Here is a 228981-nt window from a genome sequence, read left to right on the forward strand (position 1 = left end):
GCCCCGTCCCTGTTGGAGCTTCCAGCCGTGGTGACCGATTGTCACCTGATCGGACGAGCGACTACTCCAATCGGCGCGTTTCACTTGCCCGATGACCCGCGATGGGTGAACATAGGCCAAGAGGCCGCGTGGAAGTTCCACGAAACGACTTCGCTCGGTAATCAGAGACTCATCATCCGTCACCGTCTTGTCGGAGACACGCATGCGGTTTCTCATCGTTCGCACGGATATCCGTGCCGCCGCCGACGACGAGCTGGCCGCCGCATGGGCGCAGGGGGAATGCCTCCGCGACGAACAGACCACCCCTGAGCAGCGCCGACAGGTCGTCCGCGCGGAAGACCGGGACGCCGCTCTGCTCCTCGCCAGAGCGCTGTCCAGCGTGGGCGCGGTCCGGGCCGGACGGCAACGGGTGAAGGTGCTTCCGGTGGGCGAGCCACCGCGCCGTCACCGCGCCGCCACACTCCACACCGGATCGAACGACACCGGCGTACCGGCGGACGAGCTGACCGTACCGCCCACCGACCTGACCCCGCGGCCGACCGGCGTCGGCCCGCAACCCGACACCCTGGCCCCGACACCGGGCGGGTTCCGACCGGCACACACCGGCCCCCGCCTGGGGCTACCCACCTAGACGACCGTCGTCGGTCGGGCGGCTCCCCCGCCGCGTACCACGCCACACCCGACCCCGACGGCCCATGATCTTGGCCCGTGATCGTCGCGGCAACGACGGTCGCGGGCCAAGATTGTCCCGTCCCCCGCCGCGGTCGCCGATCTCCGCCGCGCCGGCGTCAGGCCGCCGCGTCAGGCCGTCGTGTCGAGCCAGCGACGGATCAGGAACAGCGCGATCGACGACGCCGGCGGCAGCCCGAGACGCAGCCCCGCACCGACCTCGACCCGCTCCCCGGCCAGCACCGCCGCGATGTCCCGACGGGTGAACCAGCCGGCGTGGGCGATCTCCGTGGGATCCAGCCGCAGTGGACGCCCGGGATCGGCCAGCGCGAAGAAGCCGAGCATCAGCGAACCCGGAAACGGCCAGGCCTGACTGGCGACGTACCCGATGTGGTGCGGGACCAGGCCGACCTCCTCGGTCACCTCCCGCAGCACCGCGTCCTCGGCCGACTCACCCGGTTCGACGTACCCGGCGAGGCAGGAGAACCGTCGTACGCCCTCGCTGGCCCGCCACGCCGCGTTGTTGCCGAGCAGACAGCGGCCCTCCGGCCCCGGCACGCCGTCGTGCACCAGCACGATCATCGCCGGGTCGGTACGCGGCCAGAGCTGCTGCCCCGTCTCGTCCCGCCGGGTCCAGCCGGCATCACCGATCGTCGTCGGCAGGCCGGTGACCGACGAGTACGGGTGCCGCGCGTGCCAGTTGAAGAGCGCGATCGCGGTGGTGAGCAGCCCGGCGTCCCGGTCACTGAGCAGGTGCCCGACCTCACGCAACCCGGCCGCCCGGGTCCCGTCGACCGTCGGCAGCGGTGTGTCGACCGCGAAGACCGGCACCCCGTCCGGTTCGACCCCGAGGAACAGCCGGGCACCCGGCTCGCCCGGCGACACACTCTCCGGGCCGAAGAGCACCAGTTCCGGCTTGTCGGTCGCTGGCCCGACCAGCGTCCGTCCACCGCCGGCCACGTCCACCAGCAGCACCCGGGCCCGCAACCACGCCTCCGCCAGCCACCGTTGGTCGGTCCGGCGGTGGGCGGCCCGGTCCAGAGTGGACCGGGCCAGCGGCGGATGGTCGGCCGGACCGGCCCCGGAGAGCGGACGATCCTCCGGACCGGTCCCGGAATCCGGACCGGGTGTCGCCGGGGACGTCACGACCCCTCGGCCTCCGTCCGGACCGGTCCCAACACCGCCAACGGTGCCTCGATCCGCCCCGCGTCGCCGAGCACCACACTGACCGCCCGGGACGGGGCCAGGTACGTCGCGGCGGCCGCCGCCACCTCGTCCCGGGTCACCTTCGCCAGCCGCGCCGCATGCTCGGCGAGATACTCCAGCCGCAGCCCGGCACCGGCGTACGCGCTGGCCACCGCGGCCAGCCCGGCCTGGGTCGAGACGCCGAGCTGCAGGGTGCCGAGCGCGTACTGCCGGGCCTGCTCCAGCTCGTCCTCCTTCGGCGGCAGCGAGGCGAGCCGGCCCAGCTCGTACACGGTCTCCAACATCGCCGGACCGGTCACCTCGGTGGCCACCTCGGCGGCGACCACCAGCGCCGACCCGGCCACCGAGTGCTCGATCGTGGAGTGCGGCCCGTACGTGTAACCCTTGTCCTCGCGGATGTTCTCCACCCAGCGGGACGAGAAGTAGCCCCCGAAGACAAGGTTCGACAACTGCAGCGCGGCATGGTCGGGATGGGTACGCGGCACCGCCGGCAACGCCATCCGCAGCGACGACTGCACCGAGCCGGGCCGGTCGACGAGCAGCAGCGGCCCCGGCTCCAGGGGTGGCGTCGGGGGCAGTTCGCCCGGCGCGCCGTCCCCGGTCCAGCCGGCGAGGGCCCGCTCGGCGGCGTCCAGTGCCCGGGCCGGCTGCACGTCACCGACGAGCAGCAGGATCGCCCCGGTCGGATGTACCCGGTCGGCGTGCAGGGTACGCAGCGCGGCCGGCCGGACCGCCGCCACCTGCTCCGGCTCCGGGGTCTGCACCGCATACGGGTGCCGGCCGTACATCCGCTTGAGCAGCGCCCGGCGGACCAGGTGGGTCGGCTGGCTCTGGGCCATCCGGATCCCGTCGATCAGCCGGGCCCGTTCGATGTCGACCTCGTCCTTCGGGTACGTCGCCCCGGTCAGCACCTCGCCGAGCAGTTCCAGGATCCGGTCCAGCCCGGTGACCAGGCCGGTGCCGGAGAGCATCAGCCGGTCGGCGTCGAGTCCGGCGCTCAGCCCGCCGCCCACCTTCTGCAGCTCGGCGGCGAGCTGCACCGAGGTCATCGTGGTGGTACCGGAGAGCAGGGTCTGGGAGAGCATCAGGCCCCGGGCCAGGTTCGCCCGACCGAACGGCAGCCAGAGCCGCAGCTCGACCAGGGGCACGGCGGGCCGGCGGACGGCGATCACGGTCAGCCCGTTCGGCAGGGTCCGTTCGGCGGTCCGGGGCAGCTTGAGCTTGCGGTTCGGCCCGAGCGGGGGCAGCGTACGGATGCTCACCGGGCACCTCCACCGGGGACGACCTCGACGGCGGCCCGACGCTGCGGACGCAGGGTGGCGGCCGCCGCGCGCACCTGCTCCTCGGTGACCTCGCCGACCAGCCGGGGCAGTTCGCCGAGCAGTTCCGGCTCGGCCCGCTGCTGCTCCAGCACCGCCATCTGCAACGTGCGCCCGAGCACCGCGTCGGTCTCCCGGAGCAGGTGGGTGGCCATCCGGGCCTGGGTACGCGCCAGTTCGTCGGCGGTCAGGCCGTCGGCGGCGACCCGGTCCAGTTCCTCGTCGACGGTGCGGAGCACCTTGTCCACGTCCCCACCCGGTGGCAGATGCGCCTGCAGCACCAGGGCGGTCGGGTCCCGTACGTCGAACGGGCTGCCCATCAGCCCGAGGTAGCCGCCGACGCTGGTCACCGTACGGTCCCGCAGCACCAGCCGCTCGACCAGCCGGGACGCGTCGCCGTCGGTGAGCACCTCGGCCAGCACCACGTACGGCAGGTAGCCGGCGAAGTCGCCGATCGGGTCCGGCACCCGCCAGGCCGCCGCCACCGCGGGCAGCGGCGCCAACGGGTCGGTGTACGACTCCCGCCGCTCACCGGTCAGGTCCGGCTCGGCGAAACTGGGCCGCTCCGGGGCCGGCCGGGCCGGCACGTCACCGAAGTGCCGCTCGACCAGCGCGGTCGCCTCCGCCACGTCCAGGTCCCCGCCGACCGCCAGTACGGCGTTGCCGCAGGCGTAGTAGCGGTCGAAGAAGTCGGTCGCGTCGGCGATCGAGGCGCTCTCCAGGTCCTGGAACGAGCCGTAGCCGTCGTGCGCGTTCGGGAAGGTGCTGAACAGCACCGGCGGCAGCTTCAGCCAGGGGAACCCGCCGTACGGCCGGTTCAGCACGTTGACCCGGATCTCCTCCTTGACCACGTCGACCTGGTTGCGCAGGTTCTCCTCGGTCAGCCGGGGGCCGCGCATCCGGTCCGCCTCCAGGAAGAGCGCCCGCTCCAGCGCGTTGCTCGGCAGCGTCTCCCAGTAGTCGGTGTAGTCCAGGTGGGTCGAGCCGTTGAACGTGCCGCCGGCGCCCTGGATGTGTCGGAAGTGCGCGAGCTTCTCCAGGTTCTCCGAGCCCTGGAACATCAGGTGCTCGAAGAGGTGGGCGAAGCCCGTCCGCCCCTCCGGTTCCGACCGGATGCCGACGTCGTAGACGACCGCCACCCCGACCACCGGGGCACTGCGGTCCGGTGCCAGCACCACCCGCAGGCCGTTGTCGAGGGTGAACCGCTCGACCGGGTGTGTCACTCCTGGAATTCTCGATCTTCCCGCCGCCACGCACCGACCCTAGCGCGTTCCCGCACCGTCGCGGGCGCCGTACCCGCTGGCCGGGCGCCGGCCGGGCTCGGCCCGGCCTTCCCAAGCCACACCTAGTCGACCTGCACCGAGTCGAGGACGTGGTCGACCACCCAGTCGAACTCCCGGTGGGTGCCGGGAATCGAGACGTAGAGCACCGCGGCGGTCGGCCGGCCGACGTCGATGCAGGCGATCGCGGCGAGTTCGTCGGTGGCCCGCAGGTCCCGCTGTTCGAAGTGCAGCCGGAACACGGTCACCCAGGCGGGACGGCCGCCGACGGTGGTCCGCTCGTCCCGGATCGACTCGATCCGGTTCGGCTGCGGGTAGTACTCAGCCCGGGCGTCGCTGGCCACCTGCCGGCCGACACATTCGAGGTCGAAGGTGAGGGCGTCGTTCTCCGCCGCTGGCACCGCCGCCGACAGGATCGAGGCGTGGTAGTCGCTGAACCCGTCGTACTCCGGCTCGGTGACGAAGTGCTGCCCGACCTTGTACGGCACCTGCAGGCTGCCCGCGTTCCAGACCGCCCGCCACGGTTCCCAGGGCGCCCCGTAGGTGGCGTACGAGATACCGGCCTCGCGGTCGACGGTCCGTTCGCCCTCCACCGGCCTGCCCGGCGCGTTCCGCGGCACCCGGGGCGCCGGGCCGGGATCGGCCGGCGGGTTGCTCGGTGCCGCCGACCCGGCCAGCGGCGGACACTTGCGGGCCAACGGGGGACGCACGTCCTCCGGCGCCTGCGGCCTGCCCTGGAACGGGCTCGGGCCCTGACTGCCGGTCAGGGTCATCGCGAGCACCACCACGAGGCCGAGCACCAGTACGGCACCGGCCGCCCCGCCGAACCACCAGAGCCGGCGACGGTCCCAGCCGCCACCGGCTCCGCCCGGTGGCGGTGGTGCCGGTGGTCCGGCCGGCGGTACGGGAGGCGGCGTACCCAGTCGGGTCACCGCACCCGCCGCCCAGGCCGATCCCGGCTGTGCCTGGGACCCGCTGGGTGGAGGGGTGAGGTTCACCGGCATTCCCCTAGTGAACACCACGGGTGCCCGACGGCGGCGAACCCCACCGGCGTCCGACCGGCCGACAACCGTTCAACCGTTGCTGGCGGCGCTGACCCCGGCGGTCATCGGTGGTCCGGCCGGCGAGTGCACCTCCACCACCTCCGCCTCGGCGGAGTTGCCGGCGGCCATGCCGTACCAGGGAGTGAAGGCGACCAGGGTGGCGAGCAGCAGCCCGCAGAGCGCGAGTGCGAGTACCACCAGGATTTCCCGAACCGAACCCGCCCCGACGCTCACGGTCATGACAACCTCCCACCGCGACCTCCCCGTTGGCCGCCGGATCCCAGGACAGGATGACCTGTCAAGAGTCGATCCACAGTCGCCCATCGGACCCGATCGGGTGTATTCGCGGGCACAACTGGACTGGCCGATCGGGGACGCCGCTCCGGCCGCCCGGCGTCCCGGGCGGGCGGACCGCCGGAGACCTCGGGCGGGTTGCCCGGCAGACCGGGCAGCCGCGTTCAGGCGGACCGGCGCGGACCCCGCGGGCGAGGTGGGCGGCCGGTCGACCGGGACGCCGAGAAGGCCGCTGCGGACCGGTGCGTACCCGTCGTGCCGGCCCGGGTCGACCCCGCGCCGGACCGGGCCGACGCCGTGCCCTGGGCGGGTGTCGGTGCCGTGCCGGTGCCGTGGTTGCGGGACGACGACGCACCGTGGGTCCGGGACGCACCCGCCCCGGACCTGCGGGACGACCGCCCGGACCGGGACGACGACGGCGCGGCGGCCGGGGCCGTCGGCGGGGTGACCGGGATCCCGGACGGCATCCGGGCCCCGGTGACCCGGACCAGCGCCTCGTCGCCGGGGCGTACCCGGACCGTCTCCGGCCGGATCCCGGCGGTGTTCATCAGCGAGGCCACCTCGCGGCGCTGCTCGGGCAGGACCAGGGTGACCACCCGGCCCGACTCACCGGCCCGGGCGGTACGGCCGCCCCGGTGCAGGTAGTCCTTCGCCTCGGTCGGCGGGTCCACGTTGACCACCAGGTCGAGCCCGTCGACGTGGATGCCACGCGCCGCGACGTCGGTCGCCACCAGGGCGGTGACCTGGCCGGCGCGGAACTGCTCCAGGGTCCGGGTCCGCTGCGGCTGCGACTTGCCGCCGTGCAGCGCCGCCGCCCGTACGCCGCTGGTCAGCAACTGTCGGGCCAGCCGGTCGGCCCGGTGCTTGGTACCGACGAACATGATCACGCGACCGTCGCGGGCCGCGATCTGGGTCGTCGCCGCCCCCTTGTCCTCGGCGTCGACCTGCAGCACGTGGTGGGTCATCGCGGTGACCGTGGCGGTCGCCGGGTCCACGGAGTGGGTCACCGGATCGGTGAGGAAGCGGCGGACCAGCCGGTCGACGCCACGGTCCAGGGTGGCCGAGAAGAGCATCCGCTGCCCGTCCGGCGCCACCTGCCGCAGCAGGTCGGTGACCTGCGGCAGGAAGCCCATGTCGGCCATCTGGTCGGCCTCGTCCAGCACCGTGACGGTGACCTGGTCGAGCCGGCAGTCGCCCCGGTTGACCAGGTCGGCGAGCCGACCGGGGGTGGCGATGACCACCTCCGCGCCGGCCCGCAGCGCGTCGGCCTGCCGGACCAGCGACAACCCGCCGACCACGGTGGCGCACCGCAGGCCGACCGCGCCGGCGTACGGGGCCAGGGCGGTGGTCACCTGCTGGGCCAGTTCCCGGGTGGGGACCAGGACCAGGGCGAGCGGGGACCGGGGGCGGGCCTTGCGGCCGGCGGTCCGGGACAGCAGGGGAAGCCCGAAGGCGAGGGTCTTGCCGGAGCCGGTACGGCCCCGGCCGAGCACGTCCCGACCCGCCAGCGAGTCCGGCAGGGTCGCCGACTGGATCGGGAACGGCTCGACGATGCCGTTCGCGGCCAACGCGGCGTGCAGGCCGGTGGCCAGCGGCGCGTCCGCGAACGAGGTGATGGGACGGGTGGATCCGACGGTACGGGTCAACACGGGACCTTCCTGACAGCGGTACGTGTCGAGGAAGGCAACCGGCGACCAGAGCCGGGGCGGCGGGGCCGCCCACGGCGTACCGGCCCGGTGGCCGTGGGCACGGACCGGGAAAATACGCGGATGCCAGCCCGGCCTGGGGCACGGGCTGGCCGCGTCACCACCCCCCGGGTCGGGGTGTGGTGGTGGAGCTGTGGCTCAGATCAGAGCGGGCGGATGTTCTCCGCCTGCGGGCCCTTCTGACCCTGGGTGATCTCGAACTCCACCCGCTGGTTCTCGTCCAGGCTCCGGTAGCCCGAGCTCTGGATCGCGGAGAAGTGCGCGAAGACGTCGGCGCCGCCGCCGTCCGGGGTGATGAAGCCGAAGCCCTTGTCAGCGTTGAACCACTTCACGGTGCCAATTGCCATGTGTTTCGTCTCCTGACGGAACGTTCGGACCGCACCTTACGGCCCGAAAGTCGCCCACGCGGCAAGCGTGAGCTGCTGTCGCCCTGGTCGCCCCGCCCGGAGAACTCCGGACACAACAAAGGGCGCCTACGGTCACAATCCCGCAGGCGCACACGAAGTCTCTGGGAACCAAAACTGCAACGCGGTAACACTAGCACGGAACGGGGCACCACACCCAGCTTTCACCGGATCAGTTCGGCGCGTCCGCCTCCGGCAGGCCCGCGACCAGGGCGGCCAGCCCGGCGGCGTCGAGCAGATCGGCCGGCCGTACGGTCACGTTCTCCCGTACGTAGTGGAAGGCGGCCCGTACCCGGTCGACGGGTACACCGGCCAACTCCGCCCAGGCCAGCCGGTACGCGGCCAACTGCACCGCCGCCGCGTCCGCCTCCGCACCGGACGGCTGCCGCCCGGTCTTCCAGTCGACCACGTCGTACCGCCCGCCGGGGGCGGCGAAGACCGCGTCCATCCGGCCCCGCACCAGCAGGCCGCCGATCACGGTCGCGAACGGCACCTCCACCTCGACCGGCGTCCGGTCCGCCCACTCGCTGGCGAGGAAACGCTCCTGCAGGTCGGCGAGGACCTCGTCGGGCGCCGCTTCCGCATCCTCGGCCCCCGGCAACTCGTCGATGTCGAGCAGCCGGTCGGCGCCGTACCGCTGCTCGAGCCAGGCGTGGAAGGCGGTGCCGCGCCGGGCGTGCGGCTCCGGCCGGGCCGGCATCGGCCGCCGCAGGCTGCGGGCCAGCGCCGCCGGGTCGCGGCGCAGTCCGACCAGTTGGGAGACCGACAGGTGCCCGGGCAGCGCCACCTCGACCGGACCGGCGCGGTGCATCAGCGCGTCCCGTTCGGCGAGCAGCAACTCCGCCTCCCGCCGCCAGGCCGCCGCGACCGCCGCCGCCGGATCCACCGCCGGCAGCGCACCGTCGTCCATCGCCGCCGGATCCACCGCCGGCACTGAACCGCCGTCCATCGCCTCCGCCGCCCCGCTCTCCAGCTCCGGCCCCGGCTCCCCCACCTCGGCAGGCTCCCCGACCTCCGTGGGCTCGCCGGACGGCTCCCCGTCAGACTCCTCCGACATCAACCGGCGGACCAGGGCGGCGGCCTCGGCCAGCACGGGCCGCCGGACGCCGAGCGGGTCCGCCGGCCACTCGGCCCGGAGCACCACCTCGGTCGTCGGGTTGGTCGCGTCGGCGGCCGGCTCCGGGGCCCACGCGTCGACGACAAACCCGCTGCCCGCGCCGTCGGCGTCCGGTGTGCCCAGACACCAGTCGTACACCTCCCGGAGGAAGACGGACGGGCCCCGGGGCCGCTTCGTTCCCTCCCCCCACCAGTAGCCGGAGCAGAGCAGCAGCCGACGCGGCCGGGTCACCGCCACGTACGCCAGCCGCCGTTCCTCCCGCTCGTCGTGTGCCCGCCAGTCGTCGGCGAAGGCGGCCAGCGCCCGGGCCACCCCCTTCTGGTCCTCCGCGTCCTCCAGCGCCAGCCTCGGCAGCCCGTCCGCGTCACCGCGCAGCGGGAACGGCAGCACCCCCAAACCCTGCAGGAAGTGGTCGGAGGCGCGGGCCGCTCCCGGCCAGACCCCCCGGCTCAGCCCGGCGACCGAGACGACGTCCCACTCCAGGCCCTTGGCGGCGTGCGCGGTGAGGATCTGCACCGCCCCCTCGACCACTTCGACCTCACCCGGCGACAGGCCCCGCTCCTCGTCCTCGGCGGCGGCGAGATAGGCCAGGAAGGCGTGCAGCGGCGCCCCTCCGGTGTCGCCGGCGAACCGGGCCGCCACGTCCCCGAGCGCGTCCAGGTGCCCGCGCGCCAGGCCGGCGTCGCCACCCCGACCGTTGCTGCCGGCCCGGACCGCCACCTCCACGTCCAGCCCCATGGTCCGCTCGACGTCCGCGAGCAGGTCCGGCAGCGGCTGGTCCAGGCGGTGCCGGAGCAGGCCGAGTTCTCGGGAGTACGCCCGCAGCCGGGCGTAACCCTCCGCCGAGTACAACTGTGCCGGACCCAGGTCGGCGAGCGCCTCGACCAGGCTCGCCTCGTCCAACCGGTCGGTGACGATCTCCGGCTCGTCGTCCTGGCGGGGCATCGCCCGCCGGGCGGCGGCGATCGCGCTGGACCGCCGGTGCAGGGCGACCAGGTCGCGGGGTCCGATCCGCCACCGCGCCCCGGTCAGCAGCCGGAGCAGCGCCGCCCCGTCCGTCGGGTCGGAGAGCACCCGCAGCGTGCAGACCACGTCCCGGACCTCCGGGGTGTCCAGCAGACCACCGAGGCCGACCACCTCGACCGGCAGTCCCCGGTCCCGCAGCGCCGCCTCGATCGCCGGAATCTGGCTGCGCAGCCGGACCAGCACCGCCGTGGTCGGCCGCCGTTCCAGTGGAATGTGCTCCGGCAACGCCTCCGGCATCCGGGCCGCGCCCCGCCAGGCGGCCAGCACACTGTCCGCGATCCACTCGGCCTCGTCGGCGTACGTCTCCAGCAGCGCGCAGTGCACGGTGCCGCCGGATCGTCCCCGGGCCGTCCGGGCCGGGATCTCCTCGTCGACCCGGAACGCGGCGCCGAGTTCGGCGACCCGGGCCCCGGCGGCCCGCAGCGGCGCGGCGAGCCCGTTCGCGACGTCCAGGATCTGTGGCCGGTTACGCCAGCTCGTGGTCAGGGTACGGATCTGCGCCGGTCGCCCGTCCGGCTGGGCGAACTCGGTCGGGAACCGGTCCAGGGTGCCGGCACTGGCCCCCCGCCACCCGTAGATGGACTGGCACGGGTCGCCGACCGCGGTCACCGGGTGGCCGCCGCCGTACAGCGAGTGCAGCAGCACCACCTGGGCGTGGCTGGTGTCCTGGTACTCGTCGAGCAGCACCACCCGGTAGCGGCCCCGCTCGATCGCGCCGACCTCGGGATGGTCCCGGGCCACCAGCGCGGCCCGGGCCAGCTGGTCCCCGAAGTCCATCGCTTCGAAGTCCTGTTTGCGCTGGTCGTACGCGCGGATCAGCGGAAGCAGCCGGAGCCGCAACTGTTGGATCTGCAGCGCCTTGCGGACGTCGGCGTAGACCCGGCCGGGGCGGGACTGCACGTCGGCGAAGAACCGGCCGGTCCAGGTCGCCAGTTCGTCCGGGGTGACCAGGTGTTCGGCCAGGTCGCCGGTGAGCGCGAGGACGGCGTCGGTGACCGTGCTCGGCATCCGTTCCACCTCGGACATGTCACCGTCGTGGTTGCGGACCAGCAGGTCGACGAGCTGCCACCGGGACGCCTCGGTGAGCAGCCGGGTGGACGGTTCGTAGCCGGCCCGCAGCCCGTGCTCGGTGACGATCCGGGCCGCGTACGAGTGGTACGTCGCCACGGTCGGCTCACCGCCGAGTGGGTCACCGGTCAGGTCCCGGCTGTCCCGGCCGAGCCGGCGCACCAACTGCCCGAGCCGGGTACGGATCCGGGTGCCGAGTTCACCGGCCGCCTTGCGGGTGAAGGTGAGCCCGAGGATCTGCCCGGGGTGGACGTACCCGTTGGCGACCAGCCAGACCACCCGGGCGGCCATCGTCTCGGTCTTTCCGGAACCGGCGCCGGCGACCACCAGCAGCGGTTCCACCGGCGCGGCGATGATCTCCGCCTGCTCCACGGTCGGGGCCGGCAGCCGGAGCAGCCGGGCCAGTTCGACCGGGGTGAACCGGGGTCCGGCGTCCACGACGCGGCGCCGCCGTGGCGCCGTCGCCGGAAACAACGACGGCTGGGTCACCGGCTGCCTCCGCCCCGCTGCTCCGGCGGCCGCTGGCCACCACCGCCCCGCCACCTCGGCGGCTCGACAACCTGCCGGCCCTGCCCGGAGACCGGGCAACTGGTCCGGACCGGGCAGACCCGGCACTTCGAGTTCGCGACCGCGGAGAACGTCGCCGCGGCCATCGTCTCGGCGGTACGCCGCACCATCGCCTGCGCCCAGCCGGCCTCCTCACCCTCGCCCGGCGGCGGGGGCTGGACCTGCTCCTTCGCGTCCTTCGTCGGGGTGCCGAGCTGCACCAGGGCGGCCCCGCCGGGCTCCGCACCGGTGACCAGGTCGTCGAACGCGCCTGCCTCGACCGCCGCCTGGTACGCCCCGAGCTGCGGATGTTCGCCGATCTCGGTCGCGCTCACCGCCGTCGACCGGCCGGTCTTCAGGTCGATCACGACGAGCCGGCCCTCGTCGTCCACCTCCAGCCGGTCCACCCGGCCGGTCAGCTCGATCGGCCGTTTCGGGTCGTCGAGGCGTACCGCGAACTCGTGCTCGATGGCGAGCAGCCGGCGCGGGTTGCCGGCCAGCCAGCGCAGCAGCTTGTCGACCATCACCTCGGCGCGGGCCCGTTCCGGCCCGGCCAGCCACCGGGCAGCCAGTTCGATCATGTCGAACCGGGCGGTGACGTACTCCAGCAGTTTGCCCCGGTCGACGCTGGCGTCCTCGGCGAGCATCGCCGCCGCGTGCACCAGGTTGCCGACCCCCTGCGCGGCGCTGGTCGGCGCCCGCCCGCCGTGCCGTTCCAGCAGCCAGCGCAGGCTGCACCGCAAGGCGCTCTCCATCCCGGACGGCGTCACCCGCACCGGTTCGCCCTCGTCCACCAGCGGCCGGTCGTCGGAGAGGGGCCGCAGCCCCCACCAGTCGTCCGGATGTGCGCCCGGCACCCCCGCCCGGGCCAGCCGGGCCAGTTCCGTCGCCGCCGCGTGCCGTCGGGCCGGCGACGCCTCCGGGTCGGTGAGCGCGGTCCGCAGCTCCGCCACCAGCGCCGACAACGTCAACGCCCGCGGCACCGTGCTGAGCAGGGCGCCCTTCCGGTCGTTCTCCGGGTCGGTGTCGGCGGGACCCTCTCCCGACGTCTCGTTCGGCTCAACCGACCCGCCCGGCTCGGCCACGTCGACTCCCGGATCAGCCGGGTCGACTCCCGGATCAGCCGGGTCGGCTGCCGTATCGACCGCGTCGGCTCCCGGATCAGCCGGGTCGGCCGGGTCGTCGGCGTTCTCGACGGTCGGGCCGAGTTCGTAGAGGAAGCGGCTCGGCTGCTCCTCCTGGTCGGCGAGCCCGACCGCCGCCGAGGCGACCGCGCTGACCAGCAGCCGGCGCCGGGCCCGGGTGGCGGCGACGTAGAAGAGCCGCCGCTCCTCGTCGAGCATCGCCGAGCTCTGCCCGACCAGACTGGCCAGGTCGCCGGTGCCGTCGCCCCGGCCGGCCAGGATGTCGACCAGCCGCTCCGAGCCGAGCAGGGTGCCGCGCAGCCGCAGGTCCGGCCAGATCCCCTCCTGTACGCCGGCGAGCGCGACCACGTCCCACTCCAGTCCCTTCGCCGCGTGGGCGGTGAGCAGGCGTACCGCCTCGCCCCGGTCGGCGCTCGGGGCGAGGGTGTCGGCCGGCAGCTGCTGTCCCTGCACGTGGTCGAGGAAAACCTCGGTACGCGCACCCGGCAGCCGGTCGACGAACCGGGCGGCGGCGTCGAAGAGGACGACAACCGCGTCCAGGTCCCGGTCGGCCGCTGACGCCCGCCAGCGCAGTCCGCTGTCCGCCGCCCCGGTGGCGGTCCGGGCCCGGGCCAGCGCGCCGGCCCAGCGTTCGGCGAGCCCGCTGGCCCGCCACACCGCCCAGAGCACGTCCTCGACGGTGGCCCCGGGCACCGCGGCGGCGTCCCGGGCGGCGGCGAGCAGGGTGGCGACCGCCTTCGCCGGTTCGGCCCAGCGCCGCTCGATCGCGAGCAGGTCGGCCGGGTCCCGCAGCGCCTCGACCAGCAGGTCTCCGGATGGCCGCCGGTCACCACCGGCCAGGGCGAGGGCCCGCAGTCCCTGCCGTAGTCGCCGTTCGGCGAGCGGGTCGGCGCCGCCGAGCGGCGAGTGCAGCAGCGTGACCGCCGCCTCCTCGTCGAGCCGGTCCGGTTCGAGGGCGCAGCGCAGGAGCAGCAGCAGCGGCGCGACCGCCGGCTGGGAGTGCAGCGGCAGGTCCTCGGCGTGCACCACGGTCGGCACCCCGACGGTGTGCAGGGCGCGTTGCAGCGGCGGCAGTTGCAGGGTGGTGGAGCGGAGCAGCACCGCCATCCGGGACCACGGCACCCCGTCGAGCAGGTGCGCAGCGCGCAGCGTGTGCGCCAGGTACGCCGCCTCGCTGGTCGCGGAACGGAAGGTGCGGACCTCGACGGTGCCGGCCGGGACGTCGGCCGCCGGCACCAGGTCACGGTGGTAAACCGGGCCGCGCAGCCGGCGGGCCAGCCGCCGGGTCGCGTCCAGCAGGCCGGGCCCGGCCCGGTACGACGTACGCAGGGTCAGGGTGCGGGCGATCGCGCCGGAGGCGGTCCGGAACCGGTGGGCGAAGGTGCCGACGATCGCCGGGTCGGCGCCCCGGAAGGCGTACGTCGACGAGTCCGGGTCGCCGAAGGTCACGAGGGGTTTGCCGCCGCCGGCCACGAGTTCGAGGAGTTCGATCTGGGCCGGGTCGGTTTCGGCGAGTTCGTCGACGTAGACGTACCCGAGGCGGTGGCGTTCGGCGTCGAGCAGTTCGGGGTCGTCGGTGAGCAGTCCGCTGGCGGCCCGGACCAGTTCGGCCGGGTCGTACGCGACGGAGCCCCGGTTGCTGACGTCGCGCAGGGCGAGTACGGCGACGTACTGCCGGAGGAAGCGGGCGGCGGCTGGCCAGTCGGCGCGGCCGAGTTTCTCGCCGAGCCGGGCCAGTTCGACCGGGCCGATGCCGCGTTCGGCGGCCCGCATCAGCAGGTCGCGGAGCTGTTGCGCGAAGGCCCGGGTACGCAGCGCGGGCCGCAGGTCCTCCGGCCAGCCGACCGGGTCCTCGATCTCCTCGGTCGGCTCGCCCTCCGCCAACCCGACCACACCGAGCAGTTCCCGGATGATCAGGTCCTGTTCGGGGCCGGTGAGCAGTCGGGGCGAGGGTTCACCGCGCTGCGCGGCGGCCCGGCGCAGCAGCCCGAAGGCGTACGCGGGAAAGGTCCTGACCAGGGGTTCGTGCAGGACCCGGCGGGTGCCGGCGGCGATCCGGGCCTCGATCCGGTGCCGCAGCGCGGTGGCGGTGCGTCGGCCGAAGGTCAGCACCAGGATGTGTTCCGGGTCGACGCCTTCGGCGACCCGGGCGGCGACCGCCTCGACCAGGGTGCTCGTCTTGCCGGTGCCGGGGCCGCCGAGGACCAGCAGGGGCCCGTCGGTGTGCGCGACGACCTCTTCCTGGGCAGCGTCGGGCAGCCGTACCGGCCCAGCGTCGGCCGGCCGGCGGACCAGCCGGTACGCCTGCACGCCGCCCATCACACCATGTCGCTCCGACGTGATCTCGGCAGGCACGGCCGGACAGTGACGTTCACGGATCCGCGACTGCCGTCCCGCCCGGCCTACCGGCGTCGGCCGGTCTGTCAGCGTCACCGGCCGGCAGCCAGCCGAGGAACCGGGCGGTGAGCGCGTCGGCGTCCACCCCGGGTGCCGTCTCGGCGAGGTCCCGCCGTGCGTGCCGCAGGTGTGCGGTCAGGTGGCGCCGCAGTCCGGCCGGGTCGTCCTGGTAGAGCCGGGTCAGCACCAGCCGCGCGGTCGGGCAGGGCCAGTGTGCGGCGCAGGTGCGGCAGCGGTACGTCGGCCGCATCGGCGTGTGCGGTCGACGGCGCGCGTGCGGCGGGTTCACCGGGTTACCCGTGGCGCACCCGCCAGGCGAGCCGAGGCTCCGGCTACCACGGCCATTCTCCCCGCAGGTCCTCGGCCCGCTGGCCCGGCCACACCACAAACACCCCGTTCGCCGAGTCGTCGTGAACCAGCAGCGGCCCCGCGACCGAGGTCAGCGCGCACACCGCACGCAGCACGGCAAGCGTGTTCGGCTTCCGGAACGACATCCCCGCCGCGGCGGCGTCGATCGACAACGGCTGCCCATGACGCACCTGCCCGGCAGCATGAAGGCTGACCTCGCCCAGATCCGGTCCCTGCTCGACCACGCAGGTCCCCGCGTCCGGACATCCGGGCAACTCCGAACCAGCGGCCACGCCGTCGACCTCGAACCATGCCGTGCCGTGACAGCCGGCGGCACGTACGGCGTCGAGGACGTCGCCGACCCGGGCCGGCGGCGTCGGCTCCGGCGGCTGATCGGGCAAACCCCGCACCGCACCTGCGGAAGCCGCCCACTCCCATCCGCCGTCGCGGGCGAGGTGGTGCAGCGGCATGGCGTACAGCGACCAGCTCACGTCCGCATTCTGCGCCGGCGGTCGGACGCCAACCCGCCCGTCACCGGCTCCGGAACCGTCGCGCGAGGTCACGATGCCGTTCGGCGGCCAGGGTGGCCTGGTCGTCGGTGACCACACTGCCCGGCATCCGACCCAACTGCTCGACCTGGTCGGCGAAGCGCAGGTGTTCCCGGTGCGCGTGGTCCCGGCAGGCGAGGCAGGTGACGCTCTCCGGGCGGGGCGAGGTCATCGCGTACGGCACCTGTTGTCCGCAGCCCGTGGTGACCACGGCCGGCGCGTCAGCCGCCAGTCCGAACGTCGAGGCGAGCAGGTTCCGGACGTCGTAACCGGCCCGGGTCACCCGCTGCTCGACGTGGATGTGCGGATCGGTCTCGCTCATCTGGTCGGCGCCTCCGTCCGAGTCGTCGTACCGCAGTCCCTGGCCAGTAAAGCACCAGAGACACACCGACAACTTTTCTTGTCTTGACAGACTGAATCGTCGGTGAAAGAGTTCTGTGCAACGGAGACGCGGCACCACAAACCGACCGAGAGGACCTCCCGTCATGCGCAAGCTGATCGTCACCACGTTCCTGACCCTCGACGGCGTCATGCAGGCCCCGGGCGGCCCGGGTGAGGACCCCAGCGGCGGCTTCGCGCACGAGGGCTGGTCGGTCAACTACTGGGACGAGGCGATGGGCCAGGTGATGGCCGAGGCGACCAGCCGGCCGTTCGCCATGGTGCTCGGCCGCCGGACCTTCGACATCATGGCCGCGCACTGGCCGCACGCCTCCGAGGAGGAGGGCGGCAAGATCTTCAACGAGGCCACCAAGTACGTCGCCTCCCGTGGCCGCCCCAACCTGGCGGCGTGGAGCAACTCCGTCCAGATCGAGGGCGACGCCGCCGACGGGCTCGCCGCCCTCAAGCAGCAGGACGGGCCGGAGCTGCAGGTGCACGGCAGCGCCGACCTGATCCAGACCCTGCTGCGGCACAACCAGGTCGACGAGTTCCGGATCTGGACCTTCCCCGTGGTCGTCGGGTCGGGCAAGCGGCTCTTCGGCGACGGCACCACGCCGGCCGGGCTGAAGCTTGTCGACAGCACGATCTCCAGCACCGGAGTTGTCATCGGCACGTACGCCCCGGCCGGCGAGATCCCGGTCGGCTCCTTCAGCCGGGACTGACCGCGTACCGGAAACCGGCCCCCGCCCCCTGACGGCGGGGGCCGGTTTCCTGCGTCGGTGGCAGCGGTCAGAATGGCCGACCGTGCGCAGGGTCGTGCACCCGGGCGAGTGCCTGGAGCGGATCACCTGCCCCCGCTGCCAGGGTGACATCCCGCTCGACTGGTTCGAGGACCTGGTCGAACAGACCGGTGAGGAGTTCGACAGCCTGGAGACCAGCGTCCCCTGCTGCGCCGCTGTCGTCCCGCTCGACACGCTTCACTACGACTGGCCGTGCGGCTACGCCCGATTCGAGATCGGCATCCGTGACGCCAGCCGGCCGGAGTACGAGTTCACCGACGAGGAACTTGCCGAACTTGGCACCATCCTGGGGCACCCGGTCCGACAGATCCTCGCCCACTTCTGAGGCGTCAGGACTCGAACAGGCTCCGGTGCGCGACACTCCACCCGATCCGGGCGTCGAGCCGGTCCAGGTGGCCGTCCGCGACCCAGCCCGTCTGCGGCTGCACACCGGCGGCGGCGAGCTGGCGGACCCGCTCCCGTACCCACCGCTGCTGGCGGATCACCTCGTCGACCAGGCCGTCGGTCGAGGTCAACCCGTACGCCTCGGCGAACGTCTCCAGCCGGGCCCGCCGGTCCGGCACGTCCGGGTACGCCAGCCAGCGCCGACACTCCTCGTCGTCGCGGAACGGCGCGACGTACTCCAGGGCGTACGCCACGTCGAAGAGCGGCGAGGCCGGATGCGCCTGATCCCAGTCGATGATCCCGACCGGCCGGCGGCCGTCCCAGACCAGGTTCCACGGCCCGAAGTCACCGTGGCAGACGATCTCCCCGTCCCGGATGCCGGCTGGTCGGTGGTCCGCCACCGCCTCGTGGTACGTCCGCAGCAGGCGCGCCATCCCGACCAGCCCCTCGGGGTCGACGACCCTGGCCCAGCCGGCCGGTCCGGATTCGCCCGCCAGATAGCTGAGCACCTCCCGGCCCTGGTCGTCGACGCCGAGCAGCCGGGGCGCGTACGGGAAGCCGCCCTCGGCCAGATGGCGCAGCAGGTCATGGACGAGGACCGAGGAGAGCGGACGGCGTACGGTCTCGCCGATCCGCTCGACCCGCCGGTGCGGATCGTCCTGGAGCAGCACGCCCCCACGTTACGTCGCGTCAGGAAGGGGCCCTTCCTTTCACCGGGAGGGGGCGGCGCGGTCGGCTTCGGCCTGGGCGGCTCCGGCCTGGGCGATCGCGCTCTCCTGCAGCGCCTCCTGCTCGGCCGCCAGCGCCGCGTCGGCCTCGACGATGTGTCGTACGGCCGCGTCGACGTCGTCGGTGACGATGATCAGTTCCAGGTCGGCCGGGCTGATCTTCCCGTCGGCGGCGAGGGTGTCCCGCAGCCAGTCCAGCAGCGGACGCCAGTACGCCTCACCCATCAGCACCACCGGGAACCGGGTCACCTTGCCGGTCTGCACCAGGGTCAACGCCTCGAACAGTTCGTCGAGGGTGCCGAAGCCGCCCGGCAGCACCACGAACGCCTGGGCGTACTTGACGAACATGGTCTTGCGAGCGAAGAAGTACCGGAAGTCGATCGCCATGTCGACCCAGTCGTTGATGCCCTGCTCGAACGGCAACTCGATGCCGAGTCCGACGGAGAGCCCACCCGCCTCGGTGGCCCCCCGGTTGGCCGCCTCCATCACGCCCGGCCCGCCGCCGGTGATCACCGCGTAGCCGGCCCGGGCCAGGGCACCGCCGAGCGCCTCGGCCAGCTCACACTCCGGGCTGTCGGGTTTGCTGCGGGCCGAGCCGAAGACGCTGACCGCCGGCGGCAGGTCGGCGAGGGTGTCGAAGCCCTCGACGAACTCCGAGAGGATCCGCAGCGCCCGCCAGGCGTCCTTGGTCTTCCAGTCGGCCCGGCTGCGGGAGTCGAGCAGCCGCTGGTCGGCCGTACTCCACGGGATGGCCTCGCGGCGCAGCGTGACCGCGCCGCGGTGCCGTTCCGGCCCCGGTCCACGACCGCCGTCCCGCCCCAAGCTGTGGTTCATGGCGTCCACGGTAATCGGGCGGACAACCACAGGTGCGGCGTCGTCCCCGTAACGGTGACAAACATCCTGCAACTGAGCAACCAAACCGGCCCGGACTGCGTCTACCCATTACACAGGGGGACGCGCGACGCCCACACCACCGTCGCGCACACCTTCGGGGGGCGACAGTGATGACAAACGTCGAGATAATCCGGCTCCGCCGGCAGATGCAGCGCCGGATCCGGGCAGTGGTGGCCGAGCGTCGGATGACCCGGCACACGGCCCCCGACAGCACCGACGAGCTCGACCCGGGACCCGACCCGACCGGGTCCCCGCTGCGTCAACCGATCGAGGGGTGAACCATCCGTCCCCGGCCGTCCGGCCTGGGCGGCAGCGGGAAACTCCGTAGCCGGCCGGCGGGGGTCAGTCGCCGGCCGGCTACGGCTCGCTCAGTGCGAGGCGAGCCAGCGGTGCAGGGTGGCCGCACCGTCGCGGATCTTGCCGATCTCCACATGCTCGTCCGGGGCGTGCGCCAGGTTCGGGTCACCCGGACCGAAGTTCAACGCCGGTACGCCCAGCGCGGCGAACCGGGCCACGTCGGTCCAGCCCAGCTTGCCGACCGGGTCGGCCCCGACCGCCGCCAGGAACTCCTGGGCCGGCGGCGCGGTGAGTCCGGGCAGCGCGCCGGGCGCGCAGTCGGTCACCTCCACCTCGTAGCCCTCGAACACCTCACGGACGTGCGCCTCCGCCTGCTCGACCGTCCGGTCCGGGGCGAAGCGGAAGTTCAGCTCCACCTCACACAGGTCGGGCACCACGTTGCCGGCGATCCCGCCGCCGATCCGGACCGCGTTCAGCCCCTCCCGGTAGACGCAGCCGTCGATGGTGACCATCCGGGCCTGGTAGTTCGCCAGCCGCTCCAGCACCGGGCCGACCGCGTGGATGGCGTTCACCCCGTTCCACGACCGGGCCGAGTGCGCCCGCCGGCCCCGGGTGGTCAGCCGCAGTCGCATCGTGCCCTGACAGCCCGCCTCCACCACGCCGTGGGTCGGCTCCAGCAGCACCGCGAAATCCGCCGCCAGCCACTCCGGGTGCGCGTCCGCGACCAGGGTCAGCCCGTTGTACCGGGAGTCGATCTCCTCGGCCTCGTAGAAGAAGTACGTGACGTCGTACCTCGGCTCCGGCACGCTCACCGCCAGGTGCAGCGCGTACGCCACGCCGGACTTCATGTCGGAGGTGCCGCAGCCGTAGATCAGATCACCCTGCAGGCTGGACGGGAAGTTGTTGTTCAACGGCACGGTATCCAGGTGCCCGGCCAGCACCACCCGCTGGGCCCGGCCCAGCCGGGTACGGGCCATCACCGTGTTGCTGTGCCGCCGCACCTCCAGGTGCGGCACGCCGCCGAGCACCTCCTCGACGAAGTCCGCGATCTCCTTTTCGTTCAGTGAGACGGACTCGATGTCGACCAGGGCGCGGGTCAACGCCACCGGATCGGCCAACACCTCGGGGGTGAGCGGGTTCTCCATGGTGGGAGACGGTACCGTCACACTCGTGACGGCGGGACGCGTCCCACACTCGCGAATGACGTCCCCCACGCCCGACCGCCCCGCCGACCGGGACGGCCGGACGCCCCGTACGAGTGAGAGGTTTCCGGTGACGACCGCACAACCCGCCTGGGGGATCGGAGTAGCCACCATCGCCGGCGACCAGGTGCTGGACACCTGGTACCCGACCGGCAAGCTCGGCCTCGGCGAATCGCCGCTGGTGGCCGGCGAGAACGGTGACGTACTCGACCTTCCGCCGGGCGCGCTCGGCGAGCGGGCGCTGCCCGGGCTGCGTACCGAGGTGGTGGTCACCGAGATCGGTTCGCTCGCCGACCCGATCAAGGACGCCGCCGACGCGTACCTCCGGTTGCACCTGCTCTCCCACCGCCTGGTCCGGCCCAACGAGCTGAACCTCGACGGCATCTTCGGGGTGCTGGCGAACGTCGCCTGGACCTCGGCCGGGCCCTGCCCGCCGGACCGGGTCGACGAGCTGCGGGTCATCGAACGGGCCGCCGGCCGGCACCTCGCCGTCTACGGGGTCGACAAGTTCCCCCGGATGACCGACTACGTGGTCCCGTCCGGGGTCCGGATCGCCGACGCCGACCGGGTACGCCTCGGCGCCCACCTCGCCGCCGGCACCACCGTGATGCACGAGGGCTTCTGCAACTTCAACGCCGGCACCCTCGGCACCTCCATGGTCGAGGGCCGGATCGTGGCCGGCGTGGTGGTCGGGGACGGCTCGGACATCGGCGCCGGTGCCTCGATCATGGGTACCCTCTCCGGCGGCGGCAAGGAGAAGGTCCGGATCGGCGAGCGCAGCCTGCTCGGCGCCAACGCCGGCATCGGCATCTCGCTCGGCGACGACTGTGTGGTCGAGGCCGGCTGCTACATCACCGCCGGGTCGAAGGTGACCCTGCCGGACGGTCGGGTGGTCAAGGCCCGCGAACTGTCCGGAGTCGACGGCCTGCTCTTCTGGCGCAACTCGGTGACCGGCGCCCTGGAGGCGAAACCCCGGACCGGGCGCGGCATCGAACTCAACGCGGCCCTGCACGCGAACGACTGACGGTGGCGGGACCGGACCGGGCGGGCGGCGATGGACGGCGAACCCGACACCCGTACCGCCCGGGAGCGGATGCTCACCGGTGACCTGTACCGGGCCGACGACCCGGAACTCGTCGCGCTGGCGCTGCGGGCCGACCGGCTGGTCCGGGCGTACAACAGTGTCGGCGCGGACGAGCCGGAACGGCGGGACACGCTGCTGCGCGAACTGCTCGGCGACCTCGGCACCGGCGTGACGGTCCGACCGCCCTTCCACTGCGACTACGGTACGCAGATCCGGATCGGCGACCGGTCGTACCTGAACTTCAACACCGTGCTGCTGGACGTCGCCGCCATCACCATCGGGGCGGACGTGCAGATCGGGCCGAACGTGCAGCTGCTGACCGCGTACCACCCGGTCGAGGCGGAGCCGCGACGGGCGAAGTGGGAGGCGGCCCGGCCGATCGTGCTCGGCGACAACGTCTGGCTCGGCGGTGGGGTGATCGTGCTCGGCGGCGTCACCATCGGGCCGGACACCGTGGTCGGGGCCGGCAGCGTGGTCACCCGGGACCTGCCGGCCGGGGTCGTCGCGGTCGGCAACCCGGCCCGGGTCGTCCGCCCGATCACCCCGACCACCGACCCGTCGACCTGAACCGCCATCTCAGGACGCCCGACGTCCGGTCCCCGCTCTCCCGAGCGCGGTCGTCCCCGGCTGGGCTCCCCACCGGCACGGCCGCTGCCCGGGAACATCATGTCGGATGCACGGTATGACTCTCGGGCATAAATATGACTCAGAGTCATAGGCTCCACGGGACATGTGTGTCCCAGCGGCTGTCCGGACGGAGAAGCCGGAACAGGCGGACGCCGGCGGACGCCGTGACAGCAAGGTTCAGTCGCCGGGCGGGCGGGGGCGCGGCGGTGTCGCGGCCGGTGGCGGCGGGTCGGCCGGTGGGTCGCCGCGCAGCCAGCGCAGCGCGTCCGGGCCGCGCAGCGGCCGGGAGAAGAGGTAACCCTGCCCGGAGGCGCAGCCCAGGTCGAGCAGGATGGTCCGGACCGCCTCGGTCTCGATGCCCTCGGCGATGATCTCCAGGCCGAGCGTGCCGGCCAGTCGGATGATCCCCTCCACCAACAGCCGCTGCCGCCGCGACGAGGCGATGGTCTCGGTGAACGAGCGGTCGAGTTTCAGCACGTCAGCCGGCATCTGCTGGAGGTAGCTCAGGGACGAGAAGCCGGTGCCGAAGTCGTCGATCGCCACCCGCAGGCCGAGTGACCGCAGCTCGGCCAGCTCGGTCCAGACCGGCTCCTGGTCCCGGAGCAGCAGACTCTCGGTGATCTCCAGCATCACCCGGCTCGGCGGTACGTCGGCGGCCTCCAGCGCCGCCCGCACCGTACCGACGAAGCCGGGGGTGCCGAGCTGTCGGGCCGAGACGTTGATGCTGACGTACGGCCCACCGGCAGCGGTTCGGGCGTCCGGCGCCCCGCCACGGTCGGGGTGCCAGCGGGCGGCCGCCTCGACCGCCTGACGCAGCACCCAGGTGCCGATCGGCTCGATCAGCCCGGTTTCCTCCGCCAGCCCGATGAACTGCTCCGGCGGCACCGGACCCCGGGCCGGATGGTGCCACCGGGCCAGCGCCTCGAACCCGACCGCTCCCCCGGTCCGCATGTCGACGATCGGCTGGTACTCCACCGAGAAACTCAGCTTCTGCACCGCCTCGGTCAACGCGGCCCGCAGCTCCAGCCGCTCCACGATGGCGGTGTGCAGCTCCGACTGGTAGCGGCACCACCGGCCCTTGCCGGCCCCCTTGGCGACGTACAGCGCCAGGTCGGCGCGTTGCAGCAGCTCACCGGCGTCGCCGGCGTCGGCGGTGGTGGCCACCCCGACGCTTACCGAGCCGTTGACCACGGTGTCGCCGACGGTGAGTGGCTCGGTGAGCTCCCGGACCAGTTCGTCGGCGACCCGCTCGACCGCACCGGGATCGTCGGCGTCCGGCACCAGGACGGCGAACTCGTCGCCGCCGAGCCGGGCCACCAGGTTGTCCGGGCCGACCACCTCCCGCAGCCGCTGCCCGGCGGCGATCAGCATCGCGTCCCCGATCGCGTGCCCGTGCGTGTCGTTGACCGTGGTGAACTCGTCCAGGTCGATGGAGAGCGCGCCGACCGTCCGGTCGCCGTCCCGGGCCTTCTCCACCGCCTCGTAGACCTGGTCCTGGTAGGACGCCCGGTTGGCCAGTCCGGTCAGCGTGTCGTGCACCGCCCGGTGGGTGAGCTCCTGCTCCAGGCGGACCCGTTCGGTGACGTCCCGCAGGGTCAGCACAAAACCGCGTACGGACCGGTCCCGGCGCAGGTCCCGGCAGGTCACCTCCAACTGCACCCGCTGCCCGTCGGCCCGCCGTACGCTCCAGTCGAGCCCCTCGCCCCGGCGGTCGGGGCCGCCCCGCGCCGAGTCCAGCAGGGCGGCGACCGAGAGCTGCTCGTCGGATTGGAGCAGGACGCCGAGGTCGGTGCAGTCCGGCGGGTCGACGCCGAGCACGGTACGCACCGACGGGCTGGCGTACCGGATGCCGTGGTCGTCGTTGACGATCAGGATGACGTCGGCGGCGTTCTGCACCAGGCTGCGGAAGTACGCCTCGCTGTCCCGGCGGTTGATCTCCTGGTCGAGGCTGATCCGCTCCAACGCCAACGCGGTCTGGGCGGCCAGCACCTCCAGCGAGTCCCGCAGCGTCGGCAGCAGCCGGCCGTCGGCGGCGACCAGCAGTGCGCCGACCCGGGATGCCGCGCCGGACCGCCCGTCCCCGACCAGCGGGCAGAGCACCACCGTGTCGAAGCCGTGCAGCTGGTCGGCCAGGGCCGGCTGCAGGGTGCGGACCCGGAGCAGCCGGCTGCGCCGGGCGACCGCCGTGGTCGGGGCCGGATAGAGCGGCGGGGTGCCGACCAGGCTCCGGCCCCAGATGCTGACCGCGCCGGCCGGCACCCCGTCGCTTCGGTTGACCGAGCAGATGATCCGGTGTGCCGCCTGCCGGGGCACCAGCCGGGCCACCGCCCGCCGTACCGCCCGGTCGACCTCTGCCGCGTCCGCCGCCGCGACCAGTTCGGCACCGGCCTGACGCAGCCCGCGCTCCCGGGCGACCGCCTGGCGGTGCGCGTCGACCGCGTCGCCGAGCCGGCTCAGCACCAGGACGAAGACGATGCCGCCGGCCACGGCGATCACCGCGCCGTCGCGTACCCCGCCGGTCGCCACCTGGCCCAGCAGGACCGCCGGGGCGAGGGTCGCCGCGAAGCCGAGCAGGACCAGGCGGGTCTTGGTGATCTCGCTGTCCCGCCGCGCGGCCGGCTCGGTCAGCACCGTCATCGACGGGTGCAGCGCGGCTGCGCCCCAGGCGCCGTAGAAGAGCAGCCAGCCGAGTTCGACCGGGCCGCCGGCCTGCCAGTCGCCGCGCAGCAGTGCGGCGCCGTAGACCAGGTCGGCAACGAGCATCCCGGCCGCGCCGACCACCAGCAGCAGCGCGGCGACGCTGCGCCGCGAGCTGACCGCCAGTCGTACGGTGGTGGCCAGCAGCAGCAGGTCGACCAGTGCGTACGCGGCCAGTGCCGACTTCTCGAAGGTGGCCGCCCCGGAGCCGAGCAGGTACGGCCGGATCACCAGCACCCAGAGCAGGAAACCGCCGGCCGAGGTGAAGATCAGGAAGTCGAGCAGTCCGGAACGGTCCCGGGCCCCGGTGGTGGACCGGGTCAGCCCGAGCAGTCCGGCACCGATCAGCGGCAGCATCACCAGGTAGCAGACGTCGGAGATCAGCGCCGAGGTGGATCGGGAGGCGCCGAGCGGCAGGTTCGCGCCGAGCAGGTAGACGGTGTCGCCGACCGCGAAGACCCCGATCGCGGCGCCGAGCAGCCACCAGGCGTACGCCCGGTTCGGACGGTGTCGTCGGACTCCGACCGCGACAGCGACGACGACAACCAGTCCCACAGCACCGGTCAGCACCGTCCGGGCGGCCGGTACGGCGAAGAAGCAGACCACCAGTACTCCGAGCGAGACGGCGTACCAGGTCAACACTTTCCGATCTGACACCGGTCTCCTGCCGATCGTCGGACGGCCCCGCGAGGCGACCGAAACAGCTTCGCCGATGGGTCTATCAGTCCGGGATGCGCTCCGCCATCACCCCGCCGGGTACTGCTCACGGGACGATGTGGAAACCGGGCGCCGGCACCCACCATCGGCGGGTACGAATCTAGCGCCCGCTGACCGGTGCCAGCCGGACCACCAGGTCGGCGCGGTCGGCCGTACCGGCGATCAACGTGGCGTTCACCTGGTCCGTGCCCCGGGCCCGGGCCGCCGCGTCGACCGGTGGCCGGCCGAAGGTGACGTGCCGGGCGGTCAACCGGCGCAGCCGCTCCGCCTCGTCGAGGTGCAGGAACCAGACCTCGTCGAGCAGTGTCCGCACCTCGGCCCAGGGACCGTCTGCGACCAGCAGGTAGTTGCCCTCCACCACGACCAGCGGCACCGACGGCGGTACCGCGATCGCCCCGGCGACCGGCTCCTCGATCTCGCGGCGGAACTCCGGCGCGTAGACGGTCTCCGGCTCCCGGCGGCCCTCGAACGGATGGACGGTCTCCGGGTCGGCGGCGCGGAGCCGACGCAGCAGGGCGACAAAACCGGCGCCGTCGAAGGTGTCGAGGGCACCCTTGCGGTCGTGCCGGCCGAGCCGGTGCAGCTCCGCCTCGGCCAGGTGGAAGCCGTCCATCGGCACCAGCACCGCGACCGGATGATCCGGGCCGGTGCCGGAGCCGGTGTTCAACGCGGCGACGAGCTGACCGGCCAGGGTGGACTTGCCGGCGCCCGGGGCACCGGTGATGCCGAGCAGCCGGCGGGACCCGGCCGACACCAGCCCGCCGGCCCGGGCCACCAGCTCGTCAAGGGTGCGGTGCGGGTACGACACCCGGAAACTATGCCACCGTCGTCACGCCGTCCGGTCCCTAGCGGGCCGGCCGGGGTACGGAGGCGTTCAGACCCGACGGCGTACCGCGACGTAGGTGAGGACGGTGAGCAGGGCGGCGGCGCCGAGATAACAGCCGGCTTCCGCCCACTGGAGGGGCCAGAAGTCCCACCCGGTGCTCTCCCGGAGCCGACGGGCGCCGCCGAGCTGGAGGATGCCGAGCAGCGGTACGGAGACGGCCATGGCGAGGTGGGTGTTCCGGGTCAGCGCCCCGAGGGCCGCACCGAGGGCGAGGGCGAGCAGAACCCGGGCGAACGGCACGACGCCGTGGGACTCGTAGTGGTACCAGGTCATCGGGTCGGCGACCGGCCCGGCGGGCAGGACCCAGCTGATCAGGCCGGCCAGCACGGCGGTGGCGGCGAGGGCGCCGAGGGCCGCGACACCGAGCCGGGTGGCGAGCCACCGACCCCGGGTGACGCTCTGGGTCCAGGCGAGTCGCTGGGTGCCCTGCTCGATGTCGCGGGCGACCAGTGGCGCACCCCAGAACATGCAGACACCGATGGTCAGGTAGCCCGCGAAGAGTTGGGTGACCGTGACGAGTTCGGCGTCGAACCGCGCGCCGACGGCCAGTCCGGTGTAGACCGCCAGCAGACCGGCGGCCGCGGTGAACTGGAAGCGCTGTTGCCGCCAGGCGAACCAGATCACCGGGCCTCCCCCTCTCCGGCGGGGACGAGACCGGGGCGGGGTATCGCGGTGGCGTCCGGGTTGCGCAGGTAGCCGAGCACCAGCTCGTCGAGCGCCGGTTCCCGGGAGACGGTGGCCGGATGGTGGTCGTGTCGGGTGCCGCGTACCAGGGCGGTGGTCTGCCGGGCCGTCCGGTCCAGGTGCACGACGTCGCCCGGGGCACCGGCGAGCCGGTCGGCGAGTTCGGCGGGCCCGGTCAGGATCCGGTGCGCGGCGGTCAGCTCGTCGAAGTCACCGCAGGCCTGGAGTCGCCCTCGGGCGAGCAGCACGAGGTGATCGCAGGTCTCGGTCAGATCGGTCAGGTGGTGCGAGGAGAGTACGACGGTGGCGCCGCCCTCCTCGACGGCGGACATCAGCGCGCCGAGCACCTCGTGCCGGGCGAGCGGGTCCAGGTCGGCGAGCGGTTCGTCGAGCAGGAGCAGCTCGGCGCGTTTGCCGAGGGCCAGGGTCAGGGCCAGCAGGGTGCGTTGCCCGCCGGAGAGCCGGCCGACCTTCTGGTCGGGGGGTATCCGGTGGGCGCGCAGTCGCGCCTCGGCCAGTTCGCGGTCGAACCGCGGGTTGGTCACCTGACCGAACCGCAGCGTCTCGGCGACCGTGAAGGAGCGGAAGAGTGGCTTGTCCTGGGCCACGAAGGCCACCCGGGCGAGGTCCTCGGCCCGGCCGCCCAACGGTCGACCGCCGACCCGTACCTGGCCGGTGGTCGGGGTCAGCAGCCCGACGGCCAGGTGCAGCAGGGTGGTCTTGCCCGCTCCGTTGGGCCCGACCAGCGCGGTCACCCGACCGGCCGGGATGCCGAGGGTGCAGTCGCGCAACGCCCAGCCGCGCCGGCCGTACCGCCGGCCCAGCCCGGTGGTTTCCAGGGCGTACCTCCGGTTGGCGGTTGTCGGGCTCATGCGACGCCGCCCGACCGGTCGACGCTGGTCCCGGCGAACGCGTGCCGGACGACCGTGTCGAAGACCGCCCGTACGTCGTCCTCGTCGAGCCCGGCCCGGCGGGCGGCGGCCACCCAGTCGGCGAGCTGTACCCGCAGCGCCGGGTCCTCGGCGGGACGACGCGCGGAGAGCGACGCCTGTACGAAGGTGCCGACGCCGGGACGGGCCGCGACCAACCCGTCCCGTTCCAGTTCCCGGTACGCCTTGTGCACGGTGTTCGGGTTGATCGCCACCTGTTCCACGACCTCACGGGCGGTGGGCAACTGGTCGCCGGGGCGCAGGTGCCCGAGCCGGATCGCCTGGCGGACCTGGTGGACCAGTTGCAGGTAGGGGCTGACCCCGGACCGGCGGTCCAGCTGAAACCTGATCACATTCTCTCGTTTCACTAGTCTGATAGTAGAATCGTGGTTCATCCACTCCCTTCCGTCAACCCAGGAGGTCCCCATGACCCAGGTGGCCCGGCAGATCCGCCGCCGCTTCCGCCGGCCCGTACTGCTCGTCGTGTTCCTACTTGTCGCCGCCGGGCTCGCCCTCGGCATCGTGCTGCTCACCAACTGACCGACCGGGACAGCTCAGCCGACCGGGACAGCTCAGCCGACCGGCGCCAGCCGGGGAAAGAGCGGCGCGGCCCGGCTGACCGGACGACCGCCCGGGTAACCGCCCCAGGCCAGGTCGTCCGGCACCCGGGGCGCGTACCCGTCGAGGCCGAGCTGCCGCCAGATCCGGTCGGCGCTCTCGGGCAACGCCGGCGCGACGAGTACGGCGACGATCCGCAACGCCTCCAGCACGTCACCGAGCACCGCCGTCGCCTCGGCCGAACCCGGGGTGGCCCGCCACGGCCGCGCCGAGACCAGGTACGAGTTGGCCGCCGCCACCAGCCGCCAGGTGGCGGCCAACGCCTCGGCCGGCTGACCGGCGTCCCAGCCCGCCGCACTCGCCTCGACAGACGAGTCGGCCACCCGGGCCAGCGGCGAGTCCGGGCGCGGGGCCGGCCCGACCCCGCCCGCGCGCGAGACGACCAGGGCGGTGACCCGGGACAGCAGGTTGCCCAGGGTGTTGGCCAGGTCGGCCTGGTACCGCGCCTCGACCGAGGCGACCGAGAACTCCCCGTCCGGCCCGACCGGGTTGTCCCGCAGCAGGTGGTAGCGCAGCCCCTCCGGACCGAACCGGTCCAGCAGGTCGTCCAACGCCACGGTCCGCTCCCCCGACTTCGCGATCTTGCTGCCGCGTTGCAGCAGAAAGCCGTGCACGGTGATCCGCTCCGGCAACGGCAGCTCCGCCGCCAGCAGGATCGCCGGCCAGTAGATGGCGTGGAACCGCAGAATGTCCTTGCCGATGATGTGCCGCGCCGGCCACCAGCGGGAGAAGTCGGGGTCCGGCCAGCCGGCCGCGGTCAGGTAACTGCCGAGCGCGTCGAACCAGACGTATGTCACCTGGGTCGGGTCCCAGGGCAGCGGGATTCCCCAGGTCAGGTTGGCCCGACTGATCGAGAAGTCGGTCAGGCCCCGGTGCAGCCAGCCGAGCGCCTCGTTGCGCCGGCTGACCGGCCGCACCGCGTCCGGACACCGGTCGAACCACTCGGCCAGCGGTTCGGCGAACCGGCTCAGCCGGAAGAACCAGTTCTCCTCGCTGACCTGCTCGGTCGGCCGGTGGTGCAGTCCGCAGACCGGTTCGGCCGTGTACGCCTCGCAGGCCACGCAGTACCGCCCGTCGTACCGGCCCGGGCGCAGGTGACCGGCGTCGTGGACCCGGGTCAGCAGGGCGGTCACCGTGTTGCGGTGCGCGGCGGAGGTGGTCCGGACGAACTCGTCGTACCCGATGCCGAGCCGGTCCCAGGTGGCACGGAACCGACCGGCGGTGGCCTCGGCGAGCGCGGCCGGCGTCACCCCGGCCTCGACGGCCGACCGCTGCACCTTGGCACCGTGCTCGTCGGTGCCGGTGATCAGCCGCACCGGCCGCCCGCAGAGTCGGTGCCAGCGGGCGAGCGCGTCGGCGAGGACCGTCGTGTACGCGTGCCCGACGTGCGGCAGGTCGTTGACGTAGTAGATCGGTGTGGTCAGGTAGGTCATGGCGATCCTCCACAGTGGCGGGAGGGGCCCGACCCGGCCGTCCCGGGTGGCACGCCGGCCGACCAGGGTCGGCGCACGGTCCGGGAGAAACGGAAAACGGGCCCCTCGGTGACGAGGGACCCGTGCGACGCGGGCTGCCCGCGCGACTAGCTCCGGCCCCCGAGGGGCCGGCGCATGACTCGGGTCGCGGTGGACATGCCAGCACCCTATCGGGTACGTCCGCCGCCGGCGATCCGGTTACCCGACCGACCACCCTGCTCCGGTGTCCGGGGTCGACCCGTGCCGCGGCACGGGTCAGCCGGCCGCGTCGGGGACGACCTCCAGTCGGGGTGGGCTGATGCTGAACCGGGCCACCACCTCGGCCCGCACCGTCTGCTGCTCCGGGTCGAGGTCGAGGTCCGGCACCCCACCGCCGTTCCGGTACCTGACGCCCGCGGCGAGCACCATCGGGTGCCCGTCGCCCTGGCCGGCGTCGGAGAGTTCCCGCAGGGCGGTCAGCTCCGCGCCGAGCGCGGCGGCGTACTCCCGGGCCCGGCCGATCGCCTCGGCGACGGCGGCGCGCCGGGCCTCCCGGTACGCCGGGCTCTCCGGCCGCAGCGCCCACCACGGTCCGGCGATCCCGGTCTCGTCCTCGTCGGCGAGCCGGAGCATCAGTTCGCCGAGCACCCCGAAGTCGGTGACGGTGACGGTGGTGGCGACGCTGGCGACGTACCCGGTCACCCGGTCACCGGAGCGTTTCCGCTCGGGGCGTACCCAGAGGTTGCCGGTCTCCCGCCGCTCGATCGCGGCGGCGTAACCGTCGACGAGGCGCCGGACCGCGTCGCTGCGCCCGGCGAGCCGGGCCAGCGCCTCGGCGCGGTCGCGATCCCGTACCGAGACGGTCACCGTGAACCGGGCGAGTTCCGGTGGCACCTCCCGGACCGCCTCGCCGCGCACCACCAGGACCGCAGGATCCGTCATCCGGTCACCCTAACCGGCCGACCCGACCGCCGCTGCCCGGCACCGACACGAACTCAGGAAACAGAACGTCGACCATTAATGGCAATACATGGATGCCGTGCGCGGCAAGCTTATCTTTCATTTAATTTCCCATCTGGCCATGCCCATTCCGGCGGACAGATCGGTACGTTGCCAGAATGCGACACATCGGAACGGTGATCGGTGCGGCCGTCGTGTCTCCGCTGGCCTGGCTCCTGCTCGCCATCGGGCAGGACCGGTCCGCGCGGGAGTTCACGAACGCGCAAGACAGTGGCTTGGCCGTCGACACCGATCTTCTCCTGCTGCCCGTACTGACCCTGGCCGCCGCGGGAATTGTCCTCGGCCTCATCGCCACACTCCGATTCTCCCCACTCGGCGCGGCGTTGACCGGAGTCGCGTACGTGGCCACGGATGTGGGCGCACTGGTGAATCCGACGCTGCTGAACGTGATCGACCACAAACTGAGTCTGAATGGTCACCCGGTCGACCTCGCCGCTCCGGTACGCAGCGGCACGGCGTTGGTCCTGGGCGCGCTCCTGCTCGTCGGGGTGGCGAGTGTGCACCGGTGGCGACGCTGGCCCCGGCCCGCCGGCGAGGGTGCCGAATCCCCGCCGGAACTTGTCGAGCCGACCGGGCCGGACCAGGACCGGCCACTCGGCGCCGACGGTCTCGGCCTCACCGGCCCGGGCCGGCACGCCGCCGCCGAGCCGCAGGTCATCGACGCCCGCTGGACGCCCGCCCCGCAGGCGCCCGGGACCCCGGACCGGACCGACGACGTGCCCCGGACCGACACTCCGGGATGGACCGACGACGCACCGCGGACGGGCACCCCGGAGTGGACCGACACCTCGGAGTGGCGCATCCTGCAGCGGCGCACCGTCGGCGACCCGGTGGGGCAACCGCGCGGCTGACCTGTCCGTCCGGCCGGGGCACACCGGTGCCGGGGCGGCTCCTGGCACCCGCCCGTTACGGTGATCGTCGTGACGACGAACGACGCCGACGCGCCTCGACTGCGGGAGTCGCCACCCCCGGACCGGCAGTCGACTCCGCCGGCCCGGCAGTCCACCCCGGCGGCCCGGCAGCCGACTCCACCGGCCCCGCGATCCCGGGCCGAGCCGGAGGCACCCGCCTGGATCCTCTGGCCGGTACGGATACTGGCCGCGATCGTGGTCGTACCCGCCCGGCTGCTCTGGGAACTTGTTGTCGTCAGTGGCCGGCTCACCCACCGTTTCCTGCTCCGGCCGCTCGGCTGGTTCGTCCGGCAGGCGATCTGGCGTCCGCTCTGCTGGCTGGTCCGCCACCTGGTCGTACTGCCGTTCCGCTACCTGGTGGTGATCCCGCTCGGCTGGTTGCTCCATAACCTCTTGGTGGTCCCGGCCCGCTGGTTCTGGCACGCCCTGCCCGGCATCGGTCGCTTCCTGTACCGGTACCTGCTCCGGCCACTCGGCCGGCTCGGCTACCTGGTGCTCTGGCTGCCGCTGTACTGGCTGGTGCGCTACCTGCTGGTGGTGCCGGTCCGCTGGCTGGTGCGCTACCTGCTGGTGGTGCCGGTCCGCTGGCTGGTCGGGATCCTCCGCCCGGTGGGCCGGCTGCTCGTCCGGGGGGTCGTCGCGCTCTGGCAGGGGGCGGTCTGGCTCTGCGTCGCCATCGGGCACGGCATCGCCGCGATCGGCCGGCTGACCTACGCCTACCTGCTCCGCCCGCTCGGGATCGCCATCGCCTGGCTCTGGCGGCACACCGTCGTACTGTTCTGGCGCTACCTGCTCCGCCCGCTCGGGATCGCCATCGCCTGGCTCTGGCGGCACACCGTCGTACTGTTCTGGCGCTACCTGCTCCGCCCGCTCGGGATCGCCATCGCCTGGCTCTGGCGGCACACGGTTGGGCTGCTGTTCCGGGGCATCGTGGCGGTGTGCCGGGCCACCGTCGTACCGGCGGCCCGGTGGCTGCGGGACGCGGTGCTGGCACCGACCGGCCGGTTCCTCCGCGACGACGTGTTCCGACCCACCGTGGCGACTGTCCGGGCCGTCCTGACCGCACTCAGCCTCCGTCGACCCTGACCCCCTCGCCGGTCCGAAGAGCGGCGGGGAAGGTCGGGGCGGTCAGGCGATCAGGAGGTCGTCAACCGGTCGGCGGCGGCGGCCACCCGCTCGTCGGTGGCGGTGAGCGCGACCCGTACGTGCCGGTTACCGGCCGGACCGTAGAAGTCGCCCGGCGCCACCAGGATGCCCCGCTCGGCCAGCCAGTTCACCGTGGTCCAGCAGTCCTCGTCCCGGGTCGCCCACAGGTAGAGCCCGGCCTCGGAGTGCGCCAACTCGAACCCGGCCTTGGTCAACGCGCCACGGAGCACCGCACGCCGGGTGGCGTACCGGACCCGCTGCTCGGCAACGTGTTCCTCGTCGCCGAGCGCGGCGACCATCGCCGCCTGCACCGGTGCCGGCAGGATCATGCCGGCGTGCTTGCGCACCGCGAGCAGCTCGCCGACCAGGTCACGGTCACCGGCGACGAACCCGGCCCGGTAGCCGGCCAGGTTGGACCGCTTGGAGAGGGAGTGCACGGCGAGCAGGTTGGTGTAGTCGCCACCGGCGACCTCGGCGGAGAGCACCGAGGTCGGGCTCTCCTCCCAGCCCAGCGACAGGTAGCACTCGTCGCTGGCGACCACCACGTCGCGCTCCCGGGCCCACTCGACGATCTTGCGCAGGTGGGCCGGTGGCAGCACCCGACCGGTCGGGTTGGACGGCGAGTTGACCCAGATCAGGCGTACCCGGGGATCCGGACCGAGGGCGGTCAGCGAGTCGGCCCGGACCACCTCGGCCCCGGCGAGCCGGGCGCCGACCTCGTACGTCGGGTAGCAGACCCGGGGGATCACCACCACGTCACCCGGGCCGATCCCGAGCAGCGTCGGCAGCCAGGCGACCAGTTCCTTGGAGCCGATGGTCGGCAGCACCCCGACCGTCTCCGGGTCGGCGCCGCAGGCCCGGGCCACCCAACCGGTCAGCGCGGCGCGCAACGCCGGGCTGCCGGCGGTCAGCGGATAGCCGGGGGTGTCCGAGGCCGCCGCCAGGGCGGCCCGGATCAGCTCCGGCACCGGGTCTACCGGGGTGCCCACCGAGAGGTCGACGATCCCGTCCGGATGCCGCCCGGCCAGCGCCTTCGCCGGCTCGAGCAGATCCCAGGGAAAGTCGGGCAGGTTGCCACCGGCGGTACGCCTCGGCGGCGCCCCGCCGGCCGTGGAGACACCACCGGCCGTCAGCCCCGCCGCGGCGGTGCCCGGCCGGTGGTCCGGCGTGCCGCTCAGTGCTCGCCCCGGGGCGGCTGGGCCGCGACGAACGGGGTGTCCTTCTCGATCTTGCCGATCTTGGAGGCGCCGCCCGGCGAACCGAGGTCCTCGAAGAACTCGTAGTTCGCGGTGGTGTAGTCCTTCCACTGCTCCGGCACGTCGTCCTCGTAGAAGATTGCTTCCACCGGGCAGACCGGCTCACAGGCACCGCAGTCGACGCACTCGTCGGGGTGGATGTAGAGCATCCGGTTGCCCTCGTAGATGCAGTCGACCGGGCACTCCTCGATGCATGCTTTGTCGAGCACATCCACGCACGGCTCGGCGATGATGTAGGTCACCGATCTTCTCCTCCGCAAGCCAGCCGCGATCGACCGCGACGCTAAGAGCCTAGTATGTCGTCGGGGAGGGGGTCGATTGTGCTCGGACGGCGGGACGTGGGACACCGGATCGTGGTCCGCCGGATTGTCGGGAATTCCCGCGGTCGCACGCTCTTCACCGACGCTCTCGGCGAACTCGTCGAACTGACCGAGACACATCTCACGTTGGCCACCCGGGAGGGTCCGCTGCGGGTTCCGCTGGTCGAGGTGCACCGGGCCAAACGGGTGCCGCCGGCCCGCCGGCCCAGTGCCACCGCCGTGATCGAGTTGGAACGGGCCGCCGACGAGGCCTGGCCGGCACAGGTACGGGGACAGCTCGGCGACTGGCTGCTGCGGGCCGCTGACAACTGGACCGGTCGGGCGAACTCGGCGCTGCCGGTCGGTGACCCGGACCGACCGCTGGACGAGGCGATCGACGCCGTCCGACAGTGGTACGCGGAGCGGGGTCAGCCGGCCCTGGTCAACGTCCCGCTGCCGCTGGCCGCCCCGATCGGCGCGGCGCTCGACGAACGCGGCTGGGGCACCCGACCCGTGGTGCTGGTCCAGACCGCACCGCTGAACACGGTGCTGGCCGCGACCGCGGAGCGGCCGGAACTGCCGCCCGTGGAACTGGCCGACACGCCGTCGGCGGAGTGGCTCGCCCTGGCCGCCCGGCGCAAGGCAGCAGCTCCGAGCGCCGCCCCGGCGGAACTTCCGCCCGCCGCGCACCACGTGCTCACCGCCGTGGGCCAGGTCCGCTTCGCCCACCTGTACGACCGGCCGTCGACCGACTCCGACGGCGGGCGGGAACTGGTCGCCGCGGCCCGGGGCACCATCACCGGACAGGGGCGTTGGCTCGGGCTGACCCTGGTGGAGGTGGTGCCCGCGGCACGACGTCGTGGTCTCGCACGGCACCTGGTGCGGGGCCTCGTCGAGTGGGCTGTCGGGCAGGGGGCGACCGACGCCTTCCTCCAGGTGGAGGAACACAACGAGGCGGCGGTCTCGCTCTACCGGCGGCTGGGCTTCACCACCCACCACACCTACCAGACCCGTACGGCGCCGTAGCCGCCGCCGGCCGGGCCGGGTGGCAGGGTCAGCGCCGGACGACGCGGCGCGGCTTGGACTGCTTCGCCTCGGCGTACCGCTTGAGCGACTGCGACCGGTAGTCCCGGCCGAGCGCGGTCAGCAGCAGGTAGCCGAGGACAACGCCGCCCGCGGTGAAACCGGCGTAGAACCAGATCTGCGAGAAGAACTCGCCGGCGCCGTTCGCGAAGGGGTAACTGCCGCTGACGAGGGGCCCGAGGAAAACCGTCAGTGCCATCGCGACCAGTACGGCGAGCGCCATCTCGCCGGCCCAGTCGGCCAGCGGCCGGCGCTGCCCCTGGAGGAACGCGAGGGTCGCCAGGATCAGGCCGATCACGACGAACATGCCGAGCGACAGCCGGTCCTGCAGATCGGTCCGGTCGGCGAAGGCGAACCGGGCCACCAGCCGGGCCACCACGTTGATCCCGAACAGCACGCCCGCGAGTACGCCGATCGGCAGCCAACGCTCCTTCATCGCACGTCCTTCCGGATCCGGGCCCCCGGTGTGGCGGAGGCGTTCCTGACCCAGATTTCTACCACCCGGAGCTGTACGGATCCATGGGGCGACTCAGGGCCGGTCGGTGGGCCGGGGTGGTGCCATGATCAGCCGGAACCCCATCACCGCGAAGGCCACCGAACCGGCGAAGATCATCGCCAGGCCGACCCAGTTGTCGTTGGCGAGCAGGATGTCGCCCTCGCTCCGGCCGCCGGCCGCGACCACCATCAGGACGAACCAGACGACGGCGGGGAGCGCGAGCGCCCACCGGCGCCCGACGGCCCGGGGCGCGAACCAGCTCAGTGCCACGTTGGCGAGGACCGCGAGCAGCGCCGACACCCCGATCAGCACACCGCCGACCCGCGCCGTCGCGAGGACCAGTTCGAGGGCGGCGGTGACCACCGCGCCGACCACCGCGAGCACCCCGCCGACGATCCGCAGGACCAGGTCCGCCGCGGCCCGCAACGCCGGCGATCCGGCCGGCGACCCGCCAGCCACCCCCGACGACCCGCCAGCCGCCAGCGGCCCCGCCGGTTCCGACCCGGGCGGCGACGGCTCCGGATCCGGCTCGGGCGACACGGACACGTGGCTGGGCAAAGTCACCGGGCGCCCGCCGCCACCGGCGTACCGGACGCGGCTGTCGGCGTACCGGACGTCTGGTCCACCACCGCCGGCTCCGCCGCCCCGGTCGACGGGTCGAGCCCGGCGAAGAGATCGTCCTCCCAGCCGTACGGACCGGATCCCGGACCCTTCACCCCGGCGGCCAGGGTGTAGTACTCCACCCCCATGAACTCGCCGCCGAAGTTGCCGGCAACCGCGTAGAGCCAGGAGTTCTCCGGGATCTGGGTACGGTGCGCGCGCATCGCCGCCTCCTTGGCGGCGTGCTGGTCGGTGCCGTCGATCCGGGCCGCGATCTGCTCGTCCGGCGTACCGAACGGCAGGTCGTCGACGTGTTCGGTGCCGGCGAACGGGTTGTTCGCCACGTCCGCGTCGGCGAACGAGGCCACCCCCGCCTCCAGCACCCCCCGGGGCACCGCCGTCCAGTAGACCTTGGCGGGGCCGAAGCCCTCGGCGGCGGCGAGTTCCGCCGCGCGCATCGTCACCCGGTGCGCCTGGATGTGGTCGGGGTGCCCGTAGAAGCCGTTCGGGTCGTACGTGACGAGCACCTGGGGGCGTACCTCCCGCATGATCTCGACCAGGTGGCCGGCCGCGGTGTCCAGATCCGCCCGCCAGAACGCCCGTGGGTGGTCGTTGGTCGGCAGCCCCATCATCCCCGAGTCGCGGTACCGCCCCGCGCCACCAAGGAACCGGTGGTCGGTGACGCCCAGCGCCGCACAGGCGGCGGCGAGTTCGGCGATCCGGTAGCCGCCGAGCTGGTCGGCCTCGGCGGCGGCGAGCCCGGCCAGCGCCGGTACGTGGATCTCGCCCTCCTCGCCCAGGGTGCAGGTCACCAACGTCACGCCGGCGCCGGCCGCGGCGTAGTACGCCATCGTCGCGCCGGTGCCGATCGCCTCGTCGTCGGGGTGCGCGTGCACCAGCAGCAGCCGCCGGGCGGGCGGGTCGACCGCCCGACCCACCGGGCCGGACGGATCGGGCGGGACGGTCAGGTTCGTCACCCGCGCCACTTTACGCCGCCGATCCCGCCCGGGCATGGGCAGGCAGTGAGTTGGCGCACCCGGAGAGTCAGCAGGTGGCTACCGGTATCAGACCGGTACCCGATGCTTCGGCTCGGCCACATCGGCCTCCGCCCGGCCCTACGATCACGGTGTGGACTACCCGGAGCTGGCTGCCCGTACCCGGCGCTTCACCTGTGGCGCGCCGCGGTCCGTGACGGTGGCCAACGACGGGTCACGGGTGGTCTTCCTCCGCTCCGGCGGCCCGACCGACCCGGCCGACGCCCTCTGGCTGTTCGACGTCGCCTCCGGCACCGAACGCCTCGTCGCCGACCCGGCCGTCCTGCTGGACGGCGAGGAGGACACCGGCGCCTCCCCGACCGAACGGGCGCTGCGGGAACGGCTCCGGCTCAGCACCGGCGGGATCGCCCGGTACGCGACCGACCCGGCCGCCCGGGTGGCGGTCTTCCCGCTGGCCGGCCGTCTGTTCCGGGCGGACCTGGTGCACGGCGACGTGGTCGAGGTGACGACCGCCGGTCCGGTCGTGGACCCCCGGCCGGACCCGACCGGGCAACGGCTGGCCTACGTCACCGACGTGGTCGAGCCGAGCCTCGGCGACACCCGCAGCACGCCGGACGTCCGGCCCGGGCAGCTCCGGGTGATCGACCCCGACGGCACCGACACGCTGCTCGCCGGGGAGGAGAACGGGGTCACCTGGGGGCTCGCCGAGTTCGTCTCCGCCGAGGAGTTCCACCGCTTCCGGGGCTACTGGTGGGCGCCGGACGGCCGGTCGATCCTGGCCGCCCGGGTCGACGAGTCCCGGCTGCCCCGGTGGTACCTGCACGACCCCGGCGACCCGGCCAGCCCGCCCCGCGCCATCGCCTATCCCCAGGCCGGCGGGCCGAACGCCGAGGTCAGCCTGCATCTGCTGGACCTGGACGGCGGCTGGGTCGACGTGCACTGGGACCGGGAGACCTACCCCTACCTGGTCTCGGTGGAGTGGGCCGAAACCGGGCCGCTGATCACCGTACTGCGCCGGTTGCAGCAGCACGGGCTGGTGCTCGCCGTCGACCCGCGTACCGGCGAGACGCAGGTGCACGCCGAACTCGCCGACCCGCGCTGGGTCGACCCGGTCGCCGGGACCCCCCGCCACCTGCCCGACGGTCGGGTACTGGTCGGCGGCGAACTCGCCCACGACGGCTACGACGCCCGGTGCCTCTTCGCCGACGGGACCCTGCTCACCCCGCCCTCGCTCTACGTACGCCGGGTGGTCGGCTGGCTGCCGACCCGCAACGGCACCCCGGACCTGCTGGTCGAGGGGAGTAACGGCGAGCCGAGCCAGCAGCACCTGTTCCGGGTCCGGGCCGGGATCGGCGCCGGCGGGGTCGACGCCCGGCGGATGACCGCCGATCCGGGCTGGCACTCGGCCGAGGTCGGCGGCAACGTGATCGTGGTGCACTCCCGCTCGCTCGACGAGCCCGGCGGGATCTGGGCGGTGTGGCAGGGTGACGAGGAGGTCGGCCGGCTGCGGAACCTGGCCGCGACCCCGCCGTACGCGCCGCGACCCGCGCTCGAACGGGTCACCGACCGCCGGCTGCCGGCCGCGGTCGTCTACCCGGGCAACCACGTCGCCGGCCGCCGACTCCCGGTCCTGCTCGACGTGTACGGCGGTCCGGGTGTCCAGGAGGTGGTCGCGGCCCGGTCGGCGTGGCTGGAGCGGCAGTGGTGGGCCGACCACGGCTTCGCGGTGGTCACCATCGACAACCGGGGTACCCCGGGAGTGGCGCCCTCGTTCGAGAAGGTGATCCACCGGCGCCTCGCCGACGTGATCCTGGCCGACCAGGCGGACGCGCTGCAGGCGCTCGCCGGCAAACATCCCGACCTGGATCTCAACCGGGTCGGGATCCGGGGCTGGTCGTTCGGTGGCTGGCTGGCCGCGCTCGGCGCCCTCTGCCGGCCCGACCTGTTCCGGTGTGCCATCGCCGGCGCCCCGGTCACCGACTGGGGCCTGTACGACACCGCGTACGTCGAGCGCTACCTGGGGACGCCGACCGACAGTCCCGAGGTGTACGCCCACCATTCGCTGCTCGAACTCGCCGCCGAGCCGGTACGCCACTTCGACGAGGCCCGGCCGATCCTGTTGGTGCACGGGCTGGCCGACGACAACGTGGTGGCCGCGCACACGCTGCGGCTCTCCGCCGCCCTGCTCGCCGCCGGGCGACCGCACTCGGTGATCCCGCTGACCGGGGCGACGCACATGGCGGCCGGTGGCACCGCCGAGCGTCTGCTCTCGCTGGAACTCGAGTTCCTGCGCCACAATCTGTGAACGTACCTCCGCCCGGTCTGTGACCCCGTCCAGATCTCCGGCCGGCCGATGTCCGGAACGCCGTCGGTGCTCCGACGTCTCCGATGAACGGCGTCACCCCGGCGCCGACCGCAGAGGAGAAGACCGTGAAGTACATGATCATGTTGACCGGTTCACAGCGCGACTACGACGCGCTCACCGGCCGCGACACCCCTGACTCGCCGGCCTGGCCGGCCGAGGACGTGGCCAAACTGCACGAGTTCATGGCGGCCTGGAACAACGACCTGGTCGAGTCGGGCGAGTTCGTCGACGCCCGGGGCCTCGCCGCCCCGGTGCACACCCGCCGGGTCCAGCTGCGCGACGGTGCGCCGGTGGTGACCGACGGGCCGTACCCGGAGACCCAGGAGGTGCTGGCCGGCTACACCATCGTCGAGTGCGACAGCTTCGACCGGGCCACCGAGATCGCCGCGCGGTTGGCGTACACCCCGCACCCGGAGAGCGCGTCGCTGACCAGCGAGTGGTACGTCGACGTCCGGCCGATCGCCGACGGCGCCGAGGAGTTGGCGTAACCGGGCCGATGACCCAGACCGAGGACCTGCTGCGCCGGTTGGCGCCGCAGGTCCTCGGCGCGCTGGTCCGCCGGTACGGCCACTTCGACACGGCCGAGGACGCGGTGCAGGAGGCGCTGCTCACCGCCGTCACCCGGTGGCCGGCCGAGGGCGTACCGGACAATCCCCGGGGTTGGCTGATCACCGTCGCCGCCCGCCGGCTGACCGACCTGCTCCGTGCCGAGCAGGCCCGGCAACGCCGGGAGGAGACGGTGGCCCGCCGGCTGCCGCCGGAGGGGTGGACGGCACCGCCCGCCGACCAGCCCCCGACCGGGTACGACGACACCCTGGTCCTGCTCTTCCTCTGCGGCCATCCGGCGTTGTCGGCGGCCTCCCAGATCGCGCTGACCCTGCGCGCGGTCGGTGGCCTGACCAGCGTCGAGATCGCCCGGGCGTTCCTGGTGCCGGAGGCGACGATGACCCGCCGAATCAGCCGGGCCAAGCGGACGATCCGCGACAGCGGGGTACCGTTCGGCCTGCCGCCGGCCGCCCAGCGGGCCGAGCGACTGGGCAGCGTCCTGCACGTGCTCTATCTAATCTTCAACGAGGGGTACGCGAGCACCGCCGGGCCCGCCCTGTTCCGCGCCGACCTCTGCGCCGAGGCGATCCGACTGACCCGGCTGCTGCACCGGCTGCTCCCGGACGATCCCGAGGTGACCGGGCTGCTGGCCCTGATGCTGCTCACCGACGCCCGGCGAAGCGCCCGGACCGGCCCGGACGGGACTCTGATCCCGATGGCGGAACAGGACCGGAGCCGCTGGGACGCCGACCAGATCGCCGAGGGGTTGGGCCTGGTCGCCGAGGCACTGCCCCGGGGTGGAATCGGGCCGTACCGGATCCAGGCGGCGATCGCCGCACTGCACGACGAGGCACCGAGCGCCGAACAGACCGACTGGCCACAGATTGTCGCCCTGTACCACCTGCTGCTGACCCTGACCGACAATCCGATGGTGGCGCTGAACCACGCGGCGGCGGTGGCGATGGCACACGGGCCGGCCGCCGGCCTCGACCTGGTCGACAAGCTCGGCACCGACAGCCGGCTCGCCGACGACCACCGCTGGTACGCCGTCCGGGCCCACCTGCTGGAGCAGGCCGGTGAGCGGGCGGCGGCCCGGGCGGCGTACGAGGTGGCGGCCGACCGGGCGATGAGCCTGCCCCAGCAGCGCTACCTGCGTACCCGGGCGGCCCGGCTCGACGCCGTCCCACCAGACGAGGCCCGGTGACCGGGAGTCGGTCGCCAGTTCACTTCCGTTCAGGTTCGGCGCCCCCGGGTGCCGAGGGTGCGGACAGGAACCTGGTGAACCGGGCCTTCCGGGCGCTGGTCTCCTGGTAGCCGAGCCCCTGGTAGAAGCGGTGCGCGGCGTCCCGGTGGCGGCTGCTGGTCACCTCCATGAAGAGGCAACCGGCCTGGCGGGCCTGCCGCTCGATCTCCTCGACAAGCGTCCGTCCGACGCCGGTGCCCCGGTACCGCGCGTCGACGACCAGCGCCACCAGGCGACCGAACCGGCCGGTGAGCTCCAGGATCGGAGTCACGTGCAGCGCGGCGACCCCGACCAGCAGACCGTCGGCGTCGGCGCCGAGCAGCAGGCTGGCCGGGTCGTCCGACCAGCAGTCGAGGCGTTCCTCGGCCTCGGCCGCCGTCGTCGGGTAGCCGAGCTGGCCGAGCAGTTCGGCGACCCGGGCCGCGTCTGCGCGCTCGACCCGTCGGATCCTGATCGTCATCCGGGCAGTCTGCCCTGCCCGGCCGCCGGCCTGATCGCGCTACTTCCGGGAACCGCGCTACTTCGGGGAAGTAGTGGTCTCGCGCCCGGCCGGAAGCCACTACTTCCCGGAAGTTGTCTCATCCCGGCTGGCCGGCCAGCGGGTGTCCGGCGGCGGGAGTGCCGGCGTTGGACCAGGCGCGGGTGCTGAGCACCAGGCGGTAGCCATCCGGGTCCTCGACGGTCACCCCCCAGCGGTCCCAGTACGCCCCCTGGGAGACCCGGCGTCCGCCGGCCCGCTCCAGCCGGGTGACCAACGCAGCGTCGACCGGGCCGGCGAGGTAGAGCACCAGCAGGTCCTCCGGACCCGGGGTGGGCGGGACGGTCAGGTTCGGGCCACCGACCAGCTCCAGATGCCAGCCCGCCTCCGGCCAGCCCAGCATGACCAGGTCGTGCTCGCCCGGGCCGCCGGTGGCCCGATAGAGCACCGTCAGTCCCAGCCCGGTCACGTAGAAACGCTCACTGGCGGCCAGGTCGCGACTGGGTCGGGCGATCCGCAGCGCCGCACTCGGGTTGATCATCTTCTGCTCCTCCTGACTGGTCGACCGCCATCGTGCCGACCGGTCGACCCTCAGCGTGCGACCTCAACCAAGCTTGAGGTCAACCGACGAGCCGGCCTCCGGTGACCTCGACCACAGGCCGGCGGTAAACCGCTCGAACCTGTCGTCCCCGGACGGCAGGATGCCGGGCGCACCGCACCACGATCAAGGGGGCCACCATGAGCCGACGTACCTCCGCAGAGCTGCACTTCGTCGAGCACGGTGAGGGTGTGCCGGTGCTGGCGTTGCACGGCTGGACCCCGGACCACCGGTTGATGTCCGGCTGCCTGGAACCGGTCTTTGCCGGCCGGCGGGGGTACCGCCGCCTCTACCCGGACCTGCCCGGGATGGGACGGTCGGCCGCCCCGGACGACATCGCGAGCTCGGACGACGTCCTCTCCGCCGTGCAGGACTTCGTCGACGAGACCATCGGAGACGCCCCGTTCCTGCTGGTCGGCGAGTCGTACGGCGGCTACCTCGCCCGGGGGTTGGCGCGGTCGCGTCCGGAGCAGGTGCTCGGGCTGGCGCTGATCTGCCCGACCGGCACCGCGGTGGAGCAGGCCGACCGGACCTGCCCGGAGCACCGGGTGCTCCGTCCGGACCCGGATCTGGTCGGGTCCCTCGAACCACGGCTCGCCGAGGAGTTCACCGAGATCGCCGTGGTGCAGTCGGCGGAGACGCTGCGCCGGTTCCAGGACGAGATCATGTCTGGGCTCGACCTCGCCGACCGTACGGCGATGGCCCGGATCCGGCAGCGGTGGGTGCTGACCACCGACCCGGAGAGCGGACCGGCGTACCAGCGGCCGGCGCTGATCCTGGCCGGGCGGCAGGATTCCGTCGTCGGCTACGTCGACCAGTTCGCCCTGCTGCCGCACTACCCCCGGGCCAGTTTCGCGGTGCTCGACGTGGCCGGCCACAACCTGCAGTTCGAGCAGCCGGAGCTCTTCGACGCACTGGTCCGGGAGTGGCTGGACCGGGTCGCCGCCGAGTCCTGGAGTGCCTGCTGAGCAACATTCCGGTGTCCCGAAGACTGAACGTTGCCAACCCGCCCCGGAGTGGTCCGGTATTCTTGACGGTCGGGTCGAGAGGCGCTGCAACGGGCGAGGACGCCCGCCACGCTCGACCTGGGTTCCACCCGGTTCCTCGGTAAGGGCGCCTCCGTTCCCATACGGAGGTGGTCTCATGAACACGGCACCGAGTGGCGCTGCCGATCCGACGTCGAGCCGGGCAGGCGGTGCCGACGGCCGGGCGTCCCGGGTCGCCGCGCTGCGTGACCTGCTGGACCAGCGGATCGTCGTGCTCGACGGCGCCTGGGGCACGATGCTGCAGGGCGCCGGGCTGACCCCCGCCGACTACCGCAACGACCTGCTCGCCGACCATCCGCACGACGTCACCGGCGACCCGGACGTGCTGAACCTGACCCGGCCGGACGTGATCCTCGACGTACACCGGCAGTACCTGGCGGCCGGCGCGGACATCACCTCGACGAACACCTTCACCGCGACGAGCATCGCCCAGGCCGACTACGGCCTGCAGTCGCTGGTCCGGGAGATGAACCTGCGCGGCGCGCAGCTGGCCCGGCAGGCCGCCGACGAGGCGGGCGGCAAGTTCGTCGCCGGCTCGGTCGGGCCGCTGAACGTGACCCTGTCGCTCTCCCCCAGCGTCGAGGACCCGGCCTTCCGGGCGGTCACCTTCGACCAGGTCAAGGCGGCGTACGCGGAGCAGATCGCCGCGCTGGCCGAGGGCGGCGTCGACATCCTGCTGATCGAGACGATCTTCGACACGCTGAACGCCAAGGCCGCCGTCGCCGCCGCCCGCGAGGTCGCGCCCGACCTGCCGCTGTGGATCTCGGTGACCATCGTGGACCTGAGCGGCCGGACCCTGTCCGGGCAGACCGTCGAGGCGTTCTGGAGTTCGATCGCGCACGCCGAGCCGCTCGCGGTCGGGGTGAACTGCTCGCTCGGCGCCGCCGAGATGCGCCCGCACGTCGCGGAACTCTCCCGGCTCGCCGACACCTACGTCGCCTGCCACCCGAACGCCGGACTGCCGAACGCGTTCGGCGGTTATGACCAGCAGCCGGCGGAGACCGGGCAGCTGATCCGGGAGTTCGTCGACGCCGGCATGGTCAACATCGTCGGCGGCTGCTGCGGCACCAGCCCGGAGCACATCGCGCGGATCGCCGCCGCGGTCGCCGACCAGCCGCCCCGCCCGGTGCCGGCGCCGACCGCCCAGACCCGGTTCAGCGGGCTGGAGCCGTTCGCGATCGGCCCGGACACCGGCTTCGTGATGATCGGCGAGCGGACCAACGTCACCGGCTCGGCGAAGTTCCGCCGGCTGATCGAGGGCGACGACCACCAGGCCGCCGTCGACGTGGCGTTGGAGCAGGTACGCGGCGGCGCCAACATCCTCGACGTCAACATGGACGCCGACCTGCTCGACAGCGAGCGGGCGATGACCACCTTCCTCAACCTGGTCGCGACCGAGCCGGAGGTCGCCCGGATCCCGATCATGATCGACAGCTCGCGGTGGAGCGTGCTGGAGGCCGGGCTCAAGTGTGTCCAGGGCAAGGGCGTGGTCAACTCGATCAGCCTCAAGGAGGGCGAGGAGACGTTCCTCGCCCAGGCCCGGCAGATCCGGAGCTACGGCGCCGGCGTGGTGGTGATGGCCTTCGACGAGATCGGCCAGGCCGACACCACGGAACGCAAGGTGGAGATCTGCGCCCGGGCGTACGACCTGCTGGTCAACGAGGTGGGCTTCCCGCCGGAGGACATCATCTTCGACCCGAACGTGCTCGCCGTCGCGACCGGCATCGCCGAGCACAACGGGTACGCCAAGGCGTTCATCGACGCGCTGCCGCAGATCAAGCAGCGCTGCCCGGGAGCCAGGACCAGCGGTGGCATCTCCAACCTGTCCTTCTCGTTCCGCGGCAACGACGTGGTACGAGAGGCGATGCACTCGGCGTTCCTGTTCCACGCCGTACGGGCCGGGCTGGACATGGGCATCGTCAACGCCGGTCAGCTCGCCGTCTACCAGGACATCCCGGCCGACCTGCTGGAACTCGTCGAGGACGTGCTCTTCGACCGTCGTCCGGACGCCACCGACCGGCTGGTCAGCTTCGCCTCCACGGTCAGCGGCTCCGGTACGAAGCGTGCGGTCGACCTCTCCTGGCGGGAGAACCCGGTCGAGGAGCGGCTGTCGTACGCGCTGGTGCACGGCATCGTCGACTTCATCGAGGAGGACACCGAGGAGGCCCGCAAGCAGGCCGCCCGGCCACTCGACGTGATCGAGGGCCCGCTGATGGCCGGCATGAAGATCGTCGGCGACCTCTTCGGCTCCGGCAAGATGTTCCTGCCCCAGGTGGTGAAGTCGGCCCGGGTGATGAAGCGCTCGGTCGCCTACCTGGAGCCGTACATGGAGGCGGAGAAGGAGCAGGCCCGCGCGGCGGGGCGGCTCGACACCGGTCGCGGCCAGGGCAAGGTGGTGCTGGCCACGGTCAAGGGCGACGTGCACGACATCGGCAAGAACATCGTCGGCGTGGTGCTCGGCTGCAACAACTACGAGGTCGTCGACCTGGGCGTACTGGTGCCGGCGGCGAAGATCCTGGACACCGCGGTCGCCGAGGGCGCCGACGCGATCGGGCTCTCCGGGCTGATCACCCCCTCGCTGGACGAGATGGTCGGGGTCGCGAGCGAGATGCAGCGGCGTGGTCTGAAGCTGCCGTTGCTGATCGGCGGGGCCACCACCTCACGACAGCACACCGCGGTCCGGATCGCCCCCGCGTACGAGGGCAGCACCGTGCACGTACTCGACGCGTCCCGGGTGGTCGGGGTGGTCTCCGACCTGCTCAACCCGACGCGGGCCGAGGCCCTCGACACCCGCAACCGGGAGGAGCAGCAGCGGCTGCGGGAACAGCACGAGAGCCGGGAACGGGTGGCCCTGCTCAAGCTCGGTCAGGCCCGGGCCAACCGGGAGCAGGTCTCCTTCGACGAACTGTCGGCGCCCGCCTTCACCGGCGTACGGACGGTCCGGCCGGAGCTGACCGAGCTCCGCGAGATGATCGACTGGCAGTTCCTCTTCCTCGCCTGGGAGTTGAAGGGCAAGTTCCCGGCGATCCTGGAGCAGCCGGTGGCCCGGGAGCTCTACGACGACGCCAACACGATGCTCGACCAGATCATCGCGGACGGTTCGCTGACCGCCGTCGGCACGTACGGCTTCTGGCCGGCACACTCCGACGGCGACGACATCGTGCTCTCCGGTGCCGGCGACGGCGTCCGGTTCCCGATGCTGCGGCAGCAGACCGCCAAGCCGGCCGGCCGGCCGAACCGGTGCCTGGCCGACTACGTCGCCCCGGCCGGGGACCACCTCGGCGGTTTCGCGGTGGCGATCCACGGCGCCGAGGAACTGGCGGCCAGCTACGAGGCCCGGCACGACGACTACCGGGCGATCATGGTGAAGGCGCTCGCCGACCGGCTCGCCGAGGCGTTCGCCGAGTACCTGCACCTGCGGGCCCGCCGCGAGTGGTACGAGCCGGACGCCGACCCGGCGATCGAGGACCTGCACGCGGAACGGTTCCGGGGGATCCGCCCGGCGCTCGGCTACCCGGCCAGTCCGGACCACAGCCTGAAGCGGCGGCTGTTCGAGCTGCTGGACGCCGACTCGCTCGGCATCGGGCTGACCGAGTCGTACGCGATGACCCCGGCGGCGGCGGTCAGCGGGTTGTACTTCGGAAACCCGGCGTCCCGGTACTTCACGGTGGGGCGGCTCGGCCGGGACCAGGTCGAGGACTACGCGGCGCGGGTCGGGCTCGACGTCGCCGAGGTCGAACGCTGGCTCCGCCCGAACCTGTCGTACGAGCCAGGGGCCTGAGCCGACCCCCGACCTCGTCGACTCTCCGGCCGACTCCGACGCCGACCTGGCGTTTTGGCGGGCGTTCTACGCTGGCCGATGTCGGTCGGCGGGAGGAGTCGCGAGGTGCGCCGTGGTCCGATCTCCTGGCGGATGGGGATCCGCAGATGGGACTATCTGCTCGACTGTGCACTGTGGATGCGGGCGGCCGAGCGGATCGACCCGCCGGCCCACTGGCTGGTGCCCGGGCCACTCGACCTCGACCAGCCACCGGCGCCGAGCCCAGCGGTCGGCCAGCCGGCGGCTCAGGCCCGGGGCGGCGGGGGGACCGACGAGGTGCTGGGCGAGGAGTGGCTCGGCTGGTGGCTCTCCCTGGTCGACCCGACCCGACAGCCGGTACGCCCGGAGAACACCCTGGAGCCGGCCGACGACACCCCTGACCCGCTCGGCCTGGCTCCGTACCCGACGCTGCGCCGGATCGTCGCCCGACGCTCCGGGGAGGCACTGGACTGGCACACCGCCCGCCGGAACCTCGAGTTCGAGCGGCATCCTCCGGGCTCGCCGGTGACCAGCAGCATCGCGTACGAGACCGAACGCTCGCTGGGCCGGCCGCTGCGCCCGTTCAGCGTCGAGTTCGTCCTGCTGCCGGTCAGCGACGAGGTGATCCGTCGGGTCGACGAGGAGCACTACCTGGTCCCCGAGCAGGTGTACGACAGCCACCGGTGGCCGGTCTGGTTGCGCAACCTGCTGACCCGGATCGGCTGAGTTCCGCCCCCGGCAACCGCGCCTCGACGCCGGGGCGGTTCCGCTACGGGTCTGTCAGTGGATCGCCGCCGCGCCCCGTCGCCTCACGGGATGTAACACACCCCGGGGAAGGCCGGGGACGGGCCTTCGAGCAGGCGCTGCCGCCGGTGACGCAGGTGCAGGTCGAAGAAGGCCAGCGGGTACGCCTGTTGAATGCGCGCCGCCCGGGTCGCGTCGAGGGTGCCGGCCCAGCCTTCCAGGTCCTCCTCGGTCATGCCGACCGCGACCGCCAGGTGCGGAAGCATGATCTGGTAGTCGGTGTACGCGAGGTGGCGCCCGTCGGCGGCCCGGACGTTCAGCCTCCACCCGGTCAGGTGTGACCAGAACTGGGCAACCGACGGTTCGGCCCGGGTGTAGTCCGCGGACATCATCATGAAGGGCCGGGCGAGATCAGTCTCGATGAGGGGTTCCATCTGGGCGTCGAGACTCAGCCCGGCTCGGATGCGCTGATCCAGGCCCATGGCCAGCGCGGTCGCCGTACCGCCCTTCGAGAAGCCGAACATGCCGACGCGTCCGGGGTCGAGCAGGCCGGGCAGGCCGGCCGGCAGCGGCCGGCCGTCGGCGTCGGGGTTGCGCCCGGCGGCGAGGGCGGCGATGCGGTCGAGGACGAACGGGATGTCGGCGGCGAAGTCCGCCGCGCCCAGGGAGTGCTCGCCGCCGATGATCGGGACGGTGAGCCGGCCGTCGGGGAACTCACTGAACGCGTCGTGGGTGTGGTCGACGGTGACCACGACGTACCCGTGACTGACCAGCTCCTGCACCACGATCGTGTTGTGGCCGCGGTGGTCGTGCGCGCCGTGCGAGAACACCACGACCGGCATCCGGCCACCCGCCCGCCGTACCGGCGCCCCCACGTGCCCGGCGGTCAGCGCCGGCAGCAGCGCGTCGGCCGGAAACCCGTGGTACGTCAACAGTTCGCGCATGAGCGCGTCGGACAGCCAGCGCGCCCGGGGGTACCGGGCGACGTCGCGGGCCGGGTACCAGACGCTGACCATCAGCTCGCGGTGGTGCCCCGGGCCGGCGACGGGGTCCGGACGGGAACGGTCGACGAGGTGCAACGGCACCGTACCGATCGGGAAGGGTCCGGTCGGCGCGGGCAGGACGAACCGCCTCGGGCCGGCGGCGACGGCAGCGGCGCTCGCCCGGCCGGAGAGGCCGAGTGGCACGGTGAGTCCGGCGGCCAGCGCGGCGGTGATGACGCCACGGCGGGACAGTCGTTCGCCGCCGATCGACGGTGTGGTGTTCATGGCGCCTCCTCGTGGATCGTCTCGACGCGGGCGATGAGCTGCTTGAGTCGGGTGATCTCCTCGACGAGCGCGGTGTGGCCCGCCGGGGTGAGGGTGATCCAGGTCCGGCCGCGCCGTCCGGCGTAGCCCTTCTCGATTTCCACCAGACCTGCTGTCTCCAACACGCCCAGGTGCTGGGAGAGGTTCCCGGCGGTCAGTTCCAACTGGGTACGCAGGTAGCCGAACTCGACCCGGCGGGCCTCGTGCGCGATGGTGAGGATGCCGAGCCGGACCCGCTGGTGCACCACGTCGTCGAGCCCGGTGACCGGGTGCGGGGATTCGGTCTCGCCCGGCGTCGGGGTGTCGACGGGTCCGGTCACCGGGGCCGCCGCAGTCGTTGCGCCAGTGCGAAGCCGGCGCTGCCCAGCAGCAGCACACCGCCGCTGATGACCAGCATCGGCGCGAACTGCCAATCGGGCCCCCAGTGGGTTCCCCACCCGAAGTTGATCGGCACCACGACCACCGTCAGGTACCCGAGGGCGAACAGCAGCAGCGCGGGGTGACGCTCCAGCCAGGCCAGCACCAGTAGCGCCAGCCCGATCGAGCCGGTGAAGTCGGTCAGGCGGCCCAACGCGAGGACGGACCAGGCCGGGGGCCCCGCGGGGTCCGGCAGCGGGAGGTAGTGCACTCGCACCTGCCAGAAGGCGGTGAACAGGGTGAGCAGCGTGATGCCCGCGATGACGTACGGCGCCACCCGGGTGCCCAGGCCCCGGGCCGAGGCGACCCGCCGGTACCCGACGGCGATCACCAGGTACGCCAGCACCAGCGCGGTCCACCAATAGATGGTCGCGGTCTGGTACCACACCTTGCACTGCTGGCCGCGCTCCACCGACCGGCAGTCGAACTCGACCACGTGGCCGAACCGGTAGACGAGGATCGCGCCGAAGGTCACCACGGCCAGCACCAGCAGCGGCAGCCATGTCACCCGCTGGGCGAGCCGAACCCGGCGCGCGAGGTCGCGTGTGTCAGCCAGCAGTCGGCGGGGATCGCCGCTGACCGGAACCGAATCGGAAGTCATGCCAATAGGTTTCCATAACAAACCTTTTGGCGCTAGTGGCGATCGATTGATAGCCGATCGCTGACCGCGACCGTCGCGACCCACACCCCCGGCCCGACGCCGCCCGCAGACGCCTGAGCCGCCGGCGGACGGGACCTCGGCGAACGGGTAGGGTGCCGGTTCGTGGCGAATCTCTGGAGAGGCGTGACCGCGACGGTCAGCCGGATCACCCGGCGGGTCCCCGCCCCGCGTACCGCTGGCAGCCCCACCCCCGCCCAGGTCGCCCGACGGCGGCAGCTCGCGGCGCTGCAGCGGCGACAGTTGACGTACGCGCCCGAACTGGACGGGCAGGCCGACCCGGGCGAGATCGTCTGGACCTGGGTGCCGTACGAGGACGACCCGCGCCAGGGCAAGGACCGGCCGGTGCTGGTGGTCGGCCGGGCCAGCCGTACCCTCTTCGGCCTGATGCTCTCCAGCCAGAGCGAGCGCGACGGCCAGCGGCACTGGCTGGCGCTCGGCCCCGGATCGTGGGACCGGGACAACCGGCCGAGCTGGGTACGCCTCGACCGGGTCCTGACGATGCGAGAGGACAGCATCCGCCGGGAGGGCGCGGTCCTGGACCGGGCCCGGTTCGACCGGGTCGGGCAGGCGTTGCGCGCCGGCTACGGTTGGCGCTGATCCGAGGCGCCGGATCCGGCGCGGGAGTCTGGGGGAACTGAGTGGGTGCCAAGACAGCGCTGCTGGCGTTCGCCGACGGCGACATCCGTTCGGTGCTGCGTGCCGCTACGCTCTGCGCCCGCGACGAGGCCGAGGCGCTGGTCCGTCGGGTCCATCCGGACCACCGGGTCACGCCACACGACAACGAGACCCTTTACGAGGGGATCTACCCGCCGGACGGGGTCACGTACGCCACGGTGCTGGCCGGCGCGGAGCTGCTGTGTGACCGGCGACTGACCTCGTACCGTCCGTCCGAACTGCCGGAACGGCTACGCGCGTTCGGCGCGGGACGACGCATCCTGCTGCACGGCATGCACTCCATGGTCGACGCGCTCTCGTTCGCCGTCTGGGAGGACGGACGTCTGGTCCGGTCGCTCAGTCTCTCGCCGGATGGCGGCATCGTGGAGAACATCGGCGAGCCGTACGACTTCGAGCTGCCGTACTGGGCCGGCGACCATCCGGTGCGGCCGGCCCGGAGGTTGCCGGGGCAGGGTCCGTACCCGCTGCCGTTCCATCCGCTCGACCTCGGTGAGGCGGCGCTGCGCGCCCTGTTCGGCTTTGTCCTGGAGGGCCGCCCCGAGCCGGACGACGTCGACCCGGACGGGGTGCCGCTGCACGGGTTCCGGCTCACCGATCCGTCCGGTGCCGAACAGGCGGAGCCGGCGCGGCTGCACGACCTGGTGCAGCTGATGCGGCCGCCGCAGCGACTCCGGATGGGTCCCGACGGCCGGTGGCACGAGATCGGCGGCTGAGATCCAGGAAGGGCCCCTTGCGGTAGGGGCCCTTCCTGATCCCGTCAGGGCTTGAGGTAGGCGTTGTAGTAGACCGGGGTGCCGAACTGCTCGGAGATGAGCAGGCCGCCGACCTTCGGGCCGGTCACCAGGAAGGTGTTGTCCTGGTAGATCGGCACCACCGGGGCGTACTTCTCCATGATCATCTGGTCGATCTTGGCCCACTCCGGGCCCGCCTCGCCGGCCGGGAGTTTGCTGACCCGGTCGATCTCGGCGTTCACGTCGTCGGCGTTGAAGTACGACACGTTCGAGTTGCCCTGCGGGCCGAGCTTGCGGCCGTCCCAGAGCACCGGGATCGTGGAGACCGCGCTCGGCCAGTCCGCCGCCCAGTTGCTCAGGTAGATGTCGTACGGGTTGCCCCGGGTACGGGCGGTCGGGTTGTGGTCGTCGACGTACTGCACGGTGACGTCGAAGCCGGCCTTCTCCAGGCTCTGCTCGACGATCGGCGCGGTCTGCTGGCCGAAGGCGGTGCTCCGGGACATGAAGACCAGTTTCGGCCGCTGCCCGCCGAGCAGTTCCTTCGCCTTCTCCGGGTTGCCGGTCGGACCGCCGTCGTACGGGTTCGGGTAGTTCGTCTGCCCGATGGTGGTGTCGGCGAGCAGGGTGTGGGTGAGCCGGCCGGACGCGTCACCGCCCTGGGTGGCGAGGATGCCCTGCTTGTCGATGGCGTAGGCGATCGCCTGCCGGACCTTCAGGTCCTTGATCCGGTCGTTGTTGATGGAGAGGTACCAGACCGACGGCGCGGTCTTGCGGATCACCCGCTCGCCGAGCGAGGTGTCGGCGAGGACCTGGTTGACCAGCGCCTGCGGCACCTCGTCCCAGGCGACCGCGGCGGCGTCCGCGCCGTTGCCGGCCAGCGCCCGCTCGGTGGCCGCCTGGTCGTCCGGCCCGAACTCGACCTCGATGGTGTCCGGGTAGGCGTGCCGCAGCGGGTCGGTCTTCGGGTCCCAGTTCGGGTTCCGCTCCAGCACGAACCGGGCGTCCTTGGCGTACTCCTTGATTTTGTACGGTCCGGAGGCGACGACCCGGCGGTCGTACTCGGTTCGGGTGTCCTGCGCCTTCGGCACCGGCACCGAGGTCGGCAGGGAGAGCGCGAACGGCAGGTCGCAGTGCGGCGTGGCGAAGCTGAAGACCAGGGTCCGATCGTCGGAGACGGTCAGCCCGGGGACGGTGTCGCTGCCCGAGGTGTACGGCCCCTTGTAGTTGGCGTTGTACGTCGGGTTGTCGGCCAGCCACTCCTGGATGTACGTCGGTCCGCCGTCGATGCTCTCCTCGAACGACCGGGCGATCCCGTACGCCACGTCGGCGGCCCGGATCGGCGTGCCGTCCTCGAACTTCACCCCCTCCTTGAGGGTGTACTCCCAGGTCTTGCAGTCGTTGTTGACGTCCTTGCCGGCGTCGGTGGCGAGGTCGCCGACGAGCAGCACGCCGCCCTTGCCGTCCTCCTTGAAGACGGTCAGGGTCCGGACGAACATCTGCTGGATCGACATGCCGATGAAGGTGTAGGTGCGCTGCGGGTCGAGGTGTTCGAAGTCGGCCTGGGTGATCAGCTTGAGGGTGCCGCCGGGCTGCGCCCCGGGAACCTCCGCCGCCGGCCCCTGGGAGTCCTTGGGGTCGGTCGCGATCGAACTGGTGAACTGCCGCCCACCGCCGTTGTCGGAGTCACCGTTGTCGCCGGTGTTCTCCGAGCAGGCGGCCAGCGCACTGGCGGCGAGGACGAGCGCGGCGCTCGTCGCGGCCACCGTGAGCCTTGGTCGCATCGGACTTCCTCCTGGTCTCGTTCCCGCAGGTTCAGGTGCTCAGGTACTGAAAGAAATATTCAGGTAAACAGCCGTGAAGGTAAGTTTCATGACAGTAACGATGGGACAACGTTTCCGTGGTCGCGCCGACCCCGACCGGGAGACCACACCGGTCGCGCCGACCCGGACCGGCAGACCACGCCGGTCACCCCAGTGGGAGACCACACTGGTCATCCCAGCCGGACCCGGGGGTCGACCACCGCGTACAGGATGTCCACCAGGACGTTCGCCGCCACCACGAAGACCGCGGCGAGCAGCACTGTGGCCATCACGATCGGCATGTCCAGGTTCAGCGCCGCGTTGAGCGCGGTCCGGCCCAGCCCGGTGAACCCGAAGACGGTCTCGGTGATGACCGTGCCGCCCAGATACGCGCCGAGGTCCAGCCCGGCGATGGTGATGATCGGGGTGATCGCCGCCCGGAGCGCGTGCCGGCCGTACACGGTGATCTTCGGCAGGCCCTTGGCCCGCGCGGTCCGGACGAAGTCCTCCGAGAGCGTCTCCAGCATCTGCGCCCGGGACAGCCGGGCGTAGGTGGCGGAGTTGAGGAAGCCGAGCGCGAACCAGGGCAGCAGCATCGCGGACGCCCAGGCCACCGGGTTCTCGGTGAGCGGGGTGTACCGGGGATAGCTCAGCAGGCCGGTCTCGTAGACCAGGCCGATCAGCAGCAGCGGCCCGAAGAGCAGGATCGGCATCGAGGCGCCGACCAGCGAGGTGCCGACCGCGAGCTTGTCGAAGACGGTGCCCCGGCGCAGCGCCGAGAGCATCCCGATGGAGATCCCCAGCACCAGCCAGACCACCGCCGCGCCGAAGACGATGCTCAACGTTACCGGCAGGGTACGACCCACGATGCCGCTGACCGGCTCGTCGTTGCGGAACGAGAAACCGAGGCAGGGCGCCGGGCAGTCCCGGGCCGTCTCACCGGCACCGATCGTCCGGCCGACGAAGATCCCCCGCATGAAGTCGCCGTACTGCACCACGATCGGCCGGTCGAGCCCCATCCGGCGCTCGATCATCTCGACCCGCTCCGGGCTGCAGACGTTCTTGCTGTCCCCGCACATCAGCTCGGCCGGGTTGTTCGGCACCGCGAAGAACAGCCCGAACGTCACCACGCTGACCGCGATCAGCGTGCTCAGCGCGAGCAGCACCTTCTTGACCAGGAACCGCAGCATGTCCCCGCCCCCTACCGGCTCGACTTCGGATCGAGCGCGTCCCGCAGCGAGTCACCGAAGAGGTTGAACGCCAACACCAGCAGGAAGAGCGTGGTACCACCGACAATGGTGAAGCTCGGTACGTCCCGCAGGTAGCGGACGCTGTCGTTGATCAGCCGGCCGAGGTCCGGGGTCGGCTCCAGGACACCGATGCCGAGGAACGACAGCGCCGCCTCGGCGGTGATCAGCGCCGGCACGTTCAGCGAGAAGGTGACCAGGATCGGCGCCCAGAGGTTCGGCAGCAGCTGCCGGAACAGGATGTGCCCGAGACCGGCGCCGGAGGCCCGGGCCGCCTCCACGAACTCCCGCTCCCGCAGCGACAGCACCTGGCCGCGGACCAGCCGGGCCGAGGTGGTCCAGTTGAACATCACGAAGATCAACACCAGCAGCGCCGGGCGGAACCAGGACGCCACCTCGTCGCGCGGACCGTAGAACTGGTTCACCGCCAGCGGCACGAACGCGAAGCAGAAGATGTAGAACGGGAACGCCAACGCGAGGTCGACGACCCAGGTGATCACCGCGTCGACCCAGCCGCCGACGTACCCGGCGACGATTCCGACCACCACCCCGAGCGCGATGGTCAGCACCGCCGCGGTGAAGGCGATCATCAACGAGGTACGGAGGCCGTAGACGACCTGGATGAAGATGTCCCGCCCGATCCCGGGCTGGATGCCGAACCAGTGCTCGCCGCTGACCCCCGCGTAGCCGAGCGGAAAACCGTTGCGGTCCAGCCGCTCCGGGAACCGCTCCTGCGGACCCTTGCCGTAGAGCCGGGCGACCAGTGGCGCGGCCGCCGCCAGCAGGATGAACAGCACCAGCACCGTACCGCTGACCATCGCCACCCGGTCCCGGCGCAGCCGCAGCCAGGCGAGCTGTCCCGGCGACCGGCCGACGAACTCCGTCGCGCCGGCCGTGCCGATGTTCCCGCCGCCCGCCTCGACCTGGGCCGCGGCCGCCTCGACCTGCGCGGTCACCTGCTGCTCGCTCACCGGCCGTCACCTCCCTCGGCGCCGTCCACAGTTGACGCGATCGACGACTCCACCGCCCCCTCCGGAAAGTGGCAGGCCACCGCCGCGCCACCGGGATCCCGTACGGTCAGCGCCGGCTCCTCGGTCGCGCAGACCTCCCGGGCCTTCCAGCACCGGGTCCGGAACCGGCAGCCGGACGGCGGATCCAGCGGTGTCGGTACGTCGCCGGCCAGCCGGATCCGCCCGGCCGGGCCGAGTTTTGTCACGTCCGGTACGGCCGACAGCAGCGCCCGGGTGTACGGGTGCCGGGGCCGCTCGTAGATCTCGGCCCGGTCCCCGATCTCCACGATCCTCCCGAGGTACATCACCGCGACCCGCTGGCTGAAGTGCCGGACCACCGCCAGGTCATGTGCGATGAAGACGAACGCCAGCCCGAGTTCCCGCTGCAGGTCGCGGAGTAGGTTCACCACCTGGGCCTGGATCGAGACGTCGAGGGCGGAGACCGGCTCGTCGGCGACGATCAGTTTGGGCCGCAACGCCAGCGCCCGGGCGATCCCGATCCGCTGCCGCTGGCCGCCGGAGAACTCGTGCGGATAGCGGTTGTAGTGCTCGGGATTCAGCCCGACCAGTTCCAGCAGTTCCCGTACCCGGGTCCGGATCCCGCCGGGTGGGGAGACCCGGTTGACCCGCAGCGGCATGGCGACGATCTCGCCGACGGTGTGCCGGGGGTTCAGCGAGGCGTACGGGTCCTGGAAGATGATCTGCAGGTCCTGGCGCAACGGTCGCAGCGCACCCCGACCAAGGTGGCTGATGTCCCGGCCCTCGAAGACGATCCGGCCACCGGTCGGTTCGAGCAGCCGGACCAGCAGCCGGCCGGTGGTGGTCTTGCCACAGCCGGACTCGCCGACCAGACCCAGCGTCTCCCCCGGCCGGACCACGAAGTCCAGCCCGTCGACCGCCCGGACCACGCCGCCGCCCCGCCCCCGGAACCCGCCCCGGACCGAAAAGTGCTTGGTCAGCCCGGAGACCTCCAGCAGTGGTTCGTGCGGCGCGTTCACCGGTCCACCCCCGCCTCGGCGGCCTGCTCGGCGTACCGCCGTCGCTCCTCCTCGGGGAGGTGGCAGGCGACCAGGTGCCCGGTCCCACCTGCTGGACGCAGTTCCGGCACCGCGGTGCGGGACCGGTCGCCGGTGTGGTCGGCGTACCGGCAGCGGGGGTGGAACGCGCAGCCGGGTGGGAGGTGGATCAGGCTCGGCGGGTTGCCGGCGATCGGCACCAGGTCCGCGTCCGGGTCACCGTGCAACGACGGCACGCTGGAGAGCAGACCCCAGGTGTACGGATGCTGCGGCCGACGCAGCACCTGTTCGACGCTGCCGTGCTCGACGGCACGGCCGGCGTACATCACCAGGATGTCGTCGGCCACCTGGCTGACCACGCCGAGGTCGTGGGTGATCAGGATGATCGCGGAGTTGAACTCCTGCTGCAGGTCGGCCAGCAGGTCGAGGATCTGCGCCTGCACGGTGACGTCCAGCGCGGTGGTCGGCTCGTCGGCGATCAGCAGGTCCGGGTCGTTGACCAGGGCCATCGCGATCATCACCCGCTGGCGCATGCCGCCGGAGAACTCGTGCGGGTACTGCTCGGCCCGGCGTGCCGGCTGCGGGATGCCGACCCGGTCCAGCATCTCGACGGCGCGCCGTGCGGCCGCCCGCCGGCCCGCGCCCGGATGGTGGGTGCGGTACGCCTCGGCGATCTGCCGTCCGACCGGATAGTACGGATGCAGCGCGGAGAGCGGATCCTGGAAGATCATCGCCAGGTCCCGGCCACGTAGTTTGCGGATCGCGGCGTCGGGGAGCCCGACGAGGTTCCGTCCGGCGACCCGGATCTCGCCGCTGATCTCGGTGCGCCGGGGATCGTGCAGGCCGAGTATCGCGAGGCTGGTGACGCTCTTGCCGGAGCCCGACTCGCCGACGATGCCGAGGGTCCGCCCACGGTGGACGGCGAACGAGACCCCGTCGACCGCCCGGACCGGTCCATCCTCGGTACGGAACCGGACCCGCAGGTCACGCACGTCGAGGTACGGCCCGTCGTCGGCGACCGGGGCAGTCACGGTCGGTGCCGCCACGCTCCACCCTCCTCTCCCGCACCGCCGCCGGTTTCCGCTGGTCGTCTGCCAGTTTCCGGCGGAGACGCACCCGGACAGCGGGTGAAGGTAACTTACAACAGAGTTCAGAGAGTGAAAATAAGCTCCAGATCCTGATCTGTCCGCCGGCTCGACGGAAGCCTGCACATCACGTGGCCCCATTCAAATCCGCCGCACCGGAACCTGTCGACCCCGTCCACAGTGAGTGACCGGTCGCCACCCCGTCGTGTCGGTCGGCTGTGCCAGACTGGCGCCGTACGGGTGGAGGCGCCCAGACCCGGCACCGCGACGACGACTCGGAGGTGACCATGACCGCGGCGGTGTTCGACCACGGCGGCCCGTGGACCGAAGCGGAATACTTCGCCCTCGGCGAGACCCGGGATCGCGTCGAACTCTTCGACGGGAGCCTGCACGTGAGCCCTGCCCCCACCCCTCGACACCAGCGCATCTCCCGGCGACTCGGGAACGCACTGGAGACCGGCGCCGACACCGCCGGCCTGCACGTGCTGGAGGCGGTCAACGTACGACTGCGTACGGGTCGGATCCCCATCCCGGACCTGGTGATCGTCGAAGACATCAACTTCGACGAACTGGTCGTCGACGCCGGGGCGGTCCGGCTGGTCTGCGAGATCACCTCGCCGAGCAACGCCGCGACCGACCAGGTGCTCAAGATGCACTACTACGCGACCGCCGCCATCCCGTGGTACCTGTTGGTCGAGCAGGACACCGGCACCCTGCGGCTGCACCGGCTGGACGGTGCCCACTACGTCGAGCACGCGATCGTCAAGCCCGGCGAGGTGCTGCGGCTGACCGAACCGGTGACGGCGGAAATCCGGCCCGAAGAACTCCTCCCACCCCGCTGAGCGGCTTCTTCGCATAAGGTCGTTCCATGATCGGCTGCCGGTGACCCCGGCAGCCGGTCACGCCGTCGGACCGGCCGGGCCTCCGCTGGAGCCGGTCGACCGGAATCGGCGGAACGATCCGGGGGCGCACCGAGGGGGATGTTGATGGCCGAGTTCGAGGTGGCGACGGCGGCGGTCCAGGCGGCCCTTGACGCCGGGGCCCGGTACGCCGACGCCCGGGTGATGCACCGCCGCTACGAGTCGATGACCGCCCGCAACTCCGAGGTCGAGTCGGTCAACCAGGACGAGAGCGCCGGCCTCGGGGTCCGGGCGCTGGTCGGCTCGGGCTGGGGCTTCTACGCCGTACCCGAACTCACCGACTCGGCGGCCCGGGCGGCGGGCGAGCGGGCCGCGCGGATCGCCGCCGCCAGTGGCCGGGTCGCCGGCCCCGGCAGCACCCTGCTCCCGGTGCCGGCCAGCACCGGCTCGTGGAGTTCCCCCTGCGAGATCGACCCGCTCTCGGTCTCCCTGGCCGACAAGGGCGACCTGCTGGTCCGGGCCACCGGCCTGTCCCGGGACCACGGCGCCGACCAGGCCGAGGGGATCTACCAGATCTGGGACACCCGCAAGTGGTTCGTCTCCAGCGAAGGACACCGGATCGACCAGCACATCCGGGAGTGCGGCGCCGGCATCTCGGCCACCGTCATCGGTGACGGCGAGACGCAGCGCCGCTCCTACCCCAGCTACCGGGGCCAGTACGGCACGCAGGGCTGGGAGCTGGTCAACTCGCTCGACCTCACCGCGCACGCCGGCCGGATCGCCGAGGAGGCCCGGGAACTCGTCACCGCCCCGCTCTGCCCGGCCGGCGAGACCACCCTGATCCTCGGCGGCGAGCAGATGGCGCTGCAGATCCACGAGTCGGTGGGGCACGCCATCGAACTGGACCGCATCCTCGGCTGGGAGGCCGCCTTCGCCGGCACCTCCTGGCTGGACCTGGGCCAGCTCGGCACACTGCGGTACGGCTCCGAGCTGATGAACATCACCATCGACCCGACGATCCCCGGCGCGCTGGGCAGCTTCGGCTTCGACGACGAGGGCACCCCGGCGACAAAACGGGACGCGGTCCGCGAGGGACGATGGGTGGGCACCCTGGCCGGGCGCGACTCCGCCGCGGTCGCCGGCCTCGACTACGCCGGCAGCGTACGGGCCGACGGCTGGGCCCGGCTGCCGATGGTCCGGATGACCAACGTCGGCCTCGAACCCGGCCCGCACACCCTGGACGAGATGATCGCCGCCACCGACGACGGCATCCTGATGGACCTCAACCGGTCCTGGTCGATCGACGACAAGCGGCTCAACTTCCAGTTCGGCTGCGAGATCGGTTGGGAGATCAAGAAGGGACGCCGGGGCCGGATGCTCCGCAACCCCACCTACACCGGGATCGGGCCGCTCTTCTGGCGCTCGATGGACATGCTCTCCTCGGAGATCGTCTCCTGGGGCACCCCGAACTGCGGCAAGGGCCAGCCGGGGCAGATCGGGCACACCGGCCACCCGGCCGCACCGGCCCGGTTCACCGGCGTCCGGGTCGGAGTCCACGGGTGAGCGCGAGGAGTGAGCGGGGTGTGCGAGCCCCGCAGTCGCGAACGAAAGCAGGTCCCGTGAGCGCGAGGAGTGAGCGGGGTGTGCGAGCCCCGCAGTCGCGAACGAAAGCAGGTCCCGTGAGCGCGAGGAGTGAGCGGGGTGTGCGAGCCCCGCAGTCGCGAACGAAAGCAGGTCCCGTGAACAGCAGCCACCGGCAGAGGAAGGGACCGCACCGATGACCACTCCACTCGACCTCGCCGGCCGGGTCGTCGACCTGGTCCGTCAGATCGCCGGCCCGAACGCCGAGGCGGAGGTCGGCACCGACACCGCCGAGTCGGCGCTGACCCGGTTCGCGAACTCGTTCATCCACCAGAACGTCGCCGAACAGGGCACCACAGTCCGACTGCGCCTGCACCTCGACGGCCGGACCGCCGGTGGCTCGTCCACCGTGGTCGATCACGACGGCCTGCGTGACCTGGTCGAACGGACCGTCGGCGCGGCCCGGCTCAGCCCACCCGACCCGGCCTGGCCGGGCCTGACCACACCGACCCCGGTCGACGGCACCGGCAACTGGGACGATGGCACCGCCACCGCCACCGCCGAGCAGCGCGCCGAGCGGGTACGCGAGTTCGTCGACGCCGCCGGCGGGCTGGAGGCGGCCGGCTACTGCCGTACCGGACGTCGGGAGGGTGCGTTCGCGAACACGGCCGGCCACTCGGCGACCGGCCGGAGCACCGAGGCGGCGATGGAGGGCATCGCCCGCTCCGGCGGCGTCGACGGGGTCGCCCGGCTCGGCGCGGTACGGCTGACCGACCTGCACGGTGCCGTACTCGGGGCCCGGGCGTCGGTGAAGGCCCGGGCCGGCGTCGCCCCGGTCGAACTGCCGCCCGGCCGGTACGAGGTGGTGCTGGAGCCGAGCGCCGTCGTCGACCTGCTGCAGAACCTCGCGATGTACGGCTTCAACGGCAAGGCGTACCAGGAGCAGCGGTCGTTCGCGGTGCCCGGTGCCGAGCAGTTCGACCGGACGGTGACGCTGGTCGACGACCCGCTGGTCACCCCGGCGTTGCCGTTCGACGCCGAAGGTACGCCCCGGACACCGTTCGCCCTGGTCGAGCACGGTGTGACGACCGCGGTGGCGCACGATCGGCGTACCGCCGCCGTGGCCGGGACGGTCTCGACCGGACACGCGGTGCCGGGTGGCGCCGCGGTCGGGGGCATACCGCTCCACCTGGGACTGCTGCCGACCGACTCGCCGAACGGCACCCCCCGGGCCACCGAGGTCTCCGGTCCGGTGGTCGACTCCGACACCGCCGCCCTGGTCGCCGGGATGCGCCGCGGGCTGCTCGTCACCGACCTCTGGTACACCCGGGTCCTGGACCCGAAGTCGCTTGTTGTCACCGGTCTGACCCGCAACGGTGTCTGGCTGGTCGAGGACGGCGAGGTGACCACGGCGGTACAGAACCTCCGCTTCACCCAGTCGTATCCGCAGGCGCTCGCCCCGGGTGCGGTGCTCGGGATCGGCCGGCACGCCGTGCTGCTGTCGCAGACCTTCAGCAGCGCCTGGTGGTCGGCGCCGGCGCTCCGGCTGGCCTCGTGGAACTTCACCGGCGGTGCCTCCGGCTGACGATGTCGGGTCGTCGGGCCGACCGTCGGCGGGATGCCGGGTTCGCGCGGCGGTGCTTGACTGGTGGCGTGACGGACGACGCCACCACCCCCCGCCCGGACGATCCGCCCTCCGCCGCCGCTGGCGACCCGCCCCCGGCGGGCGCCGACACCCCGCGCTCTCCCCACCCGGGCGCCGACACTCCGCGCTCCCCCGGCCCGGACGATCCGCCGTTCGTGGGCGCGACGGGACCGGCCGACCCGGGCGGCGGGACCGGCACCGTACGGCCGGACGACGGAACCGGTCGGCGGGGTCGGACCGATCCGGCAGCCCGGCGTCGGCGCCGCCTGCTGGTCGGCGGCGGCGTGGCGGCGGCCGTACTCGTCCTGCTGGTCTGCGGTGTTCTCGGCGCGGCCGCCGCCGGCTTCGGTCGGCTCGCCAACCGGGTCGAGCGTGGTCACGAGGTACGCGACCGCGCCGAGACCGCCTGTCAGGACCTGGAACGGCGGCTCAACCGCCTCGTACCGCCGGGCGCGGCGAGAAACCCGGGTCAGCGGGCATCGGCGATCCGGGACGAGAACGCGGCGCTCCGCCCGTTCCTGTCCGAGATCGAGCGACTGCCGGGCTGGCGCGACGACGATGACGATGACGAGGTGGGTGACGGCCGGCTCGACGCGTGGCGCCGGCTGGTCGACGCACGGTCCAGCTACGCCGACGCCCTCGACCGGCAGGTGACCGCCGGCGAACCGGCGTTTTTTGTCGCACCGCGGGACCACCGGGGCCGTCCGGTGCTGGAGCGCCTGACGCGCGGCCCCGAGTCGTGCGCGGCGGCCGCCCGCCGACTCGCCGCCCCCGACCTGTGAGCCGGCGACACCACCGGGCCCACTGAACAACAACACCGCCGGGCCGGCAGCTCTCCGACCTCATCGGACAGCCGCCGGCCCGCATCCGTGACGGCGCGGAAAGACGAACAGGTCGTCGGGTCGAGTGAAGTTCTGCACAACAATGCCCGGATCCGGTGACAGGACTTTCGTAACCGACGGGAAACCCGCCACACTCCCTTGCGCAGATGACCGTCCGTGTGCGGCGTAACGTGTGCACCGACGCGGACGCAGGTAGCGCGGCTGCGGGTCCTCCCCTGCCCGCGCGGCCCCGCCGGAAACATCACCAGTGCCCGTCAGCCAGATCGGGCCCCGTCAGGGAGACACAGATGACTACGAGGACGGCCCCACCTCCGGCCGGACTGCCGGGGAGCGTGCGTCAGCGCGCGGCCATCGCGGCAAAAACCCTGCGTACCGACCGTTGGTGGTTCGCTCCGCTGATCACGGTGGTCGGGCTCACCGCCTGGGTCGCCTACGCCACGGTGCGGGTGTTCATGCACGACCACTACTGGATCGCCGAATACCACTACCTGACGCCGTTCTACTCGCCGTGTGTGACGGAGGCCTGCATTCCCGAGGCCGCACACTTCGGCCGGGTGCTGCCGGGTTGGCCGATCATCCCGGACGCCGCGTTGACCCTGCCGTTCCTGCTGCTGTTCCGGCTGACCTGCTACTACTACCGCAAGGCGTACTACCGGTCGTTCTGGCTGTCGCCGCCGGCCTGCGCCGTCCCGGACGGACACAAGACCTACAGCGGGGAGACCCGGTTCCCGTTGGTCGGCCAGAACCTGCACCGGTACGCCTTCTACGCCGCCGTGATCATCTCGGTCATCAACACCTGGGACGCGGTGCTCGCCTTCCACAGCCCCGAGGGCTTCGGGTTCGGCCTGGGCAACATCGTCCTGCTCGGCAACGTGGTGATGCTGTGGGCGTACACGCTCTCCTGCCACTCCTGCCGGCACATCGCCGGCGGCCGGTTGAAGCACTTCTCGAAGCACCCGGTCCGGTACCGGTTCTGGACGTTCGTCTCCAAGCTCAACGTCCGGCACATGCAGCTCGCCTGGATCACGCTCGGCACGCTGGCGCTGACCGACTTCTACATCATGGCGCTCTCCCTGAACTGGTTCGACGACCTGCGGTTCATCAACTAAAGGGCCTCTGACATGACTACCCGAATCGAACGACACCACTACGACGTCGTGGTCATCGGTGCCGGCGGCGCCGGTCTGCGCGCGGCGATCGAGGCCCGGCTCGCCGGGAAGCGGACCGCGATCATCTCCAAGTCGCTGTTCGGCAAGGCCCACACGGTGATGGCCGAGGGTGGCGCCGCCGCCGCGATGGGGAACGTGAACTCGCGGGACAACTGGCAGGTGCACTTCCGGGACACCATGCGGGGCGGCAAGTTCCTCAACAACTTCCGGATGGCCGAGCTGCACGCCAAGGAGTCGCCGCAGCGGATCTGGGAGCTGGAGACGTACGGTGCGCTCTTCGACCGCACCAAGGACGGCAAGATCTCGCAGCGCAACTTCGGTGGCCACGAGTACCCGCGGCTGGCGCACGTCGGTGACCGTACCGGGCTGGAACTGATCCGTACCCTGCAGCAGAAGATCGTCTCGCTGCAGCAGGAGGACAAGCGGCAGCACGGCGACTACGAGGCCCGGATCAAGGTCTTCGCCGAGACCACCATCACCGAACTGCTGCTGGACGGGGACCGCGTCGCCGGCGCGTTCGGCTACTACCGGGAGTCCGGCGAGTTCGTGCTCTTCGAGGCGCCGGCGGTGGTGCTGGCGACCGGCGGTGTCGGCCGGTCGTACAAGGTCACCTCGAACTCCTGGGAGTACACCGGAGACGGGCACGCGCTGGCCCTGCGGGCCGGCGCGACGCTGATCAACATGGAGTTCCTGCAGTTCCACCCGACCGGCATGGTCTGGCCGCCCTCGGTGAAGGGCATCCTGGTCACCGAGTCGGTCCGGGGTGACGGCGGCGTGCTGCGCAACTCCGAGGGCAAGCGGTTCATGTTCGACTACGTCCCGGACGTCTTCCGGAAGCAGTACGCGGAGACCGAGGAGGAGGCGGACCGCTGGTACACCGACCCGGACAACAACCGGCGCCCGCCGGAACTGCTCCCCCGCGACGAGGTGGCCCGGGCGATCAACGCCGAGGTCAAGGCCGGTCGGGGCAGCGCGGCCGGTGGCGTCTACCTGGACATCGCCAGCCGGCTGCCGGCCGAGGAGATCAAGCGCCGGCTGCCGTCGATGTACCACCAGTTCAAGGAGCTGGCCGACGTCGACATCACCAAGCAGCCGATGGAGGTCGGCCCGACCTGCCACTACGTGATGGGTGGCGTCGAGGTGGAGCCGGACAGCGGTGCCGCGCACGGGCACGTGCAGGGTCTGTTCGCCGCCGGTGAGGTTTCCGGCGGCATGCACGGCTCCAACCGGCTCGGCGGCAACTCCCTGTCTGACCTGCTGGTCTTCGGCAAGCGGGCAGGTGGGCACGCGGCGTCGTACGCCGAGGGGCTCAGCAAGCGCCCGAAGGTGTCGGCGGCCGACGTCGAGACCGCGGTGGACCGGGCGCTGGCCCCGCTGGAGCGCGACGGCGGGGAGAACCCGTACAAGCTGCAGCAGGACCTCCAGGCGGTGATGGGCGACCTGGTCGGCATCATCCGACGCAAGGGCGAGCTGGAGGACGCCCTGGTCCGGCTCGCCGAGCTGCGCGACCGGGTGAACAAGGTCAGCGTCACCGGCGGACGCCGGTACAACCCGGGCTGGCACCTCGCCCTCGACCTGCGCAACATGCTTGTCGTCTCGGAGTGCACCGCGAAGGCGGCGCTGGAGCGCGAGGAGTCGCGCGGCGGGCACACTCGGGAGGACTTCCCGACGATGGCGCCGAAGTGGCGCACCGTCAACCTGGTCTGCTCGCTCGACGGCGACAAGGTGCGGCTGGAGCACAAGCCGCTGCCGAAGATGCGCGCGGAGCTGATCCGGCTCTTCGACCGCACCGAGCTGGGCAAGTACCTGACCGAGGAGGAGCTGGCGGAGTTCGACGCCCTCTCCGCAGAGGCGCACGCTGAGGAGGCGGCCAAGTAATGGGCACCCAGGACGCGACGGCCAACGCCGGCACCACCCGGCACTTCCGGGTCTGGCGGGGCGACGAGACCGGCGGGGACCTGACCGACTACCAGGTGCAGGTCAACGAGGGCGAGGTGGTCCTCGACGTGATCCACCGGCTGCAGGCGACCGAGGCGCCCGACCTGGCCTGCCGGTGGAACTGCAAGGCCGGCAAGTGCGGCTCCTGCTCCATGGAGATCAACGGCATGCCCCGGCTGGGCTGCATGACCCGGATGTCCACCTTCGACGAGACCGAGACCGTGACGATCACCCCGTTGCGGACGTTCCCCGTCATCCGGGACCTGGTCACCGACGTCTCGTTCAACTACGAGAAGGCCCGGGAGACCCCGGCGTTCGCGCCGCCGACCGACCTGGCGCCGGGCGAGTACCGGATGCAGCAGGTCGACGTCGAGCGGTCGCAGGAGTTCCGGAAGTGCATCGAGTGCTTCCTGTGCCAGAACACCTGCCACGTGGTCCGGGACCACGAGGAGAACAAGGAGGCCTTCTCCGGCCCGCGGTACTTCATCCGGGCGGCTGAGCTGGACATGCACCCGCTCGACACCAAGACCGACCGCAAGGAGTACGCGCAGGCGTCCCAGGGCCTCGGCTACTGCAACATCACCAAGTGCTGCACCGAGGTCTGCCCGGAGCACATCAAGATCACCGACAACGCGATCATCCCAATGAAGGAACGCGTCGTCGACCGGCGGTACGATCCTCTTGTGTGGTTGGGCAGCAAGATCTTCCGACGCGGGCAGAGCCAGGCCGAGCAGCCGACGCCGCGTGATCCAGACCAGCTCGGCGAGGCGCACTCGCACGCCGGCGGGTCCCACGATGCGCAGGCCGAGGCCGAGGCCGAGCGGGGTGTGCACTGGGACCGGCAGGTGCCCCAGCCGCAGGCTCCGGCGGTGGACTCCCGGGGTCGCCTCCCGATCAGCGAGTTCACCTTCGACAAGCCGGCCGCGCCGTCGCCGTTCGGCGAGGACGTGACCTTCCCGATGCCGGCGCAGGATCTGAACTACGCCCACCCGGAGCAGAAGGACTGATTTCTCTCGCGGAGCGTACGAGGGCCGAGGCGATGCCGGCGGCCCTCGTACGCTCTGCGGGTTCTCCGCCGGCACCCGGTCCGGGTCCGCGCCGTCAGGCGGTCTCGGCGGCCAGTACCGGGCGCAGCGCGGCCACGATCGGCACGTCCGCCGGCAGCCAGGGGACGCTGTCCAGCTCCTCCGGACGCAGCCAGCGCAGTTCGGCGTGCTCCAGCGCCCGGGGCTGGTCGTTCCCGACCAGCCGGGCCAGGTACACCCGGAGCACCGAACGGCCGTGGCCCATCGGCACGTCGCGGCCGACCCGGTCACCGATCTCCACCCGTACGCCGAGTTCCTCGGCGCACTCCCGGACCAGCGCGGCGATCTCCGTCTCCCCGGGCTCGACCTTGCCGCCGGGGAACTCCCAGCGGCCGGCGGCCTCTGGCGGACTGGACCGCTCGCAGCCGAGCACCCGCCCGGCCACGATGATCGCCGCCCCCACCACAATCCGGGGGTCACGCCTTCCCCGCCCGGCAAATCCCCCATCCGGCACGGGATGGCCGCTACCACTCGCCCGTTCGTCACGCACGAGCATCCAGCGTGCCAGATCAATCGGGAATTCGGGTACCGGAGCCGTCCCCACGGTCAGCAGAACACGGAAGGGTGGACGTGGACACACCAGCCGCTCAGCGACAGACTAGGGAACACCGACCGAGACACGGGATGGCGACGATTTGGCCACAAGCCGGCAACGACGCCTGGGAGGTATGGCGATGCGTGCTCTGTGGGGTGGCCGGGTGGACCGCGACTACCTGAGTGACGCACTCACCTTACTGGGCGACTGGACCCGTGAGGGTCAGCAGATCAGACGGACCCTGGTACTCGACGACACCCAGCACGCGGCGCTGACCGAACGCGTGAAGATCATCGCGGACGCCCTGCACCTGCGCCCCGAGATGCGCCGCCTGGACGGTCACACCCAGATCAGGATCGGTTGCCGGGACGGCGAGGAACTCACCGAGGGTGAGGTCACGCTCGCTGCCCGGATCGAGGAGGTCTACCGGGCCGTGACCAGCAACAGCTGACCCGCCATCGAGCGATGTCAGGCCGGGTGGCGCGGCGCGCCTAGCCTGGGGTCATGACCAACATCGCCTACGACCGTCGGGAACAGCTTCAGCAGATCCAGAGCGGGCTGCTCGACGGGGAGCAGGTCATCGCCGTCTACGACGCGATCGGCACCGGCACCGGCTTCATCGGGCTGACCGACCGACGCGTGATCATCCAGGACAAGTCGTTCGTCGGCAAGAAGTACGCCATCACCAGCATTCCGTACGCGAAGATCACCAGCGTGAGCGTGGTCAGCAACAAATCCTGGGGCGGATCCTTCTTCTCCACCGGCGCGATCGCGATCCACGTCGGCACCCACACGTACGAGGTCGAGTTCCGGGGTGACAAAAAGAGCCACCACGTACACAACGTGATCCTGCACTACATCTCGTGACCGCCGGGCAGTCAGGCCAGCACCACCGGTTCGGTCAGGACAGCAGGGGGCGCCAAGGCGTACGGGCGACACCGGATGCCGAACGAGGGTCGGGCTTTCCTCATCCCACCGCCGGCAGCCCCGTCAACGCTGCTCGTTATCGCGCCATGCGGGACGCAGCGTCACCGCCACGGCATCGCCCTCGCCCAGGTCTTCGGCCTGTCTGACGGCAGCCTTGACCGGTACCAGATAACGGCCCACCCTGGGGAAAAGGGCCGTCCTGAACCCGGTGCCACCGATCACGACGTGCACCGGAACCTGGCCCCAGTAGATGAGTGACCGCGCCTCTTCCCTGAGTTGGGCGCTGTCGGACTCGGGCATGGCCACGAAAAAGTACGGTGCCGGGCCACGCCACTCGATGATCTCGCCGTCGAACACCCACTCCACGGTGAATCATTGAACCAGCTCAGGGTTGGACCCGTCGCCTCGCCAAGGACCGCCGGTCCGGTGAACCATCAGGGCGGACGGCGGCGCACCAACACTCCTGAGCCACGGTTACCGAATGCTACGGTGGCCGCATGACCGCGGTGCCGGAGTGGATGCGCCCGCCTCGCCTTGAGGGGTGGTACGCCGACGACCTCGATCACCTTCCCGAGGCGCCCCGCCACACCGAGCTGATCGATGGAGCACTCGTCTTCATGATGTCCCCGCAGCGGGCTTGGCACAGCCGGGCTGTCTCCGCGTTGCTGTTCGCCCTCACGGAACAGGCTCCGGATGGTGTCGAGGTCGAACGGGAGATGACGATCCGGCTCGACAGACACAATCGACCCGAGCCCGACCTCCTCGCTACGCGGGCGCCGTGCTTCGACCCGGACCGTACCTTCTACACACCCGACCAGGTACTCCTGGTCGTGGAGGTGGTCTCGCCGGAGTCGGCACACCGAGATCGCACGGTCAAGCTGCGCAAGTACGCGGAAGCCGGCATACCGAACTACTGGCGTGTCGAGGACGAGGGTGGATCACCGGCGATCCACGCCTACGAGCTCGACGAACCCACCCGGTCGTACGTGCCGACCGGTATCCATCGGCACGAACTGCGCACCACGACACCGTTCGCGATCAAGCTCGACCTGGACGGGCTCGTGCCCGGCCGAAAGAGCTGAGTCGGGCGCTGACTCTCGCCAACGGGTCAGCGCAATCGGGCACGGCGTACGTCGTTGTCGGACCGGTCGCCCACGTAAAGGGCGAGGACTACGTCGCCCACGGACGCGGACGGTGTCCCGAGCCGAACGACCGCGATCGGGTTGGCTAGCGTGTCGCCGTGGACCACACGGCACGGTTGATCACTCGAAGCTGCACCACCGGCTGGGCGGACTGGATCCATGGAGAGCTGTGGTTGCTTCCCGACCTGCTGGTACGACGTCGCCTGACCCTCAAGGCCACCCGTGCCAACAAGAACCTTCCCACGGTGTCCCAGCCGCTGCCCGAAGTAGAGGCGGCGTCCCTGGACCTGAACGAGATCGCCGACGCCCACCGGACCAACAAGGTTCTGGCGTTCGACGCCGTAGCTGAGGCTCGGCTCCATCGCGGCATTCTCACGGACCGGCTGGCGCTGAGAATGCGCGATGGCAGCCGCCACAAGCTGCTGTGGCTGAGAGTTGATCCCGCGTACGAGGTCCTGTGTCAGGCACTCGGCGAGCCGCTGGGTCACCGCCTCAGGGAAGACTGATCCCGGCGCAGGGGCTGCTGCCGGAGAAGCCACTCACAGCCCGATGATCCGAACCCGCTGCCCGCACAACTTGGCCATGTCATCGACATCGGATGTGAGGACCGCTACCGGCGCGGCTAGCCGGAGTGCCACCTCGGCGACCATGGCGTCGATGGCGTATCTGTGCCCATGCAGCCCCGCCGCCTTCAGTAGCTCCGCACTGCGACGGGCACTCTCCTTCGTCACCGGCTCCACCCGGATCCGGGACAGCAACCAGCTCAGCCGTGCGACGTCCACACCCGGGTGGGAAACTTCGATGACCGTCGCGGCCGACATGGCGAGATCGACTCCGTCACGTTCCGCCTGCTCCAGCAGACGCATCACTTTGCGATCCCGGTCGATCCACCCCGAGAGACCCTGCGAGTCGAGCACCAACGACTCCAGGCTCACGCCGCACGGTCCCTCTCCTCGGCCCCCTGCAGGAGTGCCCGGGTCTCCGCCATCTCCGCGTCGGTGAACGCCCCGAACTCCTCCTGGTAGCGGTCCAGATCCTCGCGCAGAAGCCTGCGCCGCTCGGCTCGCTCGGCCAACTCGGTGAGGTAGCCGGAGACGTTGTCGGTGTGCGTTTTCATGCTCTCCAACAGCTCCACCGGCAGGGTGATCGTGACCTTCCTCGTCCTCGCCATCGATCGACCATACCACGGTATTACCGCATGACGACGAGCTTGACTCAGACGTTGAAGCGGAACTCCACCACGTCGCCGTCCTGCATGACGTAGTCCTTGCCCTCGATCCGTACCTTGCCGGCGGCCTTGGCGGCGGCCATCGAGCCGGCCGCGCTCAGGTCGTCGAACGAGACCACCTCGGCCTTGATGAAGCCGCGCTGGAAGTCGGAGTGGATCACCCCGGCGGCCTCCGGCGCGGTCGCCCCGATCGGGATGGTCCAGGCCCGGGTCTCCTTCGGCCCCGCCGTCAGGTACGTCTGCAGCCCGAGCGTCCGGAAGCCGACCCGGATCAGCTGGTCGAGACCGGGCTCGGACTGGCCGATCGACTCCAGCAGCTCCCGGGCCTCGTCCTCGGGCAGGTCGGTCAGCTCGGACTCGACCTTGGCGTCCATGAAGATCGCCTCGGCGGGGGCGACCAGGGCCCGCAGCTCGTCCAGCAGCTCGGCGTTGGCCAGCTCGCCCTCGTCGACGTTGAAGACGTACAGGAAGGGCTTGGTGGTGAGCAGGTGCAGCTCGCGCAGCTCGGCCACCTCGATGCCGGCGTTGGCCGCACCGGCGTACAGGGTGACCCCGGTGTCGAGCAGCTCGGCCGCCTTCTTCGCGGCGGTGACGGCGGCGTTGCGGTCCTTGCGGACCTTCGCCTCCTTCTCCAGCCGGGGCAGCGCCTTCTCGATCGTCTGCAGGTCGGCGAGGATCAGCTCGGTGTTGATCGTCTCGATGTCGTCGCCCGGCGAGACCTTGCCGTCGACGTGCACCACGTTCGGGTCGGAGAAGACCCGGACCACCTGGCAGATCGCGGCGGCGTCCCGGATGTTGGCGAGGAACGCGTTGCCGCGCCCCTGCCCCTTCGAGGCACCCCGGACCAGGCCGGCGATGTCGACGAACGACACCGGCGCGGGAATGATCTTCTGCGAGTCGTGGATCTCCGCGAGCCTGGCCAGCCGGTCGTCCGGCAGCCCGACCACCCCGACGTTCGGCTCGATGGTGGCGAACGGGTAGTTCGCCGCGAGGACGTCGTTCTTGGTCAGCGCGTTGAAGAGCGTGCTCTTGCCGACGTTGGGCAGGCCGACGATGCCGATGGTTAGGCTCACGGGCGGCCAGTCTACTGGTCAGCGGACCGGCGCCGTACCGACGTCCGTCCGCCGCCGGCGCACCGGTCCGGCGGCGGTTGCCCGTCGGCACCACCGTCGACCTCGCCGAGCATGCCGGTCGGCACCGCTGAGCAGGCACAGGTCCGAATCCCGCCAGTCAAGCCGGCCGCTGCGCGGCACCATCGAAGGCGTGGAGTGGGACTTCGAACGGTGCTACCGGGCGGTCGACAGCCGAGACCCCCGGTTCGACGGCTGGTTCTACACCGGTGTGTTCAGCACCGGAATCTACTGCCGACCGTCCTGTCCGGCGGTGACCCCGAAACGAGAAAATGTCCGGTTCTTCCCGTCGGCGGCCGCCGCCCAGCGGGCCGGCCTGCGGGCCTGTCGACGGTGTCGGCCCGACGCCGCCCCCGGCTCGCCGGACTGGAACACCCGGGCCGACGTGGTCGGGCGGGCGATGCGGCTGATCGGCGACGGGGTGGTGGACCGGGAGGGCGTACCCGGGCTGGCCGGGCGACTCGGCTACACCGAGCGGCACCTGCACCGGATGCTGGTGGCCGAGGTCGGCGCCGGGCCGCTGGCCCTGGCCCGGGCCCAGCGGGCGCAGACCGCCCGGATCCTGATCGAGACGACCGGTCTCGGCCTGGCCGAGATCGCCTTCGCCGCCGGGTTCGGCAGCGTCCGGCAGTTCAACGAGACAATCCGCGAGGTGTACGCGGTGTCGCCGTCCGAGCTGCGCGCCGGCCGGACCCGCCAGCGCGGCGGAACGTCACCGAACCCGGACCCCTCCGGCACCGTCGGCGCGATCAACCTGCGGTTGGCGTACCGGCCGCCGCTGCACGCCGACGCCCTGCTGGAGTTCCTCGCCCTCCGGGCCGTACCCGGGGTGGAGAAGGTGACCGGTGGCACGTACCGGCGCGGGCTGCGGCTGCCACACGGACCGGCCACCGTCGCGCTGACCCCGCTGCCCGGGCACGTCGCGGCCGAGCTGCGGCTGGCCGACGTACGGGACCTGGCCCCGGCGGTGGCCCGCTGCCGCCGGCTGCTCGACCTCGACGCCGACCCGGACGCGGTGGACGGGCTGCTCGGCGCCGACCCGGCGCTCGCCGAGGCGGTGGCGAAGGAGCCCGGGGTCCGGGTGCCCCGGGCGGTCGACGGCTTCGAGATGGCGGTCCGGGCGATCGTCGGCCAGCAGATCTCGGTCGCCGGCGCCCGTACCACGCTGGCCCGGCTGGTCGCCGCCGCATCGGCCACGCCTGACGAGGAGGACGGGGCGGGCGAGGAGGACGGGGCGCCGGAGCCGGCGCTGCGGCCGTTCCCGTCCGCCGCGCAGATACTGGCGCTGCCGGACTCCGCGTTCGGCATGCCGGCCAGCCGGCGGGCGACCATCCGGGCGGTGGCCGGGGCGGTCGCCGCCGGGGACCTCGACCTCGACCCGGGCACCGACCGGGCGGAACTGGTGCGGCGACTCGTCGCGCTGCCCGGGATCGGGCCGTGGACCGCCGGCTACGTCGCGCTCCGCGCCCTCGGCGACCCCGACGTCTTCCTCGCCACCGACCTCGGCGTACGGCACGGCGCCGCCGCCCTCGGCCTCCCCAGCACCCCGACAACCCTCGACGCGTACGCCGAACGGTGGCGCCCCTGGCGCTCGTACGCGGTGATCAGACTCTGGAGAACACAGTGAGTGAACTGCACAGCGCCACCGTCGGCACCCCGGCCGGCCCGTTGACGGTCCTGGCCGACCCGGCCGGCGTGGTGTACGCCGCCGGCTTCCGCACGGACGGCGAGGAGCTGCTCGGCCGGGTGCATCCGCGACTGCGCCGGCCGGTCCGGGACCGGGCCGACCTCGGTCCGGTCACCGCCGCAGTACGCTCCTATCTGGACGGTGAGCTGGCCGCGATCGACGAGGTGCCGGTGACCCAGCACACCGAGGGCGCCTTCATGGCGTACGCCTGGCAGACGTTGCGGGAGGTCAAGCCGGGTGCGCCGGTGACATACACCGGTTTTGCCCACCTGGCCGGGCGTCCCAGCGCGGTCCGGGCCGCCGCGGCGGCCTGCGCCCGCAACGCGGTCGCGCTCTTCGTTCCCTGCCACCGGGTGCTGCGCACCGACGGCGGACTCGGCGGCTACCGCTGGGGCCTGCCGGTCAAGACCTGGCTGCTCGACCACGAGCTGCGCGCGACCGGCGCCACCCCACCGGTGCCGTCCAGGACGGAGCCGGCGAACAGCTGACAACAACATGACTCAACCGGCGTCGATGTTTACCGTACCGTCGGGGAATGGCCCCGGATCGTGACGACGAGCCCAGGGTTGGACCGGCCTCCCGGAAAGCACGCCCGGCACCCGTCCGGCTGCCCCGCAACCTCTGGCGACTACGCCACTACCTCCGCCCCTACCGGAGTCAGCTCGGCTGGCTGCTGATCGCGGCGTTCGCCGCGACCGGGGCGGGGATCGCGGTACCACTGGTGATCCGGCAGGTGGTGGACGGGCCGATCGCCGACCGCCACCCCGCCGGGGTGCTCCAGCTCGGCCTGCTCGCGCTGCTGCTCGGGCTGGCCGAGGCGTTCCTGATCTTCATACGGCGGTGGGCCCAGTCCTCCTCGGCCGTCGGCATGGAGACCAGCATCCGCGACGACCTCTACGCCCACCTGCAACGGCTGCACATCGGCTTCCACGACCGCTGGCAGTCCGGCCAACTGCTCTCCCGGGTCACCAGCGACCTCTCGGTGATCCGCCGCTTCCTCTCCTTCGGGCTGCTCTTCCTCATCGTCAACACCACCACCTACGTCACCGTGGTGGTGCTGCTGACCACCCTGCACGTCGGGCTCGGCCTGCTGGTCGCCGCCGGCACCGTGCCGCTCTTCCTGGCCAGCCGGCGGTTCACCCGGGCCTACCTGGTGGCGGCCCGCCGGCTCCAGGACGAACAGGGTGACCTGGCCACCCTGATCGAGGAGTCGGCGCAGGGGATGCGCACCGTCAAGGCGTTCGGCCGCCGGCCGGAGATGGTACGTCGGTTCGCCACCGGCACCCGGCAACTGCACGACACCGCGACCGGCAAGGGCCGGCTGCTGGCCCGGACCTCGGCCCAGTTCGACCTGCTGCCCAACCTGACCCTCGGCGCGGTCCTGGCCGCCGGCGCCGTCGCCGTGGCACACGACGCCCTCACCATCGGCGAACTGGTCGCCTTCGTGACCCTGCAGCTCATGCTGATCTGGCCGATCGAGTCCCTCGCCTGGATCATCGCCAACGCCCAGGAGGCGATCGCCGCCGCCGACCGGATCCACGAGGTGCTCGACACCCGGCCGACGATCGTCGACCGGCCCGGCGCGGTGGCCCTGGCCGTACCCGGACCGACCGACCCCGGCGGGGCGCTGCGGTTCGACGGGGTCCGGTTCGGCTACCCGACCGGGCCGGCGGTGCTGCGCGACGTCGACCTGACCGTCGAACCCGGCGAGACACTGGCCATCGTCGGTGCCACCGGCTGCGGTAAGACCACCCTGCTGTCCCTGGTTCCCCGGCTCTACGACGTGACCGCCGGACGGGTCACCCTGGACGGGCACGACGTGCGGGACATCCGACTCGACTCGCTGCGGCAGCGGGTCGGGGTCGCGTTCGAGGAGGCCACCCTCTTCTCGATGTCCGTCCGGGAGAACCTCACCCTCGGCAATCCCGACGCCGACGAGGACGAGATCCGCGCCGCGCTCGGGGTGGCCCAGGCCGATTTCGCGTACGACCTGCCGTGGGGGCTCGCCACCCGGATCGGCGAGCAGGGGCTCTCCCTCTCCGGCGGGCAGCGGCAGCGGCTGGCCCTGGCCCGGGCCGTCCTCGGCCGGCCCCGGGTGCTGGTCCTCGACGATCCGCTCTCCGCCCTCGACGTACACACCGAGGCCCTGGTGGAGGCGGCGCTGGCCCGGGTACTGCGGAACACCACCGCGCTGCTGGTGGTGCACCGACCGTCGACGGTGGCGCTCGCCGACCGGGTCGCGCTGCTCGCCGACGGTCGGATCGCCGCCGTGGGCACCCACAGCGAACTGCTCGGCACCGTACCGGCGTACCGGGCGGTACTCTCCGCCACCGGCGACGCCGACGAACTCGGACTGGTCCGGTCGTGACGCCGACCGGAGCAGCTGACGGCGTAGCCGACGGACCGGCCGCCGGTGTGGCTGACGGCGTGGCCGTCGACGGGGTGGCCGGGTGGCGGGGCGTCGCCGCCGACCCGGGCGCGGACCGCACCGCCGCCGAGAGCGACACCGCGCAGGGCCTCCGCCGGCTCCGGGTCCGCAGCCGGGTGCTGCTCGGCTCGCTGATCCGACCACACCGGCGGCTGATCGCCGTCGCCGTCGCCCTGCTGCTGGTGCAGAACGCGGCCGGTATGGCCGGCCCGTACCTGGTGATGCTCGGCATCGACCGGGCCATCGGGCCGCTGCGCGCCGGAGATCCGGGGCCGCTGCTCACCGTCGCCGTCGCGTTCGGGCTCGCCGCGCTCACCGAGTACGCCGGCAAACGCGGTTTCCTCACCCTCTCCACCCGGATCGGCCAGGCCATCCTGCTCGACCTGCGCCGCCGGGTGTACGACCACTTCCTGCGCCTGTCGGTCAGCTTCCACGAGCGCTACACCTCGGGTCGGCTGGTCGCCCGGCTGACCAGCGACATGGACTCGATCGCCGAGTTGGTCGACGGCGGCATCGACGACCTCGTCCTCGCCGGGCTCTCCATCGTCTCGGTCGCCGGCATCCTGCTCTGGCTGGACCCGCCGCTGGCCGCGGCCACCCTGCTGGCGTTCCCGTTCCTGCTCTGGCTGTCCCGCTGGTTCGCCCGCGCCTCCGCGCACGCCTACCGGCGTACCCGGGAGGCGGTGGCGCTGGTGATCGTCCACTTCGTCGAGTCGCTCGGCGGCATCCGGGCCGTACAGGCGTTCCGCCGCGAACCCCGCAACCAGCAGATCTTCACCGTCGTCAACGACGACTACCGGCGGGCCAACCTGCGGGCGTTCCGGCTGCTCGCCGTCTACTCCCCGGCGATCAAGGTGATCGGCAACGTGACGATCGCGGTGGTGCTGACGTACGGCGGCACCCGGGTGCTGGACGGCGGAATGGAGATCGGGGTACTCGCCGCGTTCCTGCTCTACCTGCGCCGGTTCTTCGAGCCGATGCAGGAGCTGAGCCAGTTCTACAACTCGTTGCAGTCCGCCACCGCCGCGCTGGAGAAGCTGGCCGGGGTGCTGGACGAACGGCCGGAGGTGCCGGAGCCGGCACACCCGCGTCCACTGCCGACCGATCCGCCACGCGGGGCGGTCGAGTTCCACGCGGTCGGCTTCGGCTACCGGCCGCAGACCACGATCCTGCCGGAGCTGACCCTGACCATCCCGGCCGGCCAGACCGTGGCGCTGGTCGGGGCGACCGGGGCCGGCAAGTCGACGGTGGCCAAGCTGGTCGCCCGGTTCTACGACCCGACCCGGGGCGTGGTCCGGCTGGACGGCGTCGACCTGCGCGACGTCGCCGACGACGAGCTGCGCCGGGCGGTGGTGATGGTGACCCAGGAGAACCATCTCTTCGCCGGGTCGGTCGCCGACAACATCCGGTTCGGCCGGCCGACGGCGAGCGACGCCGAGATCATGGCCGCGGCCGACGCCATCGGGGCGCACGACTTCATCACCGCGCTGCCCGAGGGTTACGCCACCGACGTGCACCGGCGCGGCGGCCGGCTCTCCGCCGGGCAACGCCAGCTCGTCGCGTTCGCCCGGGCGTTCCTCGCCGACCCGGCCGTGCTGATCCTCGACGAGGCGACCTCGTCGCTCGACATTCCGAGCGAACGGCTGGTGCAACGGGCGCTGCGGACCATCCTGGCCGACCGGACCGCGATCGTGATCGCGCACCGGCTCTCCACCGTCGAGATCGCCGACCGGGTGCTGGTCCTGGAGGGCGGCCGGGTGGTCGAGGACGGCCCACCGGGGAGCCTGGTGGCCCGGGGCGGACGCTACGCGGCCCTGCACCGGCAGTGGCGGGACTCCCTGGTGTGAGCGACCGTGTCGTACCCGTACGGCAGCATGCCGGGCACCAGATCCGGAAGGGGACGGACACCGATGGTCGTACGGGTACTGAGCCGACGTCGGTCGGCGGCGGCGATCGAGGCGGCGGCGCCCGGCGCCCTGGTGCTCGACGTGACCTCACGTGGCCCGCAGCCCTGGGTCCGGCTCAGCCCGTTCTATCCACACGGCAACATCCCGGTGCCGCTGACCCCCGGGGTCCACGCCGAGTCGGTCGAGGGGATCTGGCAGGCGCTGAAGGTCTTCGAGGGTGCCGACGTCGACCCGGGCAAACTGCGGGTGACCAGCATGACGGGCCTGAAGCGGACGGTACGCCGGTACGGCCCGGTGCGTGGTCACCGGGCCGGTCTGACCGGTCGGACGCTGCTCGGCTACGCCGAGGCGCGACGTCGGATCTACCTGCCGGCGTACCGGTGGGTGTTGGAGCACCCGGCCGCCGACCTGGTCACCGAGCTGCGGCGCCTCGCCGCCGAACGGGACGTGGTCCTGCTCGACTACACCACGAACGGTGACGTCGCCGACGAACGCAGCCCGCTGTCGCACGCCGCCCTGGTCCGCCGGTTCCTGCTCGACGACTGGCCCACCGGATCCGCCACCCCGGACCGACCGGCGGAACCGGAGCGACCGGCGGAACCGGGTCGACCGGCGGAACCGCTGGCCAGCGGCGGTAAAACAGCTCTCGGCCGGTGAGACCGCTCCCGTACCATCGGCGGATGACCGATACGGAGCGGCACCACCGCACCGGGGTCCCGGAGCGGCCCAGCCTGGACGGGCTGGCCGAGAAGTGGGCACCCCGCTGGCAGGAGGAGGGCACCTACGCGTTCGACCGGAGCAGGACCCGCTCGGACGTGTACTCGATCGACACCCCGCCGCCGACCGTATCCGGCGAACTGCACATGGGGCACGTCTTCTCGTACACCCACACCGATCTGGTGGCCCGCTTCCAGCGGATGCGCGGCCGGACCGTCTTCTATCCGATGGGCTGGGACGACAACGGGCTGCCGACCGAACGTCGGGTGCAGAACGTCTACGGGGTGAAGTGCGACCCGACACTGCCGTACGACCCCGCGTGGCAGCCGCCGAAGCGGCCGGTCAGCGACGAGGCGCGCAAACAGCCGGTGCCGATCTCCCGACGCAACTTCGTCGAGCTCTGCGAGCAGCTGACCGCCGAGGACGAGCAGGCGTTCGAGGCGCTGTGGCGGCGGCTCGGGCTGTCCGTGGACTGGTCGCTGACGTACACCACGATCGGGCCGGTGGCCCGGGCCGCCGCCCAGCGGGCGTTCCTGCGGAACCTGGCTCGGGGTGAGGCGTACACCGCCGAGGCGCCGGCGCTCTGGGACGTCGGCTTCGGCACCGCGGTCGCCCAGGCCGAACTGGAGGACCGGGAGCGCCAGGGGGCGTACCACCGGTTGCGGTTCGAGGTCGTGGCGTCGGGGCCGGGCAGCACCGGCACCGCTGCGGCGCCCGGGCCGGGACGCGACGAGCGGTACGTGCACATCGAGACGACCCGCCCCGAACTGCTGCCCGCCTGCGTGGCGCTGGTCTGCCACCCGGACGACGAGCGGTACGCCGACCTGGTCGGCGGCACCGTCACCACCCCGCTGTTCGGGGTCGAGGTGACGGTGTACCCGCACCCGCTGGCCGACCCGGCGAAGGGCAGCGGCCTGGTGATGGTCTGCACCTTCGGCGACCTGACCGACGTGACCTGGTGGCGGGAGCTGCGGCTGCCGACCCGGGTGGTGATCGGCCGGGACGGACGGCTGCTCCCCGAGCCGCCGGAGGCGGTGCCCGCGCAGCCGTACGCACAACTGGCCGGGCTGCCGGTGAACGCGGCCCGGCGGCGGATCGTGGAGCTGCTGACCGCCTCCGGTGACCTGGTCGGCGAGCCGACCCCGGTGACCCACCAGGTGAAGTTCTACGAGAAGGGCGACCGCCCGCTGGAGATCATCTCGACCCGGCAGTGGTATCTGCGCAACGGTGGTCGGGACGCCGAACTCCGGGCCGGACTGCTGGCCCGCGGGCGGGAGCTGAACTGGGTGCCAGCGCACATGTGGCACCGCTACGAGCACTGGGTGAGCGGCCTGACCGGCGACTGGCTGATCAGCCGGCAGCGCTATTTCGGGGTGCCGTTCCCGGTCTGGTACCGGCTCGACGACACTGGCGAGCCGGACCACGCCCAGCCTCTCACGCCGGACGAGTCCGCGCTGCCCGTGGACCCCACCTCGGACGTGCCGGTCGGCTACGTCGAGGCGCAACGTGGCCAGCCGGGCGGCTTCGTCGCCGACCCGGACGTGATGGACACCTGGGCCACCTCGTCGCTGACCCCGCAGATCGTCGGCGGCTGGGAGCGGGATCCGGACCTGTTCGCCCGGGTCTTCCCGATGGACCTGCGGCCCCAGGGGCAGGAGATCATCCGTACCTGGCTCTTCGCCACGCTGGTCCGGTCGCACCTGGAACACGGCGTGCTGCCCTGGCGGGACACGATCCTCTCCGGCTGGATCCTCGACCCGGACCGGAAGAAGATGTCCAAGTCCAAGGGGAACGTGCAGACCCCGATGGGCCTGCTCGACGAGCACGGCCCGGACGCGGTCCGGTACTGGGCGGCGAACGGCCGGCCCGGCACCGACCTGGCCTTCGACCCGGCCCAGATCAAGGTCGGCCGGCGGCTCGGCACCAAACTGCTGAACGCGTCGAAGTTCGCCCTCGGTCTCGGTGCCGCCGACGCGCTGCGGGCGCCGGCGACCGAGCCGCTGGACCGCGCGATGCTCGCCCGGCTCTCCGCCGTGGTCGCCGACGCGACCGCCGCGTTGGACCGGTACGACCACACCGACGCGCTGCAGGTCACCGAATCGTTCTTCTGGACGTTCTGCGACGACTACATCGAGCTGGTGAAGGAGCGGGCGTACGGCGAGGGGCCGGGCGCCGACTCGGCCCGGGCCGCGCTCGCCGCCGCACTCTCGGCGCAACTGCGACTCTTCGCCCCGTTCCTGCCGTACGTCACCGAGGAGGTCTGGTCCTGGTGGCGGTACGGTTCGGTGCACCGGGCACCCTGGCCGACGACGTACGAGGTCCAGCGGGTGGCCGCCGACGGCGACCCGGCGCTGCTGGACCTGGCCGGCGCGGCACTGACCCAGGTGCGGCGGGCGAAATCGGAACGCAAGCTCTCGATGCGGACCGAGGTGCCGCTGGCCGAGGCCCTGGGACCGGCGGCGCTGCTGGAGCAGCTCGCCACCATCGCCGGTGACCTGAAGGCGGCCGGCCGGATCGGCAAGCTCGACTTCCTGCCCGACCGTACGCCGGAACTGGTCATCGCCTGCGCGTTCTGACGAGTGTGCGGAAGGGGCCGGCCTCTCCTGTCGCCGGTCGGCGGCCGGTGGTGGTCCTCGCCGTGGCGTGGGGCGCCGGTCAGTCGGCGCAGCTGGGCGCGGGGCGGGCCGGTACGGGCATCGCCGCCGGCAGCAGGGTCCGGTCGCTGAGCAGCGCGCAGCTGATCTGGTCGGCGGTGACCCGGGTGTCGTCGAGTGTCGCCCCGTGCAGCCAGGCGCGGTTCAGGTTGGTGTCGGCGAGCAGCGCCTCCGAGAGGTCGATGTCGATCAGGTTCGAGCCCACCAGTCTCGCCCGGGTGAGATCGGCCCCGGGCGCGGTCACGTAGCCGAGGTACGCGTCGCTGAGGTCGGCGTCGGTCAGGTTCGCGTCGGCCAGGTTGGTGGCGTCCAGCCGCGCCCCGCGCAGGTCGGCGCCGATCAGGGCGGCGCCGACCAGCCCGGTCCCGTCCAGCCCGGCGCCGACGAGTTCCGCCCCGGTCAGGATCGCGCCGTCGAGCGTCGACAGGTTGATCCGGGCATTGGTCAGGTCGGCCCGGACCAGCACCGCGTCCCGGAGGGTGGCCCGGTCCAGGGTCACCCCGACCAGGCTCGCGTCGGTGAGGTCGGCGCCGTCGAGGCGGGCCCCCCGCAGGTCGGCGCCGTCCAGGCGGGCGCCGGCGAGCAGTGCACCGGCGAGTGGCGCGCCCCGCCACGACACCCCGGTCAGCACCGCGCCGGTCAGGTCGAGCCGGTCCCCCGGACGGTCCCGGCCGACGTCCCGGCGGCCCAGCACGGTCAGCGCCGCCTGCACGTCCACCGCCGGCCGCCGTGTCACCCCGTCCGGCTCCACCGCGCCGTCCGGTCCTACCGCACTGTCCGGTCCTACCGCACTGTCCGGCCTTACCGCGCCGTCTGGTCCGGTCCGGCCGGTGGCATCCGCCGTGCTGGTCCGCTGCCGGATGAACCCGGCGAGGACGGCGGTCACCGTGGGCTGCCGCTCGGGGGCGTCCCGCAGTACGCCCTCCAGGGTGAAGACCGCGCCGGCCCGTACCGTCTCGCTCGGCGCGCCGAGCAACTCGATCGCGGCGCTCAACCGCAGGGTCAGGTCCGGACCGGCCTCGCCACGCCCGGCGACGACCGGAGTCCGGTCGGGCCGCGCCGCCAGAGCCACCGCCAGCGCGACCCCACTGACCACAAGGGAGAGCACGGCGACCGCGAGAACGGCCCGCTGCCGCCAGGACACCAGGACATCCATACCGGTCAGTGTGCCAGGGGCTGCGGCGGGCCGGCATCGGCCGGAGAGCCGTGACCGGTCGGTCAGCCGGCCCGCGAGGCGCCCGGGTGCCGTTACGGCAGCGTCGACAGCACCTCGACCGCGACCCGGCGGCTGGTGTTCGCGTACGACGCCGCCTCCACCGCCGCCGGGTCGATCGGTCCCAGCTGCCACACCCCGAGGTGGTACTGCTCCAGCTGGGTTGCCGTGTGGGCGCCGTACACCTCGCAGGTGTACGCCCGGATCATCGGTACCGCGTTCGGCTCCGGATAGTGGTAGCGGCAGCTCGGTGCCAGCCGGTTGATGATCTTCAGCAGGGCGGTCTGGTAGTCCTGCCTCAGCCGGGTGGTGCCGAACCCGGCCTTCGCCCGGGCCACCAACGCCAGGCCGTAGAGCGTGATGGCGGCGTACCCGATGTCGTCGACCGCCCGCCGGTCCGAGACCGTGTTGAGGTACTCGTTGGCGAGACTGGCCGCGCCGCTGACCGACTGGGCCCAGTCCTCCAGCGTCTCCTCCTCGAAGTTGTTGATGTCGTCGAACTCCAGCAGGTGGTGCCGGGCGGCGCCCCGCAGGTCCGCCGCGGCGATGCTGTCGACGTGTGCGATGACCGCCGACTCGGCGTTGTTGAGCGCGTTGATGATGTCCTGGGTCATCCCGGCGATGGCCTCCGGGCTCAGACCACCGCCGCTGCCGAGCCGGCCCGCCAGGTCGAGCGCCAGGTCGACGAACTCGATCAGTGACGGGTTGGGGCCGTCCGGGTCGGCCTGGGCCGGCTGCGCGGTTCCGGGCAGCACGACCGCGAGGGCGACCGCCGCGGCGGCGAGTTTCCGCAGCGCACTGGCTCTCATACTGACTCTCCTCTCACAGCTGCTGCCGGCAGGGTGCCGAACGGGACTGGACCTCGGCTGGTCCACCACTGGTCCCCCACCGACCGCGTCCAGTTCCGTTCCAGTACGCGTCCAACCCGGCTCAATACCGTGCGCCTGCACGGGGTGGACCGGAGTGCCGCGGACGCCGGCCGGAACCGAAGGAGACGGGATGAGACGAAGACTGCTACGGGTGGTGGCGACCAGCGCCCTGGCGACCGCACTCGTGGTGCCCGGGGGTGCGCAACCGGCCCGGGCGGTGGACGTGGGCACGATCGCGACCGTGATCTCCTTCGCCTCGCAGGCGCTGTCGTACTACAACAGTTCACAGAGCGGCGGAATGACGCTGGAACAGGCGACAACGCTTATCGTGCAGCAGGTGCAGGCGTCGCAGACGGCGATCATCGCGCACATGGACCAGCTCGCCGCCGCCGAGGCGAAGGCGTGCGCCCGGCACCACGTGCTCGAGTTCGCCGACATCGAGGAGTTCTCGCTCAGCCTCAAGCAGCGCTGGGCGCAGGACGTCACCGCCTGCGTCACCCTGATCGACAGCCTCTACGGAGCGGTCGGCGGTCCGGGGAACTCGGTGACGCGACACGAGTTGGGCATGGCGCTCGGCGCGGTCGGACCGATCGCACTGGTGGCCCGGGCCCAGGCCCGGTTCGACACCACGGGCCTGAAGGCGCTGCTGGTCGCGGCCTTCGACCGGATCAGGATCTCGTTCACGCCGTACTGCTACGCCACGCCCAACGTGTCGGAGGAGTACTGGGACATGTATCCCGGGGAGAGCTGGGTTCCGGCCTGGTACACCTGCTTCTCGGTCAGCGGCGACCCCACCGTCGGCTCCTGGACGGAGTACCAGGTGGGACGGTGGGCGTGGGGAGCACCGCTCGACTTCCCCAACCACCAGAGGATTTTCGACGAGGCAGGTAGGCGGTCGGCGTACGGGGTGGCGGTCGCCGCCCTGGCCCAACTCCGGCCGTGACCGCCGACTCCGGTCGTGACGGCGGCTGACGCCCACTACCGGACCACGACCGGCACGCCCCCGCTCCCGCCGACGGCGGCCGGAGCGGGGGCGTGTCCGTACGGTCAGTCGTTCGGAAGGTTGGTCCGCTCCGGGATCAACTCGTACCGCGCGGGGTTGATGTCGTCCAGGGTTCCGTCGGTGATCGCGTCGACGATACCGAAGAGCCCGACCTCGATCTGCTTGTTCAGCAGGCCGTTCTGCTTCTGGCTCCAGGACTGGGTCTGTCCCCGGGTCTCGAACAGGATGGTCGCGCTGCCCCGCAGGGCGAACGAGCCGAGCGCGGTGCCGGGCAGGTCGGTGTCCTGCGGGTAGAGCGTCACCTTGCTCTGCGGCGAGTTGCCACCCTGCAGGGCGTCGTACACGGCCACGTTGACCCGGCGTGAGGCGTCGTAGTCGAACCTGGGCCAGTTGCCGTGCGCGGCCGGGTCGGCGATGAACCGGCCCGAGATCGAGAGGGTGGTGTAGTCGTCCATCCCCTCGCCGGTGTAGCACGGCGCCTGGTTGTGCAGGTCGACGAAGACGTCCACCGTGCCGAACTCCTGCTCCAGGGCCCGGTACACGTCGCGGGTGGTCTGGGCCTCGGGGGTGAGGTACCAGCCGACCGAGCCGCTGTCGCCGGGGAGGTCGGCCGGCTGCGGTACGTAGTCGAGGTTGGGGTTGAAGTCGCGGTTGACGTCGAAACCGCCGACCCGGGAGCTGTAGTTCCAGGCCGGTTGTGCGCCAGCGAGCTGTGGGAAGTCGGCGACGACCTGGTCCCAGGTCCGGGCGTTCTGCCGCTGGTCCAGTTCGCCGCCGTCCGCGTTCAGCCTCGGTACGGCGACCACGGTGACGTTCTGGCGGATCTGTGCCGAGCGCGCCGAGTTGTCCCCGAGCCTCTTCAACAGTTCCAGCAGGGCGACGGTGCCGTTCATCTCGTTGCCGTGGATCTGGCTCTGGATCAGCACGACCGTGTCGCCCTCACCGACCCGGGCCGTCCAGATCTCCCGGCCCTGGTTGCTGCGGCCGGCGATGTCGACGGCGACCCTGCCGCCACTGGTGTGCTCGGTCTGCTGGAGGCGGTCGCGCAACTCGTCGTGGCTGATGAAGCCCGAGACCGGCTTGTTTCCGGTCTCCGTGCCGCAGTGCGCCTGCAGCGGTTGGGCGACAGCCGGCCCGGTGGCGAGCACCGTCGATCCGGCGACCCCGACGAGCGCCACGGCCGCCACCGCGAGGTGGCGTCTGAGCGTGACACCGACGGGCCCGCCCGCGGACGACGGTACGGCGGTCCGCCGTACCGGGCCCTGGACGGGTACTGTGCCGGTGGCGACGCCCCGGCTCGCGGCGGATCTTCTCGGACGACGGGGCAACCTTGATGACATGCTCTGCACCTCCGGTGGACGGGTGTCGGGCGTGACGCGGTTGTTGCCGGACATGGATTGATCTTGCTGCACGAACGACCCGATGAGCGCCGCGGAAAGCGTGATTGATGTCCCGTGCCCTGTGCCGCGCGTCGACGTAACACATTCCGACCCGATGACGCACACCCGATCAAGGGGACCCGGAACATCGGACTGACAAATCGGATAGCTCGGGCGCTTACCCCACAGCGCCCACGTGGCCGGGCCTCCACAGACTGCCGATCCGCGTCGACCGGCGCACCTATACGCGTTCGGATATCGCCAAACGGGAATCGCGTATTGGACAGGAATATCGTGACTCTGCTTGTCTTGACCCGTCGGGCCGGACACCCTGCCAGCAGAAACTCGCTCGGCGGGCTCAGCCACCGGAGGCAACAATGCCGCCGCCGACCGATCCGACAATTTCCACGAGAGATCGAGAATTTCCACCAGAAACCGATGAGGAGAATCCCCACGTGCTCCCTTTCACGAAGGCACGCCGATCTGTCGCGCTCATCGCCGCCCCGGCGGCGGCGCTCGCCTTTGGCGGCTGTGGCGGTGACACCGGGGCCGGCGCCTCGGGTGGCGCCGTGTGGCAGGCTCCCGAGTCGAGCGCCGCGACGGCCCGTCCGCCGGCCAGGGTCAAGACGGTCACCTCGGCCTGCGATCTGCTGTCCGCCAGTGTGGTGGTCAAGATCCTCGGCAGCTCGAAGGGCACCGAACTGGAGGCCCGGGACTCCACGGACACGGAGGCGGACCCCAAGCGTTACAGCTGCCTGTACGAGAACGACGGCCGTGAGGTTCTCTCCCTCGTCACCATCGCCTATCCCGACCGCGCCGACACCGCGACCGAGACGATCGACGCGGTGGCCGAGGGCAGCAACGCCGAGACCACCCGGGTCGACTCGGTGGGCGCCGACGCGGTCGCCTACACCAAGGACAACGTTCGGGTGTTGGCGTTCGTCGAGCCGTACGAGAAGGAGCTGCGGATGGCCGTCCTCAGTGGGCCGGCGCTGATCCCACAGGACAGGTACGCCGAACTGGCCCGGAAGGTGGCCGACAGGCTCTGACCGACAACCGACGGCTGGCCGCGGTCGCCGACGGCGAACTGACCGAGTCCCGGATCGACGCCTCGGTTGCCGCCGGGCGGCCGGTGATCGTGGTCGCCGTCCGGGACCCGTACGGCCACGGCCTGACCTGGTAGCCGCCAGCCGGACGACGTACGACCTGAGGCGTACGGCCGACGCCGCCGAAACCAACCTCGCGGCGGTCGGCGAACAGGGCGTCTCGATGACCCGTACGCACCGCCCGGACGTGGTACTGATGGACGTACGGATGCCGGTGCTGGACGGTATCGAGGCCACCCGGCGAATCGTCGAATCGGGCTCCCCGGCCCGCGTTCTCGTGCTCACCACGTTCAACCTGGACGAGTACGTCTTCGCCGCGCTACGCGTCGGCGCCAGCGGCTTCCTGCTCAAGGACGTGCCCCCAGTCGACCTGCTCAGCGGGATCCGGGCGGTCGCGGCCGGCGACGCGGTGGTCGCACCGCAAGGTGACCCGCCGGTTGATCGACGCGTTCGCCGGGTACCTGCCCGATCCGTCGACCGGACGGTCACCGGTCGACGAGCGGCTGCACCGGCTGACCGACCGGGAACGGGAGGTACTGGTCGAGGTGGCCCGGGGTCACTCCAACGCCGAGATAGCCGAGCGGCTCAGCGTTGCCGAGGCGACCGTCAAGACCCACGTCGGTCGGGTCCTCGGCAAGCTCGGCCTGCGGGACCGGGTCCAGGCCGTGGTGTTCGCATACGAGGCGGGGGTGGTACGCGCGGGCGAGGAGTGCTGAGGCGAGCCCGGCCCCCGCTTAGCCGGTGCCCCGTCAAGCGGGCTCAGAAGTAGAGGACTCAGAAGTAGAACGGCCAGTCGCGCAGGAAACGCAGGCCGAGCAGCAGGGCGATCACCGCCGGGCCGATGGCCAACGTCACCGCCTGGGCCCGGTAGGCGATCCGGTGCCGGAGCAGTTCCAGCCCGTTGCCGAGGATGACCACGCCGGCGGCCATGATGAAACCGCCCCACCAGCCGCGCGCCCCGAAGCCGAGTACGTCGTTGACCAGCAGCAGGAAGGTGACGCCGAGCGCGGCGGTGACCAGTGCCAGCATCGCGATGGTCCGGTGGAAGGCCCTCGGCAGTGGATCGTTCGACCGCCAGAGATAGGTACCGGCGACCGCCAACGCCGGCAACGTGATCATGAACGGCCAGCCCTGGCCCATCAGTCCGAGCATCAGCAGCCCGCCGACCGCGAAGACGAGGCTGCCGACACAGGCCAGCAGGTAGCCGACAAACGCCCGCCCACCGGTACGGAACAGCAGCGGCCCGCCGGTCGCCGCGATCAACGCCCCGGGGACCAGGACAAAGCCGGCCCACCAGTGGAACCGGCCGACCGCCTGCGCGGTGGCGGTCATCACCGCGACCGCAAGGCCCGCCACGGCCAGGCTGCCCAACCACCGGGCGGCCGTACCCGGCCGGCCCACCGCCACCGTCTCCACCTCAACACTCACAGTTGTCGACTCTGCCGCCCGCCACCGGTCCGGACCATCCCGCCAGCCCTACCATCCGCCCGCCGGTTAGCCGCCGTTTCGCCCGTCCCGCTGGCGGCAGTACGCCGGGCGGAGCGTCACCCCGGGGAGAGCGTCACCCGGGCCAAGGACGCCGCCACCGGTCAGAAGTCGCCGCCGCCGAAGTCACCACCACCGAAATCGCCACCGCCGAAGTCACCGCCACCACCGAGATCACCGCCGGCATAGTCGCCGCCGAAGTCCGCGCCGTCGGAGAAGCCCTCCTGGTAGCCGGCGTCGAAGCCGTACCCGGGGTCGGCGAAGGCGGGTGAGAAGAGCGCGTCGGCGATCAACATGCCGCCCAGCACCCCGGCGCCGGCCGCCAGACCGGTCTTCCACCAGGGCGTGGAGTACCAGCCGGCCGGCACCGGCCGGCCCTGCCACCGCCCACCCGGGTAGTAGTAGGGGGTGGCGGCGCCGGGCTGCGGCCCGGCCCGGAAGGTCTCGCCCTGGACCTGCACCTCACGCGGCTTGGTGAGCGCCCCGGCGCCTTGGGCGGCGGCCAGCGGCGGCAGGTCGGGGCCGGGGTCGAGGCCGAGTGCGACCCGGGCCGCCCGGACATAGGCCAACCCTTCCAACGCGGTCTCCCGGGCCAGCTCGTACTGCCGGGTGCTGCGGGCCTGTTCGAGCTGACTGCCGGCCGCGGTGTAACGCTCCCCCGCGTCGGCGAGGGCCTGCCGGACCGCCGGCGCGTCACCGTGCAGGTTCATCAGCTGCCCGCCCAGCCGCTCGTACCAGCGGCTCGCCTCGGCCCGCGCGTCGGCCAGCTCCCGGGCCTGTCGGGCCGCGCTCTGCTGCCGCCACCAGAGGAGGCCGCCGACCAGCAGGACCAGCAGCAGCAGAAACCAGATGAACCTGCTCATGATTCAACGGTACCCACGCGCGGCCACCAGCCCACCTGCCGAGGACGGCGAGCGGCGGTCGTACCCGTTTGGCATGCTTCGTCACGTGGAGCTGACGACGGTGGCCGTGGTGCTGGTCTGCCTCGTCGCCGGCGGGGCGGTCGGCTGGCTCGCCGCGACCGCCCGGTCGAGCGCCGAGATCGCCCGACTCGACGCGACCCTGCGGGCCGCCCGGGACGGCGAGGGGCGACTGGAGCAGTCGATGCGCGCGCTCTCCTACGAGGCGACCGCGCAGTCCCAGGAGGCGGTGGCCCGGGCCGTCGCACCGCTGCACGAGACCCTGCGACGCTACGAGCAGCGGGTCGCCGAACTGGAACGTGACCGGGTCGACGCCTACGCCGAACTGCGCGAACAGGTCCGCGCGATGACCAGCGTCTCCGGCGAACTGCGCACCGAGACCAAACAGCTGGTGGCGGCACTGCGCGCCCCCCAGGTCCGGGGCCGGTGGGGCGAACACCAGCTGCGCCGGGTCGTCGAGGCCGCCGGCATGCTGGAACACTGCGACTTCTCCGAGCAGGTCACCGCCGCCACCGACCACCAGGGGGTACGCCCCGACCTGGTGGTACGCCTGCACGGTGGCCGAACGGTGGTGGTCGACGCCAAGGCGCCGTTCGAGGCGTACCTGACCGCGATGGAGGCCCGGGACGAGGCGGGACGGGACCGGCAACTGGACAACCACGCCCGGCACCTGCGGGCGCACGTCGACGCGCTGGCCGCGAAGTCCTACTGGGCGGCGTTCGAACAGTCCCCCGAGTTCGTGGTGCTCTTCGTGCCCGCCGACCCGTTCCTCGACGTCGCGTTGCAGCGGGACCCGACACTGCTCGAGCACGCCTTCGCCCGCAACGTGGTGCTGGCCACCCCGGCCACCCTGGTCGCGCTGCTGCGTACGGTCGCCTACTCCTGGCGGCAGGAGGCGCTGGCCCGCAACGCGGTGGCCGTACACACCCTGGCCCGGGAGCTGTACGGCCGGCTCGGCACCCTCGGCGACCACGTGTCGAAGCTCGGTGGCGCGCTCGGCGGCGCGGTGACCGCGTACAACCGGGCGGTCGGTTCGCTGGAGGCGCGGGTGCTGGTCAGCGCCCGCAAACTGGCCGAGCTGGGCGTGGCCGACGACGAGCTGCCGACCCCGCCGCAGGTCGAGACCGCCCCCCGACAGCCGCAGGCCCCGGAGCTGCTCGACCCGCCGGTCCCGCGTCCCGCCGTCGCGGCACCGAGGTCGGAGCCGGGAGCCGTCCGGGAGTAGCGACCCGGCACTCGTCGCATACGACGCCGACGCCCGGGGCGGGCAGCCCACCGGACGGTTGTCGACAACGGGTCGACGGACGGGCGGCGGAGAACTCAGCCGCGGGTCGCGGTCTCCACCCGGAACGGCACACCCTGCTGGCAGGTGGTCATCAGATCGGTCTGGACCCGACCGGTCACCGTCACCCGACCGCCCGCGGTGATCACGTCACGCGGCCCGCCGACGAGCAGGTAGTTGTCGAGCAGGTAGCAGCCGCGTTCCACACCTTCCCGGACCACACCGGTCAGGGTCAGCTCCGACCCGGGCGACGGTGGCGCTCCCCGGGTCGGACCGGTCGGCGGCACTCCGGTCGGAGCGGCGGAACCGGTCGGCCCGGGAGCCGGACCGGTCGGAGCGGCGGAGCCGGTCGGGTCCGGCTGGGCGGACGACGTCATGGGCGCTCCCTCCGGTTCGGTCGACGGGCTCGACCCGTCACAGGCCGTCAGGGTCAGGCCGACGGCCAGGACAGCGGCGGCGATCCGCATCGTCTTCATGGTCGGTCAGACGGGTACGACACCCCGCCCGTTCCCGTTCGCCGACCCGGCCGCCAGGGCGGCCTTCATGTCCCGCTTGAGCTCCTGCGGCAGGGAGAAGGTGAGCCGCTCGTCGGCGGTGGTCACCTCGGTGACGTCGGTGAAGCCCCGCGCGGCCAGGTGGTCGAGCACCTCCCGGACCAGCTCGTCCGGCACGCTCGCCCCCGAGGTCAGCCCCACCGTGCCGGCCCCGGCCAGCCACTCGTCGCTGATCTCCGACGCGTAGTCGATCAGGTGACCGGCCCGGGCACCCGCGTCCACCGCCACCTCGACGAGACGTACCGAGTTGGAGGAGTTGCGGGAGCCGACGACAAGCACCACGTCACACTCGGCCGCGATCTCCTTGACCACGTGCTGGCGGTTCTGGGTCGCGTAGCAGATGTCGTCGCTCGGCGGGGACTGCAGCAGCGGGAGCCGGCGCTTGAGCCGGGCCACGGTCTCCATGGTCTCGTCCACCGAGAGGGTCGTCTGGGAGAGCCAGACCACCTTCGACGGGTCCCGTACGGTCACCTTGTCGGCGTCCTCCGGACCGTCGACGAGCTGGATGTGGGCCGGCGCCTCCCCCGCGGTGCCGATCACCTCTTCGTGCCCCTCGTGCCCGATGAGCAGAATGTCGTAATCCTCGGCGGCGAACCGGCGGGCCTCGTGATGCACCTTGGTCACCAGTGGACAGGTGGCGTCGATGGCCCGCAGCGACCGCGCCTTCGCCTGCTCGTAGACCTCCGGCGCCACCCCGTGGGCGGAGAAGATCACGATCGACCCCTCCGGCACCTCCTCGTTCTCCTCGACGAAGATGGCGCCCTGCCGTTCCAGGGTGGAGACCACGTGCTTGTTGTGCACGATCTGCTTGCGGACGTAGATCGGCGCCCCGTAGAGCTTCAACGCCTCCTCCACGGTCTGCACCGCACGATCGACGCCGGCGCAGTAGCCACGGGGCTTGGCCAGCAGGACCCGCTTACCGGTCTGGGGTGTCGCCTGAGCCTCGGTCACCCGCCCAGTCTACGGGCCGCCGTCGGATCCGCCCGCCGCCAGCACCGCCGGACCGGGTGGGGTCCGGTGCCGCCGTACGCTGATCGGATGACCGACTCCGGCGCCCCCCGCAGTACGCCCGAAGAGCCCTGGCCGGTCCGGGTGGTCAGTCAGAAGCTGAGCGCCTGGATCGGCAAGCTCGGCTGGGTCTGGGTCGACGGCCAGGTGGCCCAGATCAGCCGGCGGCCCGGCGCGACCACCGTCTTCCTCACCCTGCGGGACCCGTCGGCCGATCTCAGTCTGACCGTCACCACCAACCGGGACGTGGTGGACGCCGGTGCCCCGGAGCTGGCCGAGGGGGCCCGGGTGCTGCTGCACGCCAAGCCGGAGTTCTACGCCGCCCGGGGCACGCTGAGCCTGCGCGCCGACGAGATCCGGCAGGTCGGCCTCGGGGAGCTGCTGGCCCGGCTGGAGAAGCTCAAGAAGCTGCTTGCCGCCGAGGGGCTGTTCGACCGGGCCCGCAAGCGCCGTCCGCCCTTCCTGCCGGGCCGGATCGGTCTGATCACCGGCCGGGCGTCGGCGGCGGAACGGGACGTACTGACCAACGCCCAGCGACGCTGGCCTGCCGTCCAGTTCCGTACGGTGAACGTGGCGGTGCAGGGCCCGACGGCGGTGCCGCAGATCATCGACGCGCTCCGGGTGCTCGACGCGGATCCGGAGATCGACGTCATCGTGCTGGCCCGGGGCGGCGGCAGTGTCGAGGACCTGCTCCCGTTCTCCGACGAGGCGCTGTGCCGGGCGGTTTTCGGATGCCGTACGCCGGTGGTCAGCGCGATCGGCCACGAGACCGACACCCCGCTTGTCGACTACGTCGCCGACCTGCGGGCCTCCACCCCCACCGACGCCGCGAAGCGGATCGTCCCGGACCTCGGCGAGGAGGTCCGGCTGATCCGGCTGGCCCGCGACCGGCTCGACCGGGCGGTCGTCGGCATGATCGACCGGGAGCGGCACCGGCTGGACGCGTGGCGGTCCCGCCCGGCGCTGGCCCGCCCGCAGGTGATGCTCGACCAGCGGGCCGCCGACGTGACGGCGCTGCGGGACCGCGCCGGCCGGTGTGTGGTGCACCGGCTGGGTACGGCGAGCGACGAGCTGCGGCACACCCTCGCCCGGCTGCGTGCCCTGTCGCCGGCCGCGACCCTGCAGCGCGGGTACGCGATCGTGCAGCGCGCCGACGGGCACGTGGTGCGGGCACCGGACGAGGTCGCCGCCGACGACCCGCTCCGGGTACGCCTCGCCGAGGGTGAACTGTCCGCGACCGTACGACGGTGATCCGCCGACGGTTCCGACCCGGCACCGTGTTGGAATGGCAGCATCATGACTGATGCGGAGAAGCGCGCCGGCGCACCGGCCGAGGGACTCAGCTACGAACAGGCCCGGGCCGAGTTGGCCTCGGTGGTCGAACGGCTGGAGGCGGGTGGCACCTCGTTGGAGGAGTCGCTGGCGCTGTGGGAGCGGGGCGAGCGCCTGGCCGAGGTCTGCCAGGGGTGGCTCGACGGCGCCCGGCAACGGATCGACGCCGCCCGCCAGGCCCGGCAGACCCCGTCGGCCTGAGCAACCGCCGGGGCCCGGCAGCCTGACCAGCAGGCCCGCTTTTCTGCGGGCTATGTCAGGGAGGCGGCCAGTTCACGTAGTTCGTCCTCGGGCGCCGGGCCGACGATGATCACCGTCCGCGCCGGTTCGAGCAGCACCAACGCCAGCTCACCGGCACGGGCCGAGTACCGCTGCCAGCTGCGGCCGCCGATCTCGACCGCACCCTGTGGCTGGCCGGTCCGGGTCAGTTCGGCCGGCAGCAGCTGCTCGGCCGGCACACTGCTCTGCACCAGCTGCACCCCGTCGTCGCCGGGGGTCAGGTAGCCGATCCGCAGCGTCGCGCCGGTGTCGCCGCGCCGGAAGTCGGCGGTGACCGTACGCCAGTCGTCGTCCAGCCCGGTCACCCCGCCGACCGGGAAGAGGTTGGCGGCCCGGGCCTGCTGGACGGTGGGCGCCGGGTCGACCTGGGTCGGGGTGTCCGCGCCGAGGAAGACCCGGCCGAGCCCGATCAACAGGGCGATCGGTACGAGCAGCACGAGCAGCGAGATGACGATGTCCTTCGTCGACCGCTGTGACCGGATCGCGGTCGAGACGACCTGCCGCTCGTCGGCCCCGGATCCGTCCGGGGCGGCGGCGTCCGCGGCCGGTGGCGCGCCGACCCGGCCGCCGGGCTCGTCGGTCAGGCGGTCATCCGGGGTACGGCCGGCGGCCTCAGTGGTGTCCACCCACCTATCTTGGCAGCTCCACCGGTTACCGGGATCCGGGCCACCAGCCCTCGAACGGCGTTACGTTGACCAGCGTGTCAGTATCCCTGACAAAGCCGGCCGCGGGGCGGGACGCCGCGCGGTGCCGGGCCACCCCGCAGTGTCGCGAGGAGGAGCCGACATGACCAACAGCAGGACCCGGGTACCACAGAATCTCGACCGCAACCTGGCGCTTGATCTGGTCCGGGTGACCGAGGCGGCGGCAATGGCGGCGGGCCGGTGGGTCGGCCGGGGCGACAAGGAGGGTGGGGACGGCGCGGCCGTCGACGCCATGCGCAAGCTGATCAACTCGATCCCGATGCGCGGGGTGGTGGTGATCGGCGAGGGTGAGAAGGACAACGCCCCGATGTTGTTCAACGGGGAGCAGGTCGGCGACGGCTCCGGGCCGGAGGTCGACGTCGCGGTGGACCCGATCGACGGGACCACGTTGATGTCGAAGGGCATGCCGAACGCGCTCGCCGTGCTCGCGGTCGCCGAGCGGGGGGCGATGTTCGACCCGAGCGCCGTCTTCTACATGGAGAAGCTCGCGGTCGGGCCGGTCTACGCGGATGTGATCGACATCAACGCCGGGGTGGCGGAGAACCTGCGCCGGATCGCCAAGGTCAAGAACGCCAGTGTCTCCGAGGTGGTGGTCTGCGTACTGGACCGGCCCCGACACGCCGGGCTGGTCGAGGAGATCCGGCGGGCCGGCGCGGGGATCCGGTTCATCAGCGACGGTGACATCGCCGGCGCGATCGCCGCCGCCCGGGGTGAGTCGGACGTCGACGTGTTGATGGGGATCGGCGGCACCCCGGAGGGGATCACCTCTGCCTGTGCGCTCAAGTGCATGGGTGGGGCCATGCAGGCCAAGCTCTGGCCGCGTGACGACGAGGAGCGGGAGAAGGCGCTCGCCGCCGGTCACGACCTGGACCGGGTGCTCGGCACCGACGACCTGGTGACCGGCGACAACTGCTTCTTCGTCGCCACCGGCATCACCTCCGGGGACCTGTTGCGCGGGGTCCGCTACCGGGCCGGCGGGGCGTACACCCAGTCGATCGTGATGCGGTCCAAGAGCGGCACCATCCGGGTGATCGACTCCTACCACCGGCTGGAGAAGCTGGCGCTCTATTCCGCCGTCGACTTCGACGGCCGCCCGATCGCCGAACAGGAGTAGCCGGTCACCCGGCCCCCGGTCCGGTCGCGACCGACCGGACCGGTGGGCGGCACAGGGCACGGTCCCGTCGGTCAGTCGCCGGTCACCGGCGGCAGTCCGGCGGTCTCCCGGAGCGCGGTCGCCAGCGGCGTCGGTTCGATCCCGAAGGCCGCGGTCGCCGCCGAGGAGTCGAGCACGAACGGCCGGCGGAACTGGTACGCGGTCTCCCGCAGTTCCCGTACCGTCGGGTCGAAGAGACCGCCGAGCCACAACACCGGCGCCGGCATGGTGGCCAGCCGGGCAGGTCGTACCCCGGCCAGCTCGACGAGCCGGTCGGCGAGTCCGCGGATCGACTCCGGCGGTTGACTGGGTACGTGCCAGGCCCGACCCCAGGCCCGCTCGTCGGTCGCGACGGCGACCAGGGTACGGGCGACGTCCCCGACGTACGTCCAACTGTGCGGGGCGTCCAGGTCCGCCGGTACGAGCGCCTGACGGCCGGCCAGCACCTTCGGCACCACAAGCCGGGTGAAGATGGTCTGCGCGTCCGCACCGAGGTAGTCGGAGCCGCGCACCTCGGTCGTCCGGATCCGGCCCGCCTGGTGTGCGGCCTGCGCGTCCTGCCACATCCGCGCCCGGACCTGCCCCTTCACCCCGGCGGGGCGGATCGGCGTCTGCTCGGTCATCGGGGCGTCCACCGGACCGTAGCCGTACAGGTTGCTGACCGTGGCGAGGACGGCGCCGTGCCGTTCGGCGGCGGTCAGCAGGCTCGCGGCGATCGGCGGCCAGTCGGTCGCCCAGCGGTGGTACGCCGGGTTGACGCAGTTGTAGACCACTGCCGCCCCGGCGGTCACCTCGACGAGCCGGTTCGGGTCGCCGGCGTCGGCGGCGACCCGTTCGATGCCGGGGTGGTCGGGTCCGCCGCCCCGCCGACTGATGATCCGTACCCGGTCGCCCCGGTCGGCGAGCAGTCGCGCGGTGGCCCGGCCGACCGGACCCGCACCGACGATTACCTGGAGATCCATCTCCGCCACTCCTGAAGTCCGGCAATCCGATCCGAGAGCAGCGCTCTCGGATGAGAGGATTCTCCGTGATCACCTCGTCGTCAAGAGCACTGCTCTCATTTCTGACTGGCGATCCTCGTCACGTCTGCCGCTCTTCCACCCGAACGGCGCTCTCCCTCCCATCCGTCCGATGTGGCAGGCTGGACGCATGTCCGCACCGTCGATCCGGGCCCGGGTACGCGCCGAACTGATCGAGGAGATCAAGGCCGTCGCCCGGCGGCAGCTCGCCACCGATGGCGGCAACCTCTCGCTCCGGGCCGTCGCCCGGGAGCTCGGCATGGTCTCGTCCGCCATCTACCGGTACTTCCCGAGCCGGGACTCCCTGCTCACCGCGCTGATCGTCGAGGCGTACCAGGCGCTCGGCGACGCCGCCGAGGCGGCCGACGCGACACGCCCCCGGGACGACCTGCGCGGTCGATGGCTGGCCATCAGCCACGCCGTACGGAGCTGGGGGCTGGCCCACCCCGCCGAGTACGCACTGCTGTACGGCAGCCCGGTGCCCGGTTACGCGGCGCCGGCCGAGACGGTGGGCCCGGCCCAGCGGGTGGTCCTCGCCCTGATCCAGGTACTGATCGACGGTGCCGCCGCCGGTCGGCTCGCCCCGCCCGCCGCAGCGGAACCCCCGCCGGCGGTCCGCGCCGACCTGGACCGGCTGATCCGGGAACGACCCGACCTCGACGCGGCCGGTCCCGGCGACACCACCGCCGACCGGCCGCTCTCGGTCGAGCAACTCGGTCGGGGGCTGGCCGGCTGGAGCCAACTCTTCGGCCTGGTCAACTTCGAGGTGTTCGGACGACTGGCGCAGGTGATCGAGGACCGGACGCCGTACTTCGACCACCAGATGCGGCTGATGGCCGACCTCGCCGGCCTGCCCGACCAGCCGGGGTCAGGCCCCACGGCACCCGGTCAGCCCGCGTCGGAGGAGTGACCGGGGAAGAGGTGGGCCGCCGGATTGATCACCACCGCGGCGTTGTTGACCGCCGTCGCGGCCTCGCCGAAACCGGTGGCGATCAGCCGGACCTTGCCCGGGTACTCGGTGATGTCGCCGGCTGCGAAGACCCGCGGCAGGTTGGTGACCATGGTGCTGTCGACCAGGATGTGCCGCTTGTCGAGCGCCAGACCCCACTCGGTGAGCGGTCCCAGGTCGGCGGTGAAGCCGAGCGCCGCCACCACGGTGTCGACCGGCACGGTCTCCGACTCGCCACCCTTCACCAGGATGTCCGCCCCGGTCACCGCGCCGTCGCCGTGCAGCCTCGTCACCTCGGCGTTGACGATGATCCGTACCGGCAGTTCCCGGACCCGGTCGACGGTGGCCGCGTGGGCCCGGAACTTCTCCCGGCGGTGCACCAGGGTGACCGACCTGGCCAGCGGCTGCAGCGCCAACGCCCAGTCGAACGCCGAGTCGCCCCCGCCGACGATCAGGACGTCCTGCCCGGCGAGTTCGGCCAGCTGCGGCACGAAGAAGACGATGCCGCCGCCGACGAAGTTCTCGGCCGCCGGCAGTGGCCGTGGGGTGAAACTGCCGAGGCCGGCGGTGACGATGATCGCGCCGCACCGCAGCACGTCGCCGCCGGCGAGGCTGAGCACCGGTCGGCTGTCCAGGTAGGAGAGCTTTTCGGCGCGGACCCCGAGCAGGTACTCGGGATTGAAGGTGGCGGCCTGGGTGACGAGGTTGGCCACCAGGTCGCGACCCTTGATCGAGGGGAACCCGGCGATGTCGTAGATCATCTTCTCCGGGTACATCGCGGTCACCTGTCCGCCGGGCTCCGGCAGTACGTCGATGACCGCGACGGAGAGCCCCCGGAATCCCGCGTAGTACGCGGCGAAGAGTCCGGTGGGACCAGCCCCGATTATCGCGACGTCAACCTCGCGCATGTACCGCTCACCGTCGCTCTCCGCCGATGGCCTGATCACGGGCTTGCTGCCGTTGACCGTAGGCGGCCGACGGGATGGGGGCAATAGTCGTCCCACCACCGGTGGACCGGACCGGAAAAGCCTTTCCGGTACGAGCCCGTCAGGGCAGCGTCATACTCGACTCCGACCGGTACGGGTCGTCGTCGCGCGGTTGGCGCCGACGGAACAGCACCGCGGCGATCATGCCGCCGAGCAGTCCGAAGAGATGCCCCTGCCAGGAGATCAGCTCGTCGGTCGGCAGCACCCCCAGCAGTTGCCAGCCGTAGAGCAGGCCGACCAGGACGACCACCCCGAGGTTCCACCAGCTCCGTTCGACGATGCCGCGCATGAAGAGCAGGCCGAGGTAGCCGAAGACGACACCACTCGCGCCCACCACGATCGACTGCGGCGAACCGGTGAACCAGACGCCGAGACCGCTGACGAAGATGATCACGAGTGTGGAGTAGATGAACCGCCGTGACCCGGCGGCCAGCACGAAGGTGCCGAGCAGGATCAGCGGCACGCTGTTGCTGTAGAGGTGGTCCCAGCCGTGGTGCAGGAAGGGACTGAAGAAGACCCCGTCGAGTCCCTCGATGTGCCGGGGGATGATCCCGGCGTTGGCGTCGAGCCCCGCCTGCAGCCAGACGTCGAGTGCCTCGATCGCGAAGAGCACCGGTACGACGGCGCACATGGCTACGAAGGCCCGGCCCAGCGAGGCGTAGAACGCCTCGGTGCCGAACCGGTGGGGGTCGTTACCCCGGGAGTACGGGTCGAACGTCACCCTCACGTTGCTATCAGCTCCGGAGGCTCACCGCCACCTGAGCCGGCATCACCGAGCCGACACCAGTGCCGAGGGGGGCGCGGACCAACCGGTCCGCGCCCCCTCGGGAAGGCCCCTGTGCTTCTAGTACCAACCCTCGGCCTGGGAGTGTCCCCAGGCACCGCAGGGGGTGCTGTAGCGACCCTTGATGTAGCCGAGTCCCCACTTGATCTGGGTCGCCGGGTTGGTCTTCCAGTCGGAGGCGACGCTGGACATCTTGTCCCCCGGCCTGGCCTGCGGAATCCCGTACGCCCCGGAGGGGTTCGCGGCCTTCGGGTTCCAGCCGCTCTCCTTGGTCCAGAGCTTGTCCAGGCAGGGCATCTCGGAGAGTTCGAAGCCCGCGTCGAGCAGCAGCGCGCAGCCGGTCGCCCGGTGACCGCTGTACTCGTTGCACGAGTCCGGGATGGGGCCGTCGTACGGCTTGATCGCCGCCTCCGCCTCCTCCCGCTCCCGCCGCTCGCGTTCCCGTTTACGGCTCACCGCCTCGTCCGCCCGCTCGGCGCGCTCGGCCGCGTCCTCGGCGACCTCGGCGGCCTTGCGCGCGGCCTCCCGCTCGGCGGCCCGCTGGTCGAGGGTGGCCAGCAGGTGTGCCGCGCGCCGCTGGCGGATCAGCTCCCACTCGGCCTGTTGTGCGTCGTAGGCCGACTGGGCGTCGATGCTCCGCTGCTGCGCTTCCCGGTCTTCGCCGAGGTAGTAACCGCCACCGACGCCCCCGAGGAGCAACGCGACGGCAAGTCCCCGGACACCGAACCGGCTCCACAGCCGACTCACAAAGTGTTCCCTTCGTCGGGGGCAAGGACACGGCGCACCGGAACCCGATCCGGGTCTGCCCTGGTCACGCCGCGAGCGCCCCGACCTGACCCGGTCGTGGCCCCGATCGACCGGCGGCCGTCGGCGCCGTGGACGGCGGGGAAGACGATCGTCGACGATCCCCGCCGGCTCTGGACGCTCGAGGGACACCATTGCGCAAGGTGAGGCTGCCGGGAAAGCAGAGGAGAAATATGTGACCTGGGTCACGCCACGAATCGCCGTTGATCCGGACGAACCACCTGGGGAGCGCCGCCTACAGCGGCACCTCCTCCAACAGATCCGTGACCACCTCGGCGATCGGGGACCGCTCCGAACGGGTCAGCGTGACGTGCGCGAAGATCGGATGGCCCTTCAACGCCTCGATCACCGCGGTGACCCCGTCGTGTCGTCCGACCCGCAGGTTGTCGCGCTGCGCCACGTCGTGGGTGAGCACCACCCGGGAGCCCTGGCCGACCCGGGACAGCACGGTGAGCAGCACCCCGCGTTCCAGCGACTGCGCCTCGTCGACGATCACGAACGCGTCGTGCAGGCTCCGGCCCCGGATGTGGGTCAACGGCAGCACCTCGAGCATTCCCCGGGACAGCACCTCGTCCACCACGTTCTCGTGGACCACCGCGCCGAGGGTGTCGAAGACCGCCTGCGCCCAGGGCGACATCTTCTCCGCCTCCGAGCCGGGCAGGTATCCCAACTCCTGGCCGCCCACCGCGTACAGCGGTCGGAAGACGACGACCTTCTTGTGCCGGCGGCGCTCCATCACGGCCTCCAGGCCGGCGCAGAGCGCGAGCGCCGACTTGCCGGTCCCGGCCCGGCCGCCGAGCGAGACGATGCCGATCGACTCGTCGAGCAGGAGGTCGAGCGCGATCCGCTGCTCGGCCGACCGACCGCGCAGCCCGAACGCCTCCCGGTCACCGCGGACCAGTCGTACGGTCTTGTCGGGCAGCACCCGGGCCAGCGCGGAGCCACGCGGCGAGTGCAGCACCAGTCCGGTGTGGCAGGGCAGGCCGGCCGCCTCGTCCAGGTCGAGCGAGACATCCTCGTAGAGCTGGTTGACCTGCTCCTCGGCCAACTCCAGCTCGGCCATCCCGGTCCAGGTCGGGTCGCTGGCCTGGCCGTGCCGGTACTCGTCGGCGGTCAGCCCGACGGAGGCCGCCTTCACCCGCAGCGGCATGTCCTTGCTGACCAGGGTGACCTCCCGGCCCTCCGCGGCCAGGTTGAGCGCGACCGAGAGGATCCGCGCGTCGTTGGAGTCGGTACGGAACCCGGGCGGCAGTACACCGTCGTCGCTGTGGTTCAGTTCGACCCGTAGCGTGCCGCCCGACTCGTTGGCCGGCACCGGCTGGTCCAGCCGCCCGTACCGGACCCGCAGGTCGTCGAGGAGCCGCAGGGACTGCCGGGCGAACCAGCCCAGTTCCGGATGATGACGCTTCCCCTCCAGTTCGGTGATCACCACCAGCGGCACGACCACCTCGTGTTCGGCGAACCGGTGGAAGGCTCCGGGGTCGGACAACAGGACCGAGGTGTCCAGGACGTACGCCCGGCCGGCTGGTCCGGGCTCCGCGGTGTCGGCCGGCGGGGTGGTCCTGGTCCGGCGCCCGCCCCGGGCCCGGCCCGGGGTCTTCTCGGCGGCGGTCACGCTCTGGTTGTCGGCCCGAGGATTGGTACGGCGAGTCGTCACAGGCCTGCTCCGGCGGGCGTGCACCCGTCCACCCGCGATCCGCCTCGTCCGGTGCCCGGAGACACGGGGTCGGATGCGGGCCCCGTGGCGTGCATGGTCGCGCAAGGTCCGGGCCGGCCGGCTGGCCCGGGACGACCCCGCGCCATGCCTAGACGCTAACCGGAGAATGCCAGCTTGGGCTAGGGCCTGCGGCAAAGCCACGGGCCGGCCGGGGGACCGGCCGGGATGCATGCCCCCTGCGCACATCCCGGCCGGCGGGGATCACCGTCACCGGTCTGAGGTGATCCCGACGGTGCGGGTCCGTGCCGGACCCCGCACCGTGCTCGCGGGTGACCGCTCACCCCACCGCGCACCGGTCAGACATTCCGACCGGCGAAGGCGTCGGTGGAGTGCCGTCCGCCGTTGGTCGCGGTCCCCGCGAAAGAGGCGCCCGTATACGTCGTTCCCTGACCTACGACGGTGTGGGCGTTGTGCGGTGTGGTGGGTGATGGCACCGCCAACACCGAGGCGATGGCCGCCTGCGCCTCCCGACGTCGACGGTTCCAGGCGCCCCGGTCACCGTCGAAGTACCCCTGCCGGTAGCCGAACCGGTAACCGAGCCGGTAGCTGAGTTGGCCGTGCAGCCGCCCGACGGCGTAGCTGGACGACGCGAGCAGCAGTATGAGGAAAACCGCGAAGAAGGGACTCATCCGGTCACCCCACCCCGACCCCGATCGACCCGTCGACCGCCCCCGCTACTGACTCCTTCCCCCCGCGCTTCCACTCCGCTCCCGCTCACGGCCTCTCCTCGTGGTGTCCGGCGCCGTCGTGGACCATCCCGTCCGGTCGGCCGGTCCGCTCCCTCATGTCCCCTCCGCGTCGAAGGAGGTCGGGTCGGAGACGAGCAGCCGGTCGAGATCGTCGGTGCTCACCTCCTCGATCAACTCGACGCTGATCCGGCAGCCGTCGAGCACGACCTCGGCAACCGAGGCCCGGCGAATCTCACCCCCGGCGTCGTACACCCGCACACTCAGCTCCGGACAGCCGAGATGGGCCCGCCACGAGTTCCACTCCGCCCGGTCACCCACGTTCAGGGAGAGATAACGGCAGCCGCGTGCGAGGTAGAGCCGCCAGGGCGCGCTGAGACCGGCGGCGACGCCGTCGGCGATCAGACCGAATGCCTGGGCCCGGGTTGCTAGTTCGGTCACCGGACTCCTCCTGTCACGAGGGTGTGACCCTCGCGAACACAGAATGTCTCAAGCACGAGACACACCGTAAATCGTCCCATACGCGTGACAGTATCAGCTCTTCGTCTGATTACCCCCACACCTACGTACACCTATTGTGGCCACGTGATACCCCTCGACACAAGCCGTGCTAGGACACCACGGGAACGTGAACCTTTGTCACGCACGCAGTACACCTCGGCCCCTGACCCCCCGAAACAGGGCGGCTGGCCGTACCGTCAACGGGTGCCGGACCGCAGTCAAGGACGGAAGATTGCCTTCGCCGCCTTCGTACGCAAGGCACTCGACGACGCCCGCGCCACCCGCGCCTGGACCGGCACCGAGGTCTCCCGCCGCACCGGCGTGTCCCGCCAGACCATCAACCGCTGGGTACGCGGCGAGTGGGCCAGCGACCCCGAGGCGAAGCGGGTCGTCGCGTTCTGCGAAGGCCTCGGACTGGACCCGGGGGTGGCCTTCGGGGTGCTCGGCTGGGACCGCAACGCCCCGGCGCGCCCCACCCCGAGCGCCCCGCCGATGGATCCCGACGTCGAGGCACTGCTCCGTCGCCTGGTCGATCCGAACGTCTCCGACGCGGAGAAGTTCCACATCCGGGAGACCATCCGTTATCTAGCCTATCGTCCCGCTTTGCCGACGGACGCCCGAAAAGCGGGCAAACGAGCTGGGTAGTTAGTCAAATGGCGCAACTTCGCGCATGGCACTCATCCAACCACCTCCGGTAGTCAAACGCAGGCGCTAACGTCCCTCTTCGTACTGCTTGGGCTCGTCGTCGGCGGGGGGACGGGACAAGGCCGAACCCAGCCCTGCGGGACAGAAGGAGGGGTCTAGCCATGACCCTGAAATGGATGGCAGTTGTCGTCGCGTCGGTGTCCCTGACCCTGTGTGTGACCACGAACGTCGTGGTCGGCGCCGTCCGTGACGGCAGCACCGCACCGTTCCTGGTGAACGCCCTGGCCCTGACCGTCGCCGGGACCGCGACCGTCCTGGCCGTCGTCGCGGATCTCCACGAACGGCTCAACGCGCGGGTCACCGCGCTCACCGAGTTCCTCGTCGCTCGGCTCAACGAGCTGGACCGCAACGCGGGCGACCACAACACGGGATTTGTCGAGGGATACCTGCTGAGCCGGGCCCAGGACCCGGCGGTGGTACCGATCGGACCCCGGCTACGCGGACGCCGGGCGATGATCAGCGGCGACGACTGAGCCGGCGGACGAGCGGTCGCCGCTGGACGACCGGCCGTCGCCATGGCGCACGGTTGCCGCCGCAACGCCGGGGTGAAAGGTTTTCGCTTCGACGTCTGCGGCGGCAACCGGTCGAGGTACGCTGACGCCCGTGCGGCCGATCAACACGGGGGGGCAGTCCCCGACCGGTTCCCTGACTGCTGAACAGGCATGGCGGGCCACTGCCGACCGGCTCGAGGGCTGCGTCCTCTTCTTCGACTTCGACGGCACCCTCGCGCCGGTACGGGACGACCCGACCGCGGTGGAGCCGGCGCCGAAGGCCCTGGCGGCGATCAACGCCCTCACCTCGGTGGTACGACGGGTGGCGATCGTCTCGGCCCGGCCGGTGGAGTTCCTCCGCGACCGGCTCGCCAGCGTCGAAGGGGTGGACATCTACGGGCTCTACGGCCTGGAGCACCTGCTCGCCTCCGGTGAGACGGTCACCGAGGAGGCCGCCCTGCCCTGGGTGCCGACCATGGCCGAACTCTCCGAGCGGGCCCGCGCGGAGCTGCCGGACGGCACGCTGGTGGAGTACAAACGGCTCTCGGTCGCCCTGCACTGGCGGACCGCGCCGCACCTCGCCGACGTCGTCGAGCGGTGGGGCCGGCAACAGGCCGAGCAGCTGGGCCTGCGGCTGCAGGTCGGGCGGATGGTGCTGGAGCTCAAGCCCCCGGTCGACCGTGACAAAGGAATGGTGATCGGCGAGGCGGTCCGTTCCGCCAGCTGCGCGTGGTACTTCGGCGACGACGTCTCGGACATCAAGGCGTTCGCCGCGCTGCGCGCCCGCGAGGCCGCCGACCCGGACTTCTTCGGCGTCTGCGTCGCCGTCGCCAACCCGGAGACCGGCGACGAGGTCTCCACCGCCGCCGACCTGACCATCGAGTCGCCGGAGGCGCTCGGCGACTTCCTCACCGAGGCCCTGCACCGGCTCACCTGACCGGCGCCGGCCGGTCGCGCGCCGCCGGTGCCCTGCCGGGCCGGCGACTGGCAGGCGCCGCCGGTGCCCTGCCGGGCCGGGCGACTGTGACGCGCTCCCGCTGCCCTGCCGGGCCGGGCGACTGTGACGCGCTCCCGCTGCCCTGCCCGGGCGACTGTCACGCGCCGTAGCGGCGCTGCCGGTTGGCGTACGAGCGCAGGGCCCGGAGGAAGTCGACGCGCCGGAAGTCCGGCCAGTTCAACTCGCAGAAGTAGAACTCGGAGTGCGCCGACTGCCAGAGCAGGAAGCCGGAGAGCCGCTGCTCGCCACTGGTCCGGATGACCAGGTCAGGGTCGGGCTGTCCCTTGGTGTAGAGGTGCTCCGCGATGTGCTCCACGTCGAGGACCTCGGCGAGTTCCTCGATGGTGCCGCCGGCCGCCGCGTGCTCCCAGAGCAGCGAGCGGACCGCGTCGGCGATCTCCCGCCGGCCGCCGTACCCCACGGCGGCGTTGACCTGGGCGCCACCCACCCGGTCCCGGGTCCGTTCCTCGGCCGACTTGAGCGCCGCCGCGGTCTGCGCCGGCAGCAGGTCGAGCGCGCCGACCATCCGCAGCCGCCAGGGGTTTCCCTCCTCGGCCAACTCGACGACCAGATCCTCGATGATCTGGACCAGCGGGTCCAGCTCGCTGGCCGGCCGACGCAGGTTGTCCGTGGCGAGCAGATACAACGTGACGTGCCCGATACCGGCCTGGTCACACCAGCCCAGCACTTCCTTGATCTTGGCTGCGCCGACCCGGTGCCCGTCGTTCGGGTCGACGAAGCCCATCTCACGGGCCCACCGCCGGTTGCCGTCACACATCACCCCGACGTGCCTCGGTACGGGCTTACCGGCGAGCTTCGCCGTCAGACGTCGCTCGTACACCGAGTAGATAAGGTCGCGCAGACTCATCCTCTGCAGCGTACCGATCAGAACCGCCGAGGGAAGTGCCGGTTGACCCCGGCTGGGACGGCGGCGACCATCCTGGTCAATGTCCGCAGGTCCAAGCGCCCGTCACCGAGGCCCAGTTCGACCAGCGACCGGAAGACCTCGGCGTCCCGGTCGGCGGCCCGGACCACGGTGTCCACCACCGGCCGGCGCCGGGCCAGCCAGGCCACCGCCGAACTGTGCCGCAGGTGCCGGCCCAGCCGTCGACGCAGCGCGGCGGCGTACCGGTCCGCCGCGACGTGTGGCGAACCTGCGGCGGCCGCCCCGGCCAGCGAACCGGAGAGAACCGCGTAGAAGATCCCCTCGCCGGTGAACGGGTTGATCAGGGACAGAGCGTCGCCCGCCAGGACGATCCGGCCCCGTCCCGGCACCGGACGGCGGGTCGACAACGGCAGGTGGTGAGCCCGGATCCCGGTCGCCGCGCCGGTGTCGATCTCGGGCAGCAGGGCGGCCAGCCGGTCCAACATCTGGTCCCGGCGCAGCGGACAACCGGCGAGCACCTCGCCGTACCCGATGTTGGCCCGGCCGTCCCCGATCGGGAACACCCAGGCGTAGCCCGGCCAGTGCCGGGCCGAGGTGACGATCCGCTGCTCGACCGGCCCGGCGGCGGCCGGCGCGTAGCCCCGGATGGCCAACGCCAGGTGCCCTGCCGGGTTGACGCCGTGCCCGAGCGCCCGGCGGACCACCGAACCGGCGCCGTCGGCGCCGACCACCGCCCGGGCGGCCACCAGCCCGTCGAGCACCACCCGCTCGTCCCGGACCTCCACCCGCCGCACCGGATGCCGGCGCAGCTCCGCGCCGGCGGCCAGCGCCGCCGCCACCAGCCGGGCGTCGAAGACCTGGCGGGGCACCGTGTACGCGGGTCGGGGCAGCGGGCGCGCCACCTGACCGCCACCCGGCGCGACCAGCCGCAGCGCCGGCACCGGCCGATAGCCGGCCACCGCGTCCGGCACACCCAGTTCCGCGAGTACGTCCAGCGCGTGCGCCGCGATGCCGTCCCCGCACGCCTTGTCCCGGGGAAAGTCCGCCCGGTCCAGCAGCAGCACGCTCGCCCCGAGCCGGCGGGCGGCCAGCGCGGCGCTCGCCCCGGCCGGACCGGCCCCGACCACCGCCACGTCGACCGTCTCCACGCCCACTCACCTCATCCGGGACGCACGGTCACCGGCGGACCGGCCGGGTCCCGGGCGGCCCGCCCCGGATCCGGCACCGGCCCGGACCGGCCCGGTTGCGCGGCGGCCCGGGCGGCCCGGCGCAGCCCGTACAGCGTCATGGCCGCAGCGACTACCAGTGGCGTACCGTCCCGGACCAGGCCGTCCACCCCGAGCAGCAGCCAGCACATCGGCAGGTTCACCCCGAGCACGAGTACGGTGACCAGCATCAGCAGCACGCCCGCCCACCGCTTGCCGCGGAGCAGGAAGAAGCTGCTGAACAGCACCGCGTAGCTGACCGCGACGCCCACGACGAACCACAGCACCACGGTAGGCGCGGCGAGCAGCCGCCCGTCGAGGATCGTGCCGATTGCCACCAGAGCGGGCACCAGCGTCAACGGGCTGTACGTGAACGCCGCGACCCGGGCGGTGAGCAGCCAGCCGGTCACCGGTGGCCGGCGCGGGACCGCCTCCTGCCAGGAGACGCCCCGCCGGTCGATGACCAGCCGGTGGGGATGCCGGACGAGGTGGTCACGTATCGAGGGCGAGCGGTAGAGCAGCCAGACGACGGCGACGCAGAGCGCGGCGAGGATCGCGAACCCGAGCAGCCCCGGCAGCGGTGGCACCCCGGCCCGGGGCACGACCAGCCGGCCCACCGCGAAGATCGTGGTCACCGCGAGAATCAGCCCGAACGGGCGGGCACCGGCCCGTCCCCGCCGCACGTGCCGGATCAGGATGAGGAACCCGAGCGTCCGCAGCAGCGCCCAGCCGCTGCGGACGGCGAGCCCGAAGCCGCGCTCCGGGGCGTACCACCAGTTGAGCACGTCGACCACGACGGTGGCCGCGGCGGTCGCCACGAGCAGCCAGGTCAGGGCCCAGACGGCGGACGGCCGCCGGTCTGGTCCTGCGCCGGCGTACGGCCGCCGGTGCGGTTCTCCGGCGGCCGTCGTCATGCCGTCGATGATGCCCGGCCCGGTCCACCCGTACACCAGGTGGACCGGGCCGTCAGGTAGGTGTGCCCTGCCTCACCCCGCTACCGGGCGGTGCGGGCGGCCTCCTCGTCGAGGCGGGCCCGCAGCGCGTCCAGTTCGGCCCAGAGCACGCCCGGCAGCTTCTCGCCGAACTTGTCGAACCACTCGGTGATCCGGGGCAACTCCTGGCGCCACTCCTCGACGTCGACCCGGGTGGCGATCCGCAGGTCCTCCGGGCTCATGTCGAGACCGTCGACGTCGAGCGCGCCCGGGGCGGGTACGAACCCGATCGGCGTCTCCACCGCCTCGGCCCGCCCCTCCAGCCGTTCGACGATCCACTTGAGCACCCGGGAGTTCTCCCCGAAGCCGGGCCAGATGAAGTCGCCGTCGGCGTTCTTCCGGAACCAGTTGACGTAGTAGATCTTCGGCAGTTTGGCCTCGTCGCCGTCGGCGCCCTTGCCCATCTCGATCCAGTGCCGGAAGTAGTCGCCGGCGTGGTAGCCGATGAACGGCAGCATCGCCATCGGGTCCCGACGCACCACACCGACCTCGCCGGAGGCCGCCGCGGTGGTCTCCGAGGAGAGGGTCGCTCCCATGTAGACACCGTGCACCCAGTCCCGGGACTCGGTGATCAGCGGGATGGTGTCCTTACGGCGCCCACCGAACAGGATCGCGTCGATCGGTACACCGTTCGGGTCGTTGAACTCGTCGGCGACGATCGGACACTGCAGCAGCGGGGTGCAGAACCGGCTGTTGGCGTGCGAGGAGAGTTCGCCGCTCTCCGGCGTCCAGTCCCGACCCTTCCAGTCGATCAGGTGGGCCGGCGGGTCACCCATCCCCTCCCACCAGATGTCGCCGTCGTCGGTCAGTCCCACGTTGGTGAACAGGGAATTGCCCCGGTCGATGGTCCGCATCGCGTTCGCGTTGGTCTTCCAGCCGGTGCCCGGGGCGACGCCGAAGAGGCCGTACTCGGGGTTGACCGCATAGAGCCGGCCGTCGGAGCCGAACCGCATCCAGGCGATGTCGTCACCGATCGTCTCGACCTTCCAGCCGGGCAGGGTCGGCTCCAGCATCGCCAGGTTGGTCTTGCCGCAGGCGGACGGGAAGGCGCCGGCGACGTAGTGCACCCGCCCCTCTGGCGAGGTGAGCTTCATGATGAGCATGTGCTCGGCGAGCCAGCCCTCGTCGCGGGCCATCACGCTGGCGATCCGCAGCGAGTAGCACTTCTTGCCGAGCAGCGAGTTGCCGCCGTACCCGGAACCGAACGACCAGATCTCCCGGGTCTCGGGGAAGTGCGAGATGTACTTGGTGTCGTTGCACGGCCAGGCGACGTCCTGCTGCCCCGGCTCCAGCGGGGCACCGACCGAGTGCAGGCAGGGGACGAAGTCGGCGTCCTTCCCCATTCCTTCCAGCACCTTGCTACCCATCCGGGTCATGATGTGCATGGAGGCGACGACGTACGCGCTGTCGGTGATCTCCACCCCGAACATGGGCTGTTCCGCCTCCAGCGGCCCCATACAGAACGGAATGACGTACATCGTGCGCCCGCGCATCGAACCCCGGTAGAGGTCGGTCATGATGCGCTTCATCTCGGCCGGGGCCATCCAGTTGTTGGTGGGGCCGGCGTCGGCTTCGTCGACGGAGCAGATGAACGTACGGTCCTCGGCGCGGGCCACATCGGAGGGATCGGTACGTCCCCAGAAGGAGTTGGGCTTACGGTCCGGGTTGAGTCGTACCAGGGTGCCTGCCTCGACCAGTTCGTCGGTGAGTCGACGCCATTCCGCCTCCGAGCCGTCGGCCCAGACGACCTGGTCCGGACTGGTCAGTTCGGCCACCTCTTTGACCCAGGCGAGTAGTTTGGAGTGGCTGGTCGGAGCTTGATCGAGTCCCCGGATGGTAGCCGGAGCGGCCATGGCATATCTCCTTTGGTCGACGCTGACCGTTTACAGAGCTTGCGGTGCCGAACAGACCGGCGACGGTGCCGCCGGTGAAAGCCTGGGATTTCCGTCAGCGTAAACCGAGCGGCCGTTCAGGGCAGCGAGACTGGTTGTGAAGAACTGCACAGGATCCGGCGCCCGTGCGATAAGGCGCCTCTTTCCCCGCCGCCGCGCGCAGTTTCACGCAAATCTTCCCGGCGATGACATCGCGTCACTGGCTCCTCACCCGTTGCCGGAGGGACACACCTCGACGCTCAGGTCACACGCACCCCGACCGTCCGGTCGCGACGGCGGCGCCCGCGAGTCGCCGCTTGCGGGACGTGGGCATCGTCGGGAACCGGTACGCTCGACCCGTGTCCCCGACCGCGACCGGCGAACCCCCGTCATCCCCGGGCACCCGTCGCGGCCTCCTCCAGCAGCTCTGGCATCGGTTCGGACACCTCGTCCACGAGTTGGGCAAGTTCGGCACGGTGGGCGCGATCGCCTTCGCGGTCGACTTCGCCCTGTTCAACTACGCCAAGGCGAGTCTCGACTGGGAGACCCTGACCGCGAAGACGTTCTCCACCGTCATCGCGGCGACCCTGGCGTTCGTCGGTAACAGGTTCTGGACCTGGCGACACCGGGAACGCTCGGGCATGGCCCGCGAGTACTCGCTCTACTTCTTCTTCAACGCGGTCGGTCTCGGCATCGGGCTGGTCTGCCTGGCGGTCAGCCACTACGGGCTGGGCAGCATCTGGCCGGGGGTCTTCAAGTCCCTGGTCGCCGACAACATCGCGGGCAACTTCGTCGGTGCCGCGTTGGGCACCTTCTTCCGGTTCTGGTCCTACCGGCGGTTCGTCTTCGTCGGTCCGGCGGCGTCCGACGCTCCCGAGGTGCTCAAGGGTCACCCGGGGCCGTGACCAGCAGCCCATCCGCGTACGGTCGGTGCGCCCGGCCCGTCCTACTGGCCTAAGGTGTGCGAATGCGTTTCGTCCGACTATTGCCTGAACGCTGGCAGAAATTCCTCCATGAGGCGCTGAAGTTCGGCGCCGTGGGAGGTGTGAACGCCGTCATCAACTACGCGGTGTTCAACGCGCTGGCGCTCACCGTGTTCGCCGATGGGCAATTGAAGGCGAACGTCGTGGCCACGATCGTCGCCACCTGCACGTCGTACCTGATGAACCGGCACTGGACCTACCGGGACCGGCCCAAGTCGGCGGTGCACCGGGAAACCGCGCTGTTCTTCCTGTTCAACGCGACCGGCCTGGCCATCGAACTGGGCGTGTTGGCGCTGGCCAAGTACGGCTTCGGCCTCAGCGGGCTGCTCGCCCTGAACATCGCGAAGACGGTCGGGGTGGGACTGGCCACCATCTTCCGGTTCTGGTCGTACCGCACCTTCGTGTTCCGGAAGCCGCCCAGCAGTCCGGACAGGGTCGACCGGACCGGGGCGAAGCCGACGTCCGGCCCGGAAGGCGACGTCCTCGCCGAACTGGACCCGGTGGCCGAACTTGCCGAGGCGACCGCCGAGTTCGCCGACGAGCGTGCGGTACGGCGGGACGGCGAGCGTGCGGCACGACGGCCCGACGGCGAGCGGCAGAGCGGTGGCAGCAGCGTCAACGGTCGGCCCGGCGCCCCGCTCGAGGGTGCCGCCACCCCGTTGGACGGTGCCGCGACCCCGTTCGGCAACGACACGGTGGCGCCGAACGGGGCGAAGCGGCCGGCTCAGCGCCGGGTCCCACCGCTGCCGGCCGATCTCGCCGAGACCCTCGACGTGGAACTGGACAAGCAGCTCGTCGCGGAGTTGAAGGCCACGAAACTGGACACCGCGGCCCGTCGACGCTTCCACTGAGACACCTGCCCCCTGAAGTAACAACCTGCGCGGAAAACACCACCGCGCCGGCCCGGGGATCCGGACCGGCGCGGAACCGTTCGAGAGCTACTTGGCCGGCTTGGCCTGCTCCTCGCGCAGCGGCTTGCCCTCGGCCATGTCGGCGAGGATCTCCCGCATTTCGCCGTCGCCCAGTGAGTGCTTGTCGTGGTTCGCCTCGACGAGCTCGTACAGGGTGGTCTGGATCTTCTCCACACCGGGGATGTCCGCCAGGACGGACTGCCCACGCTCGCCGGCCGACTCGATGGTCAGCGTGCCGCAGCCGAGCATCCGCTCGAGGAACCGCTGGTTCATGGAGTGGTCGTTGATCCGGCTCAACGGGATGTCCCGCCGGTCACGGTTGAAAACGCCCTTCTGCAGCAGAACCCGCTCGTTGGTGAACAGGTAGTGCGTGGTCCGCCACACCAGGAACGGCCACAGGCTGAACAGAACCACCGCCACCAGCGCGGCCGCCGCGATCACCCAGCCGGCGATCGCGCCCGCCCCGCCCGCCGGCAGGAGGACGAACCCGACCACCACCGCGGCAACGGCCAGGACCAGCACCAGGACCGGCCGGATCAACGCCTTCCAGTGTGGGTGCAGGTGCGCCACGACATGCTCGTCCGAAGTGAGCACGTCCTCAGGGAATGCCACCCCAACCTCCTCGTCCGTACACGAATGTCCGCCGGTGACCGTAGCGGTTGTCCGCCACCGACACGCCATCCGGTACCGACTCTTTACCGCGCTGTCCCCCTGGCGACATCCGCCCGGTCCGGCGGTCGGCGCACCGATCCCGGCGGGCCCAGGGTGCGGGAGAGCCGGGTTCAGCGCAGGTGCAGGACGTCGCCGGCGGCGACCCGCCGCTCGCCGCTCGCGGTGTCGAGGACCAGCTGACCGTCGGAGTCGATCGTCCTGGCCGTGCCGACCAGGTCGTCACCGCCCGGCAGCAGGACCCGTACCTCCCGGTCGAGAGTGGCACAGTGCCGCAGGTACGCCTCGCGTAGTCCGCACTCCTCCGCGTCACCGGCGGCGGCCCGCCAGCGGCCGTACCAGCGTTCGACGGCGCGCAGCAGGGCCCGCAGCAGCGGGTCCCGGTCGGTGGCGACGGCGCCGGCCAGTTGCAGCGAGGTCGCCGGCAGGCCGGTGGTGACCGGCAGTTCGTCGGCCCGCAGGGTCACGTTCAGCCCGACGCCGAGCACGACCGCCGGCGGTTCCCCGGCCGTGGTCGCCACTCCCTCCACCAGGATCCCGGCGCACTTCGCCTCACCGCCCGCCGAAGCCGCGTTGCCCTCCGACGCCCCGGTGCCGGTCGAGGCACCGGTACCACCGGGCGACGTGCCGGTACCGGGCCAGACGAGCAGGTCGTTGGGCCACTTCAGCGCGGAGTCGAGCTCGGCGAGCCGATCCACCGCCTCGACCAGCGCGACACCGGCCAGCAGCGGCAACCATCCGTACCGGGCCGGCGGCACCACCGGCCAGCCCCGGTCCGGCGCGGCCACGCCCGGCCGGAGCAGCACGCTCACCGCGATCCCGGCCCGAGCCGGCGACTCCCAGGAGCGTCCGCGCCGGCCACGGCCGGCGGTCTGCCGCTCGGCGACCACCACCAGCCCCTCCGGCTCGCCGGACCGGGCCGCCTCCGCCACGTCGGCGTTTGTCGAACCGGTCTCGGTCCGCAACTCCAGGCGGCTCCAGAGGCCACCGGGGACGATCAGGGCCCGCTGCAGCCGTCGCGCGTCGAGCGGCGGACGGTCCAGGTCGGTGTACGGCGATCCCGGCATCAGGCCAGCGTACGGGGCGTCGTTACGATCGCGGACGTGACTGCGCAGCGGACCTCCACCGAACCCGACCTTCACAGCACCGCCGGACGGATCGCCGACCTGGACCGCCGGGTCGACGAGGCGGTGCACGCGGGATCGGCCCGGGCGGTGGAGAAGCAGCACGCCCGGGGCAAGAAGACCGCCCGGGAACGGATCGACATGCTGCTCGACGAGGGCTCCTTCGTCGAACTGGACGAACTGGCCCGACACCGGTCGACCAACTTCGGGCTGGAGAGGACCCGCCCGTACGGCGACGGGGTGGTGACCGGCTACGGCACGGTCGACGGGCGCAAGGTCTGTGTCTTCGCCCAGGACTTCACCGTCTTCGGCGGCTCCCTCGGCGAGGTCTTCGGCGAGAAGATCGTCAAGGTGATGGACCTGGCCATGAAGATCGGCTGCCCGGTGATCGGCATCAACGACTCCGGTGGTGCCCGGATCCAGGAGGGTGTGGTCAGCCTCGGCCTCTACGGCGAGATCTTCTTCCGCAACGTCCGCGCCTCCGGCGTCATCCCGCAGATCTCGCTGGTGATGGGCCCGTGCGCGGGTGGTGCGGTCTACTCCCCCGCGGTGACCGACTTCACCGTGATGGTCGACCAGACCTCGCACATGTTCATCACCGGACCGGACGTGATCAAGACGGTGACCGGTGAGGACGTCGGGATGGAGGAACTCGGCGGCGCCCGGACCCACAACACCCGCAGCGGCAACGCCCACCACCTCGCCGCCGACGAGGACGACGCGATCGAGTACGTCCGGGCGCTGCTGTCGTACCTGCCGTCGAACAACCTCGACGAGCCGGTCGTCGTCGACGACACCATCGCCGACCTGGACGTCACCGACGCCGACCGGGAACTGGACACCCTGATCCCGGACTCGGCGAACCAGCCGTACGACATCCACCAGGTGATCGAGCACGTCCTCGACGACGGCGAGTTCCTGGAGATCCAGCCGCTGTACGCGCAGAACATCGTGGTCGGCTTCGGCCGGGTCGAGGGCCGTCCGGTCGGGGTGGTGGCGAACCAGCCGATGCACTTCGCCGGCTGCCTGGACATCAACGCCTCGGAGAAGGCCGCCCGCTTCGTCCGCACCTGCGACGCGTTCAACATCCCGGTGTTGACCTTTGTGGACGTACCCGGGTTCCTGCCCGGCACCGGGCAGGAGTGGGAGGGGATCATCCGGCGCGGCGCGAAGCTCATCTACGCGTACGCCGAGGCGACCGTACCGAAGGTCACGGTGATCACCCGCAAGGCGTACGGCGGCGCGTACGACGTGATGGGCTCCAAGCACCTCGGCGCCGACCTCAACTTCGCCTGGCCGACCGCGCAGATCGCGGTGATGGGGGCGCAGGGCGCGGTGAACATCCTCTACCGGGGTGAACTCGCCGCCGCCGAGGACCCGGCCGCACTGCGGGCCGAGAAGATCACCGAGTACGAGGACACCCTCGCCAACCCGTACGTCGCCGCCGAGCGTGGCTACGTCGACGCGGTGATCCGCCCGGCGGAGACCCGGGGGCAGATCGTCCGGGCGCTGCGGATGCTGCGTACCAAGCGGGAGACGCTGCCGCCGAAAAAGCACGGCAACATCCCGCTCTGAGCAGTTTCCGGCGGCCGCGTGCCGGTCTCAGTCGAAGAGGTGCGCCTGCGGGAAGGTGCCGGCCGGGATCCGCTCCCGTACCGCCCGGCGCATCGCCCGCTGGATCGCCGCGTTCACCGGCGTCGGTACGCCGTACCGCCGGCCGAGCAGCACGATCTCGCCGTTGAGGTGGTCGGTCTCGACCGAGCCGGTCTGCCGGGCCAGGCTCTGCCAGGTGGAACTGCCCTGCCGGTCGGTCCCGCCGACCGGGACGGACCGGATCCGGTCACCGCGCTCGGCCGCCTCCTCGGCCACCGACGTGTACCCGATGCCAGCCTTGTCCAGCACCGTCTCGCCCTCGGTCCGGACCGCCTCGTACAGCTCGTCGGTCGAGCCGGTACGGGAGTCCCGGCCGAACAGCGCCTCGACCGCGTTGCCGAGGTTGCGGAGCAGTTTGCCGTACTTCCAGCGCATCACGTCGTCCCGGACCGGGGCGAGAAAACCGCCGGCCGCCAGGTCGGCGGCGATCCGCCGGCTGGTCTCGTCCGAGCCGTCCGGGTACGCCCCGACGTGCAGCATCCCGGAGTACGGATGTCCACTCGCCACCACCCGCCCCGGCTCCAGGTACGTCGCCGGCAGCCAGACGCAGACCGGATGGACCCGGTCGAAGAGCCGGGCGGCGGCGGTCTCGTTCGCCACGCCGTTCTGGGCGGTGAGCAGCGGAAGCCGCTCGGACGCGGTGCCGCCGCCGACCACCGGCAGGTCCGCCCAGCCGCGCAGCGCGGTTTCGGTGTCCTGCGACTTCACCGTCAGGACCAGCACGGTGTCCGGGGTCAGCGTCGGCACCTCTCCGCCGGTGGTCGGGTCGGCGTAGCCGGGCAGCCGGGCGGTGTGCTCGCCGTCGGGGGTGACCAGGGTCAGGCCACGCTCCCGGATCGCCGTCAACTGGGCGCCCCGGGCGACCAGCGTCACGTCCAGGCCGGCCTGGCTGAGTCGTACCCCGATGGTGCCGCCGACCGCACCCGCCCCGATGATCACGTACCGCATCCGTCTCCCCCACCTGCTGAAATGTCTTCTCCGGCCGGTCAGCCCCGGATCCGGCGCCTCAGGCCGGTCAACCGGCCAGGCTGAGACCGTCCAGGAACGGCCCGGCGAGCAGGGCCGCCCCGGCCAGCAGCACGATCAGGTTGACCACGCCGAAGAACCCGACCCAGACCAGTCCGGGTACTCCGGTCAGCCAGGCGAGCTGGTCGGCATCCGACTGCGACAACTGTCCACGGCGGCGCTGCGTCTGCATCTCGCCCACCGGCCGTACGCCCCCGAGCAGCAGGAACCATACCCCGGTGTACGCGAACGCGGCCTGCACCTGCGGCGACGTCTTCCAGGAGACCCCGAGTACCACCGCCGTGGTGACCACGATCGAGATGATGCCGTAGACGTTGCGGATCATCACCAGCATGGCGAGCAGCAGCGCGACCGCCACCCAGAGCAGCAGGGTGATCCGGTTGCCGCCGAGCAGCCAGGCACCGCCCAGCCCGATCAACGACGGTGCGAGGTAGCCGGCGAGCAGGGTGAGCACCATGCCGGGTCCGGTCGGTTTACCGGACGAGACGGTCAGCCCGGAGGTGTCCGAGTGCAGCCGGATGCCCTGCAGTCGCCGGCCGGTGAGCAGCGCGAGCAGTGCGTGCCCGCCCTCGTGCGCGATCGTGATCGCGTTACGTCCGATCCGCCACGGCACCCGGGTCAGCACCACGGCGAGCGCCACCAGCCCGGTGACCAGCACCAGCATCGCCGGCGGGTCCGGTTGCGCACCGAACAACCTGTCCCACAGCTCCGACAGCCCGTCGCTCGACATCCGAGCGAGCCTACTGCATGTTGGAAAGGCCCTCGGTTAGCGCTTCTTACGGGCGACCGGCTCGGTGACCGGGCACGTCAGGTCCACGTCGGAGCCATCGGTCGCCTCGCGGACGACCTTGTTCGCGGACCGGTCAGATGGTCCGGCGCCCGGCTCGGACGTCGTCCAGCGACCATCGGCGCCGCGTCATTCCCGCCCTTCGGCGACAAACACCCCGAGGCCAGGATGTCCTTCGACCAAGCCCTTCGCCTTGAGCCAGTTGATCGCACCGCGTACGACCGTCACCGAGACGCCGTACTGCTCGCGCAACTCCGCCGTACTCGGCAGTTGGTCGCCCGGCGCCAGCTTCCCTGATTCGATCTGACCGGTGAGGTCGTTGATGATCTTTTGTGTCTTTGAGGTAGGCAAGAGGCACTCCCTGGTCCGCACCGACATTTGATCACGGCGAACCGAAGTGCCACAAGCATCAGGATGCACCAAGATGCACATGCTCTTGCCTTGCTCTACCTTATGCATTAGCTTGCTTAAAGCTGATTCCCCTGGTCCGCAACTGGTGGAGTCGGTTCCCTCGCGCGGCGGCTCGCCTCCCCCGGCAAGCGGCGGGCCGCCGCGCGTCCGCCTATCCACCGGAGGTCGTCCGTGGAACGCGATCAGGCCATGGCACTCGTCGAACGACACCGACCCGCACCGCTCTGGCGACTACTCGGACTGTGGCGATGTGCCGGCTGCCGGCGCCGCTGGCCCTGCCTCCGCTACCGGGACGCCCGCAGCGCCCTGCTCTGTCATGACCGGCACGACGTGGCGGCGGTGGCCCGACGGCTCAACACCCGTTGGCCGACGCCGTGACCAGGCTCCCTACCGCAAACGACGGCAGCGGGACCAGTTGTCACCGTACGGTCGACATCTGATCCCGCTGCCGCCCACGCCTGCTGTTCGAACGGCTCTGATCAGCGGAGTCGGCGGTGCATCGCACCGGTGCTCGACCGGCTCGACACCACACCCGTCGCCCGGGCGGGCACCAGGTTCCGACTCGGCCCACCGCGGCGCAGTACCAGCCATCCGCCCACGGCACCGGCGGCCACGCTCACCACACCCACGAGCGCGATCAGCGCGACCACGCCGACACTCGCCACCAGCAGCACCAGGTCACCGATCGCGACCAGCATCCAGAGCGCGATGCTCGGCTTGTTCGCACGACATCGGGAACGCATCAGCTGTACTCCTTCCGTCGAGATCACCACTACCCCGACGGAAGGAGGGTCATGCCTGTCTAGTCTGCCCGTACGGGCTTGAAGCCGTCCGCGATGATGTCGAAGTTCTTGAGGTTCTCGTCCCAGTCGTCGGCCGGGACGTCCCAGCGGATCGCATACCCCTTGTCCTTGGCCGTGACAAAACCCCGGTTGCGGACATGCAACCGGACCCCGTCGTCGTCGAACAGCCACTCCCAGTCGGCCGCCCGCAGCCAGTAGTCCACGCTCCTGATGGTCACCCGCTTGTAGTTGCGGTAGTTGCCCTTGCGGGCTTGCTCCTGGCGCCGCCAGTCCGCCTCCGCGTCCGCCAGCGGACTGTTGGTCTGGTCGATGAGCAGCATCCGCGCGCCCTTCGGATCATCGAAGTAGACCCGGACCTGGTCGGCCGCCCGCCCGTACTTCTCCCGCCGCATCGTCCAGCCCTCCGGCACGGGGACGGAGAAGCCGGTCGAATCCTTGTGCAGGCGCCAGCCGGCCGGCAACTGCTGTCCGTTGCCGCCGGGCTGGTCGCTCGGGGTGGTGGACGGTTGGGCGGGAGGTCCGCTCGTCGGGGCCGGAGGCTGCGCCGCGCTACCCGTCGGAGCCGGCGGATTCGCCGCCTGGCTGGTGGGGTTCGTGACCGGGCCGGTTCCGTCGCCCTTCCCACCGCCGGAGCCGCCCCTGACCAGCGGCACGATCACCGCGATCGCCAGCAGCACCAGAACAACCAGGGCGCCGACCAGCCACACCTTCCGGTTTTCACCGCCAAGCGCGGCAAGCGGACCACGACCGGCAGGCTTCTCGTCGTACGCCACCGGAGCACCGGTCGGGATCGGCGCGCGACCGGACGACGGTGCGGGCGTGGTGACCAGCTCGGTCGGCGCCGGGTCGGCGGTCTTCCCGGTCACTCCCCCTGCGGGTACGACAACCGTCGGCTCCGCCGGCGGCCGGGTCTCCTCGGCGTCGGGCGTCGAATCGACCGACGTCGGCTCCCCAGCGTTGCTGTCGTCCACCGAGAACTTGGCGGTCTCCGCATCCGCCGGAATGACCGGCACCGAGGGCGGCGACACGTCCGGCGGGGGCGTGGCAGCCGCAGCCGGCTCCTCCTCCGCCGGCCGGGGCGCCGGCACCACCGGCACGATCGGGGTACGCGGCACCCGCGGCTCCCGTGCGCCGTTCGGACCCGGCCGTCGTACACCATCAAGCAGTGACACTCCGGGACGACCACGCCGGGCCGCGCGACGCAGCAGCCGCTCAGCCGTGTCCGCGTCGATCCGCAACGCCGGGTCCTTCTGCAGCAGCCCCGCCAACACCGTCTTCAGCGACCCGGCCCGGCGGGACACCGGCGGTGGCTCGGTGGCCAGCGCGGCCAACGTCGCGATCGCGGACGGCCGGGCGAACGGTGACTGCCCCTCCAACGCCGCATAGAGCGTCGCGCCCAGCGACCACAGATCGGCCTCCGGCCCGAACGTGCCATCCTTCGCCCGCTCCGGAGCGATGTACGCCGGCGACCCCAGCACCAGACCGGTACGGGTCACGTTCGGGTCACCCGGCACGGTCGCCAGGCCGAAGTCGGTCAGCACCACCCGCCCGTCGTCACCGAGCAGCACGTTGCCCGGTTTCACGTCCCGGTGCATGACACCGGCCCGGTGCGCGGCCTTCAACGCACCCAGCACACCCAACCCGATGTCGGTGGCCCGGGCCGGCGAAACCGGTCCGTCGGAGGCGAGGACGTCCTGCAGCGAACGCGACGGGATGTACTCCATCACGATCCACGGATCACCATCGGTACGCAGCACGTCGAAAACGCGGACCACGTTCGCATGGTTGAGCCGGGCGATCGCCCGCGCCTCGCGCAGCGAACGCTCTCGCATCTCGCGGCGCTCGTCCTCGGTCAGACCGGGCGGCGGGACCAACTCCTTGATCGCGACGTCGCGATGCAGCACCTCGTCGCGCGCCTTCCAGACACGACCCATGCCGCCCTGGCCAAGCGGCTCGACAAGCCGGTAACGGTCAGCAATGAGTTGCGGGGGCGCACTGGACACCTATGGACGGTACCCAACGCCACATCCGGTCACACTCGCGGCACGCCTATCTGAGACGTCCGCCAACTCAGGCAACGTACCCTGAACCCCATGGCTGACGAGAAACCGCTGCTCCAGGTGGTTCGAGGCACCCCGACCGCCGAGGAACTGGCCGCCGTGGTCGGCGCTCTCCTGCTACATCCCCGAGCTGCCACACCGGTCAACTCCGCCGCCGTGTCAACCTGGGCCCGGCACGGCCGCCCCGGTACGGTGTCCCCGTCCGGCCTGCCGACCCGTACCGGCCGTGACGCGTGGCGGGTCTCCGGCCTCCCCCACTGACGGCACCGGGTCACCGCTCCCCATGCCGTTTTGGGGCTGCCAGGGCTGGCCCCCACCCACTAACCTGAACGTGGGGCAGTACGTAGCACCTGGGGAGAACACGTGATACCTGACGAAGACCGTGGCCCAGCCTGGCTGCGGGACTACGGATCCATCGAAGCCGACATCCAGCGGATGGAACAGTTCGCAAAAGAGCTCATGGCCGAGGTGCAGAAGAACTACGTACCGCACATGGAGCAGGTCCACAGCGACATGACGCCCAACCTGCCGACCCCGATGGGTTTTGACGAGCTGTACGAGTTCATGCAGGCCCACCGGGGGATCCAGCAGGAATTCTCCGACCGGATCTGGGACGTCGGCGACGGCACGGGCGGCCTGGCCAGCGCCGCCGAGACAGTGAGCAAGAACTACGGCAACACCGACGCGTTCTCACATGCCCGGGTGAGCGATGTTCAACGGGCCCTGGCCGAGAACGGTGTGACCGCTCCCCAGACACCGGGTGGCGAGACCGTGCCGCCGGCACAGGGCACGACGTACACCACGGGGGGTTGAGATGCTTGATGCGGGTGGCGGTGGTTACGCTGGCTCGACCAACTGGTATGACTTCAACACGTTTGAGATGTGGTCGCGGCTGGCTAACCAGGACACCGCGCCGTACTGGGACCAGGTCAGCGCCTGGAAAAAGACCGCAGACCTCAGCCTGATGCACCTGTCGCGGCTGAAGCAGTATCGCGACGGTCTGGCCGAGGCCTGGCCCCCAGAGAAGAACGAAGCCGCCCGCGCATACGTCGCCGAACTCGACGGCCTCATCACTCTAGTGCAGGGTGTCTACGACACATCGAGCAGCAACTACCAAACGCTGTCGAACATCACGCTGGCTATCTCCGAAGCCCGACGCAACCTCGAGCCCATCGTCCGGGAATACGAGGAGAAGCAGCGGGCAAAGCAGGAGTACGAGAACAGCAACCCGCTGCTCGCCATCTTCAAAGACGAGGTGAAGCAGTCGGACCTGGACGCGGTCGACGCCAAGGCCCGCAGCATCATGTACTCGCTCAGCGGCGAACTCGCGGCCGCACAGGTGCAACTCCAAAAGCCCCCGCCATATAAGCGCAACACGAATATCGATAGCGAATATCCGCCAGACGGAGGTCCTGTGGGGGGTCCCGCTCCCCCGGTCCTACCACCGATCCCAGTGCCCGGCGGCGGTGGAGGTGGGCCGAGCTACAGCCCGTCACCCACACCAGCTATCCACACCGTCGTGCCGACGCAGCCTCCACCGGGTGTCGGGCCGGTTCTCGGTAGCACAGGAACACTGACACCGCCAACTGTCTCACCAACGCCGCCGTCGATCATCACGCCTTCACCGACGCCTACTCCTGGGCCTGGCCTCCCCGGGCCGTTCCCGCCGCCCAGCACGGGATTGCCGCCCGGCCCCAAGCCACCGGGTCTGCCACCCGGATATCCGAACTCGTCGAATCTGGGCCCTGGAACAGGCGGACCCAAGACCGGTCTCGGTACCGGCGGAGGCTTGCCCCCGCGAGCGATGCCCCCAGGCGGGATGATCGGCGGATCGCCCGGGGCAGGGCTGGGACAACCAGCTCCCGGCCCTAACGCTGCACGACGGATCAACCCAATCGGCGGTGTCATCGGTGGTGGAGGCGCTGGTGGAAGCGCGGGCACAACGCCACTCGGCGGGGCCGGTCAGCGGCCAGGAATGGGGGGTGGCATGCCAGCTGGCAGCACCGGTCGCTCCGGAGCTGGCGCGGGACGCACCCCGATGAGTCCCGGTCAGAACTTCGGAATGCCGCCGAGCAGTCGCGCCGGCAGTCAAAAGCAGGACGAAGAGAACAGCCAGCACTGGGATCCCGACAACCCCTGGGAAACCGATGAAGGCGTCGCCCCGGTCATGATGCCCTCCAGGCAGAACAACCGAATCGATCCGGGCCCAGCGATCGGCTACAACCGGTGATCGTACGCACGACCCGCGCGGCCGTGGCGCTCCTCTGCGCCACGGCCGTCGCCGTCCTACCCGCCGCCCCAGCTCAGGCCGATCAGATCCGCGACGACCAGTGGCACTTGCGCTATCTCAAGGTCGCCGAGGCCCACAAGATTAGCCAGGGAGAAGGCGTCACCGTCGCTGTCGTTGATACCGGCGTTGACCCCCACCCCGATCTCCGCAACAACCTATTACAGGGAACTGACAGCTATCCAGGCGGAAAGGGAAATGGCCGAGCCGACCTGGACGGACACGGAACCCGGATGGCGGGTCTCGTTGTCGCTCATGGACGGTCGGGCAACAGAGGCGCTCTGGGCATCGCCCCGCAAGCGAAACTCCTTCCGGTCCGCGTTGTTCAGGCACCCGGTAGCAACGATCCTGACAACCTCGCAGCAGGGATCGAATGGGCCACAGCGAATGGCGCCCGAGTGATTAGCATCTCCTCTACTGGCACCTCGACAACCCGTCTCCGCGAGGCAGTAGAGGCAGCACTCCAAGCCGACATAGTGGTCGTAGCCGGATCAGGAAATCGTCCTGGAAGGATTCTGGTTGGTTTCCCCGCCGCCTATGAAGGTGTTGTAGCCGTTGCCGCAATAGATCGGAACGGAAGTCACTCAGACTTCTCCGTTACCGGCGACAAGGTGGTGATTGCCGCGCCGGGGGAGGACATCCTCAGTACGGCTCCTGACGGCAGGTACCTGAGTCGATCTGGAACCTCGCCATCCACGGCTATTGTGGCGGGGGCGGCTGCTCTCATTCGGAGTAAGTATCCGGACCTGTCGGCGAAAGAGGTCGTACACCGGCTGACGGCAACCGCTGACGACAAGGGTGCGCCGGGCCGCGACGAGGAGTACGGCTACGGCGTACTCGACATCGTCGCCGCGCTGACCGAGGACGTACCGCCACTGGAGGGGGACGCGCAGCCGACCGGAGCCGCCACCCCGGAGCCAACCCAGACCAGCAACGCCGCACCAGATGGGGGCAACGCGAGCAACGTTCTCACCACCGTCGCCCTCGTCGGATGCGGTGCGTTCGTCCTCTTCGCACTCCTGATCACGTTCCTGGTCATCATGCTGGTACGCCGCAGGAAGCAGCCCGCCCCCAGAGCCCCCTACTGACGGCCGGACAACCGAACGAATCCCGCCCGCCCGGCCAAAGCTCGCCGACGAGCGGGCGGGTAGCGTAGGCCGCCGTGGGTACGACAATCCGGCCGCGTCTGGTGCTCGCCTCGGCGAGCCCGGCCCGACGCAAGCTCCTGCAAGCCGCCGGCATCGAGCCGGAAGTCCTGGTCAGCGGGGTCGACGAATCCCAGGTCGACCACTCGACCCCGGAGGCGCTGAGCCTCACCCTCGCCCGGTTGAAGGCGCAGGCGGTCGCCGACCGGCTCGACCCGTCGATCGCCGGAGGAACAGCCGGCAGCAGCGGAGGAACAGCCGGCAGCAGCAGCGGGGAAACAGCCGGCGCCAGCAGCGGCAACAGCACAGCACCCGCAAACGGAGGCACGGCGAACGGTCAGCCGCACACCCTGGTCCTCGGTTGCGACTCGGTGCTCGCCTTCGACGGGGAGATCCTGGGCAAGCCCGCCGACGCCGACGAGGCGGTCCGCCGCTGGCGGAACATGAGGGGCCGCAGCGGCGTACTGCACACCGGGCACAGCCTGGTTGACCTGAACACCGGCCAGGAGGTCGGCCGGGTCGCCGGCACCGCCGTACACTTCGCCGCCGTCACCGACGACGAGATCGAGGCGTACGTGGCGACGGGCGAGCCGTTGTACGTCGCCGGCGCCTTCACCCTGGACGGTCTGGGTGGCCCGTTCGTCGAGCGGATCGACGGGGATCCGGGGACCGTCATCGGGCTCTCGTTGCCGCTGCTGCGCGGCATGCTCGCCGAGTTCGGCGTACGGATCACCGACCTCTGGACCGCCGGGGGCGCCGGGCCGAACGGCTCGCGCTGAGACTGAAGACAGCGGAGCCCGCTCAGCGGGGCGCGATCCGCCGCAGGCAGGCCACGTGTCCCTGGATGTCGATGGTGACGACCTCCCAGCCCTGGCTCTCCAGCAGCTCCACCGCGGAGAGCAGTTCGTCGGCCGGGCCGTTGTTGCCGGTCCCGAACCGGTAGCCGGCGCTCCCCTTCCGCCATACGGAGGAGAACGACGGCGTCAGGTAGATGTACCGGAGCGGGTAGCCGTGCAACGACACTCTGCCGGTCAGGAGGTCGTTCGCGACGAAGATCCGGGGTGGGCGGGGCTGCATGGATCAAGGGTGCCAGTACCCCGCCACCACCCGTGCATGCCCCCGGCCACCCCGGACCGTCTGGATTCAACGGTCAGCGGACGCTGCGGGCGAACTCCCGGGCCGCCCAGGTCACCGCCAGTACGGTGATCACCGTCATGATGCCGAGCCCCTGCCAGACGGCGTCGTTGCCGAGGTCTCCGGCGAAGAGCGCCCGAGCCCCGTCGACCGCCCAGGAGAACGGGTTCCAGTCCGCGATGCCCTGCAGCCAGCCGGGTGCGCCGGCCAGCGGCAGCAGGATCCCGGAGAGCAGCAGCACCGGCTGGGCGATGGTGTTCATCAACGGTGCCAGGGCGTCCTCGCTCTTCACGACCAGGGCGATGCCGTACGACAGGGCGGACGTCATCAGCGCGATCAGTGCCAGCATCAGGTACGTCAGCAGCAGGTCCAGGATGAACACCGTCAGCCCGAAGCCCAGCGCCAGCAGGGTGATGATGATCGCCTGGGCGATCAGCGAGACCACGTCCCGCAGGGAACGGCCGAGCAGCAGGGCCAGCCGGCTGACCGGAGTGACCCGGGACCGTTCGATGACTCCGGCCCGTAGTTCGGCGATCAGGCCGAAGCCCTGGAAGAGGCCGCCGAAGATGGCGAGCAGCACCAGCAGCCCGGGCACGAAGATCCGGTACGCCTCGGCGTTGGTGGTCACCCCCAGGAAGCCGAGGGCCGGTTTGAGCAGCGGGGCGAAGAGCAGCAGGTACATCACCGGCTGGAAGATGCCGACAAATAGCCAGACCGGTTGGCGAACGAGCAGCAGGAACTGGCGTTGGAAGATCAGCCAGGTGTCACGGGCGAACTTCATCAGGGTCTCCTGGTAGCAGCGGCCGGGGCGGGACCGGCGGGAGGGTAGGGCGCCGGTCAGGACTCGCGCAGCGAACGCCCGGTCTTGGTGAGGAAGACGTCGTCGAGGCTGGGGCGGTGCAGCTCGATGGAGCTGAGCGTGACGCCGGCGGCGTCGAGGCAGCGCAGGATCTGCGGCATGTCCCGGGAGCCGTCGTTGACGTAGAGGCGTACGACAGCCTCGTCGGTGGTTTCGAGTCGGCTGACGTACGGCTCGGTTTCCAGGGCCTTGGTGGCGGCGGACGCCGCGCCCTCGATGGCGACCAGCACCACGTCGCCGGAGATCTCCCGTTTCAGTTCTGCCGGTGTCCCCTCGGCGACGATCTCACCGTGGTCCATGATGGCGATCCGGTCGCAGAGCGCGTCCGCCTCGTCCAGGTAGTGCGTGGTGATGAAAACGGTCATCCCCTCGTCGCGTAGCCGGCGGATCTCGTCCCACATGTGGGCGCGGCTCTGCGGGTCGAGGCCGGTGGTCGGCTCGTCCAGGAAGACGATCTTCGGCTCGTGGATGATGCCGAGCGCGATGTCGACCCGGCGGCGCTGACCGCCGGAGTACGTCTTGCACTTGCGGTCCGCGTACTCGGTGAGTTGGAACGCCTCGAGGGCGCGGACCGCGCGCTGCTGCGCCTCGGCCTTGCCGATGCCGTACATCCGGGCCTGGAGGACAAGTTCCTCGCGGGCGGTGGACTCGTCCCAGGTGCTGCCGCCCTGGGCGACGTAGCCGATGCGGCGTCGCACCTCACCGGGCTCGGTGCGCAGGTTGGCGCCAGCGACGACCGCTTCGCCACCGTCCGGTTCGATGAGGGTGGCGAGCATCCGCAGCGTCGTGGTCTTGCCCGCGCCGTTCGGGCCGAGGAAGCCGAAGATCTCGCCTTCGGCGACCACGAGGTCGACACCACGGACCGCCTCGACCGTCTTCTGCGTTCTGCCCTGTCGGGACCGGAACGACTTCCGTAGCCCCTTCGTTTCGATCATGCCTGCTCCTGGTTGGCCGGGCCGGCGTCCCGCCGACCGTTCCCCCGGGGCCACGCCAGCCGGCGCCCACCCCACGCGTGAGGGCAGGCTAACGCGATATAACTTCGTTAGTCAACGTTGATTATTACTTGTTGGCCCGTCCGGCTCATCGCCACGCACGGAGGTCGACCGGGGCTGCCCGGTCGGCCAGGTGTTATCGGCGTCGAGCTCGTCGAACCGCTCCCAGCCCGGGAAGCTCTGGTACTCCTCCGGCAGGTAGGACACCCCGGCGTCGATCAGGTCGGCAATCCGCTCGCACCAGTCGATCTCGCCCCTCATCCGGGCGATCGCCAGCTGCCACATCCAGCTCACGTGGATCGGCTTCCCCTGCCGCATCCAGCCCGACTCCATCGCGGCCTCGAGGCTCTCCACCTCGGCCCGCAACAGTCGGGCCCGGTTCCGCAGCGCCGCCGACGCCTCGTCCCGGGGCAGCGCCGGCAGGAAGGAGAAGGCGACCGAGAACGGGTCGACCACCTGGGCGAGACCCCACCACTGGGCCCGCAGCAGCCCCTGGAACTCGTCCTCGCCCTTGGGGGTGACCTCGTACGTGACCCGGGTCGGCCGGGCCCCGACCTGCTCGGTCGCCACCTCCCGCAACAGCCCCTCCTCGGCCATCTTGCGCAGGGCGTGGTAGATCGAGCCGGGCTGGACGTTCGCCCACTTGTCCGCACCCCAGCTCAGCAGCTCGCGGCGGACGTCGTAGCCGTGCACCGGTTGCATCCACCGCACCAGGCCGAGAATCATCATTCGGGTACTTGACACATGGTGAAGCGTAATAACCAAACTTGACTAACGGCGGGCCAACACCCCGGCCGGCGGCCGGGAGACCTCGGCCACACCCGTCCGATGACGCCGTACCCCAGCCGGCGGCAACGCGTCCGGTCACCGACAATGTCCTGGCAAACCGCGCCGGACGCCCGGCGACCCCGGAAGCCGCCCCGCCACGGTGACTGTACCCAGCCACCATCGCACGGGTGGCCGTCCGCGACCCGCGCCCGGCGCGGCCCGCCGTCCCGGCGGCCCCGCCAGGAGCGGGCCGCAGCAGGAGCGGTTCGCGAGCCGAGCCGTCCGCAACAGGAGCGGTCCGCGAACAGGATCCGTGACAGGAGCGGTCCGCGACACAGGGATCCGCGACAGGAGCGGTCCGCCAGACGAGGAGGAGCAGCCGCGTGCGCAAGGTACTCATCGCCAACCGGGGCGAGATCGCGGTCCGGGTGGCCCGGGCCTGCCGGGACGCCGGTCTGGCCAGTGTCGCCGTCTACGCCGACTCCGACCGGGACGCACTGCACGTCGCCGTCGCCGACGAGGCGTACGCGCTGGGTGGCGAGACGGCGGCCGAGACGTACCTGCGGATCGACAAGCTCCTCGACGTGGCCGCCCGGGCCGGCGCGGACGCCGTACACCCCGGGTACGGCTTCCTCTCCGAGAACGCCGACTTCGCGGCGGCGGTGATCGACGCGGGCCTGACCTGGATCGGGCCGAGCCCGCAGGCGATCCGCGACCTCGGCGACAAGGTCACCGCCCGGCACATCGCGCACCGGGCCGGCGCACCGCTGGTCCCCGGCACCCCCGACCCGGTGAACGGACCGGACGAGGTGCTCGCCTTCGCGGTCGACCACGGGCTGCCGGTGGCGATCAAGGCCGCGTTCGGCGGCGGCGGTCGGGGCCTGAAGGTGGCCCGGACCATGGAGGAGATCCCCGCGCTGTTCGAGTCGGCGACCCGGGAGGCGGTCGCCGCGTTCGGGCGGGGCGAGTGTTTCGTCGAGCGGTACCTCGACCGGCCCCGGCACGTCGAGGCGCAGGTCCTCGCCGACCAGCACGGCAACGTGATCGTGGTAGGCACCCGGGACTGCTCGCTGCAGCGCCGGCACCAGAAGCTGGTCGAGGAGGCGCCGGCGCCGTTCCTCACCGACGAGCAGCGGGCCCGGATCCACGCCAGCGCCAAGGCGATCTGCCGGGAGGCCGGCTATCACGGCGCCGGCACCGTCGAATACCTGGTCGGGGTCGACGGCACGATCTCGTTCCTGGAGGTCAACACCCGGCTGCAGGTCGAACACCCGGTCACCGAGGAGACCGCCGGCATCGACCTGGTCCGGGAGCAGTTCCGGATCGCGGCCGGCGAGAAGCTCCGGTTCGACAGCGACCCCACGCCGCGCGGCCACTCGATCGAGTTCCGGATCAACGGGGAGGACCCGGGCCGCAACTTCCTGCCGGCCCCGGGCGCCATCACCGCGCTGCGGCTGCCCACCGGCCCCGGGGTACGGGTGGACACCGGCGTCACCGCCGGTGACGTGGTCGGCGGCAACTTCGACTCCCTGCTCGCCAAGGTGATCATCACGGGCGAGACCCGGACCGAGGCGTTGGAACGGGCCCGGCGGGCCCTGGACGAGATGGTGGTCGACGGCATGGCGACCGCGCTGCCGTTCCACCGGCTCGTCGTCCGGGACCCGGCCTTCACCGACGCGCCGTTCCGGGTGCACACCCGGTGGATCGAGACCGAGTTCGACAACACGGTGCCGGCCTTCACCGCGCCCGCCCCGGCCGCCGAGCCGGCCCCGGCCCGGGAGACCGTCGTGGTCGAGGTGGCCGGCAAGCGGCTGGAGGTGAGCCTCCCCGCCGGCTACGGCACGGGTACGGCGACCGGCGCCCCGGCCGGCGCTGGCGCTGCCCGACGGCCCGCCCGCCGAGCCGGCAGGTCCGGTACGACCGGCGGCACCGGTGCTGCCGGCGGTGACGCGCTGACCTCGCCGATGCAGGGCACCATCGTCAAGATCGCGGTAGCCGACGGTGACACCGTCGCCGAGGGTGACCTGGTCGTGGTGCTGGAGGCGATGAAGATGGAGCAGCCGCTGCACGCACACAAGGCGGGTACGGTCAGCGGGCTGACCGCCGAGGTCGGCGCGGTGCTCACCGCCGGCGCGACCATCTGTGTGATCAAGTGAACGGCTGCCGTACCCGGCCACCGGGTGGGTACGGCTCGGGCATGATTGCCGGGTGCGGTTTCTCAGCGGTACGACACCCGGCCAGGATCTGACCTACAACGACGTGTTCCTGGCGCCGGTCCGGTCGGCCGTGGAGTCCCGGCTCGACGTCGACCTCTCCACCGGCGACGGGACCGGAACCACGATCCCGATCGTGGTGGCGAACATGACGGCGGTGGCCGGCCGCCGGATGGCCGAGACGGTGGCCCGGCGCGGCGGCCTCACCGTGCTGCCGCAGGACATCCCGATCGACGTGGTGACCGAGGTGATCTCCTGGGTCAAGCGGCGGCACCTGGTGCACGACACACCGATCACCCTCGGCCCGACCGACACCGTCGGTGACGCCATCCACCTGCTGCCGAAGCGGTCGCACGGCGCGGTGGTCGTGGTCGACCCGGACGGCCGGCCGCTCGGGGTGGTGACCGAGGCGGACACTGTCGGAGTGGACCGGTTCGCCCAGCTCCGGCACGTGATGTCCACCGAGCTGCACACCGTACCGGCCGAGGCCGATCCCCGGGCCGGCTTCGACCTGCTCTCCCGGGGACGCCGCCGACTGGCGCCGGTGGTCGACGTCGAGGGCCGGCTGGTCGGGGTGCTGACCCGGCAGGGGGCACTGCGGGCCACCCTCTACCGCCCGGCGCTGGACAACAAGGGCCGACTGCGGATCGCCGCCGCGATCGGCATCAACGGTGACGTCGCCGGCCGGGCCGCCGCCCTCTTCGAGGCCGGGGTGGACACCCTGGTCGTGGACACCGCGCACGGCCACCAGGAGCGGATGCTCCGGGCGCTGCGGGCGGTCCGCGCCCTCGACCCGCCGGTGCCGGTCGCCGCCGGCAACGTGGTCACCGCCGACGGCGTACGGGATCTTGTCGAGGCCGGCGCGGACATCGTCAAGGTCGGTGTCGGGCCGGGTGCGATGTGCACCACCCGGATGATGACCGGGGTGGGCCGGCCGCAGTTCTCCGCCGTACTCGACTGTGCCGCGGCGGCCCGTCGACTCGGCCGGCACGTCTGGGCCGACGGCGGGGTACGGCACCCCCGGGACGTCGCCCTGGCCCTGGCCGCCGGGGCCGCGAACGTGATGATCGGCAGCTGGTTCGCCGGCACCTACGAGTCTCCCGGCGACCTCTACACGGACGCGGACGGCCGACGCTACAAGGAGAGCTTCGGCATGGCCTCGGCCCGGGCGGTCAGCGCCCGTACGGCCGAGGACAGCGCGTACGACCAGGCCCGCAAGGCGGTCTTCGAGGAGGGCATCTCCAGCGCCCGGATGTACCTGGACCCGTCCCGTCCCGGAGTCGAGGACCTGATCGACGAGATCGTGGCGGGGGTACGCAGCGCCTGCACGTACGCCGGCGCGGCGGACCTGGTGTCGTTCCACGCCAACGCGCTGGTCGGCGTGCAGAGCGCGGCGGGCTTCACCGAGGGCATGCCGATCCCGACAAGTTGGTGACGAGCGGGTCCTGACGGGCTGGTGGCGAGCTGATTCGGACGGCTGGTGAGTCGCAGCCGGCGGCTCAGGCCGGGTCCCGGGTGCGGTCCGACCCGCCGGGCGTGGGCTCGTCGCGCGTCGGACCGTCGAGTCTGAAGAGCATTCGGAGCACCTCCCGCGCCGCCGCCTCCGGGTCGGGCCCGACCTGGTCGGAGGGGAGCGCGCCGCCGAGCCACAGGGTGGCGAAGCCGTGCGCGATCGACCAGGCGGCCCGGCCGGCCTGGGCTGCGGCCGTGCCCTCGGGTGCCGTCGGCAGGGTGGTGACCCCGGCCTGGAGCGCCCGGCCCGCCCGCTGCTGCGCGGCGACGAGTTCCGGATCGTCGGGATGGAAGAGTTCCGGGCGGAACATCACCTCGAAGTGTGCGCGGTGGCCGACCGCGAAGCGGACGTAGCCGACACCGAGTTCGAGCAGGCTGTCGGTCTGTTCGCGAACCCGGTCCAGGGTCTGGGCGAGCAGTTCGAAGCCCTCGGTGGCGAACGCGGTGAGCAGGCCGGCCTTGTCCCCGAAGTGGTGGGCGGGCGCCGCGTGCGAGACGCCCGCGCGGCGGGCCAGGTCGCGCAGGCTGAGCGCGGACGGCCCCGACTCGTCGATAGCCTCGGCCGCCGCCGCCAGCAGGGTGCGTCGCAGGTCCCCGTGATGGTACGGCCGTCCGGCCGCCTTCGCCTCGGTCATCGCACCAGCATATCTTTCCATTGACAAGATAGCTCGGATGCCGGCAATCTTTACAACGGAAAGTTTCCTCCCCTCGAAGGGACACCCCGATGGCTCCACTGATCGGCCTGCTCGCCGGCTCACTCACCGCCCGGATCATCGGGCTGCTCGGCGTCACCGCCCTGGACGGCTGGCAGCCCGCGCTGCGGATCGGACTGGCCCTGATGTTCCTGCTCACCGGGTACGCCCACTTCGCCGCGTCACACCGCCGGGACCTGATCGCCATGGTGCCGCCCGCACTGCCCCGACCCGCGTTGCTGGTCACGGTGACCGGCGTGCTCGAACTGGCCGGAGCGCTCGGCCTGCTGGTGCCGGCCACCGCCCGCTGGGCCGCCGCCGGGCTCGCCCTGCTGATGCTCGCGATGTTTCCGGCCAACGTCTCCGCCGCGCGGCGCGGCCTGACCCTGGCCGGTCGCCCGGTCACCCGGCTCGGCCCCCGGCTCGTCGAGCAGGGCATCTTCCTCGCCGCTGCCCTGCTGGTGGTCCTGCTGCCGGCATGAGCCGGGCAACAAGCTGCCGCGTACCCCTGGCGGGCTGGCGGCCCGAGATGCCGGCGCCCGGGGTCGCACGGTCGGTCGCCGAGCTCGCCAGGTACCGATGCCCCGGGGCGGCGGCCGACCGGGACCCCTAACCTCGACGGGGACCCCGACGACGGCCACAGCGACGACGGAGACGGAGGCCGGATGCTCATCGAGAACGTGGCGTTCCCCGGCGGACGGCACTGCGAGACCACGACACTCGGTGCCCTGCTGCGTCACGAGGGCGTCGGCCTCTCCGAGCCGATGCTGTTCGGCCTCGGCGAGGGTCTGGGCTTCGTCTACTGGGATGCCCGGAACATGGCCTTCCCGTTCCTCGGCGGCCGTACCAGACCGGCCACGATCACCCGGACCGTCGCCGACCGGCTGAACCTGACGCTGCACGTCCAGGAGACCACCTCACCCGGCAGAGCCTGGCGGAACGTCACCACCGCCCTCGCCGCCGGACGCCCGGTCGGCCTGCAGCTGGACTGCTACCACCTGGACTACTTCAGCACGAAGGTCCACTTCGGGGGCCACTTCGTCGCGCTGTACGGCTACGACGACTCGCAGGCCCACCTGGTCGACACCGCCGAGCAGGGCGGGACGGTGACGACCACGCTGGCGAGCCTGGCCCGGGCCCGCGGTGAACGCGGACCGATGACCGCCCGCAACCTCTCCTACACCGTCGCCCGCCCCACCGAGCTGCCCGAACTCGGCGACGCCGTCCGGGCGGCCATTCAGGGCAACGCGCACGCCTTCCTGAACCCGCCGATCGCCAACCTCGGCCACCGCGGCATCGCCAAGGCGGCCCGGCAGGTGACCCGCTGGCTCGACCGCTCGACCGACCCCGCCCGCGACCTTCCACTGGCGGCGGCGCTGATGGAACGGGGCGGAACCGGCGGCGCGCTGTTCCGGGCCATGTACCGCGACTTCCTCGCCGAGTGCGCCACGATCGTCGACGACGACAACATCCCCCTCGGTCACCGGTTGTACGCCGACATCGCCCCACTCTGGACCGAGGTCGCCCGACACATCACCGAAGCCGGGCAGACCGGCGACCCGGATCGGCTGATCCGGGCCTCGGCCCTCCTCGACGACCTCGCGGCCCGGGAACACCAGGCCATGCAGGTCCTGTCCGGCGTCCGCCCGCGCTGACCCGCCTACGACAGCTCCGCCGAGCGGTTCCGGACCACGGCGGAGACCAGGGACACCGCGGCGTCGATCGCCATCGGCGGCAGCTCCCGTCCGTCGCGCAGCCGCAACGCCAACTCCCCGACCGCCGCCTCCCGGGCCCCGAGCACCGCCGCGTACGGCACCCGGCGGGCGACCGCGGACCGGACCCGGGACCCGAGCGAGCCGTCCGACACCACCTCGGCCCGCAGCCCCGCCGCCAGGAACGCCCGACGGGCCGCCTCGGCCGCGTCGAACTGCCCGGAACCGACCGGGAGGACCTGCACCTGCACCGGCGCGTACCAGGGCGGGAAGGCGCCGTCGTGCACCTCGATCAGGTACGCGACAAGTCGTTCCAGGCTGCCCACCAGGCTCCGGTGCACCAGCACCGGTCGGGCCCGTCGACCGTGTCGGTCGGTGTAGGAGAGGTCGAACCGGACGGCTTTGTCGAAGTCGAGCTGGATGGTGGCGAGGGTCTGCTCCCGACCCACCCCGTCCCGGATCTGAATGTCGATCTTCGGCCCGTAGAACGCCGCCTCCCCGACCGCCTCGACGTACGGCACACCGGACAACGCGTCCCGGAGCAGGTTCTCGGCCCGCTGCCACATCACGTCGTCGCCGACGTACTTGTCGCCCGGGCCGCGCAGCGACAGCCGGAACCCGGCCGGCCGTACGCCGAGCGCCGCGTGGGCCACCCGGATCAGGTCGAGGATCTCGGCGACCTCGGCGCCGACCTGCTCCTCGGCACAGAAGACATGCGCGTCGTTGAGCGAGATCGCGCGTACCCGGCTCAGCCCGCCGAGCACCCCGGACCGCTCCGGCCGGTACATCCCGCCCAGCTCGCCGATCCGCAGCGGCAGCTCCCGGTAGGAGCGGCCCCGGGATCGGAAGACCAGGCAGTGGTGCGGGCAGAGCGCCGGCCGGAGCAGGAACTCGTCGTCGTCGCTGAGCCGCAGCGGCGGGAACATGTCGTCGGCGAAGTAGCCGAGATGCCCGGAGAGTTGGAACAGCTCCCGTTTGCCCAGCGGCGGGGAGTAGACATGCTGGTAGCCGGCCTGGCGCTCCAGCTCGCGCAGGTACTCCTCGATGCTGTGCCGGACGGCGGCGCCGGCCGGCAGCCAGATCGGCAGGCCGGCGCCGGAGAGCGGATCGGCGTGGAACAGCTCAAGCTCGCGGCCGAGCTTGCGGTGGTCGACCATGACAGTCTCCTGGTTCGGGTACGGCCCGCGCCCCTCCCGTGGGACGGTGGGACGAGCCGACCCGGAACACGACGAGGCCCCGGGGCGGATCGCCCCGGGGCCTGTCGACGAAGTGATGCGTCAGCGCGGCACGCCGGGGTCTCCCGGCGTCGTCGTCACCTGTCCGCTACGCATGACCGCCACGCTACGCCGCCCGGTACCTCCGCCGCAGCTGGTTATCCGGGGCAGGCCAGCCGGGTGTCCGCCGTCGATGTCGGACCTCGACACCAGGATGACGTCCGCGCCCTGGCCGCACCCCGGGCCTCCGGACCGGGACACCTCAGCGGAGGCGGGTGATGGTCACCTCGACACCCTGCCCGGTGTTCGCCGGCCCGGCGTAGACGCCCTTCAGCGGCGGTACGTCGCCGTAATCCCGGCCCCGGCCGACCACCACGTGCCGTTCGCCGGCCGGTATCCCGTTGGTGGGGTCGAACGCGGTCCACCGCCCGACCCACCACTCCACCCAGGCGTGGCTCTGCCCGACCACGCTCTCCCCGATCGCGGCGTCCGGGGCGGGGTGCAGGTAGCCGGAGACGTACCGGGCGGGTACGCCGACGGCCCGCAACAGCCCGACCACCAGATGGCTGATGTCCTGGCAGACACCCTTGCGCTGCCGCCAGGCCTGTACCGCGTCAGTCTGCACCCCGGTCGCCCCGGAGGCGTACGTCACCTCGTCGCGGACCTGCTCGCAGAGGGTCATCGCCGCGGCGTGCGGGGTCGGCTGGGCGGCCCGGACGGACTCGGCCAGCTCGGTCAGCTCCTCGTCGAGGGCGGTACGTGGGGTGGGCAGCAGGAATTCGTACCACTGGTCCAGGCTCTCCGGCTCACGCAGTTCGGCCCAGCTGATCCCACCGGAGGCGGTCAACTGGTCGTCCGGGCCCAGGGTCTCCACCGTCGAGGTGGCGGTGACCCGCAGCGTGTCGTGCGCGTCGTGCACGTCGAAGGCGGTGACGGTGGTGCCCCAGTAGTCCTCGTACCGGTAGGTCCGGGCCCCGGGCCACACCTCCACCCGCGCCTCCAGCACCGCCTGGCGGGCCTCGTTCCGGGGCGACATCCGCGCCTCGTTGTACGACGAGGCGACCGGGCCGGCGTAGGTGAACCCGGTCTGGTGCCGGATCCGCAACCGCCAACTGTCCACCGTCATCCGTTTCCTCCACACTCGCCGGTCGGTACACCGTCGCCGCAGCTCGTCACGACACCGTCTCCGGTACCCAGGCGACCGCCGAGGTCTGCCGGAAGTAACGCCGGGACACCGCGTCGTTCACCTGGGAGCAGGTGCGCTGCAGGTCGGCGAGAACGGCGGGCAGGTCGTCGATCAGCTCGTCGGCGGCCCGGAACTCCAGGCCGGTCCGGGTCCGGCCGATGATCCGTTGGGCGTCGGTGGCCACTCCGGTCCGGGCCGGCTGTCCCGGGCCGCCGGCCGGTTCCAGCTCGGTCAGGCACGCCTCGGCCCGGTGCAGCGCGGCGAAGACCGACCGGGGGAAGAGCCGGTCGAGCAGCAGGAACTCGGCGGCGTAGCGGTCGTCGAGCGAGCCCCGGTAGGTCCGCAGGAACGTCTCCCAGGCGCCGCACGAGCGCAGCAGGGTCAGCCAGGAGGGGATGCTGCCGCCGGCCCGGACGTGGGTGGAGAGCAGCCGGGCGGTCATGTCGACCCGTTCCACACTGCGGCCCAGCACCAGGAAGAGCCAGCCCTCGTCGCGGCTCATGGTGGCATCAGTCAGCCCGGCCATCACCGCGCAGCGTTCCCGGACCCAGCGGAAGAAGGCGTGCACCCCCTGCTGTTCGGCCCGTTGCCGGGCGGCGGGCAGTGCGTGCCAGGTCGAGTTGAGGCACTCCCACATGTCGGCGGAGATAGTCTCCCGGGCGCCGCGGGCGTTCTGACGGGCGGCAGCCAGCGCGCCGACGACGGAGCTGGGATTCTCCTCGTCGAGGCCGAGCGCCTCGACGACCCGGGCGGCGGTGATCGGCTGTTCCAGCGGTCCGACGCCCATCACGCCGAGCAGGGAGCGGCAGGCGACGGTCTCGTCGACCCAGGGGTCGGCGAGCATCCGGTGCAGGTGTACGTCGAGGATCCGGGCGCTGTCCTCGGCCCGTTCGACGTACCGGCCGATCCAGTAGAGCGACTCGGCGATCCGGCTCAGCACGGCGACCACCCCGGCACTCCCCGGTCGCGGGCGGACTGCTGCTGCTGTTGCTGCTGCTCGGCGACCGGGCCGGCGCCCGGACCCGGGTCGGGGCTGCGCGGCACCGGCACCAGCGGCGGCGGGCTCTGCTGATCGGTCGTGCCGCTGCCGGTCAGGTCGACCGGGCTGACCGCCGAGGGCGGCTCGGCGAGCACCCAGGTGTCCTTCGAGCCACCACCCTGGCTGGAGTTGACCACCAGCGCGCCCTCGGGCAGCGCCACCCGGGTCAGTCCGCCCGGCAGCACCGAGACCCGGGTGCCGTCGTTGACCGCGAACGGCCGCAGGTCGACGTGCCGGGCCCGGAGCCGGTTGCCAACCAGGGTCGGCACCATGGAGAGCGCCACCTCCCGCTGGGCGATCCAGCCGCGCGGGTCGATCCGGATCCGGTGCCGCAGCTCGGCCAACTCCTCGTCGGTGGCCTGCGAGCCGATCACGATGCCGGCGCCGCCGGAGCCGTCGACCGGCTTCAGCACCAGCTGGTCCAGCCGGTTCAGGACGTGGTCGCGGACGTCCGGGTCCTCCAACCGGTACGTTTCCACGTTGGACAGGATTGGTTCCTCGCCCAGGTAGTAGCGGATCAGATCCGGGACGTACGAGTAGAGCAGCTTGTCGTCGGCGACGCCGTTGCCGACCGCGTTGGCGATGGTGACCCCGCCGGCCCGGGCGGCGTTCAGCAGTCCGGCGACGCCGAGCACCGAGTCGGCCCGGAAGTGCACCGGGTCGAGAAACTCGTCGTCGATCCGCCGGTAGATGACGTCGACCCGCTGTTCGCCTGCCGTGGTCCGCATGGCGACCTCGTTACCCACGCAGACGAGGTCCCGACCCTCGACCAGTTCGACGCCCATTTCGCGGGCCAGCAGGGCGTGCTCGAAGTACGCCGAGTTGTGCACGCCGGGGGTCAGCACCACCACCGTCGGGTCGGTGACCCCGACCGGTGCCGCCGACCGCAGAGCCCGCAACAGCTGCCCCGGGTACGACTCCACCGGCTGGATCCGGGTCGCGGCGAAGACCTCGGGCAGGACGTGCGCCATCGCGCGACGGTTCTCCATCACGTAGCTGACCCCGGAGGGGACCCGGACGTTGTCCTCCAGCACCCGGAACTCGCCCTGTTCGTCGCGGACCAGGTCGACGCCGGCGACGTGGATGCGTACCCCGTTGTGCGGGGTGATCCGGGCGGCCTCGCGGTGGAAGTGTGCGCTGGTCACCACGACCCGGCGGGGCACCACCCGGTCGGCCAGCACCTGGCCGGGTCCGTAGATGTCGGCGAGGAACGCCTCCAGGGCGCGTACCCGTTGGGCGACCCCGACCTCGACCACCCGCCACTGGTCGGCGGCGATGATCCGGGGCACGATGTCCAGCGGGAACGGCCGCTCGACGCCCTTGAGCGCGAAGGTGATGCCCTGGTCGAGGAAGGCCCGGGCGAGCACCTCGGCCCGGACCCGCAGTTCGGTGCTGGACAACGGTTGCAGTGTGGCGTGCAGCGCCTCGTACGTCTCCCGGGGCATGCCCGGCGCGCCGAACATCTCGTCCCATCCCGGGCCGAGGCGGTAGTCCTCGAACAAGTCCGCCATGGGCTGACGCTACGCCGATCTCGTTGCGCCCGCGTAACACAGACCGCGTGCTGACCGTGGATCAGTTGACGGTCAACCTGGCGTCGGAGCGGGACCGGCAGTACTGCACTCCGTCGAGTTTCCTGATCGGGTTGAATTCCACCGAGTACCCGTCAGCGCGTTCGTCGGCGAAGCCGAGGCCGTCGACGCCGTCCCGCCGTACGTAGCGTGCCACGCCGTCGTCGCCGGTCGTCGCCTCGCCGACCCGCAGACCGGTTGACTGCTCGCCCGGCCGGCCGACCGCGACAAAAAAGGCCAACTCGGCCCCGCGGACCGGCCTGCCGTCCGCGGTCATCGTCGCCGCCAGGGTCAACGAAACGAGCGGGTCGGTAACCACGACGTCCCGCACCTCGATCGTGGTCACGGTGCAGGAAGGCGATCCCGGCTCTATCCCGCAGCCGGGCAGCCCGGACAGCGCGACGACCACCACGGCCGCCAGCCGTCCCCGTCTCGACATGCCACTCAACATCCCCCACCCGACCAGTCGTACGACGCTCCGGCGGGCCAGCTGCCCTGGTGACAGAGGGGGCCGCCGGCGCGGGACCCGCCGGCGGCCCGGTGGCGAACCGCTTCGCCACCAGGAACGGGGGACCCGGGGGCCACGGTTCGCGCGCCGACCACGGTACGCCGAGCGCGACGGGGCCGCCGCCCCGGAAACATCTGTACCGGGATCTGAACCCGGCCGGGCTACTCCAGCCCGTGCAGCATCAGCTGGCGGGCCGCCTCGGTGATCGAGCCGGACAGCGAGGGATAGATGGTGAAGGTGAGCGCCAACTGGTCGACGGTGAGGTTGTTCTCCACCGCCATGGTGATCGGCAGGATCAGTTCGCTGGCGTGCGGCGACACCACCACCCCGCCGACGACCTGACCGCTGGCCGGCCGGCAGAACAGCTTCACGAAACCGTCCTGCAGGTCGGCCATCTTGGCCCGGGCGTTGCCAGCCAGCGGCAGCATCACCTGGCGGGCCGGGACCCGCCCGGAGTCGACCTCGTCCTGCGACACCCCGACGGTGGCCAACTGGGGATCGGTGAAGACGTTCGCGGCCACGGTACGCAGCCGCAGCGGCGAGACCGCCTCGCCGAGCGCGTGCCACATCGCGATCCGGCCCTGCATGGCGGCGACGCTGGCCAGCGGCAGCACTCCGGTGCAGTCGCCGGCGGCGTAGATGCCGGGGACGTTGGTCCGGGAGACCCGGTCGACGGTGACGTAACCGCCGGGGGCGACCGTCACGCCGTACTCGGGCAGGCCGAGGTCGGCGGTGTTCGGCACCGACCCGACCGCCATCAGCGCGTGCGAGCCGGAGACCACGCGCCCGTCGGCGAGTTCGACCTCCACCCCGTCGCCGACCCGGCGGACGGCGTTGGCCCGTGAGTTGTTCAGGATGTGCATGCCCCGGGTCCGGAACACCTGCTCGATCGCGGAGGCCGCGTCGGCGTCCTCGTGCGGCATCACCCGGTCGCGGCTGGAGACCAGGGTCACCTCGACCCCCATCGCCAGGTACGCGCTGGCGAACTCGGCCCCGGTGACGCCGGAGCCGACGACGATCAGCCGTTCCGGCAGCTCCGGCAGGTCGTACACCTGGCGCCAGTCGAGGATCCGCTCGCCGTCCGGTACGGCGGTCGGCAGCACCCGGGGGGTGGCCCCGGTCGCGATCAGGACCGTCGAGGCGTCCACCGCGTACGTCTCGGCACCGTCGGAGGGGGTGATCAGCACCCGGTGGGTGTGGCCGAGGGTGTCCTCGCCGAGCCGGGCCCGGCCGGAGACGTAATTCACACCAGCCTTGACCAGCTTGGCCTGGATGTCGGCCGACTGGGCGAGGGCGAGCCGCTTGACCCGGCCGTGCACCGTCGTCGCGTCGACCGTGATCGCCTCCAGGCCGTCGGAGTGGACCCCGAACTCCTCCGTGTCGCGGTAGCCGGTCACCACCTCGGAGCTGGCGATGAAGGTCTTGGAGGGGACACAGTCGTGCAGCACGCAGGCGCCCCCGGCCCCGTCCGCCTCGACCACCGTCACGTCGGCGTCGAGCTGCGCGGCGACCAGCGCCGCCTCGTAACCGGCCGGCCCCCCGCCGATGATCACGATCCGGCTCACCGCAGTCGCCCTCTCCCGATGCTCAGAGTGACAAAGTTGCCCACAACCCAACCGACACGCACGGTCGTATTCTCCCCCGCCCCTCCCAAAGGCTATCGTCATCGCCGTGCGTCATTACGCCGCGTACGGCTCGAACCTCGACCCGGCCCGGATGCGGGCCTACTGTCCGCACTCACCGATGGTGGGTACCGGCTGGCTCGAAGGCTGGCGCCTCACCTTCGCCGGTGAGGGCGTGCTCGGTTGGGAGGGCGCCGTCACCACCATCGTCGAGTCGCCCGGCGACCGGGTCTTCGTCGCGCTCTACGACGTGCACGCCTGGGATGCCGCCCAGCTCGACGAGGTCGAGGGGGTGGTCTCCGGCACCTACCGCAAGCTGCACGTCCGGGTGGTCACCCTGGACGGCGAGGTGACCGCCTGGGTGTACGTCTTCGCCGGTTACGAGGGCGGGCTGCCGACCGCCTGGTACCTGTCGGAGATCGCCAACGCGGCGGAGAAGGCCGGCGCCCCGGACGACTACGTCGCCGAACTGCGGTCCCGACCCACCGGCACCGCCTCCGCCTGACGCCTCGCCGCGCGGCGGTGGGGCCGGACAGCACCGACCGCAGCGGCGTCCGTCCGTACGGTCACGGCAACGGTGGCGGGCACGGGATCTCCAGCGTCAGCCGGGTCGGCCCGCCGGATGGGCTGTCCAGCGTCAGTACACCGTCGAAGGCGTTGAGTCGGCGACGTATCCCGGCCAGTCCGCTGCCCCGGGTCGGGTCGGCGCCGCCCTGACCGTCGTCGCTGACCACGGCCCGCAGTGCCGTACCGGTGTGCCCGATGGTGATCTCGATCTGGTCCGCCCCGCCGTGCCGGACCGCGTTGGCCAGCGCCTCCAGGATGCTGAAGTACGCCGCCGACTCCACCGGAGGTTCGAGCCGACCGGGCAGGTCGCCGGTGACCCGTACCGGGACCGGGCTGTCCAGCGCCACGGCGCGGACCGCGTCCGGCAGGCCACGTTCGGCCAGCACCGGCGGGTGGATGCCGCGTACCAGGTCACGCAGTTCGGTCAGGGCGGCGGCCGAGGCGTCCCGGGCCTGCGACACCAGCGCCCGGGCGGCGGCCGGGTCCTCCTCGATCAACCGTTCGACGTCGGCCAGGTTCAGCCCGACCGCGATCAGCCGGGCCTGGGCCCCGTCGTGCAGGTCCCGTTCGATCCGGCGCAGTTCGGCCGCCTGGGCGTCGACCGCGTCCGCCCGGGTCTCGGTCAGTTGCCGCACCCGCCCGGCCAGGACCGCCGCCCGGGTCGGGGTGAGCAGCAGGTGGTCGTAGCGCAGACGGAGCCGCAGCGCCGCCGGCCCGAGCAGCAGGCCGAGGCCGGCCATCGCGAAGCCGACGAGTGGGCTCGCCCAGCCGGGGATCACGGCCAGCCCGGGCACCAGGTAGGTGCCGCCGTACCAGAGGTACCACGGGGTGACCCAGTAGCCGCTGGCCAACCCGAGCGGGACGGCCCACGGCGCCCAGGACAGCGGCTGCCAGGCCAGACCGTAGAAGCCGACCGCGAACAGGCCCGCCGGCAGCAGCCCGAACACCCCGGCGACCGGGTTGGTGGCCATCCACAGCTGGTCGCGCCAGGTGGCCGGGTCGGTGAAGAGCCACTCGTACTCCTGGGCCCGGACGGCCGCCACCCGGTTCGGGTGCAGGATCCGGCCGACCCGGTAGCGACCGTCCGGGTCGGGCCGGGGCGGCGCCGGGAACGGCCGGTACGGTTCGACGACCGGCACCCCCGTCCACGACCCGAGGTACCGGCGGTAGCGGCTGACCAGCGGTCGGGTCAGCGCCGACAGCTGCGGGGAGAGCGTGGTCCCGCTGACCAGCCCGGTCACCAGGTTGAGCAGGAAACCACCGAAGGCCGCGAAGCCGAGCCCGGCCAGCCCCGCGCCGTGCCAGACGGTGTTCTGCCACCGCCCGGTCCGGCGGGCCAGCCCGGACCGGTGCCACCACGACTCGTCGGCGGGCTGCAGCAGCACCCGACTCCACCGGCCGTGCAGGGTCAGCGCCGCCGGTCCGACCGCGAATCCGGCCGCGACCAGCGCCAGACCGGCCGCCAGGCCGACCACCGTCGGCGGTACGCCGACGACCGGGGCCGCCACACCGGTCAGCGCGAACCCGGCGAGCCCGGTCCCGGCGGCGACCAGCGCCGGCGGCACCAGCACCGCGAGCCCGCCGAAGACCGGGGTGAGCAACAGCCACAGCAGCTCGCGCAGCAGCGCCGGGTCCTCCGCCCGCCAGGTCAGTTCGAGGAAGTACGTCGGCCAGCGGGGTGACCGGTAGAGGCTGTTCTCGTACACGTACCAGCCGTCGGCCCGACGTTCCGGCTCCGGTGGGCCGGGACGGCGGACCGGCTCGACCCGGATCCCGCCCCAGCGTCCGGCGAGCTGCCGGCCCAGGTCCGCCAACCGTCTGCTGGCCCGGGCCGCCGGCAGGTACGGCACGACCAGGGTCGCCGCCACGACCAGCAGCAGCCCCATCACCAGGCCGGCCAGTCCGAGCCCGAGCAGGGCGAGACTCCGGACGACCGCGAGTGCATGCCGGCGTTCCATGGGGACCAGTCTGGCGAGTCGGCGCCGCCCGGGGACTGCCGCTGGGCCCCTGACCGGGGTGCAGTTTCCCCCACCCCGACCGGGCGGCTGGACACATTACCGTCCACCGCCCCACTCCCTAGCGTCGACGGCATGACAGTCATCGAAGTCAACGGCCTACGGAAGCGGTACGGCGGCCAGGTCGCCGTCCGCGACGTGTCGTTCAGCGTGGAGGCCGGGGAGATCTTCGGCATCGTCGGGCCGAACGGTTCCGGCAAGACCACAAGTGTGGAGTGTCTGACCGGGCTGCGCCGGCCGGACGGCGGCACGATCAGGGTGCTCGGCCTCGACCCGGCCCGGTCCGGCGCCGAGCTGCGTCGCCAGGTCGGCGTACAGCTGCAGGAGAGCCAGTTGCCCGACCGGCTGAAGGTGTGGGAGGCGCTCGACCTCTACAGCTCCTTCTACGCCGAGCCGGCCGACTGGCGGACGCTGCTGGAGGAGGTGGGCCTCGCCGAGAAGCGCAACACGGTGTTCGGCAGGCTCTCCGGCGGCCAGAAGCAGCGGCTCTCGATCGCGCTGGCGCTGGTCGGCAGTCCCCGGATCGCGGTCCTCGACGAGCTGACCACCGGCCTGGACCCGCAGGCCCGCCGGGACACCTGGCAGCTCATCCGGGACGTCCGGGACCGGGGGGTGACGGTGGTGCTGGTCACGCACTTCATGGACGAGGCCGAACGGCTCTGTGACCGGCTGGCGGTGGTCCGGGCCGGCGAGGTGGTGGCCATCGACACCCCGGCGAACCTGGTCGCCGGGGCCGAGGTGCCCGGAGTCGAACGGCCGACGTTGGAGGACGCGGTCCTCGCCCTGACCACCGGTCCGCGGTCCGGGGAAGGAGAATCCCGATGAGCCGTACCGGTACCCGGGTCACCACCCCCCGAGCCGGGGCGGCACCGCACCGGGTCGCGGTCCGCAGTACCCGGAAGCTGATCGTCACCGAGGCGAAGCTGTTCGTCCGGGAGCCGCTCGGCGCCTTCTTCGGCGTCGCCTTCCCCACCGTCCTGGTCCTGGTGCTCGGCTTCGCCATGCCGGGCTTCCGGGAGCCGAACGCCGACGTGGGCGGCCGGCTGCCGATCGCGGTCTACCTGCCGATCGTGCTGGCCCTGGCGATCGGCACGGTCGCTCTGGTCAACTTCCTCAACGCGCTCGCCGCCGACCGGGAGAAGGGGGTGCTCCGCCGGCTCTCCACCACGCCGGTCCCGCCGATCCGGCTGCTGGTGGCCCAGCTCGTGGTCAACATCGTCGCCCTGCTCGTCGGGTCCGTGGCGGCCCTGCTCGCGGCCCGGGTGCTGCTCGGGGTGACCGCCCGTCCACACCTCGCCGGGCTGCTGCTCGCCTTCCTCCTCGGCGCCGCCTCGATGGTGACGTTGGCGCTGCTCCTCGCCGCGTTCACGCCCACCAGCCGGGCGGCGGTCGGGATCGGCAGCCTGGTCTACTACCCGATGCTCTTCGCGGCGGGGGTCTGGACGCCGGGCCCGCTGATGCCGGAGGCGGTCCGCCGGGTCGCCGACTTCGTCCCGCTCGGTGCCGCCTCGCAGGCGCTGCAGGACGCCTGGGCCGGGGACTGGCCGCGGCCGTTGCACCTGGTAGTGCTCGTCGGCTGCACGGTCGGGTTCGGCGCCCTGGCCGCCCGGCTGTTCCGCTGGAGCTGACCGCGCCGGTACGGCGCCGCGCTCGGTCCGGCCTGGCCGGGGGCATCCGTACCGTGCTCAGTTTGGCCTGGGGAATCCGTACCGCGCTCAGTCCGGCCTGGACGGAGACATCCGTACCGCGCTCAGCGCCCCGCCGAGCAGGTTGACGAGTTCACCCCGTTCGGCGGGGTCGAGCAGGCCGAAGGCGGGCGAGACGATCCGGTCGGTCACCGACTCCACCCACAGTCGCCGTCGTACCAGCGGGCCCACCGGTGGGTACGGCGGCGACCAGCCGTACGCGACCGCGCCCGACTCGCCCTCTGGGCCGGCCAGGATGATCTCCACCGGGGTCATCCCGGCGGCCCGGACCGCCATCAGGGCCGCCCCGGAGTAGAACTCGTAGAGCAGGTGCAGCAGCACCGCCGCCCGGGCGGCCGGCGCGGCGTCGGCCGGCACCGGCAGGCCCCGCCAGGCCGCGAAGAGCGGCATCCCGGCCGCGTCCGCGGCCGCCACCACCGGGGTCAGGAGTTCGACCAACCGTCCCACCTGTGGCAGCCCGGCCAGGTAGTCGATTCCCCAGCGGCAGCACTCGGCCCGGCTGACCTCTGCCACCTCGCTCGGCTTCGCCACCTCGGCGGCGCTGTCCCAGCCGTCGGCGACGGCGTCCGGCGCGACGATCCCGATGGCGGCGGCGACCGTCTCGGCCCGTACGTCGCCGAGCACCGCACCCCGCCCGGTCACGAAGAACGCCCAGCCGGAGATGCCGAGCCGGCGTGCCTGGCGCAGCGTGCGTGGGCATTCGATGAACGCACCGCCCAACCTCAGCACGCTCGGCCTGGCCGCCGTGGCGGCCTGCTCGGGGGTCAACGACACCGCCTTCCGGTCCGGGGGGCGCGGACGTACCGCCCGCGTCAACCGCTTGAGTGTGCCTCGCGTACCGACTTTCCGGGAGTCCTGCCCGATTTTCCGGAAGGCGTGTCTTCGGCGGCCAGCGCCTCGACGGCGGCCTGTACCTCGCCGACCTGCCGCCGGGCGGCGATCGCGCCCCGTTCGGCGGCCTTCCGGGCCGCTCTGGCCTCGCCCAGCGCCCGCTCGGCGGCGACCCGCCGCTTCTGCAGCTCGGCCAGCGCGGTTTCCAGTTCGGTCAGGGCCGCGGCGCCGGCCCGCTCGGCCTCGACCGTCCGGGCCAGCTCCGCCTCGGCCCGCTCCTGCCGGGTACGCGCCTGCGTCAACGCCCGGTCGAGGGCCCCACGTCGGCGGCTGCGGGCGGCCTCGGCCCGGGCAGCCGCCGCCTCCACCCGGGCCGCGTCGGCCTGCTCCGCTGCCCGGGCCGCCTGCGCCGCTGCTCGGGACGGCTGCGCCGCTGCTCGGGCCGCGCCGGTGTCGTCGGCCGGCGGCCCGGCCTTCTCGGTCCCCGCCCCGGGCTCCTCCGGCCTCGCGCCGGCCGGCTCGACCTCATCCGGCCCTCCGACGATCAGCCGCAGCTGCGGGCGGGGCACCTCACCGAAGCCCGCATAGCTGGCCGCCCGGACCAGCCGACCGGACCTGACCTGCTCGGCGACCTCCGGATCGGCGAGTGCGGCGTTGAGCGTCGTCTCCACCTCGGCCAGCGGCAGTTTGCCGGCGGCCAGCCGGGAATCCGCCACCACAGCCAGGGCCCGCGCCTGCCCGACGAGCGTGGAGACGATCCGGCGCCGCTGCGCGGAGAGTTCCCGCAGCCGTGGCCCGCGCAGCTCCCGTTGGGCGGCACGCAGCCCGGCCGACAGTTCGACCAGTTCGGCCATCAACTCGGGACGACGCGCCGCGAGCAGGTTGACCAGCCAGGCGGCGACGGTCGGCTTACGGAGTCTGCCGATCTCCCGGGCGGCGGCGACGTCCCCGGCGGCCCGGGCGGCGGCGACCGCCTCGGCCCGGGCGGCGACAAAACCGTCCGGCGGCGCCGTGTAGAGCCGGTCGACGAGTTCCCGGGACACTCCGGCCATCGTGTCGACGCGCTCAGTGGACGCTGGTCCCGGGCTCCAGGCGGGCGTACTCGCAGTTCGCCAGCCGGCTCAGGTTGGTGTCGTAGACGTTCAGCCCGGCGGGGCCGAGCAGCCCGTCGTGCAGGGCGTACGCCCGGCGCGGGCCGACCGCCCGGACGAAGTCCACCGACTCGGAGAGCTTCAGCCAGGGGCCGGAGATCGGTACGAACAGCGTCTCCACCTGCGCCCCCTCCGGTACGTCGAACGAGTCGCCCGGGTGGTACACCGAGTCGTTGACCAGGAATCCGAGGTTCACCACCCGGGGAATGTCCGGATGGATCTCCGCGTGCCAACCGCCGTACGCCCGGATCCTGAACCCGGCGGCCTCGAAGGTGTCCCCGGACCGGACGGTGTGCACCACCCCGTCCAGGGCGTCCAGCCTGATCGCCACCTCGGGGTGGGTGTGGACGGTCACCGACGGACGTCTGCCGAGCGTCTCGGCGAGCGCGTCGACGTCGAGGTGGTCGGCGTGCTCGTGGGTGATCAGCACGGCGTCCACGCCGTCCAGGGCGGCCCGGTCGGTCAGGGTGCCCGGATCGATGACCAGGACCGCGCCGTCCTCCTCCATCCGGACGCAGGAGTGGCCGTACTTGGTCAGTCGCATCGAGACTCCTCGGTCGCCGAATCGTGATGTCCCTTGGGCAGTCTGCCGGAACCGACACCACTTCGCCGCACGTCTGACGGATCACTTCGAGGTGGGACCAGAGGGACGGAGCGGGGAGATGAGCGGACGACGGAGTGGGCGGGGCCGACGGCTGGCCGTACTGGTGGGTGCGGTGACGGTCACCGCCACCCTCGCGCTGGCCGGGTGCGGCGCGGACGGTGGCGACCACGCCAGCGGCACGGCCGCCGACTCGGCCGGCAGGGAGAACCTGGCGGGCCAGCCCGGTGCGGCGGAACCGGCGGAGGGCGGTGCCGGGCCGGCGCAGGCCGAACCCGGACAGCCGGCCCGGGACCCGGCTGACCCGGCCGCCCCGGAGCTGGCGGTCAACCAGCGGGCCATCGTCTACACCGGGTCGATCACGGTACGGGTCGACGACGTCGACGCGGCGGCGGCCGAGGCGGTCGGCATCGCGGCCGGTGCCGGCGGGTTCCTCGGTGGCGACACCCGCAGCAGTGACCGGTCCGGTGCCGAGGCGACGCTGCAGCTGCGGGTGCCGGCCGACCGGTTCGCCTCCGTGGTCGACGCGCTCGCCGGGCTCGGTGAGCCGCTACGCCGGGACGTCAAGACGGACGACGTCACCGAGGAGACGCTGGACCTGGACGCCCGGATCGCCACCCAGCAGGCCCGGGTGGAGAGCGGCCGACGGCTGTTGGCGCAGGCGAAGTCCCTCTCCGACCTGGTGATGCTGGAGAGTGAGCTGGCCCGGCGGGAGGCGGACCTCGCCTCGCTGGAGGCGAAGAAGCGGCGACTGGCCGACCTGACCGCGCTCTCCACGATCACCGCCGTCCTGCTCGGACCGGACACCCGGGACGACCACGACGAGGAACCGGCGACCGGTTTCCTGGCCGGGCTGAAGGGCGGCTGGCAGGCGTTTGTCGTCTCGCTACAGGTCCTGCTGACCGTGCTCGGCGCGCTGCTGCCCTGGCTCGTCGCGCTCGGCCTGCCGGTGGTCGGCGTGGTGTGGCTGGTCCGGCGGCTGCGTCGCCGGCGGGCCCGGCCGGTCGCCCCCGCCGGGCCGGTGGAGCAGCCGTCGGCCTCCGTACCGGCGGCTCGTAACCCGGCTGTCTGAGCGGACGTCCGGGCGCCGGACGCCGGACGCCGGGCGCCGGGCGCCGGGCGCTCGGCGGACGACCCCGGGGGCGCCGACCCGCCGCCGGACGGTCAGCTCCGGTTACCGTCCGGCGCGCGGCGGGCCCGGACCCGCTCCCGGCTGAGCCGGTCGAGCAACCGCTCGAACTCGGCCAGCCGGGCGCGGCAGTCGGCCACCGAGCCGCCGAGCACGGTCGCCCCGACCTTGCCGAACCGGGTCAGGGTCGTCCACAGGTGCGGTACGACGCCGTGTCCGCTCTCCGGGTCGAACCGCAGCCGTGGGTCGGCCCGCAGTGCCGCGACGAGTCGGGCCGGGGTGATCTGCTGGTACGCCTTCCGGATCAGTCCGTCGGTGGTGGCGTAGCAGAGGTCGTCGCCGGCGGGGGTGACCAGTCGCCCCGCCCGGCACCGTGCCCCGGTGAGCAGCAGAGCGGTCCGGTTCGCGGCGGTCGTACCCGTCTGCCGGAGGTTGATCTCCAACGCGTACAGCTGCCAGTCGGCGGGATCCGGACCGGCCCCGATCGCGAGGAAGTCGATCCCGACGTGTCCGCGTACGCCGTGGCGGGCGAGTTCCCGGCCGATCGTGTCCGCGTACCGGACCAGTGCCTCCCGGTAGGCCGCGGCGGCGGGTTGGGTCGCCCCGACGAACGAGTGGTCGGCGTCGATCACCTGGTCGTGGGTGCCGATGATCCGCGCGACCACCGGCTGGTCGTCCCCGGTGGTCATCTCCAGCGAAGCGCTCGGGAAGCGCAGCGTCGCCCCGGCGGGGGCGACGGCGAGCCGTTCGACCACGGCACCGACAACCTCGACGTGCCGGCGGAACTCCTCGGCGGAGACGGCAGCGCTGGCCGGCCGCAGCCCGTCGGACAGGGCCGCCCGCAGCCGCGCCGGGTCGGGCCGCCCGACGGTCAGCATCGCGTTGCCGTGTCCGGAACCGAAGCCCGCGTCGACCTTGAGCAGCCAGGGCCCCGGCCCGTGCCGGGCGGTCAACCGGCGCAGTTCCTCGACGAGTCCGTCAACCCGACGCACCGGCCGGTAGCCGCCGGGCAGGTGCGGCACGCCGACGTCCCGGAAGAGCCGACGGCCCGCCGCCTTGCCACCCCAGCGCAGCGTCTCCGGCGGCGTCTCCAGTAGCGGGACGCCGAGCGTGTCGGCGAGCCGGGCCATCCTCCGGCTGGAGGCGAACCCGGCCAGCCCCTCGACCCGGTGCCCATGCTCCCGGGCCCGCCGCACGGTCTGCCGGAGCCGGGCCAGCACGGCCGGCCGGGCCAGGAACTTCTCGCTGAGATGTCGGGCGGACTCGTCGTCCAGCTCGACCATCGCCAGCCGGCGGCGGGCGTCGCCCGGCTCGACCATCGCCAGCCGGCTGGCCGCATCGTCCGGCGTGGCCGGAGCCGGCAGGCGGCGGGCGTCGTCCGGCGTGGCCGGAGCGGGCCGGGGCAGGCCGAGCAGGTGGTCGAGCACCTCCGGCGGTAGTGCCGGCGCCTGCAGCATCACCACCACCAGATCTGGTTGCGCCACCAGCCCGTAGATCTCCCACAGGCCGCGTACCCCGGAGTACCAGCGGCCGACGCCGTGCGCCATCTCGGCCGGGCTGAACTCCTGGGACGGGCAGACCAACCGAAGCCGGAGCGACGTACGGCCGGCCAGTGTCTCGTCGAGGCGGTCCAGGGTCGGGAACATGGTTCACCTTTCCGTGCCGCGTACCGCCTACTACCGGAGGGCCTCGGACAGGCGGTCGAGGATCCGCACCAGCCGGTCCCGGTCGGTGCCGAAGTTGAGCCGGGCGTACCCGGTGAAGGCGGCACCGAAGGCCGCCCCGGCCTGCAGCAGGATCCCGGCCCGCCGGCGCAGGATGGCGCGCGGGTCGGCGGCGACCGACGAGGTCGTCAGGTCCAGCCAGCCGAGGTAACCCGCCGACGGTGGCGTCCAGGCCACGCCGGGCAGCCGGGCCAGCCGCTCGACCAGCAGGGCCTGGTTGTCCCGCAGGGTACGTCGCAGGTCCTCCAGCCACGCGTCGCCGTACCGCCAGGCCGCGAGGGTGGCGGCGACCCCGAGGATGCCGGCCCCGTCCCGCAGGTGCCAGGGCAGCGCCGTGTACCGCCGGTGGATGCCGGAACCGCCGAAGTAGCCGACCGCGCAGCGTAGCCCGGGCACGTTGAAGCTCTTCGCGGCCGACGTGAAGGTGACGGTCCGGTCCGCCAGCCCGGGTACCGTCGCAACAGGCTGGTACGTCGCCGGGTCGTCGACAAGATCCTGGTAGATCTCGTCGCTGAACACCACCGCGTCCCGGGCCACCGTGAACTCGGCCAACGCGGCGAGCGTCGTCCGGTTGAAGACGTGCCCGGTCGGGTTGTGCGGATGACAGAGCACGATCAGCCGGATCGGCCCGACCGACGGCGGCAGCAGTTCGGTGAGCTGCTCCGCGTCCTCGACGTCCCGCACCGGTACGGTGACCGGACGCCGCCCGAGCTGGCTGATCGCCGCCAGGAACGGCGGGTACGTCGGGGTGTGCACGAGTACCCCGTCACCGGGCCGGGTGAGGGTCAGGACGACGGCGCAGAGCGCCTGGGTGATCTGCGCGGAGAGTTCGACCCGTTCCGGCGCCACCGTCGCGCCGTACCGGTCGTGCATCCGGGTGGCGAAGAGTTCCTGGAGCGCCACCGGCGTGCCCTGGTCGAAGTCGGGGTAGCCGTAGTCGTGGAGTTCGACGGCCCGGCGTAGTGCCGTTCGGACCGGCTCGGCGACCTCGAAGTCGAGTTCGGCGATGTCGGCGGGCAACTCGCCGGGTGACACCCTCGACCACTTGATCCCGGTCCGCTGCCGCAGTACGTCGTCCGGGGCGGTACGGAGCACTCGGCCCGGACCCGGAGGACGCGACGTCCCGGCGGTCACAGGTCGCGCAGCGCGCTGGCGCCGCCGATGCAGAGGGCCAGGGTCGCCTCCTCGAAGAGCCCGAGCAGCCGGGCCCGGGCCGCCCGGACCGTGGGTACCCCGCACCGGATGGACTGCTCGTCCGCGTGCAGCACCGGCAGGTAGGACGCGACGGTGCGGTCGTCGTTGAGCAGCGCCGGGGTCAGGTTCCGCAGTCCCGCGCCGGTGACCAGCAAACCGTCCGGGACGGGCGACACCGAGTGGACCTCGACCCGCCGCGCCGGGGCCAGCGAGACCTGACTCACCGAGACGAGCCGGACCCGCGCTCCGGCCGGCACGTCGAAGGTGACCCGTACCCCGGCCTCCAGCCGGCAGTCGTCTCCGATGGTGACCGGCCCGAACACCGACACGCCGCCGCCGATCTCGACCCGGTCCCCGATCCACGGGTGTCGACGGGACTGCCCGTACGCGCTGGAGTGTCCGATCGAGGTGCCGCCGAGCGTCACCCCCTGCAGCAGGTAACAGTCGTCGCCGAGCCGGGTCTGCTCGCCGATCACGGTTCCGTACCCGTGGTCGATCACAAACCGCCGGCCGATCTCCGCCGCCGGGTGGATCTCCACGCCGGTCCGTACCTTCGCCTCCTCGGAGAGTCGCCGGGCGGCGGTCCGCAGTGCGTCGTCGGGGTCCGGCAGGTCCAGCAGCCGGTGGGCCACCCGGTGGACGAGGACCGACCGGAAGCTGGCGTAGCTGCGGTAGGCGTACGCCGGATCGCCGCCGGCGGCGGCGTCCCGGTCGGCCAGCGCGGACAGGTCGGCCCAGCACTCCCGGACGACCTGGTCGCACAGCCCGGCGGTGGGCCCGCCGACCGGTCGGTCGAGCGCGTCGGACAGCAGCGCCCCGATGTCGGACCGGAGGTCGTCGAGGATCTGGTCCCCGCTCACAGGTAGTCCTCCCCCCGGTCGAACAGCAGCGTGACGAAGATCCGTGGCTCGTCGGGACCCGCGGGATGCGCGCGGGCCGACGGGAGCGCGGCCATGTTCGCCGCGCTGCTCGGGCCGACCAGCAGTCCCCGTTCCCGGAGCAGGCGGTCCCGGGCGGCTGCGATCTGGGCCGACGTGACCGGCACCACGGCGTCGACCAGTTCGATCGGCATGAAGGGGGCGGGCTCGCCGACGGCGATGCCGTACGCCTCGTGGTCGTCGTACCTGCCGGCCCGCAGGTCGCAGCCGGGGGGTTCGACCGCGACCGTGACGACCCGGGTGAACCAGGTCCGGAGCGCGGTGCTGATGCCCCGCATGCTGGCTCCGGTGCCGAGGCCGGTGACCAGTACCACCGTGCTGTCCCGGGTGCAGCCGGAGGTCACGAGGTCGGCCAGGATCTCCGGACCGGTCACCTCCTCGTGCACCCTGGGGTTCGCCGGGTTGGCGAACTGGTTCAGGTAGTGGAAGGGGGTGCCCGGCTCGGCGAGCAGTTCGGCGACGACCTCGCCGTTGTCGCGGGCCTGCGGGTAGGCGACGCCGCGGTTGATGACGGTGGCACCCAGGGCGGCGGCCAGCCCCCGCTTGACCGGCGACGACTGCGGATCGGTGACCAGGGTCAGCGGGTATCCGCGGGAATAGGCCTCGATGGCCAGGGCGACGCCGAGGTTGCCGCCGGTGCGCTCCAGCAGCACCCGGCCCTGTCCGGTGGAAAGTCCGTGCCGGGCTTCCGCGTCGTCGATCAGGGCGCGGGCGACCCGGGCCTTGTGGCTACGGCCGGGGTGGAGAAAGTCGCACTTGACGAAGATGTCCTCTGCTAAGCGGATAAGAGGGGTACGAAAATGATCCGCCGACATTGGCACAGAGTACAACACAGAATGAAGTTACTCAATTGTCTCATCGGTCCGACGACGGCGCCGCGTCGCCGCGTCGGGCCGAACGGATACACACAGAACCGAACACACCAGAACCGTCGACCGGACAATTCAATTAGCGTCCGGCCCCGAGGGTCGCCGGCTAGGGCAACCGGGGTCGGCGGACCCGTCCGGCGCCCATCGCCCGGTCCGCCGCCGCCTCGCAGTGCAGCCGGGTGGTGGGAAAGACCGGAACGCTGCTGTCCGTCTGGTCGACCAACAACTCGATCTCGGTGCAGCCGTAGATGATCCCCTCGGCGCCCGCGTCGACGAGTCGCCGGATTATCTCCCGGTACCGGGCCCGGGATTCGGGACGCACGATCCCCTGGCAGAGTTCGTTGTAGATGATCTCGTGCACGACCTGCCGGTCGTCCTCCTCCGGCACCAGGACCTCCAGCCCGTGGGAGGCGAGCCGGTCCCGGTAGAACTCCTGCGTCATGGTGAACCGGGTGCCGAGCAGTCCGACCCGGCGGACGCGGTGTTCCTTGACCACCGTGGCCGTCGTGTCGGCGAGATGCAGCAGCGGTACGCCGATCGCCGCCTGGATCTGGTCCGCGACCTTGTGCATCGTATTCGTGCAGAGCACGATGAAGTCGGCGCCGGCGTCCTCGAGCACCTTCGCCGCGGCGGCGAGCGCTTCCGCCGCGTCGTCCCATCTGCCTTCCATCTGCATGGCCTCGATGGAGGCGAAGTCGACGGAATACAGCAGGCAGCGCGCCGAGTGGAGCCCTTCCTGCCTGTCCTGGACGAGCTCGTTCAAAAGGCGATAATATTCCGCCGAAGATTGCCAGCTCATTCCGCCCAGAAGACCGATCAGTTGCATGACTCTCCTCCCGGAGACCGTGGATGTGAAACCGACTGTTCGCCGCAAAACCCACCTGGCCGGAGGCCGGTTTCCTGCATGATAAGGTTCCGCCAACCGGCATGCATCAGCCTTGACGGCAATCAAGTCGACGAATTCCCGACAGCCGTGGAACGGCGTGGCGGGCGGTGGCCGGTCCGGCGTCGGAGGAGCGGCGACCCTCGTCGTCAACCTCCCGATGCGGTCTCCCTGGCCCGGGCCTCGAAGAACTCCTGGAACGTGCGGTGGGCCAGCCGGTAGACGCTCTGCCCGTCCTCGGCGTCCAACGTGATGTACGGCGCCGCCGACTCCAACAGCCGGTCGATGTCGCTCTCCCCGACCAGCGCGCCGCCGGCGAGCGCGGTGGCGGTCACGGCCCAGATCCGGTCGGCCCGGGGCAGACCCCGCCCCCGGGCCATGGCGAGCGCCTCCAGCAGCGGGTCGTTGATCTCCGCGACCTCGGCGAGCCGGGTGACCGCCGCACCGAACAGGGTCCGGTGGTCCCGGCCGAGCAGGTCGGCGAGTTCCGTGGCGTGGGCCGGTTCCAGCAGGTGTGGACGGGCCAGGATCTCGTGCACCGCCAGCCGGGCGTAGAGGAACTCCCGGTCCCGGTCGCCGATCTCCTTCGCGACCGAGTCGACCAACGGGTCGGCGAAGTCCGTACCGGCGGTGCCGAGCGCGGCGGTGAGCCGCTGCCGGACGTACGTCGCGATCGCGTCCGGGTCCCGGCCGACCACCACCGTCTCGGTCTTCGCCGACCGGCCGAGCGCGTCGAGCAGGTCCTCGGCGGTGGTGTCCGGGTGGTCCGGCCCCTCGGTGGTCGAGGCGCGGGTGCCCACCACGACCCGGCAGCGCGGCAGCCCGGCGATCCGCCGCAGCACCGAACTCGCCACCGTCGCCGGATCCTGGGCCTCGTCCAACGCGTCGACCAGGAGGGTGAACGTCTGCCGGGACAGTTGGTTGAGTAGCCAGTCCACCTCGGCGCCGGGCTTCGTCAGTGGCATCTCGACCCTGGCCGCCTCGGCGATCCGGGCCACCAGGTCCGCCGTGGTGAGCCCGGTCAGGTGCACGACCGCGTCGAAGGCGTCCTCCGGCGGCTGCTCCTCCCCACGGGTCTCGAACCGGCCGACCCGCTGGAACAGGTCACGCAGCCGCGGGTTGGTGTGCACCAGGACGTTGCCGAGCAGGGCCGACTTGCCGGCCCCGGCCCGTCCGGTGACAACCAGCATTCCGGACGTACGCTGCCGCAGCCACCCGGCGATCACCGCCCGCTCGGCCCGGCGGCCGACGAAGTACCAGGCGAGTTCGCCCTGCTCGGCGCCCTGCGCCTTGGCCACGAAGTGACTGCGCAGGTCGGCCGGCAACTCCTGGAGGAAGCTCCGGAGTTCGGCGTAGATGTCCAGCGGGGCCGATATCGCGTCCGGCAGTACCCGGGCGATCCGCAGCGGCGTCGCGTCGTGCAGGCCGAAGGTCATCACCCGGCCCGGTGAGATCCGGTCGTCGAGCCGGGCGACCAGGTCCTTGAGCCGGACCTCCCGGTCGTTGTCGGTGAAGGAGTTCACCGTGGCCGCCAGTGCCTGGCCGAACTCCCCCAGGTAGTTGGTTCCGGCGCCACCCGCCCCGACGATGGCGAGGCGTTCCGGAACGGCGGTCCGCTCCTGTTCCAGCAGGGTCGCGCCGAGCAGGCGGACGAAGGTGTCGGCGCCGCAGGCCTCGACGACCACCAGCGTCCAGGCCCCCGGCACCTGCGCGCGGCGTCGCCACTGGTTGACCAGGTGCTCGGCCAGCGTCGGGGGATGCAGGCCGGTCCCCCGCATCGGCTTGCGGGTGTCCTGCACCGCCAGCCACGCCTCGTTCCCCACCGCCTGACCGTGCCCGAGCCAGAGCAGGACCGAGTTGCCGGGATTCTGCTCGGCGGCCCAGTCCGCCAACCGGTCCACGACCCGGGAGAGGTCGCGGGCGGCCGGGGCGAGCAGCCACGGTCGGGACACGCCGCCGAGCCCGGCCAGGACGGTGGTGATCCGGTCGATCTCCTCGGGCACCTCCGGCAGGTCCCGGTGGTGCTGGTACCGGCTGAACCCGAAGGGCAGGACGGCGAACGTCCCGGATCCGTCGTCCCGCGTCCCGACCGGTTCGTCCGCACTGCTCATGCCGTCTCCTCGCGCCCCGCGCTCATGCCAACCCGTCCCCGGTCCCCGCGGGCGGCAGCACCAGCATCAGCTGGGCGACCGGCGAGAAGCTGCCGCCGGCGGCCTCGACCCGGTACAGACCGGGCCGGGGCAGCGCGAGCACGGCGGCCAGAGCACCGTCCCGGACCGCCAGCCGGGGCAGCGCCTCGATCTCCTCGGTGGTGACGTCCACGACCCGGCAGGAGACCGCCGCCGGGTCCTCCGCGAGTACGGTGACCGGGAACGGCTCGCCGGCGACCACGACGTCGGGCAGGTCGACCCCGACCGCCTCCTCCGGCGGTACGCCCAACGGCGGGCCGAGCGGGCGCTGGGTGATCACCGACCGGACATGTGCGACGGCCTCCTGGGACCGGGCCAGGGTCGCGTGGCTCTGCGGCAGGTAGGCGGGCCGGCTGCCCGGCCCGCCGGCGGCGTCCCGGTAGACCGTCGAGTCGCCCATCCGGTCCACCCGGTACAGGCCGCCGGCGCCGTCCGGCTCGCAGGTGTGGTGGCAGGGTTCGACCACCCCGGACCGGATCCGCAGGCTCTGCACCGTCGGCTGGCCCACCCCGACCACGGCGTGCAGTTCCGGCCCCTCCGACACCCCGGCGAGTTTGCCGGCCGTCAGGGCCGCCTGCTCCGCCAGGGTCACGTCGGCGCCGATCGCCGCGATGTCCGCCGGCCCGAGGAGCCGGCTGCCCGTGCCCTCGTCCACACACCGGTACGTCGGCAGCAGGTCGTACACGCCGGGAAGGGTGACCGCGAGTTCGCGGAGCCGCTGGCGGGGCAGCGGCAGCGGCCCACCCCGGCCGGCGGCGAGCAGTTGCACGGCCTTCGCCGCGCCGAAGAACGGCGTACCGAGGGTCACCATCGCCCGGACCAGGTCCGCGCCGCCCAGCACCGAGGTGAAGTACCGGGCGACCAGCCCGCCCATGGAGTGCGCGACGATCACCAGTCGGGCGTCGGGGCGGCCCTCGGGATGGGCGCGCCACCGTCGCAGGTGCGCCGAGGCCACATCGGCCAGTGCGCTCGCCGACCGGGCCACCGGCAGCCGCCAGTCGTACGGGAACGCGACGACCGCGTCCGGGTGTGCGACGGCGGCGCGTACCCCACGGAGCAGGTCCCGGTAGGGTTCGACGCCGCGCAGTACGGGGGCGAACGCCGGGGTACGCAGCAGTCCGGTCGCCCGTACCCGGACCGGTCCGGTCCCGGCCAGTTCCGCCTCGGTGACCCGCAACGCGGCGAGTCCCCGGCCCGACGCCCACGCCGAGACGTACCAGCGCGGGTCGGTCAGCCCCCAGAGCACCCGCCCGGTGTCGGCGTCGACCAGTTCGCTGCCCATGATCCCGGGCACCACGATCACCGCGTCGCGGCTCACGTCACGCGCCAGCGCCGGCATCCCACCTCCTCCCGCCCCGGCCCGGGGTCAACCGGGTCGGGTCCAGTTCCAGCACCAGCAGGCCGACCTCACAGCCGATCACCAGCCGCAACCCGACCGAGGTCAGGTCCGCGACGTCGAGGTCGAGCGAGAGTACGTGCAACTGTCGGCCGTCGGTCGGGTCCCAGAGCCGGACGCTGCCGTCGATGCTGCCGCTCACCACGAGCGGGTGGCCGCCCGGCACCCGCACCGTCGCCAGCGCGGTCACCCAGCTGGTGTGCCCGAACAGCGGCCCACCGATCGGCTGACCGTTGACCGGGTCCCACAACCGTACGGTCCGGTCGTCGCTGCCGCTCACCAGCACGGTCCGGGCCGGCGGCAGGAACAACGCGGCGAGCGTGCTCACCCCGCCGGTGTGACCGACCAGCGGTTGCCGCAGCGGCATACCGGTCACCGGATCCCAGAGCCGGACGGTGGCGTCGTACCCGGCGCTGGCCAGGATCGGCTCCCCCTGCGGGGTCACCGTCGCCACCAGGGCGCTCACCGCGCTGGTGTGCCCGAGCAGCGGCTCGCCGAGCGGGGCCCCGGTACGCGGGTCCCAGAGCCGGACCGTGGTGTCGTCGCTGCCGCTGGCCAGCAACGTACGCCCGTCCGGCAGCGGCACCGGGGCCACGCTGGTGACCCAGCTCGAGTGGCCGACCAGCGGCCCGCCGACGGGGCAGCCGCTGACCGGGTCCCAGAGTCGCAGCGTCCCGTCGTAGCTCCCGCTGGCCACGATGTTGCGCCCGTCGGGCAGCGGCACGGCGGCGAGCGCCCGGACCCAGTCCCGGTGGCCGACGAACGGACCACCGATCGGGTCGCCGGTCGCCGGCTCCCAGAGCCGTACCTGGCCGTTGAAGCCGCCGGTGGCGAGCAGGGCGCGGCCGTTGCCGAAGGTGACGGCGGTGACCGAGCCGACGGTCTGGAGCTGGCTGGTCAGTGGTCGGCTGGCGAGCTGGCCGGTGGTCAGGTCCCACAGCCGCAGGGTGTGGTCGGCGCTGCCGGTGGCCAGCAGGGACCGGCCGTCCGGCAGTTCGACGGAGACCGCGGCGCTGACCGTGTCGGTGTGCCCGGTGAGCGGGTCGCCGAAGGTCGAACCGGTGGCGGGATCCCAGAGCCAGACCGTGTTGTCGTCGCTGCCGCTGGCCACCACCGGCCGGCCGTCGTCGAGCCGGACCACGGCGATCGCGACGATCGGGCCGGTGTGTCCGGCGAACACGCCGACCGGCTCCGGCCCGGCGGAGGTGTCCCAGAGCCGGACCCGGGCGTCCATGCTGCCGGTGGCGAGCAACCGTCGCCCGTCCGCGGCCTCGAACGTGGCGATCGCGCTGACCGGACCGGCGTCCGCGACGAGGACGGTGCCGCCGGCCGTCGGGTCGGCCGGGTCCCACCACCGTACGGTGTGGTCGGTGCTCCCGCTGAGCAGCAGGTCCGGGCCGTCGGGGCGGGGCAGCACGGTCAGGGCGCGCACCTGCCCGCGGTGCCCCGTGCGGGGGGCGCCGACCGGTTCTCCGGTGGCCGGGTCCCAGAATCGGATGACCCCGTCCTCCCCGCCGCTGACCAGCCGGTCCCGACCGTCCGGTCCGGCCAGTCGGGTCAACGCGGTCACCGCGCCACCGTGCGCCCGCAGTGTTCCGGTCAGCCGTCCGGCGGCCGGGTCCCACAGCCGGACGGTGCCGTCGGCGCCACCGCTGGCCAACCGGGTACGGCCGTCCGCCAGCCGGGTGGCGGCCAGGGTCAGGACCGCACCACCCGCGCCGTCCAGCGGTTCCCCGACCGGCTGACCGGTGATCGGGTTCCACAGCCGTACCGTGCCGTCGAGACTGCCGCTGGCGAGCAGGGCACGACCGTCGGCGAGCCCGACCGGGGCCAGTGCCCGTACCCCCCTGCCGTGTCCGGTGAGCACCACGTGCAGCGGGTCGCGGCGCAGCCGGGACCAGCGCAGCCGCCACCGGCCACGACCCTCGTCCGGTACCGCCGGGGCCTGTCCGGTCGAGCGGGCCGCCGCCACCGCGCGTACCACCCCGCGCTCGGGCGGCTCCACCAGGGACAGTCGATGGCTGGCGACCAGCGCACCAGCTATCTGCGCCGGCAGGTCGGCCCGGCCGAACTCGGTACGCAGCACCTCGGCGGCGACCGCGCTCGGGGCCAACTCGTCCAGCACGTCGGGTTCGCAGGCCAGTTCGGACCAGATCCCGGCCTCGGCCACGTGTTCGGCGAGGTAGCGGACCACGTACGGGTTGGGCGCGGCCGGCAGGCCGGTCCGGACCATCCCGATGAGCGCGCGGGAGATCGCGCGGTGCCGGTCGGCCAGCACGTCCGCCCCGGCCGGCGACGACGGTGGTGGTTCGGTCAGCACCGGACCGGCCCGGGAGGCTGGCGGGTGTGGTGGCTGGACGGCATGTGGGAGGCCCTCCGAGCGGCGGTCGGCTCGACAAACCGGGCGAACAGCCCGTGCAATCCCCGTGAGGACAAAGTGTTCCAAGTGGAGGCGTGCTCAACAAGCGCCCGTCCGGCGATGAAAGCGACAACGTTTCGCTATCGGACGATGACCGACGGTCTGCCGGTATCGACGATCATTCTCTGGCCGACGCACCGCCGGCGCCCGGCGCCGCCACCCGGTCCCGTCGACGGGACCGCACAGTGGAGCCGGTACCCCCGCGACATGGCTACCCTCAGGTAATGCCTCGTTCGCTGGTCGTGAAGGTGACGGTGGACATGCGGGAGGCGCCGGAGCGCTGCGCCCTGGCCTTCGTCTCCGCCGCCGAAGCCGCCGCCGCCGGGACCGTGGTCTCGTTCTGGCTCGCCGGCGACGCCAGCTGGTTCGCCCTGCCCGGCCGGACGGACGGCATCGAGATACCCGACGCCGCGCCGCTGGGGGAACTGCTCGGCACGCTCACCACCGGCAGCCGGGTGACCCTCTGCAAACACTGCGCCAACCGCCGGGAGATCACCGCCGGGGCGCTCTGCCCCGGGGTACGGATGGCCGGTGCCCCGGTCTTCGTCGAGGAGTGCCTGCACGCGACCCGGGCCGTGGTCTACTGACCGATCGGTTCACCCGGGCGGCCGACGCGCCCGGGACCGACCGGTCCGCCGGTTTCCGCGGAGCCCGTCCGGTACCCGCTTACCGACCGGGCGTGGCCAACGCGGTGAGTGCCGTCTGCACCAGCACACGTACGCCACAGTCGATCGACCGCTCGTCGACGTCGAAGTTGGACTGGTGGATGTCGAGCGGCTCGGCTCCGGCGATGCCGGTGCCGAGCCGCAGCATCGAGGCCGGCACCTGCTCGGCGTAGAAGGCGAAGTCCTCGCCGCCCATGCTGATCTCGGCCTCCACCACCCGGTCCGGGCCGAGCGCGACACCCACGGCGGCGGTGGCGACGGCGGTCGCGGTGGGGTCGTTGATCACCGGTGGCACGCCACGGATGTAGTTGATCTCCACTTCGACGCCGGTACCGGCGACCACGTCCCGGATCAGCTGGGTCACCAGGTCCGGCACCTGTCGCCAGGTCTCCCGGCTGAGTACCCGGACGGTCGCCCGCGCGACCCCCTCGATCGGGATGGTGTTGGGCGCCTCGCCGGCCCGAACCGCCCCGAAGACCATCGACACCCCGGCCCGCGGGTCGACCCTTCGGGCCAGCAGCGCCGGCGCGTCCACCACGACCCGACCGAGCGCGTGCACCAGGTCGGCGGTGAGGTGCGGCCGGGCGGTGTGCCCGCCCCGGCCGAGCAGGCGGACCTCGACCAGGTCCGAGGCGGCCGTGATCGGACCCGGGCGGATCCCGACGTAGCCGGTCGGGATGTGCGGCGCACAGTGCAACGCGAAGATCATTTCCGCGTCGGTCAGCGCCCCGGCGGCGATCATCTGGGGTGCGCCCAGCGGCGCGTGCTCCTCGGCGGGCTGGAAGAGCAGCCGGACCCGACCGGTCAGCATGTCGTTCGCGGCGAGCTGGGCCAGCACCTGACCGGCACCGAGCAGCATCGTGGTGTGTACGTCGTGTCCACACGCGTGGGTCACCCCGGGCACCGTCGACCGGTACGGGACGTTCTTGGTGTCCGGCAGCGGCAGGGCGTCCAGATCGGCGCGGAGCGCGATCACCCGGTCCCCGCTCCCGACCTCACAGATGACCCCGTTCCCGCCGGCGAGCAGGCGTGGTTCGAGCCCCACCGCGGCGAGTTCCTGGGCGACCAGCGCGGCGGTCTGGAACTCCTGGTGCGAGAGCTCGGGATGCGCGTGGATGTGTCGACGGATCGCCACCAGGTGACCACCCCGGGCGGCCAGCCACCGGTCGAGGCAGCCCTGCGCGGTCACCTCACCCGACAAGCTCTCCGACAGCGGCGAGCCGGGTCCCCCGGGCGGCGGCACGGCCAACATACTTGCACTTGTCACGTCGAATTCTCGATCACTGTGAATGGAATGGGACTCCGACAGCCTAAACCGCCGATGGTGACGCTGCGCAACCTCGTTCTGGTGATGATCAGACAGCACAGCGTCACGAAATCCCTGGTAGGAGCGTTCGGCGGCGTACGGGTAGCTGCTCAAGCCACCCTCGGAAGCCGCCATCTGTCCCACACCTCCTACAACGCGTGACGGAATCGCCGGTCACGATCCCGACCCGGAGTCAGGTCACCTGCCCGGAATGTCGCACCATCCGGGCGGTTTCCCGAGACCGGCGACCACGATCGCCGACCGGCACCGTGTGGGTGACAGGGATCTGCATCCTGACAGGCCGGGCCGGAGACGGTACGGACAGGATGTCCGTCACCGTGCCCACCCGACCCATTCCGGCGGCTTACCCCGAATGCCGCCGGAACATTCCCGCCGCCGCGTCGGTGCTGGTCGCCCGGGCCCGTCGGTGCCGCCCGCCCCGGCCTGTCAGAACTGGTCGCTGGGCCGGTACGTGCCCCAGACCTCGCGCAGCACCCCGCACACCTCGCCGACGGTGGCCCGGGCCCGCAGCGCCTCCCGCATCGGGTAGAGCACGTTCCCGGTCCCGGAGGCGGCGGTACGCAGTTCGTCCAACGTCCGCCGCACCGCCTCCGCGTCGCGCTCGGCGCGCAGCCGGGCGAGCCGCTCGACCTGGGCCGCCTCGATCGCCGGGTCGACCCGGAGCGGCTCGTACGGCTCCTCCTCGTCCACGGTGAACCGGTTGACCCCGACCACCACCCGGTCCCCGGACTCGATCTCCTGCGCCACCCGGTACGCCGAGGTCTCGATCTCCCGCTTCTGGAAGCCCGCCTCGATCGCTTCCACCGCCGAACCGTAATCGGCGACCCGGGCCATCAGCTCCCGAACCCCGGTCTCGATCTCGTCGGTCATCGCCTCGACCACGTACGAGCCGGCGAACGGGTCGACCGTGCTGGTCAGGTCGGTCTCGTACGCCAGCACCTGCTGGGTCCGCAGGGCCAGCCGGGCGGCCTTCTCGGTCGGCAGCGCGATCGCCTCGTCGAAGCTGTTGGTGTGCAGCGACTGGGTGCCGCCGAGCACCGCCGCGAGGCCCTGCACCGCGACCCGGACCAGGTTCACCTCGGGTTGCTGCGCAGTCAGCTGCACCCCGGCGGTCTGGGTGTGGAAGCGCAGCATCAGCGACTTCGGGTCCCGGGCGCCGAACTCGTCGCGCATCAGCGCGGCCCAGATCCGCCGGGCGGCCCGGAACTTCGCCACCTCCTCCAGCAGCGTGGTCCGGGCGACGAAGAAGAACGACAGTCGGGGGGCGAAGTCGTCGACGGCCAGCCCGGCGGCGAGCGCGGCCCGGACGTACGCGATCCCGTTGGCCAGGGTGAAGGCGATCTCCTGCACCGGGGTCGCCCCGGCCTCCGCCATGTGGTAGCCGGAGATGGAGATGGTGTTCCACTTCGGCACCTCGGCCCGGCAGTACGCGAAGGTGTCGGCGACCAGCCGCAGCGACGGCTTCGGCGGGAAGATGTACGTCCCCCGGGCGATGTACTCCTTGAGGATGTCGTTCTGGATGGTGCCGTTGAGCGCCGTACCGGCCACCCCGGACTCCTCCGCCACGAGCTGGTAGAGCAGCAGCAGCACCGAACCGGGCGCGTTGATCGTCATGGAGGTGGAGACCCTGTCCAGCGGGATCCCGGCGAACAGGGTCCGCATGTCCTCGATGGAGTCGATCGCCACCCCGACCTTGCCGACCTCGCCGTGCGCGATCGGGTGGTCGGAGTCGTACCCCATCTGGGTGGGCAGGTCGAAGGCGACGGAGAGGCCCATCGTGCCGGCGGCGAGCAGCTGGTGGTAGCGGGCGTTGGATTCGGTGGCGGTCCCGAAGCCGGCGTACTGCCGCATGGTCCACGGCCGCGACGTGTACATCGTCGGGTACACCCCCCGGGTGTACGGGAACCGCCCCGGCGCGCCAAGCCGCTCGTCCAGCCCGGCCGGTACGTCGGCGGCCCCGTAGACCGCCTTGATCGGGAATCCGGACTCGCTCAACCGACCTTCACTCATGACCGGCATGGTAGATCCCAGCTTTCGGGACGGCGCACGTGAGCGGGGCGACGGTGACCGGTCCGGCACCGCCGGGCACCGGAGCCGGCCGCCCGGCGAACCGGGAGAGATGCCCGACGGACCGGGGAATCGGACACCGGGTCGGGAACCGGGTGAGTGATCCGGCACTCCCGGTGAAAAAAACGAGCGGTCCGTGAAGAGATCAACACATACGGTCGACTTCTGCCATACTCCGCCGGTTGTCTTTCCCTTCTGCGGTCGGAACCCGCAATATAGGGGGGTTCTGTCCTGTGCCCCTCAATTCTCTCGGTGGCTCTTCTGTGACTCAGATCCCGACGTGGAGTGGCGGACCGGTCAATCCCCCGAACGGACGCGCGGCACCCGGCATCACCATCGGTGGCCGATACTCGCTGCGGGCCGCGGTCGGCCACGGCGGCATGGGCACGGTGTGGCGTGCCGCCGACACGCTGCTGCGCCGCGACGTGGCGGTCAAGGAGGTCGTGCTCCCCGCGGGGCTCGCCCCCAGCGACCGCGACGCGATGTACCAGCGCACCCTGCGCGAAGCCCGGGCCGCCGCGGCCCTGCAACACCCCGCCGTCGTCCAGGTCTACGACGTGGTGACCGAGGCCGGACGGCCCTGGATCGTGATGGAGCTGCTCGACTCGCGCAGCCTCGCCGACATGGTGATCGAGGACGGGCCGCTGGCCCAGCGCGCGGTCGCCAAGATCGGTATCGCCCTGCTCGGTGCACTGGAGGTGGCGCACGCGAGCGGCGTACTGCACCGGGACGTGAAGCCGGCGAACGTGCTGATCTGTTCCGACGGCCGGTGCGTGCTCACCGACTTCGGCGTGGCCCGGATGCCGACCGACGTCCAGCTGACCACCCCCGGCATGGTGCTCGGCTCCCCGCACTTCATCTCGCCGGAGCGGGCGATGGGCCAGGACTTCGGCCCACCCAGCGACCTCTTCTCGCTCGGCGTCACCCTCTACACCGCGGTGGAGGGCCGGCCCCCGTTCGACAAGGGCGACCCGATCGAGACCATGCACGCCGTGGTGGAGGACCCGCCGGCGCCGCCCACCCGGTCCGGCCCGCTGACCCGGGTGCTGATGGGACTGCTCGAGAAGGACCCGGCCCGCCGGCTGGACGTCACCGCCGCCCGGACGATGCTCCGCGAACTCCTGGCCGGACCGCTGGCCAGCAAGGCCGCCGGCCACCTGGTCACCGACCCGTACGCGGTGGTGCCGGCCCAACGGTCGCCGTGGCAGCAGCCGGACGCCCCGGGGCAACAACCCGGCGACCCGACACCCGGCCAGCCCCGCCCCCGGTCGGGCACCGAGATCGGCGGCACGGCCATGCTCGCCCCCGGCGAGTCCCTCGCCGACCGGATCGCCCGCAGCACCGCCGCCGCGACCCCCAACGGGACCCGTTCCCCGAACAGCGGCCCGAATCCGGCCGACGCGCCGACCGGGGTGATGCCGGCCGCCGGTGCCGGCCGCTGGGTCAGTTCACCGAGCCGCGGCCCGCTGGACACGCCGACCGGGGCGATGGCCGGGCCGGCCGACCGCCCCGGCACGGTGCACGTCGCCAGCGGCGGCGGCCTGGGCCGGGTCACCTCCGGAGCCCGCGGCGCCGGCGGCAACCTGGTGCGGACCGTCAAGGGCTGGCCGCGTCAGCTGCAGCTCGCCGCCGCCGGCGGGGTCGCCGTGGTGCTGCTGCTCGGCATCCTGGTGCTCTCGCTCGGCGGCGGCGAGGAGCCGGGCGGGACCGGCACCCCGCCGCAGGCCGGCGGATCCCCGGACACGGTCGCCGCCGCCTTCCCCACCCAGACGCACAGCGAACGCGGCGTCGCGATCAACGTGCCGAAGGGCTGGAAGAAGAACGGGCCGAAGAACGCCGTCTACGTCGACTACACCGACCCCGAGGACGCCGGCCGCCGGGTTCGGATCCTGGTGGAGAAGGCGGGTTCCAGCACCCAGCCAATGTCGTTCCTCAGGAGCGCCGGCACCCGCCTGTCGCAGAACTCGCAGAGCTGCGCCAAACCGTACGAGCAGGTCGGACTGACCGAGGCGGAGGTGGCCGGCGAGCCGTCGGCAGAGCTGGAGTACACCTGCGGTGACGGTGACAAGAAGCGACACGGCGTCTGGCGGGCAGTCGTCGCGGACGGCAAGGTCTTCTCGTTCTACCTGACCACCCCGGACGCACGATTCGAGGAGAGCAAGGGGATCTTCGACGAGATGGTCGGCTCGTTCAAGCTGACCAACGCGGGCTGAACCCGGGCGCGGTGACCGGCGGACGTATCCCCGGGCGCCACGCCCGGCCCGGCCCGCCACGTGCCCGTTTCACGCCGGTTGTGTCGGGCTGTCCCGGGGTCGGTCCCGGCGACCCGCCGGCCGGCGTGCTATCAAGTCGGGATGGCGGCTGAACTCACCGAGCTGGACGACCTCCGCGCCCGTACCCAGGCCTGGATCGACGACGATCCCGACCCGGCCACCCGCGACGACCTACGGCAGCTGCTCGACCGGCTGCCGGCGAGCGCGGCCGAGCTGGCCGACCGGTTCGCCGGGCCGCTGACCTTCGGCACCGCCGGCCTGCGCGGCCCGCTGCGGGCCGGCCCGAACGGGATGAACCTCGCCGTCGTCACCCAGGCGGCGGCCGGGCTGGTCGGCTGGCTCGCGGCCCGCGACACCCCCGGCCCGCTGATCATCGGGTACGACGCCCGGCACGGCTCGAAGGCGTTCGCCGAACGGACCGCCCGGGTCGCCACCGGGGCCGGCCGGCCGGCGCTGCTGCTCCCCCGCCCCCTGCCCACCCCGGTGCTGGCGTACGCGGTCCGGGCCCTCGGCGGGGTCGCCGGGGTGATGGTCACCGCCAGCCACAACCCGCCCCAGGACAACGGCTACAAGGTCTACCTCGGCACGGAACTCGGTGGGGCCCGGGGCGCCGGCGCCCAGATCGTGCCGCCGGTCGACGCCGAGATCGAGGAGGCGATCCGCACCGTCGGCCCGCTGGCGGCGGTGCCGCTCGGGCCGGGCGGCGAGGTGCTCGGTGACGACGTCACCGCCGGGTACGTCCGGGCCGCCGCCGCGGTGATCGCCCCGGACGGGCCCCGGGACCTGACCATCGCCTACACCCCGCTGCACGGGGTGGGGGCGGCGGTGCTCACCTCGGTCTTCGCCCGGGCCGGATTCGGGGTGCCCGGGGTGGTGCCGGAGCAGGCCGAGCCGGACCCGGACTTCCCGACCGTCCCCTTCCCCAACCCGGAGGAGCCAGGCGCGACGGACCGGCTGATCGCGCTGGCCCGCACCATCGACGCCGACCTGGCGATCGCCAACGACCCGGACGCCGACCGGTGCGCGGTGGCGATCCCGGACCCGGTCCGGGGCTGGCGGATGCTGCACGGCGACGAGGTGGGCGTACTCCTCGCCGACCAGTTGATCCGGCGTGGCCGGGCCGGGCTGTACGCCACCACGATCGTGTCGTCGTCCCTGCTCGGCGCGGTGTGCGAGGCGCGCGGTGTGCCGTACGCCGAGACCCTCACCGGGTTCAAGTGGATCGTCCGGGCCGAGTCCGGGGACGCCGAACTGACGTACGGCTACGAGGAGGCGCTCGGCTACTGCGTGGCGCCCGGACAGGTCCGGGACAAGGACGGGATCACCGCCGCGCTGACCGTCGCCGAGCTGGCGGCGACCCTGAAGGCACAGGGGCGCACCGTCGCCGACCGGTTGGACGAGTTGGCGGGCGAGTTCGGGGTGCACCTGACCGACCAGCTCTCGGTCCGGGTCGACGACCTGAGCGAGATCGGGGCCGCGATGACGTACATCCGGACCAAAACCCCGGGCACGCTGCTGGACGAGCCGGTCACCTCGGTCGAGGACCTCGCGCCCGAGGCGGACGTGCTGATCCTGCGTACCGCCAACGCCCGGGTGGTGATCCGGCCCTCCGGCACGGAACCGAAGCTGAAGGCGTACCTGGAGGTGGTGGAGCCGGTCGTCGACGGTGACCTGCCGGCGGCCCGGGAGCGCGCGGCGGCCTCGGTACGGGCGCTGCGCACCGAGACGGCGGCGGCGCTCGGCATCTGGTAGGCGCGGCCGTTGGCGTCGCCGGTGGCCCGGGCCGGGCCACCGGCGACGGTGTTCAGGCGCGGGTGCCGAGCGCGGTCTCGATGGCCCGGGAGAGCGCGGCGATGACCAGTGCCACCGACGGGCGGATGGTCGACTCCTCCAGGCTGACGCCGTCGGCGAAGCCGGCGCCGCGGGCGATCTCCAGCAGCCGGTTGCGGGCGTCCTCGGCGGCCGGCCCGGTCAGCCCGAGGCTCGGCTCGACCCGGATCGCCGCCATCACCGCGGCGAGCGCGGCGGTCCGCTCGTCCGGGGCCCGCTCCCCGGTGAGCGCGTCGACCAGCCGGCCGCGGATCTCCGCCTCGACGGACGGGTCCAGTACCGGGTAGCGGTGCACGTGGATGTGGTCGAGCCGGGTCTCGTCGACGTCGCTGATCACACCCCGGGCGCAGAGGTCGCCGAGGATCCGGTCGCGCAGCCCGTGCCGGAGCCGCTGCAGCCAGGAGGCCGGCGTGTGCGGGGTGTCCGCCGCGATCCGGGCGAGTACGTCGTCGGCGATCGGATCGCCGGTCGGGGTGGGGTCGGTGACCACCAGCGAACCGTCGGAGAAGGCGAGCCGGCCGGCGAGTGCCAGGTCGACCAGGACGGCGGCGGCCATGCCGAGGTCGAGTCCGATCCGGGAGCCGGTCGCCTTGCCGGATTTGTCGTCATAGCCGAGCAGCAGCAACTCCTCGGCCAACCCAACACCTGTCATGGCCCGGAACGGTAGCCGGTCCGGGCCAGCCGTGCATGCGTCCCGGCCGTCGGTGTCCCGATGGTGACCGGAAGTGGCCCGGCCACCACGACGACGGTTCAGAACCGGGGCATGCCGCCGAACTGCCGGTCGCCGGCGTCGCCGAGGCCGGGCACGATGAACATCTTCTCGTTGAGCCGCTCGTCGATGGCGGCGGTGACCAGCCGCAGCGGCAGACCGGAACGCTCCAGCCGCTCGATGCCGGTCGGCGCGGCCAGTACGCAGAGCACGGTGATGTCGGTACAGCCCCGGTCGGCGAGCAGCCGGCAGCAGTGCTCCAGCGACCCTCCGGTGGCCAGCATCGGGTCCAGGACCAGCACCGGCCGGCCGGTCAGGTCGGTCGGCAGCGACTCCATGTAGGCGCGGGGCTCGTAGGTGTGCTCGTCGCGGGCCAGCCCGACAAAACCCATCGAGGACTCGGGCAGCAGCGCCAGCGCCGAGTCGGCCATCCCGAGCCCGGCCCGGAGCACCGGGACCAGCAGCGGCGGGTTCGCCAGCCGGATGCCCCGGGTCGAGGTCACCGGCGTCTCGATCGGGAAGGTCTCGACCGGGAACGAGCGCGCGGCCTCGTACACCAGCATGGTGGTGAGTTCGTGCAGCGCGGCGCGGAACGACGCCGAGTCGGTCCGGGCATCGCGCATCACGGTCAGCCGTGTCTGGGCCACGGGATGGTCTACGACGAGTACGTCCACGGTCGCTCAACCTACTAGTAACCGGGTGGGGCCGGACCCGCCGGTCGGGGCGGGCCCCTCGTCCGGCACCGCGGATATGGCCAAGATCACACCGCCGCGCCGGTGCGTATGCTTGCCCGCATGACGGCGACAACGGCGTCGGCGCGGTCCGACCTTTCCGAGGTGGGCCGCTCCGAGGCGACCCTGCGGAGCTTCCTGCACGGCCTGCCCGGGGTGGACCAGGTCGGCGCGGAGCAACGGGCGGCGATGCTCGGCACCCGCTCGATCAAGACCACCGCCAAGGCGTGGGCGATCGACCTGGCGATCCGGATGGTCGACCTGACCACCCTGGAGGGCGCCGACACCCCGGGCAAGGTCCGCGGCCTGGCCGCGAAGGCGCTGCGGCCGGACCCGGCCGACCCGTCGTGTCCGGCGGTCGGCGCGCTCTGCGTCTACCCGACGATGGTCCCGGTCGCCGCACCGGTCCTCGCCGGCAGCGGCGTGCACCTGGCCAGCGTGGCGACCGCGTTCCCGTCCGGTCAGGCCCCGCTGGAGATCCGGCTCGCCGACACCCGGGCGGCGGTGGCCGCCGGCGCCGACGAGATCGACATGGTGATCAACCGGGGTGCTTTCCTCTCCGGCCGCTACGGCGAGGTCTTCGACGAGATCGTCGCGGTCAAGGCGGCCTGCGGGGACGCCCACCTCAAGGTCATCCTGGAGACCGGCGAACTGGTCACCTACGACAACGTCCGCCGGGCCTCCTGGCTGGCGATGCTGGCCGGCGCCGACTTCGTCAAGACCTCGACCGGCAAGGTGCCGGTGGCCGCGACCCTGCCGGTCACCCTGGTCATGCTGGAGGCGGTCCGCGACTTCCGGGACGCCACCGGCCGGGTCGTCGGGGTCAAGCCGGCCGGCGGCATCCGGACCACCAAGGACGCGATCAAGTACCTGGTGCTGGTCAACGAGACCGCGGGCGAGGAGTGGCTGCACCCCGACCGGTTCCGGTTCGGCGCCTCCAGCCTCCTCAACGACCTGCTGATGCAGCGCACCAAGCTGACCACCGGCGTCTACTCCGGTCCCGACTACTTCACCCTGGACTGACGATGTTCGAATACTCCCCCGCGCCGGAGTCGCGCGCCGTGGTGGACCTCAAGCCGTCGTACGGCCTGTTCATCAACGGCGAGTTCGTCGACGGCGAGGATCGTGACGTCGAGACCGGTGGTGGCGGCACCATCAAGTCGGTCAACCCGGCCACCGAGGAGGTGCTGGCCGAGGTCACCGAGGCCGGCCGGGCCGACGTGGACCGCGCGGTCCGGGCCGCCCGGCGCGCCTACGACGAGGTGTGGGGCCGGATGCCGGGCCGGGACCGGGCGAAGTACCTGTTCCGGATCGCCCGGATCATCCAGGAACGGGCCCGGGAACTGGCCGTGCTGGAGTCGCTGGACAACGGCAAGCCGATCCGGGAGTCCCGGGACGTCGACATCCCGCTGGTCGCGGCCCACTTCTTCTACTACGCAGGCTGGGCGGACAAACTCGGCCACGCCGGCCTCGGCCCCGACCCGCGTCCGCTCGGCGTCGCCGGCCAGGTCATCCCGTGGAACTTCCCGCTGCTGATGCTGGCCTGGAAGGTCGCCCCGGCGCTGGCCACCGGAAACACCGTGGTGCTGAAGCCGGCCGAGACCACCCCGCTGACCGCACTGCTCTTCGCCGAGATCTGCCAGCAGGCCGACCTGCCGCCGGGCGTGGTCAACATCGTCACCGGGGCCGGCGAGACCGGCCGGGCCGTGGTCGAGCACCCGGGCGTCGACAAGGTGGCGTTCACCGGCTCGACCGAGGTCGGCCGGCAGATCGCCCGGGCGGTGGCCGGCACCCGCAAGAAGCTCACCCTGGAGCTCGGCGGCAAGGCGGCCAACATCGTCTTCGACGACGCGGCGATCGACCAGGCCGTCGAGGGGATCGTCAACGGCATCTTCTTCAACCAGGGCCACGTCTGCTGCGCCGGCTCCCGGCTGCTGGTCCAGGAGTCGGTGTACGACGAGGTGCTCGCCGCGCTCAAGCGCCGGATGGCCCGACTGCGGGTCGGTGACCCGCTGGACAAGAACACCGACATCGGGGCGATCAACTCCGCCGCCCAACTGGAGCGGATCCGGGAACTCTCCGCCAGCGGCAGCGCCGAGGGCGCGGAACGCTGGTCCCCGCCGTGTGAACTGCCGGACCAGGGCTTCTGGTTCGCCCCGACCATCTTCACCGGGGTCAGCCAGGCACACCGGATCGCCCGGGAGGAGATCTTCGGCCCGGTGCTGTCGGTGCTGACCTTCCGTACCCCGGCCGAGGCGGTGGAGAAGGCGAACAACACGCCGTACGGGCTGTCGGCCGGGATCTGGACCGAGAAGGGTTCCCGGATCCTCTGGACGGCCGACCGGCTGCGGGCCGGGGTGGTCTGGGCGAACACCTTCAACAAGTTCGACCCGACCTCGCCGTTCGGCGGTTACCGGGAGTCGGGTTACGGCCGTGAGGGCGGCCGGCACGGGCTGGAGGCGTACCTCAATGTCTGAGCGGGTCGCGGTACGCAAGACGTACAAGCTCTTCATCGGCGGGAAGTTCCCGCGCAGCGAGTCGGGGCGGTCGTATCTGGTGGACTCGACGGACGGCGGCACCAACGTGGCACTCGCCTCCCGCAAGGACGTCCGGGACGCCGTGCTGGCGGCCCGGGCGGCGGTGAAGGGCTGGTCGGGTACGACCGCGTACAACCGGGGTCAGATCCTCTACCGGGTCGCCGAGATGCTGGAGGGGCGGCGGGACCAGTTCGTCGGGCTCGGGGTGCCGGCGGCCGAGGTCGACGAGGCGATCGACCGCTGGGTCTGGTACGCCGGCTGGTCCGACAAGATCACTCAGGTGCACGGCAACGCCAACCCGGTCGCCGGGCCGTACTTCAACCTCTCCGCCCCCGAGCCGACCGGGGTGGTCGGCGTGCTCGCCCCGGCCGAGCCGGCGCTGCTCGGGCTGGTCAGCGTGGTGGCCCCGGCGATCGTCACCGGCAACACGGTGGTGGTGCTGGTCGCCGAGAACGCGCCGCTGCCGGCGGTGACCCTGGCCGAGGTGCTGGCCACCTCCGACCTGCCCGGCGGGGTGGTCAACCTGCTCACCGGCCGGCCCGCCGAGACCGCGCCCTGGCTCGCCGGCCACATGGACGTGAACGCCCTCGACCTGACCGGGGCGACCGACCCGGAGTTCGCCACCGAACTGGAACGGGCCGCCGCCGGCAACCTCAAGCGGGTGCTGCGCCCGCCGGCCGGTCCGGTCGACTGGTCCGCCGACCCGGGCATCGGCCGGATGACCGCGTTCCTGGAGACCAAGACCGTCTGGCACCCCAAGGGGGTGTAAGGGGGGTTTTCTCCCTGAACCAGGTTGTTCGCCCACCTAGGATCGATCACGGTTCCCGGGTGAGCGGAGGCGCCGTGACGAACACCGTGGGCCGGCCCACCCCGGCGGACCCGACGCCGGGGGCCGCCCCGCCCGACCAGACCCCCAGCCCGGTGGTCCGTAACCTGCCGCCGGACCTCGGGCCGGACGCGGTCGGGATCTTCGAGGGGATGTCGTTCCTCATCTCCAACCGGGTCGGCGACGTGCCGCCCGGCTCGATCGGCGGCCTGGTGCACCACGACACCCGGCTGCTGAACCGGTGGGAACTGACCCTCGACGACGCGCCGCTGCTCGTCCTGGCCGCCGGCCTGGTCCACGACTACTCGGCCAGCTTCTTCCTGGCCAACGCCGAACTGCCCGGGCTCGCCGCGAACACCGTCGGCGTCCGCCGGCACCGGTTCATCGGCGAGCACGTGCACGAACGCATCGTGCTGCAGTGCTTCGAACGGAAACCGGTGCCGGTGCGGCTGCGGCTCGCCGTCGGCACCGACTTCGCCGACCTCTTCGAGATCAAGGAGAGCGTCCGGGACCGGTCGGCACTGATCACCCGGGACCACGCCGCCGACGGCTCGGGGTTGACCTTCCGCTACACCAACGGCGGGTTCTCGGTCTGCGCCGAGGTACGGGTCGACACGCCGGCCACCCGGGTCGAGGGCGACGACCTGGTGTGGGACCTCGAACTGCGGCCGAACGAGACGTGGCGGTGCAACGTCACGGTGCCGCTGGAGCTGTGGCCGCTCGACGCCGCGCCGGTCCGGCGCCGGTTCGAGGAGGTGTTCCTCGGCGCGCCGGCCGGGCCCGAGGGGCAGGACCACGGGATCGAGGTACGTCGCCGGATCCCCCGGTTGCGGGACGGTTCCGAACTGCTGCGGGACGTGTACGACCGGTCGGTCTCCGACCTGGTCGCCATGCGGATCTACAAGGACCTGCGTAAGGAGCCGGAGTTCCGGACGAAGCTGCTGCGGATCGGACGCGGTGACGATCCACTGCTGCTCTGCTCGGCCGGGCTGCCCTGGTTCCTCACCATCTTCGGCCGGGACATGCTGATCACCGCATACCAGATGATCGCTTTCTGGCAGGACCTGGCGTACGGGGTGCTGGTGATGCTCGCCACGCACCAGGCCACCGAGTGGGACGACTTCCGGGACGCGGAACCGGGCAAGATCATGCACGAGATGCGTCGGGGTGAACTGACCCAGCTCGGCCTCAAACCGCACAGCCGGTACTACGGCACCGCCGACGCCACCCAGCTCTGGCTGATCCTGCTCTCCGAGTACTGGCGGTGGACCGGCGACGACCAGCTGGTCGTGGCCCTGCGCGAGCACCTCGACGCCGCGCTGCGCTGGATCGACGAGTACGGCGACCTGGACGGCGACGGCTACGTCGAGTACGCCACCCGTTCGCCGCAGGGGCTCGGCAACCAGTGCTGGCGCGACTCGTGGAACGGGGTGCTGTTCGCCAACGGGATCGTGCCGTACCTGCCGATCGCCACCTGTGAACTGCAGGGTTACAGCTACGACGCGAAGTTGCGGGTCGCCGAGCTCGCCGACGGGCCGCTGGCCGATCCGGCGCTCGCGCAACGGCTCCGCACGGAGGCGGGCGCGTTGTACGAGCGGTTCAACCGCGACTTCTGGATCGACGACCGGGGCGGCTACTACGCGGTCGGCCTGGACGGCGACAAGCAGCGGATCGACTCGCTGACCTCCAACCTCGGGCACCTGCTGTGGAGCGGGATCGTGCCGCCGGACCGGGCCCGGATCCTGGCCCACCAGCTCCTGTCCGACCAGCTCTTCTCCGGTTGGGGGGTCCGCACCACGGCCAGCAGCGACCCGGCCTTCAACCCGATCGGTTACCACATGGGCACGGTCTGGCCGCACGACAACTCGATCATCGTCCACGGTCTGGCCCGGTACGGCTTCCGGGAGGAGGCCAACCGGATCGTCATGGCGATGCTGGAGGCGGCCAAGCACTCGAACGGCCGGCTGCCGGAGGCGTTCTCCGGCTACGACCGGTCCCTGGGACGCTCACCGGTGCAGTATCCGACCGCCTGCAACCCGCAGGCCTGGGCCAGCGGGGCACCGCTGCTGTTCCTCCGTACCGTGCTCGGGCTCGACGCGGTGGACGGGCAGGTCCGGCTCGACCCCGTGGTGCCGGCCCCGCTCGGCCGGATCCTGCTGATCGGCAGCAACGCCTTCGGGAAGCGCTGGGACATCGAGGCCGTCGGCGACCAGGCGGACATCCGGCTCAGTGGGTCGTGAAGGGCCGCCCCGGCAGGGAAACCGACGTACGACGATGGGTAGTAGACTTGTCGTCGTGACACGACTCGGTGATCTCGAACGTGCGGTGATGGACGTGCTCTGGGACCGGAGTACGGACGGCGGCGTCACGGTGCGTGAGGTGGCCGAAGCGCTACGGGACCGCGAGTTGGCGTACACCACGGTGATGACGGTGCTGGACCGGCTCGCCGGCAAGGGCATGGTGGAGCGGGAGCGGGAGGGTCGGGCCTGGCGGTACCGGCCAGCCGCCAGCCGGGAGGCGCACATCGCCCGGCTGATGCTCGACGCGCTCGACCTGGCCGGCAGTCGGGACGCCGCGCTGGTCCGGTTCGCCCGGTCGGTGACCGGCACCGAGGCCGAGGTCCTGCGGGCCGCACTCGACGAGGAGGCCACCGGCACCGTCGACCGGCCGCCCGCGCCCGAGCGGCGGGGCTGACCCCCGATGCCGTACGTCGCCCATTTCGCGGTCACCGCCCTGGCCTGCTACCTGGCCGCGCAGGCGCTCACCGGGTCAGGTCGGCTCGGTGCGGCGTGGACCTGGCACAGCCCCCGGATCGCGATCATCTGCTGGCAGGCGGTCGGGCTGGCCCTCGGGCTCTCCGCGATCGGCCTGCCGCTCTCGGTCGGGCTGGCCCCGTACGGGGAGAGCACCGGCTCGGCGCTGCGCTCGCTCGGCGCCGACCTGCTCGACGGCGGTCCGCTGCCGCCCGGTCTGGGGGTGACTCAGCTGGCCCTGGTCGGCGTCGGGTTCGGGGTGGCCGCGGTGCTGCTCGGCACGACGGCCCGCAGCATCGCCAGCACGCTGCGCGCCCAGCGTCGGCACCGCGACCTGCTCACCCTGGTGGCCCGGGACGATCCGGCCGCGCCCGGCGCGCTGGTCCTCGACCACCCGAGCGCCGCCGCCTACTGCCTGCCCGGGGTACGCCCACAGGTGGTGGTCAGCGCCGGCACCCTGAGCCTGCTGGATCGGCCGCAGCTGGCCGCCGTGCTGAGCCACGAGCGGGCGCACGCCGACGAGCGGCACGACCTGGTGCTGCTGCCGTTCACCGCGCTGTGCCGGGCGCTGCCCTGGGCCCGGTGGGTGCGGGCCGCGCACGAGACGGTCGGCCTGCTGGTCGAGATGCGGGCCGACGACAAGGCCCGGGACCAGCACGCGGACGCGCCGCTCGCCGCCGCGCTGCTGCGGTTCGCGACCGCCGGGTCGCGGATCACCCCGGCCGGCGCGCTCGGCGTCGCCGACACGCACCTGGACGCCCGGGTACGCCGGTTGCTGGTGACGCCGCGGGTGAACCGGCTGCCCGGGGTGACCGCGCTGGTGCTGGCGACGATCCTGGTCAGCCTGCCGATCTCGCTCTTCCTGCGCTGAACCGGGCCGGGTCCGAGGCCGACCGCCTCCGCTGTGAGCTGGCTCGCCGGCCTGCGCCGGCAGCCGTAGTAGCCTTTACTACGACTCGTAGTAACGGGCATCGCCACCCATCCGTCCCGGGCGGCGCCGGAGCTACCGAGCCCGCCGACCGGACCGCTGCCGCCGGTACTGTTCGGCTTCCAACCGGCCTGCTGGTGGTGCTTCCGACGCCGGCCCGACAACGGACGGTGGTCCACTGGTGAGCCGTCGACCCTTCGACCCGCGCCTGCTGCACCGGGTTCCCGGGGCCCGACCGCAGCTCGGCGTACTCGCCCTGCTCGGCGTCGCCGCCGCCGCGCTGGTCGTGGTCCAGGCCGGCACCCTGGCAACCGTGCTGGCGGCGGCCGCCGGAGGAGAGCTGCACCGGACCGCCCTGGCCGGTTTCCTGGCCAGCATCGCCGGCCGGGCTGCCCTGGTCTGGGCGCGGGGCCTGGTGGCGTCCCGGCTCGCCGCGACGGTGAAGGCGGCACTCCGGGCCGACCTGCTCGGCGCCGTGACCCGGCACGGACCGGCCTGGCTCGCCGGACAGCGGGCCGGACAGCTCGCCACGCTGGCCGGACGGGGCCTCGACGCGCTCGACGCGTACTTCACCGGTTACCTGCCGCAGCTGGTGCTGGGCGTCACGGTGCCGGTGGCGGTGCTCGCCCAGCTGGCGTACGCCGACTGGAGCTCCGCCCTGATCATCGCGGTGACCCTGCCGTTGATCCCGATCTTCGGCGCTCTGCTCGGCTGGCAGGCACAGGCCGCGACGGAACGGCAGTGGCGGCGACTCAGCCTGCTCGGCGGTCACTTCCTCGACATGGTGACCGGGCTGCCGACGCTGCGCGTCTTCGGCCGGGCCCGCGCCCAGGTGGCGGTGGTCCGCCGGATGGCCAACCAGCACCGGGTCGCGACCATGCGGACGCTGCGGGTGGCCTTCCTCTCCGCGCTGGTCCTCGAACTCGTCGCCACCCTTTCGGTGGCGCTGGTCGCGGTACCGATCGGCCTGCGGCTGCTCGACGGCGGACTCTCCCTGCGCACCGCGCTGCTGGTGCTGCTGCTCGCCCCCGAGGCGTTCCTGCCGCTGCGGGCCGCCGGCAGCCAGTTCCACGCCAGTCAGGAGGGGCTGACCGCGCTGGACGAGGCGTTGACCCTGCTGCACCCGGCGGACGCCGACGGCGCCACCCACACGCCCGGTACGTCCCCCGGTCCGTCGCCGACGACGCCCCCGAACGGTCTCCCGGCGCCGACCGTGGCGCCGGCGCCGGACGGCCGCTCGGCGTCGGCGCCGACGCCCGACGACCGGCCGGGGTCGGTCGGGGTGATCCGGTTCGAGGCGGTCACCGTGGAGTACCAGCGGACCACCGCGCTCCGGGAGGTCTCGCTGACCATCCGACCCGGCGAGCGGGTCGCGATCGTCGGCCCGAGCGGCGCTGGCAAGAGCACCCTGCTCCACCTGCTGCTCGGCTTCGTCGCTCCGACCAGCGGACGGATCACCGTCGACGACGTCGACCTCGCCGCACTCGACCTCGACGAGTGGCGTCGCCGGCTGGCCTGGGTGCCCCAGCGGGCCCATCTGTTCGCCACCTCGCTGGCGGACAACATCCGGCTCGGCGTGCCGGACGCCGACACCGGAGCAGTCCGGGCGGCGGTCCGGGCCGCCGCCCTCGACGAGGTGGTGGCCCGGCTGCCGGACGGACTGCGAACCCGACTCGGCGAGCGGGGACACGGACTCTCCAGCGGGGAACGGCAGCGGGTCGCGCTGGCCCGGGCCTTCCTGCGGGACGCACCGGTCGTCCTGCTCGACGAGCCCACCGCCCGGCTCGACAGCGCCTCCGAGGCGGCCGTACTCGCGGCGACCCGTCGACTTGTCGTCGGGCGTACCGCCCTGCTGGTGGCGCACCGACCGACGCTGCTGGCCGGAGTGGACCGCGTCCTGCGGGTGACGAACGGCCTGGTCGTCGAGGAACCGACACCCGGCACGGTCCCACAGACGTCCCCGGCCGGACTGGTTCCGGAAGGCAGGCCGGCATGACGGGACGGACCGGAGACAGCCCAACACGCCCGGCGCGGACGCTGCGGGCGGAACGTGTGATCTGGCGACTCAGCCGCCCGTACCTGGGTCGGCTGGTCGGCGCCGGCCTGCTCGCCGCCGGCACCGAACTCGCCGGGCTGGTCCTGATGGCGACCGCGACCTGGCTGCTGATCAGCGCCGCCGGCCGCCCGCCGCTGGACACCCTGACCGTCGCGATCGTCGCGGTCCGGGCCCTGGCCATCAGCCGTGGCCTGCTCCGCTACACCGAACGGCTGGCCGGGCACGACGCCGCACTGCGGGTGGTGACCGAGGTCCGGACCCGGGTCTTCGCCACCCTGGCCTCGGCCGGGCGCACCACCGCCGGGCAACGCTCCGGCGACCTGCTCAGCCGGCTCGTCTCGGATGTGGAGGCGGTCCAGGACCTGCTGCTGCGGGTGCTGGTTCCGGCGGTCGCCGCGACCGTCGTGGCCGGCCTCGCGATCGGCGGCACGGCCCTCGTCTCCGGTCCCGCCGCGCTGGCGCTCGCCGGGGGCCTGCTGCTCGCCGGAGTGGCGCTGCCCGTCCTGGCCACGGTCCTCACCCGGCGTACGTCGGCCCTGGTCGCACCGCTGCGAGGGGCCCTCGCCGTGGACGCGGTGGACCTCACCCACGGGGCGGCCGAGTTGGCCGCCTTCGGCGCGAGCCGGGCCGCCCTGGACGGGGCGGCCACCCGGGCCCGGGAACTGGCCCAACTGGAACGCCGGATGGCGGCCGCCACCTGGGCGGTCGACGGTCTCGGGGTACTGCTGTCCGGCGCGACCAGTGCCGCCGTTGTCGTGGTGGCGCTCCGGGCGGAGGTGGGCGGAGTTCTGGTCGGTGTGCTCGCGGTCGGCACCCTCGCCGCGGTCGAGGCGGCGCTGGCGCTGGTCGGTGCCGCCCGGCAGTGGACCCAGCTGCGTCCCGGGCTGGACCGGGTGGCCGAACTGCTCGCCGACCCCGACGGCCTCGCCACCGCCGAACCGGATTCTGCCGAGCCCCGCCCCGCCGAGCCCCGCCCCGCCGACGCGCCGTCCGCCGGTGCCGGCCCGGCCACCGGGCGGGTGGGCACCGCATCCGACCGGAGCGGGTCGGAGACCGCGCGGGCTGGCTGCCGGCTGGTCGAGGTGACCGTCCGGTACCGGCCGGACGCACCCCCCGCACTCGACCGGGTGAGCCTGGAACTGCCGCCGGGACGCCGGATCGCCGTGGTCGGCCCGAGCGGGGCGGGAAAGAGCACGCTGCTCGGCGTACTGACCGGGGCGGTACGACCGGAGGCCGGCCGGGTGACCGTCGACGACACCGACCTGGCGGCCCTGCCCGCCGAACGGCGGTCCCGGGCGGTCAGCGGTCTGCTCGCCGAGGCGCACGTCTTCCACACGACCGTCCGGGAGAACCTGCTGCTCGGCCGGAGCACCGCGACCGAGGACGAGTTGACCGCCGCCGCCGGAGCCGCCGGCCTGCTCGACTGGGTACGTCAACAGCCGGCCGGCTGGGAGACGGTGGTGGGCGAGGACGGCGGTCAGCTCTCCGGCGGCCAACGCCAGCGGCTCGCCCTGGCCCGGGCCCTGCTCTCGGCGCCAACCCACGTGCTGCTGCTCGACGAGCCGACCGAGGGTCTCGATCCACGCGCCGCCGACCGGGTGCTCGCCTCCGCCACCGGGTACGCCGGACCGACCCGTACCGTGTTGCTGGTCACACACCGGTTGTCCGAACTGGAGGCGTACGACGAGATCGTCGTCCTCGATTCGGGCCGGATCAGGCAGCGCGGCCAGCACGCCGACCTGGTCGACCAGCCCGGCTGGTACCGCGACCAGTGGCAACGCCAGCACGACGCGGAACTCGCCTATCCGGCGCCGCGCGGCTGAGCACGGGGGTCCGACGCCCGACGGCCCGCGGCGGCGGGTGTCAGGCCCGCCGGCGTCGGGTGTCAGGCCGGCGCGGACGGCGACTGCGGGACGTCCAGGAACCGGCTCACCGTCGAACTGAACTCCCGCCAACTGCTCCGCTGGCCGGCCAGCGCGCGACGCCCGGCGTCGGTCAACTCGTAGGTACGGCGTTCGCGACCGTTGACCGTGCTCCAGGCACTGCTGACAAAACCGGCGCGCTCCAGCCGGCGCAGCGCCGGGTAGATCGTCCCGGTCGGCAGATCGAGCACACCACCGCTGCGGGCCCGGAGCACCTCGATGATCGCGTAGCCGTGTTGCGCACCTCCTTCGAGCACTGCGAGCAGCAGCGCGTCGAGGTGACCGTGCAACGACTGCGCGTTCATAGGTAGCAAGCCTACTAATGGGTGTGGCGAGAACCAACGGGGTGCCGGCATCCGCGTCCGTCACCGGCCTACTAGGGTGTGTGCGCAGAGTCACCGATCCGCCGGCACCCGGGCCGGGTCGGGGGTGCCCATACCGAGCGCACACGGAGGTCAGAGTGGCCCGCCAGTCGTCCCACCGGCCCGACACCGACGAGCCTGGCAACGAGCCCGTCGAGAGTGACAGCCCCACCGACTCGGAACAGGACGAGGCCGGGTCAACGGAGACCGCCGCGACCGACCGGAGCGGGACGCCGTCCGACCCGGACCGGTCGTTGTGGGAAGCGGTCCGGATCGACCCGGTCGAGATCGCCCTGCCCGCCGGCTCCGGTTTCACCCTGCGGGCCTACCGCCCCTCGACCGCGCTGACCCCGACCGACATCAGCGAGCGGGAGCAGGACGACCTCTTCGCCGGCCGCTCCCGGGCGGTGCTGGAGGAGGACGAGGACGACGAGACCGTCGTGATCCTCGACGAGGAGCTCGCCGAGCAGTTCGCCGAGGCCGACGAGGAGGACGGCGACTCCGACGCGGCGAAGAGCCGGTCCGGCCGTCGGAACGCGCAGGACAGCGCCGACGACGAGTCCGCCGAGGAGACGGCGGACGAGAAGGAAGAGGAGGACGAGGGCGAGGAGGTGCCCGCCTTCCTCACCCACCGCGGCAAGCTCCTGCTCTTCAAGAGCCCGGAAGGGCTCGTCACCTTCATCCGTTCCGGCGCCCCGCACGACCTGGCCCAGCTCGACACCTGGGACGAGCTCGTCGAGCGGGTCGAGCCGGCGGACATCGCCCCGCTCGACGAGGACTCCTACGAGCTCGACCTCGTGGTGGAGAATCTGCGCGGCGGACACGACGTGTGGGACGCCACGCTGCTCATCGAGGCCGGCGAGGTCTCCAGGGACCTGGCGTACGCTCTACGTCTGCCGGCCGTACTGGACATGCTGTCGCCCGGCTCCAGCCTGGACGACCTCGACGAGGCACTCCGGGCGACCGTCAGCGGTGGCCTGGGCGGCTTCCGGGGGCGGCGGCGACTGAGGAAAATCGGGGCACAAACCGCAAGTCTCGGGTGGCGCACGATTATCGGCAAGATCTCTGCCGCTGTGGACTGGCGCGACTGACCCCTAACCAGGGAGCATCAGTCTTTGGCACACCCCTGTGTCTCGGGAGGAGGACGACGCCGTGGCGCTCGTGCGGGTGTACTGCGGTCTGGCCTCTGCGGATTCAGCGGGCGGGCCGGCTCCGGCCGGCGCGACGCTGACCTCCGCGGTGGTTGACGACGCAGGCAGGCTGCTTCACGTCTGCGAGATCACCGACGACCCCGCCGGCTACGCCCGGCTGGTCGCGGTGCTCGTGGAACGGGGCAGCGGACCGAGCGGCGCGGCCGTCGCGACCGACAGCGACGACCACGCGGTGACCTCGTTGCTGAACGCGGCGGGACGTCCGTTGGCCATCGCGGACGACGACCTGGTCGACGACTTCGCCGAGCGTTTCGCCGACGACGAGTCGCCGGAGGAGCGCGAGTCCGCGCCGGCCGTACGCCGGGCCGTCGGGCTCGCCCGGGCGCTGCAGGCCGGTGCCCTCTCCGCGACCGCCCTGCCGCCCTCCCGCGACCTGTCCACCTTCACGCCGGTCCTCGCCGCCCACGCGGCCCTGGCGAACGGTCGGCACGCCGCCGCGGTGGCGCTGCGCGAGGTACTCCGGGAGCTCTACCCGGCCGCGTTGCGGGCCTACCCGGATCCGGCCGAGCCGGTCTCCCTCGCGGTGCTGGACGCCCTGCCCGAGCCGGGCATGCTGAACGGCGCCGGTGCCCGTGCCCGGGACGCGGCCGCGACGGCCGACGCCGTCGCCGCCCACCTCGCCGCCGACGGCGTTGCCGAGGCCGACACCCTCACCGACGCCGTGACCGCGCTGCGCGTCGCCATCGCGGAGACGCCACGACGCGGTCCCGCGACCAACAACAAGGCGTTCACCGCCGCGTCCGCCGAGACCGTACGCCAGGCTGTCGCCGCCGTACGCGCCTGCGACGCCGGCTGCGACGCGCTGGTCGCCACATTGGCCGCCCGGGTCGGCTCGCCGCCGGCCGGCGCGCGCCGGGCCGGTCGACGGGCCGTCGAGCCCGCCGCACCAGCCGTTCCCGGAACGCGCGCCGGGTCGACACCGGAACGCGAGCCGGCGCCGGGCCTGGGCCGGCGGAGCCGGCACCAGCCGGTACCGGCGAACGGCACGCCGGCCAGCCCACAGCCGCTGGGGCCGCCGCCGGTCGCTCCCGCGCCGGTCGCACCGCCACCGGTCGCACCGTCGCCGATCACTCCCGCGTCCGCGCCACCGCTGGCACCCGCCGCGTCACACTCGACCGCCGCGCCGGTCTCCGGCCCGCCCCGGGAGCCCCGCACCGCGCCGCCGTCCTCCGCGCCACCGGCCTGGCAGGGCGACACCGGAGCCAACCGTCCGGTCTCCGCCCCGCCGCCCCCGCCGCCTGGCATCACCCCGATCCCGCCCAGCCAGCGTGGTTCGATTCCGCCGGCCGAGGCCGGCGAACCGTTCCGGGCCACACTCACCACCGCGGCGATCAACAGCGCCCGCAACGAGCGGCAGCGGCCGACCGTGGTCCCACCCCGACCGAAGACCAACGGGGAGCCACGGCCGGGCACCATCTCGGCCGCCGGGCTCACCGTCTCCGTACCCGCCGCCCGGCCGGAGCCGGCTCCGGCACCCGGGTCACGGGCGAACTGGCCGCTGGTCAACTCCGGCGACGAGCAGGACGACCGGGCTGGCGGTCCGGGCTACCCGGGGTACGCCGGTGACCAGGCCGCCGATCGGGACGTACCCGGAAACCGGCCCACCAGTGCGGCGCCGGCCGACGGTCGGGTGACCCCGCCCTGGCAGGCCGACGACCTGCCACCGGAACCGCCCGCGCTGCGTCTGGTCGAACCGTCGGTGGCCGAGCGGACCCGGCACAACGGGCTCTCCGGCGGTGAGCCGCCGTTGCGGCGGGCCGAGGAGGAACCGGTCCGGACCGAACAGACCGCGCCGCCCGCCGCCCGCCGCACCGTCGAGCCCGGCCCCCCGCCGGTCGCCGACGAGGGCGACGGCGACCTGCTGATCTTCGCCGCCGCACGGTCGGCGTGGTTCACCGGTCACGCCGAGGACGACGAGGTCGAGTGGTCGTCCACCGCGGACAGCGGCTGGCGGGCCGCCGAGCAGGCCGCCAAGCCCTCGGTCGGTGCCTCGACCGGCGCCGGGCTGCCGAAGCGGGTCCCCCAGGCCAACCTGGTGCCCGGCTCGCCGCTGCGCGACGAGCGACCGCTGCGCATCGTCCGGGACGCGGCCCGGATCGCCGAGCACACCACCGGCTACTTCCGGGGCTGGCGGCGGGGCCAGGAGATCGGCGGCTACGCGGTCGGTGGCCGCCCGGGCCGCGAGGCGGCCGGCGGATGGGACTTCAGCCGCGACCACGAGGACCGGGCGGAGACGCCGGACTACGAGTACCGCTCGGCGGGCTACCGCTCCTGATCCACGTCCCCGGACTATCCGGGCCGAGACCCAGCCGGGCCGGTGCTGACGACAATCGTCGGTGCCGGCCCGTTCCGCGTACGCGACATCCCCGCCGCGCCGGGGACCTCCCGATGGCCGGCGATCAGGGAGTGGCGGTGGTCGCCGCCCGGATCACGGCATTGGCATCCACCGGTTGGACCACTGCCGGCACCGATCCGGCCAACACCGTTCAACTGACTGTCCAATCAGCCCGAAAGCCACTCTCACCTGGTGTTTCTCGCCACACTGCACAGAGTTGACGACACACTGCGACGATCGGGACCATACCGGCGGGACCCCGGACGACACCGGTGACCAGGCACGAAGGGCGGCAGCGGATGGCTGGACAGGCAGTCGGGAGTTGGACGCTCAGCCGACGCGGCCTACTGGCGACGGCGGCCACCAGCCTGCTCGCCGCGTGTGGTCGGACCGAGGTGCCGGGGGTCCGGCGGCCCGAGAACCCCGAACTCGTGATCGGGGCCAACCTCGAACTCACCGGCGTCGGACGGTTCATGGGCCTGCTCCAGGAGCGTTCGCTGCGGATCATGGCCGACACGCTCAACGAGGCACAGGTCCCGGTCGGCAACCTGCGCCGCACCATCCGGCTGGTCATCCGGGACAACAAGAGCAACCCCCGGGTCGCGGCGGACCAGACCGCCGAGCTGGCCACCCGCGAGAACGTGCACGCCATCGTCGGCGGCTGCCTCGCCGAGACCTCGCTGCGGATCATCCCGGCCGCCGAGGAGCACCAGGTGCCGTTCATCTCCTTCGCCGCCGCCGACAACCTCACCACGCCGCTCTCCGAGCGGACCTACATCTACAAGCTCGCCCCGGACGCCCGCGACATGGCCCGGGCGTTGGGCGCGCTGATCCGCTCGCAGAAGCTCCAGCGGGTCGGACTGCTGGCTGCGGCAGGGCCGCACGGCGATTCGGGCCTACGAGCCGTCACAGCGGCCCTGGAGAGCAACGACCGCACCCTGGTCGCCACCGCCCGACTGCCGCGTGCCGAGGGTGCCGACTGCGGCCCGGCGGCCGAACGGGTTGTCGTCCAGTCCCCCGACGCGGTCATCATCTGGGGAACCTCCCCGTTCGCCGGTGCCGCGGCCCGGGCGGTCCGGGACACCGGTTACACCGGTGCCCTCTTCTTCGACGCCGGTGCGGTCAGCGAGGAGCTCCTCGACGAGCGGAACAGCCCGGCCGTCGAGGGCGCGTACGCCGTACACCCCATCTCGTTGAGTGGTTCGTCGCTCACCAACACCACCACGGCCGGGCTGGCCCGACGGGACTTCGTCTACCGGTACATCCACGAACACGGCGCGTTCAGCGGCTTCGCCCCCTACGGCGCCGACGCGGTACGACTGATCGCCGACGCGGCACGACTCGGCAAGAGCGTCGACCGGGGCCGGATCCGGGCCTATCTGGCCACCCAGGTCGTCGAGGGCATCGCCGGAGCGTACTCGTTCTCGCCGATCTGGCATGGTGGGATGGCGCCGGACTTCCTCGGTGTCTTCACCGTGTCCAACGGGGCCTGGAGCCGGGTCTCCTGACCACCCCGCCGACTGCGGCCCGGGTCTCGCCGGCTAAGGGCCGGGTCTCGTGGACATCCCCCCGACCGGCCGGGCCGGATCCGGAGGCCGCCGCTGTCCCGGTGCGACCGTGGGGAGGCGGGCAACGTCCGAAGCGGACCGTGGTCGTTCGCGTTCCCTGGCGGGTGCCCCTCGCCGGCGCACCCCGTCGCGGGAGATGACACCGCGAGCGTCCCGGTCGGACAGCGGCGTCTGTCCCGGCTGGACGGGAGAGAGCGGCCGCTGGTCCGGACGGCCACACGGCGTACGTCCGGAAGCGACGGTGGCCCGCAGGATGCCCGGCGCGACGGCCGGTTGCCTCCACCCGGACGGCGGGCAGCGGTCAGCGACCGGTGGCGCGGATCGGCCACACCGGTGGCTGTGGTGACGTGCCGGGCCGGGACAGCCTGGACCGGGACACGACGGATGGCGCCGGCCGCGGACGTGGGTCCCGGCGCGACGGTGGAACGTCCGCCTCGGTCAGGCCGGCGCGACGGCGCGGGACCGACGCATCGTCAGCACGTACTCGACCAGCGAGATGAGGACGTGCTTGGTCGACTCCCGGTTCCGGGCGTCGCAGGCGACGACCGGTACGTCGTTGGAGATGGCCAGCGCGTCCCGCACATCCTGCGGGTCGTGGTACTGCATACCGTCGAAGCAGTTGATCGCCACGAGGTACGGCAGCCGACGGTGCTCGAAGAAGTCGATTGCCGCGAAGCAGTCGGCGAGCCGGCGGGTGTCCACCAGCACGACCGCACCGATCGCCCCTCGCACCAGCTCGTCCCACATGAACCAGAACCGCGTCTGGCCCGGGGTACCGAACAGGTAGAGGATCAGATCCCGGTCGATCGAGATCCGACCGAAGTCCATGGCGACCGTGGTGGTCGTCTTTCCCGGAACCTGCCGCGTGTCATCGACACCCACGCCGGCGGACGCCATGATCGCCTCGGTGGTCAACGGCGTGATTTCCGAGACCGAGCCAACCAGTGTCGTCTTGCCGACGCCAAAGCCACCGGCGATGACGATCTTCGCCGATGTCACGCGCCCGGGGGTTGGGCGGTGCGACATGTCAGAGCCTGCGAAGTCCACTCAGCACCCTCTCCAGCAGTTCAGTGCCCACCGCGTCGTTTGAGTCGTCCAGAATCGTCGGCTCGTGCACCGCCACCAGGCCGTCTGCGGCCATGTCGGCGATCAGGACCCGAGCTACTCCGAGCGGCAACTGCATCCGCGCCGCGATCTCCGCGAGCGACTGCAGTCGACCATCACACAGCGCGGCGATGTATTGATGCTCCCGGCCCTGGCCACCATTGCCGTTACCGGCGGACCGACCGCGCACCGTGGTCTCGACGAGCGCCTCCAGCGCGATGTCGAGCCTCGGCCGGGTCCGACCGCGGGTGACGGCGTATGGCCGTACCAGCGCGCCGGTCGGCTCGTCGCGTTCGGCCATCATCGCCGTTCACCCCCTTCTCGCCGTAGCTGAGACTCACACCATGGAGTTCGTCGTCGTTCCATTGTCGTCGCACCAGCTGGCAGCACACACCAGCCGGGTACCGCCTAGCTCAGCATCCCCGCCGCGGCCCGGGGCGGCGGCGTCAACGCGTCACCCACCCGGTCGACGAGCAATGCCATCTCGTAGCCGACCTGCCCGACGTCGGAGCTCCGGGCGGCGAGCACCGCGAAGGACGACCCGTCCGAGATGGACATCAGGAACAGGAATCCATTGTCCATCTCGACGACTGTCTGCAACACCGCCCCACCCTCAAAGCAGCGCGCCGCTCCCTGGGTAAGGCTGACCAGGCCGGACGCGATCGCGGCGAGCTGATCCGCCCGGTCGCGCGGCAGGTCCCGTGACGCCGCCAGGAGCAGGCCGTCCGCGGAGACGGCGATCGCGTGGGCGACGCCGGGCACACGATCGGCGAAGTTGGCCAGAAGCCAACCGAGATCCTGCGTAGATGTCATCCTTCATGCTCCTTCTGGCCGCTTGCGTTCGCGGGGCCCAGATCGATCTGCCCGGTCGACTGGTCGTCCGTCGGGTGCGTGCGGCCACGCTGCACCCCACGGTGGTACGCGGACAGCAGTCCTCGTACCGCCTCCGGCGTACGACGTTGCACCGAGGTGGTCGGCTTCTCCACGGCCCCGGGAACCAACTGGGCCATCGGCACCCGTTTGGGCAGACCGGTCGACGTGGTCGGGGCGTCGGGCGCCTTGGCCGCCGAGGTGGCCGCCATCGCTGCCCGCCAACCGTCGTCGGCCGCCGTACGCCAGCCGCCGCCGACCGCCTCGCCCGCTCGACCAGCGCCATTGCTGTGGCCGGTGGTGGGATCCTGCCCCACCGGTGCCGAGACGTTCACCATCGCTGCATTACCTGTCGGTGCGCTTGACGTCCGCTCCGCGTCCTGGCCGGCACCCTCCACCGTGGCGACCTGGCTGGTCGACGGGGCGGACGCGGCACCACTGGGCGAAGCGCTGGCCTCCTCGGGGGTCCGGCGGGTGCGGAACCAGGCCGACTCCAGCTCGCGGAAGATCGGCAGTTCCATGGTCTCGTCCGCGAACTTCGGTCGAGCCTCCACAGTAGCCGGTGGTTCGGCCGCGGGCCGAGGCATCCTGGGGAGTTCCGCCGTCATGTCCAGCGCGGCGGCCAACCGTTCCGGTACGGGCGGCGCGGTCGTCTCCCGGTCGGGGGTGTTGACCGGCGGCCACGCCGGAGGCGCACCGGCGCCGGGCACCTGCGTGGGCGTGGGTGCGGGCTGCGGGACCGGCGGCGCGGCGTTGAACGCCGACACCGGGGCCGGCGGGGCACTGAACGGCGACACCGACGACGTGGCCGGCGGTGCTGTCGAGGCCTGCGGGGTCGGCGTCGCCTGCACCGGCGGAGCGGAGACCGGCGGAACCGCCAGCGGCGGCGGGGCCGACTGCGCCGCGGACTGCGCCGCCTCCTGGGTGCTCTGCCGCTGTCGGGGGATGGTGAACCCCGACATCGTGGTGGTGTCGGTGGCCGGGCTGCTCTCCGCGCCCTGCTCGGTGGCACGACGCTGCGGCAGCGGCTCCACCTCGCGCCCGTCCGGGATCCGCGGCGTGAAGGGGTCGCCCCCGCCCCCGTTCAGACCCGTCCGCGCGCCGGTCAGGTCCGACCAGGCCGGCATGCTCCGCACCGAGTTCGGCGGGGTGCTGGAGCGCCCACCACCGTTCGTGACCGGTTCGTACTGCCGGGCCGGCGGAGCGGGATCCGGCTCGGCCGGACGAGAGAAGGGCGTCTCCGCGGGCCGGGTGAACGACGCGCCGCCGCTCTCCAGCGCGAGCGGGGCACCACCGAAGGTGGGACGCTGTGCCGGCGGCTGCGGTGTCGGCGCGGCCGGCAGGGCCCCGGGCTGACCGGCCCGGCCGGCGAGCGCCCGGGGAATCAGCATCGCCGCGGGCAGTGTCACATCTGCGACGGTCCCGCGCTCGTGGCCGGGACGCAGCTCGACCTGGACACCGTGTCGGGACGCCAGCCGCGCCACCACGACCAGACCCATCATCCGGGAGACGGTGACGTCCACCGCGGGCGGCTTGGCGAGCCGCTCGTTGAGGTCGTGCAACTGCTCCGCGGTGATGCCGATACCACGGTCCTCGACGTACAGCGTCGCGCGGTCGCCGACCCGGCGGGCCTCGACCAGCACCTGTGAATCCGGCGGGGAGAAGGCGGTGGCGTTGTCGAACAGCTCCGCCACCAGGTGGACGAGGTCGTTGACCGCCTGCGCCTGGACCTCGATGTCCCGGTCGACCATCCCGAACTCGATGCGGGTGTAGTGCTCGACCTCGGACTGCGCGGCCCGGAGCACGTCGATCAGGGCCGCCGGCTCGCGCTGCACGCGGGTCGAGTCGGCACCCGCGAGGACCAGCAGGTTCTCGTCGTTGCGGCGCATCCGGGTGGCCAGGTGGTCGAGCTGGAAGAGCTCGGCCAGCCGGTCCGGGTCCTCCTCACCGCGCTCCAGCCGGTCGAGGTGCCCGATCAGCCGGTCGACCAGGATCTGGGACCGACGGGCGAGGTTGACGAACATCGTCGAGACGGAGGACCGTAGCGCGGCCTGCTCGGCGGCGGTCCGGACCGCCTCCAGGTGGACCGCGTTGAACGCCTCGGTGACCTGGCCGAACTCGTCCTTGCTCCGGACCGGCAGCGGCTCGGCGATCTGGTTGGCGACCTGGACCGGGGACATCTGCGCGGTCAACTGCGGGTCACGGAGCCGGGAGACCGCGTGTGGCAGACCGTGTTCGGCGACCGCGAGCGCGCCCTGCCGGAGTTCCCGCAGCGACCGGGCCATCGAGCGGGCCACCAGGTACGCGAAGAGGATCGCGATCAGCAGCATGCTGAGCAGCAGGGCGGTCTCGCCGAAGACCTGCTGGCGTACGTCGTCACGCAGCGCGCCGGCCTGCTTGAGCACGTCACCGTCGAGCTTCGCCTCGACCTCGCGGATCAGCTGGGCGTTGCCGACCATCGCGGCGTCCCAGTCGTCCGCGTCGAACGGGGCGTCCGACATCGTCTCGTTGGTCTTGCCGCGGATCCAGCCGCTGTAGGTGTCGGCCTCGCGCTGGTCGGCGCCGGCGACCACCTGCTCGTAGAACTCGGACTCGTCCCGGCTGGCGACCGCCTCGAAGCTCTGCAGCGCCTGCTGCTGGCCGGTCTCGGTGGCGATGTAGTCGGTCCGCAGCACCGGGGTCAGCCGGTTGTCGATCAGGGCGCGGTGTACGACGACCCGGCGCATCGACAGGTATTCCTTGGCCCGCGAGGTCGCGGCGGCGGCCCGCATCCGGTCGCCCAGGTTGGTGTCACCGGCGAGCTGCGACGCCAGGTCCCGCAGGTCGAGCAGCTCGTTGATCAGCCCCTCGTACGACTGGGCGGCGTCGGTCAGCTTGAGCTTCTCGTTGATGACCTGGCTGCGGGTGCCGGGCAGGTCGTTGAGCCCCTGGTCGATCCGGCCCAGCAGGGCGTCGAAGTTGGCGGGCAGGTCGTCCAGCTCGGCCCGGCGCTCGGAGTACGGCCCTTTGGCGCCGTCGACGCGCTTGTGTACCTCGTTGTACGTCTGCAGGTACTTCTGTCGGGGTGCCTCCGCGCGGGCGCCGAGCAGCAGGACCGCGCCGGCCCGCTCGTCCTGCAGGTCGTGCACGAGCTCGCCGGAGACCTGGGCGAGTGCGGCCAGGTGGTCGGCGCGACTGGCGTTCTCGAGCCGCTCCAGGTGGTCGATGATCCCCGTCGTACCGACGACCACGACCGCGATGGTCGGCGCGATCATGATCAGCCCGAGCTTCGACCAGATCGGCATGTCGCGGAGCCGACTGATCGGCGAGCGGAGACGCGACAGGACCGTTCCTGGTCCCTTGGGCCGCTTGCTCACGTCACCGCCTTCCCATCCAGCACCCTGCGGTGGATCGAGGGCACCGCTGAACAACCGACCCGGCCGGGTCGGACCTCCGAGATTCCATCACGCCACAACTCAAAGAGAAAGCCCAGGTTGTCACCAACCGGGAGCGCACCGAAATGTTCCCGCGCTTTGACAGCGGTCCGTCTTTTTGGTGTCACCCAGCGTAGTCACAAACTGTTTCTGCGTACGTCCCCCGTGGTCACCGCGGTTCGGATCCGGAAATCGTGCCCGATCCCTGATCCGAGGTCCCGCACCGCAACGCATCGAACGGTACCGGAACCCGTGCCACCCTACGCCCCCGCGTCCATCCAATGAGCCGGGGCCGGCCGGTCGCTTGCCGCCGCACGATTCGACACCGCCGTCGGCAGGGCGACCATCGCCCGCCGGCCCCGACAACAAGGCCGAAGTGCCGGATTACGCACTCCGTGCGGACCATCCGGCGACCGGCCGGCCAGGCCGTCCTGACCGGACCGGTACCGACGCCACCCGAAGGGCCGTCAACTTCTCGGACAACCCGCCGACGGATCAGGACAGCAGTTTGGCGTACGCCGGTTTGATCACCTCGTTGATGATGGCCAACCGCTCGTCGAACGGGATGAAGGCGCTCTTCATCGCGTTGACTGTGAACCACTGCAGCTCCGCGTAGCCGTAGCCGAACGCCTCCACGAGCAGGGCCATCTCCCGCGACATCGAGGTGCCGCTCATCAACCGGTTGTCGGTGTTGACGGTGACCCGGAACCGAAGGTCACGCAGCAGCCCGATGGGATGCTCGGCAATCGACGGCGCCGCCCCGGTCTGGACGTTTGACGACGGGCACAGTTCGAGCGGGATCCGCTTGTCCCGGACGTACGCGGCCAGCCGGCCGAGCACCGGCTCCGTGCCGGCGGTGATGTCGTCGACGATCCGTACGCCGTGCCCGAGCCGGTCCGCGCCGCACCACTGGATCGCCTGCCAGATCGACGGCAGGCCGAACGCCTCGCCGGCGTGGATGGTGAAGTGGAAGTTCTCCCGCTGGAGGTACTCGAAGGCGTCCAGGTGCCGGGTGGGCGGGAAGCCCGCCTCGGCGCCCGCGATGTCGAACCCGACCACCCCGACGTCCCGGTGCCGGACGGCGAGTTCGGCGATCTCCTGGGACCGGGCGGCGTGCCGCATCGCGGTGAGCAGGGTGCCGATCCGGATCGGCGACCCGGCCGCCGCGGCGGCGGCGGAACCCTCGGCGAATCCGGCCAGCACCGCCTCCACCACCTCGTCGAGGCTGAGCCCCCGCTCCAGGTGCTGCTCCGGGGCGAACCGGACCTCCGCGTAGACCACACCGTCGGCGGCCAGGTCGAGCGCGCACTCGGCGGCGACCCGACGCAGGCTCTCCGCCGTCTGCATCACCGCGACCGTGTGCGCGAACGTCTCCAGGTACCGTTCGAGCGACCCCGAGTCGGCCGCCTCGACGAACCACCGGCCGAGTTCCTCCGGATCGGTGGTCGGCAGCGGGTGCCCCACCGCGTCGGCGAGTTCGACCACGGTCGCCGGGCGCAGCCCGCCGTCGAGATGGTCGTGCAGCAACGCCTTGGGCACCCTGACGATGTCTTCGTAACCGATTACCGCCATGTGCCGACATTAGTGGCCCACCTCCGGCACCCCCGGCGGACCCCCGTACCGCCACGTCCCCGGCACCACCACCGGCGCCGGTCGGCCGGCACCGGCACACACCCTGCCGCCGACCGACGCCGGGTCCGGGCGGGCGTCGCTTCCGGCGCCACTATCGTGGCCTGGTGCCTCCCGAGATCCTGCGGCACCTCCGCTGCCCGCTCTGCGGTCAACCGCTGGCCCCGGTGCCGCCCGGTGCCGCGTCGGGGGCCACCGCGCTGCGCTGTCCGGCCGGGCACAGCTTCGACGTCGCGCGGCAGGGGTACGTGAACCTGACGGTGGGACGGGCCCCGCACTCGGGGGACACCGCCGCGATGGTGGCCGCCCGGGACGAGTTCCTCGGTGCCGGCCACTACGACCTCATCTCGACCACCCTCGCCGAGCTCGCCGCCACACCGACCGACCCCGCCACCGGGCCGGCAGACGGCGCTCGGACGGCGTACCCAGAACTGGTGGTCGACGCCGGAGCCGGCACCGGCTGGCACCTCGCCGCGGTGCTCGACGCCCTGCCCGGCGCCACCGGCCTGGCCCTGGACGTGTCGAAGCCGGCGCTGCGCCGCGCCGCCCGGGCGCACCCACGGGCCGGCGCCGTACTCTGCGACACCTGGCGGCGGCTCCCCCTGGCCGACGGCGCCGCCGATCTGGTGCTCAACGTCTTCGCCCCACGCAACGGCGCGGAGTTCCGGCGGGTGCTGCATCCCCGGGGCCGGCTGCTCGTGGTCACCCCGGCCGCCGACCACCTGCGCGAACTGGTCGACGCGCTCGCCCTGCTCCGGGTCGACCCGGCCAAGGAGGAACGGGTCGCCGACAGCCTGACGCCCTACTTCACGCCGGGGCCCGTCACGGTACGACGCGACACGCTGCGGCTCACCCGGGCCGAGGTACGCACCCTGGTCGGGATGGGTCCGAGCGCCTGGCACACCGCCCCGGAACCGCTCGACGCACGGATCGACGCGCTTTCCGAGCCGGTGACCGTCACCGCCGCGGTCCGCATCGCCGTCTACCGACCCCGCTGAGCATCCCGCCCCCCGGACAGCCCGCCCCTCGGGACAACCCGCCGCCCCGGACAGCCGGGCCGGTGGCGCCGGGGTCAGGTGGACCGACAGGATCAGGTCGACCGACAGGATCAGGTCGACCGACGGGATCACCCGGAGCAGGGTCAGGTGGAAAGGTCGACCTCTTCCCAGCCGGCCGGCGGATCGTGGAACGGCCCCCGGAAGACGACCGCCCACTCCAGCGCCCACCGCCGCTGCCCGATCGCGTTGCTGTCGATCATGCCGGGCAACCGGAGCCCCTGCCGCTCGGCCTCCAGGTACGCCCAGTCCAGGCAGTAGTAGAGGTCGAGCACGCCGGCGACCTCCACCGCGTCCCGGGGCGCTGCCAGGGAGCGCGCCCGCCACTCGTTGAAGGTCTCCCCGGCGGGCAGGTTCGGCAGCCGCACCATGAGCCGGTCGTCGGAGGGCGCGGTCGGGTCCAGGTGCCGGCTCAGCCCGAGCACCCAGGCCAGCGCGAAGACCGCGTCGTGGTGCAGGACGAACGACCGGTGGTCCCCCCGGTCCCCCGCCACGAACTGCCACTCCGGCGGCGTGACCAACTCCACCAGGTGCGAGCCGAGCAGCCACCCCATCCCGGTCTCGGCCGACATCCCGAAGCACCGGGCCAGCACCAGGTGCAGAACGGCGACGCGGGCCTCGAGCTCGCCGGTGGGTCGCAACTCGACGGTGTCCCCCGGCTCCCACACCAGCGGGAACTGTTCCGGAGGCAGCGGCAGACCCAGCCGGCTCAACTCGGCCACGTTGGCCGCACGGACCGCCTGGGGGTCGGGAACGGGCACGCTCACAGCGGTAGGTCCTGTCGGGTCAGGGTCCGTCCGGTGCGGCCGCGACGTGACCCCGGGTGGCTGCCCGGACCGATGTCGAACCGGGCCCGGTGGAAGTCCCCCGGGCGACGGAGAATAGCCGCTCGGCGGGGACCCGCACCGGCCGCCCCGCCCACCGTCGACGATGCCGGCCGGGCCGGTCGGCAACCATCGCCGGTCCGGTCGGGGCGGCCAGGCGATCGGGCGACGCGGTCAGGCGATCCGGTCGATGACCAGCGGCGCCACGGTCGGCCGCTGCGCCGAGACCAGCACCGCCGCCTCGGCGTCGGCCCGGGCCGCCGGAATCCGCGCCGGATCGTCGGCCCGCAGCTCGTACAGCGGGTCACCGGCCCGGACCGGGTCACCGGGCCGGCGGTGCAGCACCACGCCGGCGGCGGCGCTGACCGGATCCTCCTTACGGGCCCGGCCCGCACCGAGCCGCCACGCCGCGATCCCGATGCCGTACGCGTCGACGGCGGAGACAAAACCGTCCCGGTCGGCCCGGACGACCTCCACCTCGGCGGCGACCGGCAGCGGGGCGTCCGGGTCCCCGCCCTGGGCCCGGACCATGGTCCGCCACACGTCCATCGCCCGGCCGTCACGCAGCGCCCGCTCCGGGTCCGCGTCCGGCAGCCCGGCCGCGGCGAGCATCTCCCGGGCCAGCGCCAGGGTCAGCTCCACCACGTCGGCGGGACCGCCGCCGGCGAGCACCTCGACCGACTCGGTCACCTCGACCGCGTTGCCGACCGCCAGCCCCAACGGGGTCGACATGTCGGTGAGCAGGGCGACCGTCCGTACGCCGTGTGCGGTGCCGAGCTCCACCATGGTGCGGGCCAGCTCCCGGGCGTCCGACTCGGCCTTCATGAACGCACCCGAGCCGACCTTCACGTCGAGCACCAGCGCCCCGGTCCCCTCCGCGATCTTCTTGCTCATGATCGAGCTCGCGATCAGCGGGATCGCCTCCACGGTGCCGGTCACGTCGCGCAGGGCGTACAGCTTGCGGTCGGCCGGGGCGAGCCCCTCCCCGGCCGCGCAGATCACCGCGCCGACCTCGCCGAGCTGCCGGATGAACTCGTCGTTGCCGAGCGTCGCCCGCCACCCCGGGATCGACTCCAGTTTGTCCAGCGTGCCGCCGGTGTGCCCGAGCCCCCGCCCGGACAGCTGCGGTACCGCGGCCCCACACGCCGCGACCAGCGGGGTCAGCGGCAGGGTGATCTTGTCGCCGACGCCGCCGGTGGAGTGCTTGTCCACGGTCGGCCGGGCGACCCCGGACAGGTCCAGCCGCTCCCCGCTGGCGATCATCGCGGCGGTCCACCGGGCGATCTCGGCGGGAGTCATCCCGCGCAGCAGGATCGCCATGGCCAGCGCCGACATCTGCTCGTCCGCGACCTGCCCCCGGGTGTACGCGTCCACCACCCAGTCGATCTGACCGTCGGAGAGCACCCCACCGTCCCGCTTGGTCCGGATCACGTCGACCGCGGCGTACGTTTTCACCGTTGTTTCCTCTTCCTCATGGTTGTACCGGGCGGCAGCCGAACTCTGTGGGTTGTACCGGCCGGCAGCCGGACTCCCGGGCCACGCAGAGCCGGGGGCGACCGTGCCCGGCGCAGGGATCAAGCCTGACCGCCCGGAGCCGGGAACGGTCGCCCCCGGCCCCACCTCGGAGCCGGGGAGGGCGGCTCAGCCCACCCAGCGCGCCGGGATCTCCGCCGGCGGCTCCCCCTCGCCGGCCCAGAACATCGCGCCGTCCGCGTCGACCACCACCACCCGGGGCGTACGGGCCTGCGCCCAGGTGATCGCCTCGGCGACGTCGGTCCAGGTCGGCGCCTCCTCCAGCACCCCGGTCGGGGCACCTTCGGCGTCACCGGCGGCCCGCTCCCAGTAGCCGGTCCAGATCTGCCGGCCGCCGGAGACGTCCGGGTGCAGGAAAACGGTGCCCCGCCCCCGCCAGGCCGCCAACGCCTCCGGCACGCTCGGCACCTTCGCCGAGGTCGCCATCGCCGCCAGGTCCTCCGCCCCGAAGGCGTACGGCAGCAGCTCCGTCATCCGTAGCGGCCGGGGTTCCGCCTCTACCTGGAGTTCCGGGCCACCGTGCTCCCAGAGCAGTTGCCGGCACCGGCCGCAGGGCATCAGCGGCGCGCCGTTCGCGTCGACACAGGAGAACGCGACCAGCTTTCCGCCACCGGAGGCGTGCAGTGCGGAGACCAGTCCACACTCGGCGCAGAGCGTGACGCCGTACGAGGCGTTCTCCACGTTGCAGCCGACCACGATCCGGCCGTCGTCGACGAGTGCCGCCGCCCCGACCGGATAGTTCGAGTACGGCGCGTACGCGTGCCGCATCGCCTCGGTCGCGGCGGCCCGCAGCGTCACCCAGTCAATCTCCATCGTCACGCCACCATCCTGCCCCGCCGCTGGTCAGCCCTTGATGTAGGGCTTGCCGTCGGCGGCCGGGGCCCGTACCTTGCCGACCAGCCCGGCCACCGCGAGCAGGGTGGCGAGGTACGGCAGCATGGCGAGGAACTCGCTGGGGATGGTGCTGTTGATCGCGCTGAGGTAGGTGCCGAGCTGGTCGGCGAAGCCGAAGAAGAGCGCGGCCAGCAGGGCGCCGGTCGGGCTCCACCGTCCGAAGATCAGCGCGGCGAGGGCGATGAAACCCTTTCCGCCGATCATGTTCTTGGTGAAGGTGTAGAGCGCCAGGGTGTAGGAGGCGCCGCCGACCCCGGCGACCATGCCGGCCAGCAGCACGTTCCGGTAGCGCAGCGCCAGGACCTTCACCCCGAGGGTGTCGGCGGCGGTCGGGTGCTCGCCGACCGACCGGGTCCGCAGCCCCCACCGGGTCCGGAACAGCGCGACGTGGATCACCACCACCAGGATCAGCGCCAGGTAGAGGAAGATGTTGCCGCTGAACAGCGCCGGGCCGAGCACCGGGATGTCGGAGAGGACCGGGATCGGCCACGCCTCGAACCTCGGCGGCTGGTTGTACTTCGCGGCGTCGGGCTGCATCAGCCGTTCGTAGAGGAAGCCGGTCAGGCCGACCGCGAAGAGGTTCAACACGATTCCCATCACGACCTGGTCGACCAGGTACCGGATGGTGAAGACCGCCAGCAGCAGCGAGATCAGCGCGCCGCCGAGCGCGGCGGCGACCAGACCGAGCCAGGCGCTGGCCGCCATGGTGCCGACCAGGGCGCCGGCGAAGGCGCCCATCAGCAGCTGCCCCTCGATCGCCACGTTCACCACGCCGGACCGCTCGCAGAGCACGCCGGCGAGAGAACCGAAGATCAGCGGCAGGGCGAGGATGAAGGTGCCCCGGACGATGTTGACCAGCGGCATGAAGTTCTGGTCCGGCGGCGCGGCCGAGACCTGCCAGCACAGGAACGAGAGCACCACGCCGACCACGGCGACGCCGAGCAGCGGGGTGAACCAGCGCTTCGAGAGCCCGGCCAGCAGGGCCGCCCCGGCCGCCGCCGCGACGAGTCCGAAGAGGATCGCACCGACGGTCCCGTTGATCGCCACCGAGGCGCCACCGGCGTCCTCGCTGAGGGTGAACCGGGCGTCCGCGCCGGTGGCGAGGGCGCCGAACAGCACCGCGGCGACGAGGCCGAGCAGCATCGCGCCGGCGCCGACCTTACGGTCGCGGGTCCAGAAGCCCGGTCGTACGGTGACCGCGACGTCCTCGACAGTCATCGTGGACATGGAGTGTGTCACCAGCCCTTCGCCATGCTCGTCTGGAGTCGGGCGGCCCGGGCGGCCCGGAGCCCGAAGATCGCCTTCACCAGTGCCGGTGCGGCGATGAAGATGACGATCAGCGCCTGCAGCACGGTGACCAGTTCCAGCGAGACGCTGGCGTACGACTGCATCCGGTTGCCGCCCGCCTGCAGGGCGCCGAAGAGCAGTGCGGCGAGCGCGACGCCCCACGGTTTCACCCGGCCGAGCAGGGCGACGAGGATGCCGTCGAAGCCGATCTGGGCGACCACCAGCGGGGTGAGTGCGGTGGCGGTGCTGCCGAGCACCATGTTCGCGCCGCCGAGGCCGGAGAGCGCACCGGCGATCACCATGACCAGGACGTACGTCTTTGCGACGCTGATCCCGGCGGTCCGGGCCGCCTCCGGGTTGGCGCCGACCGCCCGCAGTTCGAAGCCGAACGTGGAGCGGTTGAGCAGCCAGGAGATCGCCCAGGTGGCACCGACCGCCAGCACGATGCCGAGGTGTACCCGCAGGTCGCCGCCGAGCAGTCGGGGCAGTTGGGCGGAGCCGTCGACGGAGCGGCTGATCGCGTCGGTCCGGTCCGGCGCGTGCACCCCGTGCTGCATGATGATCCAGGCCAGGAAGTACGTGGCGACGTAGTTGAGCATGATCGTGGTGATCACCTCGTGCGCGCCGGTCCGGGCCTTGAGGAAGCCGGAGGCGAAGCCCCAGACCGCACCGCCGAGGGCACCGGCGACCAGGGCCACGACCAGGTGTACGACCGGCGGCAGCGGCAGCAGGAAGCCGGCCAGCGCGGCCAGGATCACGCCGATCGTCGCCTGGCCCTGGGCACCGATGTTGAACAGGCCGCCCCGGAAGGCGAGCGAGACCGCCAGACCGGTGAAGACCAGCGGGGCGGTGTAGGTGAGCGTCTCCGAGATCGGGGCGAAGACCGGCTGCCAGCCGTTGGTGCCGTTGATCCAGCCGGTGACCGCGGCCGGGTCGACGATCGCGCCCTTGAACAGGTTGGCGTACGCGTCGCTGACCACCGCCCAGCTCGCGTTGAGCGCGTCGGAGGGCCGGGCGGTGAAGTAGCTGAAGGTGTGCAGCACGTCCGGGTCGGAGATGATGATCAGGATCGCCCCGATCACCATCGCCAGCACGATGGCGAGCACGGTGACGGTCACCGTGTTCGCCGACCAGAGGTTGCGGACGAAGAGCTTCAGCAGCAGCGAGGCGCCGCCGTCCCGGTCGGTCAGCGGGGCGTCCCCGCCGCGCCGGGCGGGCTCGGTGCCGTCGTCGGTCGCCGGTGTGGCACCGGCCTGATCCGCCGTGCCGGTGGCCTCGGCGGTGCCGGTCACCTGCTCGGTGTCGGCTCCGGTCCCGGTCACCTTCTCGGTGTCGGGGCCAGCGCCGTCCGGGTTCTCCCGGGGGGACGGTACCCCGGGCGTGTTGACGTCGGTCATCGGGTTTCCTCGCTACCAGGAACGTCGGTGCGGCCGGCCCCCTCGACGGCCGGTTCGGTCACCTCGGCGGACTCGGCCCCGTCGACCGGCGACGTGGCCGGGTCGGCAGACCCCGCCCCCTCGGCGGCCGACCCGGTCGCCTCGGTGCCGGTCACGCCGGCCATCAACAGTCCGATCTCCTCACGGGGCGTCTCCGGACCGACGACGCCGATGATCCGGCCCCGGTACATCACGGCGACCCGGTCGGCGAGGCCGATCACCTCGTCCAGTTCGCTGGAGACGAGCAGTACGGCGGTGCCCATGTCCCGCTCGTGGATGATCCGGCGGTGGATGAACTCGATCGAGCCGACGTCCACGCCCCGGGTGGGCTGGGCGGCCACGAAGAGCTTGAGCGGCCGGGACATCTCCCGGGCGATGATCACCTTCTGCTGGTTGCCGCCGGAGAGGGTCCCGACGGGTGCGTCGGCGGACGGGGTCCGGACGTCGAACTCGGGGATCCGCTCCCGGGCCGACGCGGCGATCGCCTCCGGCCTGAGCACCAGTCCGGCCCCGAACGGCGGCTGGTCGTAGATGTCCAGCACCAGGTTCTCGGCGACGCTGAACTCCTTGACCAGGCCGTCGACGCTGCGGTCCTCGGGAACGTACCCGACGCCGGCCCGGAGCACCCGCTTGGTGGGCCAGCCGTCGATCCGCTCCCCGGCCAGCGTCACCGAACCGCTCAGCAGCGGCCGGAGGCCCATCAGCGCCTCGATCAGCTCGGTCTGGCCGTTGCCCTGCACACCCGCGATGCCGAGCACCTCGCCGGCCCGTACGGTCAGGTCGACGCCGTCGACCGCCCGGACCGACCGGTCGTCGTCGACGACCAGGCCCTCGACCTCCAGCACCGGGGCACCTGGCGCGGCGGCGGCCTTCTCCACGGTGAGGTTGACGGTACGACCCACCATCAGCGCGGCGAGTTCGTCCTCGCTCGCGTCCGGGTCGGCCGTGCCGACGGTCCGACCCCGGCGGATCACGGTGATCCGGTCCGCGATCGCCTTCACTTCCTTGAGCTTGTGGGTGATGAAGACGATCGACTTGCCGGTCTCCTTGAGCGCCCGCATGACGGTGAGGAGTTCCTCGGTCTCCTGCGGGGTCAGCACGGCGGTCGGCTCGTCCAGGATCAGCAGGTCGACGTCCCGGGTGAGGGCCTTGACGATCTCGACCCGCTGCTGCACGCCGACCGGCAGGTCCTCGACGACGGCGTCCGGGTCGACCCGCAGGTTGTACCGGCTGGACACCTCGGCCACCTGGCGCCGGGCCCGCCGCCGGTCGAGGAAACCGAGCAGCCCGCCCCGGACCTGTTCCGCGCCGAGCATGATGTTCTCGGCCACGGTGAAGACCGGGACCAGCATGAAGTGCTGGTGCACCATGCCGATGCCGGCGCCGATGGCGTCGCCGGGGCCCTTGGCCCGCAGCGGTCGGCCGTCGACCAGGATCTCCCCTTCGTCCGGCTGCAGGAGTCCGTACAGCACGTTCATCAGGGTCGACTTGCCCGCGCCGTTCTCCCCGAGCAGCGCGTGAATCTCTCCGGGCTCCACCGTCAGATCGATGTGGTCGTTGGCGACCAAATCACCGAACCGCTTGGTGATGCCGCGCAGTTCGAGTCTCAGCGCAACCTCCAGGGAGTGCGGGGGGATGCTGCAGCCTAGCTGCTGGTAGGCCCGGTTGACAGGGGACCGTTCGGCGGTCGTGACGGCCTGTTCGGCCGTCCGGTGGGTGGCGTGAAAACCGGCCGCCCCGGCCCGGTGGAAAATGCTTCCCACCAGGGTCGGAGCGGCCGGATCGTCCTTTTCAACGCCGGCCCGGTCGGCCGCCGGTGACCACCGGTTCGGCCGACCCGGTGGTGTTACTTCGGCTGTGCGTCCGAGCTGACCTTGACGGTGCCGGCGGCGATGTCGGTCTTGAGCTTCTCGACCTCAGCCTTCAGCTCCGCCGGGACCTTGCTGTCGAACTCGTGGTACGGGGCGAGCGAGACGCCGTTGTTGGCCAGGGTGCCGAGGTAGCCGGGGTCGTGGGCCAGCTTCTCGCCCTTGGCCGCCGTCACCACCGCGTCCTTCACCGCGTCCTTGATGTTCTTGACCACGGTGGTGAGCAGCGCCGCGCAGTTCTGGGTGCTCTCGCAGCCGTCGACGTCGACCCAGATCACCGAGTACTTGCCGCCGGCCGCCTGGGCCGCCGCCGTGGTGCCGAGACCCGCCGCGCCGGCGACCGGCATGACGATGTCGGCGCCCTGGGCGACCAGCGTGTCGCTGATCTTCTTGCCCTCGTCCTGCTTGACGAAGTCGTTGGTGAACGAGCCGTTCTGGCTGGCCTTGTTCCAGCCGAGCAGCTGGACGTTCTTGCCCTTGGCCTGGTTGTAGTAGGCGACGCCGTCCGCGAAACCGTCCATGAAGATGGTCACCGGCGGGATCTTCATGCCGCCGTAGGTGCCGACCTTGCCGGTCTTGGTCATCCCGGCGGCGAGGTAGCCGGCCTGGAAGGCGGCCTGCGCGGTGTCGAACTGCATCGGGAAGACGTTGCTCTCCGGCAGCTTGGCGTCGACGATGCCGAACTGCTGGTCCGGGTGCGCCTTGGCGATCTTGGAGGTGGCGTTGCCCATCAGCCCACCGACGGCGAGGATGAAGTCGCAGTCCTGGTTGACGTACTGGGTCAGGTTGGGCTCGTAGTCGGCCTCGGCCTTGGACGCCACGTACTTGATGTCGATATTGCTGTCGGCGGCCTTCGCCGCTTCCAGACCGGCCCACGCCGAGGTGTTGAACGACTTGTCGTCGATGCCCCCGACGTCGGTGACCATGCAGGCGGTGTACTTCTCGGCCGCCGTGCCGCCGGCGTTGTTCTCCTCCGGAGCCTGGCCACACGCGGCGGCACCGAGCGCGAGCCCGCCTACCGCGAGTACCCCGACGATCCGCATCCCACGCGCAGTGCGCAAGACGGTCTCCTTCCCATTGCACACCGCCCACTGCGGTGGCTGCCCTTTGTGCCGGCCTGCTGCGCTGCCGCCGGCGTCCCACGTTACGGACGGGAGCGTACGCCCGCACCAGTCCACCGGCCGACAATCGTGCCTGACTGTTGAACGCCCGTTACCCTTACGTAACTTCGGGGTGCGCGAGATCACTTCGTGACCCGCCCGATGCCGGACCAGGTCCACCGGAGCGTCCCTTTTCCGCCTGTTCCGGCCGGCCGCAGGTGACGCGCAGTTGACCAACAGGGGCCCCCGGAATGACCTCGACCAGGGCCGATGAGTCCGGCCCTGGTCGACGTACCGCCCGGGGTTCAGCGCCAGAAGACCGCGACCGCCGCGTTGACCAGGGTCAAGCCGATGATCGCCAGGAAGTGGCCCTTGTTGACCACCTCGCGCTTACGGGAGAAGAACACCATCACAAAGATCATCAGTGCGATCACCAGCTTGGTGGCCAGCTTGGCCGGCGACGGTTCGTCGCCGTCCCGCAGCGGCGCGGCGAGGCCGAGCCCGGTCACCAGTTGGATGACCGCACCCCAGAGCATCAGGGGATTGATCCGCAGCCGGCCGGTGACGTACTGCCCGACCGCACCGCCGAGCAGCAGCGCGAAACCGATCAGGTGCGCGTAGAGGAGTATCAGTCGGAGAGGTTCCACGCGCCCATCCTGCCCCATCCGCCACCGGCCGGCCCGCCCGGAACAGGGGCCACGGCCGATCCGGCCCGTCCCGCGCCAACCGGGAACGGCCGGGTCCGGGGCCGGATCACCCGCTCTGGGCGGTCAGGCTTGATCCCGTCGCGGGCGATCCGGCCCCGGCCCCCCAGGCCCGCCCACCGACCGGCTCGGGCCGGTCCCTGGCGGTCGCGTCCGGTGCCGGGCCGTCCGGCACCGGCCGGGTCCGCGCGACGCAGGTGAGCAGCAGCCCGAGCCCGGCGTAGCCGACCAGGACCAGCATCGGTCCGGTCGCCCCGGCCCCGTCGAAGAATCCGGTCGACCGCAGCAGGGTGCCGCCGGCACCGACCGGCAGCCACTGCCCGACCGTGCCCCACGGCTGCGGCAGCAGTTCCGGCGCGGCGGAGACCGCGGACAGCGGGTTGCCGACCAGGAAGACCAGGACTGCACCGAGGCCGAGTCCGGGCCGACCGAGTGCGCTGCCGAGCCCGGTCACGGTGGCCGCGATCGCCAGCGTGGTCAGCGCGATCGCCGCACCGTTGCGCAGCGGGTCGCCGGGTAGCACGCCGAGCCAGCCCTGCAGCACCAGCGGCCCGGCGACACCGGCCAGCAGCCCGAAGCCGAACAGCCCGAGCAGCCGGGCGGTCCGGCCGGCGACCAGCAGGGTGAGCAGCGCTCCGGCCAGCAGGCTGGTCAGCGCGAGCGGCAGGAACCCGGCGGCGAAGCCACCGCCCCGGGGGTCGTCGGGATCGGCGGGGACGACCTCGACCACTCGGACAGGGGCGCCGGTCGGGGGCTGCCCGACGGCCTGGCTGAGCAGCGCCGCCACCGTGGGACTGGCTCCGGGTGCGGTGTGCAGGGCCGGTCCGTCCGGGCCGGCGACGAGGGCGGCGTACGCCTCGCGGTCGCGCAGCGCCCGGTCGGCGGCCGGGCCGTCGGGCAGTCGGATGACCGTGAAGCTGCCCGGCGGGGCGGCGGCGGCCAACCGCGCGGCGAGTTGGTCGGCGACGGGTGCCGGTCCGGCGACCACGACCGGCAGGTCGCGCGGGGCCAGGTTGGCGGCGGGACCGGCGAACAGGGGTACGAGCAGCGACTGCAGCAGGACCACTGCGACGGCGACCAGCGCGGCCAGCGCCAACGGTGATCGGGGACGGGTGGGTCGGATCATCTCCGGACTCCTCTAAAACGAATACTCGCTCTTTTAAGCTCCAGGCTCCTCCCGGAGGCATCGACGCGTCAAGAACGAATCCTCGTTTTACAGTGTGTGGCGTGCCACGCGTCTCCGACGAACACCTGGCCGCCCGACGGCAACAGATCCTCGACGCCGCCTGGCGCTGCTTCCTGCGCAACGGCTTCCACGCCACGTCCATGCAGGACGTGATCAACGAGGCCGGACTCTCCGTCGGCGCGGTCTACCGGTACTTCCGCAGTAAGCACGAACTGGTCACCTCGATCGCCGAGTCCGTCCTCGACGGCGCGGACGAACTGTTCGGCGCGCTCGCCGCGGCCGAGCACCCACCGCCCCTGCTGGAGGTGGCCGATCGGGCGCTCGAGTTCGTCGACTCCCAGCTCGGACCGGACGGCGCGTTCCGGCTCGCCGTACAGGTCTGGTCGGAATCGCTGCGCGACCCGGCGCTGGCCGACTTCGTCTCCCGGATGTACGCCGGGTTCCGCGGCCATTTCGTGACCCTCGCCCGACGCGCCCGGGAGGCCGGCGAGCTGCCCCCGGACGCGGATCCCGAGGCGGTGGGCGCGGTCCTGTTCGGCTTGCTCCCCGGATACGCGCTGCAACGGCTGCTCTCCGCCGGGCCGGACCGCCAGACCTACCTCACCGGGCTACGGGCCATGCTGGACCAGCACGTCGGGCACGCCGGCCCGGCCCGCTGACCTCGACGCCCCACCGGGCAGGACGCTTCCGGTCCACAACCGGCCGGGCTAACATCGGCCAACCACCGGGATCGCAACATACGATCTTGAGAAAGCCCCGGCTACGCCGCGAACCGGCCGGCGGCGGACGGGAGTCGCGCTGTGGTGTTGCCGAAGAGCAGGATCCGGGACGGTCGCTCGCGGGCGCTGACGCTCGTGGTGCTCGTCGAGGTGGTCGCGGTGCTGCTGGCCGGTGGTACGGCCCTGCTCCTCGGCGCCTCGGACGAGCCGGCTGCGCCAACCGCACGCCCGACCACCACCACGCCGAGCGCGGCGGCACCGACCACCCCACCGGCGACCGGCGACCCGAGCGCCCCGATCCTGCAACCCGGCCGGCCCGGCGAGTCGGCCCAGGTGCTCGACCCCGGCCAGGTGACCCCGGGGCCCGGACCGACCCACAACACCGCCGACCTCCGCTTCGTCCAGATGATGATCCCCCACCACGAGCAGGCCCTGGAGATGGCCGCTCTGGTCCCGCAGCGGGCCGGCAGCGCCGGCGTGATCGCCGTCGCCGACCGGATCAGGTCCGCGCAGCAGCCCGAGGTGGAGGTGTTGCGGAGCTGGCTGCGGGACCGTGGCTTCCCGGTCCCGGAGGGGCACACCGGCCACGACCCCGGGGCCATGCACGGCATGCAGACCCCGGAGGCGATCGCCGCGCTGGCCGGCATGACCGGCACCGACTTCGACCGCCGGTTCGTGGAGATGATGACCGCACACCACGAGGGCGCCATCGCGATGGCGCAGGAGGTGCTGACCAGCGGCGTCAACCAGCAGATCCGGGAACTGGCCCGCAACATCGCCTTCGAACAGGCCGTCGAGGTCAGCCGGATGCGCGAGGTCCTCGCCCCGCCGGCCCGGTGAGGGCCGGTCGGGTCAGCCCCGCTGACAACCGTCAACTCAGGACAGTCGCCACACCTGGAACGTCGGGCCGTCGCCGGGGAGGGTGACCACGCCGTCGCCGTCGGCACGCAGGGTCGGGGCGCCGCCGTACCGGTTGGGGGCGTACCCGGCGATCGGCAGGCCGGGCAGCCGTACCGGCACTCCGGCGACCCGCCGGGCGAGCACCAGCAGCGCCCCGGTCGGCGCCTCGCGGAGGAAGACCAACGTGTCGGGGTCGAGGTACGCCCAGCGCAGCCCGCCGTACCGCAGCTCCGGCTCGGCGGCACGCAGCGCGAGCAGCGACCGGTACGCCCCGAGCGTCGTCTCGTCCCAGCTCTCCGGCCGGTGCCAGGGCATCGGGGTACGGGAGTCCTCGCCGTTCACCCCGTCGAGCCCGAGTTCGTCCCCGGCGAAGATCATCGGGGTGCCCGGCATCGTCGCCAGCAGCCCGACCGCCACCTCCTGACCGGCGGCGCTCCCCACGACGGTGCGGATCCGGGCCGAGTCGTGCGAGCCGAGCAGCTGCCACGAGTGGACGTACGACCGCCACGACACCAGCGCCCGGAACGCGTTCATCGTCGCGACCACCGCCCCGGCGTCCCGCCGGCGGATCCCGCCCGGCACCCCGAGGAAGTTCGGCAGGTCACCAACCCCGGCAGCACCCGCCCCGGCATCGCCGGTCCCGCTGTTGTCGGCGCGCAGCCAACTCCACACCGGATCGGTGAACCCGGTGTAGTTCATCGTCCCCTGCCAGCCGTCCCGATCCAGGTCACCGGTGTGGTCGTGGCCGTGCTCGGCCACCAGCAACCCGTCCGGGCGGGTCCCCACCACGGCGGCCCGCAGCAGCGCCGCCACCTCGTGGGTGTACGCGTCCCGGCCGCGCCGACCGGTCATGTTCGCCACGTCGACCCGCCAGCCGTCGAGTCCGTACGGCGGGAGCAGCCAGCGCCGGAGCACCGCGTCCGGCCCCTCGGTGAACCGGCGACGCAGTTCGGTGCTGCCCCAGTTGAGCTTCGGCAGCGTCTTGACGCCCTTCCAGGACTCGTAGTCGCCGGTGACGTCGTCGAGGTAGTACAGCTCCCGCTCCGGCGCGTGCCGGTCGGAGGATGCGTCGACGAACCACTCGTGCCCGTCGCCGGTGTGGTTGCTGGTGATGTCGCCGAGCAGCCGCCAGCCCCGGGCGTGCACCGCGTCGGCCAGCCGGGCCAGTGCGGCGTCGCCGCCGAGCAGCGGGTCCACCCGGTCGAAGCTCGTCGCGTCGTAGCGGTGGGTGGAGCGGGCCGGGAAGAACGGGGTCAGGTAGACGGTGTTGACCCCGAGCCGGTCCAGGTGGTCCAGCCGTTCGGTGATCCCGTCCAGGTCACCGCCGTAGTACTGGTACGGCGTCTCGGGCCCGCGCCCGATCACCGGGGTCCGTGCCCAGTCGCACGAAATCGCCCAGTCCGGCAACTCCGCTCCGGCGCCCCGGGTAGCGTCCGACGACCGGGCGAACCGGTCCGGGAAGATCTGGTAGACGATCGCGTCCCGCGCCCAGGCCGGCGGCGGCTCGTACGCCACCAGCCGGAAGTCGGTGCTGTCCGGTACGTCGTGCCCGACCACGCCGAGCGCGGTGAGCCACCGGTTGCCGCCCGGCTCGTCGAGCAGGAACCGGTACGTGGTGACCGGGTTGCGGACCTGCACCTCGGCCCGCCACCAGACCTCGTGGTCGGTGCGCCGGTCGATCCTGGCGGCGGCGAAGTGTGGCTCGCCGTCCGGGGTGGTCCGGACGAAGACCCGCCGGACCGGCGAGACCGCCGGCACCCGGACGAAGACCACAACGGTGTCGCCGAGCGCCGGGGCCTGCTCGGGCACGTACGTCGCCGAGCCGTCGTGGTGCGGCAGGTGCTGCAGGCTGTGCCCGTCCGGCCGCCGACCGGGGTCGGTCATCCCTTCACCGCCCCGGCGGCGAGCCCGGAGACGATGTAGCGCTGCAGGAACTGGAACAGCAGCACGGTCGGGACGGCGGTCAGCAGCGTACCGGCGGCGAAGAGACCGAAGTTGTTGTTCCGTTCCCCCTCGATCAGCCCGTACATGCCGACGGCGAGGGTCTTCGACCCGGTGTCGGTGAGAAAGACGCTGGCGACCAGGAACTCGTTGACCGTGGTGATGAAGGAGAGCAGTGTGGTCACCGCCAGGATCGGCGTCACCAGCGGCAGCATGATCCGGAAGAAGATCTGGGCGTGGGTGGCACCGTCCACCGTGGCCGACTCGTCGATCTCCTTCGGCAGGGTGTCGAAGAAGCCCTTCATCAGCCAGGTGTTCGCGCCGAGTGCACCGCCGAGGTAGACCAGGATCAGCCCGAACGGCGTGTTGAAGCCGACCTCCGGCCACAGGTCGGTGACCGTACTGAAGATCAGGAAGATCGCCACGATCGCCAGGAACTGCGGAAACATCTGGATCAGCAGCAGCGACAGCAGCCCGACCCGGCGGCCCCGGAACCGCATCCGGGAGAAGGCGTACGCGGCGAGTGCGGAGAGGAAGACCGAGGCGGCCGCCGCCACCCCGGCGATCAGCACCGAGTTGAGGAACCACCGCCCGAACGCGGTCCGGTCGAAGAGGTTGACGAAGTTCTCCCCGGAGACTCCACCGGTCGGCACCAGCCCGGTCGAGCTGAGCGTGCCGAGCGGGTTCACCGCCGCCGAGACCACAAAAACGATCGGGAAGAGGCTGAACCCGACGGCGAGCAGCGCCACCAGGTGCCGCCAGCCGACCTGGCGCAGCCACGACCGGCGGGGTCGGCGGGTGGCGGCGGACGGCCGGACCGGACCGGTGGTGGCGACGGTGTGGTCGGCCGGGGGCGCTGTGGTCACGAGTAGACCTCCTCCTGCTGCCGGGTCCGCCGGAAGGTCACCGCCGAGATGACCGCGACCAGCGCGAAGATGAAGATCGAGATGGCGGCGGCGAAGCCGTACTGGGCGCCCTGCCCGCCGAAGGCGAGCCGGTAGGTGTACGTGATGAGCAGGTCCGTCGCCCCGATGGTGCTGTTGTCGGCCGGGAACGGCGCACCCTTGGTGGTCAGGTAGATCGCGTTGAAGTTGTTGAAGTTGTACGCGAACGACGCGATCAGCAGCGGGGAGAGCGCGACCAGCAGCAGCGGCAGGGTGATCCGGCGGAACGACTGCCAGCGGGACGCCCCGTCTACCGAGGCCGCCTCGGTGAGCTGGGCCGGGATCGCCTGCAACGCGCCGGTCGCCACCAGGAACATGTACGGGAACCCGAGCCAGAGTTGCACCAGGATCACCGCCGCCCGGGCCGACCAGGTGCCGCCGAACCAGTCCACGTGCCAGCCGAACAGGTTGTTGATCAGACCGAAGTCGGCGTTGAACATGTCCCGCCAGACCAGCAGCATCGCGAACGACGGCATCGCGTACGGCAGGATCAGCAGCACCCGGTAGAGGTTGCGGCCCCGCATCCGGGGCGAGTGCAGCACCAGCGCGCAGAGCAGTCCGAGGGCGAAGGTGCCGCCGGCCGAGGCGACCGCGAAGAAGAGGTTCCAGAGCAGCGTACGCAGGAACGGGCCGGAGATGTCCGGGTCGGTGACCACCCGGGTCAGGTTCTGCAGGCCGACGTCGACCTGCCAGCCCTGGGCCAGCCGTTCCCCGTCGGCGGCGACGAACGCGCCGAGTTCCTCGTCGGCGGTCCAGGTCTTGCCGCTCTCGCGGTCGCGGACGCAGTCGCACCCGGCGTCGTACGCCCGCAGTGCCCGGCCCTCGTAGGCGCGGGAGAGTCCCGAGGAGCGGATCGCGCCGCCGGCGGTCGGTACGGCGAAGTTGGTGATCTCCTCGCTGCGCGCGCCGGCCTGCCCGATGCTGAGCAGGGTGTAACCCTCGGCGGCGGTGACCCGGCCGCCTGGGCCGACGGTGACCTCGTCGGCGGGGAGTTGGCGCAGTCCGGCGGTGTCGCCGGCCGAGACGGCGCCGGTCGCCGGGTCGGTGACCAGGAAGACCAGTGCGCCGGTCGCCGGGTCGCCGGTGGTGGCGACGGCGAGGCTGTATTCGGTGGAGCCCGGCACCTGGGTCACCGAGGCGGTCTGGATCGCGACGATCGCGTCCTGTTTGCTGCCCCGGTGGCCGTCGCCGAAGTTGGTGAAGGCGGTGCTCGCCGTGTACAGCACCGGCAGTACCTGGAACGCGAGCAGGAAGAGGGTGCCGGGCACCAGGTACTTCGCCGGGATGTGCCGCCGGGTCAGGTAGAGGTAGCCGAGGCCGGCGGTGGTGGCGACCAGGATCGCCAGCCCGACCCACGCTTCGGCGTCGACCAGTGGGAAGGCCGCCCAGGCGGCGATCCCGAGGGTCAGGCCGAGCAGGACCACCTTGACGAGGAGCCCGGTCAGCGAGGTCGACGCGTCCCCGCGCCGACCGCCCGCCGACGTGCCGGCAAAGCCGCCGGCCGACGGGCCGCCGGTGGTCTGGCCCGGCTCCGTCCCGTGGTGCGGGGCCGGCTCGGCCGACCCCGCACTGAACTCACGGTTCTCCATCGCCTGGCTACTTGATCTGACCCGCGATGGTCTTGCCGGCGGAGGTGATCGTGCTGGTCACGTCGGCGCCGCCGATCACCGCGGCCTCGGCCTTGCCGAACGGGTCCCAGACCGCCGCCATCGCCGGGATCGCCGGCAGTACGGCGCCGTTGCGGCCGGCGTCGAGGAACTTCGCCAGGTCCGGGTCGGTTCCCTTGACCTGGTCGAGGGCGGCGGTCAGCGCCGGCGGGCGCGGGTCGGCCTGGTAGAGCGCCACCGCGAGGTCCGGGGTGGAGACGTAGTTGGCGACGAACTCCTGCGCGACAGCCTTGTTCTGCCCCTTGGCCGCCACGTAGAACGCCTGCACCCCGATGAACGGCTGGGCCTGGCCGGCGCCGGCGAACCCGGGGACCGGGGTGACGTCGTAGCTGAGGCCGGCCTTCTTGACGTCGCTGGTCGCCCACGGGCCGGAGACGAGGTAGGCGCACTTCTTGCCGGTGAAGAGCGAGATCGAGTTCTCCGGGGTGATGGAGCGCTTCAGTACCCCCTCGCCCTTCTCGCCGAGCGCCGCGATCTTCTTGAACGCGGCGACCGACTCCGGGGTCCCGACCCCGAGGTTCTTCGGGTCGTAGTCGCCGTCCCCGGTGGTGCCGAAGAGGGTGCCGCCGGCCGAGCTGTACAACGGGTAGATGTGGTACGCGTCGCCGTTCTGCCCGACCTGCAGGCAGAGCACCTCGCTGACCTTCTTCTCGGCCTTGAGCCGCTTGCCGGCGGCGACGAGGTCCTCGATGGTCGCCGGGGCCTCCGGCGCCAGCGCGGTGTTGCGGATCAGCGCCAGGTTCTCCATGGCGTACGGCACGCCGTACGTCTGGCCGCCGAAGGTGACCGCCTTCATCGCGGCGGGGTTGAAGGCGTTCTTCTGGGTGGCGGAGAGTTGCACCGGTTCGATGGCGCCGTTCTGGACCAGGTTGCCGATCCAGTCGTGTGCGCCGACCACCACGTCGGGACCGCTGCCCTGCTGCGATGCGGTGACGAAGTTGGTCTGCAGGACGTCGTTGGCGATCGCCTGCACCTCGACGGTCACGCCGTTGTCCTGGCCGAACTTCTCGGCGAACGGCTTGAGCGCGGCGGTGCGCTTGTCGTCGGCCCAGATCACCAGCTTGCCGCCGGTGGCCTTCGGGGATTCGGAGGTGGCGGGCTCGCCGTCACCGCCACAGCCGGCAGCGGCCAGCGCCAGGGCGAAGACGGCGACCACACCCGCGGTACGGATGCGCATCGGTACTCCTGTCAATCATGTCCGGCCCGCCGCTCGCGGCGACCGGCCGGGTGGGGGAAACTCTTGACTTGTTCCATCCGGCGTCGGGACCGCGCCGCTGCCGTTCATGAACCACCGCTGCTGCGAGGTTGCCTGGACTGCTGCGTGGTGCCGGGACGTGGGGCTGCGTGTTGCCGGGACGTTAGCAAGACGTTGCAGCCAATGGAAGAGCTTGCAGCCTCTACGCAAGAACTTGCCGATAAGTTAAAGTGCGGCCATGCGTGCACGACTGGCCGACATCGCCGCCCAGGCCGAAGTGAGTGAGGCCACGGTGTCGCGGGTGCTCAACGACCGCCCCGGGGTGGCGCCGGAGACCCGGCAGTCCGTGCTGACCGCGCTCGACGTCCTCGGCTACGAGCGGCCGGCCCGGCTGCGCAAGCGCAGCGCCGGCCTGGTCGGGCTGGTCGTGCCGGAGCTGGAGAACCCGATCTTCCCGGCCTTCGCCCAGGTCATCGAGTCCGGGCTGGCCCAGGCCGGCTACACCTCGGTGCTCTGCACCCAGACCCCGGGCGGGGTCACCGAGGACGAGTACGTCGAGATGCTGCTCGACCGGCAGGTCTCCGGGATCGTCTTCGTCTCCGGGCTGCACGCCGACACCTCCGCCGACCACGCCCGGTACCGGACACTGATCGCCCGACCACTGCCGGTCGTACTGGTCAACGGGTACGTGCCGAACATCCCGGCGCCCTTCGTCTCCTGCGACGACCGGGAGGCCGGTGAACTCGCCGTCGCCCACCTGGTCGCGCTCGGCCACCGCCGGATCGGGCTGATCACCGGCCCCGCCCGGTACGTGCCGGTGCAGCGCAAGGTCGCCGGTTACAAGGCGGCGATGAAGCGGCTGCTCGGCCTGGCCGACGAGGAGCTGGACGAGCTGGCCGAACTCTCGCTGTTCGGTGTGGAGGGTGGCGAGGTGGCCGCCGCCCGGCTGCTCGACCGGGGGGTCACCGGCCTGGTCTGCGGGTCGGACCTGATGGCGCTCGGCGCGATCCGGGCGGCCCGGCAGCGCGGCCTGTCCGTTCCCGCCGACCTCTCCGTCGTCGGGTACGACGACTCGCCGCTGATGGCCTTCACCGATCCGCCGCTGACCACCATGCGACAGCCGGTGACCGCGATGGCGGTCGCCGCGGTACGCGCCCTGGTCGACGAGATCAACGGGCACGCCGCGCCGCACTCGGAGTACACCTTCCGCCCCGAGTTGGTGGTCCGTGGTTCCACCGCGGTCGTACCGGGCCTGGGTCGGCAGGCCCCGGGTCCGGCTGGAAGCACCGACCCGGCGGTGCCCCGGCCGTCCTCCCCGGAGCTGGCACTGCCGGTCTGAGCCGCCGGCGGCACCGATCTGCCTTGCGCAAGATTTGCTTGACTCTTGCAGAGTCCGCGCGGCATCCTGCTCTGGCGATCACCGCGGGTCGGCGCGCTGCGGCAACTGCACCTGCATCGACGAGGAACGGAACAGCCCTGATGAGCCTGCACCCCCCGCCAACCCGGTCCGCCGACGACTGGTGGCAGTCCGCCGTCGTCTACCAGGTCTACGTGCGCAGCTTCGCGGACCGCGACGGGGACGGCGTCGGTGACCTGGCCGGGATCCGGAGTCGACTGCCGTACCTGCGGGACCTCGGGGTGGACGCGCTCTGGCTGACCCCGTTCTACCGCTCCCCGATGGTCGACGGCGGCTACGACGTGGCCGACTACCGCGACGTCGACCCGCTCTTCGGCACCCTCGCCGACTTCGACGCGATGATCGGCGACGCACACGCGCTGGGCCTGCGGATCATCGTCGACCTCGTCCCGAACCACACCTCGGACGCGCACCCCTGGTTCCAGGCGGCCCTGGCCAGTCCGCCCGGCTCGGCGGAACGGGCCCGCTACCTGTTCCGGGACGGCCGGGGCGAGGCCGGCGAACTGCCGCCGAACGACTGGGAGTCCATCTTCGGCGGTCCGGCCTGGACCCGGGTCCCGGACGGCCAGTGGTACCTGCACCTGTTCGACCCGGCCCAGCCCGACCTGGACTGGCGGCACCCCGAGGTCCGCGCCGAGTTCGAGGAGATCCTGCGGTTCTGGCTGGACCGTGGGGTGGACGGGTTCCGGATCGACGTGGCCCACGGGATGATCAAGGCCGAAGGGCTGCCGGACGTCGGCTTCGGCAGACTCACCACCGGGCAGCCGCAGATCGAACTGCTCGGCCGGGGCCAACTCCCCTACTTCGACCAGGACGAGGTGCACGACATCTACCGCGCCTGGCGGCCCATCCTGGACAGCTATCCGGGCGGCCGGATGGCGGTCGCCGAGGCGTGGGCCGAGACCCCGCAGCGGCTCGCCCGCTACGTCGGACCGGAGGAACTGCACCAGGCGTTCAACTTCGACTTCCTGGACGCGACCTGGTCCGCCGACTCGTTCCGCAAGGTCGTCGACACCGCGCTCGCCGAGGCGGCGATCGTCGGCGCGCCGACCACCTGGGTGCTGTCCAACCACGACAAGCCCCGACACGTCACCCGGTACGGCGACGGCGCCCTCGGGCTGCGCCGGGCCCGGGCCGCCGCCCTGCTGATGCTCGCCCTGCCCGGGGCCGCGTACGTCTACCAGGGGGAGGAACTCGGGCTGCCGGAGGTGCTCGACCTCCCCGACGAGCTGCGCCAGGACCCGGCGTTCCCGCGTACCGGGCAGAGCCGGGACGGCTGCCGGGTGCCGTTGCCATGGAGTGGCGACGTGCCGCCGTACGGCTTCGGGCCGGACGGTGGCGCACCGGCCTGGCTGCCGGCGCCGGTGACCTGGCGGGCCCTCTCGGTCGCCGCCCAGACCGGACGGCCGGAGTCGACCCTGGAGCTCTACCGGACGGCGTTGCGGCTGCGGCGTGAACTGCCGGCGACGGCCCGGGTGGAGTGGCTGGCGACCGAGCCGGACGTGCTCGCCTTCCGCCGGGTCGGCACCGCCGGCGGACCCGAGCTGGTCTGCGTGGTCAACCTCGGCAGTACCCCGGTGCCGACCGGCGGGTACGGCGTACCCGTGGTCACCAGCGCGGCCCTGGTCGACGGCGACGGGGACAGCCCGCTGCTGCCGGTCGACGCGGCCGGTTGGTTCCGTCAGCCCTGACCTGGGTCGCCCAGGGCGGCGGCGAACCGCGCGGTGAGCGCCGCGAACGCGGTCCGTAGCTCCGGCCCGCCCTCGATCCGGAAGGCGAACGGCAGGCCCGCCAGCCACTCCTGGGCGTACATCGTCGGATTGTTGGTGCTGCCGACCAGCACGCACCCGTTCCCCGACGGTTCGAGCCGGCCCATCGGCGGCCGGACCCACCGGGCCACCTCGGTCGCCGGCGCGTCGAAGACCACCCGGGTGGCGAACGGCCACCCGGTACCCAGGTGCTCCTCGAGCACCATCACCGGGTCGAGGTCGACGGGCGGGGTGAACTCCTCCGGGGTCTGCCGGACCGTGCGGATCCGGTCGATCCGGTACGTGCGGACCGCGTCCGCGCGACGGGAGTGGCACAGCAGGTACCAGCGCCCGTGCCGGGTCACCACCGCCCACGGCTCCACCTCGGACTCCCACTCGTCACCGGCTCCGGTGCGGTAGCCGACCAGCACCCGGCGGCGGGCCGCGACGGCGGCGACCAGCGCACCCGTGGTCGCCGGATCCGGCCGGGCCGAGTACGGGTCGGGTGCGGCGGACGCGTACTCCCGCAGCGCGGCGGCCTGCCGCCCGACGCTCTCGGGCAGCGCCTGGATGACCTTGATCAGGGCGGCCCCCACCGGGTTGTCGACGTCGCCGGCGCCCGGATGTCCGTCGAGGGCCGCCATGACCAGGCCGAGTGCCTCGTCCTGGGAGAAGACGACCGGCGGCAGCCGGGTCCCGCGCCGAAGTCGGTAGCCGCCGTGGCGGCCCCGGGCGGACTCGACGGCGATGCCGGCCTCCCGGAGGATCCCGACGTAGCGCCGCGCGGCCCGCTCGGTGACACCGAGCCGCCCGGCGAGTTCCTCGGCGGTCGTGCCGGGGCGGTTCTGCAGGATCTCGAGGGTACGCAGCGCCCGCGCGGTGGGACTCAACTCGGTGGACACCCCGGGAACCGTAGTCGATGCGGACGAAAATCCGGCAGTGGATCGTCCGGAATTGGCGTTAGCGTGTGCCGCGACCGGGCCAACCCACAGAAGAAAGACCGATAATCATGGACATCCTGCTCATCGCCGGCCTCTGGCTCGACGGATCCGCCTGGGACGACGTCGTGCCGGCACTCGAAAAACTCGGCCACCGCCCGGTGCCGGTCACCCTCCCCGGCCAGGGGGACGGATCGACGTCGGCCACCCTCGACGACCAGGTGGCGGCGGTGCTCGCCGCCGTGGACGCGGCGCCGGAGCGGCCCATGGTGGTGGGGCACTCCGCCGCCTGCCGGCTCGCCTGGCTGGCCGTCGACGCACGACCGGAGCGGATCGCCAGGGTCGCCATGATCGGCGGATTCCCGGCCGCCGACGGAAAGCGCTACGCCGACTTCTTCCCCGTGGAGAACGGTGTGGTGCCCTTCCCCGGTTGGGGCCCGTTCGAGGGGCCGGACGCCGCCGATCTCGACGAGCAGGCCCGGCAGGCGTTCGCCACCGCCGCACACCCCGTACCGGAGACGGTGACCAAGGGGGTGGTACGGCTGTCCGACGAGCGACGGTACGACGTACCGGTCACCCTCGTCTGCCCCGAGTTCACCCCCGCCCAGGCGCAGGACTGGATCAACGCCGGCGACCTGCCCGAACTCGCCAGGGCCAAGCACCTCGACCTGGTCGACATCGACTCCGGGCACTGGCCGATGCTCACCCGGCCGGTCGAGCTCGCCCAGCTCCTCGCCGCGACGGCCACCACCGTCTGACCGGCGCGGCCCGGTTCACGGCTCGTCGTCGCGGCCGCCGACTAGACGTCCGCGACGACGAGCCACCCGGCACACCGGCTGCCGCTTCGCCGACCCGCCACGGCAGAACCGGCAGCCCGAACAGCAAGGGCGGCACGGCCGAGACCAGGCGCCCCGCAACGGGGGCCACTGGCGACCGGGCCACGCTGGGTGATCCACCTGCCGACCACGCTCACCTCGTACGTCGCCGCCGTCGGTCCGGTCGCCGCACTGCGGGACTCGCTGCGGCATGTTGACGTACTCGACTTCGGCGAGGTGACCCTGCCGCCGGAGGACGACCAGTCACGACGTACCCGGATCTGGTGTGACGCCCGGATCGACGGACCCGGCGGCCGCCGCTGCACCAGACCCGCCCGACATCCCGGCGCCTGCGCCTCCGGCCGGGAGTGACCGGCGACGCGGCCGGTCAGCGGTTCCCGGTGAGCAGGGCGGCGATCCGGCCGAACCCGGCGCGGACCTCCGCCTCGGACGGGGGCTGTTGCGGCTGCGCCGGCCGCCGGGTGGACTCGCCGACGTCGGACTCGGTGATCAGGTCCTCGAAGTCGCCGTAGAGTGCGGCGTCGTCGAACTGCGCCGCCTCCTCCTCGGCGGCCCGCTGCGCCGTGGTGATCTCGGCCCGGATCTCGTCGGCGGAGACCTTCGGCAGCAGCGGCTCGACCACCGCCATCAGCTCCTCGTCGGCCACCACCGACTCAGCCAGGGCCAGCGCGTGGTCACGCTCGTACGGACCGCAGACCACCGGCTCCCACTCGTCCGCGTCGTCGAGCGGCCCGAAGGTGATGATCCAGGGCAGGTCGAGGATCGGCGAGTCGTCCGGCAGTTCCAGTGTCACGAGTGCACCCACGGGCTCATCATGCCGGTGACACCTCGGCAGTTCGTACCTTTTGCCGGAATAGCACCCCGAGATCGCTTCTCGCGGTGTTGATCACTCCGCGTCGTCGTCCCGCCGCCCAGGCGCCTCGCCCGACGGACGGCGCTCCGGGTCCGCCGGGTCGATCACCGGTTCGCCGCCGGCCAGGTCCAGGACCCGCCCCTGCGGACCGGTCGCGGCCAGAGCTGCCCCGAAGACCAGCAACTGGTTCAGCAGATAGAGGTAGATCAACAGACCGACGGCACCAGCCACCACCGTGTACGCCGGATTGCGCTCCCACCGCAGCACGTAGTAACGGCCCACCGAGTTGAGCAGTGTGATGCCGAGCGCCACCACCAGGACCGGCGGCAACCAGCGCCGGAAACTCATCCGCAGCCGTGGTACGGCGAGCAGCAGCGCCGCGGCGAGCAGCACGTTCACCAGGAACGCCATGAACCAGCTGGCGATCTGGAGGACGACCGACCGGGCCCCGAGCAACCCGCTCAGCACCGACTCCAGCACGTCCACCGCACCGAGCGAGAGCGCGAGCAGGACAAAAATCCCGAGCAGGATCGCCAGGTCGATGAGCTGCCGGATCAGGAAGTAGCCCGGGTGCTGGTCCAGCCCGTGGATCAACCGCTGCGAGGAACGGATCGACTCCACCCAGCCGATCCCGGTGATGACCAGCAGGATCAGGCCGATGACCCCCGGGCGGCTGCTCGCCTGCCGGATCTGTTCCGGGTCGACGAACGGCAGGTTCCGGTGGATGAAGTCCACGATCACCTGGCCGCTCTCCGCGCTGTCCCCGAGCAGCGTGCCGAGCACCGTGTACGAGACCAGACCCAGCGCGAAGACGGCAAAGAAGCCGTAGTACGCCATCGCCGCCGCCAGCCGGCCACCGAGCAAATCCGTGTAACGGCCGACCGCCCGGGCCAGGGTGTCGAACCACGGCGACCGTCGCCGGCGCTCCGTCAGCCGGCGGTCGATGTCGGCGAGCACCCGTTCCACGGCGTTCACGCCGTCATCCTTGCCCATCCGCCCACGCTTCGGGGGGAGCCGCGACCGGGAAGCCGCATCCGGCCGGGGTGTGCGGCGCCGGAACCGGCCGACGGGGGCAGCCGACGGAGTCAGCCGCCGAGTGGGAAGTCCCGACGGGGCTGCCAGCGGGCGTCCCCGTGGTGCGAGAAGAGGGTGAACTTCTCGACCTTGAAGACGGCGGAGAAGTCGGCCAGGTCCTCGTACACCTGGTCCAGCGCCTCGGGGGCGACGTCCTGGGCGACCGTGACGTGCGGGTGGTACGGGAAGCGGCTCTCGCGCCGCAGCTCCGGTGCCGCTCCGATCGCGCCCGCCAGCAGTTCGCACTCGCTGATCCCGGCCGCGACCACCACAAAAACCACGTCGGTGACCGGCCGGAACGTACCGGTCCCGCGCAGGTGCAGCAGGTACGGCTGGTGCGCGGCGGCCACCGCGGCGAGGTGCCGCTCCACCGCCGGCAGGCTGGCCACCGGTATGTCGGTCGGCCCGAGCAGCGTCAGGTGGGCCGGTACGTACACCGCCTGCGGGTCACCGGCCTCGGCCCGTCGCCGGGTGAGGATCCCGCACCAGGGCTCCGGCAGGTCCACCGCGATCCCGACCCGGGTCATCGGAGTGCCGGGATCCACCGATCCGTCCGTAAGAACCACCCCTCTGCTCCACACTCCGCCGGCCGGCGGTGCCAACCGGCGAAACCACGTCCGCCGGTGACGTCCCGTCCCCGGCCGGGCCGCCACGTCGACGGCTCGCCGGCCCGACGAACGACGTCGTGTCCGGCTAGTCGTGTCGTACGCCGGCCAGGAAACCGATCCGGTCGTACACCTGGCGCAGCGTCGCCGCGGCGACCGCGCGGGCCTTCTCCGCGCCGACCGCCAACAGTTTGTCGAGCTGCGCCGGGTCGTCCAGGTAGTGGTGCGTCCGCTGCCGGATCGGCTCGACGAACTCCGCCACCACCTGACCCAGGTCCTTCTTCAGGTCGCCGTACCCCTTGCCGTCGTACGCCTGGACCAGGTCGTCGATGGTCCGGCCGGTCAGCGCGCTGTAGATGGTCAGCAGGTTCGAGATCCCCGGCTTCTGCTCCGGATCAAAAATGATCTCGCGTCCGGTGTCGGTGACGGCCGACCTGATCTTCTTGGCCGACCGGGCCGGCTCGTCCAGCAGTTCGATGATCCCGGCCGGGGACGAGGACGACTTCGACATCTTCGCCGTCGGGTCCTGCAGGTCGGTGATCTTCGCGGTGTCCTTGACGATGTGCGGGGCCGGCACGGTGAAGGTCGCCCCGAACCGGCTGTTGAACCGCTGCGCCAGATCCCGGGTCAGCTCCAGGTGCTGCCGCTGGTCCTCGCCGACCGGTACCGCGTCCGCCTGGTAGAGCAGAATGTCGGCGGCCTGCAGGATCGGGTACGTGAACAGCCCGACACTCGACCGGTCCGCGCCCTGCTTCGCCGACTTGTCCTTGAACTGCGTCATCCGGCTCGCCTCACCGAACCCGGTGATGCAGTTCAGCACCCAGGCGAGCTGCGCGTGCTCCGGCGCCTGGGACTGGACGAACAGGGTGCACCGCTCCGGGTCCAGCCCGACGGCGAGCAACTGCGCGGCGGCGAGCCGGGTCCGCTGACGCAGCGTCGCCGGATCGTGCCCAGCGGTGATCGCGTGCAGGTCGACCACGCAGTAGAAGGTGTCGTGGGTCTCCTGCATCGTCACCCAGTTGCGTACCGCACCGAGGTAGTTGCCGAGGTGGAACGAGTCGGCGGTCGGTTGGATGCCGGAGAACACCCGGGGCCGGGCAGGAACGTCGGACATGCCGGCAATTCTGACAGCACGCCCGGGAGCCTGTCCCGACCGCCCTGTGCCAAATCCGGCTCGGTCACACCAACTCCCCGGACGGCGGGAACCCGGTCGCGCCGTCCCGACTCGTACCCGGTCGCCTCGACTTCCCCGGACCGCCGGGAACCGGGCCCCGCCGTCCCGACTCGTACCCTGGGACGACGGTCGGCCGGCCGGGTCGGGGCACGGGCAGCCCGCCGGGTCCGGCCCGGACGTCACCGGGGGCGGAAACGGCCCGACCGGAGAGGACAGCGGTTGGCACGGGACCGGGACGGACGCGGCACCGACCGGGCGGCGGTGGACGAGGCGATGGGCGAGCTGTACCACGCCTGCTACCGACGGCTGGTCGCGCAGGTCTACGCGTTCACCACCGACCTGACCGAGGCGCAGGACGTGGTGCAGGAGGCGTTCGCCCGGGCGATCGCCCGGCCACGCGGGCTCGCCGACGTGGACAACCCGGAGGCGTGGCTGCGGACCGTCGCGGTCAACGTGGTACGGCGACGGTGGCGACGGCGTCAACTGCTGGACACCATCCTGCTCCGGGACCGTCCGCTGAACCGCCTGGTCGCCACCGCGCCCGGCCCGGAACGCACCGACCTGCGCGAGGCACTGGCCGGACTGCCCGTCGGCTATCGGGAGGTGATCGTGCTGCACTACTTCGCCGACCTGCCGGTCGAGGAGGTGGCGGCCCTGCTCGGCGTACCGACCGGGACGGTGAAGTCCCGACTGTCCCGGGGGCGGGCCGCACTCGCCGCCCGGCTCGGCGACTACCACGGGCTCGACGAGCGGCCCGGGCCCGGCGATCGACAACCGGCACCGGACCGGACCGGGCCGGCGAACCGGGTACGCCGGGCGGGGCCAACCGGGGTGCGGCATGGCTGACCGGCAGACACCCCTCGACGTACGGCTGACCCGGGGCCGGACGGAGTTGCTGGAGAGCATCGACCAGCCGCCGCTCGCCCGGATCCACGACCGGGCGACCGCCCGCCGTCGGCGTCGGCGGGCCCTGGCCAACGGTGGTGGCGGCGTGGCGCTGCTCTCCGTACTGGTCGCGGTCGGGCTGGTCCTGCAACCCTGGTCGGCGGACCGTGTTCCGCCGCCGGTCGCCGAACCGCCGCCGGACGCGGTGCCGACGCCGACCGGCGGGCCGGTCTACTCCGGGGCCGGCCTCACCATCAACGGGCTCACCGACCCCGGCGTCGAGTACGTCCCCGGCACGATCGCCGACGTCGAGTTCCTCGACCCGGACCACGGCTGGCTGCTGGCCGGCTGCCCGACCGCAACCCCCTGCCCGGCCACCGTCGCCCGGACCTCGGACGGGGGGCTGACCTGGCAGCACGTCGCGCTGCCGCCGGACAGCGCCGGACGGGCCGACCTGGACCTGAGCGTCTTCGCCGACGGGCGACTGTTGGTCACCGGAACCGACCGGGGGTACGCCTCCACCGACCACGGCCAGACCTGGGCTCCCGTCGCCCCGGGAACCGCGGACGGCCCCGTTGCGCCGACCGCCCAGAGCCAACTGCGGGTCGGGCCGGGCGGCGGCCGGTGCGGTCTCGGCGTGGAACTCTGGCAACCGGACCGGCCCCGGGCCGGTGTCCCGCCGGCCCGACCCGGCCTCGACATCTGCTGGGTCGCCCCGGCGGCCACCCCGGACGGTGCCTGGTGGGCCGGTGGCGTCCGCGACGGGCGGCCGGCCGTCGCGATGACCCGGGACCGGGGGGCACACTGGCGCACCGTCGAACTGCCCGGCGCGGCCGTCCCGGCCGGGGCGACCGGCACCGTGGAGGTGACCGGCCTGGGCAGTCAGGCGTACGCGGCCGTCCTCGGCGCCGACCGGAGCCTGCGGGCGCTGTACCACTCGGCCGACGGCGGCCGCAGCTTCGCCCGGGTGGCCGCCACCGGCGGGCCGGACCGGCTGGCCGGGGCGGCGGTCCCGCTGCTCGACGGCCGGCTGCTGCTCACCGGCGGCGACCGGCACTGGTACGTCAGCTCCGACGACGGCGCCACCTTCACCCGGGCCGGCGGAAGCCTGCCCAGCGTCGGCCGGCTCGCCCACACCCCGGCCGGGTACGTCGCCTACGACCTCTTCGGCACCAACTGGGCCGCCTACTCCTCCGACGGTGCCACCTGGCGCAAACTCCAGATCAACTGAGCAGCCCGGGTCGCCCCCGCCACGGCGCTCCCCGGCCCGCTGCCCCGCCCACCTGGTGGCCGGGTCGGACCTGCCCGTTACCGTCGCACCGGATCGGGGGGCTGAACTGGACGACGTGACGATCCGGGTACGGGAACTCGCCCGGGGTCTTCGCTCAGCCGGCCGGTCCTCCGCTGTTGTCGACCCCGGTGCCACGGGCTGCGGGCACGCTGACCGGATGTTCCGGCCCGGGAACCCCGACGACGGCCACCCGGGCCACCCGCCGTCCCTCGACCGCCAACACCCGCAACAGCCAGCCCCCCTCGGACCGCTTGTTGTCCGGACCCCCGGTGCCCCGGGCCGGGACGGCGGCCGTCACCGTCTCCCCGGGGACGGTGATCTCGTCACCGGTGACCGGCAGCCGGCCCAGCGCCGCCATCACGAACCCGCCGACCGTCTCGTACGGGCCGGAGGGCAGGACAACCCCGGTGCGTTCGGCGAAGTCGGCGAGGTTGAGCCGTCCGTCCACCTCCGCCGGCCGGCCCACCGGAGTCGGTTCCGGTACGACGTCGTATTCGTCGTGGATCTCGCCGACGAGTTCCTCGATCAGGTCCTCCAGGGTGACGATCCCGGCGGTGCCGCCGTACTCGTCGACGACGACCGCGAGGTGGTGGCCCTCCCGGCGCATCTCGGTGAGGGTGGCGAGCACCCGTTTGGTGCCGGGTACCGTCTTGACCTCGCGGCGGAGTTCGCCGATCGTCCCGTACGGGTCGTCCTCGGGCCGCAGCAGCACGTCCCGCAGGTGCACGAAGCCGACCACGTCGTCGTGGGTGCCGTCGACGACCGGATACCGGGTGTGGGTTTCGGTCCGGACGACCTGGGCGGCCTCCTTGAGGGAGAGCCGGGCGTCGAGGAAGACGACCTCGGTGCGGGGCATCATCACCTCGCGGACCATCCTGGCCCCGGAGACCAGCACCTCGTCGATGATCCGCCGCTCGACCGGATCGAGCAGGGTGTTGGCCGCGACCAGATCCCGGAGTTCCGCCTCGCTGATCCGTTCCCGGCCGGCGGTCGGGCTCGCGCCGAGCAGCGCGGTCACCAACCGGGTCGACGCGTCCGCGGCCCGCACCACGACCCGGGCCAGGCCGCGGGCCAGCGGCCCTGGTTGCCTTCGTGGGCGCCCCGGCGGCCTGCGCCGGGGCCCGGTACTGCCGGACTCCCGCATGTCAGAAATGGTAGACAGCCGCGGCGTCCGGCGCCGGCAACCCGGGGGTACCCGGTCACGGGTCGATGTGCGGCTCTGTTCAGAATTGGCGGAACATGGTGGAATGCTCCGGGCAGTCGCCCCGGACCCCACCGCCCCGGAACCAGACAAACCGATCGGGTCAGCAACGAACGATCATGGAAGGGTAGCCGTGACAGAGCAACAGGCCGCGACCGGCTGGTCGGAGACGTCGGTCACGGCTCGCGCCACCGCCGGCTTCGTCGAGGCGTACGGCGAGAAGCCCGCCGGCGTCTGGTCGGCGCCCGGCCGGGTCAACCTGATCGGCGAGCACACCGACTACAACGACGGGTTTGTGCTGCCCTTCGCGCTGCCCCGGCGTACCGTCGTCGCCGCCGCCCCGGACACCGGACGCCGCTGGACGGTCTGGTCGGAGCAGGCCGGTGAGCGGGTCTCGTTCGGCCGGGCCGACGCCGCCGAGCCCGGCCGGGTCACCGGCTGGGCCGCGTACGTCGCCGGCGTGGTCTGGGCGTTGCGTGAGGCGGACCTCGACGTACCGGTCGCCCGACTGGCGATCGCCTCCGACGTGCCGCTCGGCGCCGGGCTCTCCTCGTCGGCGGCGCTGGAGGCGGCGGTCCAGGCCGCCCTGCTCGACCTCGGCGAACTCACCGTGCCGGTGGCGGACCGCCCCGGCCTGGCCCAGCGGGCCGAGAACGGTTACGTCGGCGTACCGACCGGGATCATGGACCAGTCGGCCGCGATCCGCTGCCGGGCCGACCACGCGCTCTTCCTGGACTGCCGCTCGCTCGCCGTCGAGCACGTGCCGTTCGACCTCGACGCCGCCGGGCTCGCCATCCTGGTGATCGACAGTCGGGCACCGCACCGGCACGTCGGCGGCGAGTACGCCGCCCGCCGCGCCGCCTGCGAGTCCGCCGCCGCCGCGCTCGGCGTACCGGCGCTGCGTGACATCTCCGTCGACCAGCTCGACTCCGCGCTCGCCCGGCTCGACGACCCGGTGGTACGTCGACGCGTCCGGCACGTGGTGACCGAGAACCAGCGGGTGCGGGAGACCGTCGGCCTGCTCCGCACCGGCCGGCTGACCGAGATCGGGCCGCTGCTCACCGCCTCGCACGCCTCGATGCGCGACGACTTCGAGATCACCGTGCCCGAGGTGGACACCGCCGTCGAGGCGGCCCTGACCGCCGGGGCGTACGGTGCCCGGATGACCGGCGGCGGCTTCGGCGGCTGCGTCCTCGCCCTGGTCGACGCGGCGGCCACCGGCACCGTCACCTCCGCCGTCACCGACGCGTACGCCGAGCGTGGCTTCGCCGCCCCCGACTGCTTCACCGCCCTCCCCGGCCCCGGCGTCGAACGCCTGGCCTGACGACCGGTTCGGGTTGGCGGCCGGTCGGGCAGCTGTGCACGGGTGTCGCCCGTGATCGATAGGGTGTCGCCCGGACCGGGGGAGGCGACGTGAGCGACACCGAGGTGACCGTCCAACAGCGGGCGTTGGCGCTGGCCCAGGTCGGCCGGTACGTCGAGGCGGCCGACCTGCTCCGCGGCCTGCTCGCCGAGCGGCCCGAACACGTCGGGGTGATGCTCCAGCTGGCCCGGTGCCACCGGGAACTCGGTCAGCTCGCCGAGGCCATGCGTCTGGTGGACCGGGCGCTCGGTGTCGCCACCGCCCAGGAGCATCTGCTCGCCGAGAAGGCCCGGATCCTGTTCGCCGCCGGCCACCCGGAACACGCGGCCAGCGCCGCCCACCGCGCGCTGGAGCAGAACCCGCGCTCCTGGTCGGCGCACGGGCTGCTGGCGGAGGCACTGCTCGCCCTCGGCAACCCGACCCGGGTGGTCCTCGCCCGGCGGCACGCCGACACCGCCCTGGAACTCGCCCCGCAGGTGCCCGAGGTGCACCTGCTGGACGCCCGGCTGCACGCCCGGATGGGCCGGCTCCGGGCCGCCCGCGCCGCCTGCGGGCAGGCCCTCGCCCTCGAACCCGGGTACGAGCCGGCGCTGCGCCAGCTCGCGCTGCTGGACGCCGGTCAGGACCGGGCGGGGCGGGCCGCCCGGCAGTTCACCGCCGCGCTGACCGTCGACCCGCAGCGGGCCGACGCCGCCGCGCCGACGTACCAGGCGATCGTCGCCGCCCTCTGCTGGCGGCTGTTCGACATGCTGGCCCTGGTCGGTCTCGGACACCTGCTGCTGTTCGCGCTGCTCGGCGACGCACTCGGCGACGCGCGGCGGCCCGCCCGGCTGGCCGTCGCGGTGGCGGTGCCGCTGGCCGTCGCCGGCTGGGCCGCACTGACCTGGCGGCGACAGCCGGCACCACTGCGCGGGCAACTCCGCCGACAGGCGCGGTCCTCCCCGGTCCTGACCTGCCTGCTACTCAGCCTCGCCGTCGCCGCCGGGCTGGTCCTCGGCAGCCTCGTCCCGGTCCTCGGCTGGCTGCTGCTCGTCCCGGGCTACCTGGTCTTCGCCTTCCGCGGCTGGCGCCAACTGCAGCGCCGGGCCGCCCCGGCGGTCCGCTGGCTCGGCTACCGGATCTGGAGTCGCCTCGCCGCCCGTACCAGCCTGTCGGTCGGCAACCGGTCGGACTGACCGACCGGCGACCGACTCAGCCGGCCTCGACGATCATGCCGGCGCCGACCGTGCGGTTCGTGGTCTCGTCGATGATGATGAAACCGCCGGTGGTGCGGTTGCGTCGGTACTCGTCGGCGAGCAGTGGCACGGTGGTCCGTAG

General features: G+C 72.1%; 204 protein-coding genes, 4 pseudogenes and 1 riboswitch. Of the genes and pseudogenes, 87 read left to right on the forward strand and 121 right to left on the reverse strand.

Annotation, left to right across the window (positions count from 1 at the left end):
• A partial coding sequence (locus ABGB05_RS09655) for a hypothetical protein (protein WP_347652875.1) occupies nt 1-204 on the reverse strand: 204 nt, incomplete at its 3' end.
• On the opposite strand from ABGB05_RS09655, the pseudogene ABGB05_RS09660 reads away from it, so the two are divergent.
• A pseudogene (locus ABGB05_RS09660) lies at nt 203-439 on the forward strand (hypothetical protein); the annotation flags it as partial. The gene ABGB05_RS09655 and the pseudogene ABGB05_RS09660 overlap by 2 nt on opposite strands.
• 362 nt (nt 440-801) lie before the next feature.
• Here the strand turns inward: ABGB05_RS09660 and nudC are convergent.
• The 12 genes from nudC to ABGB05_RS09720 all read right to left on the reverse strand — a co-directional run bounded on the left by nudC (nt 802) and on the right by ABGB05_RS09720 (nt 16438).
• Nucleotides 802-1725, reverse strand: a complete 924-nt coding sequence (nudC, locus tag ABGB05_RS09665; RefSeq protein WP_347653065.1) for an NAD(+) diphosphatase — start codon at nt 1723-1725, stop codon at nt 802-804.
• A gap of 86 nt (nt 1726-1811) precedes the next feature.
• A complete protein-coding gene (locus tag ABGB05_RS09670) occupies nt 1812-3137 on the reverse strand; it encodes a pitrilysin family protein (RefSeq protein WP_347652876.1) in 1326 nt (441 codons plus the stop codon).
• The gene (locus ABGB05_RS09675; RefSeq protein ID WP_347652877.1) at nt 3134-4447 is read right to left on the reverse strand and encodes a pitrilysin family protein; all 1314 of its coding nucleotides are present in this window, start codon (nt 4445-4447) and stop codon (nt 3134-3136) included. The genes ABGB05_RS09670 and ABGB05_RS09675 overlap by 4 nt, the downstream gene beginning before the upstream one ends.
• 92 nt (nt 4448-4539) lie before the next feature.
• Nucleotides 4540-5472 carry a hypothetical protein gene (locus ABGB05_RS09680; protein WP_347652878.1) on the reverse strand — a complete coding sequence of 311 codons (933 nt, stop codon included), beginning with the start codon at nt 5470-5472 and terminating at the stop codon, nt 4540-4542.
• A gap of 75 nt (nt 5473-5547) precedes the next feature.
• Nucleotides 5548-5757, reverse strand: coding sequence for a hypothetical protein (locus ABGB05_RS09685; RefSeq protein ID WP_347652879.1), 210 nt, complete (start codon nt 5755-5757; stop codon nt 5548-5550).
• A 218-nt stretch (nt 5758-5975) separates the two neighbouring features.
• Nucleotides 5976-7427, reverse strand: a complete 1452-nt coding sequence (locus ABGB05_RS09690; RefSeq protein ID WP_347653066.1) for a DEAD/DEAH box helicase — start codon at nt 7425-7427, stop codon at nt 5976-5978.
• Between the two features lie 233 nt (nt 7428-7660).
• Nucleotides 7661-7864: a cold-shock protein gene (locus ABGB05_RS09695; protein ID WP_007072850.1), complete on the reverse strand. Its 204-nt coding sequence runs from the start codon at nt 7862-7864 to the stop codon at nt 7661-7663.
• Between the two features lie 229 nt (nt 7865-8093).
• Nucleotides 8094-11621, reverse strand: a complete 3528-nt coding sequence (locus tag ABGB05_RS09700) for a UvrD-helicase domain-containing protein (RefSeq protein ID WP_347652880.1) — start codon at nt 11619-11621, stop codon at nt 8094-8096.
• The gene (locus ABGB05_RS09705) at nt 11618-15142 is read right to left on the reverse strand and encodes an ATP-dependent DNA helicase (RefSeq protein WP_347653067.1); all 3525 of its coding nucleotides are present in this window, start codon (nt 15140-15142) and stop codon (nt 11618-11620) included. The genes ABGB05_RS09700 and ABGB05_RS09705 overlap by 4 nt, the downstream gene beginning before the upstream one ends.
• 52 nt (nt 15143-15194) lie before the next feature.
• Nucleotides 15195-15470 (reverse strand): hypothetical protein, encoded by a 276-nt coding sequence (locus ABGB05_RS09710; RefSeq protein WP_347653068.1) that lies wholly within the window; start codon nt 15468-15470, stop codon nt 15195-15197.
• An 82-nt stretch (nt 15471-15552) separates the two neighbouring features.
• Entirely contained in the window at nt 15553-16059 is a 507-nt protein-coding gene (locus tag ABGB05_RS09715; RefSeq protein ID WP_347652881.1) for a hypothetical protein, read from the reverse strand.
• Between the two features lie 40 nt (nt 16060-16099).
• Nucleotides 16100-16438 (reverse strand): hypothetical protein, encoded by a 339-nt coding sequence (locus tag ABGB05_RS09720; protein ID WP_347652882.1) that lies wholly within the window; start codon nt 16436-16438, stop codon nt 16100-16102.
• 163 nt (nt 16439-16601) lie between these two features.
• On the opposite strand from ABGB05_RS09720, the gene ABGB05_RS09725 reads away from it, so the two are divergent.
• Together ABGB05_RS09725 and ABGB05_RS09730 are read left to right on the forward strand one after the other, a co-directional pair.
• A complete protein-coding gene (locus ABGB05_RS09725) occupies nt 16602-17216 on the forward strand; it encodes a dihydrofolate reductase family protein (RefSeq protein WP_347652883.1) in 615 nt (204 codons plus the stop codon).
• An 82-nt stretch (nt 17217-17298) separates the two neighbouring features.
• The gene (locus ABGB05_RS09730) at nt 17299-17619 is read left to right on the forward strand and encodes a hypothetical protein (RefSeq protein WP_347652884.1); all 321 of its coding nucleotides are present in this window, start codon (nt 17299-17301) and stop codon (nt 17617-17619) included.
• A gap of 4 nt (nt 17620-17623) precedes the next feature.
• Here ABGB05_RS09730 and ABGB05_RS09735 read toward each other — a convergent pair whose 3' ends face one another.
• Both ABGB05_RS09735 and ABGB05_RS09740 read right to left on the reverse strand, forming a co-directional pair.
• A complete protein-coding gene (locus ABGB05_RS09735) occupies nt 17624-18349 on the reverse strand; it encodes an aminoglycoside phosphotransferase family protein (protein ID WP_347652885.1) in 726 nt (241 codons plus the stop codon).
• 39 nt (nt 18350-18388) lie between these two features.
• Nucleotides 18389-19240: a TIGR00730 family Rossman fold protein gene (locus ABGB05_RS09740; RefSeq protein ID WP_347652886.1), complete on the reverse strand. Its 852-nt coding sequence runs from the start codon at nt 19238-19240 to the stop codon at nt 18389-18391.
• Between the two features lie 170 nt (nt 19241-19410).
• Here ABGB05_RS09740 and ABGB05_RS09745 point away from each other — a divergent pair, with 170 nt between their 5' ends.
• Nucleotides 19411-19578, forward strand: coding sequence for a hypothetical protein (locus ABGB05_RS09745; RefSeq protein ID WP_347652887.1), 168 nt, complete (start codon nt 19411-19413; stop codon nt 19576-19578).
• A gap of 90 nt (nt 19579-19668) precedes the next feature.
• Here the strand turns inward: ABGB05_RS09745 and dapE are convergent, their stop codons facing one another.
• Nucleotides 19669-20742 (reverse strand): succinyl-diaminopimelate desuccinylase, encoded by a 1074-nt coding sequence (dapE, locus tag ABGB05_RS09750; protein ID WP_347652888.1) that lies wholly within the window; start codon nt 20740-20742, stop codon nt 19669-19671.
• A gap of 127 nt (nt 20743-20869) precedes the next feature.
• Between dapE and dapD the strand changes: the two genes are divergently transcribed.
• Both dapD and ABGB05_RS09760 read left to right on the forward strand, forming a co-directional pair.
• The gene (dapD, locus tag ABGB05_RS09755; RefSeq protein ID WP_347652889.1) at nt 20870-21823 is read left to right on the forward strand and encodes a 2,3,4,5-tetrahydropyridine-2,6-dicarboxylate N-succinyltransferase; all 954 of its coding nucleotides are present in this window, start codon (nt 20870-20872) and stop codon (nt 21821-21823) included.
• Nucleotides 21824-21853: 30 nt separating this feature from the next.
• Nucleotides 21854-22450 carry a sugar O-acetyltransferase gene (locus ABGB05_RS09760; protein ID WP_347652890.1) on the forward strand — a complete coding sequence of 199 codons (597 nt, stop codon included), beginning with the start codon at nt 21854-21856 and terminating at the stop codon, nt 22448-22450.
• 237 nt (nt 22451-22687) lie between these two features.
• Here ABGB05_RS09760 and ABGB05_RS09765 read toward each other — a convergent pair whose 3' ends face one another.
• The 7 genes from ABGB05_RS09765 to ABGB05_RS09795 all read right to left on the reverse strand — a co-directional run bounded on the left by ABGB05_RS09765 (nt 22688) and on the right by ABGB05_RS09795 (nt 31434).
• Nucleotides 22688-25864 carry a bifunctional diguanylate cyclase/phosphodiesterase gene (locus ABGB05_RS09765; RefSeq protein ID WP_347652891.1) on the reverse strand — a complete coding sequence of 1059 codons (3177 nt, stop codon included), beginning with the start codon at nt 25862-25864 and terminating at the stop codon, nt 22688-22690.
• Nucleotides 25865-26024: 160 nt separating this feature from the next.
• Entirely contained in the window at nt 26025-26732 is a 708-nt protein-coding gene (locus ABGB05_RS09770; protein ID WP_347652892.1) for a nucleoside/nucleotide kinase family protein, read from the reverse strand.
• Nucleotides 26733-26798: 66 nt separating this feature from the next.
• On the reverse strand, nt 26799-27434 hold the full coding sequence (locus ABGB05_RS09775; protein WP_347652893.1) for a hypothetical protein: 636 nt from the start codon (nt 27432-27434) through the stop codon (nt 26799-26801).
• Complete coding sequence (locus ABGB05_RS09780) at nt 27431-28366, reverse strand: ABC transporter ATP-binding protein (RefSeq protein WP_347652894.1); 936 nt, start codon at nt 28364-28366, stop codon at nt 27431-27433. The genes ABGB05_RS09775 and ABGB05_RS09780 overlap by 4 nt, the downstream gene beginning before the upstream one ends.
• Entirely contained in the window at nt 28363-28776 is a 414-nt protein-coding gene (locus ABGB05_RS09785; protein ID WP_347652895.1) for a GntR family transcriptional regulator, read from the reverse strand. The genes ABGB05_RS09780 and ABGB05_RS09785 overlap by 4 nt, the downstream gene beginning before the upstream one ends.
• Before the next feature lie 219 nt (nt 28777-28995).
• Entirely contained in the window at nt 28996-30474 is a 1479-nt protein-coding gene (locus ABGB05_RS09790) for a methionine--tRNA ligase (RefSeq protein ID WP_347652896.1), read from the reverse strand.
• Between the two features lie 294 nt (nt 30475-30768).
• Entirely contained in the window at nt 30769-31434 is a 666-nt protein-coding gene (locus ABGB05_RS09795; RefSeq protein ID WP_347652897.1) for an SIMPL domain-containing protein, read from the reverse strand.
• A gap of 176 nt (nt 31435-31610) precedes the next feature.
• Here ABGB05_RS09795 and ABGB05_RS09800 point away from each other — a divergent pair, with 176 nt between their 5' ends.
• The gene (locus ABGB05_RS09800) at nt 31611-32363 is read left to right on the forward strand and encodes a hypothetical protein (RefSeq protein ID WP_347652898.1); all 753 of its coding nucleotides are present in this window, start codon (nt 31611-31613) and stop codon (nt 32361-32363) included.
• Nucleotides 32364-32432: 69 nt separating this feature from the next.
• Nucleotides 32433-33509: a hypothetical protein gene (locus ABGB05_RS09805; protein WP_347652899.1), complete on the forward strand. Its 1077-nt coding sequence runs from the start codon at nt 32433-32435 to the stop codon at nt 33507-33509.
• A gap of 50 nt (nt 33510-33559) precedes the next feature.
• Here ABGB05_RS09805 and dapC read toward each other — a convergent pair whose 3' ends face one another.
• Both dapC and fdxA read right to left on the reverse strand, forming a co-directional pair.
• A complete protein-coding gene (gene dapC, locus ABGB05_RS09810; protein WP_347653069.1) occupies nt 33560-34639 on the reverse strand; it encodes a succinyldiaminopimelate transaminase in 1080 nt (359 codons plus the stop codon).
• A 104-nt stretch (nt 34640-34743) separates the two neighbouring features.
• A complete protein-coding gene (gene fdxA, locus ABGB05_RS09815) occupies nt 34744-35067 on the reverse strand; it encodes a ferredoxin (RefSeq protein ID WP_331209664.1) in 324 nt (107 codons plus the stop codon).
• 78 nt (nt 35068-35145) lie between these two features.
• Here fdxA and ABGB05_RS09820 point away from each other — a divergent pair, with 78 nt between their 5' ends.
• Nucleotides 35146-36150, forward strand: a complete 1005-nt coding sequence (locus ABGB05_RS09820; RefSeq protein WP_347652900.1) for a GNAT family N-acetyltransferase — start codon at nt 35146-35148, stop codon at nt 36148-36150.
• Between the two features lie 28 nt (nt 36151-36178).
• Here the strand turns inward: ABGB05_RS09820 and ABGB05_RS09825 are convergent, their stop codons facing one another.
• The 3 genes from ABGB05_RS09825 to mshB form a co-directional block, all read right to left on the reverse strand.
• Nucleotides 36179-36643 carry a hypothetical protein gene (locus ABGB05_RS09825; protein WP_347652901.1) on the reverse strand — a complete coding sequence of 155 codons (465 nt, stop codon included), beginning with the start codon at nt 36641-36643 and terminating at the stop codon, nt 36179-36181.
• Between the two features lie 93 nt (nt 36644-36736).
• Nucleotides 36737-37162: a hypothetical protein gene (locus ABGB05_RS09830; RefSeq protein ID WP_347652902.1), complete on the reverse strand. Its 426-nt coding sequence runs from the start codon at nt 37160-37162 to the stop codon at nt 36737-36739.
• 101 nt (nt 37163-37263) lie between these two features.
• Nucleotides 37264-38241, reverse strand: a complete 978-nt coding sequence (mshB, locus tag ABGB05_RS09835) for an N-acetyl-1-D-myo-inositol-2-amino-2-deoxy-alpha-D-glucopyranoside deacetylase (RefSeq protein ID WP_347653070.1) — start codon at nt 38239-38241, stop codon at nt 37264-37266.
• A gap of 190 nt (nt 38242-38431) precedes the next feature.
• Between mshB and ABGB05_RS09840 the strand changes: the two genes are divergently transcribed.
• The 3 genes from ABGB05_RS09840 (at nt 38432) to ABGB05_RS09850 (ending at nt 42413) form a co-directional block, all read left to right on the forward strand.
• On the forward strand, nt 38432-40603 hold the full coding sequence (locus tag ABGB05_RS09840; protein ID WP_347652903.1) for a prolyl oligopeptidase family serine peptidase: 2172 nt from the start codon (nt 38432-38434) through the stop codon (nt 40601-40603).
• A gap of 134 nt (nt 40604-40737) precedes the next feature.
• Entirely contained in the window at nt 40738-41151 is a 414-nt protein-coding gene (locus tag ABGB05_RS09845; RefSeq protein WP_347653071.1) for a YciI family protein, read from the forward strand.
• A gap of 8 nt (nt 41152-41159) precedes the next feature.
• On the forward strand, nt 41160-42413 hold the full coding sequence (locus ABGB05_RS09850) for a DUF6596 domain-containing protein (RefSeq protein ID WP_347652904.1): 1254 nt from the start codon (nt 41160-41162) through the stop codon (nt 42411-42413).
• Nucleotides 42414-42432: 19 nt separating this feature from the next.
• On the opposite strand, the gene ABGB05_RS09855 is transcribed toward ABGB05_RS09850, so the two are convergent.
• Both ABGB05_RS09855 and ABGB05_RS09860 read right to left on the reverse strand, forming a co-directional pair.
• A complete protein-coding gene (locus ABGB05_RS09855) occupies nt 42433-42912 on the reverse strand; it encodes a GNAT family N-acetyltransferase (protein ID WP_347652905.1) in 480 nt (159 codons plus the stop codon).
• A 118-nt stretch (nt 42913-43030) separates the two neighbouring features.
• A complete protein-coding gene (locus ABGB05_RS09860) occupies nt 43031-43471 on the reverse strand; it encodes a VOC family protein (RefSeq protein WP_347652906.1) in 441 nt (146 codons plus the stop codon).
• A 197-nt stretch (nt 43472-43668) separates the two neighbouring features.
• Here ABGB05_RS09860 and ABGB05_RS09865 point away from each other — a divergent pair, with 197 nt between their 5' ends.
• The 3 genes from ABGB05_RS09865 (at nt 43669) to ABGB05_RS09875 (ending at nt 49099) form a co-directional block, all read left to right on the forward strand.
• The gene (locus ABGB05_RS09865; RefSeq protein ID WP_347652907.1) at nt 43669-44496 is read left to right on the forward strand and encodes an alpha/beta hydrolase; all 828 of its coding nucleotides are present in this window, start codon (nt 43669-43671) and stop codon (nt 44494-44496) included.
• A gap of 70 nt (nt 44497-44566) precedes the next feature.
• Nucleotides 44567-44654: riboswitch (S-adenosyl-L-homocysteine riboswitch) on the forward strand.
• Between the two features lie 17 nt (nt 44655-44671).
• Nucleotides 44672-48355: a methionine synthase gene (metH, locus tag ABGB05_RS09870; protein WP_347652908.1), complete on the forward strand. Its 3684-nt coding sequence runs from the start codon at nt 44672-44674 to the stop codon at nt 48353-48355.
• 105 nt (nt 48356-48460) lie between these two features.
• Entirely contained in the window at nt 48461-49099 is a 639-nt protein-coding gene (locus ABGB05_RS09875; RefSeq protein WP_347652909.1) for a hypothetical protein, read from the forward strand.
• Nucleotides 49100-49182: 83 nt separating this feature from the next.
• Here ABGB05_RS09875 and ABGB05_RS09880 read toward each other — a convergent pair whose 3' ends face one another.
• The 3 genes from ABGB05_RS09880 to ABGB05_RS09890 are packed head-to-tail and all read right to left on the reverse strand — an operon-like array spanning nt 49183 to nt 51442.
• Complete coding sequence (locus tag ABGB05_RS09880) at nt 49183-50385, reverse strand: acetylhydrolase (RefSeq protein ID WP_347652910.1); 1203 nt, start codon at nt 50383-50385, stop codon at nt 49183-49185.
• Nucleotides 50382-50744, reverse strand: coding sequence for a transcriptional regulator (locus ABGB05_RS09885; RefSeq protein WP_347652911.1), 363 nt, complete (start codon nt 50742-50744; stop codon nt 50382-50384). Before ABGB05_RS09885 ends, ABGB05_RS09880 begins: the two co-directional genes overlap by 4 nt.
• Nucleotides 50741-51442, reverse strand: coding sequence for a hypothetical protein (locus ABGB05_RS09890; protein ID WP_347652912.1), 702 nt, complete (start codon nt 51440-51442; stop codon nt 50741-50743). The genes ABGB05_RS09885 and ABGB05_RS09890 overlap by 4 nt, the downstream gene beginning before the upstream one ends.
• A 162-nt stretch (nt 51443-51604) precedes the next feature.
• Here ABGB05_RS09890 and ABGB05_RS09895 point away from each other — a divergent pair, with 162 nt between their 5' ends.
• Together ABGB05_RS09895 and ABGB05_RS09900 are read left to right on the forward strand one after the other, a co-directional pair.
• Complete coding sequence (locus tag ABGB05_RS09895) at nt 51605-52099, forward strand: type II toxin-antitoxin system PemK/MazF family toxin (RefSeq protein ID WP_347652913.1); 495 nt, start codon at nt 51605-51607, stop codon at nt 52097-52099.
• Between the two features lie 41 nt (nt 52100-52140).
• Nucleotides 52141-52890 (forward strand): hypothetical protein, encoded by a 750-nt coding sequence (locus ABGB05_RS09900; RefSeq protein ID WP_347652914.1) that lies wholly within the window; start codon nt 52141-52143, stop codon nt 52888-52890.
• Between the two features lie 44 nt (nt 52891-52934).
• Here the strand turns inward: ABGB05_RS09900 and ABGB05_RS09905 are convergent, their stop codons facing one another.
• The 5 genes from ABGB05_RS09905 to ABGB05_RS09925 all read right to left on the reverse strand — a co-directional run bounded on the left by ABGB05_RS09905 (nt 52935) and on the right by ABGB05_RS09925 (nt 59026).
• Complete coding sequence (locus ABGB05_RS09905) at nt 52935-54689, reverse strand: ABC transporter substrate-binding protein (protein WP_347652915.1); 1755 nt, start codon at nt 54687-54689, stop codon at nt 52935-52937.
• Nucleotides 54690-54898: 209 nt separating this feature from the next.
• Nucleotides 54899-55897, reverse strand: a complete 999-nt coding sequence (locus ABGB05_RS09910) for an ABC transporter permease (protein ID WP_347652916.1) — start codon at nt 55895-55897, stop codon at nt 54899-54901.
• An 11-nt stretch (nt 55898-55908) separates the two neighbouring features.
• Nucleotides 55909-56925 carry an ABC transporter permease gene (locus tag ABGB05_RS09915; protein ID WP_347652917.1) on the reverse strand — a complete coding sequence of 339 codons (1017 nt, stop codon included), beginning with the start codon at nt 56923-56925 and terminating at the stop codon, nt 55909-55911.
• Complete coding sequence (locus ABGB05_RS09920) at nt 56922-57962, reverse strand: dipeptide ABC transporter ATP-binding protein (RefSeq protein ID WP_347652918.1); 1041 nt, start codon at nt 57960-57962, stop codon at nt 56922-56924. Before ABGB05_RS09920 ends, ABGB05_RS09915 begins: the two co-directional genes overlap by 4 nt.
• Nucleotides 57959-59026 carry an ABC transporter ATP-binding protein gene (locus tag ABGB05_RS09925; protein ID WP_347652919.1) on the reverse strand — a complete coding sequence of 356 codons (1068 nt, stop codon included), beginning with the start codon at nt 59024-59026 and terminating at the stop codon, nt 57959-57961. The genes ABGB05_RS09920 and ABGB05_RS09925 overlap by 4 nt, the downstream gene beginning before the upstream one ends.
• Before the next feature lie 326 nt (nt 59027-59352).
• Here ABGB05_RS09925 and ABGB05_RS09930 point away from each other — a divergent pair, with 326 nt between their 5' ends.
• From ABGB05_RS09930 to ABGB05_RS09960, 7 genes are all read left to right on the forward strand, one after another.
• The gene (locus ABGB05_RS09930) at nt 59353-59907 is read left to right on the forward strand and encodes a Uma2 family endonuclease (RefSeq protein WP_347652920.1); all 555 of its coding nucleotides are present in this window, start codon (nt 59353-59355) and stop codon (nt 59905-59907) included.
• A gap of 144 nt (nt 59908-60051) precedes the next feature.
• Complete coding sequence (locus tag ABGB05_RS09935; protein WP_347652921.1) at nt 60052-61488, forward strand: TldD/PmbA family protein; 1437 nt, start codon at nt 60052-60054, stop codon at nt 61486-61488.
• Nucleotides 61489-61702: 214 nt separating this feature from the next.
• Nucleotides 61703-63091 carry a metallopeptidase TldD-related protein gene (locus tag ABGB05_RS09940; protein WP_347652922.1) on the forward strand — a complete coding sequence of 463 codons (1389 nt, stop codon included), beginning with the start codon at nt 61703-61705 and terminating at the stop codon, nt 63089-63091.
• Nucleotides 63092-63159: 68 nt separating this feature from the next.
• Nucleotides 63160-63933, forward strand: coding sequence for a hypothetical protein (locus ABGB05_RS09945; protein ID WP_347652923.1), 774 nt, complete (start codon nt 63160-63162; stop codon nt 63931-63933).
• A gap of 347 nt (nt 63934-64280) precedes the next feature.
• Complete coding sequence (locus ABGB05_RS09950; RefSeq protein WP_347652924.1) at nt 64281-65102, forward strand: hypothetical protein; 822 nt, start codon at nt 64281-64283, stop codon at nt 65100-65102.
• A gap of 12 nt (nt 65103-65114) precedes the next feature.
• Nucleotides 65115-67040, forward strand: a complete 1926-nt coding sequence (locus tag ABGB05_RS09955; RefSeq protein ID WP_347652925.1) for a fumarate reductase/succinate dehydrogenase flavoprotein subunit — start codon at nt 65115-65117, stop codon at nt 67038-67040.
• The gene (locus tag ABGB05_RS09960; protein ID WP_347652926.1) at nt 67040-68107 is read left to right on the forward strand and encodes a succinate dehydrogenase/fumarate reductase iron-sulfur subunit; all 1068 of its coding nucleotides are present in this window, start codon (nt 67040-67042) and stop codon (nt 68105-68107) included. Before ABGB05_RS09955 ends, ABGB05_RS09960 begins: the two co-directional genes overlap by 1 nt.
• 94 nt (nt 68108-68201) lie before the next feature.
• On the opposite strand, the gene ABGB05_RS09965 is transcribed toward ABGB05_RS09960, so the two are convergent.
• Nucleotides 68202-68594 (reverse strand): (deoxy)nucleoside triphosphate pyrophosphohydrolase, encoded by a 393-nt coding sequence (locus ABGB05_RS09965; RefSeq protein ID WP_347653072.1) that lies wholly within the window; start codon nt 68592-68594, stop codon nt 68202-68204.
• Nucleotides 68595-68859: 265 nt separating this feature from the next.
• Between ABGB05_RS09965 and ABGB05_RS09970 the strand changes: the two genes are divergently transcribed.
• On the forward strand, nt 68860-69171 hold the full coding sequence (locus ABGB05_RS09970) for a 4a-hydroxytetrahydrobiopterin dehydratase (RefSeq protein WP_347652927.1): 312 nt from the start codon (nt 68860-68862) through the stop codon (nt 69169-69171).
• Between the two features lie 53 nt (nt 69172-69224).
• A complete protein-coding gene (locus ABGB05_RS09975; RefSeq protein WP_347652928.1) occupies nt 69225-69587 on the forward strand; it encodes a PH domain-containing protein in 363 nt (120 codons plus the stop codon).
• Between the two features lie 123 nt (nt 69588-69710).
• Here ABGB05_RS09975 and ABGB05_RS09980 read toward each other — a convergent pair whose 3' ends face one another.
• A complete protein-coding gene (locus ABGB05_RS09980) occupies nt 69711-70004 on the reverse strand; it encodes a DUF1905 domain-containing protein (RefSeq protein WP_347652929.1) in 294 nt (97 codons plus the stop codon).
• A 140-nt stretch (nt 70005-70144) separates the two neighbouring features.
• Here ABGB05_RS09980 and ABGB05_RS09985 point away from each other — a divergent pair, with 140 nt between their 5' ends.
• Both ABGB05_RS09985 and ABGB05_RS09990 read left to right on the forward strand, forming a co-directional pair.
• Nucleotides 70145-70729 carry a Uma2 family endonuclease gene (locus ABGB05_RS09985; protein ID WP_347652930.1) on the forward strand — a complete coding sequence of 195 codons (585 nt, stop codon included), beginning with the start codon at nt 70145-70147 and terminating at the stop codon, nt 70727-70729.
• A gap of 158 nt (nt 70730-70887) precedes the next feature.
• Entirely contained in the window at nt 70888-71295 is a 408-nt protein-coding gene (locus tag ABGB05_RS09990; protein ID WP_347652931.1) for a hypothetical protein, read from the forward strand.
• 33 nt (nt 71296-71328) lie between these two features.
• Here the strand turns inward: ABGB05_RS09990 and ABGB05_RS09995 are convergent, their stop codons facing one another.
• The 3 genes from ABGB05_RS09995 to ychF are packed head-to-tail and all read right to left on the reverse strand — an operon-like array spanning nt 71329 to nt 73090.
• The gene (locus ABGB05_RS09995) at nt 71329-71724 is read right to left on the reverse strand and encodes a PIN domain-containing protein (RefSeq protein WP_347652932.1); all 396 of its coding nucleotides are present in this window, start codon (nt 71722-71724) and stop codon (nt 71329-71331) included.
• Complete coding sequence (locus ABGB05_RS10000) at nt 71721-71960, reverse strand: hypothetical protein (protein ID WP_347652933.1); 240 nt, start codon at nt 71958-71960, stop codon at nt 71721-71723. Before ABGB05_RS10000 ends, ABGB05_RS09995 begins: the two co-directional genes overlap by 4 nt.
• Before the next feature lie 44 nt (nt 71961-72004).
• Nucleotides 72005-73090 (reverse strand): redox-regulated ATPase YchF, encoded by a 1086-nt coding sequence (gene ychF / locus ABGB05_RS10005; protein ID WP_347652934.1) that lies wholly within the window; start codon nt 73088-73090, stop codon nt 72005-72007.
• Between the two features lie 190 nt (nt 73091-73280).
• On the opposite strand from ychF, the gene ABGB05_RS10010 reads away from it, so the two are divergent.
• The 6 genes from ABGB05_RS10010 (at nt 73281) to valS (ending at nt 82462) form a co-directional block, all read left to right on the forward strand.
• A complete protein-coding gene (locus ABGB05_RS10010) occupies nt 73281-74774 on the forward strand; it encodes an AlkA N-terminal domain-containing protein (RefSeq protein WP_347652935.1) in 1494 nt (497 codons plus the stop codon).
• A complete protein-coding gene (locus tag ABGB05_RS10015) occupies nt 74771-75322 on the forward strand; it encodes a methylated-DNA--[protein]-cysteine S-methyltransferase (protein WP_347652936.1) in 552 nt (183 codons plus the stop codon). Before ABGB05_RS10010 ends, ABGB05_RS10015 begins: the two co-directional genes overlap by 4 nt.
• A gap of 47 nt (nt 75323-75369) precedes the next feature.
• A complete protein-coding gene (locus tag ABGB05_RS10020) occupies nt 75370-77202 on the forward strand; it encodes an ABC transporter ATP-binding protein (RefSeq protein WP_347652937.1) in 1833 nt (610 codons plus the stop codon).
• Between the two features lie 47 nt (nt 77203-77249).
• Nucleotides 77250-79109: an ABC transporter ATP-binding protein gene (locus tag ABGB05_RS10025; protein WP_347652938.1), complete on the forward strand. Its 1860-nt coding sequence runs from the start codon at nt 77250-77252 to the stop codon at nt 79107-79109.
• A 63-nt stretch (nt 79110-79172) separates the two neighbouring features.
• Nucleotides 79173-79826: a hypothetical protein gene (locus ABGB05_RS10030; protein WP_347652939.1), complete on the forward strand. Its 654-nt coding sequence runs from the start codon at nt 79173-79175 to the stop codon at nt 79824-79826.
• Nucleotides 79827-79849: 23 nt separating this feature from the next.
• Nucleotides 79850-82462 (forward strand): valine--tRNA ligase, encoded by a 2613-nt coding sequence (valS, locus tag ABGB05_RS10035; RefSeq protein WP_347652940.1) that lies wholly within the window; start codon nt 79850-79852, stop codon nt 82460-82462.
• Between the two features lie 79 nt (nt 82463-82541).
• Here valS and ABGB05_RS10040 read toward each other — a convergent pair whose 3' ends face one another.
• Both ABGB05_RS10040 and ABGB05_RS10045 read right to left on the reverse strand, forming a co-directional pair.
• A complete protein-coding gene (locus ABGB05_RS10040; protein ID WP_347652941.1) occupies nt 82542-83696 on the reverse strand; it encodes a pentapeptide repeat-containing protein in 1155 nt (384 codons plus the stop codon).
• Nucleotides 83697-83788: 92 nt separating this feature from the next.
• Nucleotides 83789-84562: a hypothetical protein gene (locus tag ABGB05_RS10045; RefSeq protein ID WP_347652942.1), complete on the reverse strand. Its 774-nt coding sequence runs from the start codon at nt 84560-84562 to the stop codon at nt 83789-83791.
• A gap of 190 nt (nt 84563-84752) precedes the next feature.
• On the opposite strand from ABGB05_RS10045, the gene ABGB05_RS10050 reads away from it, so the two are divergent.
• Complete coding sequence (locus ABGB05_RS10050) at nt 84753-85565, forward strand: hypothetical protein (RefSeq protein ID WP_347652943.1); 813 nt, start codon at nt 84753-84755, stop codon at nt 85563-85565.
• Nucleotides 85566-85669: 104 nt separating this feature from the next.
• On the opposite strand, the gene ABGB05_RS10055 is transcribed toward ABGB05_RS10050, so the two are convergent.
• Nucleotides 85670-86803 carry a M14 family zinc carboxypeptidase gene (locus tag ABGB05_RS10055; protein ID WP_347652944.1) on the reverse strand — a complete coding sequence of 378 codons (1134 nt, stop codon included), beginning with the start codon at nt 86801-86803 and terminating at the stop codon, nt 85670-85672.
• Between the two features lie 656 nt (nt 86804-87459).
• Here ABGB05_RS10055 and ABGB05_RS10060 point away from each other — a divergent pair.
• Complete coding sequence (locus ABGB05_RS10060) at nt 87460-88053, forward strand: hypothetical protein (RefSeq protein ID WP_347652945.1); 594 nt, start codon at nt 87460-87462, stop codon at nt 88051-88053.
• Between the two features lie 232 nt (nt 88054-88285).
• Nucleotides 88286-88826 (forward strand): annotated as a pseudogene (locus tag ABGB05_RS10065) (response regulator transcription factor); the annotation flags it as partial.
• Nucleotides 88827-88884: 58 nt separating this feature from the next.
• On the opposite strand, the gene ABGB05_RS10070 reads toward ABGB05_RS10065, so the two are convergent.
• The gene (locus ABGB05_RS10070) at nt 88885-89538 is read right to left on the reverse strand and encodes a hypothetical protein (protein WP_347652946.1); all 654 of its coding nucleotides are present in this window, start codon (nt 89536-89538) and stop codon (nt 88885-88887) included.
• A 161-nt stretch (nt 89539-89699) separates the two neighbouring features.
• Nucleotides 89700-90458 (reverse strand): hypothetical protein, encoded by a 759-nt coding sequence (locus ABGB05_RS10075; RefSeq protein WP_347652947.1) that lies wholly within the window; start codon nt 90456-90458, stop codon nt 89700-89702.
• A 73-nt stretch (nt 90459-90531) separates the two neighbouring features.
• On the opposite strand from ABGB05_RS10075, the gene ABGB05_RS10080 reads away from it, so the two are divergent.
• Nucleotides 90532-91740, forward strand: coding sequence for a DNA recombination protein RmuC (locus ABGB05_RS10080; RefSeq protein WP_347652948.1), 1209 nt, complete (start codon nt 90532-90534; stop codon nt 91738-91740).
• Between the two features lie 95 nt (nt 91741-91835).
• Here ABGB05_RS10080 and ABGB05_RS10085 read toward each other — a convergent pair whose 3' ends face one another.
• Together ABGB05_RS10085 and ABGB05_RS10090 are read right to left on the reverse strand one after the other, a co-directional pair.
• Entirely contained in the window at nt 91836-92273 is a 438-nt protein-coding gene (locus tag ABGB05_RS10085) for a hypothetical protein (RefSeq protein WP_347652949.1), read from the reverse strand.
• Nucleotides 92274-92279: 6 nt separating this feature from the next.
• Complete coding sequence (locus tag ABGB05_RS10090) at nt 92280-93302, reverse strand: 4-hydroxy-3-methylbut-2-enyl diphosphate reductase (RefSeq protein ID WP_347652950.1); 1023 nt, start codon at nt 93300-93302, stop codon at nt 92280-92282.
• A gap of 87 nt (nt 93303-93389) precedes the next feature.
• Between ABGB05_RS10090 and xseA the strand changes: the two genes are divergently transcribed.
• Nucleotides 93390-94610: an exodeoxyribonuclease VII large subunit gene (xseA, locus tag ABGB05_RS10095; protein WP_347652951.1), complete on the forward strand. Its 1221-nt coding sequence runs from the start codon at nt 93390-93392 to the stop codon at nt 94608-94610.
• Between the two features lie 45 nt (nt 94611-94655).
• Nucleotides 94656-94892, forward strand: a complete 237-nt coding sequence (locus ABGB05_RS10100; RefSeq protein ID WP_347652952.1) for an exodeoxyribonuclease VII small subunit — start codon at nt 94656-94658, stop codon at nt 94890-94892.
• A gap of 50 nt (nt 94893-94942) precedes the next feature.
• Here ABGB05_RS10100 and ABGB05_RS10105 read toward each other — a convergent pair whose 3' ends face one another.
• Nucleotides 94943-95596 carry a DUF4245 domain-containing protein gene (locus ABGB05_RS10105; protein ID WP_347652953.1) on the reverse strand — a complete coding sequence of 218 codons (654 nt, stop codon included), beginning with the start codon at nt 95594-95596 and terminating at the stop codon, nt 94943-94945.
• A 160-nt stretch (nt 95597-95756) separates the two neighbouring features.
• Here ABGB05_RS10105 and glpX point away from each other — a divergent pair, with 160 nt between their 5' ends.
• The gene (gene glpX / locus ABGB05_RS10110; RefSeq protein WP_347652954.1) at nt 95757-96788 is read left to right on the forward strand and encodes a class II fructose-bisphosphatase; all 1032 of its coding nucleotides are present in this window, start codon (nt 95757-95759) and stop codon (nt 96786-96788) included.
• A gap of 71 nt (nt 96789-96859) precedes the next feature.
• Here glpX and ABGB05_RS10115 read toward each other — a convergent pair whose 3' ends face one another.
• A complete protein-coding gene (locus ABGB05_RS10115) occupies nt 96860-97789 on the reverse strand; it encodes an NAD-dependent epimerase/dehydratase family protein (protein ID WP_347652955.1) in 930 nt (309 codons plus the stop codon).
• Between the two features lie 187 nt (nt 97790-97976).
• On the opposite strand from ABGB05_RS10115, the gene ABGB05_RS10120 reads away from it, so the two are divergent.
• Nucleotides 97977-98756, forward strand: a complete 780-nt coding sequence (locus ABGB05_RS10120; protein ID WP_347652956.1) for a TetR/AcrR family transcriptional regulator — start codon at nt 97977-97979, stop codon at nt 98754-98756.
• Here the strand turns inward: ABGB05_RS10120 and ABGB05_RS10125 are convergent.
• The 6 genes from ABGB05_RS10125 to ABGB05_RS10150 form a co-directional block, all read right to left on the reverse strand.
• On the reverse strand, nt 98735-99703 hold the full coding sequence (locus tag ABGB05_RS10125) for an NAD(P)/FAD-dependent oxidoreductase (protein ID WP_347652957.1): 969 nt from the start codon (nt 99701-99703) through the stop codon (nt 98735-98737). The genes ABGB05_RS10120 and ABGB05_RS10125 overlap by 22 nt on opposite strands.
• 139 nt (nt 99704-99842) lie before the next feature.
• Nucleotides 99843-100502, reverse strand: coding sequence for a rhomboid family intramembrane serine protease (locus ABGB05_RS10130; protein WP_347652958.1), 660 nt, complete (start codon nt 100500-100502; stop codon nt 99843-99845).
• A 123-nt stretch (nt 100503-100625) separates the two neighbouring features.
• Nucleotides 100626-101312: a transglycosylase SLT domain-containing protein gene (locus ABGB05_RS10135; RefSeq protein WP_347652959.1), complete on the reverse strand. Its 687-nt coding sequence runs from the start codon at nt 101310-101312 to the stop codon at nt 100626-100628.
• Between the two features lie 292 nt (nt 101313-101604).
• Nucleotides 101605-102876 (reverse strand): PhoH family protein, encoded by a 1272-nt coding sequence (locus tag ABGB05_RS10140; protein WP_347653073.1) that lies wholly within the window; start codon nt 102874-102876, stop codon nt 101605-101607.
• A 506-nt stretch (nt 102877-103382) separates the two neighbouring features.
• Entirely contained in the window at nt 103383-103715 is a 333-nt protein-coding gene (locus ABGB05_RS10145) for a hypothetical protein (protein WP_331212082.1), read from the reverse strand.
• Nucleotides 103716-103868: 153 nt separating this feature from the next.
• Nucleotides 103869-104213: a hypothetical protein gene (locus ABGB05_RS10150; protein WP_347652960.1), complete on the reverse strand. Its 345-nt coding sequence runs from the start codon at nt 104211-104213 to the stop codon at nt 103869-103871.
• A gap of 264 nt (nt 104214-104477) precedes the next feature.
• On the opposite strand from ABGB05_RS10150, the gene ABGB05_RS10155 reads away from it, so the two are divergent.
• From ABGB05_RS10155 to otsB, 3 genes are all read left to right on the forward strand, one after another.
• On the forward strand, nt 104478-104918 hold the full coding sequence (locus tag ABGB05_RS10155) for an XRE family transcriptional regulator (protein WP_347652961.1): 441 nt from the start codon (nt 104478-104480) through the stop codon (nt 104916-104918).
• A 161-nt stretch (nt 104919-105079) separates the two neighbouring features.
• Nucleotides 105080-105451, forward strand: a complete 372-nt coding sequence (locus ABGB05_RS10160; protein ID WP_347652962.1) for a hypothetical protein — start codon at nt 105080-105082, stop codon at nt 105449-105451.
• 130 nt (nt 105452-105581) lie between these two features.
• Complete coding sequence (gene otsB / locus ABGB05_RS10165) at nt 105582-106406, forward strand: trehalose-phosphatase (protein WP_347652963.1); 825 nt, start codon at nt 105582-105584, stop codon at nt 106404-106406.
• Nucleotides 106407-106563: 157 nt separating this feature from the next.
• On the opposite strand, the gene ABGB05_RS10170 is transcribed toward otsB, so the two are convergent.
• From ABGB05_RS10170 to ABGB05_RS10185, 4 genes are all read right to left on the reverse strand, one after another.
• On the reverse strand, nt 106564-107334 hold the full coding sequence (locus ABGB05_RS10170; protein WP_347652964.1) for an isoprenyl transferase: 771 nt from the start codon (nt 107332-107334) through the stop codon (nt 106564-106566).
• A 17-nt stretch (nt 107335-107351) separates the two neighbouring features.
• Nucleotides 107352-108500: a geranylgeranyl reductase family protein gene (locus ABGB05_RS10175; RefSeq protein WP_347652965.1), complete on the reverse strand. Its 1149-nt coding sequence runs from the start codon at nt 108498-108500 to the stop codon at nt 107352-107354.
• Between the two features lie 11 nt (nt 108501-108511).
• Complete coding sequence (locus tag ABGB05_RS10180; protein WP_347652966.1) at nt 108512-109471, reverse strand: hypothetical protein; 960 nt, start codon at nt 109469-109471, stop codon at nt 108512-108514.
• Nucleotides 109472-109551: 80 nt separating this feature from the next.
• Nucleotides 109552-111402: a phosphoenolpyruvate carboxykinase (GTP) gene (locus ABGB05_RS10185; protein WP_347652967.1), complete on the reverse strand. Its 1851-nt coding sequence runs from the start codon at nt 111400-111402 to the stop codon at nt 109552-109554.
• Between the two features lie 377 nt (nt 111403-111779).
• Here ABGB05_RS10185 and ABGB05_RS10190 point away from each other — a divergent pair, with 377 nt between their 5' ends.
• Both ABGB05_RS10190 and ABGB05_RS10195 read left to right on the forward strand, forming a co-directional pair.
• Nucleotides 111780-112325: a GtrA family protein gene (locus tag ABGB05_RS10190; protein WP_347652968.1), complete on the forward strand. Its 546-nt coding sequence runs from the start codon at nt 111780-111782 to the stop codon at nt 112323-112325.
• Between the two features lie 62 nt (nt 112326-112387).
• A pseudogene (locus tag ABGB05_RS10195) lies at nt 112388-112933 on the forward strand (GtrA family protein); the annotation flags it as partial.
• 408 nt (nt 112934-113341) lie between these two features.
• Here the strand turns inward: ABGB05_RS10195 and ABGB05_RS10200 are convergent.
• Together ABGB05_RS10200 and ABGB05_RS10205 are read right to left on the reverse strand one after the other, a co-directional pair.
• Nucleotides 113342-113926 carry a PH domain-containing protein gene (locus ABGB05_RS10200; protein ID WP_347652969.1) on the reverse strand — a complete coding sequence of 195 codons (585 nt, stop codon included), beginning with the start codon at nt 113924-113926 and terminating at the stop codon, nt 113342-113344.
• Nucleotides 113927-114096: 170 nt separating this feature from the next.
• Complete coding sequence (locus ABGB05_RS10205) at nt 114097-115050, reverse strand: biotin--[acetyl-CoA-carboxylase] ligase (protein ID WP_347652970.1); 954 nt, start codon at nt 115048-115050, stop codon at nt 114097-114099.
• A gap of 36 nt (nt 115051-115086) precedes the next feature.
• Between ABGB05_RS10205 and ABGB05_RS10210 the strand changes: the two genes are divergently transcribed.
• Nucleotides 115087-116682: an acyl-CoA carboxylase subunit beta gene (locus ABGB05_RS10210; RefSeq protein ID WP_347652971.1), complete on the forward strand. Its 1596-nt coding sequence runs from the start codon at nt 115087-115089 to the stop codon at nt 116680-116682.
• A 27-nt stretch (nt 116683-116709) separates the two neighbouring features.
• On the opposite strand, the gene ABGB05_RS10215 is transcribed toward ABGB05_RS10210, so the two are convergent.
• The 3 genes from ABGB05_RS10215 to ABGB05_RS10225 form a co-directional block, all read right to left on the reverse strand.
• The gene (locus ABGB05_RS10215) at nt 116710-117708 is read right to left on the reverse strand and encodes a 2-dehydropantoate 2-reductase N-terminal domain-containing protein (RefSeq protein WP_347652972.1); all 999 of its coding nucleotides are present in this window, start codon (nt 117706-117708) and stop codon (nt 116710-116712) included.
• Between the two features lie 67 nt (nt 117709-117775).
• Nucleotides 117776-118516, reverse strand: a complete 741-nt coding sequence (locus ABGB05_RS10220) for a M50 family metallopeptidase (RefSeq protein ID WP_347652973.1) — start codon at nt 118514-118516, stop codon at nt 117776-117778.
• A gap of 186 nt (nt 118517-118702) precedes the next feature.
• Nucleotides 118703-118951 carry a winged helix-turn-helix domain-containing protein gene (locus tag ABGB05_RS10225; protein ID WP_347652974.1) on the reverse strand — a complete coding sequence of 83 codons (249 nt, stop codon included), beginning with the start codon at nt 118949-118951 and terminating at the stop codon, nt 118703-118705.
• Nucleotides 118952-119155: 204 nt separating this feature from the next.
• On the opposite strand from ABGB05_RS10225, the gene ABGB05_RS10230 reads away from it, so the two are divergent.
• On the forward strand, nt 119156-119362 hold the full coding sequence (locus ABGB05_RS10230; protein ID WP_347652975.1) for a hypothetical protein: 207 nt from the start codon (nt 119156-119158) through the stop codon (nt 119360-119362).
• A 101-nt stretch (nt 119363-119463) separates the two neighbouring features.
• Here ABGB05_RS10230 and ABGB05_RS10235 read toward each other — a convergent pair whose 3' ends face one another.
• Together ABGB05_RS10235 and ABGB05_RS10240 are read right to left on the reverse strand one after the other, a co-directional pair.
• A complete protein-coding gene (locus ABGB05_RS10235; RefSeq protein WP_347652976.1) occupies nt 119464-119727 on the reverse strand; it encodes a hypothetical protein in 264 nt (87 codons plus the stop codon).
• 59 nt (nt 119728-119786) lie between these two features.
• Entirely contained in the window at nt 119787-121790 is a 2004-nt protein-coding gene (locus ABGB05_RS10240) for a protein kinase (protein ID WP_347652977.1), read from the reverse strand.
• 90 nt (nt 121791-121880) lie between these two features.
• Between ABGB05_RS10240 and ABGB05_RS10245 the strand changes: the two genes are divergently transcribed.
• The 5 genes from ABGB05_RS10245 to ABGB05_RS10265 all read left to right on the forward strand — a co-directional run bounded on the left by ABGB05_RS10245 (nt 121881) and on the right by ABGB05_RS10265 (nt 126058).
• Nucleotides 121881-122108 carry an acyl-CoA carboxylase subunit epsilon gene (locus ABGB05_RS10245; RefSeq protein WP_347652978.1) on the forward strand — a complete coding sequence of 76 codons (228 nt, stop codon included), beginning with the start codon at nt 121881-121883 and terminating at the stop codon, nt 122106-122108.
• A 174-nt stretch (nt 122109-122282) separates the two neighbouring features.
• Nucleotides 122283-122660, forward strand: coding sequence for a hypothetical protein (locus ABGB05_RS10250; protein WP_347652980.1), 378 nt, complete (start codon nt 122283-122285; stop codon nt 122658-122660).
• Between the two features lies 1 nt (nt 122661).
• Complete coding sequence (locus ABGB05_RS10255) at nt 122662-124077, forward strand: hypothetical protein (RefSeq protein WP_347652981.1); 1416 nt, start codon at nt 122662-122664, stop codon at nt 124075-124077.
• Entirely contained in the window at nt 124074-125222 is a 1149-nt protein-coding gene (gene mycP, locus ABGB05_RS10260) for a type VII secretion-associated serine protease mycosin (RefSeq protein ID WP_347652982.1), read from the forward strand. Before ABGB05_RS10255 ends, mycP begins: the two co-directional genes overlap by 4 nt.
• Before the next feature lie 74 nt (nt 125223-125296).
• Nucleotides 125297-126058: a Maf family protein gene (locus tag ABGB05_RS10265; RefSeq protein ID WP_347652983.1), complete on the forward strand. Its 762-nt coding sequence runs from the start codon at nt 125297-125299 to the stop codon at nt 126056-126058.
• Between the two features lie 22 nt (nt 126059-126080).
• On the opposite strand, the gene ABGB05_RS10270 is transcribed toward ABGB05_RS10265, so the two are convergent.
• The 4 genes from ABGB05_RS10270 to ABGB05_RS10285 all read right to left on the reverse strand — a co-directional run bounded on the left by ABGB05_RS10270 (nt 126081) and on the right by ABGB05_RS10285 (nt 129008).
• Complete coding sequence (locus ABGB05_RS10270; RefSeq protein WP_347652984.1) at nt 126081-126356, reverse strand: hypothetical protein; 276 nt, start codon at nt 126354-126356, stop codon at nt 126081-126083.
• 73 nt (nt 126357-126429) lie between these two features.
• Nucleotides 126430-127194: an ABC transporter permease gene (locus tag ABGB05_RS10275; RefSeq protein ID WP_347652985.1), complete on the reverse strand. Its 765-nt coding sequence runs from the start codon at nt 127192-127194 to the stop codon at nt 126430-126432.
• Nucleotides 127195-127250: 56 nt separating this feature from the next.
• Complete coding sequence (locus ABGB05_RS10280; RefSeq protein ID WP_347652986.1) at nt 127251-128207, reverse strand: ATP-binding cassette domain-containing protein; 957 nt, start codon at nt 128205-128207, stop codon at nt 127251-127253.
• Nucleotides 128208-128318: 111 nt separating this feature from the next.
• Complete coding sequence (locus tag ABGB05_RS10285) at nt 128319-129008, reverse strand: PadR family transcriptional regulator (RefSeq protein ID WP_347652987.1); 690 nt, start codon at nt 129006-129008, stop codon at nt 128319-128321.
• A 407-nt stretch (nt 129009-129415) separates the two neighbouring features.
• Between ABGB05_RS10285 and ABGB05_RS10290 the strand changes: the two genes are divergently transcribed.
• Together ABGB05_RS10290 and ABGB05_RS10295 are read left to right on the forward strand one after the other, a co-directional pair.
• Nucleotides 129416-131188, forward strand: coding sequence for a biotin carboxylase N-terminal domain-containing protein (locus tag ABGB05_RS10290; RefSeq protein ID WP_347652988.1), 1773 nt, complete (start codon nt 129416-129418; stop codon nt 131186-131188).
• Between the two features lie 52 nt (nt 131189-131240).
• On the forward strand, nt 131241-132680 hold the full coding sequence (locus ABGB05_RS10295) for a GuaB1 family IMP dehydrogenase-related protein (RefSeq protein WP_347652989.1): 1440 nt from the start codon (nt 131241-131243) through the stop codon (nt 132678-132680).
• A gap of 64 nt (nt 132681-132744) precedes the next feature.
• Here ABGB05_RS10295 and ABGB05_RS10300 read toward each other — a convergent pair whose 3' ends face one another.
• Nucleotides 132745-133392, reverse strand: a complete 648-nt coding sequence (locus tag ABGB05_RS10300; RefSeq protein ID WP_347652990.1) for a TetR/AcrR family transcriptional regulator — start codon at nt 133390-133392, stop codon at nt 132745-132747.
• An 89-nt stretch (nt 133393-133481) separates the two neighbouring features.
• Between ABGB05_RS10300 and ABGB05_RS10305 the strand changes: the two genes are divergently transcribed.
• Entirely contained in the window at nt 133482-133931 is a 450-nt protein-coding gene (locus ABGB05_RS10305) for a DoxX family membrane protein (RefSeq protein ID WP_347652992.1), read from the forward strand.
• 183 nt (nt 133932-134114) lie between these two features.
• Entirely contained in the window at nt 134115-135104 is a 990-nt protein-coding gene (locus ABGB05_RS10310; protein ID WP_347652993.1) for a BtrH N-terminal domain-containing protein, read from the forward strand.
• A gap of 5 nt (nt 135105-135109) precedes the next feature.
• Here ABGB05_RS10310 and thrS read toward each other — a convergent pair.
• From thrS to ABGB05_RS10340, 6 genes and pseudogenes are all read right to left on the reverse strand, one after another.
• Nucleotides 135110-136321: pseudogene (gene thrS / locus ABGB05_RS10315) on the reverse strand (threonine--tRNA ligase); the annotation flags it as partial.
• Between the two features lie 316 nt (nt 136322-136637).
• Nucleotides 136638-137501, reverse strand: a complete 864-nt coding sequence (locus ABGB05_RS10320; RefSeq protein ID WP_347652994.1) for a transglutaminase family protein — start codon at nt 137499-137501, stop codon at nt 136638-136640.
• A gap of 46 nt (nt 137502-137547) precedes the next feature.
• Nucleotides 137548-138510, reverse strand: coding sequence for an alpha-E domain-containing protein (locus ABGB05_RS10325; protein ID WP_347652995.1), 963 nt, complete (start codon nt 138508-138510; stop codon nt 137548-137550).
• Entirely contained in the window at nt 138495-140111 is a 1617-nt protein-coding gene (locus tag ABGB05_RS10330; protein ID WP_347652996.1) for a circularly permuted type 2 ATP-grasp protein, read from the reverse strand. The genes ABGB05_RS10325 and ABGB05_RS10330 overlap by 16 nt, the downstream gene beginning before the upstream one ends.
• A 61-nt stretch (nt 140112-140172) precedes the next feature.
• The gene (locus ABGB05_RS10335) at nt 140173-140607 is read right to left on the reverse strand and encodes a hypothetical protein (RefSeq protein ID WP_347652997.1); all 435 of its coding nucleotides are present in this window, start codon (nt 140605-140607) and stop codon (nt 140173-140175) included.
• A 230-nt stretch (nt 140608-140837) separates the two neighbouring features.
• Nucleotides 140838-142241: an NAD(P)H-quinone dehydrogenase gene (locus ABGB05_RS10340; RefSeq protein WP_347652998.1), complete on the reverse strand. Its 1404-nt coding sequence runs from the start codon at nt 142239-142241 to the stop codon at nt 140838-140840.
• A gap of 106 nt (nt 142242-142347) precedes the next feature.
• Here ABGB05_RS10340 and ABGB05_RS10345 point away from each other — a divergent pair, with 106 nt between their 5' ends.
• Nucleotides 142348-142803 carry a gamma-glutamylcyclotransferase gene (locus ABGB05_RS10345; RefSeq protein ID WP_347652999.1) on the forward strand — a complete coding sequence of 152 codons (456 nt, stop codon included), beginning with the start codon at nt 142348-142350 and terminating at the stop codon, nt 142801-142803.
• 61 nt (nt 142804-142864) lie between these two features.
• Here ABGB05_RS10345 and ABGB05_RS10350 read toward each other — a convergent pair whose 3' ends face one another.
• Entirely contained in the window at nt 142865-144823 is a 1959-nt protein-coding gene (locus ABGB05_RS10350; RefSeq protein WP_347653000.1) for a histidine kinase, read from the reverse strand.
• A 132-nt stretch (nt 144824-144955) separates the two neighbouring features.
• On the opposite strand from ABGB05_RS10350, the gene ABGB05_RS10355 reads away from it, so the two are divergent.
• On the forward strand, nt 144956-145705 hold the full coding sequence (locus tag ABGB05_RS10355; RefSeq protein ID WP_347653001.1) for an ABC transporter ATP-binding protein: 750 nt from the start codon (nt 144956-144958) through the stop codon (nt 145703-145705).
• The gene (locus ABGB05_RS10360) at nt 145702-146508 is read left to right on the forward strand and encodes an ABC transporter permease (protein WP_347653002.1); all 807 of its coding nucleotides are present in this window, start codon (nt 145702-145704) and stop codon (nt 146506-146508) included. The genes ABGB05_RS10355 and ABGB05_RS10360 overlap by 4 nt, the downstream gene beginning before the upstream one ends.
• A gap of 87 nt (nt 146509-146595) precedes the next feature.
• On the opposite strand, the gene ABGB05_RS10365 is transcribed toward ABGB05_RS10360, so the two are convergent.
• The 3 genes from ABGB05_RS10365 to ABGB05_RS10375 are packed head-to-tail and all read right to left on the reverse strand — an operon-like array spanning nt 146596 to nt 149112.
• A complete protein-coding gene (locus ABGB05_RS10365; RefSeq protein WP_347653003.1) occupies nt 146596-147354 on the reverse strand; it encodes a hypothetical protein in 759 nt (252 codons plus the stop codon).
• A gap of 44 nt (nt 147355-147398) precedes the next feature.
• Complete coding sequence (locus ABGB05_RS10370; RefSeq protein WP_347653004.1) at nt 147399-148469, reverse strand: hypothetical protein; 1071 nt, start codon at nt 148467-148469, stop codon at nt 147399-147401.
• Nucleotides 148470-148482: 13 nt separating this feature from the next.
• Nucleotides 148483-149112, reverse strand: a complete 630-nt coding sequence (locus ABGB05_RS10375) for an MBL fold metallo-hydrolase (protein WP_347653005.1) — start codon at nt 149110-149112, stop codon at nt 148483-148485.
• A 118-nt stretch (nt 149113-149230) separates the two neighbouring features.
• Here ABGB05_RS10375 and ABGB05_RS10380 point away from each other — a divergent pair, with 118 nt between their 5' ends.
• Entirely contained in the window at nt 149231-150241 is a 1011-nt protein-coding gene (locus ABGB05_RS10380; RefSeq protein WP_347653006.1) for a DUF4349 domain-containing protein, read from the forward strand.
• A gap of 92 nt (nt 150242-150333) precedes the next feature.
• Here ABGB05_RS10380 and ABGB05_RS10385 read toward each other — a convergent pair whose 3' ends face one another.
• From ABGB05_RS10385 to ABGB05_RS10420, 8 genes are all read right to left on the reverse strand, one after another.
• A complete protein-coding gene (locus tag ABGB05_RS10385; RefSeq protein ID WP_347653007.1) occupies nt 150334-151944 on the reverse strand; it encodes a hypothetical protein in 1611 nt (536 codons plus the stop codon).
• A gap of 30 nt (nt 151945-151974) precedes the next feature.
• Nucleotides 151975-153117: an aminotransferase class I/II-fold pyridoxal phosphate-dependent enzyme gene (locus ABGB05_RS10390; protein WP_347653008.1), complete on the reverse strand. Its 1143-nt coding sequence runs from the start codon at nt 153115-153117 to the stop codon at nt 151975-151977.
• A gap of 35 nt (nt 153118-153152) precedes the next feature.
• Nucleotides 153153-154076, reverse strand: coding sequence for a serine O-acetyltransferase (locus ABGB05_RS10395; RefSeq protein WP_347653009.1), 924 nt, complete (start codon nt 154074-154076; stop codon nt 153153-153155).
• Nucleotides 154073-154969, reverse strand: coding sequence for a pyridoxal-phosphate dependent enzyme (locus ABGB05_RS10400; protein ID WP_347653010.1), 897 nt, complete (start codon nt 154967-154969; stop codon nt 154073-154075). The genes ABGB05_RS10395 and ABGB05_RS10400 overlap by 4 nt, the downstream gene beginning before the upstream one ends.
• A 160-nt stretch (nt 154970-155129) precedes the next feature.
• Nucleotides 155130-155849, reverse strand: coding sequence for an aspartate/glutamate racemase family protein (locus ABGB05_RS10405; RefSeq protein ID WP_347653011.1), 720 nt, complete (start codon nt 155847-155849; stop codon nt 155130-155132).
• Between the two features lie 206 nt (nt 155850-156055).
• The gene (locus ABGB05_RS10410) at nt 156056-158017 is read right to left on the reverse strand and encodes a hypothetical protein (protein WP_347653012.1); all 1962 of its coding nucleotides are present in this window, start codon (nt 158015-158017) and stop codon (nt 156056-156058) included.
• A 22-nt stretch (nt 158018-158039) separates the two neighbouring features.
• Complete coding sequence (locus ABGB05_RS10415; protein ID WP_347653013.1) at nt 158040-159434, reverse strand: hypothetical protein; 1395 nt, start codon at nt 159432-159434, stop codon at nt 158040-158042.
• Nucleotides 159415-161811: a WD40 repeat domain-containing protein gene (locus tag ABGB05_RS10420; RefSeq protein WP_347653014.1), complete on the reverse strand. Its 2397-nt coding sequence runs from the start codon at nt 161809-161811 to the stop codon at nt 159415-159417. Before ABGB05_RS10420 ends, ABGB05_RS10415 begins: the two co-directional genes overlap by 20 nt.
• Nucleotides 161812-162134: 323 nt before the next feature.
• Between ABGB05_RS10420 and ABGB05_RS10425 the strand changes: the two genes are divergently transcribed.
• A complete protein-coding gene (locus ABGB05_RS10425; RefSeq protein ID WP_347653015.1) occupies nt 162135-162497 on the forward strand; it encodes a DsrE family protein in 363 nt (120 codons plus the stop codon).
• A gap of 79 nt (nt 162498-162576) precedes the next feature.
• Here the strand turns inward: ABGB05_RS10425 and ABGB05_RS10430 are convergent, their stop codons facing one another.
• Both ABGB05_RS10430 and ABGB05_RS10435 read right to left on the reverse strand, forming a co-directional pair.
• The gene (locus ABGB05_RS10430) at nt 162577-164016 is read right to left on the reverse strand and encodes an amidohydrolase (RefSeq protein WP_347653016.1); all 1440 of its coding nucleotides are present in this window, start codon (nt 164014-164016) and stop codon (nt 162577-162579) included.
• A 312-nt stretch (nt 164017-164328) separates the two neighbouring features.
• Complete coding sequence (locus ABGB05_RS10435; protein WP_347653017.1) at nt 164329-165912, reverse strand: methylmalonyl-CoA mutase family protein; 1584 nt, start codon at nt 165910-165912, stop codon at nt 164329-164331.
• Between the two features lie 320 nt (nt 165913-166232).
• Between ABGB05_RS10435 and ABGB05_RS10440 the strand changes: the two genes are divergently transcribed.
• Nucleotides 166233-168182, forward strand: a complete 1950-nt coding sequence (locus ABGB05_RS10440) for a protein kinase (protein WP_347653018.1) — start codon at nt 166233-166235, stop codon at nt 168180-168182.
• Between the two features lie 141 nt (nt 168183-168323).
• Complete coding sequence (locus tag ABGB05_RS10445; RefSeq protein ID WP_347653019.1) at nt 168324-169994, forward strand: phospho-sugar mutase; 1671 nt, start codon at nt 168324-168326, stop codon at nt 169992-169994.
• Nucleotides 169995-170046: 52 nt separating this feature from the next.
• On the opposite strand, the gene ABGB05_RS10450 is transcribed toward ABGB05_RS10445, so the two are convergent.
• Together ABGB05_RS10450 and upp are read right to left on the reverse strand one after the other, a co-directional pair.
• Nucleotides 170047-170724 carry a GPP34 family phosphoprotein gene (locus tag ABGB05_RS10450; RefSeq protein ID WP_347653020.1) on the reverse strand — a complete coding sequence of 226 codons (678 nt, stop codon included), beginning with the start codon at nt 170722-170724 and terminating at the stop codon, nt 170047-170049.
• A 98-nt stretch (nt 170725-170822) separates the two neighbouring features.
• Entirely contained in the window at nt 170823-171455 is a 633-nt protein-coding gene (gene upp / locus ABGB05_RS10455) for a uracil phosphoribosyltransferase (RefSeq protein WP_347653021.1), read from the reverse strand.
• A gap of 120 nt (nt 171456-171575) precedes the next feature.
• Between upp and deoC the strand changes: the two genes are divergently transcribed.
• From deoC to cydC, 8 genes are all read left to right on the forward strand, one after another.
• Nucleotides 171576-172535 (forward strand): deoxyribose-phosphate aldolase, encoded by a 960-nt coding sequence (gene deoC, locus ABGB05_RS10460; protein ID WP_347653023.1) that lies wholly within the window; start codon nt 171576-171578, stop codon nt 172533-172535.
• Nucleotides 172536-172537: 2 nt separating this feature from the next.
• Nucleotides 172538-173989, forward strand: coding sequence for an aldehyde dehydrogenase family protein (locus ABGB05_RS10465; RefSeq protein ID WP_347653024.1), 1452 nt, complete (start codon nt 172538-172540; stop codon nt 173987-173989).
• A complete protein-coding gene (locus tag ABGB05_RS10470; protein WP_347653025.1) occupies nt 173982-174818 on the forward strand; it encodes an aldehyde dehydrogenase family protein in 837 nt (278 codons plus the stop codon). Before ABGB05_RS10465 ends, ABGB05_RS10470 begins: the two co-directional genes overlap by 8 nt.
• 74 nt (nt 174819-174892) lie before the next feature.
• Entirely contained in the window at nt 174893-177115 is a 2223-nt protein-coding gene (locus ABGB05_RS10475; RefSeq protein WP_347653026.1) for a glycogen debranching N-terminal domain-containing protein, read from the forward strand.
• A 55-nt stretch (nt 177116-177170) separates the two neighbouring features.
• Nucleotides 177171-177569, forward strand: coding sequence for a BlaI/MecI/CopY family transcriptional regulator (locus ABGB05_RS10480; protein ID WP_347653027.1), 399 nt, complete (start codon nt 177171-177173; stop codon nt 177567-177569).
• Between the two features lie 6 nt (nt 177570-177575).
• Entirely contained in the window at nt 177576-178499 is a 924-nt protein-coding gene (locus tag ABGB05_RS10485) for a M48 family metalloprotease (protein ID WP_347653028.1), read from the forward strand.
• Between the two features lie 238 nt (nt 178500-178737).
• Entirely contained in the window at nt 178738-180552 is a 1815-nt protein-coding gene (cydD, locus tag ABGB05_RS10490) for a thiol reductant ABC exporter subunit CydD (RefSeq protein WP_347653029.1), read from the forward strand.
• Complete coding sequence (gene cydC, locus ABGB05_RS10495) at nt 180549-182435, forward strand: thiol reductant ABC exporter subunit CydC (RefSeq protein WP_347653030.1); 1887 nt, start codon at nt 180549-180551, stop codon at nt 182433-182435. Before cydD ends, cydC begins: the two co-directional genes overlap by 4 nt.
• A 62-nt stretch (nt 182436-182497) precedes the next feature.
• Here the strand turns inward: cydC and ABGB05_RS10500 are convergent, their stop codons facing one another.
• Nucleotides 182498-182839 carry a helix-turn-helix transcriptional regulator gene (locus ABGB05_RS10500; protein WP_347653031.1) on the reverse strand — a complete coding sequence of 114 codons (342 nt, stop codon included), beginning with the start codon at nt 182837-182839 and terminating at the stop codon, nt 182498-182500.
• Between the two features lie 155 nt (nt 182840-182994).
• On the opposite strand from ABGB05_RS10500, the gene ABGB05_RS10505 reads away from it, so the two are divergent.
• The 3 genes from ABGB05_RS10505 (at nt 182995) to ABGB05_RS10515 (ending at nt 187950) form a co-directional block, all read left to right on the forward strand.
• Nucleotides 182995-183987 (forward strand): DNA primase, encoded by a 993-nt coding sequence (locus ABGB05_RS10505; protein ID WP_347653032.1) that lies wholly within the window; start codon nt 182995-182997, stop codon nt 183985-183987.
• 37 nt (nt 183988-184024) lie between these two features.
• Nucleotides 184025-186382 (forward strand): transposase, encoded by a 2358-nt coding sequence (locus ABGB05_RS10510; protein ID WP_347653033.1) that lies wholly within the window; start codon nt 184025-184027, stop codon nt 186380-186382.
• Between the two features lie 359 nt (nt 186383-186741).
• Entirely contained in the window at nt 186742-187950 is a 1209-nt protein-coding gene (locus ABGB05_RS10515) for an ABC transporter substrate-binding protein (protein WP_347653034.1), read from the forward strand.
• A gap of 498 nt (nt 187951-188448) precedes the next feature.
• Here ABGB05_RS10515 and ABGB05_RS10520 read toward each other — a convergent pair whose 3' ends face one another.
• The 5 genes from ABGB05_RS10520 to ABGB05_RS10540 all read right to left on the reverse strand — a co-directional run bounded on the left by ABGB05_RS10520 (nt 188449) and on the right by ABGB05_RS10540 (nt 194969).
• Nucleotides 188449-189036 carry an ATP/GTP-binding protein gene (locus tag ABGB05_RS10520; protein WP_347653035.1) on the reverse strand — a complete coding sequence of 196 codons (588 nt, stop codon included), beginning with the start codon at nt 189034-189036 and terminating at the stop codon, nt 188449-188451.
• A gap of 1 nt (nt 189037) precedes the next feature.
• On the reverse strand, nt 189038-189415 hold the full coding sequence (locus ABGB05_RS10525; protein WP_101371820.1) for a DUF742 domain-containing protein: 378 nt from the start codon (nt 189413-189415) through the stop codon (nt 189038-189040).
• Between the two features lie 107 nt (nt 189416-189522).
• Nucleotides 189523-189927: a roadblock/LC7 domain-containing protein gene (locus ABGB05_RS10530; protein ID WP_347653036.1), complete on the reverse strand. Its 405-nt coding sequence runs from the start codon at nt 189925-189927 to the stop codon at nt 189523-189525.
• The gene (locus tag ABGB05_RS10535) at nt 189924-193340 is read right to left on the reverse strand and encodes a nitrate- and nitrite sensing domain-containing protein (RefSeq protein ID WP_347653037.1); all 3417 of its coding nucleotides are present in this window, start codon (nt 193338-193340) and stop codon (nt 189924-189926) included. The genes ABGB05_RS10530 and ABGB05_RS10535 overlap by 4 nt, the downstream gene beginning before the upstream one ends.
• A 552-nt stretch (nt 193341-193892) precedes the next feature.
• Entirely contained in the window at nt 193893-194969 is a 1077-nt protein-coding gene (locus ABGB05_RS10540; RefSeq protein WP_347653038.1) for an adenosine deaminase, read from the reverse strand.
• Between the two features lie 164 nt (nt 194970-195133).
• Between ABGB05_RS10540 and ABGB05_RS10545 the strand changes: the two genes are divergently transcribed.
• A complete protein-coding gene (locus tag ABGB05_RS10545) occupies nt 195134-196024 on the forward strand; it encodes a putative RNA methyltransferase (protein ID WP_347653039.1) in 891 nt (296 codons plus the stop codon).
• A gap of 143 nt (nt 196025-196167) precedes the next feature.
• On the opposite strand, the gene ABGB05_RS10550 is transcribed toward ABGB05_RS10545, so the two are convergent.
• The 9 genes from ABGB05_RS10550 to ABGB05_RS10590 all read right to left on the reverse strand — a co-directional run bounded on the left by ABGB05_RS10550 (nt 196168) and on the right by ABGB05_RS10590 (nt 206853).
• Nucleotides 196168-196848, reverse strand: a complete 681-nt coding sequence (locus ABGB05_RS10550; RefSeq protein ID WP_347653040.1) for a DUF4272 domain-containing protein — start codon at nt 196846-196848, stop codon at nt 196168-196170.
• 231 nt (nt 196849-197079) lie between these two features.
• Complete coding sequence (locus ABGB05_RS10555) at nt 197080-198360, reverse strand: thymidine phosphorylase (protein WP_347653041.1); 1281 nt, start codon at nt 198358-198360, stop codon at nt 197080-197082.
• Nucleotides 198361-198546: 186 nt separating this feature from the next.
• On the reverse strand, nt 198547-199251 hold the full coding sequence (locus ABGB05_RS10560) for a cytidine deaminase (protein WP_347653074.1): 705 nt from the start codon (nt 199249-199251) through the stop codon (nt 198547-198549).
• A gap of 30 nt (nt 199252-199281) precedes the next feature.
• The gene (locus tag ABGB05_RS10565; protein ID WP_347653042.1) at nt 199282-200559 is read right to left on the reverse strand and encodes an ABC transporter permease; all 1278 of its coding nucleotides are present in this window, start codon (nt 200557-200559) and stop codon (nt 199282-199284) included.
• An 8-nt stretch (nt 200560-200567) separates the two neighbouring features.
• Entirely contained in the window at nt 200568-202016 is a 1449-nt protein-coding gene (locus tag ABGB05_RS10570; protein ID WP_347653043.1) for an ABC transporter permease, read from the reverse strand.
• Entirely contained in the window at nt 202013-203818 is a 1806-nt protein-coding gene (locus tag ABGB05_RS10575) for an ABC transporter ATP-binding protein (protein ID WP_347653044.1), read from the reverse strand. Before ABGB05_RS10575 ends, ABGB05_RS10570 begins: the two co-directional genes overlap by 4 nt.
• Nucleotides 203819-203901: 83 nt before the next feature.
• Complete coding sequence (locus ABGB05_RS10580; protein ID WP_347653075.1) at nt 203902-204966, reverse strand: BMP family ABC transporter substrate-binding protein; 1065 nt, start codon at nt 204964-204966, stop codon at nt 203902-203904.
• Between the two features lie 362 nt (nt 204967-205328).
• The gene (locus ABGB05_RS10585; RefSeq protein ID WP_347653045.1) at nt 205329-205670 is read right to left on the reverse strand and encodes a hypothetical protein; all 342 of its coding nucleotides are present in this window, start codon (nt 205668-205670) and stop codon (nt 205329-205331) included.
• Between the two features lie 106 nt (nt 205671-205776).
• Complete coding sequence (locus ABGB05_RS10590) at nt 205777-206853, reverse strand: hypothetical protein (protein ID WP_347653046.1); 1077 nt, start codon at nt 206851-206853, stop codon at nt 205777-205779.
• Between the two features lie 101 nt (nt 206854-206954).
• On the opposite strand from ABGB05_RS10590, the gene ABGB05_RS10595 reads away from it, so the two are divergent.
• Together ABGB05_RS10595 and ABGB05_RS10600 are read left to right on the forward strand one after the other, a co-directional pair.
• Nucleotides 206955-207572, forward strand: a complete 618-nt coding sequence (locus tag ABGB05_RS10595) for a TetR/AcrR family transcriptional regulator (protein ID WP_347653047.1) — start codon at nt 206955-206957, stop codon at nt 207570-207572.
• Between the two features lie 141 nt (nt 207573-207713).
• Nucleotides 207714-208472, forward strand: coding sequence for a DUF305 domain-containing protein (locus ABGB05_RS10600; RefSeq protein ID WP_347653048.1), 759 nt, complete (start codon nt 207714-207716; stop codon nt 208470-208472).
• Between the two features lie 36 nt (nt 208473-208508).
• Here ABGB05_RS10600 and ABGB05_RS10605 read toward each other — a convergent pair whose 3' ends face one another.
• The 4 genes from ABGB05_RS10605 to ABGB05_RS10620 all read right to left on the reverse strand — a co-directional run bounded on the left by ABGB05_RS10605 (nt 208509) and on the right by ABGB05_RS10620 (nt 214261).
• Nucleotides 208509-210416 carry a glycoside hydrolase family 13 protein gene (locus ABGB05_RS10605; RefSeq protein WP_347653049.1) on the reverse strand — a complete coding sequence of 636 codons (1908 nt, stop codon included), beginning with the start codon at nt 210414-210416 and terminating at the stop codon, nt 208509-208511.
• Nucleotides 210413-211249, reverse strand: coding sequence for a sugar ABC transporter permease (locus tag ABGB05_RS10610; RefSeq protein WP_347653076.1), 837 nt, complete (start codon nt 211247-211249; stop codon nt 210413-210415). The genes ABGB05_RS10605 and ABGB05_RS10610 overlap by 4 nt, the downstream gene beginning before the upstream one ends.
• 86 nt (nt 211250-211335) lie before the next feature.
• Nucleotides 211336-213006 (reverse strand): ABC transporter permease subunit, encoded by a 1671-nt coding sequence (locus ABGB05_RS10615; RefSeq protein ID WP_347653050.1) that lies wholly within the window; start codon nt 213004-213006, stop codon nt 211336-211338.
• Between the two features lie 7 nt (nt 213007-213013).
• Nucleotides 213014-214261 carry a maltose ABC transporter substrate-binding protein gene (locus tag ABGB05_RS10620; RefSeq protein WP_347653051.1) on the reverse strand — a complete coding sequence of 416 codons (1248 nt, stop codon included), beginning with the start codon at nt 214259-214261 and terminating at the stop codon, nt 213014-213016.
• 256 nt (nt 214262-214517) lie between these two features.
• Here ABGB05_RS10620 and ABGB05_RS10625 point away from each other — a divergent pair, with 256 nt between their 5' ends.
• Both ABGB05_RS10625 and ABGB05_RS10630 read left to right on the forward strand, forming a co-directional pair.
• The gene (locus tag ABGB05_RS10625) at nt 214518-215618 is read left to right on the forward strand and encodes a LacI family DNA-binding transcriptional regulator (RefSeq protein WP_347653052.1); all 1101 of its coding nucleotides are present in this window, start codon (nt 214518-214520) and stop codon (nt 215616-215618) included.
• A gap of 140 nt (nt 215619-215758) precedes the next feature.
• Nucleotides 215759-217387 carry a glycoside hydrolase family 13 protein gene (locus ABGB05_RS10630; protein ID WP_347653053.1) on the forward strand — a complete coding sequence of 543 codons (1629 nt, stop codon included), beginning with the start codon at nt 215759-215761 and terminating at the stop codon, nt 217385-217387.
• Here the strand turns inward: ABGB05_RS10630 and ABGB05_RS10635 are convergent.
• The gene (locus ABGB05_RS10635; RefSeq protein ID WP_347653054.1) at nt 217378-218346 is read right to left on the reverse strand and encodes a WYL domain-containing protein; all 969 of its coding nucleotides are present in this window, start codon (nt 218344-218346) and stop codon (nt 217378-217380) included. The genes ABGB05_RS10630 and ABGB05_RS10635 overlap by 10 nt on opposite strands.
• Before the next feature lie 107 nt (nt 218347-218453).
• Between ABGB05_RS10635 and ABGB05_RS10640 the strand changes: the two genes are divergently transcribed.
• Nucleotides 218454-219140 (forward strand): alpha/beta hydrolase, encoded by a 687-nt coding sequence (locus tag ABGB05_RS10640; protein ID WP_347653055.1) that lies wholly within the window; start codon nt 218454-218456, stop codon nt 219138-219140.
• A 189-nt stretch (nt 219141-219329) separates the two neighbouring features.
• Nucleotides 219330-219569 (forward strand): hypothetical protein, encoded by a 240-nt coding sequence (locus tag ABGB05_RS10645; RefSeq protein WP_347653056.1) that lies wholly within the window; start codon nt 219330-219332, stop codon nt 219567-219569.
• Nucleotides 219570-219585: 16 nt separating this feature from the next.
• On the opposite strand, the gene ABGB05_RS10650 is transcribed toward ABGB05_RS10645, so the two are convergent.
• The 4 genes from ABGB05_RS10650 to trpS all read right to left on the reverse strand — a co-directional run bounded on the left by ABGB05_RS10650 (nt 219586) and on the right by trpS (nt 222864).
• Nucleotides 219586-220023 (reverse strand): hypothetical protein, encoded by a 438-nt coding sequence (locus tag ABGB05_RS10650; RefSeq protein ID WP_347653057.1) that lies wholly within the window; start codon nt 220021-220023, stop codon nt 219586-219588.
• Between the two features lie 81 nt (nt 220024-220104).
• A complete protein-coding gene (locus tag ABGB05_RS10655; protein WP_347653058.1) occupies nt 220105-221046 on the reverse strand; it encodes a YihY/virulence factor BrkB family protein in 942 nt (313 codons plus the stop codon).
• Nucleotides 221047-221156: 110 nt separating this feature from the next.
• Nucleotides 221157-221672, reverse strand: coding sequence for a 2'-5' RNA ligase family protein (locus tag ABGB05_RS10660; RefSeq protein ID WP_347653077.1), 516 nt, complete (start codon nt 221670-221672; stop codon nt 221157-221159).
• Between the two features lie 166 nt (nt 221673-221838).
• Nucleotides 221839-222864, reverse strand: coding sequence for a tryptophan--tRNA ligase (gene trpS / locus ABGB05_RS10665; protein ID WP_347653059.1), 1026 nt, complete (start codon nt 222862-222864; stop codon nt 221839-221841).
• Nucleotides 222865-223143: 279 nt separating this feature from the next.
• Between trpS and ABGB05_RS10670 the strand changes: the two genes are divergently transcribed.
• Together ABGB05_RS10670 and ABGB05_RS10675 are read left to right on the forward strand one after the other, a co-directional pair.
• Nucleotides 223144-223770 carry a sigma-70 family RNA polymerase sigma factor gene (locus ABGB05_RS10670; protein ID WP_347653060.1) on the forward strand — a complete coding sequence of 209 codons (627 nt, stop codon included), beginning with the start codon at nt 223144-223146 and terminating at the stop codon, nt 223768-223770.
• Entirely contained in the window at nt 223763-225040 is a 1278-nt protein-coding gene (locus tag ABGB05_RS10675; RefSeq protein ID WP_347653061.1) for a hypothetical protein, read from the forward strand. Before ABGB05_RS10670 ends, ABGB05_RS10675 begins: the two co-directional genes overlap by 8 nt.
• Before the next feature lie 154 nt (nt 225041-225194).
• Here the strand turns inward: ABGB05_RS10675 and ABGB05_RS10680 are convergent, their stop codons facing one another.
• Nucleotides 225195-226244 carry a hemolysin family protein gene (locus tag ABGB05_RS10680; RefSeq protein WP_347653062.1) on the reverse strand — a complete coding sequence of 350 codons (1050 nt, stop codon included), beginning with the start codon at nt 226242-226244 and terminating at the stop codon, nt 225195-225197.
• A 190-nt stretch (nt 226245-226434) separates the two neighbouring features.
• Here ABGB05_RS10680 and galK point away from each other — a divergent pair, with 190 nt between their 5' ends.
• Both galK and ABGB05_RS10690 read left to right on the forward strand, forming a co-directional pair.
• A complete protein-coding gene (gene galK / locus ABGB05_RS10685; RefSeq protein WP_347653063.1) occupies nt 226435-227625 on the forward strand; it encodes a galactokinase in 1191 nt (396 codons plus the stop codon).
• A gap of 89 nt (nt 227626-227714) precedes the next feature.
• Nucleotides 227715-228839: a tetratricopeptide repeat protein gene (locus ABGB05_RS10690; RefSeq protein WP_347653064.1), complete on the forward strand. Its 1125-nt coding sequence runs from the start codon at nt 227715-227717 to the stop codon at nt 228837-228839.
• Nucleotides 228840-228981 lie beyond the last annotated feature (142 nt).

It is taken from the genome of Plantactinospora sp. B5E13, from assembly GCF_039871775.1.
In the GTDB taxonomy this organism is placed as follows: Bacteria; Actinomycetota; Actinomycetes; order Mycobacteriales; family Micromonosporaceae; genus Plantactinospora.

Excerpts from the sequence above, each read along its gene's own strand:
- ABGB05_RS10275 (WP_347652985.1), bottom strand. The coding sequence starts at position 127,194 with ATGAAGTTCGCCCGTGACACCTGGCTGATCTTCCAACGCCAGTTCCTG.
- ABGB05_RS10540 (WP_347653038.1), bottom strand. The coding sequence starts at position 194,969 with ATGGCGGTAATCGGTTACGAAGACATCGTCAGGGTGCCCAAGGCGTTG.
- ABGB05_RS10040 (WP_347652941.1), bottom strand. The coding sequence starts at position 83,696 with ATGGATGTCCTGGTGTCCTGGCGGCAGCGGGCCGTTCTCGCGGTCGCC.
- ABGB05_RS10425 (WP_347653015.1), top strand. The coding sequence starts at position 162,135 with ATGCCTCGTTCGCTGGTCGTGAAGGTGACGGTGGACATGCGGGAGGCG.
- ABGB05_RS09720 (WP_347652882.1), bottom strand. The coding sequence starts at position 16,438 with ATGAGCGAGACCGATCCGCACATCCACGTCGAGCAGCGGGTGACCCGG.
- ABGB05_RS10580 (WP_347653075.1), bottom strand. The coding sequence starts at position 204,966 with ATGCGGATCGTCGGGGTACTCGCGGTAGGCGGGCTCGCGCTCGGTGCC.
- ABGB05_RS09930 (WP_347652920.1), top strand. The coding sequence starts at position 59,353 with ATGACCGCGGCGGTGTTCGACCACGGCGGCCCGTGGACCGAAGCGGAA.
- ABGB05_RS10145 (WP_331212082.1), bottom strand. The coding sequence starts at position 103,715 with ATGAGTCCCTTCTTCGCGGTTTTCCTCATACTGCTGCTCGCGTCGTCC.
- ABGB05_RS10115 (WP_347652955.1), bottom strand. The coding sequence starts at position 97,789 with ATGGATCTCCAGGTAATCGTCGGTGCGGGTCCGGTCGGCCGGGCCACC.
- ABGB05_RS10075 (WP_347652947.1), bottom strand. The coding sequence starts at position 90,458 with ATGAGCAGGTTCATCTGGTTTCTGCTGCTGCTGGTCCTGCTGGTCGGC.
- ABGB05_RS09970 (WP_347652927.1), top strand. The coding sequence starts at position 68,860 with ATGCGTGCTCTGTGGGGTGGCCGGGTGGACCGCGACTACCTGAGTGAC.
- ABGB05_RS10400 (WP_347653010.1), bottom strand. The coding sequence starts at position 154,969 with ATGTCGGCGGATCATTTTCGTACCCCTCTTATCCGCTTAGCAGAGGAC.
- ABGB05_RS10205 (WP_347652970.1), bottom strand. The coding sequence starts at position 115,050 with ATGCCGGGATCGCCGTACACCGACCTGGACCGTCCGCCGCTCGACGCG.
- ABGB05_RS10270 (WP_347652984.1), bottom strand. The coding sequence starts at position 126,356 with ATGCAGCCCCGCCCACCCCGGATCTTCGTCGCGAACGACCTCCTGACC.
- ABGB05_RS10235 (WP_347652976.1), bottom strand. The coding sequence starts at position 119,727 with ATGCGTTCCCGATGTCGTGCGAACAAGCCGAGCATCGCGCTCTGGATG.
- ABGB05_RS10380 (WP_347653006.1), top strand. The coding sequence starts at position 149,231 with ATGAGCGGACGACGGAGTGGGCGGGGCCGACGGCTGGCCGTACTGGTG.
- ABGB05_RS09780 (WP_347652894.1), bottom strand. The coding sequence starts at position 28,366 with ATGAGCCCGACAACCGCCAACCGGAGGTACGCCCTGGAAACCACCGGG.
- ABGB05_RS10125 (WP_347652957.1), bottom strand. The coding sequence starts at position 99,703 with ATGCGCGAGGTTGACGTCGCGATAATCGGGGCTGGTCCCACCGGACTC.
- ABGB05_RS10080 (WP_347652948.1), top strand. The coding sequence starts at position 90,532 with ATGCTTCGTCACGTGGAGCTGACGACGGTGGCCGTGGTGCTGGTCTGC.
- ABGB05_RS10225 (WP_347652974.1), bottom strand. The coding sequence starts at position 118,951 with ATGTCGGTGCGGACCAGGGAGTGCCTCTTGCCTACCTCAAAGACACAA.
- metH (WP_347652908.1), top strand. The coding sequence starts at position 44,672 with ATGAACACGGCACCGAGTGGCGCTGCCGATCCGACGTCGAGCCGGGCA.
- ABGB05_RS10310 (WP_347652993.1), top strand. The coding sequence starts at position 134,115 with ATGCTCATCGAGAACGTGGCGTTCCCCGGCGGACGGCACTGCGAGACC.
- ABGB05_RS10590 (WP_347653046.1), bottom strand. The coding sequence starts at position 206,853 with ATGATCCGACCCACCCGTCCCCGATCACCGTTGGCGCTGGCCGCGCTG.
- ABGB05_RS10445 (WP_347653019.1), top strand. The coding sequence starts at position 168,324 with ATGGCGGCTGAACTCACCGAGCTGGACGACCTCCGCGCCCGTACCCAG.
- ABGB05_RS09975 (WP_347652928.1), top strand. The coding sequence starts at position 69,225 with ATGACCAACATCGCCTACGACCGTCGGGAACAGCTTCAGCAGATCCAG.
- ABGB05_RS09890 (WP_347652912.1), bottom strand. The coding sequence starts at position 51,442 with ATGACTTCCGATTCGGTTCCGGTCAGCGGCGATCCCCGCCGACTGCTG.
- ABGB05_RS09960 (WP_347652926.1), top strand. The coding sequence starts at position 67,040 with ATGGGCACCCAGGACGCGACGGCCAACGCCGGCACCACCCGGCACTTC.
- ABGB05_RS10680 (WP_347653062.1), bottom strand. The coding sequence starts at position 226,244 with ATGCGGGAGTCCGGCAGTACCGGGCCCCGGCGCAGGCCGCCGGGGCGC.
- ABGB05_RS10620 (WP_347653051.1), bottom strand. The coding sequence starts at position 214,261 with ATGCGCATCCGTACCGCGGGTGTGGTCGCCGTCTTCGCCCTGGCGCTG.
- ABGB05_RS10300 (WP_347652990.1), bottom strand. The coding sequence starts at position 133,392 with ATGACCGAGGCGAAGGCGGCCGGACGGCCGTACCATCACGGGGACCTG.
- ABGB05_RS09740 (WP_347652886.1), bottom strand. The coding sequence starts at position 19,240 with ATGAACCACAGCTTGGGGCGGGACGGCGGTCGTGGACCGGGGCCGGAA.
- ABGB05_RS09850 (WP_347652904.1), top strand. The coding sequence starts at position 41,160 with ATGACCCAGACCGAGGACCTGCTGCGCCGGTTGGCGCCGCAGGTCCTC.
- ABGB05_RS10630 (WP_347653053.1), top strand. The coding sequence starts at position 215,759 with ATGAGCCTGCACCCCCCGCCAACCCGGTCCGCCGACGACTGGTGGCAG.
- ABGB05_RS10465 (WP_347653024.1), top strand. The coding sequence starts at position 172,538 with ATGTTCGAATACTCCCCCGCGCCGGAGTCGCGCGCCGTGGTGGACCTC.
- ABGB05_RS09865 (WP_347652907.1), top strand. The coding sequence starts at position 43,669 with ATGAGCCGACGTACCTCCGCAGAGCTGCACTTCGTCGAGCACGGTGAG.
- ABGB05_RS10170 (WP_347652964.1), bottom strand. The coding sequence starts at position 107,334 with ATGAGTCTGCGCGACCTTATCTACTCGGTGTACGAGCGACGTCTGACG.
- ABGB05_RS10565 (WP_347653042.1), bottom strand. The coding sequence starts at position 200,559 with ATGTCCACGATGACTGTCGAGGACGTCGCGGTCACCGTACGACCGGGC.
- ABGB05_RS10560 (WP_347653074.1), bottom strand. The coding sequence starts at position 199,251 with ATGGAGATTGACTGGGTGACGCTGCGGGCCGCCGCGACCGAGGCGATG.
- ABGB05_RS10085 (WP_347652949.1), bottom strand. The coding sequence starts at position 92,273 with ATGAAGACGATGCGGATCGCCGCCGCTGTCCTGGCCGTCGGCCTGACC.
- ABGB05_RS10305 (WP_347652992.1), top strand. The coding sequence starts at position 133,482 with ATGGCTCCACTGATCGGCCTGCTCGCCGGCTCACTCACCGCCCGGATC.
- ABGB05_RS10020 (WP_347652937.1), top strand. The coding sequence starts at position 75,370 with ATGGCCCCGGATCGTGACGACGAGCCCAGGGTTGGACCGGCCTCCCGG.
- ABGB05_RS10530 (WP_347653036.1), bottom strand. The coding sequence starts at position 189,927 with ATGACATCTACGCAGGATCTCGGTTGGCTTCTGGCCAACTTCGCCGAT.
- ABGB05_RS09760 (WP_347652890.1), top strand. The coding sequence starts at position 21,854 with ATGGACGGCGAACCCGACACCCGTACCGCCCGGGAGCGGATGCTCACC.
- ABGB05_RS10330 (WP_347652996.1), bottom strand. The coding sequence starts at position 140,111 with ATGGCGGACTTGTTCGAGGACTACCGCCTCGGCCCGGGATGGGACGAG.
- ABGB05_RS09845 (WP_347653071.1), top strand. The coding sequence starts at position 40,738 with ATGATCATGTTGACCGGTTCACAGCGCGACTACGACGCGCTCACCGGC.
- ABGB05_RS09955 (WP_347652925.1), top strand. The coding sequence starts at position 65,115 with ATGACTACCCGAATCGAACGACACCACTACGACGTCGTGGTCATCGGT.
- ABGB05_RS10250 (WP_347652980.1), top strand. The coding sequence starts at position 122,283 with ATGGAACAGTTCGCAAAAGAGCTCATGGCCGAGGTGCAGAAGAACTAC.
- dapE (WP_347652888.1), bottom strand. The coding sequence starts at position 20,742 with ATGGAGAACCCGCTCACCCCCGAGGTGTTGGCCGATCCGGTGGCGTTG.
- ABGB05_RS09725 (WP_347652883.1), top strand. The coding sequence starts at position 16,602 with ATGCGCAAGCTGATCGTCACCACGTTCCTGACCCTCGACGGCGTCATG.
- ABGB05_RS10220 (WP_347652973.1), bottom strand. The coding sequence starts at position 118,516 with ATGTCGAGCGACGGGCTGTCGGAGCTGTGGGACAGGTTGTTCGGTGCG.
- ABGB05_RS10335 (WP_347652997.1), bottom strand. The coding sequence starts at position 140,607 with ATGTCGAGACGGGGACGGCTGGCGGCCGTGGTGGTCGTCGCGCTGTCC.
- ABGB05_RS09710 (WP_347653068.1), bottom strand. The coding sequence starts at position 15,470 with ATGCGGCCGACGTACCGCTGCCGCACCTGCGCCGCACACTGGCCCTGC.
- ABGB05_RS10120 (WP_347652956.1), top strand. The coding sequence starts at position 97,977 with ATGTCCGCACCGTCGATCCGGGCCCGGGTACGCGCCGAACTGATCGAG.
- ABGB05_RS10000 (WP_347652933.1), bottom strand. The coding sequence starts at position 71,960 with ATGGCGAGGACGAGGAAGGTCACGATCACCCTGCCGGTGGAGCTGTTG.
- ABGB05_RS10385 (WP_347653007.1), bottom strand. The coding sequence starts at position 151,944 with ATGTTCCCGACCCTGGACCGCCTCGACGAGACACTGGCCGGCCGTACG.
- ABGB05_RS10050 (WP_347652943.1), top strand. The coding sequence starts at position 84,753 with ATGAGACGAAGACTGCTACGGGTGGTGGCGACCAGCGCCCTGGCGACC.
- glpX (WP_347652954.1), top strand. The coding sequence starts at position 95,757 with ATGACCAACAGCAGGACCCGGGTACCACAGAATCTCGACCGCAACCTG.
- ABGB05_RS09795 (WP_347652897.1), bottom strand. The coding sequence starts at position 31,434 with ATGACGGATCCTGCGGTCCTGGTGGTGCGCGGCGAGGCGGTCCGGGAG.
- ABGB05_RS09790 (WP_347652896.1), bottom strand. The coding sequence starts at position 30,474 with ATGACCTACCTGACCACACCGATCTACTACGTCAACGACCTGCCGCAC.
- ABGB05_RS09825 (WP_347652901.1), bottom strand. The coding sequence starts at position 36,643 with ATGAAGGAGCGTTGGCTGCCGATCGGCGTACTCGCGGGCGTGCTGTTC.
- ABGB05_RS10450 (WP_347653020.1), bottom strand. The coding sequence starts at position 170,724 with ATGACAGGTGTTGGGTTGGCCGAGGAGTTGCTGCTGCTCGGCTATGAC.
- ABGB05_RS10280 (WP_347652986.1), bottom strand. The coding sequence starts at position 128,207 with ATGATCGAAACGAAGGGGCTACGGAAGTCGTTCCGGTCCCGACAGGGC.
- ABGB05_RS10030 (WP_347652939.1), top strand. The coding sequence starts at position 79,173 with ATGGTCGTACGGGTACTGAGCCGACGTCGGTCGGCGGCGGCGATCGAG.
- ABGB05_RS09880 (WP_347652910.1), bottom strand. The coding sequence starts at position 50,385 with ATGAACACCACACCGTCGATCGGCGGCGAACGACTGTCCCGCCGTGGC.
- ABGB05_RS09745 (WP_347652887.1), top strand. The coding sequence starts at position 19,411 with ATGACAAACGTCGAGATAATCCGGCTCCGCCGGCAGATGCAGCGCCGG.
- trpS (WP_347653059.1), bottom strand. The coding sequence starts at position 222,864 with ATGTCCGACGTTCCTGCCCGGCCCCGGGTGTTCTCCGGCATCCAACCG.
- ABGB05_RS09910 (WP_347652916.1), bottom strand. The coding sequence starts at position 55,897 with ATGCTGCGGTTCCTGGTCAAGAAGGTGCTGCTCGCGCTGAGCACGCTG.
- ABGB05_RS10435 (WP_347653017.1), bottom strand. The coding sequence starts at position 165,912 with ATGAGTGAAGGTCGGTTGAGCGAGTCCGGATTCCCGATCAAGGCGGTC.
- ABGB05_RS10415 (WP_347653013.1), bottom strand. The coding sequence starts at position 159,434 with ATGCCGGCGCTGGCGCGTGACGTGAGCCGCGACGCGGTGATCGTGGTG.
- ABGB05_RS09935 (WP_347652921.1), top strand. The coding sequence starts at position 60,052 with ATGGCCGAGTTCGAGGTGGCGACGGCGGCGGTCCAGGCGGCCCTTGAC.
- ABGB05_RS10405 (WP_347653011.1), bottom strand. The coding sequence starts at position 155,849 with ATGCAACTGATCGGTCTTCTGGGCGGAATGAGCTGGCAATCTTCGGCG.
- ABGB05_RS10160 (WP_347652962.1), top strand. The coding sequence starts at position 105,080 with ATGACCCTGAAATGGATGGCAGTTGTCGTCGCGTCGGTGTCCCTGACC.
- ABGB05_RS09985 (WP_347652930.1), top strand. The coding sequence starts at position 70,145 with ATGACCGCGGTGCCGGAGTGGATGCGCCCGCCTCGCCTTGAGGGGTGG.
- ABGB05_RS10355 (WP_347653001.1), top strand. The coding sequence starts at position 144,956 with ATGACAGTCATCGAAGTCAACGGCCTACGGAAGCGGTACGGCGGCCAG.
- ABGB05_RS10570 (WP_347653043.1), bottom strand. The coding sequence starts at position 202,016 with ATGACCGACGTCAACACGCCCGGGGTACCGTCCCCCCGGGAGAACCCG.
- ABGB05_RS10675 (WP_347653061.1), top strand. The coding sequence starts at position 223,763 with ATGGCTGACCGGCAGACACCCCTCGACGTACGGCTGACCCGGGGCCGG.
- ABGB05_RS09860 (WP_347652906.1), bottom strand. The coding sequence starts at position 43,471 with ATGATCAACCCGAGTGCGGCGCTGCGGATCGCCCGACCCAGTCGCGAC.
- ABGB05_RS09950 (WP_347652924.1), top strand. The coding sequence starts at position 64,281 with ATGACTACGAGGACGGCCCCACCTCCGGCCGGACTGCCGGGGAGCGTG.
- ABGB05_RS10525 (WP_101371820.1), bottom strand. The coding sequence starts at position 189,415 with ATGGCCGAACGCGACGAGCCGACCGGCGCGCTGGTACGGCCATACGCC.
- ABGB05_RS10245 (WP_347652978.1), top strand. The coding sequence starts at position 121,881 with ATGGCTGACGAGAAACCGCTGCTCCAGGTGGTTCGAGGCACCCCGACC.
- ABGB05_RS10100 (WP_347652952.1), top strand. The coding sequence starts at position 94,656 with ATGACTGATGCGGAGAAGCGCGCCGGCGCACCGGCCGAGGGACTCAGC.
- ABGB05_RS10360 (WP_347653002.1), top strand. The coding sequence starts at position 145,702 with ATGAGCCGTACCGGTACCCGGGTCACCACCCCCCGAGCCGGGGCGGCA.
- ABGB05_RS10255 (WP_347652981.1), top strand. The coding sequence starts at position 122,662 with ATGCTTGATGCGGGTGGCGGTGGTTACGCTGGCTCGACCAACTGGTAT.
- ABGB05_RS10470 (WP_347653025.1), top strand. The coding sequence starts at position 173,982 with ATGTCTGAGCGGGTCGCGGTACGCAAGACGTACAAGCTCTTCATCGGC.
- ABGB05_RS09855 (WP_347652905.1), bottom strand. The coding sequence starts at position 42,912 with ATGACGATCAGGATCCGACGGGTCGAGCGCGCAGACGCGGCCCGGGTC.
- ABGB05_RS10370 (WP_347653004.1), bottom strand. The coding sequence starts at position 148,469 with ATGGCCGGAGTGTCCCGGGAACTCGTCGACCGGCTCTACACGGCGCCG.
- ABGB05_RS10375 (WP_347653005.1), bottom strand. The coding sequence starts at position 149,112 with ATGCGACTGACCAAGTACGGCCACTCCTGCGTCCGGATGGAGGAGGAC.
- ABGB05_RS10350 (WP_347653000.1), bottom strand. The coding sequence starts at position 144,823 with ATGGAACGCCGGCATGCACTCGCGGTCGTCCGGAGTCTCGCCCTGCTC.
- ABGB05_RS09695 (WP_007072850.1), bottom strand. The coding sequence starts at position 7,864 with ATGGCAATTGGCACCGTGAAGTGGTTCAACGCTGACAAGGGCTTCGGC.
- ABGB05_RS10185 (WP_347652967.1), bottom strand. The coding sequence starts at position 111,402 with ATGGCCGCTCCGGCTACCATCCGGGGACTCGATCAAGCTCCGACCAGC.
- ABGB05_RS10515 (WP_347653034.1), top strand. The coding sequence starts at position 186,742 with ATGGCTGGACAGGCAGTCGGGAGTTGGACGCTCAGCCGACGCGGCCTA.
- ABGB05_RS10500 (WP_347653031.1), bottom strand. The coding sequence starts at position 182,839 with ATGAACGCGCAGTCGTTGCACGGTCACCTCGACGCGCTGCTGCTCGCA.
- ABGB05_RS10660 (WP_347653077.1), bottom strand. The coding sequence starts at position 221,672 with ATGACCCGGGTCGGGATCGCGGTGGACCTGCCGGAGCCCTGGTGCGGG.
- ABGB05_RS10045 (WP_347652942.1), bottom strand. The coding sequence starts at position 84,562 with ATGAGAGCCAGTGCGCTGCGGAAACTCGCCGCCGCGGCGGTCGCCCTC.
- ABGB05_RS09905 (WP_347652915.1), bottom strand. The coding sequence starts at position 54,689 with ATGCGACCAAGGCTCACGGTGGCCGCGACGAGCGCCGCGCTCGTCCTC.
- ABGB05_RS10180 (WP_347652966.1), bottom strand. The coding sequence starts at position 109,471 with ATGACGACGGCCGCCGGAGAACCGCACCGGCGGCCGTACGCCGGCGCA.
- ABGB05_RS10320 (WP_347652994.1), bottom strand. The coding sequence starts at position 137,501 with ATGACGGTGGACAGTTGGCGGTTGCGGATCCGGCACCAGACCGGGTTC.
- ABGB05_RS09800 (WP_347652898.1), top strand. The coding sequence starts at position 31,611 with ATGCGACACATCGGAACGGTGATCGGTGCGGCCGTCGTGTCTCCGCTG.
- ABGB05_RS09705 (WP_347653067.1), bottom strand. The coding sequence starts at position 15,142 with ATGGGCGGCGTGCAGGCGTACCGGCTGGTCCGCCGGCCGGCCGACGCT.
- ABGB05_RS10625 (WP_347653052.1), top strand. The coding sequence starts at position 214,518 with ATGCGTGCACGACTGGCCGACATCGCCGCCCAGGCCGAAGTGAGTGAG.
- cydC (WP_347653030.1), top strand. The coding sequence starts at position 180,549 with ATGACGGGACGGACCGGAGACAGCCCAACACGCCCGGCGCGGACGCTG.
- xseA (WP_347652951.1), top strand. The coding sequence starts at position 93,390 with ATGACCGACTCCGGCGCCCCCCGCAGTACGCCCGAAGAGCCCTGGCCG.
- ABGB05_RS10410 (WP_347653012.1), bottom strand. The coding sequence starts at position 158,017 with ATGAGCAGTGCGGACGAACCGGTCGGGACGCGGGACGACGGATCCGGG.
- ABGB05_RS10430 (WP_347653016.1), bottom strand. The coding sequence starts at position 164,016 with ATGGCGGCTTCCGAGGGTGGCTTGAGCAGCTACCCGTACGCCGCCGAA.
- ABGB05_RS09685 (WP_347652879.1), bottom strand. The coding sequence starts at position 5,757 with ATGACCGTGAGCGTCGGGGCGGGTTCGGTTCGGGAAATCCTGGTGGTA.
- ABGB05_RS10605 (WP_347653049.1), bottom strand. The coding sequence starts at position 210,416 with ATGACCGACCCCGGTCGGCGGCCGGACGGGCACAGCCTGCAGCACCTG.
- ABGB05_RS10215 (WP_347652972.1), bottom strand. The coding sequence starts at position 117,708 with ATGCGGTACGTGATCATCGGGGCGGGTGCGGTCGGCGGCACCATCGGG.
- valS (WP_347652940.1), top strand. The coding sequence starts at position 79,850 with ATGACCGATACGGAGCGGCACCACCGCACCGGGGTCCCGGAGCGGCCC.
- deoC (WP_347653023.1), top strand. The coding sequence starts at position 171,576 with ATGACGGCGACAACGGCGTCGGCGCGGTCCGACCTTTCCGAGGTGGGC.
- ABGB05_RS09940 (WP_347652922.1), top strand. The coding sequence starts at position 61,703 with ATGACCACTCCACTCGACCTCGCCGGCCGGGTCGTCGACCTGGTCCGT.
- ABGB05_RS10485 (WP_347653028.1), top strand. The coding sequence starts at position 177,576 with ATGCCGTACGTCGCCCATTTCGCGGTCACCGCCCTGGCCTGCTACCTG.
- ABGB05_RS10615 (WP_347653050.1), bottom strand. The coding sequence starts at position 213,006 with ATGGAGAACCGTGAGTTCAGTGCGGGGTCGGCCGAGCCGGCCCCGCAC.
- ABGB05_RS10640 (WP_347653055.1), top strand. The coding sequence starts at position 218,454 with ATGGACATCCTGCTCATCGCCGGCCTCTGGCTCGACGGATCCGCCTGG.
- ABGB05_RS10520 (WP_347653035.1), bottom strand. The coding sequence starts at position 189,036 with ATGTCGCACCGCCCAACCCCCGGGCGCGTGACATCGGCGAAGATCGTC.